Here is a 165966-nt window from a genome sequence, read left to right as displayed (position 1 = left end):
CTATGAGGATCCACCTGTTCCCATCTCGAACACAGTAGTTAAGCTCATAAACGCCGAAAGTACTTGGCTGGAGACGGCCTGGGAGGATAGGAAGCCGCTGATTGACTAAAAGAAAAAGGTCTACCTAAAGGTAGGCCTTTTCTTTTTGCTAGTCTTCGACTAGCTAACTCTGCAAGAGCCGTCTCCAGCCAAGGTTGTACAAGTAGAAACTATCTATATAAATCAATAAGACGGCGTGGGAAGGGTAGGGTGTGAGGCCACAGAGGAGTGAAACGACGTATGGGGCCCACACATCACCTTCTTCCGAACGTAAGATTTACCGAACTGCGAAGCAGTGAAGGAAAATCCACAGTGAGGATTGATAGGAAGCTGCTGATTAAGCTAAAGGCACACCTGAGGGTGTGTCTTTTTTTGTATGGATTTTTATTCTTTTAAGGGAACTAATGAGCAAAGCAGTAGACGTTGAAGTAGTTACTTATATAATTAGCATTAATTATCGTGCTTTGAAGCACATATTTTTCTCATGGATATGGTATACTTAGGCTTATATCATATTTATAGGAGGTCATATGGCTAAGAAAATTGCGGTCCTCGTTAATGAGGAGACAATGCAGCGCTGTTCTTGTGGCGGTTGTTTGAAAGCATTTATGAATAAAGCGGATTCTTTTGAGCGTTATGCTGATGAGGATATTGAGTTGGTGGGGTTCACACATAGTGGTGGGGATCTAGCCAAGAAGATTGAGTCTTTCAAGAAAAAAGGTGTTACTGCGGTACATCTTTCTACATGTACGCGTGGTAAGAATGAAAATTATGAAAGCATCGCAGAGCAGTGTGCTGAGGCGGGCTTTGATGTAGTAGGCTATACACATGGCAGTGCGGTGTCTAAAGATGGTAAAGAAGCAGTAGTACTTTCAGCTAAACCAGTAACGACAGATCAATAGTCAGCAATGCTTGAATTAACTATAACAATTTGCAATATCTTATAATAGATGAATAATTGTTCCATTATTCATTCTATATTTACACTAAACCTATATTATATAGATAGTATGTAAATTATGAGTGATATATTTATCATTTTGAGAGGTTGAGAGAATGAATAAGAAACTTACAGCGGCTACTTTATCTATTGCTATGGCAGTGACAATGGCACCTACAGTGATGCAAACGGCTTCTGTCAATGCTGCTTCTGCTGCGGTACAATCCTTAGCTGGTGGTGCTATTGCTATGGCTTACGTATCTACTGCATTAAATAAAATGGATAATTCTGCAGAGGGGCAACAGGAGAGTTTGGCACGCACAAAAGAGAAAACTGGTTATTTAAACGATAGTGCAGCTCAAGAGCGTGTAAATCGAATTATGAAGACATTAGAGGCTACACCTAGTGTAAAGCGTTCCTACGTTGTCTATGCGAATCCTGATGAGGAGTTTAATGCGTTTGCCACACTTGGTCGTGTTATGTCTATTAACAAGGGTGCTTTAGATACACTGGATGATGATCAATTGGCCTATGTAATGGCCCATGAAATTTCTCATGGCGAGCATAAAGATATTATTAATGGCGCTAAGAAACAAATTGGTCTTTCTACAGCAGTCGGTATAGCCGCTGGTGGTAGTGAAGGCGCGGCTATTCTATCTAATGTGGCAGGTAATTACTTATCCAATCAAGTGTTTACGATGAGTCAAGAAAAAGCTGCTGATGAGTTAGGCTTTAAGATTTTAAGTGAATCTCCATATAATGTAGGTGGTGCTGCTGGTTCTATGGCAGTACTGCGCAACAAAGTGGGGGAACACTATCGTGAAGGGCTTTCACAGGTGGTAGCACCTAATAACCATCCAAAGTTGTCCGATCGGGTGAACAATAATATTTCTCGTATGTACACATATTCTGGGAATCATGTAAATGTATCGAATGGTGCTGTGTACGTAAACGGTGATAATATTTATACTCCAGCAGGTAGCGGTCGTTACACAGGCGAAGAGCGTGCTTATTACATGGCTGGTAAATTGGCACGATTGTATCATAACAATCAAGTGACACCGGGCTCTGCATCGTATAGTGGTGACACTGTAACGGTAGCTGGTCAATCCATTGTTTCTACGCCAAATGCGGACGTAGCATTACAAGTGGCAACAAATCTTAACAATGCATTTGTAAAGCCTGCTGGTGCTGCTGTTAATGCGAAAAAACCAGTAAAGGTTAAACAAGAAAAGCCTAAAAAGGTAAAAGAAAATAAAAAGGCAAAAGCTGATAAAGCTAAAAAATAAATAAGAGTTATACATGGCATATAATTTGCTTTAAGGATTTATGCTATTATAATGAGAATAATCAGAGGACTGAGCCCATAAAGGCTTAGTCCTCTTTTTATATGGATTGCAAATTTGTGACTTGAGTATACTATTTATAAGTTTATAAGATATATTGAGCGCTATAGGAGTAATAAATAGACCGTAAAGATATGGATAGTCTGGAGTATAAGTATTATTCATGTGTGAATAAATTATATTCATGGAGCAATAATAAGCTCATAAAAATACAAAAAGATTTTTGATGGTGGAACGTGAATTATAATGATTTTCAACTATAAAATATGAGAGATTATCTTATTGAGCATAGTTTTAATAGATATAATTATTATATTTTTTATAATAATTATGAAGCTTTTATGCGAGAACTTAATATTGTCTATATATAGTGGATAGATGTATATTTAAGGTGGATGAAATATGTGGTTAGAATGGAATCTTATAGAAATATCATAACGGTAGGGGGTATAGGGTTATTGTACTTATAAATACTTTATAGGATAATGTCAATGTTGGTGGTTAATCTAATAATATAGATGACCATTTTTTTGTTAAATAACACGTAATTTTATACATTATATGGAGGCTATGATGGAGTATACAATTCACCTATTTAATGCAGGTGGTTTCGTTATGTATCCACTTGTACTATTCATGTTAGCAGCATGTACTATTTTATTTGAACGTATTCGTACGTACAGAAACATCAATCATGAGTTACAGCAGTTGTCCGATAGCATTGATGCCGGTCGTAATAGTAATAATTGGTCTACTCTAGAGAATTCTATAAAAAATAGTGATGATGCATTGAGTAGATTCGTGTCTCCTATCGTGGAGTCTGTATATAGTGCGGAAGGTTTAGAGAACCGTTTACATGATGTGGTAGGGTACATGGATGAACGTTTAAAACGTGGTCTTAACTGGCTTAGTATGATGGTAACAATGGCTCCATTACTTGGCCTTTTGGGTACTGTTGTTGGTATGATCCGCTCCTTCGCGGCCGTTGGTGGCGATATTGGTGCGCCTACTGTTATTACAGGCGGCGTATCCGAAGCGCTGGTTGCCACTGCAACAGGGCTTTCAGTAGCCATCGTAGCATTAGCCATCCATAGTTGGTGCACAGATAAAGTAAATTCAGATATCGCAAAGTTAGAGCAAAAATTAGGTTCTATTATGGATTTATATATTAGGAGTCAACGATGAAACGTAGTTCAGTAGGCATACAAAAAGAACCTACCATCATGATTATACCTATGATTGATATCGTTTTCTTCTTGCTCGTATTTTTCATGATGAGTACGTTGTATATGAATACAGAGGAACAAATTCCTCTTAACTTACCAAAGGCTTCCTCTTCTTCTGCAAAGACGATTGAGCCTATCACAATTTCATTAACAGCTACACATAAGATGTATTTGAATGAACGTGAGATTGTCCCTGATCAATTAGGTAATGAAATTCAAGGTATTGTTGCAAAAGAACCTCAACAGGCATTTATTGTGCGTGCCTCTGAGGATATTGCGTATAAGGACGTTATCAATATTTTAGATAATCTTAAAATTAGTGGTGCTCGGTTTGTTAGTGTAGCTACAGAACGGAAGTGATTCTATGGTAGATAAACGATATGGAATTCCTTTCGTAGCTGCATTGGCATTAAATCTTGTATATTGGGGTGTTGTAGGTGATTGGTTTGGTCATATAAAACCTCCAGAAACACCCAAAAAAGACTTGGTTATCAACCTTGATATGGGGAAGCAAGAACCTCCTCAAGAGAAGAAAGATCCTGAGAAATTAAAGATTCAACCTGACGACAAACCAGTCGCAGGGGGCGGTAAAGCAGGTAGTGTATTGCCTGATTTATCGGGAAAGCCCACAGAAGGCTTAAAAAATCTGAATCCTTACTTAGGTGGTAATGAGACGGCATCAGTCAATTTGAATGGTAATACTGATAATCCTGTTGGCATTCCAGGCAGTGGCAATGTACCAGGCCCTGGTGGTGGTAACGTTGGCAATGGTGGTAAAGCTAATGATGGGCTAGGCTCAGAAGTGGGAAATCCTGGTACTAGTAATACGGAAGGTACGGGTTACTTTGATGTTTCTGAATACCGAGCTAGCTTAGATGCTAATAAAGTAATGCCGCCACAAGCTGTTCGACGAGGTATTACCGGAGTAGTTACTATTAGAGTTTATTTTGATGGTGAAGGTAATTATGTAAGTGCTAAAATTGAAGAAAGCAGTGGCTCTAGTCTTCTAGATAATGATGCACTTGCACTTGCAGCTAGGTCAGGCGGTGCTATAAATACAACTGGCGAACCCAAATCAGATGTTTTTTATATAAGATATAGCTTTGAGTAGTGATTTGAATAGCTAGATTTAGTTGGAATAAAATGAATAAAAAGCAACTTTAATATGGAATATATATTATGTAGGGGATATGAGGATACTCGTATCCCCTACACTAAATTGCCCGGTGTTGTAGTATTTAAGCTATAAATTAATAGATTTTAAATAGTTTTTAATAGAAGATATAGGATGATAAATGGAATGAATAAATATGTATATGCGGCCACAATGATAGGTTTATTTAGTGTGACTACTAATGGTTATACTGTAGATGTAACAACTAATCAAAGTCAAGAGGCGGCAAATATTATTAATATAACAGCTAATCGCACAGCGTTATTAGATTTAGATACACCGGTATCGACTTCTGTTATTACCCAAGAGGATATACAAAATAGCGGCGCTAAGACTGCCTTTGATGCGGTCGCCAATGTACCGGGTGTAACCATTAATTCCTTTAGTGCGTCTGGCGCAGATTTTGGTGGCATGGATAGCCGTACGAATATTCGTGGCCTCGACCGCGGTGCACTTGTTCTTGTAAACGGTGTACCTATGAACTTAAATGGTAAGAGCGGAATTGGCTCTATACCTACTAGTGCGATTGAGCGCATCGAAGTCGTGAAGGGGGCAGCCTCCACCTTATATGGTGCAGAAGCTTTGGGTGGCGTTATAAATATCATTACAAAGACGCCGTCAAAAGAGGGCGGTTCTGCTACAGTAGCCGTGGGCAATCGAGGGGCTAAGCGATTTGATCTTTCTTATGGTACTGATCGTTTTCTTATTGGAATTGATAGAAAATACTGGGGAACTCAAGATCCATCTACACCTGTGCGGTATGACTATACGGGTCGCAAGGGTTATGATTACTACACTACGCGCAACAAGGGTAATTCCTTAGGCGTGTTCATGAGTGGTAAGCTTTCAGATAAGATAACCTTAAATTATAATCGCGCTGAAAGCCGTTCCTCCTTTGGTCTGATTAGTACAGAAACAAATCCTATGAGACAGGCTCATCATTCTACGACATATCATTACAAGGATGACCGCAACAATGCATCTTTGACTTATAAGGATGACAATACGACGGGAACATTGTTTTATAATGACCGTACTATGCGTGGTGAAAGCCGTGTTCATAGTGCTAAACAGTTCAAGCCGACCGAAACCAGTTATGTAGCTCGTCAATATGGTATAGATGTACAACATGAATGGGACTTTAGAGGCGGTAAGGACTACCTGATTGCCGGGGTTACAGGTAAGCAAGAAACCTATCGTGCCACACAGGCCCCTGTGTACACACGGCCTCATCGTAATACCTATGCGGTGTACAGTAGCTATTCTCGTGAAATCAATCCAAAATGGACTGCCATTTTGGGCTTGCGCTATACAGCTATTAGTGATCCTATTAAGGACCAACATGTGTTAACGCCTCAGTTCCAATTGTTGCATACCATCAATAAAGATTCCTCCATGTACTTAAATATAGGGAAAGCGTATACGATGCCTAGCTTGAGTGATACATTCCGCAGTGTAAACCGCCAATACACAGCAGTAAGTGGTAAAAATCTTAAGCCTGAAGAGGGTTGGAACTATGAATTAGGTTATAAACGCCTTAATAAGAAGGATAGCTGGAAGGTGGACGTGTTCTATATGGACTTCAAGAACTTCTTCCAATGGCAACCTGATGTAAATGGTCGCCCAACCGTTCGCGTAAACGGTGGTAAATTCCACAATGTTGGGATTGAAGCTGAGTATAGTAGACATTTGTCAGATCGACTCAAAATGAGTGTAAGTGGTTCTTATTCTAATCCAAAACAAAAGGAAATGAATGAAACCTATTGGAAACAAGCGGCTCCTAAGTTACAGTTTACAACCGGTGTTCATTATAAAAGCTCTACGTGGGATGCAGGCACATCTTTGAACTTTGTAACCAAACGTTTGCGCAATCGCGATGGTGGCTTGAACCCTAACATTGCTCTTTGGAATGCTTACGTTGGGTATCACTTTAATAAAGATGCTACATTACGCCTCGATGCACGCAATCTTTTGAATCGTCATAATGTGGTATCCAATGGAGATTATGAATATTGGGATGCACCATTCAATTATGAATTAAGTTATACACAAAAATTTTAATATGTATTAACGATACAATCCCCCGAGAATGCAGTAGTGGTAGGGGTATGGGTTTTGTGCGGTCCAAATAAATGTGTAATAATACAAATATGTAGTTTATATAATTGTGTGAATATATATATGTGTTAAGTGAGGCATTTGGTATGAGACAACAAATTAAGCATCGTATATCTATACTTGTAGGTTTAGCATTGATAGGATTGTCTGTGAATGGATATGCAGCAGAGGTAAGTGCTGATAAGACTCCCACTACAGCTGCATCAAGTGAAACTAATGGAGTATCTGAAATCCATACTATTAATGTAACAGCAAATCGCATGGCTCTTTTAGATTTAGATACGCCGGCTGCGATGGATGTTATTACTCAAAAGGACTTAGCTAATAGTGGTGCCAAAAATGCATTTGATGCGGTTAATATGGTACCCGGCATTACGTCTTTTTCCTATGGTGCATCTGGTCTTGAATATGGGGCTATGGATAGCCGTGTGAATATCCGTGGTCTTGAACGGGGCTCTTTGATTCTCATGAATGGGGTACCGATGAACCTCAATGGCAAGGGCGGACTTAGCTCTATTCCGACTAGCTCTATTGAACGCATTGAAGTATTAAAAGGTGCAGCGTCTGCTTTATATGGCGCTGATGCTATGAGTGGTGTTATCAATGTAATTACTAAGACTCCAAGTAAAGAAGGGGGCTCTGCTACGATAGGTTTTGGTAATATGGGTCGCCAAACTTATAAAATTAACTATGGCACGCCTCGCTTCTTAATTGGTGTGGAACGTAACTTCTTTGGTGCTCAAGATCCAGAAACCCCTATCCGCTCCGATATCGGTGCTTATGCTAGAGGCTATGAATATTATACAGCTCGTAACAAAGGGAATTCCTTAGGTGTATTTATGAGCGGTAAATTAAATGATAAGTTGACTTTGAACTTTAGCCGTTTTGAAGGTAATTCTTCCTTTGGACAGTTGAGTACGGAAACGAATCCTATTAAGCAAAAGCTTCACTCTACAACATATGCTTATAAAGATACTAAAAATAATGCGTCTTTAGTTTATAAAGATGGCAATACTACAGGTACAATCTTCTACAATGATAGAGATTTGTATGGTAAAAGTCGCATACATAGTAAAAAGACATATACGTTGAGTGATAACAACTATATTGCTCGACAATATGGTTTCGATGTGCAACATGAATGGGACTTCCGCGGTGGTAAGGATTATTTCATTGCAGGTGTACTTGGTAAACGAGAAACATATCGCACTAAATCTGGTCCATACTATGGAAATCCACATCGCAATAGTTATGCCATTTATGGTACATACTCCTATCAAATCAATCCTAAATGGACTAGTATTTTAGGCTTGCGTTATTCGGATATTAAAGATCCTGTAAAAAATCAGCGCGTATTAATTCCACAGTTCCAATTACAACATCGTATCAACAAGGAATCATCCATGTACATAAATGTTGGTAAAGCCTTTAGAATGCCGAACTTAAGCGATACTTTCAAGAAAATTAATAAAGGCTATGCCTCTGTTAGTGGACGTAATTTGAAACCTGAAGAAGGTTGGAATTACGAATTAGGCTATAAACACATTACTAACAAAGATAGCTGGAAAGTAGCGCTCTTCTATATGGACTTTAAAAACTTCTTCTCTTGGAAACCGGATAGCAATGGTAAAAACACGATTCGCGTAAATGGTGGTCGCTATAGAAATGTCGGTATCGAAGCCCAATATGGTCGTAAATTAACAGATCACTTAAAAATGACTGTGGGTGCATCGTATTCTAATCCAAAACAACGAGAAATCGATAAGACTTATTGGAAACAAGCTAACCCTAAATTGCAATTTACAGGGGGTATCCATTACAATAGCTCAACCTGGACTGCAGGTAGTAGCATCAACTTTGTCACAAAACGGATGAAGAACCGCGATGGCGGTACAAACCCAAATCTTATAGCTTGGAATGCATACGTAGGCTATCAGTTCAATGAAAACTCATCCTTGCGGCTAGATGCACGTAACTTGTTAAACCGTCATAATGTTATTTCCAACGGCGACTGGGAATACTGGGATGAACCATTTAATTACCAACTCAGCTATACTCAAAAATTCTAGTCTTTATGTAATCACTAATTAGAACTATACAAGGAGTATCATCATGAACAAGAAAATTGGATTTTTCATATGTTTGATGATACTCCTTTGTGTATGTATAGCGGGTTGTGGACCTCAATCGGAGGCAAATGTAACGCCATATACTCGTTATGTTGACAGTCATGATGGCGTTCAAGTTGCTGTTCCAGAGCATCCAAAACGGATTTTATCACTGTCTTCTGCGGTCGACACAATTTTATTAGGACTTATAGAACCAGAGCGTTTAGCAGGCATTAATAAATTGTCTACCTATGAGGAATATTCGCTAGAGGCAAAGCGCGCAAAGTTGGTAAAACCTGTGTTGAGCTCGTATCCTTTGGAGAAAATTATAGCCTTGAAACCGGATCTCGTTATAGCGCCAGATTATATATCGGCTGATGTTATCTATGGTTTACGGCACATGGGTATAGCCACTGTTGTGGTACCTACTCCTTCTACGGTGGACGGAGTGATTCAGAATGTGATGGAGATTGCTCATATTATCGGGGAAGATGAAAAGGGTAGCTTTTACAATCGGAAGATTCACCGTGAAATAGATGAAATAAAGCACCTAGCGGAATCTATTCCACTTGAGCAGCGCAAGACGGTTCTCTTTGTGTCATCTATGGACGGATACACGGGCACAGGAAGCCTTTTTGATGATATGTGTCACTATATGAGCATCTATAATGCACCTGATCGAATTGGTTTACCACCACGAATACCTTTTGGGGAGGAGCGTGTGCTAGCCATGAACCCAGACTATATTTTTATTCCATCCTATAAGGGAATGGACAAAAATTTGGCGGATAGATATTTAAAGAATCCGGCCTTTCAAAATCTACCTGCTATTAAGGAAAATCGAGTTAAACCCTTACCAGCAGCGTACCTGTATACAATGAATCAGCATATTGGTGAAGCGATGCTAGCCATTATGCATACTGTGTATCCTCAATTAGAAAGGAATTCTCATGACTAGACAGAAACAACGCATCATGGCCATAACTCTGATTGGGGTATTGCTATGTATTGTGAGTTTATTGGCACTCCATGTAGGGACCATTATGATCCCTATCGGAGGGGGCGTGCAAAGTATTTTAAATGGCATGGGCATACCTGTGAGCTTCACGGAGCCCATTACGGCTGAACAAGAGGCTGTACTGTGGTATATCCGCATGCCACGCCTTATCATTGGACTTCTCGTGGGAGGCGCCTTGGCATTGGCTGGTGCGGTTATGCAAGGGGTATTCTCCAATCCATTGGCAGATCCAGGTATTATGGGCGTATCCGCTGGGGCATCTCTCGGTGCGGTTATCGCCATTGCTCTTGGCGTAACATCCCTTAGTATGTTTTACATGCCTGCTTTTGCCTTCGTAGGGGCCTTTGTATCCGTTGGAATTACTATTTTGTTAACTTGGCGTAATAACAAGCTCGATACCACAACCTTGTTGCTGGCGGGTGTAGCTGTTAGTATGCTGCTCGGCGCTTTTACATCGGGCATCTTGACCATGATCAATGAGTACCGGTTGCGTGAATTCTTATTCTGGATGGTGGGGGGCCTAGATTTCCGCCGTTGGGATCACGTTTTGCTCGCCGTGGGTCCTATCATGACGGGCAGCGTTATATTGATGATGCTCGGTCGTCACTTGAATGTGCTCGTTCTGGGTGATACAGAGGCGCGTGCCTTAGGCTTGCCTGTTATGGCATATCGCATGGTATTCCTATTTCTAGCATCCGTAGTTACAGCTACCGCTGTATGTGTCAGCGGATCCATCGGCTTTGTAGGTCTTGTAGTACCTCATATTGTACGGCTTTTGGTTGGGCCGGATCATCGAATACTATTGCCTATGGCGGCTGTTGGAGGTGCCTTATTCCTCGTATTCTGCGATACATTAGGCCGCGTCATTGCTCAACCAATTGAGATTCGCGTTGGTATTATGACGGCTCTCTTAGGGGCACCGTATTTTCTTTATTTACTTCATCGCTTGCGTAGTAAAGGAGGGGCCTAATGAAACTAGATGTTCAATCTCTATCCGTCACATTAGGGGAAACCACCATTCTAAAGGATGCGTCCTTTTCTATTGATAGGGGTGAGTTTGTCGGCATTATCGGGCCTAATGGTTCTGGTAAAACGACGTTATTAAAAACCTTGCGTGGTCTCTATCCTACGTCTGGTGGCGATGTTTTGTGGGATGGTAAAAGCATCGCTTCTTTGAGCGACAAGGAAATCGCTCATCATGTGGCGTATATGCAACAGTCCGTAAATGTTTCCTTCGATTATGAAGCCATCGATATTGTGATGACCGCTCGTTATCCGTATCTTAAATGGTGGCAACAAGAGGGACCAGAAGATAAGGTTATCGTTGAACAGGCTATGAAAGAGGTCGGTGTTTATCATCTGCGTAATCGCTCCGTACAAAACCTGAGTGGCGGTGAGCGACAACGGGTATTCTTAGCAAAGGCATTAGCTCAACAAACAGAGGTCTTATTACTAGATGAGCCGACGGCTGCGCTCGATTTAGTGTATGCTGACGATATTTTCCATGAAGGCCGCCGATTATGTGACGAAGGCAAAACGATTTTAATCGTCGTTCATGACTTAGAGTTAGCTGCCAAATATTGCACCAAACTCGTTTTGGTGAGTGATGGTCACATCGTTGATGTAGGTGCACCTCGAGATGTATTGACGGCAGAAAATTTACGAAATGCGTTCCGTTTATCGGCTGCGGTCTATGACGATCCGTACTTTAAACAACAACGTATCTTTGTATTCCCAAAAGGAACTACAAAGATTGATGACTTCAAACAAACCGAAGTTACTTCAGAAATGTCTATTGATCCAAATCTGAAATAGTTAGAATGGATTACGATACTTAGCGTTTTCCTAGGGGTTATTGATTTATTATGTATGGTGATTATTTTGTATTGCGAATCTGAGTGAGGTTAGGTGTATGCTATATCCATTTACTGCTATTGTTGGTCAAGATGAAATGAAATTGGCCTTGTTGCTCAATGCCATAAACCCATCAATCGGCGGTGTGTTAATTGAAGGCGAAAAAGGCACTGCTAAGTCTACGGCTGTACGTGCGTTAGCGAATCTGTTACCTCCTATGGAAACAGGCGCATCAGCGATGTCTGTTGTTGAGCTACCTATCAATGCTACGGAAGATCGTGTTGTAGGATCCATAAATTTGGAAAAGGCATTACAAGAGGGGGTAAAAGCCTTTGAACCGGGTATTTTACATGCAGCCCATCAAAATATTCTCTACGTAGATGAGGTTAATCTATTAGATGACCACATTGTAGATATTTTGTTAGACGTGGCAGCTATGGGGGTGAATACGGTAGAACGGGAAGGGGTGAGCCACTCTCATCCATCTCGTTTTATCCTCGTAGGAACGATGAATCCTGAAGAAGGCGACCTTAGACCTCAGCTGTTAGACCGTTTCGGACTATCTGTTATGGTCTATGGAGAACAGGACCCGGCACAACGTATGGAGGTAATCAAGCGTCGCCTCGCCTTTGGCGACAATGCTGAAAGCTTTGTAGCGTCTTACAAGGAATCAGAACGTAGCCTGCACGAACGTTTATTACAAGCTCGTGAAGTATTGCCAGGCATCATCCCATCTGATGATGTGTTGTTGCAAATAGCGAGTATCAGCATAGGTGTCGGCGTTGATGGACATCGCCCAGACATTACGATGATGCATACGGCTCGTGCTCATGCAGCCTTTCACAGTCGCAACCAAATTACAGCGGAAGACCTCAAGGTGGCGGCACGATTAGCTTTAAAACATCGCTTACGTCGCTTGCCATTTGAAGAACAAGGTTACGATGAGGAGCGCATTGATACAGTGGTATCGGCAGTGCTTGAGGGCTAGTTATGGAAACATCTGTACAAGAGGCCCTCAAAATAGGCCTTGTAAACGACCAGATTCATACCATTGTTATTTCTGGAGGTACCGGTGTTGGTAAAAGCTATGTACTTCGTCAGTGCCTCGAGAAATGGCAAATTCCATATCGTTTGATACCTGTTTATATAGATACTTCACAACTACAAGAGTCCATCGATTTTGAAGCATCCCTTGCACAGGGTAAGATGGTTATGGCATCTGGCTTATTAGGTGATACGAGTAATCGATGCTGGGTTGTCGATGATGCTCACGTTCTGTCGCCTGAAGTCCGTCATACACTATTGGTAGAAGCGAAACTTCGTCAAATACTACTCATTATGACCGTAAACCATGAGGATGGAACCTTAGATGATGCGGAGTGGGAACTCGTAGATGTGCATGTATCTATGGACGCACCTACACTACAATCTAAAGTGAAGGTGTTACAACGAATGCGAGATGAAATTGAGCCTTCATCTGAGGATATATTAAGCCTAATAGATCCTAAACGAGTTCAATCTATATTTGTTTCTGATGCTATGCTTTCACTGGCTATATCCTATGCATTGCAAGCTCGAACCGTAGGTCATGATGCAGAATATGTATTGTTACAAGTTATGAAATCTCTAGCAGTTCTTGATGGCAGTTCTTACTGTAAGCCTTTACATGCAGAACAAGCAGCTCTTTATGTATTGCCGCACCGTATGAAGCGCAATGATATACCTGAATCTCAGACCTCACAAGGAGAGGAATCAAATAGTGCAAGTGATCAAAATCAGTCGCAGAAGAGTACGGAAACAACGGATGATTCCGATGGAGATAACTTGAATAACGCTGATTCCGGAGACTCCAAGTGTGATGAATCCAATTCTAACGAGCTAAACTCTAATGGACAGGACAATTCAAATGCTGATGGACATGACTCAAATGATATAGATTTTGATGATGGTAAATCAAGTGGGTCCAATGCTCTAGAAACATCGGATTCTACACAGAATGAGTCAGAGGATTCTGATTCAATGAATACTCAAGGTGACCTATCTAATAGAATATCTTCTTCATGTTTGCCAGATACTGTTGCCCGTATAGCTAACCAATTTTTTCAGTGGAAACTGCAATCTTCTAAAACAGTAGACCGTCAGTACCGTAAGGGTTCCGGTCGGCGCCTCATGACTAAAACAAAGGACATTAGAGGGCGCATGATTCGAGCCTATCAAGATGAACGTGCTTTAGAGGATTTAGCTTTAATTGATACATTACGTGCAGCCGCACCGTATCAACGATTGCGAGCCGTTGAAAGGGTAACGCCATTACAGGCAGATACCCCATTAAATGTGGTAGAGCGATCTGTTACATCGGAATGCTTATGTCAAAGGGCCCCACAAGCAGAGCGTCATGATTTAAAAGGGCTATCTATTGTAGTAAAACCCCAAGATTACCGCCGAAAAGCTCGTGAAAAGCGGATCGGTGCGTACCAGCTTTTTGTAGTGGATGCCAGTGGCTCTATGGCGGCACGACATCGCATGGAGGCGACAAAAGGTGCAATTTTGAGCCTATTGCGAGACTCCTATATTCACCGTGATTCGGTGGGACTCATTGCATTTCGCAAGGATTCAGCAGAGGTACTATTACCTTTCACTCGTAGCGTAGAGCGAGCAGAGCGATTGTTAGCAAAATTGCCAACAGGGGGAAAGACCCCTTTAGCTCAAGGTTTACGAGTAGCCTATACTATGTGCGATAGATTGTTGCGTGCCCATCGGGCGGAACGAATTCAGATTATATGTATCACCGATGGTCGAGCTACGTCGGGTGATTCTGAGGACCCTGTAGCGGAGTCCAAGCAATGGGCTCGTATCCTTGGCACTTTGCCTGTAGATTGTATCGTTATTGATACGGAAACGGGCTTTATCAAGCTCGGCCTAGCTAAGGAATTGTGTAAATTGATGAATGGCAGTTATTATGCCATGGATTCCATTACATCAGATAGTATTTTGAGCGTATCGCGGAGGTAGATCATGAGTCGTCTCATGTATATTTCTAATTTAGGAAAACAAATCCAATATATAGAAAAGGCTGTTGCGACCTATCCGGAACTCTTACAAGGCGAGGTAGACCTTTGCAATATGAAAAAGCCTCCTCAATGGGACGCTGACTTTGAAAGTCGCTTACGCGCTGCCGATGTAGTTCTGGTAACGAATATGGGGGTTGGTTTAGACTCGCCCTTCTTAGAACGTCTGGAACGCTGGTTATATGCACATCATCCTAAATACTGGATTGATGTAGTAGAACCTAAGAAAACAGATATTTTATATCGCAATTTGGATGAGGATAAACGGGTTCTTCTTGAAAGCTACCGCCGAACCAGTGGGGTCATGAATTATGTACGCTTAATCAACGGTGCTTTCAGTACAAAACCTACCTCTGAATGGGAAGAGCCAGATCCTATTCCTTGGCAAGCCATTATGGGTCGAGAAGGCAATATCTACGAAACCTATGATGAGTTTATGGATGCCGAAGGGCATCGAGATTGGCCATCTATAGCGGTCTACTTTTACCGTGACGAATGGATCATGGGGGATATTGAGTATCAACAGGCCTTATTTGAAGAGATTTACAAACATCAGTACAATCCGATTATCTTTTATGGTCAGTATGGCTCGAATCCGCGCGTAGGTATTCCGAATATGAAGCTGTCCATGAACCATCTTTTTGGGAAGGATGAATTCCCCTTTGATGTGCTCATAAATACTTGTAAATTTTCCTTTCAGTCCTTAGGGGCTCAAACCTTGGAGGAGTTAAAGCTACAGGATGTTCCTATCGTTCAGGGTTATACCATATACATGGATGAGAAATCTTGGGCCGAGAATCCACAAGGTGTAACACCTTTAGACGTGAATTTATCTATATCTCAGCCTGAGCTAGATGGGGTTATTCAAGGCGGTGTTGTGGCATGCCAAACCTATGATGAGCGTGGACACTATGTGTACTTGCCTGTGAAAGAACGCATCGCTGCTATTGTACAACGAGCTATTAAATGGTCTACATTGCTCCATATCCCTGTATCGGAGCGAAAAGTGGCCGTTATATTACATAACTATCCGCCTAAGAACTCCAACATTGGCTCTGCCGCAGGTCTTGATACACCTGAGTCGGTGCTACGGTTATTGCGAGATATGAAGGCGGAAGGTTATACCATCGACACGATGCCAGAAACAAGTGCAGACTTGATGGATGTGGTAACGTCTCATATGACGAATGACCGCTCCATGCTCACCGATGAACTACTAGCCTCTGCAGAAGGTCGCTTAAGTAGCGATGATTACAAATCATATTTTGCTACGCTGCCGGAAGATACGCAGGTGGCGATGATTAAATCTTGGGGCGAAGCCCCAGGGGATGTATTCGTCTACGATGATGACGTGATTATCCCAGGTTTCTCCAATGGCAATCTGTGGATTACGGTACAGCCACCCCGTGGATTTGGGGAGAATGTATCGGCCATTTATCACGATCCTTGCTTGCCTCCACCACATCAATACTTAGCGTTTTATCACTGGGTGCGCGATGTCTTTGAAGCTGATGCAGTTATCCATGTTGGTACCCATGGCTCTCTAGAATGGCTGCCCGGTAAGGGGGCTGGACTCAGCGCTAGTTGTTATCCGGAAATCGGCATTTCCAGTTTGCCAAATATTTACCCGTATTGGACAACCATTATTGGGGAAGGCATACAAGCCAAGCGGCGTAGTTCGGCTTGCTTAGTGGGTCACTTGTCGCCGCCGATGACGACAGCGGGCCTCTATGATGAGTTCGAAGAATTAGAGGCCTTACTCGATGAACATAGTCATTTTGAGCGGGAACATCCTGAAAGTGTCTCTACTCTAGGTGAAGTGATTCGAGAAAAGGCCATGGAGTGCCATCTCATCGATAAAGAACGAGGTTCTACCATGACGGTGGACGATATAATTACAGAGGTCCACGAAAAGCTGAGCGACTTGAAACATATGCAGATGCGCAATGGTTTGCACATCTTGGGGCAAGGTCCTGAAGGGGAAGCATTAGAAGAGTTTATTACTGCTATTGTAAGCACTCCTCAAGGTGAAATCGCGTCAGGCCTTGCCACCATCGCAGAAGAATTAGGTTATGATTGGTCTTATATGGCGGAACATGCTGGCGAAATTCATTTAGATGGTATACGATATAGTGTTACCATAGATCGAATTTGGAATGAATTGCGTAGCTTTGTAAGGCATGTGATCAATATACCAGATTATACAGTGCTCGAACGGTTAGAACCTTTGGCGAATGCGATCGTTCGAGAGTATATTCCAAAATTAGGTGACACCAAGAACGAGCTAACCTCTATTTCAAATGCCTTACAGGGCAGATATGTAGAGCCCGGTCCAGGTGGAGCCCCCTCGAGCGGTCAAGTCGACGTACTGCCTACGGGGCGTAACTTCTATGGTTTAGATGAAAGAGCTTTACCGACGAAGATAGCCTATCAATTAGGCATAGAGTTAGCAGATCAAGTTATCGCTGACTATATTTTGAATGAACAACGGTATCCTGAGACGATTGGCATCATCCTATGGGCTACTAGCAATTCTAGAAGTCATGGTCAGTGCTTGGGTGAGTTCCTTTACTTGTTAGGAGTTCGACCTAAATGGCAATCGGGCGGTCGCGTGTCAGGTTTAGAAGTGATTCCTTTAGAGGAATTGCAGCGCCCTCGCATCGATGTGATGGGCCGCATCAGTGGCCTCATTCGAGATATGATGCCTACTGCTATCGGCTGGCTCGACAAAGCCGTTGAAATGGTGGCAGAATTAGATGAGTCGTTGGAAGACAACTACGTGAAAAAGCATATTCACGATGATGTGGACTGGCTCGTTGAGCAAGGTGAGGACCCTCTATTGGCTACTAAAAAGGCTAGACTCCGCATCTTTGGCGATCCGCCCCAAGCTTATGGCACGGGTGTAGGTGCCTTGATTGAAGGCAAAAACTGGGAGTCTTTACAAGATATTGCTCAAGTTTACAGCAAGTGGAGTAGCTTTCATCTGCACAAGGACATTCCTCAGGACATGAGGCTGTTCCAGCGTCGATTAACCACGATGGATGTAACCATTAAGAATGAAGATAATCGGGAAACGCATATTATGAGTGCCGATGATTATTATAGCTATCACGGTGGTCTCATTGCAGCGGTGCAGACAGCAAAGGGCAGCGCACCTCGAGCCTATGTGGGAGATAGTTCAGACCGCAGCCGCGTTGTGATGAGGCCCTTAGGTGATGAAATTCGCCGCGTCGTACAAGGGGAAACGCAGAATCCTAAGTTTATTCAAGCCATGATGAAACATGGCTACAAAGGGGCATCGGACATGTCAAATGTAGTATCTCATAGCTTTGGTTGGGACGTCACTAGCGATGTTGTACCAGACTGGGTTTACGAAGGATATGCTAACAAGTATGCCTTAGACAAAACAGTGCAAGAATGGATGCGGAATGTAAATCCTTGGGCTTTGCAGCGCATTACAGAAATCTTGTTAGAGGCTTCTCAACGTGGTTATTGGGACGCATCCCCAGAGATGTTACAAGATTTGCAGTCATTATTTATTTCCATGGAAGGGGTTATAGAGGGTCGTTAGCATGAAACAAAGAATTTCTATTATATGTACCATAGTAATGATGGTACTTTTAGTGGTCGGTTGTGGTCCTACGCAGACGGGGACAACGGGTACGACACATCAGGTTACGGATGGCACTGGTCTAACTGTTACTGTACCTAGTGAGCCGAAGCGCATCGTCCCTATCGCTGCGAGTACAGAGGATATAGTGTTATCTTTGGTTGATCCGAGCCGAGTGGCAGCTGTTGGCACCGTGCCTAACAATGTGCCTGACGAGTCTGCCAAGGTTGGGAAACATGTGAAAGCAACTGCTGAATCTATGCTCTCTGTACAGCCTGATCTAGTATTAGTTCCAAACTGGATGTCCCCAGATGCGATTGGGGAAATGCGGAATATGCAGATTCCCGTTTATGTCTATAAGACGCCGACTACGGTAGAAGAAGCAAAAGCAGTTATCCATGAAATTGCAGGACTCTTACACGCTTCGGATGAAAAGATGATTGCTAGCATGGACGCAGATTTGAAAACTGTCGAAGAGTTAGCCAATAAACATACCGGTGAACGCCCTGTAGTAGCATTTTATACGCAATTTGGTTTAACCGGTGGCAAGGGGTCAACCTTTGATGATATGACTAAATATTTGAAGGTTACCAATGCGGCCGCCCAATTAGGCTTGGGGCCTTTTGATAATGGGACGCGAGAGGATTTAATCAAAGCGAATCCAGACATTATCATCATCCCATCGGTGGCTTATACCTCGGATGGCACTACGCCAGCAACGGCAGAACAACTCTATTCTGACCCTGCTTTGCAAGGTGTTAAGGCCATCGCCAATCGTCGTGTGTTCCTCGTAGATTCCTCGCAGGTCATGAGTTATTCCCAATTTATGACTCGTGCAATGGTTTCTATGGCACAAAATATATATAGTATGTAAATGTATGTGTGGAGGTTTTTATGAAAGTATCAAGAATGCAACGATTATCCATGTACGTAGGGTTAGCTCTCGTATTTGGTAGCACATTGAGTGCTCCTAGTGTATCAGCTGTTGACGCTGGTGAAGCGAAAGAAGCGCATACCATTGTTGTTACGGCGACTCGTAGTGAACAACAGCTTTCAGAAGTGCCAGCTAGTGTAGGCGTAGTAACAGGCGACGATATTCGTGAGCGCCATGCTACGAATATGAACGAAGCCTTGAACATCGTACCGGGCGTAGATATTAATACGTACGGTGGTGGCGTAGGTTACACGAACTCTAATGCATTCCGCATCAATGGGTCTGACCAAGTATTGTATTTGGTAGACGGCATCAATATGGGGGCGGCTGGTGTGAATCCGCCGATGACTATTTTGAAAGATATGTCTAGTATTGATCGCATTGAAGTTCAACGTGGTGCAGGCTCTACATTGTATGGTTCCGGCGCCATCGGTGGTGTAGTAAACGTAATTACTGCAAAACCTGAGCAAGGTGTACAAACTAAGCTTCGCGTGATGGGTGGCAGCAATGATTTAGAGCAATACGCAATTACCAATGAAGGTAGCCAAAACAATTGGTACTGGCGTGTAGGCGTACAAAAAGATATCATTGGCTCCTACAAAGATGGCCATGGTGTGCGTATTCCGCAACATGGTAACAGCCATACTGCATCTTTCATGGTGGGCAATAAAATCAATGATAAGAACGATGTAAAAATATCTTACGACACATATCGTGGTGATGTAATGTACTCCGACCATTTGGGTGCCCTTAACCATATTCGTTATGGTAATGAAGCAAATGACTCCTTGCGTGCGATTTGGAACAACAAAATCAGCAATCGCTGGAGCCATCAATTATACTTGATGAACAATCATTATAAAACAACATATGATGGGTACTTAACGGATGTGAAGACTCGTGGTATTGGTGATCAAGTTACGTATAAAGCAAAAGACCATACTGTAGTAGGCGGCTTTGATTGGAGACAAGATAAGGTGCTTAATATGGGCGGGGTGAAGCTTACGAATACATCTTACTTCATTCAAGATGAATGGAAATTTGCTCCTAAGTGGACTGTAACACCTGGTATCCGCGTTGACCATCATTCCTCCTTCGGTACGCATACATCTCCATCCATCAGCCTTGGCTATGATGTAAATGAGAAGACAAATGTGTATGCTGCGTATAAAGAGTACTTCTTAGCCCCTACACCATACCAATTATTTGATGGCTTCAATGGCAACCGCAATTTGAAACCGGAAACAGGTCATGAATTTGATTTAGGTGTACACCACAAATTCGGTAAAACATGGAATAGTAATCTTAGTTTCTTCAGCCGTAGTACGAAGGATAAAATCGGTTGGGTTATGACAGATCCAGCAAATTTTACAGGCCAATATCGCAATTTTGACACTGAAAAAGCTCGTGGTATCAATGCGGATGTGCGTAAACAATTGACGAACCACTTGTCCGCACGCCTTGGCTATACGTATACTCATATTGATGCGACACCAACTCGCAAAGCAAATCGCGATGGGTATGTGCCAAAACATGCTGTTAATGCAGGCCTTGATTACAACGATGCTAAATGGGATGCTCATTTGGATATCCGCGGTATCATTAATCGTCCTGGCCCTGCAGATAATGTATTCCCACGTAAAACGTACTGGTTGGCGGATATCAGCGCTAACTATCGTGTACGCGAAAATGTTACTATATTTGGTCGTATCAATAATATCTTTGATACATACTATGCAGAACAATCTAGCGTTCGTTGGGGCAACCCTGGTGACTGGTGGCCAGGTCAAGGTCGCAACTTCCGTCTAGGTGTAGAAGTGACTATCTAATAGATATAACTACTGCAATGGCTAATAGATATAACTACTGTAATCGTTCGATTATAAAGCTATACTAATAATTGACAATTACATCATAGTTATTTGTATAGCTTCAAAATGTAATCTATATCATGGTGAAAGAGCCTCTTATGGGGCTCTTTCATTTTTATTATAATTTTTGATGATATATTGAGACCGCACTAAGCACCATGAGAGTTATTTTCAATAACCGATAAATTAGGTATAGGTAAATAAGTATATGTTATAAAACTATAGATTTTCTATAGTAAAAGCTCTATAATATTATGTATCTATCTATAGGTATTCATAGTTTATGTTTTGTGATGTACACATATATTTGCTTGTATAGTAAATGTTTTGTTACTTTCACAGTTATCAAAACCTTCCCATGGAGAAGGTTGATTTTTAGAGGAGTTGGATCGAAATGAAACAACCAGAATTATCGCCGTATATGATGGCTCGCAAGCCGTCTGGCATTCGCCTAGGACAAATTAAATTCTTGGAACGTAAGAACCCACCTATCTTGGTGAATGGTTCTATTGGCAATGTAATGCGTCCTATGCATCCCGCCATGCAGCGTCGGTTGTTTGATTTGGGTGGTGTCAATAGTCCGTTTCATAATGGTATTGTGCCTTATGTACCAACTACGGGCACTGATGAGTGCCGCGAAGCATTTCTACACATTTTGCGCAGTCAAGGTTTTGATACAACAGGCCTCGATGTACTCGTAACAGACGGTGCATCCATGGCGATGGAAATCATCATGCTCGGCGTATGTGGTGGTGCAGGCGAAGAGGAACGCCCTCTCTTGATGTTCAACCCTTCTTATACAAACTATGATGCAGTAGGTCTTCGCATAGGCCGTAAAACTGTAACAGTAGAACGGGAGCTCAATGAAAATGGTGAGTTTGAATTGCCGTCCGTAGAGACTGTAGAGAAGCGCATTATCGACACAAAACCTGGTGCGTTGCTCATCATTCCTTATGACAATCCGACTGGTCAATTGTTTAGCAAAGAAACGCTCATTGAATATACAAAATTGTGCGTTAAACATAATTTGTGGATTATCTCTGACGAAGCGTACCGCGAATTGGCTTATGAAAAGGGGAAAGAAACATCTAGTATTTGGGCTTTAACCGATAAAGATGTGCCTGGCATCGAAGGCCGCCGTATTAGCCTTGAAACAGCTAGTAAGGTTTGGAATGCGTGTGGCCTTCGCATTGGAGCTATCATTACGGATAATAAATTATGCTATGAAAAATCTGTTGCGGAATATACGGCAAACCTTAGCGCTAACACCTTGGGCCAATATATCTTTGGCGCTTTGAAGCATGAGTCCTATGCGCAGTTGCACAACTGGTATGAGCAACAACGCGACTACTATCGTCAAATGATCTTTGAGCTCCATAAAGGGTTTAAAGAGGTAGAACCGGATTTTATCGTGTCTCGCCCTGAAGCATCTATTTACTTTGTAATCGACGTGAGAAAGGTGGCAAAACCTGGCTTTGACGGTGTAGAGTTCGCGTCCTGGTGCGCCGAACACGGTGCAGTGAGCCTTGATGATGGTAAGGAATATACACTCCTCATGGCGCCGCTCAATGGTTTCTATAGCGGTAAAAATGGTGATAATAACCCTGGTAAAACACAATTGCGCGTGTCGTTCTGTGAAAATCCAGAACTATTGCGCTTGGCTCCTGAGTTATTATCTAAACTATTCAGAGCTTATGAAGCACAACGAAATGTATAAACGTAAAGAGTGCCATTCCCAAAGGGAGGCACTCTTTTTGCATTGTAAGTTATCATTATGAGTTATAAAGATACTATGTATGGTATAGTATTACATAAAAAAGAGCTATAATATTCAAAATTATAGCTCTTTTCGTTTTTCCCTAGATATGGTAAGTAGGGAAGGGCTTTTATTTACTTTCTTCATCATGATGCGGTCCCTTAGTACGTATTTCGACTGCCAGTTGCTCGCTAGGTATGGAGCTTTCCTCAGTTGCTGGATATGAAGTGTCTTCTAAGATAACCGTTTCTAATAATTTGTCAATTTCATCAGACTGGATGGATACTTCTTTGTTGTACCATTCGCCAAATTCGCGAATAACTTCTTCGTTGCGACGGAAATAGGTATATTGGTCGATTTTACGCGATTCTACAAGTTCAGCATTTTCTAAAATGCTCATAAATGTAGAAATAGAAGATTGAGATACACCGCAGCGCTTTTGTATACTCTTAACGCTTACACTATATGGAAAGTCGATAAGCGTATTAGCATGTACTTGTACACCGAATTCTTTCTCTGGGTGTTTTAGCCACAATATAATATCTAACCGATGCGGATTGGATAATGCTTTCAAGATTTTTAACGGGTCCATAGGGCCTCCTCTTAATTAAAAAATAACGAGTTCCCAACCTTGACCGTGGACTTGCATTATGCGGTCGTATTATACGCGTCTTGCTCCGTATAGGGTTTTTGCTACCTTTATCATACGCTACTTTTCTTGTGAAAGCTAGACTTACTTATAAAATTCACGAATTGATGAATTTTATTGCACTCATCTAGAAGGGAAAGTATACATTAGTATTAATATATAATGAGTATATATACAACATGTATAGACCATTATAATATATTTCTGAAAAATATAGAATATATTCATCTTTCTGTGATAATTTTTAAAGGTATTTTGGTTCTAAATAGAGAAATATATATACTATATGAACTTATGTAAGTCTAAGCTTTCATTTAAAGGAGCTGAGTATATGGCAATTGATCGCAATGAAACATTTGATGTTATCGTTGTTGGCGCAGGGCCAGCGGGTTCTGCGGCAGCATTACGCCTTGCGGAGCAGCGGGTAAAAGTTTTACTCATCGAACGCGGTACCGCACCAGGCGCTAAAAACATGATGGGGGGACGTATCTATACACATTCTTTGGAACGTCTTGTTCCGGACTTTAGAGACCGTGCGCCGTTGGAACGAAAGGTGACAAAAGAGCGTATTTCTATTGGTACGGGTAATGAAATGACCACCATCGAGTATAGTTACCAAGATGGTGAACCTAATGAAGAATCCTACGTAGTATTACGTGCTAAATTTGATAAATGGTTAGCAGAAGAGGCGGAGAAAAAAGGGGCTCTCCTCGTGTCTAATGTACAGGTAACTGAGCTTATTACCGAAGGTGAAGGAAAACGTCGCCGTGTAATAGGTGTTCGCTGTCACGATGACGAAGTATATGCAAAACTAGTTATCATCGCAGAGGGTTCTAATACATTATTATTGGAAGAAGCTGGTCTTACAGGTCCTACAGATCCAAAAACAATGGCTGTAGGGGTGAAAGAAGTATATAAACTCAAAAAAGAGGATCTTGAAAATCGTCTCATGCTATCTGGCGATGAGGGGATGGCGTGGCTTACTTTGGGCGATATGACCGATGGCTTATTGGGCGGTGGCTTTATTTATACGAATAAAGACAGCCTTTCCGTAGGTATGGTTGTAGGCCTTGAAGATATCGGTAAAGCAAATAAATCGGTAGATGAAATGCTACTAGCTTTCACAAGCCATCCAAGAATTGCACCATTATTGAAAAATGGTCAATTGAAGGAGCATAGTGCGCATCTCGTGCCAGAAGGCGGCTTTAAAGCTCTGCCTACATTGGGCGGTAATGGGTATGTTATCGTTGGTGATGCGGCGCGTATGTGTATGAACTTGGGGTATACCATTCGTGGGATGGACCTTGCCATCGAATCTGGCATGTGTGCAGCCGATGCGGTTAACGTAGCCTTGCGCGATGAAAACATGGAGCGCGTTGCTAAATTGTATGAACGTCAAATCAAGAATTCTTGGTTATATAAGGACATGAAGCTTTATAAAAATATGCCTGCCTTCCTCGCATCAAATCCTCGCATATTCAAAGAGTATCCAGCTCTTGTGAATCATGTGATGCGCGATGTATTCACTGTAAATGGTGATGGTGCAGTCCCAATGATGAAGAAATTGATGGGTAGTGTAAGTGACGTTGGTTTAGTTACCTTGATTCGTGATGCTTGGAAAGGGGTGCGTTCCCTATGAAACTAGAAGAGCGCTTGGGCGCCAATAAATACTATGTAGATGAAACGTCTCCTCATATTATTGTGGATGGCGCTGGCTTTAGCTTGGAAGAGAAAATGAAACTCGTAAACGGCTGTCCTGCCGGTCTATATACATTACAAGAAAATGGTGATTTAGCCTTTGATTTCGCTGGGTGTCTTGAGTGCGGCACCTGCCGTGTTCTCTGTGGCGAAACAATCGTAAAAACTTGGAAATATCCGCGTAACGCTAAGGGCGTAGAATTTAGACAGGGGTGAGTGTATGGAGTTATTAGTATGTATCAAACAGGTTCCAGATACATCTGAGATTAAGCTGGATCCAGAAACGAATAATCTAATCCGCACAGGCTTGCCTAGTATTGTAAACCCTTACGATATGCATGCGTTAGAGGCAGCTCTTGCGGTAAAAGACCAATATGAAGGTAGTCGTGTAACTGTTGTCACTATGGGGCCTCCTCAAGCCGAGGCAGCACTTCGCGAGTGTTTGTCCCTCGGTGCAGACGATGCGGTGCTCATTACAGACCGTGCTTTCGGTGGTGCAGATACATTGGCTACAAGCTATACGATTGCCTCTGCCATCCGTCATATTCAACAGACCATGAATCGCGAGTTCCAAATGATTTTCTGCGGTAAGCAGGCTATCGATGGAGATACAGCGCAAGTAGGTCCTCAAATTGCGGAGGAACTAGGCATGGCGCAAGCTACCTATGCTTGTGAGTTGACCGTAGATCAGGCGGCTCAAAAGGCGATTGTAAAACGAGAGCATGAAAATGGTTATGAAGTGATTGAGGCTCCATTACCACTATTGGTAACAGCTACGGCTGAACTCAATGAGCCACGCCAGCCAGGGCTTTGGAGCTCTATTTATGCTAAACGATATACAATTACGCATATTACATTGCGCGATATGCCTAATATTGATGAAAGTCGTATTGGTCTCAATGGCTCTCCTACCCGTGTTCGTAAGGTATATCAACCACCGCTTCGGGGCAAGGTAGAAATGCTTTCATCTGTGGAGGAAGGGGCTAAAAAGGTTCTTGAATTGGCCTATAATATCAAGCCGGAAAAGTTTTCTCATCTATTGGTGCCTAGCGAAGAACCTGTGGATGAGCCTGTAGATAACAACGATGAGGGCGTGGATGTAAAAGATCCTGTGCAGCGGGCTGCCACTGTTGAAAGTGTATCCTCTAGTGAGTTTAAGGCTTTAGCGGCCGTTAAAGGTGAAGAAGGTTCCAAAGGAGGTGATCGATAATGGGAGTGACAAATTTTGATGAATATAGAGATGTCTTTGTCGTAGCCGATACCATCGATGACGTAGTGCATCCTGTTACGTACGAACTTATCGGTCAAGCTCGTCGCATTGCTAAGGAATTGGGGCAACTCGTTCAAGTTATGCTTCTTGGTGAGAATGTTCAATCCGAGGCGGAGGAACTCGTGGCGCATGGTGCCGATATTGTTCACGTTTTTGAAAGCCCTCTTTTGAAATACTATACAACAGACGGCTATACAAAGGTTTTGACAGATTTCTTTGAAGACCATAAGCCTAATATTCTTTTGATTGGTGCTACGAACAATGGTCGAGACCTTGCACCTCGTATGTCTGGTCGCATGCAAAACGGCGTAGTAGCTGACTGTACTATCTTGACTGTAGATACTACAGAAGGCCTTGTAGAATGGACGCGTCCTGCTTTGGGTGGCAATATTTTAGCTGAAATTATTTCTCCAAATCATCGTCCACAAATGGGCTCTGTCCGTCCTAATGTATTTAAAAAGCCAGAACGCATTGCAGATAGCTGGGGCCGTATTCAAATCGAACAATTTGACCTTAAACCTGAAGATATTCGCATGAAGCGCCTTGACTTCATTCCGTTCAGCAAAGATGGTTACAACATCCAAGAAGCGGATATCATCGTAGCCGGCGGTCGCGGTATGGGTTCTAAGGAGAACTTCGATAAGCTCTACGAACTTGCCGATGCTATCGGCGGTGTTGTAGGTGCTACACGTCCCCTTGTAGAAAAGGGCTGGATCGAATTGCCATACCAAGTAGGCCAAACAGGTAAAACTGTAAGCCCTAAACTATACTTGGCATTCGGTATCTCCGGTGCTATTCAACACGTGAGCGGTATCTCTGGTGCTGACACAATTGTGGCTATCAATAACGATCCAAATGCAGAAATCTTCCAACACGCTAACTATGGGATCGTGGGGGATTGCATGGAAGTTTTAAATGATATGTTGGCGCATTTGAAATAAAAGATGTGCATAAAGTGGCATTAGAATTGTAATACAATAAGGAAAGAGGATACCCTTCCCGAAAGCCTCCAAAGCGAGCTAAGTCGGTTTCAGAAAGGGTATCCTCTTTTTATTATCATATTCCTTAATCCATATGCCACTTTATGTGTTCTTTTAAATACCACCTGCGCCGACATATCATTTTAGAGAGAAGGGAAATGCGCCCAAGGCGGCTTCGAATAGGTATCCCTATTTGGCTTACTGCTGTTGTAGAGCTCAAGTATTAGCGTATTATAAACAAATGCTCCGACATATCATTTTTATTAGTATAGGATGGTGGCTTAGAGTCCATTATATATTAAAGTGGTATAATTAGGGTATAGATTTAGTTCGGATTGATAAGGAGGTTCTTATGGCTCGTCATGTTTTTGTTACTGGTGCAACGTCTGGTATTGGTCTTTGTATTGCTGAGGCGTATGCAAAGTATGGTGATAATGTTTTGATTTCTGGGCGTCGCGCTGAGGTGTTGGCTGAGGTACAGGGTCGTTTGTCTAAGGAGTATGGCGTGCGCGTCGAGACTTTGGTTCTTGATGTGCGTAGTCGTGAGGATGTTGAAAGCAAGGTTCCAGCAGCAATTGAGGCTTTTGGTGGCGTTGATGTCCTCGTAAATAACGCAGGTCTTGCACAAGGCTTAGATCCTTTCCAAGATAGTACTGTCGATGATGCGGTGACTATGATCGATACGAATGTGAAAGGCCTTTTATATGTAACAAAGGCTGTACTACCTTATATGATTGATAAAAACGCAGGCCATATTGTAAATATGGGCTCTACCGCTGGTATTTACGCATATCCAGGTGGCGCTGTTTACTGTGCTACAAAGGCGGCCGTTAAGATGTTGAGCGATGGTATTCGTATGGATACGATTGCAACGGATATTAAGGTCACAACCATTCAACCGGGTATCGTAGAGACTCCGTTTAGTGAAGTTCGCTTTCACGGTGATGCGGAAAAAGCTAAAGCCGTCTACGCCGGCATCGATGCAATCCAACCTGAGGATGTGGCGGACGTTGTACTATACGTAACAAATCAACCTAAACGCTTGCAAATTTCTGATGTCACAATCATGGCAAATCAACAAGCAGCTGGGTTTATGGTACATAAGAAATAAAACATCCTATGATTTAATGTGAAAGTTGAGTAAAGGACTCATATGTTAACTAAGGAGGCAAAGCAAGTGCAATAAAGCCGGATACTCTTATTTATAAAGGAAAGGCAAAAAAATGAAAAAATATATCGTTATTACAGGAGCAAGTTCAGGCATAGGAGCAGCTACGGCAAAAGCTTTTGCACGTCGTGGAGAAAATTTAATCGTTATTGCACGGAGAGCAGAATTATTAGAAAATTTGAAAGACGAGATTGCTAACATTTCGCCTGATTCGGACGTTATTGTAAAACCTTGTGATCTCTCGTGTAGCGAAAATGTTTTAGCACTTTGGGATGACCTTAAAAGCTATGAGTTAAAGGCTCTTATCAATAATGCAGGCTTTGGCGATTTTGGATTCATGGGGAATCATGATATTCAAAAAATGGTAAAAATGATAGATTTAAATGTAACTGCACTTGCGATACTTTCTAGTTTATTCGTGCGAGATTATAAATGTAAACAAACACAGTTGATAAATGTTTCCTCCGTGGGTGGCTATTTTTTAGCGCCCGGCGTAGTACCGTATTGTGGAACAAAATTTTTTGTAAGTGCTTTCACAGAGGGCTTGTATCATGAGCTTGTACAGGATACGGATGCTAACATGCAGGCTAAAATCTTAGCGCCTGCGGCTACTAAAAGCGAGTTTTGTGATGTAGCTTCAGGTAAAAATGGATTTGATTACGATGCTTCATTTGAAAAGTATCATAGCAGTGAACAGACTGCAGACTTTTTGCTTACCCTTTATGATAGCGATGCATGTGTTGGCGAGGTGGATTTGACTAGCTTCGAGTTTAAGCTCAGCGGGCCAAAATTTAATTACCTAGCTACTGCCAAATAGTAGATAGGAATGGATTATATATAAACATAGATACTCCTGATGAGCGTCTTAGCATCTATTTTGAATATATGTTTGTATAGTAGCTAATATAGAACTCAGGATTTTATATCAAAAATAACTACTTGAAATTCCCTATCATTTAGGGTATAATTATAAAATAAGTTTTGATAAAGAATATTTTGTAAAATATATTTATAAATTATAATATTCTTAATACATGTGTTGTGTTTGTACAGATGTATATGTAAAAGAGCGGAGATTATAATCATGTTGAAGAAATTTGTATTGATGGCTGTTGCTTGTGCTTGTGTAGGTTCTTATACTGTTGCGGGTGCTCAAGGTACTATTGATGTAAAACCAAATCAACCTAAATCTGTGGTAGCTCAACAAGAAGCGCCAATGGTTGGCATGCCAAACCCGTTTCATGAGTTTTCTACTGTAGATGAAGCGGCTAAATATATGAACATTACACCTCAAATGCCTAAGGTATTGCCTGTAGGTTATAACATTGAATCTGTAAGTACTATTGATAAGGATGTATTGCAAGTGGTTTATGTTTACCAAGCTGGTGAAGATGCTACTCGTAATCAAGCTGCAGGCAAACGCATCGTGTATCGCGTATCTAATGAAATAAAAGAAGATATTAGCGGCGATTATAGCGATTTTCGTGTAACAGCTAATGAGAAAGTAAACGGCACAAAGGTTATTTTCAAAGGTGGCAATAAAATGGTATATCTCATAGGTTGGACCAAAGACGGCCAAACTCATGGGATGTACTTCGAACGCCCTGTAACTCGTGACATGGCTAAAGCGATCGTTGCTAATACAGTAGCTCCAAAACAACATACAAAATAATATAAAAGTCCAGGCCTAATGGGATAGGCATGCGAGCTGTGGTGAAGCACTCGCATGGACACTGTAAGGGTTTTATATAGAACGGCTCCTCATATGAGGGGCCGTTTTTGTTGGTATGCAAAACTTTCATAATGAGAATCACTCTAATATACCTCTGCGGGTATACTTATATATAAAGACTATTGATAGAATAGAAATATAGTTAATTTATAATAAAAGAAGGCAGGTGATGTATTGTATCGATTAATATTACAGCGATTGGCGAGTATTGTTGGCATTTTATTAGTTGTAACCATCGGTACATTTGTATTGATTAAACTATCCCCCATTGACCCCGTGGCGATGAAGTTTAATCTGGTAGGGGCTACACCTGATCCTGTATTAGTAGAGCAGATGCGAGAGCAACTAGGTCTCAACGACCCGTGGTGGCAGCAATATATACGCTGGCTAGGCCAACTCGTGCGAGGCGACTTCGGTGAATCTATATTGTATTCGCTACCGGTAGCAACTATTTTGGGTGGTGCACTGCCGAATACATTGGGGCTCGTATCACTGGCGCTTTTGATGGGCATAGTCGTAACGATACCGCTTGGCATGTTGTCGGCACGATATCAAGACTCCTGGGTCGATCATGTGATTCGATTATTTACGTTTTTCGCTTTGGCGATTCCGGGGTTCTGGGTAGGTCTCTTGCTATTGTATCTGTTCGGCGTGAAGCTGCAGCTTGTATCGGTAACGAATACAAAGGGCTTCACCGTGTATATACTGCCGGCCTTGACAATTGCTCTGTGGATTTGCGGCTTATATATTCGCCGTTTGCGTAATGCTATTCTGGAGGTTGAGAAACAGCCTTTTGTACAGGGGGCTAGAGCTCTCGGCTTACCGGAGTGGATGGTATATTGTCGCTATATCTTTCCTCACGTCGGACTTATGTTATTGCCTATGATGGGTGTTACGATGGGGGCCATGTTAGGCGGCTCCGCGGTTATTGAAACGGTGTTCTCCATCAAAGGCATCGGTTATATGATGGTACAGGGCATAACCGCCCGTGACTATGTATTGATGCAGGGCTATATCATCTGGATTACATTGGTGTTCATCGTGATTAACATCATCATTGATGTATTGAGCATTTGGCTTAATCCGAAACGAAGGGCCGCTATACAAGGAGGCTCTTATGAATAGACGAAAGCCTTATGGCCTATATATCATGCTTGTACTGGCAGCATTGTGGATTGTATTTTTCCTCTGCGCTCCGTACATCGCGCCTTATAATCCGGAGGCGACGAATGTAGCCGATAGGTTGCAGGATATCAGCAACACTCATTGGCTAGGAACTGATCAGTTGGGCCGCGATGTGTGGTCTCGCATTCTTTATGGCGGGAAGGCGTCGTTGTGGATTGCTTTCACCATCATCGGCATCAGCGGAGCGATAGGCATCGTTATCGGTGGACTGGCGGGATTCTCCACGCCGCGCATCGACCGTTGGCTGTCGCGATTGATCGATTTGGTACTGGGATTTCCGAATATGGTTATCGCCATTGCTTTCATCGGCATCATGGGGCCAAGCATAACGAATGTGATCATTTCGCTGTGCATTACTAAATGGGCGGAATATGCGCGCATCACGAGGGGGCTTGTCCATATCGAACGCCATGCCGAGTATATTACCTTTGCTCGCATGTCCGGCGCTTCGAGGATTCGTATTTTATGGCGTTACATTCTGCCGAATGTTCTGCCACCGCTATTAATTGTCATTATTCAACATTTAGGGGATGCCATCATTTTGGTGGCCAGTTTCTCGCTCATCGGCATCGGCGTGCAACCGCCTGATCCCGAGTGGGGCGCGATCCTATTGAGCTCCCGTGATTTTCTGCAAACCGCGCCTTGGCTGTTGATCTATCCGGGGCTTGCGATTTTTATTACCGTTGTTCTGTTTAACTATATTGGCGATGCGTTGCGTGATGTCCTCGATGTATCACGATGACCGCATACAATATGAATGTTTTTAGTGAAAGCCTCATCACAATGAGGTGTGAAAAGGAGTATTTATGAACCGTTGGTTATTAGCATGTGTATCCATGCTGTGTATGGTGGCTCTCTTGGTGGGCTGCGGCAATGATACGGCTAAACAAGGCAAGCATCTGAATGTCGGCTTATATTGGTTCGGTGAAACATTAGATCCGACGCATGAATGGGATGCGTGGACATTGACACGTATCGGAGCAGGTGAAACCTTGGCTACGGTGACACCAGATATGAAATTTACCGGACAATTAGCTGATTCCTGGGAAAATATTGACCCAACTACATGGAAATTCCATATTAGAGAAAATGTAAAATTCCACAATGGTACTGCGATGACACCTCAGAAGGTAAAAGAGTCCATCGAGTATACGATGAAACAAAGCCCTCGCTCTGCGAAGGCCGTTAAAATTGAATCCATTACCGTTGATGGTCAAAATTTGATCATTAAAACTACGGAACCTAATGGCTCCTTATTGTCCAGCTTGACTGAACCTGCATTCGTTATCATGGATACGGCAGATCTTAAAGATGTGGCGTCTAAACCAGTTCTTACAGGTCCGTATAAAATTACTTCTTTCACAAAGGGTGAAAGCATCGAGTTAACGGCATTCGCTGACTATTGGGGCGGCAAACTGGGTCTTGATTCTGTGACTGTAAAGGATATTGAAGACAATAATAAGCGTGCCATGGCGTTACAATCTAAAGACGTGGATGTTATTCAAAAGGTGGACTCCGCTAATCGTAGCTTGTTTAAAGATGGATTCAACATGCAAGACGTGTCTGGTGTTCGCGTAATGATGTTAAAGGTTAATCATACAGAAGCCTCTCCGTTACATGATAAAAATGTACGTTCTGCTGTGGCTCATATCATCAATTACGATACAATGGCAAAAGTTATCGGCGGCGGTGCATTGGCCGGTGGTGCTCCATTCCCTCCTTCCGCAAACTTGGGCTATGATGGGCTTTCAAATAAAGCTGTCACTGACCTTGCAAAAGCAAATGAATTATTAACCCAAGCGGGCTATGCGAAGAATGGCAACGGTATCTATGCAAAAGATGGTAAGGAATTGAAATTGACCCTCGCTATTTGGGGCAAAGATACTAGCATGTATGAAGAAATTCAACAAGAATTGAAACAGGCGGGCATCGCGGTAGAACTCAGAAAATTGCAAAGCCCTAATGAAGTGGATACCCTTGGTGTAGACGCATTTGATTTGGTGGAACGCAATGTGGTAACCATGTCTACAAACGATCCTTACTGGTTCCTCAGCTTGTTCTATAAATCCGGTTCTAAAGCCAATGTAGGCGGTTATAACAATCCTCAAGTGGATGCATTAATCGACAAGTTGGCAGTTACATTTGATCAAAATGAACGGACGAACGTGGCTAAACAAGTACAGTCCATTTTGCTCGATGATGTGGCTGACATCTATTTGTTGTACCCTGCTGCGAATGTGGTTTCCACATCCAAGGTTAAAAATGTGCCGGTGCATCCAATCGATTACTACTTATTAACAAAGGATTCTACTATTGAATAAATCTGATTGCATAGTATTTGACAATGTATCAATTTCATACGGTGCGGAACAGGCCGTACACGATGTATCCTTTTCCGTGCGCACCGGTGAGGTGTTTGCCATCGTTGGTGAAAGCGGCTCCGGGAAATCGACGTTGATTCGCGCCGCCTTCGGTATGCTGAAGAAGGCCACTATAAGCGGTCAAATTTTGCTGAACGGCACGGATATTACGACATTGAGCGATAAGGACTGGCGACAAATGCGCGGCATGCGGGTGTCGATGATCTTTCAGAATCCCAGTGCCTATTTGAATCCGGCTCGTACCGTGGAAAACCATTTCAAAGACTTATTGCGCGCTCATGATGAGCCGTATGATGTGAATCGTGTACTGCATATGTTACAGCTCGTCCACTTGACGGAAGGGGAACGTATTTTACAATCCTATCCGTTTCAACTGAGCGGCGGTATGCAACAACGCCTGGCGATTGCGTTGAGCCTGATTCTGAAACCGGATATCGTATTTGCCGATGAGCCGACCAGTGCTTTAGATATGATGGTACAATCGTCGGTATTGGACTTGCTGAAAGAAGTAACACAGGCCCTCGGAGCAACCGTGATTCTGGTGACCCATAACATCAAGGCGGCTGTGCGCATTGCGGACCGCATCGGTGTGATGAATAAAGGGCACCTTGTTGAAATGGGGGCTACCGAAGAGGTAATGGCGCATCCTAAAGATGACTATACACGTATACTGTTGGATTCCGTGATGAAAGTGGTGTAATATGATACAAGCTGAGCATATATGTAAATATTATACGAACCACAATCATATGGTGCGTGCCGTTGATGATGTGTCTTTTGCTATTGCTGAACATGAACGAGTAGGCATCGCCGGCGGTAGCGGTTCTGGTAAAAGTACGCTACTTAGACTCATGGCGATGCTGGAAAAACCTACATCGGGTACATTGCGACTCTTCGGAGAAGATATATCACAGATTCAAAACCATACGGAAGTGTACCGCTCGCTGCAGATGATGTTTCAAAATCCGTTGGCGGTTATTCCGCCACGGATGAACTTGGAAGCATTTCTACTTGAGCCGTACATTAACTATGGTCTTATGGACATGACCGAAGCGAAGGAAGATATTCGCAAATGGATCCGACATGTAGATTTACCGGAAACAATTATCCGAAAATACCCTCACGAAGTCAGCGGAGGTCAGCTGCAACGTGTTGTACTGGCACGAATCATGCTGATGAAGCCGAAACTGGTACTCTTTGATGAACCTACATCGGCCCTTGATGCGGTGAACCAGAAACTCGTACTTGACCTATTACAAAAACTACATAAAGAACAACCCTTCGGCTATGTGTTTGTGAGTCATGACATCGGACTGCTACAAGCGGTCACAGATCGAATCCTAGTGATGAAAGACGGACAAATCGTGGAAAACATCGAATCAACTCGACTAAAAGAAGCGGTACACCCGTATACACGAGCACTAGTGGAAGCGAGTGTGTAGAAAGCAAAGAGCCCCTGTTTGGAACAGGGGCTTTAATAGTAAAAAATACAACCATATGAGTATTTTGCTCATATGGTTGTATTTTTGGGGTATACGTTGTATACTTAACGTAAGAATGGAGGAATTATTATGTTAATTCAGTTTTCCTTTAAAAATTTTAGATCCTTTAGGGATGAAGCTATTTTAGATTTAACAGCAACAACTTGTACTGAATTTCCTGAACATGTACGAGCAGTTGGTGGCGAAAAATTATTGCCTGTAGCTGCTATATTTGGTGCTAATGCTAGTGGTAAGTCGAATGTATACAACGCATTTGAATATATGACTCAATATGTTTTGCGTTCTTTTTCTTTTGGAGATGAAGATATTGAAGCTGATGCTAAGATTAAACAGGATCCATTTTTATTTGACATGGAATCTGTTGATAAAGTATCTGTTTTTGAGGTATATTTTACAATCCCTGGAGATGATAAACAAAAAGTTTATAATTATGGATTCTCTATGAATCGTCATGGTATTGAAGAAGAGTGGTTGAATAGTAAAGCTAGAACTGTTAGAGAATATAGAACTATATTTTATAGAAATACGGCTCATGAAGAACTGGATTTATCTGGAATTCCTAAAGCAAGTCAAGATAATATTAAAATATCCTTAGAGCCACAAACGTTAATTGTATCTCTTGGCGCTAAGTTGAAAATTGAGAAATGTAAACTAATACGAGACTGGTTTGGATATAATTCTTTATCGAATTTTGCAGATCCTATTGAGTCGCTACTTCGGTACAGAATGATGCCTAAAGGATTTGTTGAGGATAAGAATATTCAAGATAAAGTAGTGAACTTTTTAGGGACTTTTGATGATAGCATAAAAGGGTTTTCTATTACAGAACACGAAAAAGAGGAAGAAAAAGAAAAAAGAAAGAAATATTCGATTAATACCTTACATGTAAAAAAAGATAGTGATACATCTGTAGAAATATCGCTTGGTGAAGAGTCTGCGGGGACACAAAAAATGTTTGCCTTGTATCCGGAGCTTCAATCTGTTCTGACTAAGGGCGCAGTATTATTTGTTGATGAGTTAAATGCGCGATTACACCCTTTGTTAATGAGGAATATATTACTTTTATTTTTAAATCCTGAAATTAATATAAATCATGCTCAACTAATCTTTACAACACATGATTTAATTTCTATGACAAATAGATTATTACGACGTGATGAAATTTGGTTTACTAAAAAAGATATTGATGGGGCCTCTGAACTTTATTCTTTAGCTGACTTTAAGGGGGATAAAGGTAAATCTATTCGTAAAGATGTAAATTATGTTAAGCAATATTTACTAGGTAGTTATGGTGCAATTCCACTATTAAAAGATATGGATTTTTCTACGGAGAAATAGTATGGCTAAACAAGATCATCGAGGCAATAGAAAAAAGAGACATGAACGTATTGAAAGACGTAATTTAGAGTTAGGCTACTATTTAATATATACAGATACGGAAGGAACTGAGCGAGCGTATTTTGAAGGCCTACATAAGTCATTACCTCATGAAATTAGAAATAAGTTACAAATAAAAGTTGTAGATGGTATTAAAACTAAAGAATTAATAAGTAAAGCTCGAAGAGACTCTAGTTATGACCCACAATTGAGGGAAACTTGGATTATTTTTGATAGAGACCAAGTAACTACTTTTGATAAAATTATAGAAAAGGCTGAGAGTATGAATATTCATGTTGGTTGGTCAAACCCTTGTATTGAGATATGGCTTCATGCATACCTAGGCGGATTACGTGCTTTTGATACATCAGTTTGTTGCTGCGAAAGTTTAAAGAAGCTTTGCCGACAAAGAATGAATGGATATGAATATAATAAGACTGATAGTGATTTATATCGACGTTTTTATACCGTAGGAAGTGAAAAAAATGCTATTAAGACAGCTAAAGAGAGGTATACTTCATTAATACGAGATGGTATTACTGTGCCTTCTGAAATGAACCCCTGTACTACAATTTATCAATTAGTAGAAGAAATTCGTTCTAAGGTTTAGAGCATCTTATTCAAAAGATTGATATATAAGATGGGGATATTCTGGTTTATAGTAGATGTGGATATAAGAGTAAAATTTAAAAGATTATTTTCTTATATAATAAGAATCTATAATAGTAATGTATTTTTATATATTATTACTTTTTACTCTAGAAAAAGATATAGGTGTATTATAGTATTTTATAATCTCCCTTCATAATCCTCCCTTACGATAAAAGAAATCATATGTTTTCTTTCAGAAAGAGAGGTCTGATTATGACAGCAGTAAAGCATGAATGGCGTAAGCACGAAAAGGAATTGTATTGTCCTAAGCAGCAGGCGGTGCAGGTTACGGTGCCGAGCATGAAGTTCCTCGTGCTGGATGGCGTGGGAAATCCTAATCATGCGGCCTTTGCCGATGATATCGAGGCGTTATATTCGTTGTCCTACGGGATAAAGATGTTGCCGAAAAAGGGCGTGACGCCGGATGGGTACTTTGATTACACCGTGTATCCGTTGGAGGCGCTCTGGAAGCAGCTTGAGCATACGGAGCAGTTTGATAAGAATAATCTGCAATATCGGGTGATGATCAGACAACCTGATTTTGTGACTTCTGACGTGTTGGAGGCGGCCATTATTAATGTATGCAAGAAAAAATCGTTGCCTCGATTTAAGGACGTGCGGCTCGAATCGATAGAGGATGGGGATTGTGTGCAGATATTGCATGTCGGGCCTTATGATGATGAACCGGAATCGTTTATGAAAGTAGATGAATTCTGCTCTGCTCATAATTTGCAACGTGTTAATGGCGAGTGGCATCGGGAAATCTATCTGTCTGATGCACGAAAGGTGGAGCCCGCAAAATTGAAGACTGTACTGCGCGTGCAGGTGAAAAAGGGATAGTTATAAGGATTTCATAGTAAACTTAATCGGATTTATGAACGAGGTACCTTATGGATCTGAATAGTTTTTTCCTATTGTTTCCCAGTATTTTTATGTTGCACGAATTTGAGGAGATGCTCTTATTTCCTTATTTTATGGGGCGAAATCAGCAGTTGCAACGTCGATTTTTGGCGGGGGCATTTACACCGTCTAGATTCAATGCCATCGTCTGTCAGGAATTCATACTCCTGTTGATTGTGCTGGGCTTGAGTATTTATTTTGAAAGCTTCGACATTTACATCACCGTCATCATAGCGTATATATACCATGTGATTGGACATATAATTCAAAGTATTTTACTGCGACAGTATATACCGGGCGTTCTTAGCGGTATCATCACGGCCAGTTATTGTGCTTGCCGGATCTATGATGCGGTATCGGCAAACTATTGGCTTTTGGCATATTCATTCATAACATTGCTGCTTATCTTTGTAAACATTGCGGTGAGTTTTAAAATATTACAGGTGTTACAAAAAACATCTGATTAGACTGTGAACGGAAAACTTTCATAGAGATATAGAAATATTGTTAAATAAATCGGCTCCTCCATGAGGGCCGATTTTTGTATATAAAAAGGTCATCAACAGTGTGTCGATGACCTCTATATAGGTAATATATTATTATTTAATTTCCGCTTTTAAATCAATAATATGTTTAGCTGCCACGCATCCAGGGCAGTCACAGAATTCAGCACCTTGTGCTTTAATGTCTTTCGCGTGTTGTAATAGGTTAGCGGCGCCTTCTTTACCTAAGATTTGTGTACCAAGTTCAGAGCCTGCAAAGCCGATTGTTTCGTCGATGAGTGCAATGTTTTGCTCTGCAACGGATACGAGTTGCTTTGTAAGTTCTTCTTGTTCAGGTTTGCCTTCTGCATTAATCCAAGATTGAGCGAATTCTTTTAATGTTGGATTGCTTGTAGGTGCATCTAATAAAGCTTGTACGAGTTGTGTTAATTTTGTATGTGTCATGATAGTCTCCTTTATATAACTACTAACTATAGTTTTGGAATAGTGCATTTAGTATCATATGAGCACCTGTTCCTTTTGTTGAGTTCATTATAGCACCTACAATAATTTTGAATAGTAGAATGATTTGCGATAGATACTATCAAATGTGATAGATTTGTGATGATTACTGAGAAAATTTTTTGATATAATTTAATAATAAAAGCCGAATACCAAAAATTGGCGCAATGTATCTATATTGAAATCGTAGCTTTATTGAAAACGTAGCTTTACTGAATGAAAGATAGAATCAGATAGTCATAAACAAATTAGAATTTTAGGAGGAAAAGATAATGAAACATAAAGTAAAAGTAACAGTTTTAGACAAAAAGTTATATCCTGAACTACAACAGCAATACTGTGCAGATCCTGTTTCTGGTGTCTGTCCTTGTTATAATGTGGGTGACGAGTTCGTTTTTTACCGTGACGATGAGTGGGATGACTTTTGGCATATGGGATTGAACACATTGGTTAAAACGAACGGTAACAAGGATACTATTGCTGGTGGTCCGAAAATGCCGTTTTGCTCGGAAGCATGGAATGCTATTTCACGTTATATTTACACTGTTTACAAGGCGGTTCTATTATGAAAGGCTGGATGAAAAACGAAAATGAAATGATTACCTGCTGTTCAGATGGTACACGTCCGGTAATCTTCAAAATCGAGCGAGTTAATTACGAATAAGATATTGATAACTTCTAGTTTATCTGATTAATGTAATTTGAACTTATGGAGGTAGTAATGAATAAGATAACTTGCATATGTTTAGGTGTTAGAGACATGGAAAAATCAATAAAGTTCTATAGAGATGGTTTAGGATATAAGACTGACTGTAAAGAAAATAATCCGCCAGTAATATTTTTTGATACGGCAGGGACAAAATTTGAACTATTTCCTTTGGAACAATTAGCAAAAGATATTGATGAAAATAATCCACCAGCGGGAAATGGATTTGCCGGAATTACATTAGCTTATAATGTTGAACATAAAGAAGATGTTGATAATGTCATTGAATTAGTACGAAATACTGGGGGGAAAATTGTAAAAGAACCACAAGATGTTTTTTGGGGTGGTTATCATGCATATTTTGCTGATCCAGATGGATATTACTGGGAAGTTGCATGGGGTCCAAACTTTAAGTTTGATGAAAAGGGATTATTGAAATTTTAGTAGTTAATCTTGCTCAGGCGTGTCTTCGGCATCAGCTTATTATAGACTTAGAATCATGCTGTAACTAGTATTATATAGGCATTTGTTCTTTTAGTGATATAATTTACTTAATACATGTTGTTTGTTTATAGGGGAATGTATCATGAAAAAGATTATATGTGCACTGGCCACGCTAGCTTTCATAGGTTCTATTAATATTGTCTCCTCAGAGGACTTAATGCGGCTTCGTCTCAATGGTAATTCGATTTATGATCAGCCTTATGGTGACCGAAATGAGTTTCCTTGTCCAGATGGACTTGGTAGTTGCAGTATGACTGATAGCGATTATAGAAGCACTCGTAAAGGTCAATCGCTAGAGGTGTTTGATACTGTATACGAGGCTAAGCAACATTTGAACTTTAAACCGCAGTTGCCAAGTGGAGTAGAGGGATTACATACTATACATGTGGCTGTTGTAGATCATGATGTACTACAAGTCGTGTATGCCTATCATGAGCTTTTAAAAGGAAAATACTTTGACCGTGTAGATGATATGCCGAAGTATATTAAATATTGCGTATCTACAGTATCTGGTAATATCGCAGGTGACTATAAGGATTACGTGCCTCAGAAAACAGATGTTGTGAATGGTATGACCGTGACCTATCGAATGGTAGATGACTCTGTTTACTTAGCATCTTGGGAGTATGAGGGGCAGAACCATGTGTTCTTATTTGATGAGCCAATTTCTGTTAAACGGGCTAGAGAAATAATTAATAGTGTAGGTATAAATTGAGTTATTTATTGTACTATCTTTTTAAGTATGATTAGCTTATAATATATATATAAAGAGAGTCCATTAACGTGATTAGGGCGTTAGGCTCATCTAAAACTGAACAAAATTATGATGGCGCCTAACGTGTTAGAGGACTGCACTCCTCTATACGTTAGGCGTTTATCGTTGTACTACTTAACTAGTGCAATGATAGTGACTACTGATAACAGAACTATGATAATTACATAGGTAACCTCATGATTTGTCATAGTATCACCTCCTCGCGGAGATGAACCTAACTCACGTCAACGGACTCTCTTCGTAATAAGTATAGCAAAATATATACTACACAAATAGCGATATACAGTCCTCTTTGTTGTGATTTATATTAAAAATAACGGAGCTTATATGAACGCAGATAATTATAAGATTTCAACGTTGCCATATATAGAAACTGGTAGTAATGAAATTATGGAAAAGTACCAAATACGCACGCAATATGAAACGGAACCGCCTCATGGGGATGCTATATACTCTATTGCTATAAAAAATAAGGTATTGCCATTTTGGATTTATGGTAGAGATGTTACTTTCATAGGTAGTAGCATGGTTATGGTGGAATCTGTACAATGTAAAACTTGGGATCCCATAGAAACTATCATTATTGATTTAGAGAATGAAGTGTATGCTAATTTAAAGGAATGGTATACAGATATTTCATTTGTTAGTGAACGCATTGAGCTAACGAACCAAGTGGTAAAGAAGAAGAAACTCATTATGAATGATTTTGATAGTTTAGAGTGGACTAACTACTAACGATGAGCTTTATGAAATCATATTCATTTTATTTTAATTGACATAAGTCTATAGAATACAGTACAATACCCTTATATCTTAAATCAAGCGATGAACGGGTATAAAGGTTTACAAATCCTGCTTTCAGAGAGTTGCCGGCTGGTGCGAGGCAATAGAGGTTGTACGCTGACACTCTCCCGTGAGCTTCGGTGGCGAACGTTAGTAGTCATCGACGGTGGTTCCGTTATACCCGAAACGAGTCCCAATTAGGGTGGTACCGTGTTATGAATATAACGCCCCTTTGAGCAACGACGGTTGTTCTGAGGGGCTTTTTTATTTGTGAAAGTCTAGTAAATCACTGATATATATGGTGTCGACATTGGCGATTTTACAAACTTTCACTATGGATAGATATAATAAAGTATTATGTTTTATGAGGATAGAAAAGGTGGCTATTATGGAACAGAATCGCGTATATTTCTTCGATACAACCCTTCGTGATGGGGAACAAACACCAGGTGTATCTTTACAAACTCCTGAAAAAATTGAAATTGCGAAAGGCTTAGTACGCCTCGGCATCGATGTAATCGAGGCTGGCTTCCCAGCTGCATCCCCTGGAGATTTTGAAGCGGTACAAACGATTGCTCGCGAGGTTAAAGGCACAACGATTTGTGGCTTGGCCCGTGCCAACGAAAAGGACGTGCAAAAGGTGGCTGATGCGTTGAAAGATGCAGAGCGCAGCCGTTTACATGTATTTATCGCTACATCCGAAATCCACATGAAATATAAATTGAAAATGACTCGTCAAGAGGTATTGGATCGCGTTAAATCTATCTTGGAATTTGCAAAAGGCAAATTTGATGAAATCGAGTTCTCCGGTGAAGACGCGGCTCGTTCAGATTTAGACTTCTTGTGCGAAGTATTTGGCGTGGCTATCGCTGGTGGCGCTACAATTATTAATGTACCAGATACAGTAGGCTATATGAACCCGAATGAGTTCGGCGATAAGATTCGTTACATCAAAGAACATACACCAGGTATTGAAAATGCCATCATCTCTGTTCACTGCCATGACGACTTAGGCCTTGCCAATGCGAATACGTTAGCTGCTATTAAAGCAGGTGCACGTCAAGTAGAAGGCACAATTAATGGTCTAGGTGAACGTGCAGGTAATGTAGCAATTGAAGAAGTTGTTATGGCTCTTAAAACACGCCATGATTATTTCGACGACCTTCAAGTGAATATTGATACAAAACAATTTACGAAAGTATCTAAACTTGTGAGCCGTTTAACAGGTGTTGTAGTTCCTCCAAATAAACCAATCGTAGGGTCTAACGCCTTTGCTCATGAGTCTGGTATTCACCAACATGGTATGATGAGCAACCCTGAAACTTACGAAATCATGACTCCTGAGTCCGTAGGTGCTGAAAAAACAGACCTCGTATTAGGTAAACACTCTGGTCGCCATGCCTTTGCCGATCATTTGGCAAAACTTGGATTCCAATCTTTCACAGAGGAGAAAATCAATGATCTCTTTGGTAAATTCAAAGAATTGGCGGACCGCAAAAAACAAGTATACGATGATGATATCGTAGCCCTTGTAGTAGATAATCTTCACCACAAAAAAGCATTTGAACTCGTGGCTCAATACTACAAATTGGGCGAAAAAGGCTATGCCTATGCTGACGTTCGTCTCATGACTCCAGAAGGTGAAAAAGCCGATGCAGCCGTTGGTGATGGCCCAGTAGACGCATCCCTTAAAGCGGTTGAACGTGTGGTTGGCTTGCCAATCAGTTTGAAAGATTACCAAATCCGCGCTATAACAGCTGGTAAAGATGCCCTTGGGGAAGCAACTCTCAAGGTAGAATATAACGGTCGTTTGTACCATGGTCGTGGTATCAGCACCGATATTGTTAAATCAAGTGTAAATGCATATATTAATGCAGTAAACTCAGTATTCCTAGCTATGGAGCTAGAACAACAGGAGGAAGAATAATATGGGTATGACCATTACTGAAAAGAATATGGCTCGTCATGCGGGTCTTGATGTTGTAAAACCAGGCCAAATCATCGAATGTCATTTGGATGCGGTATTGATGAACGACATTACATTCCCACCAGCGCGCAAAGAGTTTTTGAAGATTGGCAAACCTGTATTTGATCGTCATAAAATCTATTTGGTGCCTGACCACTTTACGCCAAATAAAGATATTCAATCTGCTACACAAGCAAAAGTAATGCGCGATTTCGTACGCGAACATGGCATTACAAACTACTTTGAAGTAGGTCGTATGGGTATCGAGCACGTTATTTTGCCAGAAAAAGGGCTTATCGGTCCTGGTGAAATGATGATCGGTGCTGACTCTCATACTTGTACATATGGTGCGGTGAATGCATTCTCCACAGGCGTAGGCTCCACTGATGCAGGCGTTGCTATGGCAGAAGGTAAAACTTGGTTCAAAGTGCCTGAAACTATCAAAGTTGAACTTATCGGCAAACCTAACAAATGGGTAACGGGGAAAGATGTAATTCTTGACTTGATTGGTCAAATCGGTGTAGACGGCGCTCGTTACATGGCTCTTGAATTCGCCGGCGAAGGCGTACAGCATATGACTATGGCTGATCGCCTTACAATTTGTAACATGGCTATTGAAGCGGGCGGTAAATGTGGCGTATTCCCTTACGATGCAATTACTGAAGAATACATCAAAGGTCGCGTAAATCGCCCTGTTGAGCCGATCGTTCCAGATGCTGATGCGGTATATGCTCAAACTGTAACAATCGATTTGTCCAAATTGCAGCCAGTTGTAGCATTCCCTCATTTACCATCCAACACGCATTACATCAACGAAATCAACAAGGATATTAAAATCGATCAAGTTATCATCGGTTCTTGTACAAATGGCCGTTACGAAGACTTGGTAGCGGCTGCTGAAATCTTCAAAGGTCGCAAGGTGGCTCCATTCGTTCGTTGCATCGTAATCCCTGGGTCCCAAGATGTATACGACCAAGCTATGAAAGATGGCTTGTTGGACATTTTCATTCAAGCTGATTGCGCTGTGTCCACACCTACATGTGGCCCTTGTCTAGGTGGTTACATGGGTATCATGGCTGCAGGGGAACGTACCGTTTCTACCACAAACCGTAACTTCCGTGGTCGTATGGGTCACGTTGATTCTGAGGTATATTTGGCAAGCCCTTACGTGGCGGCAGCAAGTGCTGTATTAGGCCGCATTGCAGGCCCTGAGGAGGTTTAATATGGATTTTGAAAGCAAGAAAATCTGGCGCTACGGCGACGATGTAGATACAGACGTAATCATTCCGGCTCGTTACTTGGCGATTGCCGATTGGAACGAATTGGCTGAACATGCAATGGAAGACATTGATACGACGTTCGCTCCTAATGTGAAAGCTGGCGAAATCATGGTAGCCGGTAAAAACTTTGGTTGTGGTTCATCTCGTGAACATGCTCCAGGCGTTATCAAAGCCAAAGGCGTGCCTGTTATCATTGCACACTCCTTTGCACGTATCTTCTTCCGTAATGCTATCAACATCGGTTTACCAGTTGTGGAAATCGGTGAACAAGTTGATCGTATCGATGCAGGTGATGCAATCGGTGTAGACTTGTCTAAAGGTATCGTGTACAACTTGACGAAAAACGAACAATACCAAGGGACTGAGTTGCCACAATTCATTCAAGATATTGCGGCAGCAGGAGGGCTTGTGAACTTTGCGAAAAACCGCAAGTAAGCATTTGTTATATGGAGAGGTAAGATGAGCGAAAAGAATATTGTATTGATTCCTGGTGATGGTATCGGTACTGAGATTATTGCTGCAGCGAAGGCTGTGTGTGATGTGGCTTTTGAGAAAGCCGGTGTAAAGGTTAATTGGATTGATAAGAAAGCGGGCGGTGCGTCTATTGATGCATACGGCGTGCCTTTGACTGAGGATACTATCGAGGCTTGTAAAAATGCTGATGCTGTATTGCTTGGTGCTGTTGGCGGTCCAAAATGGGATAATGTAGATCCGTCTATCCGTCCTGAAAAGGCAATCCTAGGCCTTCGCAAGGAGCTTGGTTTGTTCTGCAACTTGCGTCCTGTGAAAATTTATTCATCTTTACAAGAGTATTCTCCGCTTAAAAAGGAGCTCGTACAAGATGTAGATTTCGTCATCGTTCGTGAGTTGACTGGTGGTATTTACTTTGGTGAACGGGAAGAGGCACAAGGTGAAGGTGCTAACGAATTCGCTTGGGATAAAGAAACATACAGCCGTTATGAAGTAGAACGCATCATGGATATCGCTATGGAAACAGCTCGTAAACGTAACAAAAAGGTCGTATCCGTAGATAAAGCAAACGTATTGGCGTCTTCTCGTTTGTGGCGTAAAATCGCGCAAGAGAAAGCGGCTGCTAATCCAGACATCGCAACAGATTACTTCTATGTAGATAACACAGCGATGCAACTCGTTGTAAATCCTGCACAATTTGACGTTATCGTTACGACAAATTTGTTCGGCGATATCTTGTCCGACGAAGGCGCTGTTATCTCTGGTTCTATCGGGCTTTTACCATCTGCATCCATGGGTACTGGTACTGCATTGTACGAGCCAATTCACGGCTCTGCACCAGACATCATGGGTCAAAATTTGGCGAACCCATTGGGCACAATCTTGTCTGCAGCTATGATGTGCCGTCATTCCCTTGATTTACCTCAAGTGGCTGATGCTATTGAAAATGCTGTTGAACAAGTGCTTGTTGATGGGTATCGTACAGGAGACATCTACCGCGAAGGCTTAAAACGAGTTGGTACCACAGAAATGGCGCAAGCCGTAATCGAACGTTTATAAAAGCAATGAATTAAGATTCCTCAAATTTATTAACGTGAGTTACGTCATTTTCAAAATCGTATCATAAGTGTTAAAATACAGATATTATAATATATTTGTCTAATTAAATAAGAGAGGGTTGTAAGGCCCTCTCTTTTTTGTAGGACGCCTAGCGGTATGTGTAGTTGCTCTTCATATATTAGAGTGCTATATTGGTAGATGTATGGCAAGAGATTCTTTAAGGAGGCCTTTATGAATTCTTCGATGTATCGAAATTTAACCATTACTGCTTTATTGATGGCACTAGCCATCATGATTCCTATCGTGATGCCTTTGAAAGTTGTGATTCCACCGGCATCGTATACATTGGCGAGTCATGTTCCTATATTCTTAGCTATGTTCTTATCTAGAAAGATGGCAGCTTGTGTCGTGATAGGTTCTACGCTCGGCTTCTTTGTAGCAGGGTTCCCACTTGTTATCGTTATGCGTGCTGCATCTCATATCATCTTTGCCTTGATGGGGGCTTACTATATTAAACATCATCCAGGCGTATTAACAGGGGCTCTATCCTTTGTTGCGTTTAACCTTGCTTGTGCTATCGTTCACGCTATTGGTGAGGTACTAGCATGCCTATTGTTCTATACTACCACTACGATGCCAAACATTGATCTCATCTACGTTGTATTTGTTCTTGTAGGTGGCGGTACCATCGTTCATAGCTTGGTTGATGGATATATTGCATTATATATCTATAAAGCTATCCCTGGACTATCTAAATCGGGTAATAAATAATCATATAATTACATATACTCGTAACCACTCATGGGAAATCGATGTGTACTAATGTCCGGCATGTGATTACCTATGAGTGGTTTTTATAATAATTCTCAAAACTGTACCTACAGATACAGACTTAATTATGCGATATGATTATAATAAAACCATAATTAATGACCGATTTATGTTGTATTCATTGATACAACATGGGGCCATATATTGGGGAATACCGGTGAAAGTTGCTTCTCTCATCTGTGGGCCTTTATAGACTCATTAAAAGATATGAGGTGAGTATATTAACTTTCACAGAACATGGAGGTTATTATGAGAAAGCACATTAAAAACAACGTATCATGGGTTGGTAAAATCGACTGGGAATTGCAAGAGTTTCACGGCTCTGATTACACCATTAATAATGGATCTAGCCAAAATGCCTATTTGATTGAAGAGGAGAAGACGGTCCTCATCGATACTGTATGGAAACCTCATTCCTCTGAGTTCATTGATAATTTGGAATCTGAAATTGATTTGAATACGATTGATTTCATCGTATGTAACCACGGCGAAGTGGATCACAGCGGTTCCTTGCCTGCATTGATGGAAAAAATCCCTAATACGCCTATTTATTGTACAGAAAATGCTGTTAAGTCCTTGGTTGGACAATATCATCACCCTGAATGGAATTTTAAAACTGTTAAAACAGGGGACTCCGTAGATATTGGGAATGGTAAATCCTTGGTGTTTGTGGAAATGCGCATGCTCCACTGGCCTGATTCCATGGCGACTTATATGACAGGGGATAATATCTTGTTCTCCAACGATGCATTCGGTCAGCATTTTGCCGTAGAAGAACTATGGGCGGATAAGGCCGATCAATGCCGTCTATGGGAAGAGGCGATGAAATATTACGCTAATATCTTGAATCCATTCTCTCCATTGGTAAAAGCTAAAGTTGAAGAAATTCAAAAGCTTAACTTGCCAATCGATATCATAGCGACTAGTCATGGCGCGATTTGGCGTGAAAATCCAATGCAAATTGTAGAAAAATACTATAAATGGTCGCAAGCGTACCAAGAGGATCAAATCACAATTGTATACGACACTATGTGGGACGGCACCAAGAAGTTGGCACATAAGATTGCCGAAGAAATTGCGAAACAATCCCCTGATACACGTGTTAAGATTTTCAATATTAGTAAAACCAATAAAAATGACATCATGACAGAAGTCTTTAAGTCTAAAGCTATTGCTGTAGGGTCTCCAACAGTAGGTAATAGCGTATTATCTTCCGTAGCTGGTTGGCTTGATTTCTTGCGTGAGTTGAAATTCAAAAATAAAAAGGCTGCTGTATTTGGTACCTATGGCTGGTCTGGTGAATCTACAAAGGTACTCCGTGAAGAGTTGACTAAATACGGATTCTCTGTAGTAGAACCTGAAATTAAATGTAACTGGAACCCCGAAGAATCCGACTTTAATAAAGCAGAAGCACTTGTAAGTGCATTATTAGTATAATTACATATAATAAAGAAAGATTCTTGTTATAAAACCCCTATTTTTGATATGTACCCCCTTTACTAGATAATCAGTAAAAGGGGTATTTTCATGAAGAATAGGGGCCTTCTTTTTTTAAACATATACATAAAATATTAGTCAATATAAATTGTATTTGTCATGTTTATTCTCATAACATTCTCGTTAGCGTTTTTTGGGGCACCGATTTGCATTGATAGATACTGGCGCTATAGAAATATAAAATTATAATAAAATGTTAAGTTGTTGATTAAATATACAAAACAGTTTAATTCACATATAATTCATGAATTAAGTGTGAATGGGATATAATAAGGGTAAAAGGTATATTTTGCGTACTTATAAGGTGGTTATTTATTTATAAGTTATACAGTTTGTTACATGAGAAAAGTTTACAAAGTTGCGAAAAATTTAACTCATAAGGGAAAATAATGAGTAAAATTTATTTCCTTATAAAGCTAGGAATAAAGCGGATTTTGATAGGTATAGAAACTTGTTAATTTGATTTGTGTTAGAAAAAAGGGTTGTGTATATCGTAAAACTTTGATATTCTATGCGAGTAATCGACAATATAAATTTTTCTTAAACTGATATAGGGGTATTTCTTTATGCTAATTTAGAATATCACCTGTTCAGACCGAGGTGAGAGACGGAACATAGAGAGAATGAAAAATTGTATTGTAATTTAGATAATTTTTTAATTTAGTGAGGGTGTAAGATGAGAGAAATGAAACATTCCAAAAAATTAGCATTTGCTGTATTGGCTGCTGTCACTGCTGTTGGTGCGAATGTTAATCCAGTAGACGCTGCTTCTGTTGTAATGGACAACACTAATGTTGTTACAGGTGCTAATAATGCAGTTGCGTATGGTAGTGGTAATACTGTAAAAGAATCTGATGCAAACTTCCGTGATCGTGATTATGAAAATGAGCCAGATGATGCTACAAAGAGAACTGGTGACTGGAAAAGTAATTCTGTCGCTATAGGTGTTAACAATACTGCAGCAGGTACCTCTGCATTAGCAATGGGGAATTCTTCCAAAGCGTTGATGAATGAATCTATTGCTATTGGTCATTCTGCTGAAGCACAACGTACATGGTCTACCACTATTGGTACTCGTGCAAAGGCTTCCGAAGTTCGCTCACAAGCTATTGGCTATGAAGCACTAGCGTCTGGCTATAAATCTAATGCGATTGGTTCTAGCGCACAAGCAACTAATAATCATTCTGTTGCTATGGGTTCCTCTGCCCTTGCATCTGGTGATCATGCTCAAGCATTTGGCGCTGGTGCACAGGCAACTAATGTGCGTTCTAATGCATTTGGTTCTGATGCGAGTGCTACAGCTGACTACGCTATGGCGATTGGTGATCATGCAAATGCAACACATTTAAACTCTATCGCATTAGGCACAGGTTCTACTACAAGTGAAGCTACAGCTCAAAGTAGTGCAACCATCGCTGGTCATACCTTTGGTGGTTTTGCTGGCGTAGGTTCTGCAGCTAATGGTTCCGTGTCTGTAGGTAAAGCTAGTGCTGAACGTCAAATTAAAAATGTTGCGGCTGGGGAAATCTCCGCTACTTCTACAGATGCTGTAAACGGTAGCCAATTATATTCCGTAGCTAATGACTTACAAACACAAATCAACAATTCCACACCTGGTCAAATTAATAACAATATTAAGAACTTGACTAGTCGTGTTGGTACTGTTGAAAGACGCGTTAACAAAGTAGGCGCAGGTTCTGCTGCATTGGCTGCATTGCATCCATTGGACTTCAACCCAGATGACAAATGGACAATTGCTGCTGGTTATGGTCACTACCATAATGCTAACTCCGCTGCGTTGGGTGCGTTCTACCGTCCTAACGAAGATACAATGTTCTCCGTTGGTGGCACTGTAGGTACTGGCGAAACTCAATTGAACGCAGGTGTATCTATTCGTCTTGGTAAACGTTCCCCAGAATCCCGTTCCCGCGTAGCTATGGGTCGTGAAATTGCTGAATTGAACGCACGTCTTCAAGATATGGAAAACAAATATAATAACTTGTTACAAATCTTGACTCCACATGCAATTGATCCTAGCAAAACTGCTGAATTCCCAGACGTTCCTCGTAACCACTGGGCTTACCAATATATTAGCCAATTGGCTGGTAATGGTATCCTTGTTGGTTACCCTGATGGCACATTCAAAGGCGATGTTAAGATGACTCGTTACGAATTCGCTACTATGTTGTACCGTGCACTTCAAAACGGTGCTCCTATTGACGAAAACATGAAACGTGCATTGAATGAATTCGGTCCTGAATTACAAAATATTCGTCTTAACCATTTCCGTGTTGATCGTATTTCTGGTGATGATAACGACCGTCATAAAACTGAACGTGTTCGCGTTAACAACGAACCTAAAAACGAACGTGACGTATACGGTTCCCGTATATACAATAATCAATAGAATTAACTTTTCTAGAGTTTGTAAAAGTTCAAAACAGGATGTATCTTTGATACATCCTGTTTTTTTGTCTAATATGCTTTTGTATTATCTTATATGTTTTTTGAATACGTATTCTACTTTTAATGAAAAAAGATTTGTGAGATAAATGTCCCAATATTTGACGAAGCCTCTTTTATGCTCCTTTTCAGATGTTTTTCTTTATGTTATAATGAAATTTAAAAAAGACTGCCTTGATTTATATGGTTTTTCTACAAAACTTTTACAAATCAAAGTAGCCTTATTTTGTTTTCTAGCACTATAAATAGAATTGCATAATAATTAAGATTTTGGGGTTCTTGAATTATTATTATAATAATAATGTAATAATGATTTTAAAATATATACTTACCTGTTTTTGAAGAGGTGTTTTTGGCAGAGAGTATATATCTTTTATCTTAATATATAGTGTATTTTTAGTGTAATTAGTTAGTGTAACAGAAAAAATTTAGGAGGAGTGTTATGAACCGGATTTATAAAGTCATTTGGAGTCGGGTGAAAAAATGTTATGTGGTTGTTTCGGAATTTGCCAATAATCGTGGAAAAATCAGCGGAAGTGGTGGAACGAGTGCGTGTACTGTTTTATGTGCACTTGCATTGGTGGGAAGTATAGCACTGCCATTGAACACTGTTCATGCAGTAATTCCTGAAGGAACAGGATCAGGTATATCATTGGGAAATGGAACTGAGACAGGATCTGATCCTAATAATGTGGCAATAGGTGGTTATGCTAAGTCTTTAGGTGCAGTTGCTTTGGCGATAGGTGCTCATAGTAATTCTTCGGCTCAATATTCGACTGCTCTTGGTGGAGGCTCAAATGCTACGGCTCAAAATGCTACTGCTATTGGTGGCGTAGCATATGCATCAGCTAAAAATGCAGTTGCTGTAGGTGCAAATGCTAAAGCTTCTGGAGAATATGCTGCTGCTATTGGTGGAGACGCAAAAGCGGATAAGACTCATGCTATTGCTATTGGTAGCGTTGCTCATGCTCAAGAAGAATCTTCTTTGGCGATGGGAAGTTTAGCGAAAGCTACAAATACCTATGCTTATGCAATTGGTGGTAATGCGCAGGCAAAGGGAAGATGGTCTATTGCTATGGGAACAAATGCGGTGGCTGAAGATGATGCTAGTGTGGCGATTGGAACATGGTCAAATGCTACGAGTGGGCAGTCTGCAGCTGTTGGCTATCAAGCCAAAGCAAAAGCTTTAGGAGCAACGGCACTTGGTAGACTCACGAATGTTACTGCAGTAGATGGCACTGCCATAGGGTCTTCGACTTCTGTTACTGGATTAAATGGTACCTCAATAGGTAATAAGGCTAACGTAACAGTAAAGAATGGTGTAGCTATCGGTAATGAAGCAAATGCAAAGAATGAAAATGCTGTAGCTATCGGTTCTGGATCTGAAACTGCAACAGCAGTTGGTACTACGTCTGAAACGGTCAATGGAGAAATACATAATTTTGCAGGCATTAATCCTACTTCTACAGTAAGTGTTGGCAAGACAGGTGTAGAGCGTACCATTACTAACGTAGCAGCTGGACGTCTTTCTGCTACATCTACCGATGCTATAAATGGTAGCCAATTATATGCGGTGAATACTGAAGTGAATAAAGGCGTAGTGTATGCAGGTGATGTAAAGGCTGCAGGAGCTACGGATAATAAATTTATTCAAAGACTAGGTGCACAAACTAATGTTGTTGGCGGGGTAACAGATGTATCTAAATTGAGCGACAACAATATTGGTGTGGTATCCGATGGAATAAATACGCTGAATGTTAAATTGGCTAAAGAACTTAACAATCTGACTAGTGTAACAACTGGTAATACGGTTATGAATACTGACGGTGTGACTATTACCGGAGGTCCAAAAATCGTAAAAGATGGTATTAATGCGGGGAACAAACAGATTACAGGCGTTGCTAGCGGTGGAGATGTCATTACAAATGGTGCTAATATCGGAGATATCAACCGTATCGTTGATGCAAAGGATAAATACGTGACCGGTGGTACAGCAACTTATCAAGCTAATGGTGACGGCATTGCAAATCTAACCGGTACAAACGGTTTGACCGCTAATGTGACAGGCCTTAAAAATAACTTTGTTACAAGTGGTAGTGTATCCAATGATGGTAAAACTTTGACATTGGAACGTAACGATACAGGTAAAGTCAATGTTGATTTGAGTAATGTATTTACCGAAGTGGGAAAAGGGGACTATCGTTTGGTAGCAAACCCTGATTTAAATAGCCAAGGTAAATATAAAGTTGACAGTGATGGCAACATGGTATTGACTGTAGCTAATGATAAAGGCGATAAAAAACAAGTTACATTGACAGATATCGCATCCAAAGTACAACAAGATACCAATACAACAAATATCACAAATATCAATACTACTATTGCAAAAGGATTGAACTTCGCTGGTGATACTGGTACAGATATTAATAAGCAATTGGGTGATAAGTTATCTATTAAGGGTGGTGCTTCTGCGGACTTGACAGATAATAATATTGGTGTAGAATCTGATGGTACTCAACTAAATGTTAAACTTAAAAAAGATATTAACTTAGGGCCTGATGGTAGCTTGGCTATTAATGGGAAGACTTATGTCAATAAAGATGGTTTGAATGCGGGTGGTCAAAAAATTACTAATGTAGTAGCAGGTACTGCTGGAACTGATGCTGTCAATGTGGATCAATTAAATGCCGCCATTGGTGGTACAGCCAAAGCAACAACTGTAAAAGCTAAAGATGCTAACGTAACCGTTACAGAAGGAGTTAACGCTGCTGGCGGTAAAGAATATACAGTTGGATTAGGCGATAAGGTTACTCTCGGTTCAGATGCTGATAAACAAGTCGTTGTAGATGGTACTACTGGTACGATTACAGCTGGAAATAAGGTTACAATTCATGGTACAACAGGTGATATTAAGGCGGGAATAGTTAAAATAACTGGCGCCGGTACGGTAAATGAATTGACTAACCGTATATGGGATATCGATAATCCTACAGTTGTACATGGTCAAGCAGCAACAGAAGACCAATTAAAATATGTTAGTGACGGTGTAAAAAATAATAAAAATGATATTACAAATATCAATAAAACCATTGTAAAAGGCTTAAACTTCAAAGGCGACGATACAACTGTTATCAATAAACAATTAGGTGAACAGTTAGATATCAAAGGTGGTGCCGATACTAATAAACTGTCTGATGACAATATTGGTGTAGTATCTGCAAATGGTGCACTTAATGTTAAATTAGCAAAAGAATTGAAAAATCTGACTAGCGTAACTACAGGCGATACTGTTATGAACACGGATGGCTTGACTATAAATGGTGGTCCTAAGATTCTTAAGAACGGCATCGATGCAGGAAATAAGAAGATTACTAATGTAGCGGCTGGCACTGATAACACGGATGCAGTAAACGTTGGTCAACTGAAAGACGCTATTGCAGCAGGTAAGACTATTCTTAAAGATGGTAAAAATACAACCGTTGAAGGTGATGGCTCAGCTGCTAATCCTTACAAAGTTAATGTAAATGATGATCTAGTGCTTGGTAAGAAAGGCACTGATGGCAAAGACGGTTCCATTGGAGTTAACGGTAAAGATGGTTCAGCTGTTGTTATCAATGGTAAAGATGGATCTATTGGTTTGAATGGCAAGGATGGTAATAACGCTATTTCTATCAAGGGGGGCGAGGGAAAATCTGGTATTGATGGCAAAAATATTACTCGCTTAGTAATCGAAGAAAAGAATGGCGACAAGCATGATGTTGCAACTTTAGATGACGGTATGAAGTATGGCGGTGATACAGGCGCTGTTATCAAGAAGAAACTTAACGAACAAGTGAATGTAGTCGGTGGTATTACCGATGTAAGTAAATTGACTACTGATGACAATATCGGTGTTATATCCGATGGTGATAGCAACTTGAAAGTTCGTCTAGCTAAGGACTTGAAAGGTTTGAACAGTGTAACTACCGGTGATACTGTTATGAATACTGATGGATTGACTATTAATGGTGGTCCTAAGATTGTTAAGACTGGTATCGATGCAGGTGGAAAGAAGATTACTAATGTCGCTGACGGTACTGATGTTACAGATGCAGTAAATGTGAGTCAATTGAGTAAAGCGGTAGCTGGGGCTACAACAAAACTAGAGAATGGTAAAAATACAACAGTAACCTCTACAACTAATAATGATGGATCTAAGACTTATAAAGTAAACCTCAATGATGATATTACTCTTGGAACAGATCCTAATAAGCAAATTTCTATTAAGGGTTCTGAAGGAACAATCCAAGCAGGTAAAGTAACTGTTAATGGCACAGGCGGTACAGTGAATAACTTGACTAACAAGGCTTGGGATCCTGCTAACATAACTAGTGGTCAAGCGGCAACAGAAGATCAATTGAAGGCCGTAGCTAGTGGGGCAGGTAAATACTCTTCTGTATCGGAAGGTAACAATATTAGCGTAATTAAAGGGACAAATGCAATCGGTGGTGTAGACTATAAAGTATCTGTAATCGATGCACCGACATTTAAATCTGTAACAACTGGTAATACCGTGATGAACAATAGTGGCTTGACAATTAAGAATGGTCCTAGCATCACAGAAACTGGTATCAATGCAGGTAATAAGAAAATCACTAATGTTGCAGCAGGTACGTCTGATACGGATGCGGTTAATGTAAGTCAATTAAAAGAAATCGGTGGAAATATCAAGAATATTGATGGTCGTATGAATAGAGTTGGTGCAGGGGCAGCCGCATTGGCAGCACTTCATCCTCTAGACTTCGATCCTGATGATAAATGGGATATCGCTGCAGGTTATGGTAACTATAAAGATGCTCATGCAGCTTCAATCGGTGCATTCTATCGTCCAAATGAAGATACTCTATTTAGTGTAGGTGGTTCTTTTGGCGGCGGTGAAAATATGTTGAATGCTGGTGTTAGCATGAAAATTGGTCAAGGCAATCATGTGTCCACTTCTAGAGTAGCAATGGCGAAAGAAATCAAAGATCTTCGCGCCGAGCTTGAAAATGTGAAGGGCATACTCATGAAGGTTTCTGAGGGTAAACAGCTCAACTCTTTGGATTTGGATAAGATGCAACTTTTCCCAGATATACCTGAAAATCATTGGGCATACGACTATGTGGCGACATTAGCAGGTAATGGTATTATTGTGGGGTATCCAGACGGTAAATTTGGTGGAGATCGTATGATGACTCGTTATGAAATGGCTGCATTAATTTACAGGGCTATTCAAAACGGTGCTGTCGCCGATGATCAAATGGTTAGAGCACTTAAAGAATTCCAACCAGAACTTGAACGTATTAGAGTAGATACTATTTCTAAACATAAAGATGGTACGCCTGATATTCAACGTGTTCGCGTTATTAAAGGTCGCGGTTAATAGAATCGAAAGATTTTCATATGAAAAAAATCTGTTTTATTGTGATTGGATGTTCAATGATAGGTCGTAAATATATCATTTATAACGTATAATTTTAAAAGTGTTTTAAAAAGATTTTGAGTTATGTCTCCTTATATGTATAATACTACTATTAAGGAGACATAATTTATTTTTGCTATCCGTCAAATATTACAATTTTATCTTACGAGTATTTTTTGACACCAATCATTTTATGGTTGGTGTCATTCTTTTTGATTAAAAATAGAATACGTAATATAAATCTATCAATATGGCGCAGCTGATAACTTATTTGTCTCAATAGTTTTATCTTGTTATTAGTTTCTTCTGTGTATATATTATGGCACTTCATATAAAATTTTCTTTATGGGTATTATAATTTTATATAATATTTATGTAATTATATTGCAAATAAATACATATAGGTGTATAATTGCTTTCATAAAGTGAATTAATATTCGTAGTTTGTGAATAAAAATATAGATATGAGGGAAAGACCATGAAAGAATTTAGACAATTAACAGTAGCAGACACAGCAGAATATCATAAGGTATTAATCGACGGTTACGCAGCTATAAAAGACTATCCCATTAGCTTCGACGCTATTGATTTTACGGAAGAGGAATCTAAGGAGTGGATTGAAAATTATCCTGTATACGGCTTGTATATTGATGGGCAATTAGTTAGTTCTATTACGTTTTGTATGCCTTGGGTGAAATACTCAACGCCGGATAAATATCCGCATATTGCTCATTTTGTAACGGCACCAGCTTTCAAAGGTAAAGGATATGCACGGGAAGTCTTGGGCTATGCAGAGGAGCTTTTAAAAGAACAGTTTAAAACACATATTGTTACATTAGGAACGGCTAAGGAGCATCCGTGGTTGCCTAAAATGTATGAATCCTTTGGGTTTACGGCGTATGATAAGGTTCATTTTAGAGGAAAACAGCATACAACTATATTATTCAAGAAAGAATTAAATTAATTAAGAAAGCGTTATATTAATTACGTAAATTACCTTGTACTTTATTTGAGTGTTTTATGCTCTGATCGCAGATCAGGGACATTCACTAAATTTAGATACAAGGTATTTTTTTGTGTAAGATTATGACTATTCAGTATATAATATATACATATAACGTATCTTTATGGTTATATGTATTATGGATGATTTGTAGAAAGGATGTGTCCATATGTTGATTTTGTCTGGTATTTTAGTGATGGTCATCGGTCTGATGCTGCGCTTTAATGCCTTGTTAGTTGTCGTAGCCGCAGGCTTTGTAACGGGCCTTGCAGGTGGTCTCAGTATTAACGATATCGTTGGTGCTATTGGAGAGGCCTTTGTTAAAAATCGTTATATGTCATTATTTATTTTGATTTTACCTGTTATTGGTCTTATGGAACGTCACGGCTTGCGTGAACGGGCAGAAATTTTGATTGGCAAGATCAACGCTGCTACGGCAGGTCGTATCTTTATGATTTACTTATTTGTGCGTCAAGTAACTGTAGCCTTTGGCATTAACATGTCCGGTATGGTTGCTATGGTTCGTCCATTGATTGCTCCTATGAGTGAAGCTGCGATAGCTCAAGGCCGTCCAGTATCTCAACGTACGCTTGATAAGGTGCGCGGTGTGGCTGCTTCTGCAGATAATATAGGTAACTTCTTCGGTCAAAACTTATTCCTTGCTGCTGGTGGGTTATTACTCATCAAAGGCGTTATGGAACAATTAGGTTATTCTGTAGAATTAACAGATATGGTATTGTACGGATTGCCAACTGCTGTTTGTGCCTATATCGTTAACTTTATTCGCTTTATTATCTTTGATAAAACAATTCAAGCCTCTGTAGCTCGTGACGAAGCGGATATGAAAGCTGGTAAATTAGTACCTAATGAGTTAAATATTCTTGTTACACCAGAAGAATTGAAGAAGGAGGCTGAATAATATGTTAGAAATATTCTATAAAATGCAGCCCTTAGATTACGTATATCTTCTCGTAGGGATTATTCTATTTATCTTTGCTATTCAATCATTTCTAGATAAAGAACATAAATATCGCATTGGTACAGGCTTATTTTGGCTCTTATATAGCGTATCCTTTATCTTTGGTTCTTATCTCTCCAAGGAAATTAATGGCTGGCTTGTCATTGCTATGGCAGCTATTGTATTAGTAAAACAACTCGGCAAAGGCCATTACTTTGAATCTCCTATCGAATTCAAAAAAGGCGAAGCTGTTCGTATTGGCAATGTTATCTTTGTACCAGCATTACTTGTTGGTATTATTACATTCTTCATCGGCTTCTTTACTAAGTTAGGCGCTCTTGTTGGTCTAGGTATTGCCGCAATCATCGCTATGTGTGCTGCTCTTTACATTACAAAGGGCGAACTTAACCAAGGTTTCCATGAAGGCCGTCGACTTATTGATGCTATCAGTTGGACTGCTATTTTGTCCCAGTTATTAGCAGCTCTTGGCTATCTATTTAATTTGGCTGGCGTTGGTAAACTTATCTCCAGTGCAGTCGCAAGTGTAGTACCAGCAGATAATGTATTCCTCGTTGTTGTGGCATATTGCATCGGTATGGTTATCTTTACAATGATTATGGGTAACGCATTTGCCGCATTTGCAATGATTACAAGTGCCATCGGTATCCCTATGCTCGTTGTAGCTCATGGTGCTAACCCAGCTGCTGTCGGTGCTATTGCAATGCTTGCTGGCTATTGCGGTACTTTGATGACACCTATGGCGGCCAACTTTAATATCGTACCGGTAGCGCTCCTTGAAATGCGCGACCAATACGGCGTTATTAAAGCACAACTTCCAATTGCATTGATCATGCTTGTATTGAATATTCTATTAATGTATTACTTTATTTAACCCTTTTCTGTGAAAGCACGATATTCTTTTGAGTCTGTATAATATATATTTATAGACTCGCATTATATATCGCTGAGTCTATCAGTATTTTTATGAAAATGAATGCTGATTCTTATGCATCATAGAATATCGTTATGAGGTAGTGTGATGAAAACAATTTTAATTACCGGCTTTGATCCATTCGGCGGTGAACCTATTAATCCGGCTTGGGAAGCGGTAAAAACAATGGATGGTTATACTGATGGTGACTACAAGGTAGTGACTCAAATGGTTCCTACTATTCGTTATAAATCTGTTGATACTGTAAAAGCAGCAGCTGAACAGTGTCAACCAGATTTCATTCTCTGTGTGGGTCAAGCAGGTGGTCGCCCAGATATTACAGTGGAACGCATTGCTATTAACTGTGACGATTTCCGCATTCCAGATAATGGGGGCAACCAACCGGAAGATGAACCTGTTGTAGCCGATGGTCCTAGTGCCTATTTTGCGACATTGCCCATAAAAAACATCGTCAATGCGTTTCATCAAAACGGTATTCCTGCTAAGGTTTCCAATACAGCGGGAACCTTTGTATGCAATCACTTGATGTATGGTGTATGTCACTATGCAGCGCAAAAGGGCAATATTAAGGCGGGCTTTATGCATATCCCATACCTGCCATCCCAAGTGGTGGATAAACCAAATCAACCAAGCATGGCTGTTGAAACTGTACGTGCCACATTGGAAACCATCGTTCATGTATTAGCTCATGGTGAAAGTTACAAGGCACAAGATATTAACTATACAACACCGCACGAATAAAAAATATTACCAATACTAGTGTTTGTTTAATACACATAATCTAAATAAAGCTCGAGTTATATCTAGAAACGATATAACTCGAGTTTTTTGTTTGTAATAGATATTATAAATTTTAAATACCCATTATTGACATAGGTTTTTAAATAATATAATATAGGTTTATATTCATATCGAGTTAGTAGGAATAATTGAGGAATATCACAAAAGCTTTCACCATAAAAAGTGAAATAAAGCTAATGGGGATGACCTTTATAAGGAGTATAGAATGAGTGAACACGTAGATGTAAGTAAAATCAAGGATCCTACCATTGCGGCGGCTCGTAAAGAAGTTGAGTTTCAACGAGCTATGAATCCTTGTCCCATCGATTTTTCTGAGTTTCAATCTAGTAACCCTCGTTCTCAAGGGGAGCAGAAGGAGTATGAAGGTAAAGATGCATCGAATTTTAACCGTCGTCAAAAATATTCTGATAGTGAAGAGCCTCAATTCACAACACCTTTTGGCAGTGAACCAGGGCTTCTACCTGTAGAAAAGGACCGTTACCGCCTTGTATGGTCTAAGCATTGCCCTTGGGCTCACCGTATTGCTATTGCTATCGATTTGCTTGGCCTAGATAAGGTAATCTCTAAAGGCGCTGTTGATCCATTGCGTCCAGCCGGTGTAATTGCAAACTGGTTCTTCACCCTTGATAAGGATGAAAAAGATCCAGTGTTGGGCATTCACTCCTTAGGTGAAGCGTACCGCAAAGGCGACCCTAACTACGATGCACGCTCCACAGTACCAGCTATCGTAGATGTTACAACAGGTGCGGTAGTAAATAATGACTACCATGCGTTGACTACGGAATTGGCATTGGGCTTTAAAGATTTTGTGTCCCCTGATGCACCAGATATTTATCCTGAGGAATTGCGTGCTGACATCGATGCGTTGAACGTAATCATCTACGCTGATTTTAACTTGGCTGTCAATCTAGCAGCCCTCGTAACGAACCAAAAAGATTACGAATACTACTATGATCGTATCTTTGCTCGCTTAGATTGGCTCGAAGAGCGCCTTAGCAAGCAACGTTACTTAATGGGTGATACCATTACAGATCCAGATATCCGTATTTTCCCAACATTAGCGCGCTTTGACCTCGTGTTCTACCAAAAATACTTGGTGAATAAAAAACGCCTCGTAGACTATCCAAACCTTTGGAACTACGCGAAGGACTTGTACTCCAACCCAGCATTTGGCGGTACAACAGACTTCGACTCCATGCGTAAACGTTTCTACTATGTAGATCATACGCCATTTGAGGATCTACCACGCCTCGTTCCAAAAGGACCAGACGATTCCATTTGGTTAGAACCAAATGACCGGGCTGAAAAATTTGGTAAATAAAATAGACGGTAAATTCATATGTTGGATGAGCCGTATTTAGTACATCTTTTACTATGAAATCTGATACATTACTGACGAATCGATCAATATATTTAATTATAGATAACTGAAAGGAAGGCTCCATGGATTCCGTAACACAGACGATTGTGAACTACATAGAACAAACGGATGTGACGAACCGTGAGGACCTCCTGTCAGTGGCTCGCATTGCCTTCCTAGATTATCTAGCATCCTTAGCACCAGCAGAGAACAAACAAGCCGTTCGAGACTTGGCTCGGTTCATAGGAGCTAAGTCATCTATAGGATTGGATGTTGGCCGTCATATGAACTCCTCTGTTTTCAGTGGCAAGGTTATATCAGCGGGCAATACTGGCTTAGCAATAGAGAATGTATCTAAGGTTGATAAGGCCTTATATTATGGCTTTGCCTCCCATTATTTAGATTCTGATGACGCCCAGGCAAATCTAGCAGGTCATTTCAGTACTGTTTTATACTCTGCTTTACTGGCAGTGCTCGAGCCGACGGATACATGGCACGAATTCTTTCGGGCCTATATCATCGGTGCCGAGTTAGAAGGGATTATTGGTTCCCTTATCAATCCTGCCCATCGGACCCAAGGATGGCATTCTACGGGGACCGTTGGTGTTATTGGGGCGGCGGCCGCTATAGGCGCTTTGCGAGGCCTTCATGGTGAAAGCTTGGCTCAGCTCCTGTCTTTGGCTGCTACTCAATCGGCGGGCATGTTCTTTCAAAGTGGCACAGATGGTAAGCCGCTCCATGCGGGACTGGCGGCACGCAATGGCGTATGGGCTTACGAACTGTTACAACATACATCACTGCGAATAAGTACAAAACCTTTTGACCCCAAACGGGGTTGGTTTAAAACTATCGGTAATATTACCGTTACATCAAATGACATTGCTGGTCGTTGGCTAGCACCAGGGCAACTCATTGATCCTGGTTTATGGATGAAAGTCCACCCGTATTGCTCGGCAGCTATTTGTGGCGCTGAAGCAGCAGAAATCGTGGCATATAGTATATATACTACATCTTCTTCGTATGTGTCTAAGCACTACAACGTTTCACCAGATGCAGAGGAGCAAGGTAAACGTAGACTATGTGCCACCCCCGTTTCTTCCCTTTGGGATGAGATAGATCGAGTGACTGTTCACTTCCCACCTGGTGCTGATGCGGCATTGCGTTATACATCGCCAAAAACAGGTCGAGAAGGACAATTTTCCATAGAGTATGTCGTGTACCAAGTCCTCGCTTATGGGGAGGTACAGGACGAGTTGTTTAAGATAGATACCATAGACCAATCAGTGCGAGACTGTATGTCGCGCATAGAGCGTGTCTATGACTTGCCGAAGGTATCTCAAACAGAGCGGATTACGAAAGTAACCGTTACACTGAAAAATGGTGATACTTTCACAGAAACGGTGAACAATCCTAAAGGATCGCCGAAAAATCCTCTTACTATGGAGGATATACGCATTAAATTAGGTCTCACCTTGGAGGCTGAGCAAATAGATAGAGTTATTGAGGCTTTCACCCATACCAACGAGGTGGAGCCATTCCTGCAAACATTGCGAAAAGAAGGAGTTTTACATGTTTAATACAAAGAAATTAACGAAATTATTCGCCATCGGCGCATTGGCACTAGGCGTGCTCGTCGTAGCTGGTTGTGGCGACGACACATCTAAGGACGCAAAGGTAAATCCAGATGCTAAAGTGATTAACGTAGCTACACGCGGTACAGTTCGCCCGTATTCTTACACAGATGATAATGGCAACCTTACTGGTTTTGACGTAGAATTGTTGAAAGAAATTGAACGTCGTAATCCAGATCTTCACTTCAACTTCAAACCAATGGCCGTTGATGCTGCCTTCGTAGCGATGGACGCAGGTCAAGTGGATATGATTGCAAACCAAATGCGTCGCAATCCTACACGTGAAGCAAAATACTACTACACAAATGAGGTTAACAACTACTCTACACGCAAATTAGTAGTTAAAAACGACCGCAACGACATCTCTAAATTGGATGATTTGAAAGGCAAAAAGATCGCCGTTACCACATCCTCTGAGTTCAACGAATTAGTAAAACAATTCAACGAAACGGCAAATCCTCAAATCGAGGTTATCTATACAGATAAAGCGGGTGCTGAAACATTGAATCTCGTTGCTACAGGTCGTGCTGATGCAGCCGGTGAATACGAATACGTTATTAACTCTGCTATTAAAGATCGTGGCTTGCCACTCAAAGCCGTAGGTGATGTATTGGCCGTAGTACCAACTTACTTCTTGTCTAAACGTACAGATGACATGAAACAAGTAAACGAAAAAATCGATAAAACTATGAAAGAAATGCGTGCAGATGGTACGTTGAAAAAACTTTCTGAACAATATCTTGGTGGGGATTACACATTCGATCCAACACAAAAATAACGAATAGGCCGCCTTGGCGGCCTTATTCTATTATGTCTAGAAGCGAGGTGCTACTGTGGGCAAGTATTTTGATGTGTCCTACATGATCCAAGCGTTTCCACAGCTCTTGAATTATGTGCATGTAACGGTATTAATCACCGTTATTTCTGCCATCTTAGGTGTTATTTTGGGCTCTATCATAGCCATCATTCGCCTCAAGAAGGTACCAGTATTAAACCAATTATTTATCGTATTTATCTCCTTTATGCGGGGCACTCCGTTCTTGGTACAGCTCTTCCTTATTTACTTTGGGGTACCAGAAATCATGTCCCACATGGGGCTTAACATGAAAAATGTGCCAGGCCTCGTATTTGTGTATGCTGTGTTTACTTTGCATATCGCAGCTTATAGTGCTGAAATCATGCGCTCCAGTATCGATGCGGTCTCTCCTGGTGAGAAAGAAGCCGCTAAAAGTCTTGGTATGACTGAGTTCCAAAGCTATGTGCGCATCATCTTGCCGCAGGCTTTCACCATGAGCATTCCGCCGTTGACGAACCTCGTTATTGGCATGTTGAAAGGAACGGCGCTCATCTTTAATGTCGGCGTTGTCGATATGATGCGTAAGGCGGACCTTATGGGCGGCAATAGTCAGCGCTATCTTGAGCTATTCGTCGATGCGGCCATCATTTATGGTATTCTAATTATCATCGTGTCCCTCTTGGGCCGATTGCTTGAAAAACGTTTTACCGTTGCGGGCAAGGAAACGCAACGCATTTTGATCAGTGAGGAGTAGGGGCGTATGGGACATATAATTGATTCAACCTATATTTATGGCACCTTCTTTGCTGTCATTCCTTATGTGAAAGTAACCCTCATGATTACCTTCCTCAGCGTTGGTTTGGGTACAATCCTAGGATTATTAAGTTGCGTGCTACAACAAAACAAAGTACCTGTACTCAGTCAGCTCAGTTACTTGTACGTATTATTGTGTCGTAGTATTCCGAACATGGTTCTCTTATACCTCGTGTACTATGGCTTGCCAATTCTGTTCCTCGCATTAGAGGATCAAACAGGCGTGCATGTGCCCTTTGAAAAGGTACCAGCTACCTTCGTAGCCGTTGTGGGCTTAACTTTGCACACAGGGGCGTATTTGAGTGAAATCTTCCGTGCTGCCTTACAATCGGTACCGAAAGGGCAAATGGAAGCGGCTCAGGCCATCGGTATGACTTGGTTCCAAGCGTTCCGTCGTATCGTGTTGCCACAAGCTACAGTCTTTGCATTGCCACTATTTACTAATCAGTTCCTTAACACCATGAAGAGTACGAGCATTGTATTCGTTATCACTGTTATTGAATTGTTCGGCGCTGCAAAGTTATATACAGAGGAAAATTCACAGTATTTTGAGGCCTACATCGTGGTGGCCGGTCTGTTCTGGGTGATGGGGATTGTCTTTGAATTTATCTTCCATCGTTTAGAAATCTATGCAAGCAAGTATAAACGAGGTAATGTATTATGATAGATATTAAACAAGTTCACAAATCCTTCGGGAACCGTGAAATTTTAAAGGGCATCGACTTACATGTACCAACGGGGTCTGTAACGGTTATCCTTGGCCCATCCGGTAGTGGTAAGACGACGTTCCTTAGAACATTGAATTTCCTTGAAAAGGCCGATGCAGGGACAATGCAATTAAATGATATTTCTGTAGACTTACATAAAGCATCTAACAAGGAAATCTTAAACGTACGCCGTAATACATCCATGGTGTTCCAGTCTTATAACTTGTTCTCTAATAAGACAGTAATTGAAAATATCATGGAAGGCCTTGTAACAGTTAAAAAGATGAAAAAATCTCAAGCCCGTGAAATCGCTCAACGCTTCCTCAAGGAAGTAGGCATGGAAGGCTATGATGATTACTATCCGGTACAATTATCTGGGGGCCAACAACAACGTATTGGAATCGCTCGTGCCCTTGCGATGGACCCAGAGGTCATCCTCTTTGACGAACCTACCTCTGCTCTCGACCCTGAACTCGTAGGCGAAGTATTGGCTGTTATCCGCAAGATTGCAAAAGAGTTAAAGGTAACGATGATTATCGTAACTCACGAAATTGGCTTTGCCAAAGAAGTGGCCGACCAAGTCGTATTCATGGAAGGCGGCGTTATTGTAGAACAAGGGGACCCTAAGGTTGTCCTTGAACATCCGAAAGAAGAACGAACACGCAAATTCTTGAGCCGTTACCTTACACTAGATAGCGAATTGCCTCTTGATAGCGCAGCTTTATAAATAGTACTGCTCTATAAAAATACTGCTCTATAAATAATGCAGAGCATAATAATGCGTGCTATCCTAGTAATATAGAAATTCATGGCGACCTAATATTTTTAGAATTAGGTCGCTTTAAACGAGGTACATATGAAAGAATTTAGACAATTAACCGTAGATGATGCGGCTGAATATCACGAGGTGTTAATTGCAGGATATGCGGAGAATAAGAACTACCCTATATCCTTCGATGCTATTAACTTTAGCCCAGAAGAATCTCGGGTGTGGATCTTAAAATATCCTGTATTTGGTCTCTACGTAGATGGTTCCTTAGTATGCTCTATTTCATTCCGCATGCCTTGGATTCCCAAAGCTACGCCAGACGTATATCCGCACATTGCACACTTTGTGACAGCCCCTGAATATAAGGGAAAGGGCTATGCTCGTGAAGTTTTAACTGAAGCAGAAAATCTACTGCGCAATGTATATAAAACACCAGCCGTAACACTAGGTACTGCTGCAGAACACCCATGGCTTGCCAAAATGTATGAAGGCTTTGGCTTTAAAGAATATAAACGGAAACAACTACCTGGAAAGGTACATACGACCATATTCTTTAAGAAAACACTGTAATAAGAACTCTAATTTTAAAGTCCTACCATACAAATAGCGACTAGTTAAGATAATCAACTAGTCGCTATTTTATTTTTACATATAGTTACGTTATAATAAATGAAATTGTTTTTGTCTGTGGAGTGTGAATAGTATGTATGAAATCGTAAATGAACCAAATTTAACAATAGCTTTTGATATGGATGTAGAGTTATCTGAATTTGGTGTGTTTGGCGTATATATTAAACGAGGCTATAATATCTGTTCTGGCTATATTGATCCTAGCGATTGGTCCGGAATTCGTAAAGGCTATCAAGAATTAGTCGATTTGTATGAGAAGTGTAAAGGCAAAGCAACCTTTACCCATGTATTAACTGGAGAAGGGGATACCTTAACATTCTCGTTAGATCAAAAGGGTGCATTGGCGATAGATGTTACTATCTGTACTACTTATAATTACAAATGTAATATGACAATTGAAAGTTTAGATCAAACATATTTGCCAAAGTTTATTGAGTTTTTCAAAGAATTTTTGGAACGAGAGCCAAAATAAAAAGAGTCGCATCAAAGGATGCGACTCTTTTTTGTACCCAGTTTCTATTTACAATTATTTTGTAACAACTTTAAGATCTACAGGGATTTTAGCTTCTACAGCTTCGCCTTTGATAACTTTTTGAGCTGTATCAATAGCGATTTTACCCATTTGGTCCGGTTGTTGCGCAATTGTTGCAGCCAATGTGCCGTCTTTAACAGCTTTGTCTGCATCAGCAGTACCGTCAAAGCCTACGATGAAGATTGTTTTGCCTGCGGATTTAGCTGCTTGGATAGCGCCTAATGCCATTTCGTCGTTATGAGCGAAGATAGCTTGTACATCAGGGTTAGCTTGCAAAATGTTTGTTGCTACGTTTAAACCTTTTGTACGGTCGAAGTCAGCACTTTGTTTTGCTACTACTGTTAAGTCTTTGTCAGCTACGTTGTGGAAACCTTGGCCGCGTTCACGTGTGGCGGAAGCACCAGGGATACCTTCGATTTCTGCAACTTTTGCAGCTTTGCCTACTTTTTCAGCGATAAGTTGAGCGGCCATTTCGCCGCCTTTTACGTTATCGGAAGCGATGTGAGCTACTACTTTGCCTTTATCAGCAGAGCGGTCAACAGTGATTACAGGAATGTTTTTAGCATTTGCTGCTTCTACGGAAGTAGAGATAGCTGCAGAGTCTACAGGGTTGATGATCAATACAGAAACACCGCTTTCAAGTAAGTCGGAAATATCGTTTGCTTGTTTTGCAGGGTCATTTTGAGCATCAACGATTTTAACTTTAAGACCAAGCGCTTTAGCTTGAGCCTCAACGCCTTCCTTCATAGTTACGAAGAATGGGTTGTTCAATGTGGAAACAGAGAAGCCGATTGTGCCGGATTTTTTGTCGCCGCCGTTATCAGCGCTTTTACCACAGCCTGCTACAAGACCGATAACCATGATAGCCATCGCCAACAGTAACAATAGTTTTTTCATAGGAACCTCCTAGGCTTTCTTGCGGTCTGCAAGAACCGCCAATAAAATGACAATACCTTTTACAACTTGTTGATAGAAACTGGAAACGTCGAGAATATTTAACCCGTTGTTGAGGGTACCGATAATGAGGGCACCAATTAATGTGCCAACAATATGACCACGACCACCAGCAAGGCTTGTGCCGCCAAGAACCACCGCTGCGATAGCGTCAAGTTCATAGCCTGCACCTGCTGTCGGTTGTGCAGAGTTAAGACGAGAGGTGATGATTGCACCGGCGATACCACAGAGCATACCTGTTAAGGCATACACAAAGATTTTAACGCGGTCAATCTTGATACCAGCAATGTAACTTACCTTTTCACTACCACCTACGGCGTATGTTTTACGGCCTAAGGATGTGCGGCTCAATACGAACCAGAGGATGATGAAAGCAAGGAACATTGTGATAGCTGGAACTGGAAGGCCTGCAATATCCCCTTGGCCAAAGCCGTGGAATAGAGGGTCTTGGGTAAGGCCAGAGATTGGGTTACCATCAGTGAATACCAAAGTGGCACCACGGTAGATGGTCATGGTCGCCAAGGTAGCAATAAATGGAGCTACGCGGCCATAGGTAATAACGAGACCGTTAATCCCACCCAATACGAGGCCCGCACCTGCGGCTAACACGATAGCCAATACAGGGTCAGTACCAGTTACAATGAGGTTTGCCATCACTGCACTGGAGAGGGCGAGGATGGAACCAACGGATAAGTCGATACCGCCCGTTAAGATGACAAAGGTCATACCGAAGGCGATGATCGCATTGATGGATACTTGGCGCAACAAGTTACGCAAGTTAGAGAATTCAAGGAAACTGTCGTTCATGACAGAGATAATCACAAATAATAGGATGAGGCCGATGAGGGGGCCTAATTTTTTTACATATTGTAGAGCTTTGCTGTCCATTATTGTCCTCCTGTGGCTAATGTCATAATCGATTCTGGTGTTGCATCGCTACGGTCCAAGATACCTGCTACACGACCTTCATGAATGACCATAACGCGGTCGCTCATGCCGAGCACTTCAGGTAACTCAGAGGACACCATGATAATGGACACACCATCGTTCGTTAATTCGTTCATTAAATCATAAATATCACGTTTCGCGCCGATATCGATACCCCGTGTCGGTTCATCCATGATGATAATGGATGGTTTTTTACCGACCCATTTCGCGATAACCACCTTTTGTTGGTTACCACCGGATAGGGACGATGCTGGTTCGTGAATAGATTGTGTTTTAACGCCCAGTTTTTTAGACAATTCGTCAGCAAAAGACGTAAGTTTGCCCTTATCTAGTACATGAGAGGGGCAAATTTCGCCAAGGTTCGGCAATGTAATATTGGAACCGATGGAGAAATCGAGAATCAAGCCTTCGCTCTTTCTATTTTCTGTGATGAAAGCAATCCCAGCCTTGATGGCATCTTCTGGTTTTTTACAGTTTAGGACGGAGCCGTTTACTGTTACGGTGCCGCCGTTGTGTTTATCTACACCGAAAATGGCGCGCATAATTTCTGTACGGCCAGCGCCCATGAGACCTGCTACGCCGAGAATTTCCCCTTTACGCAAGGAGAAGGAAATGTCATTATCAAAACCTTCTGGTTTAAGGTTATCCACGCTCATAACCACATCGCCCGGTGTTGTAGTACGAGCAGGGTAGAACTCGTCGATGGAACGGCCTACCATGTGACGTACCACTTCGTCTACGGAAATATCAGATGTTGGTTTAGTGATAATTGTGTGACCATCACGCATAACCGTAATTGTGTCACATTCGCTAAATACCTCTTCCATGCGGTGAGAAATATATACGATAGCAACGCCGCGTGCTTTCATTTTGCGCATCATGTTGAACAATGTCGCCGTTTCACGCTCTGTGAGGGCTGCTGTCGGTTCGTCCATGATGACAACCTTTGCATCTAACATCAAGATACGAAGGATTTCCGTCATTTGTTGGTGACCAACGGAGCAAAGGCCTGCTTCTGTTGTGAGTGGCAATTCGATGCCTAGTTCGCGGCATGTGTTTTCAGCCTCAGTGAGCATCGCCTTTTTGTCGAGCATACCAAATTTGTTGTGCTTTGGTCTCATTAAATATAGATTTTCTAACAATGTTAGATTTGGCCAAATGTTAAGCTCTTGGTGGATGAAGGCCACACCGTTTAGCTCGGCCTCTCTCGGGTTCGGGAAGGTGCGCTCTACACCGTCGATGGTGATGGTACCAGCATCCGCCTTGTGAATACCGGTGAGGATATTCATGAGGGTAGACTTGCCGGCCCCATTTTCGCCCATCAAGGCGTGAACCTCGCCCTCCTTGAGGGTAATACTTACATCGCGCAACACTTGGTTTGTACCAAATGCCTTCGCAATGCCTGACATAACAATTTCCATAACTACTCCTATATATTGGGTGAAAGTGTCTCTTGATGTATGTAATAGATTTGATAGTTAATTTTACATGCCCAGTGACCTAATTTATAGGTTTGGATGCTTAGTTTATAAAACTACTTGGTTAATCTGTTGTTCTATGGACGATCGCTGAAAATACAATCGGCACGTAAGATAATGTTTGCATACGGAGATGCTTCACCAGTTCGAATGATGCACTTGCATTGTTTCGTGGCTTCTTTGAAAGCATCGTGGCTTGTTTCAATCCATTCGTATTGATCAGATGGGAAGGTAGACTCTAAGAAGGCGTAAGCCTTAGGATTATTTTCTTTAATTTCTGTTGCCACATGAATCGCTTCGGATTTCATATGTTTAGCGATGATGGATACTACTTGCTCAAAGCTGGGTACACCAAAATCCAAGGCTAAATCAATTTTTTGAACCCCTTCAGGTACCGGTAAGCCACAATCAGAGATACAAATGGTATCCGTGTGACCAAGATCTGCCAAAACCTTAGCAATATGGCTATTTAAAATGCCGTGTCGTTGCATAGATAACTCCTTTTTCTATTCTAATGAATGAGGTTTTAACGCCTCATTCATTAACTCCCTTTGTTATATAGAGGGCAGATGTATTCGTTGCATGAGAATGTATAGCTTGTATTGAATAGACCTTTCAAAGCGACTTTGGCCCTGCGAAGGCAGACCTGGCCAGTGGAGCTTTTAAAGGTCTATTCAATATGCTAACTCTTTGCCAAGAATGCAGCGACCTCGTCCTTTGTTGGCATGCCACCTTGAGCCCCCAAGCGTTGGATGGAGAGGGCAGCTGCTGCATTGCCGTAGTGTAGAGCATCGGCTAAGCTTTTACCATTAACAATAGCCGTTGCAAAGGCGCCGTTAAAAGTATCGCCAGCGCCTGTTGTATCTACGGGCTCAACCTTGAAGCCAGGTACGATGTGGATTTCACCGTTGTCCGCATATCCTACGCCCTTGCTACCAAGGGTAACGATGATTTTGTTTTCGTTAGCTAGTAAGGTCTCCTCTGTAGATCGGTTAGGGTAGAGCGCAGATAGCTCATGTTCGTTTGGCGTAATATAGGTTGCTAATTTTAACCATTCCGAATCGAGGTCGGCTGCAGGAGCAGGATTTAAGAGGACTTTCACATTCGCCTTGTGACAACGACGAACGATGTATTCAATAGTTGGAATAGGAATCTCGTTTTGCACCATTACAAGATCGGCTTGCTCGATAGCAGACCAAGCGTTATCTACTACGGACTGGTCTACCTTAGCATTAGCACCTGCAATCACGATGATGCTATTATCGCCTTCAGCTAATGTAATGTGTGCTGTACCGGTTGTAGTGTTCGGTACCGTAACGATGTAATCTGTATTGATGAAATTTTCTTTTAAATTATCTAAAATCATTTGGCCGTATGTATCTTCACCGATACAGCCGACCATCGTGACCTCTGCACCTAGACGAGCCGCAGCCACCGCTTGGTTTGCGCCCTTGCCACCGTGAGCGATGTGCAATTCGTTGCCCATAATTGTTTCGCCTGCAGTAGGGCGTTTATCCGCGAGGACTACAATATCCATGTTGCAACTGCCAATAACAACAATGCGATTCATAATAACTCCTTAATAAGCCTCTACCCTAACTGGGACTAAAAATGACTATCATTTATTTTTATACATAAAACTTAGGGTGTTTTATACAATAAGTTGCATATATAAATATAATTGATAATCTAAGAGGCATTTGCTTTCACATACCTATAAGTGTATATTAATCATTTATTAGTATAGCGTAAATACGTGAGTTTATCTATATAAATATCTATAAAATGTAGGAATAAAAAAGGTATACCCAAAATCTATGTTACATGAGTAAAAATGTACTCTTTAGATCTTGGATATACCTTATTATTAAAGAATTAATATATTATACTATTTATATTTTATCTAACATTTTATCTATACTATCAAAAGATTTCTCTAAAGATAGAATACGACCTTGAATGATGTCATTTTGGCCTTGTACAAGAGCAGATAATATATCTACCTTAGCTTGTAAAATATTAGTTGCATTATCGTCAATATTTATTGTATTACTGTAGCTTTTATCTATTTTCATAATCTATCAGACCTTTATTGTTAATATAACTATATATTAGTGAAAGCTTGGTTTGTCATAGTGTGTACCTGGTTCACCTACACCGATGCTTGTGCGGTGGAAAGGCGTTTCATCCGTAGCGTGTAAGATATCAAAGATAGCTTTTACCACTGCTTCGCGTGAAACTTGGGCATCGTTGAATTGAGCCCCTTCAGGGATGAGTTCGTAATCGGTTTTCTCTGGATCATTGTAGAGCCATGTGAGGCGCAAGATGGTGTAATTTAAATTGGATTCGCGCAATACGTTGCGTGCTTGGCGCTCACCTTGAACATAGCTAATCGGTAAGTTGTCGAAGGTCCATTTTTCAAGTGCTACAGGGAATTCACCAGAAAGCCCAGCCATGGACACACCGATAACACGGCGTATATTTTTGCGGCTCAACGCTTTCACGATGGACGCCATATCACTGCCAGACTCCATAGCACCTACAAATACAATCTCCGCATTTGTTACAGCTTGTTCTAATTTTCCAGGATTTTGGAACGAACCTTCAATCACTGTAACGCGTTCATGGTCGATAATCTCTGGAGGTATACGTGTTTTCAACTGACGACCATATAATGTAATGTGCATATCTGTATATGTTAATAGTGTAGCAGTCAACTTTTGAGCTATTTGGCCCGCAGCTCCTAAAATCGTAATATACTTATACATAAAAAAGACCTCCTATGTTCGGGCATAAATATTTAATGAAATTTTAACATACATATATGACAAATACGTGAGAAAAAATTATAAAAATCTTTGTATTATTTTCGTAATTTAATTGATACTTAACATTTCGTTTGTTGTTTTTAGCTGTGCAAATCGATTCCGCCAAATCTTTTCTTTGTAAAAGGATAGGATTGTATCGGCGGATAGATGATCATTATCAAAGGTTGAGATAGCATCTTCGACGATGGTGATTTTATAACCATATTCAAAGCCTACTTTTACAGATGTATCAATGCAAAATTCCACCTGCATTCCTACGAATGTCAAATCGGTAATACTTTTACTATCTAAATATTCCTTTAACTCACTATCTTTGAAGATGCTATTGTAATATTTATTGAAAATCTTTTCGTTTTCTTGAGGGTTTAATTCGTGATAGACCTGCCAATTATCACTACCCGTTGCTAATAAGCCTTCATCTTCAGAATGCCTGATAAAAATGACTTCTATATTTTGATCTCTAAAATGTTGAATGATTGCTTTTGTATTTGAGATAAAGTTTTTCGCATTGTAAGGGTTTTCCTTAACTAAGCCTTCTTGAATATCGATTACGATTAATGCCTGTGCCATTATGAACCTCCCTGATAAGGTAAATGATGAGTTTATTATAATTATAGTGAAATACTAAATAATATATGGAGATTATAATAATTATACACCAAGATAGAGGAGGTATTTATTATTGCCTTTAGACTGGTTCGCGACGTAGTCGCGAATTATAAAACCATCCACTATGCGGGTGCGGCAACAAAAGTTATACAAAAAGTCACTTTGCTTAAGTAGAATGTAGGTGTTTAAGCCATATTATATGTAAAAGAAAGATGATTTTTCAATAGAGTAGAATATATTTAAGAAGTGGTATAATTGTATATATAAATTTTGCTTTTGGTTTGTGTGTGGTTGGTTATTTTGAAGGGAGCGACTGTATGTCAGATGGTCCGTTTTTAACACCAAGAGAACAGATAGAGCATAGTATATCCAAAGGTATTACCTTTGATAATATTACTGAAGTGGAAGCAGAACAATATTTAGTAGAGAATAATAACTACTTTAAACTTAGAGCCTTTAGGAAGAACTTCTTAAAATCCTCAAAATCTGGAAAATATGTAAATTTAGATTTTAGCTATTTAATAGATTTAGCATGTATTGATAATAGATTGAGACGAATCATGTTAGAAATGGCTATAGGGATTGAGCATTTTTCCAAAGTTCATTTATTATCTATTTTACAGCAGAATAATATTGATCCCTATGATGTAGTTGAGGAATATATGAATCAGCTAGAGAAATCTAATTTTGAACAATTACAGCATGACTTATGGAAAAATAGTGGTAGCTTATATTGTGGTAATTTATATGCTAAATATATTGATGATCAAAATAAACGTTGTCCAGTATGGGCTTTTCTAGAAATGATTTCCTTTGGACAGTATTTATACTTCTACAAATATTGTGCAGAATTATTGCAAAATATTGAGATTACAGAACGATTATACTTAATGTATACAGTTAAAAGTTTGCGGAATGCATGTGCTCATAATAATTGTATTATCAATGATATAAATTCTACACATAATAAACGTATTAATGCTGATTTACAACGTGAATGTGCTAAATTTATAAAATCACCATCAAGTAGACGTAGACATTTGGGACATATTTCTACCTATCAAATCTTAACTACGATGTATGCTCATCAAAGAATATGTATTAGTACTGGTGTTCATAAACATATATGTGGTGAATTAGATGAACTTAAGAAACGCTTTTTTCGAGATAATGATTATAGGTTGAATGATAATATAAAAGCTACATTTGATGTGCTTATTAGAGCTATTGACACATGGTTCCACATAAGGTAATATTTAAGTACATAGAAAAACCATTTTTGGTTTCAAGCGGCAGCATCGTTAATTCGGTGTTGCTTTATTTTTTATATAGGCGCCCTCAAGGGTGCTTTTTTGTTGTATTGAAATCTATAAAAGTGGTATAGAGCTTTTGCTTGCAATGGTATAATACACATAACAACTGGTATTACTTGAGGTGGCATATGGATAAACAGCAATTAGCAAATAAAATTTGGGAATCAGCCAATAAATTGCGCTCTAAAATTGAGGCGAATGAGTATAAAGATTATATATTAGGATTCATGTTTTATAAGTTTTTGTCTCAAAAAGAGGAAGAGTTACTACGTACACAGTATCAAATAGCAAAAACTGAATATAAATCTGTTTTAGTAGAATCAAATGTAGAATTGCGTGATGCTATTCGAGATGATTTGTACTATTTTATACCATATAATCATTTGTTTTCTACATGGATTCAGGATGGTAATCAGCTTGATGTAGGTAGAGTACAAGATGCATTAAATTCTTTTGAACGATTATTGAATGATCAATATAACCGGATATATAAAGGTATCTTTGATACATTGCAATTAGGTTTAACTAAGTTAGGCGATAACTCTGGTGCCCAATCCAAAGCTATTCAACAATTAATCTTATTGATTGATGAAATACCAATGGATGGCTCTCAAGATTATGATGTCTTGGGATTTGTATATGAATATCTGATTTCGAATTTTGCTGCCAATGCAGGTAAAAAAGCGGGTGAATTCTATACGCCTCATGAAGTTTCTGTTTTGATGTCAGAAATTATAGCTCATCATTTACAGGGCCGAAATGAAATTTCAATTTATGACCCTACAAGTGGATCAGGCTCTTTGTTGATTCATATTGGTAAAAGTATTGCAAAATATAGAAGAGATAAAAATAGTATTAAATACTATGCTCAAGAGCTAAAAGAAGCAACGTATAATTTGACGAGAATGAACCTCATCATGCGTAATATTCAACCATCTAACATCATGGTTAGAAACGCAGATACATTAGAGGATGATTGGCCTTATTTTGATGAAGCAGACCCTCAACAAACGTATAATCCGTTATACTTAGATGCTGTTGTATCAAACCCTCCATATTCTCAACACTGGGATCCCAAGGGAAAAGAAAATGATCCTAGATACAGTCGATTTGGGTTAGCACCTGCTACAAAAGCTGACTATGCTTTTGTACTTCATGATCTATATCATTTAAGACCAAATGGTATTATGACAATCGTATTGCCACATGGTGTATTGTTCCGTGGGGATAGTGAAGGAGAAATTCGTAAGGCTCTTATTGATAATAATCATATTGATGCAATTATTGGTTTGCCAGCTAATATTTTCTTTGGTACAAGCATCCCGACAATCATTATGGTATTGCGTCAGAAGAGAGAGAATCAGGATGTACTAGTTATTGATGCTTCAGAATATTTTGTGAAAGCTAATAAGAATAACAAGTTGCAGGCATCAGATATTCGTCGCGTTATAGATGCTTATTGTAAGAGAGAAACGATTGCTGGATATTGTACAGTTGTATCTCGTGATGAGATTATAAGTAATGATTACAATTTAAATATTCCTCGCTATGTGGACACATCTAAAAATGATGAAATATATGATATATATGGTATTGTTCATGGGGGGATTCCATATAATGAGATAGAAAAATTATCCCTATATTGGAATGTGTTTGAAGGACTTGATAAAGAAATTTTTAAACAAGGTCAAGATGGATACTATTCATTGGTAGAGGGGAATATTGCTAAGATTGTACAGGATTATCCTGCTGTAAATGCATTTACAGACTCCTTGGGGTTAAAGATTGATCATTATATAGAACACGTCTCGCAGTCTGTTATTGATAATTTTAAAGTTGGAATGGATGAAACTGTTTGGCATACCTTGTCAAACGAGTTATTTGAACAATTTTCTAATATACCATTAATCGACACATATGATATCTATCAAATTATGAGTGATAATTGGTCTAAAATTACATTAGATATCGATAAGATGGGATATAATGGTAAAGCCTTGGTTGCTTCTGTAGAGCCCAATATGGTAATGAAAAAGAAAAATAATAAACAAGTAGAGGTTCAAGACGGGTGGAAAGGGGCTATTGTTCCTTTTGAATTAGTACAAGAATTATATTTGCAGAATGAACTTTCAAATGTAACGCATATAGAGAATGAACTTGAAGCAATTAAAGAGCGAATCGCTGAACTTGCTGAAGCTGTACCAATGGACTATCAAGACATGGAATTCCTGAATGATGATAGAACTGGGTTTGTGAAGACGCCATTGAACGCCGCTGTTAAGATTTATAAAGATGAACCAGAATTATACCCATTATTAAAGGCTGTTAAAGATTTATATGCTGAAGAAACAAAATTAAAAAAATGTCAGAAAGAGGCTGTAGCTGAGTTAGCTGATGCTACAAAATATTGTATGGAGAATCTTACTGATGAACAAATAGATGAATTGTTATATCAACATTGGATTGTGCCAGCAATAAATGAACTAAAAGCGTATTCAAAAAAGGTCATCAATGATTTTGTTCAATGTTTAAGTGCTTTATCCAATAAATATGGAACTTCACTACAATCAATTGATAATGATATTAGAGTTGTAGAGCAAGAGTTGATTACATTATTGCGTGAGTTAGAAGCTAATGACGATATGGGGATATCCGCCTTATTAGAATTGTTAGGAGCAAAATGATGAATACTAATAAAAAAACTCCTAAGTTACGATTTAAAGGCTTTACTGATGATTGGGAACAGCGTAAGTTGGGTGATGTAGCAATTATTACTGGGGGAGGAACTCCAAGCACTAATGTTCCTGAATATTGGAATGGAGATATTGATTGGTATTCTCCAGTAGAAATAGGTAAGAATCGCTATGTTAGTAAAAGTACTCGAAAAATAACAAAGTTGGGTCTAGAGAAAAGTTCTGCTAAATTACTTCCAATTGGAACTGTTTTATTCACATCAAGGGCAGGTATAGGTAATACAGCAATTTTACAAGCTGAAGGGTGTACAAATCAGGGGTTTCAATCGATTACTCCTGATTCAAAAGAATTAGATACGTATTTTTTATATACTATGACACCGAGATTAAAGCGTTATGGAGAAGTAACTGGTGCAGGATCAACCTTTGTTGAAGTTTCTGGTAAACAAATGGAAAAGATGAGTTTAGTACTCCCTTCATTAGAGGAACAAAAACAAATAGGCCGATTTTTTAGGACTATAGATGATTCTATTACCCTTCATCAGCGTAAGCTTGAGAAACTGAAATTAAATAAGAGTGCACTTTTACAAAAATTATTCCCTCAAAAAGGATGTACGATTCCAGATGTTAGATTCAAAGGATTTACTGATGCTTGGGAACAGCGTAAGCTAAATGATTTTGGAATAGCGACAGGTGGAACATCAATTGAATCAGAATTTGTTGATGGAGGAACTTATAAAGTTATTAATATTGGTAGTTATTCAGAAGAATCAGTTTATAATGATCAAGGATTAAGGGTTAATAAGACAGACAAAACTAAGTCTAGGATTCTTAATAAATATGATTTAACAATGATCTTAAATGATAAGACCGCTTCAGGGAATATAATTGGCCGGGTACTATTAATCGATCAAGATAATACATATGTATATAATCAGCGAACAGAACGAATTGAGGTTGATACAAAGGATTTTCTTCCTATGTTTTTATACCATATGTTAAATGCACCAGAACAAAGAAAATATATTGTTAAAGCGAGTCAAGGTAATACCCAAATTTATGTGAATTGGTCAACTATTAGTAATATTGATTATATGATTCCACAACTCCTATTAGAGCAAGAGAAAATAGCAAATCTTTTTTCTTTGATTAATAAAGATATTACCCTTCATCAGCGTAAATTGGATTGCCTTATATCAATAAAAAAAGGTTTACTTCAACAGTTATTTGTGTAGATTTAATAGATTAGGTGAATTATGATTTTTACAAAAGAATCTGATTTTGAATTAGCCCTTATTCAGCAGTTATCTAATCATGGTTGGGAAGCAGAGTGTATTGAATATCCAACAGAAGAGGCGCTTGTAAAGAATTGGGCAGATATTATTTATAAAAATAACTGTTCTCCTGACAAGCTAGATAAATATCCGTTGACTGATAGCGAGATGAATCAAATCTTAATGCAAATTAAGATGTTGAAAAGTCCTGCCATGATAAATGATTGGATAAATGGCAAAGTAGTTACTATTAAACGTGATAATCAAGATGATGCGATGCATTTGGGGAAAAATGTATCACTTAAAATTTTTGACCGTAATGAAATTGCTTCTGGACAAAGTGTTTATCAAATAGCACGTCAACCACAATTTAAAGGGCTTAATGATGTTTCTAGAGATAGACGTGGAGACGTCATGTTGCTAATTAATGGGATGCCTGTTATTCATATTGAATTGAAACGTTCAGGTATTCCGGTTGATTTCGCAATTAATCAAATTGATTTATATAATCGTCGTGGTTTGTTCTCTGGATTATTTGCTTTAATACAAATTTTTGTGGCTATGACACCAGAAGAAACGGTATATTTTGCTAATCCTGGAAATGGAGAAGCTTTAAAGTCAGAATTTCAATTTCATTGGGCCGATGTAAACAATGAAATTATAGGGGATTGGACTCAAATTGCCGGAACATTGTTGGCAATTCCTTTAGCACATGAATTATTAGGGTTTTATACAATTCCAGATAGCTCTGACGGTGTCCTCAAAGTGATGCGTAGCTATCAGTATTATGCAGCAAGTCGTATTGCAGATATAGTTAGTAAAGCTGATTGGGGATATACCAGTCCTTTAGGTGGGTATATTTGGCATACAACAGGATCTGGTAAAACTATGACATCGTTTAAAACGGCGCAGATTATTGCGAGTGTAGGAGATGCTGATAAAATCGTATTTCTTGTGGACCGTGTTGAATTAGGAACACAGTCTTTGCAGGCATATCAAGGGTTTGCCGACTCTGCTACATCCGTAGAAGGTACAGAAAGTGGTACTGTATTACTGAAAAAACTAGATAGCATTGAACCAAAGGATATGATAATTGTTTCCTCTATTCAAAAGATGAATCAATTATCTAAAGATGATACACGCGATGATATGTTAAACCGTGTTAAAGGAAAACGGTTGGTTTTTATTTTTGATGAATGTCATCGCAATACTTTTGGCGATATGTTGAGAGCAATTAAAGAAACATTCCCACATGCTTTATTATTTGGGTTTACAGGCACGCCAATTTTTAAAGATAATGCAAAGAAAACATTAGCGACTGCCGATTTATTTGGTGATGAATTGCACCGGTATAGTATTTCTGATGGTATTCGAGATAAAAATGTGTTAGGGTTTGATATTACATCGGTGCCAACATATAGTGATGAAGATTTACGTAATGCAGTTGCATTACGTGAGGTTGGCGCTAATACCGTTAGTGATGTTATGGAATCTCCCGAAAAACGAGAAGCCTATTACCATTTTATAAATGATGTACCTATGGTTCGAGATTATGAACATGGATATACAAGAGGTATTGAGGATTATATAGAAAATGGGCATTATGATAATGATGACCATCGTAGAGCTGTAATTGAAGATATTCATGGTAAATGGTTGGTACAAAGTTATAAAGGATTATTCCATGGTATTTTAGCAACCCATAGTATATCTGAAGCGATTTCTTACTATCGATTGTTTAGACGGAGTGCACCTAATTTAAAAGTAGTGGCCTTATTTGACCCTACTGTAGATGGTGAAATGGATCCTACAACCGCTGTTATTAAAGATGAAGCATTGGAAGAAATCTTAGAGGATTATAATACATATTTCAATCAAAAATTTACTGCATCAAGTTATGCTTCATTTAAGCGTGATGTTTGTGCTAGACTTGCGCATAAGCTGCAATATCGTTCTAATGATGTAGAAATTGATACAGATAAATACATTGATGTTGTAATTGTCGTTAAACAATTACTGACAGGTTTTGATTCAAAATATGTAAATACACTATATGTTGATAAAATTATGGCTTATGAAGAAATAGTACAAGCTTTCTCTAGAACAAACCGTTTATATGGTCCAGAAAAACCATTTGGTAGCATTAGATATTATCGTAAGATACATACTATGTCTCGTAATATTCAAGATGCTTTTAGGTTATATTCTGGATCGGTACCTGAAGGGTTATATGCAGATAAAAAAGATCAGAATATTCGCAAAATGAATGTTATAGTAGAGGATATTTCAGATTTATTTATATCAGAAGGCATAGAATACTATTCAAAATTACCGGATAATATAGCGAGTAGACATAAATTTGGACGCTTATTCTATCAATTGCGTAGCTTAATGGAAGCTATTCGGCTACAGATGTTTACGTGGCAAAAGAATATTGATGAGAAACTAGGACTAAATTTAGATGAGGAAACGTATAACACATTAGCAGTTCGATATGGCGAATTATTTAGTTCTAGTACACCTGATGGTAAATCTAATCCAGTGATTCCTTTTGATATAACTGCCAAAGCTCATAAGCAAGAATCTATTCGGATTGATGCTGATTATATGAATAAAAATTTTGAGAAGTATATAAGAGCATATAATATTGATGACTTTGATAGTACTTTAATTGATCAATTAAGAATGATGCTTCATAAAAGCTTTGCTCAATTATCTCAAGAAGAACAACGTGCTGCTAGACAAATTTTGGTTGATATAGAACATAAGCGGTTAGTTGTTGACGAGAATAAGACATTGACTGATTATATCAATGAATATATGAATGTCGATTGGAACGCGAAGATACAGTATTGTATTAATTTGTTGGGTGTTGATGAAGCTAAGTTGAGGGCATTGTTAAATGCTCATGTTAATGAAACTAACATTGATGAATATGGACGCTTTAATGAGTTGATTTCCACTGTAGACATCGAGCGAGCTAAACAAAATTTAGGAATTGTAGATCAACCTCATTGGAAATGTATTATTAAAATTAAAAATATACTTAGGGAGTTTGTTATTTATAATAAGCTTGATGGTTATAAATCGTAAATTTGCTTTAGAGTATATTATAAAAATAGCAGGATTAATCCCCTGCTATTTTTTGTTGCGCTCTAAACTTTCACAATACCCGTATAAATGTTAAAATAAATCCATATATATTTTTATAGAAATGAGGCTATTATGGAACGGATTCAGGATCTTGTGTACACGCATGTGCAGGGTGGCCAGTTTAGATGGGTTACTGTTAGCACATTGATGCTCGCATTGGGCACGATATTGCATTTGGTGAGCCCTAGTGTGGCTGGGGTAACTCCAAACTGGACGATTGCTACGTACTGCGTAGCTATTTTATTGACTCGTCCTAGTTTGAGTCAAACCTTGGGGATTGGCCTCGTGGCGGCCCTCATCAACGTATTGACGTCTAAGTCAGCGTTTCCTTATGGCAACTTGTTGTCTGAGCCAGGTGGTGCTTTGACGGCGGCTCTCGTAACGCGTGCTATGTTGTCCATGAAGTTCCGTAAAATTGGTGGTTTTGATTTAACGCCTGTCGTGTCTGGCTTTTTAGCAACTGTTGTATCTGGCGGTATCTTTGTTACTATTTTGTGGCAAGTGCTTGGGTTGCCAAATAATGTGTACATGTATGGCATGTGGCCATTGGTACTCATTGTAGGGGCCTTGAATGGTGCCATTACACCAATCTTGTATATTCCGGCACAACGTTTATTCTCTAAACGTGGCATGTTGCCAAATGCAGATCAATTGACATCTGATCATAGTCGCTTGACTATTTTGCCTGAGCGCCAAGCTAAAATATCCATTGAGCACGTAAATTACTATCATCCAAAGGCGACTACACCATCCCTTGAAAATATCAATCTCGATGTAAATGAAGGTGATTTCCTCGTTGTTACAGGCCCTGCAGGTTGTGGTAAAAGCACCCTTTGTATGGCGATGGTAGGGGCGGTGCCTAAATTCTATGGTGGACGCCTAGAAGGCATGGTCTTCGTAGATGGTCATGCGACTACGCAAATGGAAATTCCAGAACTAGCGAACCATATCGGTGTAGTTCTAGCCGACTACGATACACAGCTCGTAACGATGACAGTTCGTGAAGAAGTAGCCTTTGCTATGGAAAACCGCGGTTATGACCGTGAAACTATTAAAGCTCGTTCTGAAGAGGTGTTTAAGCAAGTTGGCCTCGTAGGCTTAGAAGATCGCAAGATTACAAGTTTATCTGGTGGTCAACGCCAACGTTTGGCTATTGCTTCTGTATTGGCTACGAATCCAACCGTACTTGTTCTTGACGAACCGACAAGCTCTCTCGATCCAGATGGGACCGCTGAGTTATATCGCCTCGTAGGTGATTTGAACCAAAAACACGGTATCACCGTTGTCGTTATCGACCATGACTTGCATGCCGTATTGCCGTATGCTAACCGCATGGCCCTCATGGTAAATGGTTCTATCGCCTGTGATGACGATGTACCGACTACGCTTCGTTACATGTACGAGCACAATATTCATGTCGATGCATTGCCATCTGTATTTACAACCTATATGGAATTGGAACAAGCCGGCTTTCACAGTGATGAACCTTGGCTCAGCATCGAGTCTGCTATCAAGGGCTTGCACCAAATTGAAATGGCTCATGCGATTCAAACCGAGGTGCATGGTAAAAGCAACTCTCCAGCTAATCAAAGAAATACAGTAGATAATCTTGCTGATCAATCTAATATAGTAGAAAATAGACAACCAGTTCAACGTGTTGATGATGTACCAGGAAAGGACGGTGGCGCTCATGCTTAAGGTTGAAAACATCCGCTTTGGCTATGTGCCATCCGTAGATATTTTCCAAAACGTGACTTTCACCATCGAAGGGGGCGAATATATCGCTATCGGTGGTCGTAATGGTTGCGGCAAAACGACTATTACGCGTTTGCTCGTAGGCCTCGAAAAGGCTAGGGAAGGCCACATGTATTATAACGGCAGAGATATTACGTCCATGCCGCCGTCTAAACGGGGTCAATTTATCGGCTATGTATTCCAACAGCCAGATCGCCAAATGTTCAGACCGACCGTAGCCACAGAGGTTGCCTTCGGACCTGAGTCCTTGGGGCGCAGTAAAGCCGAAGTGAAGCGTATTGTTGATGAAGTATTGGAGCGCACAGGCATCGGCCATTTGCGTGAAGCCTATCCTCCAACATTGCGCCGCGGTGAAAAGCAACGCGTTGCCATTGCTTCTGCGTTGGCTATGCAGTCTAAAATCCTCATCCTTGACGAACCAACCAGTGGTCAAGATGGTAAGGAAACTAAAGAGCTATTAGCCTTATTGCGTCAGCTTAATCCAGAAGGTATCACAATCCTTCTTATTACCCATGATATGGAAATCATGGCTAGCGAATGTAGCCGTGCTATTATCATGGGCAACCAAACCGTTGCCTTTGACGGCAGTCCAGAAGAATTATTCAAAAAATCTACGGATGAATTGCAAGAGTTAGGCCTTACGAAACCGCCAAGTGTGGAGCTTTCACTAGCGGTACCATCCTTAGGCTATTGCAAATCTATGGATGAATTGAAATCCAAGTTAGTGGCTCAGTTGAGCGGAAAATAGGAGGGACATATGGAACGTTTAGTACCGTTAACAAAAATCTTGATGACCCTCGCCGTATCCGTGTGGGCCATCATGTTGCGTGACTGGGCAGCGCTATTGGCATTAGTCGTAGTAGAGCTCGGTGTACTATTTATGGCAGGGTTGTTGTTCAAACAACGCAAAGCCGTGTTGGCATTAACTAGCTTCGCTGTATTCCTTGGCCTCATCCAATTCCTTGGCAGCGGCGATGTAATCTCTGCCATCGTATCTGGCTTACGAATGTTGGCTATGACACTTGTCTTTATAGGCTTGTTGGCAACTACAAAATTACAAGACCTTACGGCCGCGCTCGTAACACAATGCAAAATTCCTTATGAATATGCATTTATGTTCACTGCTGCGCTCCGCTTCGTGCCTGACTTTATTGCTGAAAGCCATGCTGTACAAGAGGCGCAAGCTTGCCGTGGCTTATCTCTAGAAGGCAACTTCATTAAGCGTATCAAATCCTATGCATCTGTTATTCAACCATTGCTATTAAAATCCTTGGGCCGTTCCGAAACAATGGCGTTATCCTTGGAACTACGTGGTTTTGGTGGCCCTACACACAGCTTTGCTGCATCCGTAGGATTGAAAAGAATCGATTATACTGTTATTAGTGCTTTAATTGCTATTACAATACTTTTATTTGTTATTGTGTAATTTTCTTATAAATCAAGTAAGAGTATGTTTTTGCTCCTATAGAAATGTACTAGCTTTAATAGTTATAATAAAAAATATGATAAAAGTATATAAGTAAAATAAGAGCTTTTTACTTATATATGCTTCAAAACGTATATGCTGAGTGGTAAAAAATGTTGTTTTTACCACTCAGTTTTGTTGTATTGGGGATATAGATGTAAAATATGTAATTTTTACCTCAAAGATGGATAAAAGTGAAATAGTATGTCATACGAATAGTTCGTCCTTTTTCTTGCGTATGTGGGCTATTTTTATATATTATGTTAAATAGAAATAAATTTTTTTAGGATACCTACAGTTTTGAGGAATACTTATGAGTGAATTAGTAATACGACCAATTACAAGGAATGATATAGCCTCTTGTTTAGATATTTATAATTATGAGGTTATGAACGGCGTAGCCACGCTTGATCTTGAACCTCGTAAGTTGTCAGAGTGGCAGGAGTGGTATGAGTCTCATAGCGATGAGCACCATCCTATTGTGGTAGGTACCATTGATGGGATTGTAGCAGGCTATGCATCGCTTTCACCATATCGACCTAAAGAGGCCTATAAAAGTACCGTCGAATTATCTATCTATATCCATCAAGATTATCGCGGTAGGGGGATCGCTACACAACTGATGGCTCATATTTTAGAAATAGCAAAAAATGATCCGTTATTGCACAATGTGGTGTCCGTTATTACGGCTGGCAATGAAGGTAGCACCAAGTTGCACGAGCGTTTTGGCTTTACCTATTGTGGTCTAACGCCTCAAGTTGGATTCAAACATGGTAAATATCAGGATACCGAAACATACGCATTATTGGTATAATAATTAGTATAGTAAAATATATAAATTAATACGTTATACCAATGATGTATAGATTATAGATAAGGGTTCGCCAGGGGTTAGGGCGAATAGGGGTGATTGAATGAACATGAAAGATGAACGGCAGTTCGTTGGATATAGTAAGTATCGCAGCCGTCTCGTGGACGGTCATGTGCATACGGAATTGTGTCCACATGGTAGTGGGGACCGAACTGCGATGATGATAGAAAAGGCCATCGAGTTGCGTATCGAAAAGGTATGCCTTACAGAACATGCACCATTGCCAACAGCTTTTGCTGCAGAATACGGTGGCGATAAAAAGGCCTATGACACAGCGTCTTTGAAATTAAATGAAGTTGATACTTATTTAGAGTTGGGTCGTCAATTACAACGTGCTTATGGCACACATATCGATATTTCTCTCGGTTTTGAAGTCGATTATATTCCAGGCTTTGAATCAGACATTCAAGAGTTCTTGGATCGCTATGGTCCGTTGACGGATGATAATATTTTATCCGTTCACTTTATGGAAGGCGTTAATAATGCCTTTTACTGCTTAGACTACAGTGCTGAAGAATTTGAAAAAGGCTTTGGCCCGTGGATCGAAAAACAATATGAGTTATATTACAAATATTACTCCACCGTGCGCCAAGCCGTGCGTGCTGACCTCGGTGAATATACACCTAAACGCATAGGTCACTTTGATTTAATCAAGAAATACCAACATCACTTTGGCTTTGAACGTCATTTAGATCGTCGCAATGCGCAGGTGGTGAGTGATATTTTGCATATCATGCGCGTCCAAGGTCGCGAGCTAGACTACAACATGAGCGGCTTCTTCAAACCTGACTGCCGTGAAATGTACCCAAGTCGCTTCATCCAAGGCATGGCGGCTATCATTGGTGTGCCATTTGTATTGGGATCTGATGCACATAGCGTGGCAGATATAGAAAACGTTTGGGGCTAGCATAAAATCATTATTATAGTAAATACATGAAATATTAACGGTTCTATTGACAATTCTATAGAACCGTTATATTATGATTTCATACTTTAATAAATTAAAGCGATAAAATAGAAAAGTATCGATATAGGTAAATTTTTTCTCATAGTAAACTGAATAGCTAGATGACTTAAATCGTCATATAACTTAAAAGGTTAATATAGGTATATAGTTTTCAAAAACACGAGAAATGATATGAATCAATTGATGGAAAGGATGTTTACGATGGTACAGCAGCAATTACCTACTGGTTTCCGCGATGATATAGGGATCGTAGCAGAGCGTAAGGATGATGTGAGTCAATATGTGCTCGGTCTTTGTCGAAATCGTCAATACACAAAGATCTCTACGCCTCTCGTAGAGTACAAAGATGTATTCAATGGCTATGCAATGGGGCGCGGTCAACATATGTACGAATTCATGGATAGTTCTGAAGTGTCCGTCGTAATTCGTCCTGATTTGACCATGCCTATCGGTCGTTTCTTAGCGACTACAAATATTGAATTGCCTCGCACGTTCTACTACTTGGGCGATGTATTTATGAAAAATAAAAAGCATCGTGGCGATGTTAACCAAGTGACGCAAGGTGGCATTGAAATGGTGGGCTATAAAGGGCTTGAGGCTGAGCAAGAGTGCTTCAAGATTATTAAAGAGGTGAATGAAGCTCAATTGGGCAATAGTTTATTGCTCGAAATTGGGGATGCTCGTTTTTCTCGTGCTATTACCGATGCTCTTGGACTCAGTGATGATGAAAAAGCAGAGCTCTTAGAGGCTTTATTTACTAAATATTTGCCACGATATAACGAGTTGATTTCTGACTTTAAAAATAGTGCGCTATATCCTTTCTTAACTGTATGGCCTCGCTTGTTTGGTACGGTTCAAGATATAAAGGATGAGCTTAATCAAATTATCTTGCCTGCAGCGGCGCAGCGCATTTTAGATAATCTTGTAGATATGGCAAACCAAGTGGAAGCAACGGGGCAACAGGTTCGCATCGATGTATCTACGGAACCGCTTCAATCCTATTACACAGGCCTTACGTTTAGAGGCTATGTGGACGGCGTGTCTCAATACATCGTCAGTGGCGGTCGCTATGATGGCTTGCTATCTAGCTTTGATGGTACGCCGATGCCGGCAGTAGGGATGGCTTTCAATATCGATGTCTTGACTGATGTTACCTTGCAGGGTGAAAGTAAAGCTCAAGATAACGATACATTGCGTATCGCTCTTACGAAGGGGCGAGTAGAAAAGGATTTTATTCCACTCCTAGAAGCATGTGGCATTGATTGCAATCCATTACATAATAAGGCGCGCAAGCTCATTATCTCTTTAGGTGATTCTATGGAGGTCATCCTTGCAAAGGGGCCAGATGTAACGACGTATTTGAAAAATGGTGTTGTTGATCTTGGTATCGTTGGTAGCGATGTGCTCGATGAACAAGACGATACGAGATATGAAATGCTAGATTTACAAACGGGTAAATGCCAATTCATCTTGGCGTCCTTAGCGGGCTATAATCCTAAAGAAGGTCGCCGCCAACGAATTGGTACGAAATATCCAACCATTACAAAACAGTACTTTGGAGCTCAAGATGTGGAAATCATCAAGATTGAAGGCTCTGTTGAGCTGGCTCCACTTGTAGGACTAGCAGATGCTATCGTAGATATTACGGAAACGGGTACCACTTTGCGTGAAAACAATCTAGAAATCTTCGATTGGCTACAGCCCATATCTACACGCTTAGTAGCAAATCCATTAGCATTAAAACAAAAGCGAAACACCATTTTTAAGCTCATAGATCAGCTTTCAGAAGCAATTAATAAATAAGATGTAGAGTGAATCATATATTTAACTAGCAATACGGATAGTTAAAGTAGGAAGAAGGACGACAGATGAAAATATATAAGGAATCATTAGAGGCGATGCTTGCCATCGTACGGGATTACACACAGCAAACTACAGATATGGAGATTGAACGCCGCGTGTACGATATCATTGCTGATGTCCGCACTAACGGTGATGCGGCGCTCAAAGCGTATTCTGAAAAATTTGACGGTGTTTCCATCGAAAACTTTAGGGTGTCTCAAGAGGAAATCGATGCAGCTTATGAGTCTCTATCTGATGATTTGAAAGCCGCATTATTAAAGGCAAAGGCAAACATTACAGAATTCCACAGCCGTGAAATCGAGCAAGGTTTTGTGGACATGGACACACCAGGCATCATCCGCGGTCAAAAGGTCATTCCCTTGGCTCGCGTTGGTCTCTACGTTCCTGGAGGTACAGCTGCGTATCCTTCCACCATTATCATGACTGCTTTGCCTGCAAAAATCGCAGGGGTAAAAGAAATCGTTATGGTTACGCCCCCTCAAAAGGATGGCATTAATCCTGCCGTATTAGGTGCTGCAAAGCTTGCCGGCGTTGATGCGGTATATCAAGTGGGTGGTGCCCAAGGTGTGGCAGCCCTCGCTTATGGTACGGAAACGATTCCAAAGGTAGATAAAATCGTAGGTCCTGGCAATATTTACGTGGCAACGGCGAAACGTCAAGTATTTGGCCAAGTCGATATCGACATGATTGCGGGCCCAAGTGAAATTGGTGTTATCGCCGATGACAGCGCAAATCCAGTGCATCTCGCAGCAGATCTCTTATCCCAAGCAGAACATGACCCTCGTGCGCGCGCTATTATGGTGACTACCAGTGAAAGCTTAGCAAATGCCGTATCCGATGAGGTAGAACGTCAACTTAAATTGTTACCTCGTGAAAGCATCGCTCGTCCAGCTATTGAAAACAACAGTTATATTGCCATTATGGACAGCATTGAAGACATGTTCACGGTGATGAATGAAGTGGCTCCAGAACACTTGGAAATCCAATTGCCAGATCCAATGAACTATATGAGTCTCGTTCAAAATGCAGGCTCCGTATTCCTCGGTGCCTATGCGTCTGAGCCATTGGGTGACTACGTAGGCGGTACAAACCACGTATTGCCTACAAGTGGTACAGCACGCTTTTCGTCTCCGCTGGGCGTATATGACTTTGTGAAACGTACATCTTTCACACAATTTACGAAAGAACGTCTAGAAGAAGTGGCAAAACACATTACTACATTGGCTCGTACGGAAGGTCTCGAAGCGCATGCTCGTGCCATAGAAGTACGATTTGAAAAATAGCTTATAAAAAATATTAGAAAATAGATTTGGCATCTATATTTATATGTGTATTTAAAATATACAGTGAAAATATAGATTAGAAATATAGATTATAAAAATAAATTTGAAGTATAGAGGTCGCTATGATACGCACAGGTACGGTGCAACGCACCACTCAAGAAACAGATATTACAGTAGAAATTACCCTTGATGGGGCACAAACGAGCTCCATATCCACCGGAATTGGCTTTTTTGACCATATGTTGACGCTATTGGCGAAACACGGCCGTTTTGGACTTGTGGTACAGGCAAAGGGCGATACATATGTGGATGCTCATCATACGGTTGAGGACGTTGGACTTGCATTAGGTCAGGCCTTAGTGAAAGCCCTTGGCGACAAGGCTGGTATCGAGCGCTACGGCGATGCGTGGGTTCCTATGGATGAAGCATTGACGCAAGTTGTAATCGATTTAAGTGGTCGTCCATACCTCGTTTTCCAAGGGGAATGGAGTACGCCGATTCTAGGTGGCAACTTTGAAACAGAGTTGGTGGAGGATTTCTTCCAAGCTCTTGCGATGAGCGCTGCTATGAACTTACATGTGCGCAATTTATATGGTCGCAATACACACCACATTATTGAAAGCATGTTTAAGGCTACGGGCCGTGCATTGCGCAAAGCAGTTACTATTAACCCAGATATTCAAGGCGTAAATTCTACAAAGGGCGTTATTTAATACAATCATTTAATAAAGGAGAACCTATGATTTTTCCAGCTATAGATTTACAAGATGGGCGCAGTGTTCGCCTCTATAAAGGTGATTTCACACAGGAAACGGTCATCAATCCTGATCCAGTAAATCAAGCGAAACAATATGAAGCAGCTAAGGTTGGAGCCTTGCACCTTGTCGATTTAGATGGCGCCAAGGCGGGCAAGCCTGTAAATATAGACATTGTAAAAGCAGTGCGTGCAGCTTTCACAGGCATCCTTGAAATTGGAGGTGGCATTCGAGATAAAGAGGCCGTTGACCTCTATTTAAGCTTGGGCGTAGACCGCGTTATCTTAGGCTCTGTAGCGCTTAAAAATCCGGAACTTACAAAGCAGGTTATCGCTGAATACGGTGCGGAGCGCATCGTTATCGGTGTAGATGGAAAAAATGGCAAGGTCGCCGCTGAAGGTTGGCTCGACCAATCGGACGTGCCGATGCCTGATTTAATTGGTGCCATGGTTGAAGGTGGGGCAAAGTATTTCATCGTTACCGATGTAGACAGAGACGGTACGATGCAGGGCGCCAATGAAGAGTTACTTGGGAATTTGCAAAAAGAATTCCCTATAGCACGCATCGTTGCTTCTGGGGGCGTTCGTAATCTAGAGGATATTAAATCGCTAGAACAAAAAGGCGTTATGGATAGTATTGTTGGTAAGGCTCTGTACGAGGGCACGATTACGCTAGAGGAAATTGCCGAGTACAATCAGCAGAAATAATAGAAATGATTGTGATGTTCTCAAATTAATTATTGACCGCAACCGATGGAATATTGTGCATAATCAATAAATATATTGTACGTACTCAATAAATGTATTATGTATAGTCAATAAAATATGTTGAGTATAGCAGTTAAAATGTATTGGGCGTAACAGCTGAATTATATTGAGTAACACTTGATGGAAAGGAGCTTTATGTTAGCGAAACGGATTATTCCCTGCCTAGATGTAGATGATGGGCGGGTAAAAAAAGGGGTTAACTTTGTAAATCTCGTAGACGTAGGCAGTCCCGTAGACATTGCGGCCTCCTATGAGCAACAACAAGCAGATGAGCTGGTATTCTTAGATATTACGGCCACCGTTGATGCGCGGACCACTATGCGCGATGTGGTTCAAGAAATCTCCACACAAGTATTTATGCCACTCACCGTGGGGGGTGGTATCAAGAGTATTAAAGATATGACGGCTTTGTTGAAAGCTGGTGCGGACAAGGTATCTTTGAACTCCGCGGCTCTCGCTAACCCTGAGCTCATTACAGAAGGGGCTCAAAAGTTTGGCAATCAATGCATGGTGGTAGCCATCGACGTGAAAACCGATGAAGAAACTGGTGAATGGTATGCTTACACTCATGGTGGTCGCAAGCGTACAGAGTGGAAAGCTCTCGACTGGGCTAAAGAGGCCGTAGATCGTGGAGCAGGAGAGTTGTTAGTGACAAGCATGGGTAAAGATGGTACAAAATCCGGCTTTGATATTGAATTATATAAGGCTCTAGAATCAGTCGTAAATGTACCTATCATTGCATCTGGAGGGGCAGGTAAGGTTGAGGATTTTGTAGATCTCTTTAAGCAAACTAGCGTTACCGGTGCACTGGCGGCATCTATATTCCACTTCGGAGAAGTTAAAATTCCTGAACTCAAACAAGAACTACGAGCTCACGGAATTACGGTACGCTAAAACAGATTAAAAAAAATTATTATCTCTCGCAAGTTCTTTACTAGTCTATATGTTCAGAGTTAGTTAAATAGCTTGTTTATAGATAAACAGAATAGAAATAGATACAAGCTAATATAGGATAACAGATTATTGATTACTTTTAATAAAGGATAGAATATGAAACCGGATTTTGAAAAAGGAAATGGCTTGTTGCCGACGGTTGTGCAGGATGCAGAGACTAAGGACGTCCTCATGGTGGCGTGGATGAACGAAGAAAGCTTTCACAAAACACTGGAAACAAGGGAAACGTGGTTTTGGTCTCGGTCTCGTGAAGAGTTATGGCATAAGGGTGGCACTAGCGGTAATGTGCAGCACGTGGTGAGCATGGCCCTAGATTGTGATGGCGATACTTTGCTCATTCAAGTTAAGCCTGAAGGTCCTGCCTGTCACACAGGGCGCACAAGCTGTTTCTTTAATGAAGTAGAACGGAGTTAAACATGGCACAGCAAACACTGAACGAATTATACGAAATTATTAAAAATCGCAAGGTACAGCCAAAGGAAGGTTCTTATACGAATTATTTATTCGACAATGGGCTCGATAAAATCTTGAAAAAAGTTGGTGAAGAGGCTACAGAGGTAGTAATCGCCGCAAAAAATGAAGATCCACAGGAGCTGATTTACGAAACAGCAGACGTGTTATATCACTTGCTCGTGTTATTAGCGGAGAAAAATATTCCATACGAAGCCATTGAAGCAGAGCTTGCGAGCCGTGAAGGGGTTGTTAGCAAGACTACGGATCGCCCAGAAATTACAAATTTATAATGTATATCCTATTATGAGCTCAGACATATGAGCTCTGGTGGAGTTTATATGTGTTTTTTAAGTGTTATATGAGTTATATGCGTTAAGGAATAGATAGAAAGGATAGCCTATGAAAGAGATAATTCGCACATTGAAACCTTATATACCTGAGGAACCGGCTGAAGCGGTGAAAGAGCGCCTTGGTGTAGAGCGATTGGTGCGCTTGTCGGCGAATGAAAATCCCTACGGTACATCGCCATTGGTACGGGAGGCTATTCTTAGCTATGTAACTCATAATAATGCTAACTACTATCCAGATGGCAACGCCTCCGATTTGCGTATGAAACTCGCTGACTACTGGCAGGTACAACCTGAGCAACTCATCATCGGAGTAGGTCTCGATGAAGTCATCGCCATGGTCAATAAAACATTGATTACCGCTGGTGACTCCATCGTAGTAAGCGTGCCAGCCTTCTCGGAATATGCCTTGAATGGCCTCGTGGAAGGTGCTGAGATCCGTGAGGTGCCAGCTGATTTTGAAACAGGACAGTATGATTTTTCTGCTCTCGTGAAAGCTGTAGATGAAACGACACGCCTCGTGTGGATTTGTAATCCTAATAATCCAACGGGTACCTATGAGTCTGTTGAAGATATCCGCAAATTTGTAGCAGCTATACCAAAGGAAACCTTGGTCATCATAGACGAGGCGTATATCGATTTTGTTACCTCTGTAGCAGTTCCTACGGCACGTGCGCTCTTGGATGAGTTCCCTAATGTGGCTATCATGCGTACCTTCTCGAAAGCCTATGGCCTTGCCAATTACCGTGTAGGTTACATGATGACACCTATAGAATTGGCAAATTATATGCAAACCATTCGCTTGCCGTATAATTTGAATACCTTATCTCAAGTGGCTGCAGAAGCCGCTTTCGGTGATCAAGAATTCGTGGCGAGAACGGTCTCTCAAAATGCAAAGGAACGGGCAAAATGGGAAAGCCTCTTTGACGAGCTAGGTATTCACTACTATAAGAGTGAGGCCAATTTTATTTTCTTTGCAGCGCCTGATGCGGAAGGTCTTGCAGATGCTTGGCTCAAATCAGGTTACCAAGTGCGCCGAGGTCAACGAGAAGGATGGTTGCGTCTTACGATTCCCATGCCTCAAGATGGGGATGTTATGCGTAAGATATTAAGAGACTTCATGAATTGATTTGTATAGAATAACATACAATTCGTAATACGTTTTGTTTAATCTTATCGTGTTTTACCCTATAGAATGGAGTTTATTATGATTGCCGTTATAGATTATGATGCAGGGAATACCTTCAATGTCCAGAAAGCCTTAGCTTACATTGGCCTTGAGACAGTGCTAACGGCAGATTCGGCGACTATATTAAATGCTGATGGTGTTCTTTTGCCAGGTGTAGGCGCATATGCGCCAGCGATGGCAGTTCTAAAAGAGCGTGGTTTAGTCGATGTTATCTATGAAGTAGTAAAACGGGATATACCTTTATTAGGTATTTGTTTAGGGATGCAACTTTTATTTGAAGAATCTGAAGAATACGGCCCAACGCCCGGTTTAGGCCTTATTCCCGGTAAGGTAAAAGAAATTCCTCGCAACCTTGGCTTTAGCGTGCCTCATATGGGTTGGAATAAAAATGTAGTACACCAGCCTCATAGTGCTTTTAGCAATGTAGATGATCAATATACATATTTCGTCCATTCCTATTATGTGGATACAGATCCTGAATATATCATATCTACTGCAAATTATGGTATCGATGTACCTGGCATTGTAGAACGAGGTAGAGTATATGGAATGCAATTCCATCCTGAAAAAAGCGGTGTCGTAGGTCTAAATTTGTTGCGTACATTTGGGACTATTACAAAAACTTATAGAGCAGCAGGAGAATAGGGATATAGCTATCTTTCATTACAGATAGGAATAAGTCATTCAGTAACCAATATATCTAGGATAATAACGGCATCTCATAGGTAGAGAATGCCGTTATTATGCTTTATAGTTATACTTAACTTTCAAAATGAGAAATTAATAATTGACACCTTGTTGATTAGTTATACAATAATGTTGTAAGTACTAACATTTTAGGAAGCCATTGTGGCATGGATACGATACATAAGTTTTATCAGTAATATTCATATACTCCATGTCACGTGATTATTGGAGGTGTTTATATGGTTATGAATGGTATTTACTTAGTTATTGCCTCCGCGTGTATTCTAATTTTAGCGTACCGCTTTTATGGGGCTTTTATAGCGGCTAAGGTACTGACATTGGATCAATATCGTCCAACGCCAGCTATGGTTCACAATGATGGTCACGATTACGTGCCAACCAACAAATGGGTAACCTTTGGTCATCACTTTGCAGCAATTGCTGGTGCAGGTCCACTTGTAGGTCCTGTTATCGCAGCACAGTTTGGGTATTTACCTGGGGCATTATGGATCCTAATTGGTTCCGTATTAGCCGGTGCTGTACATGATATGGTTATCTTGTTTGCTTCCGTTCGTTATGATGGTAAATCGATTGCGGATATTGCTCGCGAAGAAATCAGTAAACTTGCTGGTTTTGGTGCTATGCTCGCTACCTTATTCCTATTGATCATTACCCTTGCTGGTATGGCTGTAGTAGTAGCTAATGCATTGCATAACTCTCCTTGGGGATTCTTCTCCGTATTTGCTACCATTCCAATCGCTATTTTTATTGGTATTTATTTGAAATGGTTGCGTCCTGGTAAAATCCAAGAGGCGACTATTATTGGGGTAGCCTTAATCTTCGCAGCTATCATCTACGGTCCAAATGTAGCGGCTAGCGAATATGCATCTTGGTTTACATACGACTTGCAAACTATTGAAATTATGCTTGCTGTGTATGGTTTCTTTGCAGCTGCATTGCCAGTATGGTTGTTACTTGCTCCTCGTGACTATTTGTCCACATACCTTAAAATCGGTACAATCGGCGCATTGGCGCTTGGTATTATCATTGTAATGCCTGAAATTCAAATGCCAGCTGTAACTCCTTACATCTGGGGCGGCGGACCTGTATTGAAAGGTTCCGTATTCCCTTACATCTTCATTACTATCGCATGTGGTGCGTTATCTGGCTTCCATACTGTTATTGCTACAGGTACAACACCTAAAATGCTTACTAATGAAAAAGAAATTTTACCTATCGGTTATGGTGCGATGTTAACAGAAGGCTTCATCGCTATGATGGCGTTGATTGCTGCCACTGCATTGCATCCAGATGATTACTTTGCGATTAACTCCACAGTTGAGTCTTTCAAAGCTTTAGGCCTTAAAGTCCATGAATTGCCAGCATTGTCTGCAATGGTTGGTGAAGACTTGATGCACCGTCCTGGTGGCGCCGTATCCCTTGCAGTAGGTATGGCTCATATCTTCTCCAGATTGCCTAACATGGATCACTTGATGGGTTACTGGTATCATTTCTGTATCATGTTCGAAGCATTGTTCATCATGACATTAATCGATGCTGGTACTCGTGTAGGTCGTTACTTACTTCAAGAATTATTAGGTCATTTCCATCCTAAATTCAACGACCAACACTGGGCTCCTGGTGTGTATGGTTGTGCTGCTTTAATTTGTATCTTGTGGGGCTACCTAGTTCTACAAGGTAATATCGGTATTATCTGGCCTCTATTCGGCGTATCTAACCAATTATTAGGTACCATGACATTGGCCGTAGGTACTACAGTTATTATGAGACTTGGCCGCAAACGCTATGCTTGGGTTACAGGTATTCCTTGTATCTTAATGGCTATCGTGGCTATCGCTGCAGACTATGAAAATGTATTCTACAGCTATATTCCTGCTGGTAAATGGATTTTAGTAGCATTTAGTGCTGCTATGTTCTTCATGATCCTTATCGTATTGGTAGAAGCTGTACGTAGTTGGATTCGCTTGTCTAGCATTCCTCAAGACTATCGGACTCAAGCTGAAATCGAAGCTGAAAGCCTTGTAAAATACGGTAAAGAAGTAAAAGCATAAGATTGATTATTGCAATATATAAAGTGCACTCACATTTGTGGGTGCACTTTTAATCTATAAATTTGCTGTCTTTTTTATAAAATAGTTAGGTAACGGTGCCTTGCATGCAGAGTTTTCTGTGAGCAAGGCGCTTTTTGTATGGAAAAGAGTTTCTTATGGTCAATATGATTGATACAGGCAATACCACATGGGTATTGTTATTTGAACATGTTATAATAGGGCTATGAAACATTATATACGTTCTTGTTGGACAAAATATAAACAATTGTATAAGAAAGGCCTAAAAGGCATTGCTGCCTTTCTTGCCATTGGAGCGATTATAGTCTTTGTACTAGCAACCATTGCTAGTCGTGGAATGGGCGTTATTTTTAATGAGGTTATGGCTCGACAAACGATGATGCGCGGTACGGTTACTGTTGAAAGTTTATCTGCTACACCGTGGGGAACTTTGACTTTTACAGGCCTTGTTTGGAAGGACCCAGAAGGGCATGAGTTGCTCAATGCACCAAGTGGGAAAGTTCGCGTCAATATGTGGGATGTGGTGACACGCAACTTTAAGTCCTCCGCTATCAAGGGCATTGAATTAGATGATGCGGTTATAGTCATTGACTTGGACGATAATAATCGATTGGATTTCGCGCCCATATCTCCAGATGTACATAAACCAATTAACGAGATAGAACCCCGTCCGAAAGCACCTAGAAAGACCACACAAGAACGGCAAGAGGAACTAGGTAAGAAAGTACGTAACTTTAATTGGCAAGGTCAACATTTAGATCTTAAGATTACACTTAGAAATAGTCAGTTAGAGGTTTTTAATAGAAATCGCCATTATGTGATAAAGAATGTAAACTCAAAAATTGATCTTGATAGTAAGCGAGCGATTCGTATCGATATGGAGACGGGCAAATTTGGTGGTACCGCCATAGGGGATGGTCTCGTATTAAAAGGTCGTGTAGATTTAAAGGATGTTTTAAAGCATCGCATGCCTCAACTGGATCTACAATTTGATGTGAAAGGGGTGGATCCATCATCACTAGGCTTTGGTGAAAATATTCATGATGCCATGACCTTGCTTACAAAGGTAACAGGTGATTTTAACCGTCCTTTTGCTAAAGGACGTGTGACGATGCCTATTTTACGCATTCCTGCACTTACTTTTGAGAATGTAGTAGGAGATGTGACGTACCAAGATGGTATTTTGAATTTTGAAAACGTTAGTGCCAATGTATACAGCGGTAAATTGGAGGCTAAGGGTGTATATAATTTGGACACTCGAGCCTATACGATTACTGGTGTAGCAAAGGATTTAGACAGTAGTGTAGCCCTCAAGGCTCCTGAGTTTCTCGTGCCCGTATCGGCAAATTTGAACTTTAAAAGTGAAGGCCAACCTCGAGACATGGAGGTATGGGGGAACTTCTGGTCTGGTGAAGGGCACTATATGCTGATTCCGATTCAAAGCATTACGGGAAACTTTCACAATAAAGGGCGACATTTATCCTTTAGCGATGTGAACGTACATACTAAAATCACCACTATCACTACGGATGCTCTGCGTATCGATGATGGACAGCTCACGATGGGGCCGCTTAATATTACTTCTCACGGAGGCAGTAATTTCATTTTGTATGATGAGTCATTTGATGAAATTGATGAAAATATGACTCGCATTAAAGACGATATGAAACAAGCCAGGGAAAATAGTAGGCGTGCCTCTGACTCTGCAAAAGGCATCGACAAATCTGGGCTTATAGCGCCGGATATGAAAGAATCCATGAAGGATCTGAAGCGGAGTATGGATACGGTAAAAGATAGCTTAGATAATCTGTCAAAAAACAGTAAGCAATAAACTGTATTGAGACGTAAAGTGTAAGAAGTAATAATAAAGTAACAATATAAAGTAACGGAAATAATAAGCTAGCAAAAATCAAAAAGAAGGCAATCCATCATGGTGATGAGTTGCCTTCTTTAAGTTATAAGGTGCTAAATTGTATGTAGCTATATGAAAGATTTTATTATCTGTTTAGTCCGTAAGAGCGTACATATTCGGTATTTTCTGTGTCTTTGGTATCTGTTTTGGTGTTAGTTCGTTTTACCGTAATAAGAGGTTTCTTTTCTTTGGTTTCCTTTTCTTCGTATGGAATTACTTTATCTCCTTGATCCGGTAAAAATGTTTCGATACCGTTTCGTTTGCCTTTTTGCGTGTTTGAATCAGTGGCCAATTGACTTTGTTGTGGAACGATATATATTTCGTCTTTATTGATGGTTACATCATTTAACAAGAGTTTGAATGCGTTCGGACTTACATATAGAATTCCGTCTACCATATGTGCTGCAGGGAGTAAAGATTCGGATGTATCAAGGTTGATGATCTGCAGTTTACCTTTGCGCACGACTTGTTTAGAGTCTGGTTGTACCGCTAAGGTAGCAATGTTCATATCGATTAATGCCGTTTTTGTAGGGGCATCCCAAGATACTTTATAACCTAATGCTTCTGATACTTGACGTAACGCTACGAGTGGCTGACCGTCAACATAGATAACATTTGGTTTATTATCTATGGGCTCTAATAATATGCCATCTACATTGATATAATGCTGTGTCGTTACTGATGCAGGTCTCTTTAAACTTTGCGTCGGTGCAGGCGTATCCATACCGACTGCTGCCTGTGCAGGCTGTACCATTCCGCTTGTGAAAGCTAGCGCTCCAACGGCTATACCGGACAAAATCAGTTGTTTTAATTTCATGGTAACCTCCATTGTGTATAAAACGTAACGATAAATCATAATGGGTACTATAACATGGATATATGAATATTATATTATGAACTTTAATTTTACACAATCTATATAGTAAATGATAGATATGATTTACTATAGATTTACTGTATGAATTATAAAGGGGGAAATTCTATTAAAAAGGGAGATTCTCTTATTAGATGGTTTACAGGAGAAAGTAGTGCTAGAGGTCGTTCTTTATATGCTATAATTAAGTGTTACATGAATTATTTAGTATATCTAATTATAGAGTTATAGAGTTATAGAATTTATAGAAAGAGGTTCCTTATGGCATCCGGCAGATCTGAAAAAGAGTTACAAGGGGTAACGATGTTAGGTCACAAGACCGATTATCCAACTGATTATGCGCCACAGGTGTTGGAGGCGTTTGATAATAAACACCCTGATAATGACTATTTCGTTAAGTTTAATTGTCCTGAGTTTACAAGTTTGTGTCCTATGACAGGTCAACCAGACTTTGCCACAATCTATATTTCTTATGTGCCAGATAAGAAAATGGTTGAGTCCAAGTCTTTGAAGTTGTATCTGTTTAGTTTCCGCAATCATGGGGACTTTCACGAGGACTGCATCAACATTATCATGAAAGATCTTGTGAAGCTGATGGATCCTAAATATATCGAGGTGTGGGGTAAGTTTACGCCGCGCGGTGGCTTGTCCATCGATCCATACGCAAATTACGGCAAGCCTGGTACAGAGTGGGAAAAGACGGCAAAAGAGCGCCTTCATTTCCACGACATGCAGCCTGAGCGCGTAGCATACCGTTAATATGGCATACGAATATTTAACAATGGTCGCATCCTTTACTATTTGTTTTATGATGGGGGTGACCTTGTCTTTACAACCTGCGTCAATAATCGTAGGGACTCACACTCATTTAAGAGAACAAAGTAAATGGACTCGCTGGAACGGATATATCATGTTTGTGTTGCTCTTATTTGTGTTAGATGTGCTCGTAACGAATGGTATATATATTGCGTTTCACGATGTGTATGGTAATCTTTTTAACATTGGCTATCTTGATTTCGATCCCATGGACATGTTCTTTAGTGAAAGCTTTCAAATAGGTGTTATTCTAGTCTTTTCGCTTGTGTTGTTTCAAGTGTTAGGGCTCGTTGATTTAGCTCATGGAGAACGGGATTTATCCTTTTATTATGACCAAGTAGATGCAGGTAAACAGAAGTCATCTTGGATGGAGCAGTACATGTGGAGCCAAAGAGGATCTCTTGGAGCGAGCTTGGTGGGTTTGCTCTATATGCTGAAAATGACGATAAAAACAATGTGGCCTTATATCGTGTGCCTAGTATGGTTTAAAATCCTAGCTATACTTGTAAATGTATTAGTGTCTCCGAGTATTAACCGGATTATGCATGTTGATAATGAATTGACGACCCTAATCATTTTCGACCCATATATTATCACCTATGTAGTTGCTGGTTTCTTATGGGGTCATGTAGCGTTACATCATGATATAACTAAAGTATCGCACTTAGTTAGTAGCATTGCTATATCTCTTATCCCTCGTCTTACAGTCTTGGTAGGAGCAATTTTCTTTATTGGATTGGCCCTCATCATTATAATGGTACCCATCACATGGGATGGGGTACTTGACGCACTTACAAAAAAAATAGATAAAGCTAGTTATTTCCTGTATTTTTAGGGTTTTAAAAGTCGTTCTCATTCTCTTGACAATGAAATGATTCAAATGTTAGAGTATGGTTGTATTAATTGGAATACATAAACGGTTATACCCCGTATATGGTGAATAACAAGGTGCAATATAAAATCGTCCTTGGGATGTTCCTAAGGGCGATTTTTATCATCTATTGCTAGAGGGAGAATTAGATGAGTATAGTAACAAACCAAACAACTGAACTTATTGGTAAAACACCGATATATCAATTGCCAAATACCAATATTTATGTAAAGCTTGAAAAATATAATGTAGGTGGTTCTGTAAAAGACCGTGCTGTACTCGGTATGTTACAGGCTGCAAAAGAGCAAGGTCGCATCCATGAGGATAGCATCATTGTAGAAGCCACAAGTGGTAATACGGGAATCGCTCTTGCTATGGTAGGTGCTATTCTACATATTAAAACAGTGATTATCATGCCTGAAAGTATGAGTAAAGAACGCCGTGAGCTTATTAAGGCGTATGGGGCGCAGCTCATCTTAACTCCAAAAGAAACAGGTATGAAGGGGGCTCTTGAGCGGGCCAATGAAATTTTAGAGAAGTATCCCAATGCTTTCACCTTGGGGCAATTCGTAAATCCTGCAAACCCAGATATGCATTACTGCACGACGGGTACTGAAATCGTAGAACAAGTGCCAAATGTCGATGTATTTGTAGCGGGGATCGGTACAGGTGGTACTTTCACAGGCGTTACAAGACGATTGAAAGAACATAATCCTAATCTAAAAGCTATTGCTGTAGAGCCAACGGGATCTCCTGCTATTACCGAAGGTAAGGGCGGCCCTCACAAAATTCAAGGGATTGGGGCTGGCTTCATTCCTGAAAACTTTGACCAAACATTGATGGATGGCGTGCAAACTGTAAGTGACGAAGAAGCTTTTAGTGAGGTGCAAACCTTTATGCGTGAAAGTGGTATCTCTATTGGCCTTTCCGCGGGGGCGGCCATTGTAGCGGCAAAACGCATGGCTCGTGAATTACCTAAGGCGAACATCGTTGTTATTGCACCTGATGGAGTAGAGAAATATTTATCCCTCTTGGACTTTGGCAACAACGAATACGTTAAATAATAGATTTCAGATAGATACAATACTGAATTTTAGATTGGTAAAAGAATAGGTTCTATATAGATATAAAGCCTTATATATAGGAATATAGACCCAATATGTTGTATACTAGATATATCTATATTTCTGTAGAATGTTAAGTAGAGTTATTTGAGATGGAGTCACTATGATGCAAGGTTTGCGCGAATTATGGGGCAAAATTCAATATAATATTAAGCGCGTAATGGATTCTGACCCAGCTGCCACAAGTGTATGGATGGTTATATGGACATATCCGCATATTACTGCTTTGTTCTGGCATTTCTTTGCCCACCGTCTATATAAGGCGGGGTGGCCCATCTTGGCCCGTCGTGTGGCTCTCCATTCTCGTCATGTAACGGGCATTGAAATCCATCCAGGCGCGACGATTGGTCGCGGTCTCTTTATCGATCACGGTATGGGGGTTGTTATTGGTGAAACGGCTATTGTAGGCGATAATGTAACCTTGTTCCATCAAGTAACACTAGGTGGGATGTCTTCTAAAAAGGTAAAGCGTCATCCGACCATTGAAGATGATGTACTCATCGGTACGGGTACAAAAATTTTAGGAGATATTACGATTGGTGCGCGCACGAAGATTGGCTGTAATCTCGTTATTAAACATGATATTCCTAAGGATATGGTAATCTTTGAAACAGATCCAGAAAATATGTATGTCCGTAAACCTAGTCGCAATGCAGCTGCTGCACAAGCAGAGGAGAAGAAGATTCCTGATAATTACATAGAATACTATATTTAATATAAAAGCGTATTTAATATATAATCATTTTTAATATAGAGTCATATTGAATATAGAATCATACAAGCCTCTAACTATTAGATTAACTAGTAGTTAGAGGTTTTTTATGATTCGTAGAAATATGATTCTGTGAAGTATTGGATTTAGATTTGGTATGGATTGTATTGTATTGTATTGGATTGGGGATATGTTTGAACTAGTATGGTTATGATGTTTTCATTAAACTTTTATACAAAAATATCTATTCATATATTGACATGGAAAATCATTATTGGTAGAATATAAACATAATCAATATTGATTATAAATTAAATAAACGAATTGATGGCGTAGAAGCCAACTGTGTTTGTTCTGCTTTTAGAATAAACTATAATTGAGAATTAAGTGAAAAAAGGAGTTTTATTATGAAAAACGTACAACAAGTAAATCAATATTTAGCAGATCTTTCCGTATGGAATGTGAAATTACATAACCTACACTTCAATGTAACTGGTCCGCAATTCAAATCCATTCATGAATACTTGGAATCTATTTATGATGAAGCTTTTGAATACTTTGATGCCGTAGCAGAACATGTGAAAATGCAAGGTCAATTTCCATTGGTAAATTCTGCAGAATACGCAAAATTGACTAAAATCGAAGAATTGGGTCAAGAAGACATCCCTCAAGCAAAGGTAATTGATATCCTTCTTAAAGATTTTAAATACATGAATGATCAAGCTGTAGCAATTCGTGCAGCAGCTGATGAAGAAGGTGATTTCTTGCTCGTAAGCATGATGGAAGATCACGTTGCATACTATGTAAAACAAATCTGGTTCATCGAATCCATGTTGAAATAAGACAATTGACAATGCCTTATTGGGTATGATATGATTACTCAGTAAAGCATGGAGGATTACTCAAGAGGCTGAAGAGGACGGTTTGCTAAATCGTTAGGGCGGGTTACCGTCGCTAGGGTTCGAATCCCTAATCCTCCGCCATGTAAAGACCTCACATCATCCGATGTGAGGTCTTTTTGTATAATATATTAATTTATTATATTATTTATATAGGCCTAATTTGTGAGGATTCGAGTGAGTCCAAGGCCTTATTACTATTGAATGACACAGGTGTGTAAGGGTATAGAGTTGACGTATGTCTAGGGGTTTCATATAATAGATTGTATAAAATGTAATTTTAAGGAGACTCTTATGAATACAAAACATATACGTCAAATGAATCGTATCCGTCGAGCGTTAGGCATTGGCGCATTATGCCTCGTTGCGTCTGTTGGGTTTAGTCATGCTGAAAGTATTGCCATCCCAAGTGCACGTCCTATGGTGGATGGCGTAAGTGCTGATGTTGAGACTGTTAGTAGTTCTAGTAAAGGACAACAGCATATAAACTCAGATGTTATTACGCCTAATGATTGGACATATACAGCGTTACAAAGGCTCATTAAACATGGTGCTATTACAGATACCCACGGATTTACTTTTGATGGTACTAGCTATACAAAGGATGAGCTTATGCCGCTTATCGATGAGGTAGTCACAAAACGTGAGCAAATGAACGATAATGATCGGGAATATGCATTGCGTATTTACCAAGAAAATATGCGTGATGTAATGGACTATCGTATTGCTCGTGATAAAAAAGCTACTGATGAGCGCCGTCAAAAACTAGATGAAAAGCGTGCTGAAAAGGCTAAAAAATCTGGTAAGACGTATCAAATATCCAAGGATCAACAAGAGGCTCTTGATAAGGCTGGTGATGAAGTAGCAAAACCGGAAGAACGCGCTTTAACAGATGAACAAATCAAAGAAAAAATGAAGAAATTCAAAATTGATGATTTTCGCGTTAAGGTAAATAATGAAGTGCGTATTCGTTACGCTGATTCCAAGGATAAAAAGTCCAAAACAGATGCTCGTATGCAGACGGAGATGACGTTCACTCTATAACTCTTAGTAAGGGGTTATAATGATTGATTTTTTTAAGAAACAGTTGTTTACTGCCCATCAAAACGGTAAGCAGCAGGTAAGTGAGGTCTTTAAATATATAGGACCTGGTATAATCGTAACCGTTGGATTTATCGATCCGGGCAACTGGGCTGCTAACTTGGCAGCTGGTGCTAGTTATGGTTACGAATTATTGTGGGTAGTCACATTATCTACGATTATGCTCATTTTATTACAACATAATGTGGCGCATTTAGGCATTGTACGCGGTCAATGCTTGTCGGAATGTGCTTATGAGTTCTTACCGCGTTATGCATCTCGCTTTGTGCTTAGCACGGCAGGAATTGCGGCGGCAGCGACAGCCTTGGCTGAGTTTATTGGCGCCGCTATCGCCTTGAAGATGCTCTTTGGTATTCCTATCTTGATAGGTAGCATTTTGACGGCTCTTATCTGTACGGTCATGCTCATTACGAACTCCTATCGTAAATTAGAGCGAATCATTGCTGGTTTTGTATCCCTTATCGCATTGGCGTACCTCGTTGAGGTAAATATGGTCAATGTGGATTGGGCAGCGGCTGGTATCGGTTGGGTGGATCCTAATATTCCTAATACATCGATGCTCGTTATTTTGAGTATATTAGGGGCCGTAATTATGCCTCACAACTTGTTTTTGCACTCTGAAATCATCCAAAGTCGCCAGTTCAATACACAAGATCCAGCGATAATGAAACGGCAGTTACGCTATGAATTCCTCGATACTTTGTTATCTATGGGGATTGGGTGGATGATTAACTCCGCCATGATTATATTGGCGGCGGCTGTTTTCTTTGCTCATGGTATTGAAGTAACAGAGCTTGAACAGGCTGAGGAGTTGTTGCGACCACTCATTGGACCGGCAGCGGGTATTATTTTTGCGATGGCATTGTTATTTGCAGGCTTTGCCTCATCTGCTACGGCAGGTATGGCGGGGGCTAGTATCTTTGCAGGAATGTTTGGCGAATCTTATGATATGAAAGACTTCCATACGCGATTAGGCTTGGCACTAACATATGTTCCAGCATTATTATTGATCGTGTTTATTACAGATTCCTTCCAAGCATTATTGTTCTCTCAAATGTTCTTGAGCTTGCAATTACCTATCACCATATTCTTGCAACTTTACATGACAAGCAGCCGCAAGGTCATGGGAGAATACGCGAACCGTAAATTTACAAATATTCTCTTATGGGGCATAGGTATCATCGTTACAATCATGAATATTTACTTATTGATTGTAGGCTAATAGAATATTCTTTGTTAGTTACCAAAAGGTTTATTATAAAATCAACATTAGAATACAGAATTAGAATACAAGATTAGAGTACAACATTAGAATACAAAGGACCGCTATGGCGGTCCTTTTGTCATGTTGCTAACGTATCTATTATGTAAAAAGCGTATCTTTGAATACCCAAGAGGGGTATAAAATATGGTACAATTAAGAATAGTATAATATAAGAATAATATTTTTAAGGATAATATAATATCTGTTTGGAGTATTCCTTAGCAGTGTGATATATGGAAAACTAGGAGGCCCTAATGGCAAAGGAAATCAACGTACAAGAGACAATACAATCTGATTTTAGTGTTGTGGTTAACGATATTGCTGAAGAGTTATTGACGCGCCTCAATATGGATGAGGATGGTTCTGTTATCGATATGTTCCAAACAGGCTCCTTTGATCCTTGGCAGTTATTCGTATTTTTTGGCGCTTTAGAAAAAGCCCTTATTGAGTTCAGAACGGATAAACGGAAGAAAACAGTTATCGTTCATGCACAACCTGAGGCTCTTATCGGTATTGGCCGCGTAGTGACACCTGTATCTACTATGCTTGAGCATGTATTGATGTCTCGTTTAAACGACATGAGCGAAGGCCGCTTGGAAACCGGCATGCTCACAGTATCTGCTGAAAGCATCGATTACGAAGGTGTAAATCTTAAAGGTCGTCACGTGGTTATCGTATGCGATCTTGTAGATGAAGATTCTAATTATCTTAAAGAATGCATTAAATTATGTAAAGAATTGAAAGCAAGCCACGTAGTGGCGGTGCCTCTCATGTTGTGGAACCCTGAATTGATCGACAATTTGACAGAGGAATCTATTAAGGCGGAATTATCTCATGAAAATCGTCCTCTCTCCTAGTAAGACAAAAACGATTGCCGATGTTGCTAGCAACGCTGAGGCAGTACATCATGCAGTCCGAGACGGCCAATTTCAGCCGAATATCACGAAAAAGATTATAACTCATGTACAATCTCTCGATGTTGTAACTCTTGGAAAGGCTTTGAAATTAAAGGATGATAAGGCACAGGCTCTCTTTGATTTTTACCAGTCTTTTGAGGCTCATCCCGTAGGTCGTGCCTGTGAAAGTTACGATGGCATTGCTTTCAAATATTTGGACTGGTCGAACTTATCTGACGAAGCCAAGGACTTTGGTGAAAGCCATCTCGTTGTGCTGTCTGCATTGTATGGTGTCGTTGAACCTAATATGGGGGTGCGCGACTATCGACTTGATATGGTCGATAAGGTGGGCATTAATCTATACGATACATGGCGTGATGCGGTGGACGCATACTTTCACAAGGAAGATTGGATCCTAAACCTAGCATCTAAAGAATATGCAAAAATGGTGAACCATCCAAAGGTGGTAACCGTTGAATTTTGGGAATTACGGGGCGATACGTTTAAGCAGATGAGTACGTCCTCCAAAATGAGTCGCGGTGTGATGGCTCATGAATGTTTAACTCGACAAGTGAAATATGTGCGGGACTTGCCCCACGAAGTTAATGGATTTACTTGTGTCTCTGACATTGAATCCATTACCATACCAAGCGAATCGATGACGGTTCGTTACGAAAGGAAGTGATTGTTTGCAAGTGCAAGACATTCTTGCAAAAGACCTCGTCGGCGATGAATGGCTGACAGAGGAGGAATTGCGATTTCTCATGTCTGTAACTGATGAAGAACAGTTGCAGTTGATATATAAAAAGGCCTACGAAGTGAAGGCAAAATACGTAAAGCCTGTAGCGTATTATCGCGGCCTCATTGAGTTCTCAAACCGATGCATTAAAAATTGTAATTATTGCGGTATCCGCCGTGAAAATGACAAGACGGAACGCTTTGATATGAATCGCGAAGATATCATCAAGATGGCACAGTGGGCATACGATCATGAATATGGTTCCATTACACTTCAATCTGGTGAACGCTGTGATGATGCTTTTGTGGACTATGTTGTGGATTTAATTCGCGATATTAAAGCCATTGGCGATGGCTCTCTTGGCATAACGATGTGCGTAGGGGAACAAAGCGAAGAGGCGTACCGCCGCATGCGTGAAGCCGGTGCGAGTCGTTATTTATTACGCATTGAAACAACCAATACAGATTTATACCATAAGATTCATCCTCGTGATGAATTACATTCCTTTGAGACGCGCGTAGAATGTTTACGTCGTTTGCGCCGCGTGGGCTTCCAAGTTGGCACAGGTGTTATGATTGGTCTACCTGGGCAAACAGAAGATGACCTCGTAAATGATATCTTGTTCTATCGCGATATGGATATCGACATGATCGGTATGGGCCCTTATGTGGTGCATCATGATACGCCTCTAGGCCAAGAAGCATTGGCAATGGGCATTGATGATGAAGAGGGCAAGTTGCGACGAGTTCAACTGGGCCTCAAGATGATTGCCTTAACTCGTTTATTCTTGAAAGACGTAAACATTGCGGCAACTACTGCCTTACAAGCACTAGATAAACTAGGCCGTGAAAAAGGCTTAGCCGCAGGCGCAAATATCCTAATGCCTATCATCACCATTCCTGAACACCGTGCAAAATATTTGCTATATGATAATAAACCTTGCGTGGACGACAATGCAGAACAATGTAAAGACTGCTTGACGCGCCGCGTAATGTCCATCGGTGATACAGTAGGTTGGAAACAAAATGGGGATTCTAAACACTACGGTAAACGGACGGGGAAATTTTAGTATTCTATGTTCTAACTAAATTATTTACTTGACTATATCCTTGTCCTTAGTATTGCCTATATATAGATGGGGCCCCGTTACATAACGACAACTTAATTAAAAAAGACGGTCTATACTTGCTTGCTCCTCGTTCCTGATGTCGCGGCACAAGTACAGACCGTCTTTTTTATAACTTTGTGAGGGCACTAGTCCCATCTATATATAGGATATACCGATAAAGTCTTATTAATAATTTAATTAAGTTTAGGATCTACATAGGAATACTAAAATTTTCGTTATAATTTAGTATTATTATATAATCCTCCTTTTCTAAGAAATTTTTCTCAGAAAAAGAGGATTTTTTTATTGTAGTGTCGAAATGTATTAGCAAAGCCGTAATTTGCCAGTAAGGAGGCGATTCCAATGAAAGAGTACAGTAGTGATAAAATTAGAAACGTTGCTGTTGTTTCCCACGATGGTGCGGGTAAAACAGCTCTTGTTGAATCCTTGTTGTTAACTTCTGGTGCGGTTGATTTCGTAGGTAAAGGTCAAGATAATAAACATATTATGGACTTTGAACCGGAAGAAATTAAACGTAATGTAACTATTCAATTGGGCATGGCGCCATGTGAGTGGCATGACCATAAGGTTAACTTCATAGACACTCCAGGCTATAACGAATTCCATGGCGAAGTTCGTGCCGCTTTGCGTGCTTGTGATGGCATGTTGATGGTGCTATCCTCCACATCTGGTGTAGAAACTGACACAGTTCGCGCATGGGATTATGCAGTTGAATTACAAATGCCTCGCATGGCATTTATCAATAAAATGGATGTCGATGGTGCTGATTTCTTTGGCACTATTGAAAGAATGCGGGAATTATTTGGCAAAGGCATTATGCCATTGCAGATTCCTATCGGTGAAGGTGCCGATTTTGAAGGCGTTGTAGACGTAGCGAAAATGACTGCGTTTACTTATAAGGACGGCCAACCAACAGAGGTCGCTGTACCAGCTCACCTTATCGAAAAGGCTCAAGAAATTCGGGAAATGACCGTAGAAGCCGCGGCTGAAGGTAGCGATGAGTTGTTGGAAAAATATTTAGAAGGCGAAGAATTATCCTTAGAGGAAATCCGCCAAGGCTTGCGTGAAGGGATGATTAGTGGCCGTGTGTGCCCAATCATGTGTGGCAGTGCCACATCTCGTATTGGCTTAGATCAAGTATTGGATCGTATGATCCGTTACATGCCGGATGCAACTAAAAAAGTGATGACCGCAACTGATGCGGAAACCGGCGAACAATGTGTTGTACATGTAGATAAACCATTAACTGCATTCGTATTTAAAACATTGTTAGACCCATTCGCAGGCAAACAAAGCTTTGTACGTATCTTCTCTGGTGAACTGAAAGAAGGCGATCGCCTTTATGATGTAAACCAAGGTGTAGAAGAAAAATGGGGCAAGATGGTTACCCTTATCGGGAAGCAACAAATCCCTGTATCTGCTGCTAAAGCTGGCGATATCGTAGTGATACCGAAATTGGCCAATGCTAAGACCGGCGATACATTAACGGCTCCTGACTTTAAAGTGACATACGATGCTATCCGTTTCCCTCAACCTCTATACACTGTGGCTATGGAACCAGTGAAAAAAGGTGAGGAGGAAAAATTAGCTAGTGCTGTTCTTAAAGTGGCAGAAGAAGATCCTACTTGCGTAGTAGTGAAAAATGCTGAAGCTCGCCAATTACAAATCGATTGTATGGGTGAAGTACATCTCGAGCATATCCTCAACAAAATGGACCGTAAATACGGCGTACAAGCTAAACTTGTGGCTCCATATATTCCATACCGCGAAACCATTAAAGGCTCTGCTGAAACCGAGTCTAAGTATAAGAAACAAAGTGGCGGTCATGGTCAATATGGTCACGTTAAGATTCAAGTGGATCCATTATATGATGGTAGCGAATTTGCATTCGTAGACAAAATTTTTGGTGGTGCTGTACCTAAACAATACATACCAGCAGTGGAAAAGGGTGCCAAAGAAACCCTAGATAAAGGCCTAATTGCAGGATATCCTATGATTGGCGTGCAAGTGACACTCTTGGATGGATCTTACCACAGTGTAGACTCCTCAGAGTTAGCATTTAAAGTAGCTACGTCACAGGCGATCAAGGATGTGATTCCTAAGGCGAAACCAGTCCTATTAGAACCAATCTATGAAGTCAACGTGTTTGCACCAGATGCTTTCATGGGCGACATCATGGGTGATTTGAATAGCCGTCGAGGTCGTGTGTTAGGCATGGAACAAAGTGAAAGAACAGGTATTTCTGTTGTTAAAGCACAAGTACCATTGGCTGAAATGTCCGATTATGTGACTGCATTACGCTCCATTACCCAAGGTCAAGGTGTATTTAATCGTCAGTTCTATACCTATGAGGAGGTTCCCCATAAGCAAGCGGAAGAAATTATCGCTGCTCATAAAACCCAAGAATAAGGTAATGGCCACATGCTGTATCTAATACAGTTTGAATCATTACAACTGAATAGACAATTGCATAATGTAACAATTTAATACTGTAACAATTTCATAGTGTAATAATTGACGAAAGTCATAAATTTGAATAGTATTTTACTGAGGCCCTCCATATATGTAGCGTATGGAGGGCTTTTACATAAGAGAATAGCTAGTTCTTTATGTATATATGTGCTAACATAAAAGGTAATATAATTAGTTTATTGTGGTGCCATATCCATAGATATTGTGAAAGGATTGTGTATGTTTTTCTCTAGTATTACCGCAGATTATACAAAAATGGGCTATCCTAAAGCCATTGTGCGCGCTTTGGATTTCTTGAAAAACACAGATTTGAAAACATTGCCTGGAGGACGTCATGCCATTGAAGGCGACATGATGTATGCTAACGTAGACGATGTAGAAACAAAACTATTTGAAGCTACAAAACCGGAATCGCACCGTAATTATGTAGATATTCAATTTATGGTGAGCGGCGAGGAAAACATGGGCTTTTTCGTAGATAAAGGGCTTGTTAAACCTGTGGAGTCCTATCCAGATCGAGATTGCTATTTTTATCCTAATGAAGCGGTTGATGAAGGGCAAATCCATTGCCCAGAAGGGTACTACACTGTATTCTTCCCCTCTGATGTTCATCGACCTTTGCTTGCTGTAAACGATAAACCTATCAAAATTCGTAAGGTGGTTGTGAAAGTTCACGTATCTTTGCTTGGTGACTAGCATGAAACAATATGAAGTTATTGGTGTTATTATAACTCTATTAGGCGCTGTTTTATGGGGCGTATCAGGTGCATCCGTACAGTTCTTAAGCAATTTTAGAGATATGAATTTGGAATGGCTAGTAACTATGCGATTGATTACAGCAGGTTTACTAACTGTTATTTATGCATGGTTTAGATTTGGAAACTCTATCTTTAATGTATTTCATAGTATAAAGGATACGCTAGGGCTCATTGTTTTTGGCGTATTTGGAATGGCATTATGCCAATATACATACTTCAGATCCATTGCTTTAGCTGGAGCTGGCATTGCAACGGTATTACAATATCTGGCGCCGTCTATGATTATTATTTACCTGCTGGTTCGCTATGGTAAACGACCATCCAAGGGGGAAATGGTTTCTGTTATACTGGCCTTAGTGGGGACCATTTGTTTAATGGGCAATGATGATGGCCTTTCTATTGAAAGCTTCCCTTTAATGGTTCTCGTATGGGGGCTTTTATCTGCTGTCGGTGTAGCCGTATATAGTATTTCTCCTGTTGATTTACTCTACAAATATGGCACATTGCCTATTGTAGGGTTTGGGATGTTTATTAGTGGTATTGTAGCCGCTATATTATTCCATCAACCGAATTCATATGCAGTGTGGGACGTATGGACTGTTATTGGTTGTTTCAATGTCATATTCCTAGGGACGATAGTATCTTTCAATGCCTATTTAGAAGGGGTTAAACGAATTGGGGCCGTACCAGGATCTATTTTGTCATCTATTGAACCTATTTCGGCGGCTTTCTTTGGATGGGCTTTTTTAGGAAATGAATTTAGTCTATTAGGGCTAATTGGTATGGCTATGATTATTGCTACCGTTGTTATCATTGCTTGGGATAGACAACGAACTATTAAACGAGAAGTACTGGCAAAACTGAATAAAACAATATTAGAATAAACCGATAAGCACACATATATCACAGAAATCATTTCGTGGTATATGTGTTTTTTGTTATAACATACAGTATATTTTAGATACTGTATACATGCTCCATTTAGTTGACTATTTACCTATCTATTCATATAGTAAATGTATACGTGATTATTAGTTTGTTAAGGAGGTATTTATGTCTGTAAAAGATTTCGTACAACAACGGCGCGATGCGTTAATCGTTATGCGTCGCGACTTTCATATGTACCCTGAGCCTGCTTGGCTTGAGTATCGCTCTGCTGCGAAGGTAGCGGATACGCTTATTTCTTTGGGCTATGATGTGGCGTTAGGGGCGGATGTACTTGATTTAGATTCTCGCATGGGATTGCCTAGTGATGAGGTTATGAAAGCTGCTATGGATCGAGCCATCAAAGAAGGCGCTAATCCTGAGCTTGTAGAAAAGATGAGTTATGGTAAAACGGCCATTGTTGCAACTATGAACTTTGGTGGTGAAGGCCCTGTAGTAGCATTTCGTGTAGATATGGACTCTAACGATGTCATCGAAGCTAAAGAGGATAGCCATGTGCCTACAAAGGAAGGATTCCGTTCTTGTCATGATAAAGCGATGCACGCCTGTGGTCATGATGCACATATGACGATGGGGTTAGGTCTTGCCGAATACTTGGCTACTCACAAGGATGAATTCAAAGGCACAATTAAACTTATCTTCCAACCAGCAGAGGAAGGCGTGCGCGGTGCTAAAGCAATGGCGGAAGCAGGCGTAGTAGATGATGTAGATTTGATGTTCGGCATGCATATTGGGTTTAACGAAAAATTATCCAATTGCTTTGCTTGTAGCGATCATGGCTTCTTGGCCACTACAAAACTTGATGCGGTGTTCCATGGTTATTCTGCTCATGCCGGGGGCTCTCCAGAAAAGGCACAAAATGCAATGCTCGCCGGCTGTACAGCGGTTCTTAACTTACAAGCCATCGCTCGTCATAGTCAAGGCGCTTCGCGCATGAATGTAGGTGTTTTTGAAAGCGGTACAGGTCGCAATGTGACGCCTGATGTAGCGGTGCTTAAACTAGAAACTCGTGGTGCTACGACAGAAATCAATGATTACATGATTGAACGGTCGAAGACTATTATTAAAGGTGCTGCAGAAATGCATGATTGCACCTTTGAAATTACAAAACAAGGAGAAACTCCGGCAGGTCGCATCAGCGATGATTTAGCTCGTGAAGTACAAGCTATCGTGGAACCACTTGGGATCTTTAAAGAGGTTCCCTTCGATTACAGCGGTGGCGGTAGTGAAGACTGTGCGTACTTCTTGAATCGTGTCATCGATCGCGGTGGTAGAGCGACCTATATGGTTGTGGGATCTGCCATTAAAGCACCGCATCACAATCCGCTCTTTGATATCGATGAAGAAGATATGCTAAATGGTATCGTAGCATTAGGGACAATTGCTGCTCACTATTTAAAATAGGCTTTATGGACTAGCACCATATGGTTTGTCAGTAATTGATGTAATAGATTGTGAGGTGTTACATGATTCAACGAGAGCGATTGGTTAAGGATTTTGAGGCTATGGCCCAATTGACGGCTCCTGGTGAGGGCATTAATCGCCTTGCTTTCACCGATGCAGATTGGGCAGGACGTCAATATATTATAGATCGCATGACCGATGCGGGACTAACCGTTGAGACCGATGATTTTGGTAATGTCATTGGCTATAAGATTGGTAAGAAACCAGATTTACCAGTTGTTATGGTGGGGTCTCATACGGATAGCGTGCCCAATGGAGGCAATTACGATGGTGTGGTCGGCGTGTTATCTGCCATTGAAGTAATTCGTAGCATGACCGATGATGGCTATGAACATGATCATACCATCGCTGTGGTGTCCTTTATGTGCGAAGAGTCCGGTCGCTTTGGGAATGCTACACTAGGCAGTAAGGCTATGCGTGGTGAATTGACATTACAAGATTTACACCGATTGGTGGATAAACAAGGGATTTCCTTGTATGAAGCCTTGAAAGACCGCAACTTAAATCCCGATGGGATTGAAACAATGGCATATAAACGGCCTGTAAAATCTTTCACAGAAATTCATATTGAGCAAGGCAAGGTGCTGGAGCACGAACAGAAAACGATTGGTATTGTGACTGGTATTGCCGCGCCAGAGCGATTCTATGTAACCATTCGTGGTAATGCTGATCATAGTGGCGCTACACCGATGAACCTGCGTCATGATGCTCTATGTGGAGCTTCAAAAATCATCCTCGGTATCGAGGAGATTGCATCCATGCAAGAGGAACCACCCGTTGTGGGAACTGTCGGTATTGTGGAGGTTACACCAGGGGCGATGAATGTCATTCCTGGTGCTGTAAAGCTAGGGGTAGATATTCGTAGCATTTCTAAGGTAGCTCGCAATTCTGTAGTTACTCTCGTTAAGGAATTTATCGATATTACTGCAGAAAAACGTGGATTATCGTATACAATTGAAACAATTGCACAGGACCATCCAGTGGAGATGCACCCGGCGATGATTCGAGAAATCGAAGAAGCTGTTAAGTCTGTCGGTGTGGAGTACATGACAATGCCGAGTGGTGCCGGTCATGATGCGATGCATTGGGCGGAGGCAGTTCCGACGGGAATGATCTTTATTCCATGCCGTGATGGCATTAGTCATAATCCTGCAGAATTTGCTGAAATGGATGATATCGTAACGGGTGCAGCGGTGCTTGACAAGGTACTTAGAAAACTTAGCTTGGAAGAAACAAAGCTTGTTTAATATACTTCTTTATGTATTTATGTAGTTATATAGATAAGTAGTTATATGATTATACTGTATATAATTAAGTGATTACTTTTACTATAGTTAGGCCTATTAGGTGTAAGACATAGATAGGACTATTGTATTTAGTGTTGTTAGTTGTGTATTGGGTGTAAAGCGTTTATAGAGGGAATATAGCTATCTTGCATCCTATGTACACGGATAGGAGAGTTATGGTTATTACAGGTATTGTTATCGTAGTAGCGACGTTTATCGCTATTATTAAACAGTTTGAAACGCGGCTCGTTTTACTATTATCAGGCTTATTGATGTGCTTTATTGGTGGGCAGCTTGGTGCTGGTACGACGGCCTTTGTGAAAGAACTTACAAATCCAGGCCTTGTACCGACGATCTGTACGGTGTTAGGTTTTAGCTATGTTATGGAATATACAAAATGTACGGAGCACATGGTGTATTTCATTTCTGCAGGCCTCAAAAAGATGACGAAAATCATCATTCCTGGTGCTGTTATTATTACGTTCCTGATCAATATTGCATTGCCTACAGCGGCAGGTTGCGCTGCGGCCGTAGGTGCATTATTGATTCCGGCCCTCATCCGTTCTGGAGTACATCCAGCTATGGCTGGTTCTGCTATCTTCTTAGGTACATGGGGTAGTTCCTTGAGTCCAGGCCTTATGTTCAATCCTCAAGTAGCACAACTGGCGGGTGTAGACGTAATGACAGTTATTGCCAGCTTCTCCATGCAAGCAATTATCGGTATCGTAGTAGCCGCTATTTTGCTTAACATCGTAGCTATCGTTAAGAAGGAGCATACCGGGTATGTAATGAAAAACGATACTGCAGCGGAAGATAAAGAATTCAAAGTAAATTATTTCTATGCAATCATTCCCATTATTCCTCTTGTATTACTTGTATTAGGTAGTAAACAAGTGGCGGTGATTCCAGAAATCTCTGTTCCTGTATCTATGCTCATCGGTACTGCTATTGGCATCATTGCCGTGCGTCCTAATGTGGCAGACGCTGTTAAGAAGTTCTTCCGCGGTACTGGCGATGGTATGTGTGATGTAGTGGGGCTTATGGCTGCAGCGGCATGCTTTACCGCAGGGATGCAACACATCGGCCTTACAAATGCGCTCATCGATGGTATGAAGAACTCTCAACAAATCGCTCAAATCGGGGCAGCCTTTGGTCCGTTCTTGTTGGCGGTTATCTCTGGTTCTGGTAATGCAGCAGCGCTTGCGTTTAATGGTGCTGTCACACCTCATGCAGCAGACTTTGGTTATGGTATTATGCAACTTGGATCCATGGCTCAATTGGGTGCTGGTATCGGTCGTAGTATGAGCCCTGTAGCTGGTGCAGGTATCATCATCGCAGGACTTGCAGGAATCAATCCTATGGAAATGGCGAAACGCAATGCCGTGCCTTGTATTATTGCGACTGTAGTTATTATGCTTTTGTTACTATAATTCTATCTTGTAAGATGATTTGTTTTTACGATACACTCATAGCAGATAGATGTATAAAACTCTATAAAACTCTATAAAACAAACCCGTCATGATTTATGTAATCATGACGGGTTTTCTTGTTATGATAGATTTTATACATTCCGTATAATCTATATAGTCCGTATAGTCGGACATTATATTACTGAGATGCATTTGTAAGATAATAAGATATAAGTAAAATTTATGGACACCAAAGAAAAGAGCAATTTGTTTTTATTGCATTTTCATAATATATTATATGTATTAAAGGAATAATTGTTATACCTTTGTTTCAGCCCATGTTTTCATGAATGAGTAAAAAGCCTGTACTGGCTTGGATTCAAGGGCACTATGACGTGTGTACATCCATGTATCTCGAGTCATGATATGACCATCAAGAGTTTTCAGGGTTTCTTTAAATAGGTTAGGGTAATCATTGCCACAACTTTGGGTAAGAATGGTGAAACCAAGTCCTTGGTTAACTAGCTTCATACATGTATCGATGTCGTTTACTTCAATGGTGCGCATCGGAGGTTGTGAGTAGTGGGAATACCACCAATCATCGATAGTTTGCTGTAGATTCGGATCTGTCTGATAGTGAATATATGGCAAGCGAGGTAACTCCTCTACAGTACATGGAGTTTTGTTGAAGAAACAAAATGGTTCAGACCAGATATGTTCTTTCGACTCTGCCCAAGTGTGGGCACCGCGGATGATGGCAGCGTGTAGGCGACCTTCAAGGAAGTCGTGGTACAGCTTATAGCTGAGTCCCGTATACATGATGATATCGATGTGTGGATAGGTCTCTTTAAAGGTGGATAAGATATGGGGAATATGATATTTTGCGAATACATTTGAGCATCCTAGGTTTAATGTACCGTGCGGTTCACTACCCATAGCTAATAGCTCTTGGCGCACCGAAGTATAGGAGTTTAGTAAATCTTCGGCGTAGCGCACAAGGCGCTGGCCTTGATAGGTAAATTCCACACCGCGAGCTTGTCGATTGATGATGGGACAGTTAAATTCCTTTTCTAATTTTTTTATTCGTTCACTCAATGCAGGTTGCGTCATAAATAGACGACGAGCCGCATAGGTAATATTATTTTCCTCTGCTAAGGTTTTTAAAATTGTACAGTCTTTCGTGTCCATAAACTCTCCTTTACATATGTATTATTGTACTCTATCCCGTAGAGTTGGTACAGATGAGAGAGTTCTAAGGCTATACTGATTGGTCATAACCAGAGGAATGAAACTTTCACAAGTATATGTGGTGAAAGTATAGTGTTTGTAAAGGTTTACATATACCTGAGGTTAATAAAGGAGTAAGTCATGGTTGAATTAATTTCAAATGGTGTATTTTTATATCATGGTACCGATATCGTTCCTGCAGATTCTAGTGCAGCCCTTGATCAGCATGAAGTTTTTAATAAAGAACGCACCTATAAGGAAACGATGGCGTACCGGATTTTAATGGACCATCAACAGCATGAAGGTGATCAAAATCTACGCATCAAATTCGATGCCTTAACATCTCACGATATTACCTATGTTGGCATCATTCAAACGGCGATTGCCAGTGGTCTTGATAAATTTCCAATCCCTTATATTTTGACAAACTGTCATAATAGCTTGGCAGCAGTAGGGGGCACGATTAACGAAGACGACCATGTATTCGGCTTATCCGCAGTTCAACGCTTCGGCGGCGTGTATGTACCTCCTCATCTTGCAGTTATTCACCAATACATGCGTGAAACAATGGCAGGCTGTGGCAAAATGATTCTCGGTTCCGATAGTCATACTCGTTACGGTGCTCTTGGTACTATGGCGATTGGTGAGGGCGGTCCAGAGCTTGTAAAGCAATTGCTCGGTCGTACCTATGATGTACAACGTCCAGAAGTTATTGCTATTTACCTCGATGGAAAACCTAAACACGGCGTAGGTCCACAAGACGTGGCACTCGCTATTGAAAAGGCAGTATTTGCTAATGGCTTTGTAAAAAATAAAGTAATGGAATTCGTAGGCCCTGGTATTGAATACCTATCCATGGACTTCCGTAATGGCATCGATGTAATGACTACAGAGACTACATGCCTTACAACAATTTGGAGAACAGACAGCAATACAAAAGAATTCTTAACACTCCATGGTCGTGGTGATGCTTATAAAGACCTTAACCCTGGTGATGTGGCTTACTATGACGGTCTTGTAAAAGTTAATCTTGATGAAGTGGAAAGCATGATTGCTATGCCATTCCATCCAAGCAATGTATATACTATCAAGGAAATTAACGAAGGTGGTCGTGATTTATTAGCAGAAATCGAACGACAAGCTGTTGAGCAATTAGATAATAAATCCTTATCTCTACAATTGCCTGAAAAGCATTTTGATGGCAAATTGCATTTAGACCAAGGTATTATCGTAGGCTGCTCGGGTGGTTTGTATGAAAACCTCATGCAAGCAGCTAATATCGTACGCGGTAAAAGTGTAGGTTCTGGCCGTTTTGCGTTCAGCGTATACCCTTCTAGCCAACCAATTTACTTAGAACTTATGAAAAATGGCGCTCTCGTAGATCTTATGGATGCAGGTGCCATCGTGCGTACAGCCTTCTGTGGCCCATGTTTCGGTGCAGGTGATACACCTAATAATACAGGCCTCAGCGGGCGTCATGCGACACGTAACTTCCCGAACCGTGAAGGTTCTAAGCCTGGTAATGGTCAAATCTCCTCCGTAGCACTTCTCGATGCGCGCTCCGTAGCTGCTACAGCTATTCATGGGGGTGCTTTAACAGCGGCAACTGAAGTAGAATACGATGATGCAGTGCCAGCTTATCACTATGATGATAAGCCATATAAACATAAAGTATATAGCGGCTTCAATGAACCTAAGAAGGATGCGGAACTCATTTATGGTCCATCCATCAAACCATGGCCGTCCATTAAGGAATTGACACCAAATGTATTGCTCAAAGTAGCGGCCTATATCGATGACCCTGTAACAACTACAGATGAATTAATCCCATCTGGTGAAACATCTTCCTTCCGTTCTGATCCATATGCGTTGTCTGAATTTGCCTTGAGCCGTAAGGTGCCTGAATATGTAGGCCGTGCAAAGGTCGTTCGGGATTGGGAAAAATCTCGTCAAGACGGTGAATGTACAGTAGAGTTAGTCACTGCTTATGAAGAGGTTAAACAAGCTCTTGGCTTGTCAGAATCTGTAGAAGATATGGCTAAATTCACGGCTGTTTCCAGCATGGTCTATGCTAATCGCCCAGGCGATGGCTCTGCACGTGAACAAGCTGCATCCTGCCAACGCGTTTTGGGTGGCGGTGCTAACATTGCTATCGAATATGCAACAAAACGCTATCGCAGTAATGTTATAAACTGGGGTATGTTGCCGTTCGTAACTAGTGAGGAAGACTCCAAAACTATGGCTGTAGGCGATTATGTATATGTGCCAAATGTGCGTGACCAATTATTCTCTGACTCCGATGATTACAAAGCATATGTTATTAGCGGTGGGAAGAAGAAAGCGGAAATCACACTGCATTTGGGGCACTTAAGCGATGAAGAAAAAGAAATTATCGCTGCTGGTTGTCTCATCAACTACTATGCAAATAGCAAAGCTTAATAGGTGAATAAAAGGAGTACGTTATGAACGGATATAAAGAAATTCCTGTTACCTATATGCGCGGAGGCACAAGTAAGGGGGCGTATCTATTAAAAGATACGCTTCCAGCTGAGCCTGCAGCACGAGACCGTATGATTTTAGACTTATATGGTTCGCCCGATGCGCGTCAAATTAATGGTATCGGCGGTGCCGATCCATTGACGAGCAAGGTGGCTATCGTAAATCCTTCTGTCCGCGATGATGCAGATATCGACTATACCTTTGGGTATGTTGGTATCGCTGATGCGGTGGTGGATTACGAAGGCAACTGTGGCAATATTTCTGCTGGTGCAGGGGTATTTGCCATCATGGAAGGCTTTGTGAAAGCCGTAGAACCAGAAACAGTAGTTCGTATCTTTAACACGAATACAAATAAGGTTATCGAAGCACATGTGCCAGTACGCGATGGTAAACCTGTTATTGATGGTGATTTTGCTATCGATGGCGTACCTGGTACGGGTGCTCGCATTACATTATATTTTTTAGAGCCAGACGGCTCTAAGACAGGTAAGTTACTACCAACAGGCAATGTACAAGATAGTATTACATTGGCTGATGGTCGCATAATCCAAGTCAGTCTCGTAGACGCAGCCAATCCAGCTGTATTTGTAAAGGCGACAGACCTTGGGTATGAAGGTACGGAATTACCGGCTTTCACAGAAACGGATGGCGGTGTATTACTCAATACACTTGAAGATATTCGCACTACTGCGGCGGTTATGATGGGCCTAGCACTATCTAAAGAGGCCGCCAGTCCTGCAGTTCCTAAGGTATGCATGGTGTCCGCACCACAAACCTACTTAGCAAGTGATGGTCGAACTATTGAGGGGAATAGCATAGACATCGTAGCTCGTACTAAAGCACTAGCTGTAATGCATAAAGCCTATGCCGTTACAGGAGGCATTTGTACAGCTACGGCAGCGCTGATTACGGGCACTGTGGCGAACGAAGTAGTAAGCGAACGGGCTAAAGAGACGAAGCGCGTTACTTTGGCGCATCCATCAGGGAAATTTGATTTCGAAATATGCTTGACCAATGACGATGGTTGGCATGTAGAGAAGGCGGGCGTCGCTAGAACAGCACGACCGATTATGAAAGGCATAGCTTATGTTAAAGGAGAGTAATAATGGGTAAGCTACTTAAAATTGCAATTATGTTTGCCATTCCTCTGGCAATGTGGTTTATTACACCGCCAGAAGGTTTGAGCGTTGAAGCTTGGCGACTGTTAGGTTTCTATTTAATGGCTATCGTTGGTCTAGTTGTTAAACCTTGGCCAGCACCAATTATCTTGTTATTATCTATTGCAGGTTCTGCAATTTTCTTGAATGCTACGAAAAACGTATTGTCTGGTTATGCATCCACAACAGTATGGCTAGTATTCTCTGCGTTCTCCCTCAGTGTGGCGTTCGTAAAAACAGGCCTTGGCCGTCGTATTGCGTACCTATTGATTAAATCCTTAGGTCATACTACATTGCGCCTTGGCTATGTAACTGCTTTATTAGATCTTATTATTTCCCCAGTAACACCTTCCAACACAGCTCGTTGTGGTGGTATCGTGTTCCCAATCATGAACTCTGTAGCAAAAGCATTAGGCTCTGAGCCTGGTGAAAGCGCGAAAAAAGCTGGTTCTTACCTCATGGTTAACACATACATGGTAACAAAGGTAACAAGCTTGATGTTCGCTACAGCAATGGCACCAAACTTATTGGCTGCTGACTACATGAACAAAATTCTCGGCGTAGACCTCAACTGGGGACTTTGGGCATTAGCACTCGTAGTACCTGGCCTTGTAATGCTTCTCATTACACCAGCTTTGGTATACTACTTAGACAAACCATCTATTCAACACATCGACTCTCATGCAATTGCTGATGAAGGTTTGAAAGAACTTGGACCTATCACTGGTCGCGAGAAAGCGCTTATCGCTATCTTTATTCTTGCTTTAGTTGGTTGGGCATTGCCTTCTATCTTGACTCAAGGCTTTGGTATTAAATTCTCCCTTGATGCAACAGCTGTAGCTATCGTAGCTATGGTGGCCGCTCTCGTGTTCGGCGTTATTAAATGGGAAGATATGCTTGAATCCAAAGGTGCTTGGAATACATTGATCTGGTTCGGTGGTATCATCGGCATGTCTAGTGCATTATCCAAGGTTAAATTCTTTGAATGGCTAGCTGATTTCATGGGTACACACTTCAGCTTCGGCGATAACCCTATGATGGCGCTTATTATCATCGGTGCGATTAGTATCGCTGTTCGTTACTTGTTCGCCTCTGGTAGTGCTTACGTTGTAGCCATGCTTCCAGTTTTCCTTACAGTAGGTAAGGTAGCGGGTGTAAACCCAATGGCATTGTCCTTGTTACTTGCGGCAACTAACTCCTATGGTGGTGCATTGACTCATTACGGTGGTGCTGCCGCTCCAATCGTATTTGGTGCAGGTTACAACACGGTTAAGAACTGGTGGATCATCGGTGGTATCTTCGCTATCATGTGCTTCATTGTAAACCTCGTGATTGGCTACGCATGGTGGGAAATCCTCGGTATCCTTTAATACCTAACTAGAGATATTAGTTATTCTGCAAATAGACAGAATGATCATCCCCTAGATGGTGAAAGTTGTAAGACTTTCACAAATAACATTTCACAAAACAATATAAAAGAGCTGTCCCAGAATCAGTACGTTAATCTGATTCTCAAGACAGCTCTTTTTGCATTATTTAAGTTTGTAGGCTACCCATAGGGCAGCACCGATAAAGGTAAGGCTACATGCCCAGAAGAGGGCGGTAAAGCCAAATTGGGCTGCTACGATGGAACCTCCAAAGGAGCCTAGGAAATAGCCCATAAATAAACAAGATTGATTGTACGAAAAAACCTGTCCCGTATACTCCTTTGGTGTTTTTAAAGCTAAATAGGTATTAAGTGCGGGTAATATTCCACCAAGACCAAAGCCTTGTAAAAAGCGGATGAGCCCTAGTGCGTATACAGAGTCTACATAAGCTTGAGGAATATTGAGTAACCCTACGTAGAGCATAGAATAAATGAGGACCTTTCTTGGACCGATGCAATCTACTAATTTACCAAGTGGAGAGCTACTCAAGAATTGTGCTACACCCATGGCTGAGAATACAGCGCCAGAAATGAAGGCAATATTTTCCGCATTGCTAGGGAGCATCCCTTTCACATAGACCGTCATAATAGGTGAAATAGCGGTGACTGAAATGGCATATAAGAAGGATGTGGTAGATAAGGCGACTAAGCTAGCAAATTCAGGTAAATGGGATTTTAAGTTTCTAAAGGTTTGTTTTTCTTCTAGCGGTTTCGGTACATAATTTTCATGTACCAGCATCGCTGTTAGTCCGAATGCTAAGAGCATGAGGGCCCCTATGATGAAGAAATCATATCGTATGCCTACTACATCACTTAGATAGCCGCCTACAAGTGGACCTGCTAGTGAACCTGCGAGATTAAAGGAGGCTACAATACCTAATGCCCATCCTGTATGATCTTGAGGGGCTTCTGATGCGATAAGTGTAACTGAGGCAGAATAGAAGCCACTCACTAACCCTTGCAAGGTGCGAACGAGGAAAACACCTTCTGGTGTGATCTGAAAGCCCAATAAAATACTGCATATAGACATACCCAGGCTAGAGCGGATAAGCGTAATCTTACGACCTTTGCGATCCGCTAATCGACCCCAGAAGGGAGCCGCTAAACAAACGATGAGGAAAGTAATCCCCATGGAAGCACCAGACCATCGGGCAATAGAGCCTGTATCAGTCAATCCCATCTCATGGAAATAAAGAGGGAGAATCGGGCTGACCTGACTAATGCCGAGGGACATGAAGAATACACAGAATGCGCATATATACACCGTACGTTTCCACGTTTCCAAAGTATCTCTCCTTCACTAGTCTTAGTACAATTTATAGTACTAGAAAATTAGTAATTCTATATCTTTTTGACTTCATCCCCAATATTAAGTCAGGAAGTTTGTCATTTGCAATGGTGTCTTGAATCCAGTAGTTGATGGATAAAATAAAAACTTATACTCTCTTTTCCACAAAATAATTAGTGTGAACTGATAACATATGTAATCTCAGTATACTATTAGTGTTTAGCGTAAACAATATAAATATTTTAGACCGTAAGGTTAATATTTTAATATACATATATTTATATTAGAATAAAGAGGATTAGAAAATTATTATGAGAGTGAAGAGAGAATTTTTTAATGTGGCTAGATAATGAACTTTCACTATTTAAACAAAATATAGAAATGTTACGAGTGAATCAACGCATAGGCAGATTAGCATATTTGTGGGCTGTGTGTGGATTAATGGTTAGTAAATTTTTAGCTTACCTTATATTCGTTGTATTGATAGGGATTATTCAAGGGACTCCACTTCAAGGTAGTCAGTATTTGTCTTATATTTATTTTGGAAGTCTACAGATTATACATATAATTGCAACTATTTTTATACTTAAACGTAGACTAAATGATTGTGGTTCATCCTTGTGGTATATGATCTTGGTTCCCATAGCATATCTAAGCTTATGGGTGTATTGGGGGATGAGTTTTAGTTGGGCGTCTATATCCGAGACTATTGTAAATGCAAGCTTTTATTGGGATGGGTTCTTTTGTCAGTATTTCATCTTAGCTTGCTTTGCCTTGCCTCTTAGCGTGCCAGATTCTAATAGATATGGCTTAGATGAAGGTCGAGATAGATATAATAACTATATTATTGCCTACGATAGAAGCTCCATCATTAGTGAAGATAAGGATGCTAGAAGATTTGACTATATGTGTAGTTGTGTATGGGATGTTTTATTTGTTAGGTTCTTTGATGTTAAAGGCAGATCCTCCGTATCAGCCTTTTGGGTTGGTCTTATAGGCTCTCGCATTTTTATGGATGTCATTATGTATATGGCTATTGCCGTAGTGTCGTTGATAGTTCATCTTGGCATCTCTCTTTATATACCTCGTTGGGGCTTTATGATTATCCTAATATGGCCAGCCATTGCAATGATTACATTAGGTATACGTAGACTTCACGATTCTCTATTAAGCGGCTTGTGGATGATTGGCCTTTTTATTCCGTATATCAATATTTTTGTTAGCTATCATCTTTTGTTTAAAAAATCTTGGCATATAGATAATTAAATGAAATGCCTTGGATTTAAAATACCAGTTGACATAAAAACAAGAGATTAGAAAATTGATTTGATTTTGTCGTATTACTTATTGCGATTTAGAGATAAATAAATAATGTTGATGGGCGAGGAGTTATGGATATTAATTTAGTAAATGAAATAAAAGTCGCACTTAAACAAAATGATTTATATTTTATTAATAGGACACAAGACTATGTTATTGTTAATGATGATTATAGAGGCGTAATAATTTACACTCCTCAATTAGAGTATGTTGACTCTTATATACTAGATAATACAAAGGTTATAATTTTAAATAGTTTTGTAGACTCTGAAAATAATAGAATTGTACTCCATTTAGAAGCAGGATTATGGTACATTGATTTAAATAGACATTATTCACAGTTCATAAAGTATGATTTTGAGAGTGAATGCATTTATATTTTGTATTTTTCTGTATTTAAATCAGGGTCTATTAGCATATTTTCCAGTTCTCTCATGATACAGTGGGACTTTGTTGATAATAATTTAAGTTTCATAGCTATTGATAAACTATCTTCTTGTAATGAACTCACTTTATATAGGAATTGGGAGAGTGAATTTAGAGGTGCAAATAGTATTGGCTTTATAGATAATAAATGGATAGTATATGAGGAGGATATTAAGATATATCAGGATAATAGGCTTGTCTATAAACTCCCTATGGAATATAGTAAATGGTATCAATTTGATATGGATGGTGATTATTTTATTGCCATAGATGAATCTATTTTAATTCTAACTAGTTTAAGTAACACCCGAAATAGGCTGAAAAAAATTTATGTTGATAATGAATCTTGTTTTGGTGCTGTGTTAATACATGATAAGCACTTTTCTTATTTAGTTGTATTGATTATCAATGAAAGAACAGGAGCATCATGTTTGCGAAGTTATAATATTTCCAATTAGTGCATATATTACAATACTTATCATAAGATGAAGAATGATGAGACAGCTTTTATATTCTGAATTAATAAAATTTAAACTTGAATTATTAACATTAGTTCAATGTTTCAAGACAATTAAATTATTTACAATCAATATACAGACATACCTTTCTATAAACTTATTGGTGTTTATTGGTATAGGAATAAATATCTTTATTTTATCTACTCTTCCGGAGATAGTGTATACTCAAGAAATTTATGACATTATATATTATGTGGGCACAGTTATTTATGTTCTTTTTGTAGCTTTTACAAATTATGCTAGCTTGAAATATTATAAAAAAGAGCGATTTAATTGGTTAAATATCATAATTACTGTATTTTTATTATTGATATTATTGGGTGGAAAGCATTTTGACTTTTCTTACGGAAAAGCTATTTTTGAGTCCAACAATATTATATTATGGGGCGTTGATGTGCCAGATATATTCTATCCATGTCTTTTGTGTTCAATGTTGTTGTTTTCTGTAGTACCTAGGAAACTTTGGTTACGAGATAATACTGTTGAACTTAAGGGAATAATTTTTGATAATAAGGTTATAGATGTACTCTGGGGTGAACGTAATGATTTAACTACGTCTCAAATTAAAGCTATAAACTCTTTTTATAGTCGCCAAGATAAAAGGCCTCTTTTAACAGATTTTTATAAAAGCATATTAATTGATAGTCTTTGGCTTAATGGACGAAGCACAGTTCGCCAATGGAATCTGTTCAATGTATATTTAGCGTTTATAATATACAATATGATATTAAATTATAATATCGAAAACTATGCTTTGCGATATGTTCTATACTTTTATCTTATATATACTATTATTGTAATGATCTGTAGACGTTTGAAAGATAGTAATAGTAGTATATTTTGGATTGTTGTCTTGTTTGTTCCTATCATCAATATATATGTATTGTATCTGTTGTATAATAAAACCTCTGCGTTATATGATAAAGAAAGTAATAGTATTTTTTATTATGCATTATGATACATAAAATATGATATATAAGATTGTATGTTAAAGATCTTTCTATGGCTGAACAACAATCAGAAATTAAAACTTCTTGACTTTCATAGTCGTTCCTAGTATGGTGCGACGTCACATGAGCGTTAGTCGTGAGGGATATGTTAGTATCCTGCGAAAGGGGAATGCGTTGCATTCAAACAAGGTGGTACCGCGATTTATAGCATAATACAATCGTGTGGAAGACTTTTATAGTTTGGTTGATGAGAAATCGGATTCATTTAGTAATAGGATTTCTGATCTGACTATTCCAATGGATGATGTTGTTTCACCTGGGCCACCTACTTCGGAATCTATAGCATTACGACCACCATTGAAAACACAAATCTATGAAAAGGATGGAATTATTACAGATAAACATAAATGATAGGTTAGATTATATATGAAGAAGAACGTTTTAAATCTGTTAAATGATTTTAGAATGAGATGGATTGGTGCAGGTCTATTTATGATTGTTGCAATTGCTGCAGCTTATGAAAAAAGCAACTATACCTTTTCTTTATCGTTGTTAGGTTATTTATTTCCGGCTTATATTTTTTGCATACCCGTATTATGGCCGGTATACAGACGACGAAAGATTTACTATTTTATTTATAAAAAGGCTTATAAACGTTATCAGTCGAAATGGAAAGTTTATCTTTATTTTCTATTGGGCCTTCATGGTAAGTTGTTAGGTATTGATATCATCCCTAGAAGCAAAATAAAATGGACATTTATTTTTTCTGCATATGTTATAGGGGTTATTTGGCTGTTACAGAGTAATTTGCCATCCTTGATAAAGGTGATATTAATATTGGTAGCTTCATATAAATTTATTCGCACTATTAATTCATAAGAATATAGTTAGGAGATATTTTATGGACACATCTATCATTATCATCAAAGTTCATGCTAAGAGCAACAATCTAAAATTAAAACTTCTTGACTTTCATTCTATAGAAACATTATAATCAGATTATAATTTTATACTCGCCTGAAAGAAACCGATGAGGTGGAGATAAAAATAGGAAATGCACTCACAGAGAGCGGGATTAGCTGAGAACCCGTAGTACGCAGCTTATTAAATGGACCACCGAGGGCGCATGGAACAGAATGAACCTTCATTCCTAGTATGGTGCGACGTCACACGAGCGTTAGTTGTGAGGGATATGTTAGTATCCTGCGAAAGGGGAATGCATTGCATTCAAACAAGGTGGTACCGCGATTTATAGCACATACAATCATATTGTAAAAATAGAACTATAAACTCGTCCTTGACGTTATATTGTCATGGGCGAGTTTTTTTATTGGCAAATGCCAGATGGAGGTTCTCATGATTTTCCCTAGTCTTGACCGTGTGAAAGCTATCGCACCGGGCTACGATATCGTGCCTGTATATATGGAAATTTTATCCGACGTACGCACACCGATTAGTGTGTTGAAAGCGTTAAAACAAGTGAGCAGTCATACGTACTTGCTTGAAAGTGCGGATAATAGTAATCATTGGGGCCGTTACTCCTTCTTGGGCTATGATCCTAAGATTGAGTTATTCTGCAAGAACCATAAGATGACCATCAAAGACGGAACGACTCGTACCTTTGAGTGTTCTGATCCTGCCGCAGAGATTCGCAATATTTTAAGCCAATACAAGAGCCCACGTCTCGAGGAACTGCCAACCTTTACAGGTGGCTTTGTGGGCTACTTCGCATGTGAATACATTCGCTATATCGAGCCAACATTGGATTTCCCAACGCCAGATGATGATTCTGCCATGGTAAACGATGTAGACCTTATGCTCTTTGATAAAGTTATCGCTTTTGATCACTACAAAAATAAAATTTACTTGATTGCCAACATCAGCACAAATGATTTGGAACGCAACTATAACAAGGCGGAGCTTGAATTGAAAGCTTTAGCTGACCTCGTAGTGAACGGTAAAGAGGCTAACATTCCAAAAGGCATCCTTAAAACAGAATTTACTTCAGAATTTACAAAGGACGAGTTTGAAGCAGTTGTTAAAAAGACGCAGCACTACATCAAGGAAGGGGATATCTTCCAATGTGTTGTATCTAACCGTCGCGAAGCCGAGTTTGAAGGGAGCTTGTTAAATGCATACCGCGTATTACGTACCTTGAATCCATCTCCATACATGTTCTACTTATCTGGCGGTGATGTAGAGCTCACAGGTGCTTCTCCAGAAACTTTGGTGAAAATGACAGATGGTAAAATGTACACCTTCCCAATTGCAGGTACGATGCGACGCGGTAAAAATGAAGCAGAGGATCTTGCGATTGAAGAAAAACTCATTAACGACGAAAAAGAGTTGGCTGAACATAACATGCTCGTTGACCTTGGGCGCAATGATTTAGGTAAAATCTCTAAATTCGGTTCTGTAAAAGTAGAGGCATTACATATGTTGCAACGTTTCTCCCATGTCATCCATATTACATCTACTGTAAGCGGTGACATTCAAGACGGCAAAGATGCACTCGATGCTATCGGTGCTACATTGCCAGCCGGCACATTGTCTGGGGCGCCTAAGATTCGTGCTATCGAAATTTTACACGAACTTGAAAAAAGCCCACGCGGCGTATATGGCGGTGCCGTAGGTTACATCGACTTCTCCGGCAATATGGACGTATGTATTGGCATCCGCATGGCTATGAATAAAGGTGGCAAGGTATATGTTCGTGCTGGTGCTGGTATCGTTCGCGATAGCGTTCCTGAAAGCGAATACAATGAGACCTTGATAAAAGGCCAATCTATGATTTCCGCAATTACAAGTGCACAGGAGGTAGAATAATGGTACTCCTTATAGATAATTACGATAGCTTCTCCTTCAATTTATACCAATTAGTAGGCTCTATCGATCCAGATATTAAAGTCATCCGCAGCGATGAATTAACAGTGGAAGAAATCCGCGCGTTGAAACCAGACTATGTGATACTTTCACCAGGACCTGGTAGACCAGCTGATGCGGGCGTATACGAAGACCTATTGCGTGAATGCAAAGGGGAATTCCCAATCCTCGGCGTATGCCTGGGACACCAAGCCATCGGCGAAGTATTCGGCGGCACCGTTTCCTACGCAAAACAAGTTATGCACGGCAAACAAAGCGTAGCCAAACAAGTACACCCATCCAAAATACTTAAAGGCGTACCAGAACAATTTGAAGTCGCTCGCTACCACTCCTTGGCGATCATTGACGAAACCATGCCAAGTGAACTCATCGTCACATCCATTACAGACGACGGCGAAGTAATGAGCGTGGAACACAAAGACTACCCGATATATGGAGTGCAATTCCATCCGGAATCCATCATGACACCAAACGGGGAACAAATGATTCGCAATTTCTTAGAAAAATAACCACTGTTTTGTATTCGAGGAGCTATTATTAGTTACTAGTACGGTAAGGCAGAAATAAGGTCTCTCGGAACTCCGATGGCCACCCACCCCACTACGTGGGGCCGCCAAGTCGTTCCTTAAGACCTTATTTTCTGCCAACTCAACCTTGGCAGTACCTACTTAATAGCCCCTCTATAATACATATATCGAATTGTAGCTATATTTTCTAAAGAAATATGTGAATCAGAACCCCTAATATAAGAAAAGGTGGTGCAAAGCACCACCATTCCCACCCCTTATAAAGAAATGACCTGTGCATTACTCCATATAATGCGCAGGATCATTTGAAAGATATTGAATTGTTGTTCATTTTATTGCGCGTGTGATGGGGAGCAGGGCATATAAAAGATTAAATGTCATGGTGTTTATGTGAGTTCACGGGGTTCTAGGCCCGACTTTGGCCCTGCGAAGGCCACAGGCCGTAGTCAGACCCGGCCAGTGGAGGGCATAGGTCCACGTGAATCACATGTAGCATTAACGCCGGTATATGCCCTATTATCGTTGAACCGAAGTAAAATGAACAACAAGTAAGGAGATATAAAATGATTAAAGACGCATTATATGCAGTAACGCACGGTCAGGATTTATCCTACGACCTTGCTAAAGATACAATGAACAAGATTATGAGCGGTGAGGTAGCCGAGGTTCCTATGGCGGGTTTCTTGTGCGCGTTGGCGGCAAAGGGCCCTACTGTAGATGAGGTTACGGCGTTCGCTGAGGTTATGCGCGAGAAGGCTGGTTCCGTGCCTCATAACGACACGGTTGTGGAAATTGTAGGTACTGGCGGCGACGAAGCGAATACGTTTAATATTTCTACCACATCTGGCTTTATCATTTCCGCAGCAGGTATTCCCGTAGCAAAGCATGGTAACCGCAGTGTATCTAGTAAATGTGGCGCTGCTGACTTAATCGAAGCGTTGGGGGCTAAATTAGAGCTTAACGGCGAGCAAAACGAGGCGGTGTTGAACAAAGCGAATATGTGCTTTATGTTTGCTCCTGTGTATCATCAAGCTATGAAATATGCGGGCCCTGTACGTAAAGCGTTGGGCGTTCGTACAGTATTTAACATCCTTGGACCCTTGGCAAATCCAGCAGGTGCTACGGTTGAGTTGATGGGCGTGTACGATAAATCTTTAGTAGAACCATTGGCTCGCGTATTGGCTAATCTTGGCGTTAAACGCGGTGCTGTGGTACACGGCTTTGACGGCCTTGATGAGATTACGGCTACCAACAAAACGTACGTATGCGAAATTAATAATGGTACTTTCACAAGCTACGAATTCGATCCTAAGGAATATGGTTTCGAATACGCTGATAAAACCGAGCTTGAAGGTGGCGATGCTACGGTGAATGCTGAGATTACTCGCCGCGTTCTCGGTGGTGAGCAAGGCGGTAAACGCACTGCGGTTGTTCTTAACGCGGGCATGGCGATTTACCTTGCGAAAGACGGCATTACATTGGCAGAGGGCATCGAAGAGGCGAAACATATGATCGACTCTGGTAAGGCGCTTGCGACAATGGAACAGTTTGTGAAAGCAACCCAAGAGGTATGACCATTGATTTTAGATAAGATTATAGAGGCTACCAAAATTCGGGTAGCCCAAGAAAAAGAGGTGGAGTCTCCTGGGGCTGTGAAAGCAGCGGCTTTAGCGTTACCATCTGATACAGGATTTCCTTTTGAAGCAGCCCTTCGTCAGCAAGACTTCAACTTCATTTGCGAAGTAAAGAAGGCGTCTCCTTCCAAGGGAATCATTGCTGAGCATTTCCCATATTTAGACATTGCCAAAGAATATGAAGTGGCTGGTGCGGCTGCTATTTCTGTTTTGACGGAGCCAGACTTTTTTAAGGGTGATAAGAAATACTTACAAGAGATTGCTAGCACCGTAAGAATCCCCGTGCTTCGCAAGGACTTCATCATCGATGAGTACCAAATCTACCAAGCAAAGGTGTGGGGCGCTAGTGCGATCCTATTAATCTGTGCATGCCTCGATGTGCCTACATTAACAAAGTTCCGTGAGCTAGCTGACTCGCTTGGCTTGTCCTCCTTAGTAGAGGCTCATGATGAGCACGAAGTACAAATGGCTATCGATTGCGGTGCCCGCATTATCGGCGTTAACAACCGCAATTTGAAAGACTTTACAGTAGATGTACAAAACAGCGTGCGCTTGCGCAATCTCGTTCAAGACGATGTGATCTTCGTATCTGAAAGCGGTCTTGAAACTCCAGAGGACATCCAAGTCTTGCGCGATAACAATATCGGCGTAGCCTTGATGGGGGAAACCTTCATGCGCTCTCCCAATAAGGTTGAAAAGTTAGCCTATCTTTATGGACCCACATATTATACGCCTAAGATTAAGATTTGCGGTATTTCTAAAGTGGAAACTATCCTTGCTATAGTCGATGCAAAGCCTGATTATATGGGCCTTGTATTTGCACCAAGTAAACGACAAGTCACTGTTGACCAAGCAAAAACCTTAGTTGAAGAACTACATAAACAGTACGCAAATCGATATAACAGAAACGCAGAACAATACAGTAATAATGTAGTACAAGCTGGAACCATAACTGATGTAGTACAAGATGGAACAATAATTAACGCATTGCAAGAAGAAACAGCAACTGGTGATGCGCATGAAGGTACACTGACTAGTACAGAAAATATAAGTCCGACACTTATACATCAAGAATTTATTAAAACGGTAGGCATTTTTGTCAATGAAACGCTAGAAAATCTCGTTACGATTGCCACAGAAGTAAATCTTGATGCGGTGCAATTGCACGGTGATGAAGATGAAGCTTTCATCCAATCCTTAAAAGAACGTACTAATGTAGAGGTTTGGAAGGCTGTTCAAATTCGCAGTGCTGCAGATGCAGAGGCGTGGATTGATAGCAGTGCTGATATGCTCTTGTTTGATGCATATCACAAAGACGAGCGAGGCGGTACGGGTGAAGTATTCGACTGGTCTTGCTTAGATGAGTTTGAACGACCGTTTATGCTCGCTGGTGGTATCGATAGCACCAATGTGGCGCGTGCCATTCGTACGGTTCGACCGTACGGCATCGATATCAGTAGTGGTATTGAAACAGATGGCGTGAAGGACGATGAGAAAATTAAAGCTTTCACTAACATTGTGAGAACAATAGCAATGCCATAATATGGCGTGCTAGCAGGAATGGAATATAGAAAGGTAAGTTATATGAGTGAACAAAGACATGGTTATTTTGGCTCCTTTGGGGGTCAATTTATGCCAGAAACATTGATGAATGCAGTCATCGAATTGGAAGAGGCGTACAATAAGTACAAAAATGATCCTGATTTCGTACACGAACTTGAGGATTTGCATAAAAAATATACAGGTCGCCCATCTCTTTTATACTATGCAGATCGCATGACAAAGGACCTTGGAGGTGCCAAAATCTATTTAAAACGTGAGGACTTAAATCATACTGGTTCTCACAAGTTGAATAACGTAATCGGCCAAATGTTATTGGCAAAACGGATGGGTAAAACTCGTGTTATTGCTGAAACCGGCGCAGGTCAACACGGCGTGGCAACGGCTACTATCGCTGCGTTGATGGGCATGGAATGCGAAGTATACATGGGTGCAGAGGACTGTGAACGTCAAGCACTTAACGTATATCGTATGGAATTGCTAGGCGCTAAGGTACATCCTGTAACAACAGGTACTAGTACATTGAAAGATGCGGTTTCCGAAGCATTGCGCGAATGGACAAACCGCATGTCCGATACGCATTACGTATTGGGATCTGTTATGGGTGCTCATCCATTCCCTATGATCGTACGCGATTTCCAATCCATTATCAGCCGTGAAGCGCGTGAACAAATCCTTGAAGCAGAAGGTAAATTGCCAACAGCTGTTATGGCTTGTGTAGGTGGCGGCTCCAATGCAATGGGCATGTTCTATCACTTCATTCCAGACGAAGGTGTTCGTCTTATCGGTTGTGAAGCAGCAGGTCGTGGCATCGATACAGAAGAACATGCGGCGACAATCGCAAAGGGGTCTGTTGGTATCTTCCACGGTATGAAATCCTACTTCTGCCAAGATGAAGACGGTCAAATTGCTCCAGTATATTCTATTTCTGCAGGCCTCGATTATCCTGGCATCGGTCCTGAACATGCGTACTTGCACGATAGCGGTCGTGCTGAATATGTGCCTGTTACAGATGACGAAGCAGTAGATGCCTTTGAATATTTATCTCGCTTGGAAGGTATTATTCCTGCGATTGAAAGTGCTCATGCGGTGGCACATGCACGTAAAATTGCTCCTACTATGAGCAAGGACGACATCATTATTATTTGTTTATCTGGTCGCGGTGACAAAGACGTAGCGGCTATGGCGAAATATAGAGGGGTGGATCTTCATGAGTAAAATTAAAGACGCTTTTACAAAGGGCAAGGCATTCATCCCGTTCATTAGTGCTGGTGACCACGGTATTGAAAATACAGAACGTTATATTCGCATTATGGTGAAAGCCGGTGCAGACATGGTGGAAATCGGTATTCCCTTCTCTGATCCAACAGCGGAAGGCCCAGTTATCCAAGAGGCGAGCACGCGTGCTCTCTCCACAGGCGTAAAAATCAATGACATCTTCGATATGGTACGTCGTTTACGTACTGGTGATGATGCGGTGACTATACCGCTCGTATTCATGACCTATTTGAATCCTATTTACGTATTCGGTCGTGAAAAATTCTTTACCCTCTGCGAAGAGGTTGGCATTTCTGGTGTTATCGTGCCAGATATGCCGTTTGAAGAAAAAGGCGAGCTCGCTAGTGTGGCTCACAAACATGGCGTTGAAGTGGTATCCTTAATTGCGCCAACATCTGAAAACCGTATCGAAATGATTGCCAAAGACGCAGAAGGCTTTGTATACTGTGTATCTTCCCTTGGCGTTACAGGCATGCGCAGTGAAATTAAGACGGATATTAAGTCCATCGTTGAAACGATTCGCAAATATACAGATATCCCTGTAGCTGTTGGTTTCGGTATTTCCAAGCCAGAACAAGCGGAAGCTATGGCGCGCGTATCCGATGGAGCCATCGTAGGTTCTGCCATCGTTAAAATCGTGGCAGAACACGGTGAACATGCGGACCAAGCGTTGTTTGATTACGTACGATCCATGAAACAAGCTGTTCTAAAGGCTGGCGCATAACATAATAACTCATATAGCCTTGGGAAAAATTATATAGGGGATAACACAAAAGGACGTTATACAATGTATAACGTCCTTTTCATTGGTTGGTTAATTTAGTTTTGTATTTTTAGGGCTAGTAATATGTATTATGCGCAAGGCTTAGTCATTAGAGGATTCAGAACGTTGATGTCGTTCACTGCGTTTTGCTGTTGCATTTTTATCATGCTTTTCACGTTCAGATATTCTATGCTTTTTGTGCTTTTTCTTTTTATCATTTACTTTGTACCATGGATGATCGCTGCTATCTACTGTGCCATCATCATTTTTTACCATGCGATGGTTTTCACCGATTTTGAAGTGATAATCTTTGGCTTGGGCTACATTGGCACCAATACCAACTGTTAAGAAGGCACCTAAACTGGCCAAGGCTACTGCTTTAATTAATTTAGCTTTCATAATTATCTCCTGCATAATTAATTGTACGAATTTTAGTTGTAAGAAATATATCTGTAGTATAGGTAGATTTCATGAATAAAAAATGAATCAACTAAGTTGATAAATCATAGTATAATAGGAATATCTATATATGTTTATTATCTAATATTATCTAAGATTATAGTAGGAGCTTTATGAAACAGAAAGTATACGAAATCCTCTATCGTGAGCTAGTGGAAAACTATGCGAACAGTAAGGGACGTACCAATACAGCCGATTTTTGGCTCACCATAAGTGCTATATCCTTTGTATATGGCTTAATTATATGTATTACAGGTCTTGCAACCTACATACCGTACGGATTTCTTTATGCTGTCTCTATTGGTGGCGGTGTATTATTTGTATTGTCCATCCTGTTATGCTTGCCGAAGATTATGCTAATGGCAAGACGGTTACGAGACTCTAATAATGATCCAACGTTGATGATTTTGCTTTTGGTTCCTATTTTAGGCTGGCTTGCATTATTGTATCTATTCTGTAAGCGCACATCGCCTGTATCTAATGGATTAGAGGAAAAACGTTCCGTATCGGGCCTCTTTATTGTGACTATATTAGTATTAGGCTGCTTAGCTATTAGTGCAGGTAGTACAATGATTAATCATAATTTTATAGTAGAGGAGACTGCTTATGGCAATTTAGAACCTAGTTCGTTAACGAAACAAGCAAATCGTCTTTTACAAAGTGAAACGGCTACAACAGAGGGGCGTACTGTGGTAAGTAATTATTATGAAGCTCTCAATAAAAAGGATTATCATGGTGCATATCGTTATTTGAGCGCTCGTGCTATGGAACGATATGGTACCTTTGAACTATGGGAACAAGCCATGACTAAGGAAGAGGTTCCTAAGGTGAAAGCGATACAGCTTGATTATGTTTCTCAAGATCAAGATGATGATATTGTTGTAAACTATATGGGCTTTACCGTTACTTTTAAAGATAAATCAGAGACTCTATTAGTTCGTTTGCATAATGAAGGCAAAGGCTGGGGCATTGTTGCTATTGAAGCCGCAGAGGAGGATTAGGTTATGTCAACCATAAATATATATGATTTGAACTATACTGATGCCTTCAAATTAGGTATTAGGAATTATGCTAATTTTAATGGTCGTGTTAGCCGTAGTGAATATTGGCGATTCGTGGCAGGCGTTACATTGATACAAGGATTACTTGGCATTTTAGCTTTACTTTGTAGTACCTTGGGCTTCCCTAATTATGAAGCGCTTATCGATAATATTGCTGTAGGGGTATCCCTTTTCTTTATAGTTCCCAATATAGCTATCACAGCGCGGCGTATGCATGATATTGGCCGGAGTGGTTGGACGCAGCTAATCTCATTTATTCCTGTTATAGGATTCTTTATATTTCTCATTTACGAATTGCGTCGTGGCGATCAAAGAGAGAATTCATATGGTGAAAGAACCGGATATACACCTATTACTCCTGAGGTTAGCAAAGCTACTGGTCTAGAAGAAACTCCATCCCGTCGCCAAGATTGGGCGATGGGGATTGCTATCTTTATTATCCAATCTATTATTATTGCTGATATCATTAGAGAGATATTATGGTATGGTATTAATGGAAATGGATATATGTAATAAAGATCTGCATTTATTAACAATCTCATTATTTTATTTTATAAAAGTTTAACATCTCCTTTATAGACAATATAACACTTTGTAGTAAAATGAATTTCAGATGAATTCAAAAATATAGATATTAATAAATAAAAAATATCTAAGTTCTTATATGTGTTAAGTACCGCAGGACTTCGTAATCTTTGCTGATTCCTGTTTGTAACTAGAAGGAGTTTATTATGAAATCTTGTCCCTATTGTGGACATGAAGTGTTAAAAACAGAGTGTTACTGTCCAGAATGTGGGCATGTTAGTAGGCCACAAATCTCGTTAGATAAATATAATCTAGGCTTGATTGAAAACTTTAAACAATGTTTGGTTTATAAATATGCTGATTTTGATGGTCGTGCAAGTCGTAGTGAATATTGGCATTTCTTGTTAGTCTATCAATTGTTGTTTGTGGCCATTCTATTTACTTGTGCTTTTTTGAGCTATATTAGCCCACTATCTAGCGTAGTAGGCGTAGGTTTTGGCTTGGTCATTCTTGTTCTTTTGTCCGTGATTATGGTTATTCCTGGTGTGGCCGTTTCAGTACGACGTCTACACGATCAAGGCCGCTCAGGGGGCCTCGTATTTATTGGATTCATCCCTGTGATAGGGACTATTATCCTGTTGATCCTTATGGCTCTGCCTGGTGAAAGCCAACCAAATCGCTTTGGTTCCCCTACAGGTCAAGTAGTTGTAACAAAACAAATGGCCCGTGAATTAGGTCTTATTGATACTACGCCATCTATGGGACTAACTGCAGGACTATTCTGCGCTATCTTTGTGCTCTGGTTCTTGGTGGACAAACTACTTATGACTAGTGCGATGTAGTTTATGATGTATCCTATAATGAAATATAAAGCATAAGTTATTCCCAAAACATATAGACATTCATTTTCAAAATCGTCAACAGTAATGATATAATATTTTCAAGAAGAATTTATTTGTTATTTCTAGAGGAGAGAAGATTATGACTGATTTGTCTATCAAAAATCTTTCGTATGTAGATAATTTTAAACATACGATTATGGGTAATTATGCTAATTTTAAAGGTCGTGCAAGCCGCAGTGAATATTGGCGTTTCTATGGTATCACAATTGTTATTGCTGGTATCTTCAATGTATTGAGTGCTCTTGTAATGGATACTGCGCTAGCAAGTGTTGTAGGTCTTATTTCTATAGTATATAATCTTGCAATTCTATTGCCTTCCATTGGTCTTGCTGCTCGTCGTTTACATGACATTGGTAAAAGTGGTTGGATGCTTTTGATTAGCTTGATTCCATTTGGTATTATCTATGTTATTTATCTACTCGCTCAAAAGGGTGATGAAGGTGATAACCAATACGGATCTCCAATGAGCTATGAAGTAATTACTGCTGAAGAAGCTGCTCGCACTGGTCTTAAAGAAACTCCAACTGACGACATGGATCGTAAATTCATGTACGTGTGCATTGCAATTATTATTCTTGAATTAATTCTCATGAGTGCTATCTAATAATTGTATATACAATAAAGCCTACGTAAGTAGGCTTTTTCTTTTGCTTAATAGGGGATGTAGGTTCTGTTAAATTTAGAAATGAAATATTTGACAATTTCCCCGTTTGAGTCCTATAATTATCTATTATATGAATATTGCGTTGAAAAAGACGGCATATCTCAGACGGATTTAGTAGAGACCAAACTCATGGGCTGAAAGGTTTGGAAATCTAGAGATTTGCGGATCACTTTGGAGCAAGCAGGAACCCTGCCGGTGAACACCGTTATATGTTTAAGTGGCTTTCACTAGTAACGAGAGTCAGTAGGGTGGTACCACGGATATGACGTCCGTCCCTTCGGGGGCGGGCGATTTTTTTATGTAAAAGGAGCACAGCATGGATTACGGTAAGACGTTACATTTGCCTGAAACAGAATTCCCTATGCGCGGCAATTTGCCTAAGCGCGAACCAGAAATCTTAAAATTCTGGGAAGACAACAAAATTTATCAAAAACGTTTGGAATTGCGTAAAGACGCAAAACCTTTCATTTTGCATGATGGCCCTCCATATGCAAACGGTAAATTGCACATCGGTCATGCCCTCAACAAAACGTTGAAGGACATCATCATGAAATACAAGACTATGACTGGTCATTATACTCGCTACATTCCTGGTTGGGATACACATGGTTTACCAATCGAGCATGCGGTTATTAAAAACACTGGTCTTAACCGTCATGAAATGGCTCCATTGGACTTGCGCAATAAATGTAAGGAATATGCATTGGAGTGCGTAGAAACACAAAAACAAGACTTCATTCGTTTTGGTGTATTAGGCGAATGGGACCGTCCGTACTTGACATTGCGTCCTGAGTTCGAAGTTAAACAACTTGGCATCTTCGGCGAAATGGCAAAACGCGGCCATATCTATAAAGGTCTTAAAACTGTATACTGGTGTACGCACTGTGAAACTGCATTGGCAGAAGCAGAAATCGAATATGCTGAGAAAAAATCCTTCTCCATCTACGTAAAATTCCCTTACGTATCCGAGAAAAAGGTTACATTGCCAGCTGGCGTAGATCCAAAACAAGCATACTCTGTTATTTGGACAACTACTCCTTGGACAATGCCTGCCAACGTAGCTATTTCCGTTAATCCTGAGCTTGAATATGGCTGGGTGAAAGCTGGCGACGAATACTACTTGATGGCTACTGAACTTGTTGACGCGGCGATGAAAGATATTGGTATCGAAGACTACGAAATCGTAAACCGCTTCTCTGGGGCAGATTTAGAATTAGCTGAATTTAAACATCCATTCGTAGAACGTACATCCACTGTATTGTGTGGCGACCATGTAACACTTGAAGCAGGTACTGGTTGCGTACATACAGCGCCTGCACACGGCGAAGACGACTTTAACATCGTTATGCGTTATAACAAGGAAGGTAAAACTAATCTTCCTATCATTTCTCTTGTTAACGAAACTGGTAACTACACTAAACAAGTAGACGACAACCGTTATGGCGATACTGAATTCCCATTGGCTGGCGTAGAAATCCACGATGCAGAAGTGCCTGTAATCAAAATCTTGGCACATAACAATGCATTACTTCACAAATCTAGTTTGCGTCACCAATACGCTCACTGCTGGCGTTGTAAAAATCCTGTCATCTATCGCGCTACAGAACAATGGTTCTCCTCTGTAGATGGGTACCGTCAACAAGCGCTTGATGCAATCGACAACCAAGTGCAATGGATTCCTAAATGGGGCCATGACCGCATCTTCAACATGGTGCGCGACCGTGGTGACTGGGTAATTTCCCGTCAACGTATTTGGGGCGTGCCAATTCCTATTTACTATTGTGAAAGCTGCGGCGAGCACATCATCAACGATGATACTATCAAAGCATTGCAAGAAAAAGTAGCCGTAGAAGGCTCCGATGCTTGGTGGGCTCACAGCGCTAAGGAGTTGTTACCAGAAGGTTTCAAATGTCCTCATTGCGGTCATGATGAGTTCAAAAAAGAAACAGACATCATGGACGTATGGTTCGACTCTGGTTCCTCTTGGGCTGGCGTGCTCGAAGTAAACGATCTTGATGTACCATGCGCTATGTACCTTGAAGGTTCTGACCAACATCGCGGCTGGTTCAACTCTTCCTTGTTGACTGCAGTAGCCACAACAGGTAAAGCACCATACAACTCCGTATTGACTCACGGCTTCGTTGTGGACGGCGAAGGTCGCAAAATGTCTAAATCTGTAGGTAATACAGTGGCTCCAAGCGACATCATCGATGTATACGGTGCCGATGTAATGCGTTTGTGGGTATCTTCTGCGGATTACCAAGCAGACGTACGTTTGTCCAAAGACATCGTAAAACAATTATCCGAAGTATACCGTAAGATCCGCAATACATTCCGCTTCTTACTCGGCAACTTGGATGACTTCAATCCAAATACCGATAAAGTGGCTTACGCAGATATGTCCGAATTTGATAAATGGGCATTATTGCGCTTAGAAGAAGTACGTCAAAAGGTTACTGATGCGTACGAAAACTATGAATTCCACATGTTGTACCATGCAATTCATAACTTCTGTACAGTAGACTTGAGTTCCATCTACCTTGATGTAATGAAAGATACAATGTATGCTGAAAGCAAAGATAATGTAGCTCGTCGTTCTGCTCAAACAGCGATGTACGAAATCTTGAAAACATTAGTAGCCATGGTATCTCCAGTACTTTCTTTCACAGCGGAAGAAGTTTGGAAATATATGCCTAAAGAAGAGGGCATGCGCGAATCCGTTATGCTTCAAGATTGGCCACAAGGTCATCCAGAACATTTCAACCAAGAATTGGCTGACAAATGGAATCAATTGTTAGACTTGCGTACATCCGTACAAAAAGCATTGGAACTTGCTCGTCAAGACAAAACAATCGGTCATCCATTGGATGCATCCGTTACAGTATATGCTGAAGGTGCTGCATTCGATGCATTGAACGCCCTTGGTGAAGAAGGCTTGGCTAAACTCGTTATCGTATCCGAAGCTCACATCGTGAACGGTGCTGCACCAGCAGAGGCTGTTAAAGACGAAGAAACTGGCGTTGCTACAGTTGTTGTTGCCTCTGGTCTCGAAAAATGTGAACGCTGCTGGATCCACCGCGATACAGTAGGCCAAGATAGCGCACATCCTACACTTTGCGCACGCTGTGCCGATGTTGTAAAAACATTATAATAAAAGTGCTATAAAGAGTACTATCATAAAAACGCTATAGTAAAAAATCTAGAATCAAAATAATTCTATTATTAAGATTATAGGGATTATCAAAAAAAGGACCATCTTGCTGAATTGCACCTCCAAAAATTGTGTCCAATTTTGGAATGCAGTTCACTGGGGATGGTCTTTTTTATGTTTGTAAATCCTTTGGTACTGTTAACTGTTTCCAATTATCTAGTTCAGGGATTTCCAAGGTATTTATCGTTTTTTGAATCCAATAGTTTAAGGACACTTCGTTTCCCACATATTGTTCAAATAAGTAGGTCTTACCAGGCGTGTCTTGTTGGTTTCCATCGTCATCGATAGTATGATGGGCCGACTCTTTCAGATAGAGCTGCACCCTAAATGGGGCTGACTGATTGCCTTTAAAAATGAAATAGGATGGGCCTACAAAGTCATGGGTACGAATATTAATTTGTTCGTACTTTTTCTCTTTCAACCCTTGCAATGCAGCCTGAATCATAGCGTTTGCATCATCGTATTCCTCTAGCAAAAACGGCTGTTGATCCACATCGAGTACATAGTGCCAGGTTGGCTTTTCTTCGTTCTTTTCGATAGTCCAATTATCTTTGAGGTTAGGCAATTGATGATTATCGTAAAGCTCTTTCAATAGGTTTATGGTATTTTCTTTGTCGTAAATGGACTTGTAGATAATTTCGTGTCCTTCTGATGGATCATAACCATGTAGCCTTATTTGATAGTGATCTCGTAGCATCCGTTTTACATCGATCTTAAAGATATTGCGCAACGTATCTGGAACGGATAGAAAATGATTGTAAAAGCTGAGCTTCATTTCTTCCTGTGACTCTAAGGTGGTTTCAATGGTTTGCCAGTCGTACAAGGTTGTATCCCAGAGGAAGTCGTCCATGGTTACAGATAAGCGGGCCGCATTTTGAGGCCAGGTGGTAGGCGCAGGACGTACCGTAGTAGTTGACTCAGTAATACCTTCCTTGTACTGCCAATGACCATCGACCTCCTCGAAGGCGGCTAAGCGTTCTTCAGCTTCGTCATCGATAGGAATATCTTTTAGCTCCGGATCCAAATTGGCCTTGTGAGACAAGATATATTGATGGGATTGCTCGTAATAGGATACGGCTTGATCTAAATCTGGCTTGCCAGTTACATAGCCTTTTTCGTAGGCATAACCTAAGGCAACACGAGTTAAAGCGCGCGTAATATCGTAGAAGAGGATGCGATTCTCCTCTTCAAAGGCTCGTTGTTCCTCGTCTAAGACACGTAGTAATGATTGCACACCAAAGCGTATATTTTTCGTTACCCCTAAACCGTGGATTCGCATGTAACCGATATAGGGCAAGGCGAATATGAAGCGATCTTTTGTGGCCGCCATATGTGTTAAATCTGCAATGAGTCCCCAGTCGAGAGGCAGGTGGCCTATGTGAAAGATGTAGCCAAAGGCTGCCTGTAAGGCTGTATATCCAGCATCACTAAACTGCTTTGTTGCAGCGCGGCGGTAGAGGCCTATAGCTTTTACTGGATCGTAGGGAATCGTAGAACGTAACTCTTTAGCATCATAGAAATGGTAGTAATAATCCGCTAATTCTGCGATACTTTCAGATTGACCTAAGGCGGCACCTTTAGTGAACCACGTGAAAGCATCCTCAAATTTACCGTTTTCGTGGCAGTCGAGGCCTGCATATAGCATCATAGCAGGGTTACCAAGCTCGGCCGCAGTCCTAGCAACACGGCGCGCATTGGTAAAATCGGCTTCATCGATATAGATGTTGCGTAAGTTCCCTTGGAACATGGCAAGACCGTTATCGAGGGCCTTGTTAAACCACTCTTTCGCAAGATTAGATGCATTTTTTTGCAATGTTTCGTCTGGCACAGTTCCTTGCAAAGCGGCGATGCGATCCTGCACAGAGTTTGCTGTAAGGCTTCTTTGAATGCGTTTAGTCCAACTCATAGGCGGAGGTGTTAGCATCGTTTCAGCGGAGTCGATGCGATTATCATCACGCCAGAAAAAGACATTGCCTATAACATATTGGCAATACGCATCGCCTTGGTTTGCGTAATCATAGACAATGCGAAATGCTTCGTTGAAGGAAATTTGCATATCCTTCTCCACGGTAGGTGTAATGGAGCCTTTGATGCGCAAAGCTTGTAATGTGCCGATAGGGCTACAGCGACGAATGCTATCGTGTAAGCATTGATAGGTGCGCATATTATCCTCTGGGAAGTTAGACTCTTCCCAAGTAAAGCGAGGACCTGCATAGACGCGTGCCAAGAGGGCATAGGCGTCACCTAGCTCTCGAGCCTCTGGATCATTGGCTATCTTGAGAGCATCCTCTTTAGTGTCTATATCACTTTCAAGACGGCTTGTCTTGTCGTTTCGTAAGGCTCTATCTTTTAGTTGACTGGGATTTTGCTGATTATTGACGATGAGCTCCAATTGACGTAAGCCTTCTTGAGCCATGTTTTGATTATAAGATGTAAAAATCATGTGGAAGACCTTTTGCAGGCGTTCCGTAAAGTACTGTGCCATTAGTCCTCCTTTTATACATGTATACAGTAAATACATATTTATTATATAACGAACGCGAGGTACCGTAAAAGAGGCAATACTAGTATATTAGTATGTTCTCCATTGATATCATACTGCTATCAGTCACCTGTTTTCATAATATACTAACCTATTTCTAATTTATATCTATGCATAATACAGAGTCTTCAGCATGTATTGGATTCAAATGATAAAAAATCCCCTCTGAAGAAAATCTGCTGTCACAAATTTTATGTGATGTCTGCAATCTTTCAGAGGGGTTATTATGTATCCTAGTTCTTAGGAATACATATTATTTTTTGTTGTAATCGCCAAACCATTTGTTGTAGATTTTTTGGTAAGTGCCGTCTTCTTTAAGTTCTTTAAGAGCTTTGTTAACAGCTTCTTGTAAAGCTTTGTTACCTTTTTTCACGCCAAGAACTGTACCTTCAGCTTTAGTAGGTTCGCCTACAAGTTTAAGGTCTTGATCAGCACCTTGTTTGAGGTAGTACATAGCAACTGCATTATCGATGATAGCACCGTCGATTGTACCAGCTTTCAATTCCATGAAGATATTAGCATTAGAATCGATTTGTTTTACTGTTGTACCAGGAATTTTTTGAGCCATTTCAACCGGGATTGTACCGATTTGAGCGCCTACAGTTTTACCTGCTAATTCATCCATGTTGTGGATTGTTGTGTTGTCTTTACGAACAACTGTGATGAAACCGCCTTGATCAAAGTACACATCGGAGAAGTCCAATGCTTTTTCACGTTCAGGTGTAGCGTTGATGCCTGCTGCGATCATGTCGATATCGCCAGATTGAACTGCTGGAATTAAAGCATCGAAGCCCATGGATTTGAATTCCATTTTTAGGCCGATTTTTTTAGAAATTGCTTCGGATAAATCAACGTCGAAACCAACGTATTTGTCGCCTTCAGTAAATTCGAATGGTGGGAATGTAGTTTCAGAACCTACACGCAATACGCCTTCTTGTTGTGTCATTTTAGGTTTGTCATTGCCACAACCAGCCAATAAACCCATTGCTGCTACCGCTACGAGGGCGATGGCTGTCAATTTTTTGAACTTAAACATAGTATCCTCCTCAAACATCCATATACATGGTTTATACATTTCTGTTTATATTGTACGGAATTTTACACCAATAGGCAATAACATTGTATAATTAAGAGTACATGAGTTTCATATTTAAAAATGGCTTTCATTTGGACTGATTTTAGATATATCATATCTCTGTTGTTTATGTTAGTTTTCGAACCGTATTAATTTATCTTAATTGGCTTAGGTAAAGCCGTTCATATCCATTTATTTATATAAATTTATTTATATTATTGGAGGCGCTATGTCCCTTACGCAAATATTTTCAGATCTTTGTAAAAGCTTCGCTCCCGATGCTTTTGCGGTGAATTATACATTAGCTAAAAACCCTGAGATTTCCAGTCAAGAGTTCGAGTCCGTCAAAACCATTGGTGCTGTTCTCGAAACACATGGCATGGACGTAACCTATGAATTCTGTAATTTACCGACCGCCTTCAAGGCATCTGTTGTGAAAGTAGATCATCCAAAAGGACGATTGGCGATTCTATGCGAATACGATGCACTACCTGAGGTTGGTCATGCTTGCGGTCATTCTGCGAGCGGATCTATGAGCGTATTGGCTGCATTGACACTGCATAAAATGCAACAAGAGGGTGTAGCCTTCAACATGGATATCGACATTATCGGCACCCCAGACGAAGAAGCGATGGGTTGCAAGGTGGATATGTGCAATGCAGGGGTGTTTAAAGAATACGATTTTGCCATCATGGTTCACCTCGACGGCGAGGAAACGCGTCCTAATTCACAATTCTTGGCACTCGATTGCTTCCGTGCTAAGTATCACGGTAAGCCAGCCCATGCGGCAGGCGAGCCTTGGAATGGCATCAATGCGGTGAATGGTGTGCAACTCGCTATTCACGCTATGGATATGATGCGTCAACAAGTGCGTCCTGAAACGCGCATCGGTACGTGGATCATAGCTGGAGGTACCGCATCCAATGTGATTCCTGCCTTCGGTGAATTAGAGGTTACCGTGCGTCATACGGAGCGTGAGTACTTGAATGGTTTATCTGAGCAGATTAAAAACATCTTTGAAGGGGCGGCCCTTTGTACAGGTACAACTGTGGACGTAGAGTTTTATGGCAATCCGTATGATGATATGAATCAAAATAATCGTGGCACAAAGCTTATCGAAGAGGTAATGGCCGACATAGGCCTCGATTTTGAACCAGGTGCTGCAGCCCTCGGAGGTAGTTCAGATATTGGTAATGTAAGCTATCAATGTGCAGCACTCCATCCTAAATTGCGCCTCGCTGGCGAGCCGAAGGTGTGCCATTCTAAAGAATTTGCTGCTGCCATGTTAGAGCCTACCATTGAACAAACCATCATCGACGGTGCTAATATTATTGGTGGCGCTTTACTACGACTCGTAGAAAACCCAACAACCTTAGAAGAAATCGTAGCTGAATTTACAGGATCTCTAGGGGAATAGTCATAGGATACTATGAGGATACTCATTTGAAATTCAAGATATTGATAAATCTATTTTAGATACCATGAGGGAGGCTATATGTCCTCAAAGGAAACATTAACTATAAAAAATTATATTGGTCTTGTAGGTGATAAACCAATTCGATTTATCGCTTCTGATGTAGATGGTACCTTGGTAAACGATGCGAAAGCGATTCCTGAGGATGCCATTGAGGCGATTCGTGCAGCTCGTGAAAGCGGGATTCGCGTAGCCATTGCTTCTGGCCGTGCTTGGAATGAGATGAATGATGTCATCGAAAAACTGCCTTGTTTGCGCTATTTCATGTGCACCAATGGTGCTTATGTGATGGATAAGGATGAAAATCGCAGTCTATTCCACGTAAGTTTTGATAAGGAACAAGCTCTACACTTGTTACGCAAACTGTTAACCTATGGCGTGTATGTAGAGGCCTATGTGAAAGACCAAATCTTTGGCATGTATCCTTCGTCTAGATGTATTACACCTGAACGCTTAGGAGTATGTGCTAGCGAGCGCTTAGGTGTATGTGCTAGCGAACGCAATGAGGAAGATAAAAAGACTGTACATGGCATATTGGATAATCATCTGCCTAATACTAAAAATCTGATTTCTGGTATAGGGGACATTCGCCTGCCAGGCGCAACGTACGATCACTATGCATTGGCGGAAGGTAACGAAGCAGCAAAGGTAAAGATGTCTGAATGTGAAATAGAGCAATCTAATTTTTTCTTTAGACCTAATATTCGTCCATTTATCTTGGCTACGCGGACCATGGTATGTGATTTGCTAGCTCATATGGAATCCTTAGACGAAGGGCCTGAGAAGATTCAAATCTTCTACGGTGATGAACCGATGCGTCAACGTATCTTGCAAGACTTGCGCGATGAATACCAAGGTCTATCCCACGACGGTACAGGCCGTGAACGCTTCTATGATGTGCTACTCTCTAGTGAAGGTAATTTAGAATTTGTTTTGCCTCACACTACAAAGGGCACAGCCGTAGAAGCCTTAGCGAAACATTGGGGCTTAAGTCCTGACGAGGTAATGACACTAGGTGATAGCGAGAACGACCTATCTATGTTACGCTTTGCGGGAGCTGGTGTGGCCATGGGCAATAGCAAGCCGAACATTAAAGAAGCGGCACGATACGAAACGACAGACAATAACCACCAAGGCGTGGCAAAGGCAATCTATTCGGCTATTGCATATAATAGTGAGCTAAATAAGAAGAAGTAAAAGTAGATAATGTTATGTTAGGTACAGATAAAGAATGCATAGGAGGTGATGTATAATGGGAAATCTAAAGTTTAATATTGACGACACTTGCGTTAAGTGCGGTGCTTGCGCTGAGGATTGTCCTGTTCAATGCATCACCGAAGGTAAGACTCGATTTATCATTGGGAAAGGCTGTATCGGTTGTGGTGACTGCTATTCCATCTGTCCTGTGGGGGCCGTAAAAATGTATAAACGAGAGGCCCCTAAAAAGTGATAGCTAGAAATCTTTCAACATTGTCAGTAAATTGACTTACATACGAAAAGATCCTAAAGAGTGATAGTTAGAAATCCGAACATTAAAGATTTATTTATAATCTACATACGGAATATATGGAGTCGTTATACTTCCTATGGTATAATAAAATATAATGAAAAATTAGCGTTTGGCTCGAAAAAACGCGTCCCCAGTACAGAAATGTATGGGCATAACAAATAGTGAATATACTTTCACAAATAGATGCATATGGAGGAAGGCATGGAAAACAAGGAATTTGTAATTGTTGTTGACTTTGGTGGTCAATATAACCAATTGATCGCGCGCCGTGTTCGTGAAAATCACGTATACTGCGAAGTATATCCATACAACAAAGCGCTGGAAAAAATTAAGGAACTAAAACCGCAAGGTATTATCTTCACAGGTGGTCCTAACAGCGTGTATGAAGAAAACTCTCCCAAAATTGAGAAAGAGATTTTTGAACTTGGTATTCCTATTCTTGGCATGTGCTATGGTATGCAATTTATGGCGCATACATTAGGTGGCGAAGTTAAATCTGCAGATAACCGTGAATTCGGTAAAACACCTACTAAAGTGGACACTACATCTCCATTGTTCAAAGGCTTGGAAGAAGATCAAGTTGTTTGGATGTCCCATGTTGACTATGTAGCAAAAGTTCCAGAAGGCTTTGAAATCGTAGCACATACTAAGGATTGCCCTGTAGCATCTATGCAAAATAAAGAACGTAAACTATATGCTATGCAATACCATGCAGAAGTATTGCATACTGAACATGGTAAAGAAATGCTTCACAACTTCTTGTATGAAGTATGTGGTTTCACAGGCACATGGACAATGGCAAACTATGCGAAATCTGCTATTGAAGACATCCGCAAAACTGTTGGTAATGGTAAAGTATTGTTGGCATTGTCTGGGGGTGTAGATAGCTCCGTTGCGGCAGCACTTATCTCTAAAGCTGTAGGCGACCAATTGACTTGTATCTTTGTTGACCATGGTTTAATGCGCAAAAACGAAGGTGACGAAGTAGAAGCAGCTTTCAAAGATTCCGGCATGCATTTCATCCGCGTCGATGCAGAAAAACGTTTCTTAGATAAATTGGCTGGACTTGAAGATCCAGAAGCGAAACGTAAAGCTATTGGTGAAGAATTCATCCGCGTATTCGAAGACGAAGGACGTAAAATCGGTTCCGTTGACTTCTTAGCGCAAGGTACAATCTACCCTGACGTTATCGAGTCCGGTACTGGCGAAGCGGAAGTTATCAAATCTCACCACAACGTAGGTGGCTTGCCTGCAGTTGTAGACTTCAAAGGCCTTATCGAACCATTGCGCAACCTCTTTAAAGACGAAGTACGTGAACTTGGTTCCGAATTAGGTTTAGCTGATTACCTCGTATGGCGTCAACCATTCCCAGGTCCTGGCCTTGCTATCCGTGTAATGGGCGAAATCACTAAAGACAAACTCGACATCTTGCGTGATGCGGACTATATCTTCCGTGATGAAATTGCAAAAGCTGGCCTTGATCGCAGCATCAACCAATACTTTGCAGTTTTAACATCTACACGTACCGTAGGCGTTATGGGTGACTTCCGTACATACGATTACACATTGGCATTGCGTGGTGTAACAACAACAGACTTCATGACTGCTGACTGGGCACGCATCCCTTACGACGTATTGGACACAATCTCCCGTCGTATCGTAAACGAAGTACAACACATCAACCGCATCGTGTACGATATTACATCTAAACCACCGGCAACAATTGAGTGGGAATAATTTTTTGATATTGTAATTTAGTTTATTGGAGAAGATTATATAAGAGGGTGGGGCCAAGTATATAAGTATAAATAAATACATTAAATTTATTAATAGTATTTGAGTTTGGGGTTAGTTTTATAATTTTTAAATATTGAAAAATTTTTCATGTTTAATCGGGAGAATAAAATGATAAAATTAATAAAAGCAAATATTATAAGATATAAATGTATAGAAACTGAGCAGTCTTTTGATGTTGAGGATGATGTTACTGTTTTAGTGGGAATGAATGAATCAGGAAAAACCTCTATTTTAGAAGCATTAGCTAAAACGCAGTATTTTGAAAATGATGAAAAATTTACTTTTAATATGATTCATGATTTTCCAAGAAAGCAGAAAAAATCGGTTGATAAAACTGGTGAAATACCTGCCGCTGTTAAATTAGAGTATCAGGTAGATGATAATCTTTTACATGAAATTTATGAGGAACTTGGAATTAAACCATTAAATAATAAATTTTCAGTAACATATTACTATGACAATCATAGGATATGGGGGTTATCTTGGATTAATACTCTAGAGTTTATGAAAGGGAAGATTCTTTCATTAGAGTTTGAAAATCAAGACTTATCAAGCAGTCTTCAAAATGTTTCGAATAAATCTCAGTTTAAGAAGGTATTAGAGAATAAAAATGAAATGGGATATAGTGAGGACGATATAAAAAAGCTAGATTCTCTTAAAGTTTTTTTCAAAGATACTAATTCATGGGAAAAATCACCCATTGAGGAGTTTGTTGTTTGTAAATATTTAATACCTAATTTACCCAAGTTTATGTATTATGATGATTATTATTCATTGCCATCAAGAGTATCGTTAACAAAGTTAGAAGAGGATTTTACTGATTCTGCAAAAAAAACTGCTAAAGCTCTTTTAGAGTTAGCTGATATAGATATAGAGACATTAACAAAATCTGATAATTTTGAGGAATTTATTGCTGAATTAGAGGCTACAGAAGCGATTATTTCTGCTGAATTATTTAAGTATTGGAAAACTAATAAGAATTTAAAAATACTATTTAAAATAGATAAAAAAGAAGAAATTGATGGTTATAATAATACGAGAATTGTTGATCGAATATTAGAGATTAGAGTTCAAAATCAAAGAACCGGTGTTTCATTACCTTTAGAAAATAGAAGTAAAGGTTTTAATTGGTTCTTTTCTTTCTTAGTATGGTTTATGAAAATTCAAGAAAAGAGAGATACGACATATATATTATTGCTTGATGAACCCGGATTAAATTTGCATGCTAAGGCTCAGAATGATTTGTTAAAATTCATATTTGATTTATCAAATGATTATCAGATTATTTATACTACACATTCACCATTTATGATTGAAACTGATAAGTTAAATAAGGTTAGAACTGTGTTCGAGAAAAAAGATGGAACTACAATATTAGATTCTGTTCAAGAGAAGGATCCGAACACACTATTTCCATTACAAGCCGCTTTAGGATATGATTTAGCACAGAACTTATTTGTATCAAAGAAGAATTTACTTGTAGAGGGAATTTCAGATTTAACATACTTATCAATAATTTCAACAATATTAGAAGAGAATGGACGTGAAGGGTTAAACTCTGAAGTTATGATTGTTCCGGTAGGGGGGGCTGATAAAGTGGCAACTTTTATTTCCTTGCTACGAGGAAATAAATTGGAGTTGGTATGCTTATTAGATACTTTTACTGATCAATCCGCTCAAAGTCGATTAAATAATATGGTGGCGAAACAAATTATTAAAGAGAATAAGATTTTATTTTACCATGATGTTATACAGTCAGATCATGCAGATATTGAAGATTTATTTTTAAAATCTGATTATGTTAATTTATACAATAAAACATTTGATGTGGAGATTGATAGTACAACTTTAACTGACGGTTCAATCTTAGAACAATTAAGGGCTTTAAACAATGGCGAAAGTTTTAATCATTATAGACCTGCAAATTATCTAGCTAAAAATATACAAAGTATTTCATTTTCAAATGAATCTTTGGATAATTTTGAAAAGCTATTTAAGTTGATAAATAAACTATTTTAGTCTAGATATATTTTTTTCTAAAAATTCATCTTTAATTTTATAATAAGTCAAAGTTGATAGGCTTTGATAAAATGAAGCACATGAGTTTGAACGCGTAAAAGCGTTTTATCATGTGCTTTTTATTTGCCTTTTAATATTTAATCATTAATCAAAAAATAATCATTTAGCATTATGGTACACATGATACAATAATAAATGAAAAGTATTACTAATTAATAGGATAGGCTTAAATTAATTGAGTTTTAGATTAAAGCATTGTTAATTTTGTAAAGAGGACCTATGAAAACGACAAAATCTTTTGGCAACCATTCCAAGTATTCTCTCCATGATGCGCGGGTACAGAAAATAGAATATGCAGATGATAATTTGATCCTTACTTTTGATTATATTTTTTCTTATGAAAACGGTATTGAGCAAACTCATAAGGCTCAGGTTGTGTTTGAGACGTGTGATATAGATTTTTTTGAAATTCTCGTATTTAATAACACAATACTAGATACTTTCACAGGTAAAAGAATTGAGTTATCTCAGTATCAGCAGGATTATAGTGAAAGTGAATTTGAGGTCATTACGGAGAGCTATAATTGGGGACACGCTGTATTCCAGGGTTGGTTATGGACCGAAGGGAATCCCGTACACTGTATAATGAACATATACTTTAAAGGCGATATGGTATATGTAGTTGAATGAGGTGCAGAATGAGTAATTTAGATTTTACTATTGGCTGCACAGTTATTTTCTTCAGCAAGAAGAGGAGTACTCCACCGAATTTAAATAATGGAATGTACTATCCTCATTTTGTTATAAAAGGTACTGAGGAATATCTTGGTATTAACTTTATTGATGGTGAAGATGTCATCTTTGATAAACAAATAGGAGCTAATGCGCTGCCAGTTTATGAAACTGTAGATTATTCGGCTCTACAAGCAGGTACTGAGTTCCTTATTATGGAAGGCGGAAATATTGTTGGTGAAGGGATTGTAAAAGAAATCTTTCAGCATAAACCGTATGGGAGTAAATAACTATGGGCTATAAAAATGTATGTGTAAACTGCCGGATCTCCTTGTCGGAGGGCACAAACTACGAGTTGTTTAACAAAAACAAAACCTGTCCCACATGTAAAGGAAAAATGTACTTTGTGAACGAGAAGTTCAAGGCTCCTAAAAAATCTAATGACAAAGAGTGGAAGATTATAGAGTATTTGCTATTGAGTGGCTATGATTTCCGTAATCCTTATTGTGGACATGAGCAATGTATTTATTTTGAGTTCCCTAAGAATCTACAAGAGGCTGAGGCGTTTATTCGTGAGATGCGAAAGTTAAAGTGAGTGTAGATAAAGCACTTTTAAATTTTATGTAGTATTAGATTTAATATTATATAAGTATAAATATAATTAGTTTTGAAGTATAAAATGTATTGAATGGTTGGTTATTTGCAAAAATAGGGGAAATATATAACTGTAACTATATTTTAGATTTGTAGTTTTATTATATTACTTAAAATGTATCGGTGGAGGAGTGGTAAAATGAGAGATTATGATCGATTTATTATTACTAGAAGAATGAGGGAGTCATCTGTTAAAAGGTCAAGAAAGATTGATCAATTTTATAGTGATAGATCTAGAATTATTTACTCATCATCTTTTAGACGGTTGCAACAAAAAGCACAAGTTTTTTCGCTTGAGCCCAACTCTAGTGTAAGAACTAGGTTAACCCATTCTCTTGAAGTTGCAGATTTAGGTAGAACGTTAGCCAATCAAATAGGATTTGCTCTGAAAAATGATAAACTTTTGACTGAAAATAATATATTAGCATTGGTTTCAATTGTAGAGAATGCATGTTTATTACATGATATAGGAAATCCTCCATTTGGCCACTTTGGTGAAACTGCTATTAGAGAGTGGGCGAACGATAGTATTCGAAATTCTCTTCCTGAAACACTTAAATTAGAACTTGATAATGCTGCATCATTGCTTAACTTATTAATTAATGACTTTAAAGAATTTGATGGTAATCCTCAAGGTTTTAGAATTGTTACAAAGTTACATCCTGACTATGATGAATATAGTTTAAACCTAACTTTTTCTACTCTTTTATGTATAATAAAGTATCCGAGAACAACAGGTGAAAAAGATAAAGCACTACGCTTTAAAAAAGCAGGCTATTTTCAAACAGAACAGGATTTAGTTAATTCTATTTATGAATCAGTTGAAATAGAGAATAATAATAGATATCCTTTTGTATATATAATGGAAGCGGCAGATGATATTGCGTATTGCATGAGTGATATAGCTGATGGTATTGAAAAAGGGATAATTACAGAAAAAGCATTTATAGATGCTTTTCATGAAGAGTGGAATAAAAAATATGAAGGTATAAAGCTTCCTGTTAAGTTACCTAAAGATGATGAGTTAAAGGGCTTTAAACGAGATATATCAATCCCTTGGTCCTTAAAAGCGATGAAGGAAGCTGTTGATTGCTTTAAGGCTTTTAAGAAGGAGATTTATGAAGGCACTGCAGATAGTTTAATATCAAAAAGTAATGATATGGGAAAAGTTTTAGATACTATAAAAAGTGTATCAAGAAGTATTTTATATACTTCATTTAAAGCTGAAAGTATTGAAATTACTGGATATGCAGTTATAACAGGTATTTTAAATAAATATAGATGTATTTTAAAAATGGAATATGAAGATTTTTATAAATTAATTACTAATGAGGGGGAAATAAAAGGATTTGATTTTGAAAAGAGATTATTACATCGTATTGGAAAACGTTATAAAGAGGCCTATAACTTTGATGTAGAAAAGATTAAAGTAAATGATAATGTAAATGAGTTTTTGATAAAAGTGTGGTGGCTTAGAGCTCACTTGATTATTGACCATATTAGTGGTATGACCGATGAGTTTGCGTTAGAAACCTATCAAATGTTAGAAGGTATTCAATTAATGAGATAACTAATCGAAAGGGCTCAAACCTAACGATAACTATTAATAAATAGATAATGAATTATAATAGTTTGATATATGGAATAGGTAAATAAGATTAAATGATTAAAATTGTTGATGGAAAACCTTATTTAGATCAAGTAAAAGAGCTAATTACAGAGTATACGCAATGGCTTGGTCGAGATTTATCCTTTCAGGATTTAGATAAGGAATTAGCCGATATTTCTGAAAAATATACAGCGCCAAATGGTGAATTATTGGTTGCTATTGATGATAATGATGTGGTGCTCGGCATGGTAGCGTATTATCAGCATAGTGATACACGCTGTGAAATGAAACGCCTCTACGTACGTCCTGCAGGGCGTGGACATGCGTTAGGTGATCGTCTTATTGAAAGCATCATGGACCGCGCTAAGGCCTCTGGATATAAAGAAATGGTGCTAGATACAATTGAACCGTTGCAGGCAGCGATCCATTTGTATAAGAAGCATGGCTTTGTTGAATGCGAGCCGTATTATCATAACCCTATGGACGATGTTATCTATATGAGCAAGGAACTTGATTGATAGAGACTATTTAGTTTAATAGAGCTTATTTGTCTTATAGTCTATTTAAATGGTAGATACCAGTTTATTGATAGCGCTATCTTGGGATTCATTGGAGGAGCTTTTATGGGGATTACATATACAGACGAAAGAAAATTTACACCCCAACAGGTAGCAGAGTTATTTCTATCTGTTCGCTGGGTGGTAGGCAAGTATCCTGATAGATTGCACAAGGCACTAATGAATTCATCGCGCGTGATTTCTGCTTGGGATGGAGATCGTTTAATAGGTCTTATTCGTGTCATGGATGATAGCGAGCTGGTATGCTTCATAAACTATGTGCTAGTTCATCCTGATTATCGGGGACAAGGTATTGCAGGGCACTTGCTTGAAATGGTGAAAGACGCTTACAAATCGTATTTGTACATCAATGTTATGATTGGTGAAAGTCAGAATGCTCCATTTTATGAAAAGCACGGATTTAAGATTAAAGAGGACTCATTACCAATGCAGTATCGAAATGTGCCGAAATATACGAAAAAGTGAATTTAGTAAATATAAGATTTAGCAGAAAAAGGCTACACGTTACATCTCTACGTGTAGCCTTTATAGCGTAAAGCGTTTATACTAAAAATGATTTATTTTAGTTGACTTATTTTAAAATGTGCTTTATACAAATATATAAATACATAAGTATATAAGCAAATAAGTACATAAGTACATAAAGAAGGATATTAATATGTTAATACGAAAAGCGACAACCGCTGATTTAGATTTAGTGACACATATAGAAGCCACTTGTTTTCCGCCTGCCGAGGCTGCACCTCGTGAGGCTTTTAAGGAACGATTAGACCATTATGTAGGTCATTTTTTAATTGCCTTTGACAGCGATACACCTATTGGTTTTATCGATGGTTTTGTAACGGATGATGAAATCTTAACGGATGAGATGTTTGCTGATGCTTCTTTGCATAACCCTAACGGCGCATGGCAGATGATATTTGGCTTAAATACAATGCCAGAGTATCGGAATCGCGGTGTAGGTGGTAAGTTAATTGAGGCGTTTATCGACCTTGCGAGAGAAGAAAAACGTAAGGGTGTGATTCTAACCTGTAAGGAAGAAAAGATTCCTTATTATGCCAAGTTTGGCTTTGTAAATGACGGTGAGTCTGAGTCGAATCACGGCGGTGCTAAATGGTATCAGATGCGCGTTGAGTTTTAGCACCTTTGTTATGGCAATGTAGTTATTAATAGATAAAAATAAATTATAGAATTTGACGGATATTTTTACAGATTGTCCTAATGAGAAGCTAAAACACCGCTTAGTGGTTGAGTTTTAGCTTCTTTTTTGCTAAAAAGTGTAGATTATATAAGGATAGAAGTACCCCTATACGTTTATTGACACTGTATATCCCTCATGCTACGATGAGGAAAATCACATATGATTGGGTTAGGTGTCTATTGACTTAATAGAGAATTTGGTACAAGCCAAAGCGGTCACGCCACTGTAACAGCGAGGTACTTTGCATAGAGGGTAAAATGCTCTCGGTCACTGAAGTTTTTGGGAAGGCGCAAAGTAACGTTGAACTGGAGCCAGGAGAACTGCCTAATTAACAATTGCCAATTGACCTGCGAGAGACAGGGATGGGGATTGATATAGATGAATTTATACTAGCTATGCATAGTTGAAAGCTCATACTATATGCTAGCTTATTAGGCGTGGTAGTTAGTCTAACTGAGATGACAGCCCGTTTCCTCTTCGTGGGGAAACGGGCTTTTTATGTGCACTTATAGTGATAGTTTTAGTTGAGAGAAGAGAGGTACTTATGTTCAAACAAAAGAAGTTTATGGCGTATTTAGCCACGGTTTTCCTCCTAATTGTTAGTATGCTCATCGCTGCATGTGCAGGTTCTAGCGAAACAAAAAAAGATACGGCGCAAAATAACAAGCCAATCGAAATCACAGACGTAACAGGTCGTACGGTAACGCTTAAAAAGCCAGCAGAGAGAGTTGTCTTACAATGGAGTGGTGCTGGTGGTCCATTCTTTACGATTTCTGCCCTTATGGGTAAAGATACTCCAAAGGTTATTGCCGGTATGGATACATCTTTGCAGGATTACAGGGCGGATATGTGGAAGCACTTTACTGCTGAAATGCCTGAGCTAGCTAAGATTCCAGTAGTGGGTACAGTCGGTGATAAAACATTTAATGCTGAGCAAGTTGTGGCATTAAATCCAGATGTTATTTTTATTCCTGTAGATTTGAAAGATCAGTACGAGTCTGATGCAAAGCCAAAAATGGATGCTGCTGGTATCCAAACTATTTATATAGATTACCATGCTGAAAAACTTGAAAGTCATCAAAAATCCATTGAAGCCATCGGTAAGGCTTTAGGTAAAGAGGAACGTGCCGCAGAAATCAGCAAGTTCTATACGGATCGCGTGACAAGAGTTCTCGATCGTGTTAGTAAAATTAACAAACCAAAACCAACAGTTTATCTTGAAGTTGGGATGAATGGTCCGGAAGAATTTGGTAATTCCTTTAGTAGTAATTACTCTTGGGGGGCATTAGCTACTATGGCTGGTGCTGATGTAATCACAAAAGATGCTATTAAAAAGTCATCTCCAATTAATCCTGAGTTTGTATTGGAAAAGAATCCAGACATCATTATGATTATGGGTTCTTACTGGCCTAAGAAACCAACTTCTATGCGTTTAGGTTTTGAAGCTACTGAAGATTCGTCTCAGGCGTTGTTGAAAGCTTTCACCACAGAACGTCAAGGTTGGAGCGAATTAAAAGCCGTAGAGAATAAACAAGTTTATTCCGCCCATCATGGTCTTCCACGCGAAGTATTTGATGCGGCCGTATTCGAATATTTAGCAAAAACATTTTATCCTGAAGAGTTTAAGGATGTTGATCCAGAAGCTACACTTAAAGAGTTCTATGACAAATTCTTGCCATTCTCTTATAGTGGCATCTGGTTTATGCATATGAATTAGGGTTGTGTTGTGTGTGAAGGAGCTGATGATGTAAAACCCCAAATAAATGCTGTTATATATTGTGTTTATTAGAACTTATTAAGTTTGGAATCGAGGTATTCTATGGTTAAGAAAAAGAAATTTATGGCGTATCTTGCCACCGTGCTCCTACTGATTGTGAGTATGATTATGACGGCTTGTGGTGGTTCAGCAGATACGAAAAAGGATGCGGCACAATCTGGCAAACAAATTGAAATTACCGACGTAACTGGTCAAAAGGTTACGTTGAAAAAACCAGCAGAACGCGTAGTAGTTCAATTGAGTGCTTCTGGTGGTGCGTTCTTGACTATGGCTGCGTTGCAAGGCAAAGATGTGGCTAAGACTATTGTTGGTATTGACCCTTATTTAAGCAAATTGCGTACAGATATGTGGGATCGCTACAAATCTGAAGTGCCAGAGTTGGAAAAAATTCCTCTCATTGGTAACGTAAATGATAAAACATTTGATGTGGAAAAAGTAATTTCCTTAAACCCAGATGTTATTTTCATGCCTTTATATTTCAAAGATCAATATGAAGCTGATTACAAACCTAAAATTGATGCAGCTGGCATCCCTACTATCTATATCGATTATCATGCGGAAAAGCTTGAAAATCACCAAAAATCTATCGAAGCTATCGGTAAAGCATTGGGTAAAGAGGAGCGTGCAGCAGAAATCAACAAGTTCTATACTGACCGTTTAACAAGAGTTATGGACCGCATTAGCAAAATTAATAAACCAAAACCAACTGTTTACATTGAAACAGGTAACGAAGGTCCAGAAGGTTTAGGTTTTGCGTATAGTGGAAACGTAGCATGGGGCGCATTGGCAACGCAAGTTGGTGGCGACCTTATTACAAAAGATGTAGTTCAAAAAGCAGGTCCTGTTAACCCAGAATTTATTTTGGAAAGAAACCCAGATATCATCATGATTATCGGTTCTTACTGGCCTAAGAAACCGACTTCTATGCGTTTAGGTTTTGATACAAATGAAGCAAAATCTCAAGAGTTATTGAAAGCTTTCACCACAGAACGTCAAGGCTGGCCTGAATTGAAAGCCGTTAAAAATAAACAAGTATACTCCACTCATCATGGTTTACCTCGTGAAGTATATGATGTTGCCGTATTCGAATACTTAGCTAAAACATTCTACCCTGAAGAATTCAAGGACGTAGATCCAGAAGGCACACTTAAGGAATTCTATGACAAATTCCTTCCATTCTCTTACGGTGGCGTTTGGTTTATGCATTTGAATTAAAAAGGAGTTTTTCGTAGTGACAGAAACTAACAATCAGTACGATTATAAGAAGCAGAGTTATAAAAAACTATTGTTCATTATTATCGGATTGATCATTTGTGCGGTAAGTTTTGTTACCGATATTATTGTAGGTCCTGCATCACTTACGTTGAGTGATGTATGGCTCGCATTAATAGACCCAACAGAGGTTTCCAAAAACGCATATGTTATCATTTGGTCGATTCGTCTTCCAACGGCCATTATGGCATTGCTCGTAGGTGCTTCTTTGGGTATTGCCGGTGCTGGCATGCAAACCATCCTTGATAATCCACTCTCTAGTCCGTATACACTTGGTATATCCGCAGGGGCTGGCTTCGGTGCATCTCTCATGGTAGTTGTTGGTGCTAGTGCATTAGAGTTTTTAGGTGTCTTTATGGTTCCATTCGGCGCCTTTGTATTTGCTAGTTTGACGAGTTTCTTTATCTATTCCATCAATAAGATTAAGAACTTCTCCTCTGAAACGATGATTCTCGCTGGTATCGGTATGATGTTCTTGTTCCAAGCACTTCAATCCTTGATGCAATATATGGCATCTCCTGAGGCCCTTCAAAACATCGTATTCTGGACGATGGGTAGCTTGGCGAAGGCAAACTGGATTAACATCTCCATCGTTCTCCTCGTACTAGTTATCATGCTTCCACTTATGATACGTGAATCTTGGCGTTTAACAGCATTAAAATTAGGCGACGAAAAGGCTTCTGGTCTTGGTGTTAATGTTGAAAGCTTACGAGTAAAAGTGTTTGCTTTCATCTCCATCATTACAGCCGTTGCTGTTTCTTTCGTTGGAACCATTGGTTTTATCGGTATTGTAGGACCACATATTGCACGTATGCTTGTGGGTGAGGATCAACGTTATTTCTTACCGTTATCTGCAGTGTGTGGCATGGCGATTTTGTCTCTCGCATCTATTGCGAGTAAGATGCTCGTTCCTGGGGCGATGTTCCCAATCGGTATTGTGACGGCAATCATCGGTGTACCTTTCTTCTTCTCGTTGGTATTAACTAGGAAAAGGAGCTATTTCAAATGATTGAAGTTCATAATCTAACCTTTGGCTATTCCTCCACGGAAGACGGACAAATCTTAAAGGGCGTTGATTTTGCCGCTAAAACAGGTAAATTGACTGCGCTCATTGGTACTAACGGTGCTGGTAAATCTACACTGTTAAAAACAATCATGGGTATCTTGAAAGGCAAGGGCGAGATTTCCGTCAATGGTAAACCTGTATCTCAATATTCTACAAAGGATTTTAGTAGTACAGTGAGCTATTTGTCTCAAGATAATGACTGTAAAGTCAATCTATCTGTTTTTGAAGTCGTTATGCTAGGGCGCATGGGATCCATGTCCTTCCGCGTAAGTGATGAGGACATTGCAGCCACACAAGAGGTATTGGAACGGTTGAACTTACAGCGCTTTGCATCGCGCAGCATCATGGAGCTCAGCGGTGGTCAACGCCAACTGGTGTTCATAGCGCAAGCCCTTGTAAAAGAACCTAAAATCTTAATTCTTGATGAACCGACAAGTGCGTTAGATTTGTATAAGCAATTTGACTTGTTAACATTGCTAAAAAATCTGACTCAAGAAAATGATTTTACAACACTCGTAACATTGCATCATCTTGATCTAGCGGCTATGTTCGCAGATGAAATCATCGTGCTCAAAGAGGGTAGAGTATACGCTCAGGGCGCACCGAAAGACATCTTTACAGAAGCTATGATGGAAGATGTATATCGTGTTAAAACAAAAATTTATATGGATGACAAAGACATGCCTCACGTCATTCCATTAGAAGCCATTAACTGATCAACGCATCAG

Annotated in this window: 141 protein-coding genes, 1 tRNA gene, 1 rRNA gene, 1 pseudogene, 1 riboswitch and 1 other annotated feature; of the genes and pseudogenes, 128 read left to right on the top strand and 16 right to left on the bottom strand. The window is 40.2% G+C overall.

Going from position 1 to position 165966, the window contains the following annotated elements:
- The 17 genes from rrf to ACMKPP_RS04565 all read left to right on the top strand — a co-directional run.
- Positions 1–103 (top strand): 5S ribosomal RNA (rrf, locus tag ACMKPP_RS04645); the annotation flags it as partial.
- 466 nt (positions 104–569) lie between these two features.
- Positions 570–941, top strand: coding sequence for a CGGC domain-containing protein (locus ACMKPP_RS04640; RefSeq protein ID WP_288566052.1), 372 nt, complete (start codon positions 570–572; stop codon positions 939–941).
- Positions 942–1095: 154 nt separating this feature from the next.
- Positions 1096–2268: a M48 family metallopeptidase gene (locus tag ACMKPP_RS04635; RefSeq protein WP_418369349.1), complete on the top strand. Its 1173-nt coding sequence runs from the start codon at positions 1096–1098 to the stop codon at positions 2266–2268.
- Between the two features lie 630 nt (positions 2269–2898).
- On the top strand, positions 2899–3510 hold the full coding sequence (locus tag ACMKPP_RS04630) for a MotA/TolQ/ExbB proton channel family protein (protein WP_004694376.1): 612 nt from the start codon (positions 2899–2901) through the stop codon (positions 3508–3510).
- Entirely contained in the window at positions 3507–3911 is a 405-nt protein-coding gene (locus ACMKPP_RS04625) for an ExbD/TolR family protein (RefSeq protein WP_004694375.1), read from the top strand. Before ACMKPP_RS04630 ends, ACMKPP_RS04625 begins: the two co-directional genes overlap by 4 nt.
- A 4-nt stretch (positions 3912–3915) precedes the next feature.
- A complete protein-coding gene (locus ACMKPP_RS04620; RefSeq protein ID WP_281782547.1) occupies positions 3916–4662 on the top strand; it encodes an energy transducer TonB in 747 nt (248 codons plus the stop codon).
- A gap of 177 nt (positions 4663–4839) precedes the next feature.
- On the top strand, positions 4840–6786 hold the full coding sequence (locus tag ACMKPP_RS04615; protein ID WP_316711591.1) for a TonB-dependent receptor: 1947 nt from the start codon (positions 4840–4842) through the stop codon (positions 6784–6786).
- A 143-nt stretch (positions 6787–6929) separates the two neighbouring features.
- Complete coding sequence (locus tag ACMKPP_RS04610) at positions 6930–8912, top strand: TonB-dependent receptor plug domain-containing protein (protein WP_278452077.1); 1983 nt, start codon at positions 6930–6932, stop codon at positions 8910–8912.
- A gap of 43 nt (positions 8913–8955) precedes the next feature.
- Positions 8956–9909 (top strand): ABC transporter substrate-binding protein, encoded by a 954-nt coding sequence (locus tag ACMKPP_RS04605; RefSeq protein WP_278452078.1) that lies wholly within the window; start codon positions 8956–8958, stop codon positions 9907–9909.
- Complete coding sequence (locus tag ACMKPP_RS04600; protein WP_278452079.1) at positions 9902–10939, top strand: FecCD family ABC transporter permease; 1038 nt, start codon at positions 9902–9904, stop codon at positions 10937–10939. The genes ACMKPP_RS04605 and ACMKPP_RS04600 overlap by 8 nt, the downstream gene beginning before the upstream one ends.
- Entirely contained in the window at positions 10939–11784 is an 846-nt protein-coding gene (locus ACMKPP_RS04595; RefSeq protein ID WP_278452080.1) for an ABC transporter ATP-binding protein, read from the top strand. The genes ACMKPP_RS04600 and ACMKPP_RS04595 overlap by 1 nt, the downstream gene beginning before the upstream one ends.
- A 97-nt stretch (positions 11785–11881) precedes the next feature.
- Entirely contained in the window at positions 11882–12811 is a 930-nt protein-coding gene (locus ACMKPP_RS04590; RefSeq protein WP_008715104.1) for a magnesium chelatase ATPase subunit I, read from the top strand.
- 2 nt (positions 12812–12813) lie between these two features.
- Entirely contained in the window at positions 12814–14835 is a 2022-nt protein-coding gene (locus tag ACMKPP_RS04585; protein WP_278470892.1) for a VWA domain-containing protein, read from the top strand.
- A 3-nt stretch (positions 14836–14838) separates the two neighbouring features.
- Positions 14839–18462, top strand: coding sequence for a cobaltochelatase subunit CobN (cobN, locus tag ACMKPP_RS04580; RefSeq protein ID WP_418369348.1), 3624 nt, complete (start codon positions 14839–14841; stop codon positions 18460–18462).
- 1 nt (position 18463) lies between these two features.
- A complete protein-coding gene (locus ACMKPP_RS04575) occupies positions 18464–19375 on the top strand; it encodes an ABC transporter substrate-binding protein (protein WP_008715111.1) in 912 nt (303 codons plus the stop codon).
- Between the two features lie 20 nt (positions 19376–19395).
- Positions 19396–21264 carry a TonB-dependent receptor plug domain-containing protein gene (locus tag ACMKPP_RS04570; RefSeq protein ID WP_038125731.1) on the top strand — a complete coding sequence of 623 codons (1869 nt, stop codon included), beginning with the start codon at positions 19396–19398 and terminating at the stop codon, positions 21262–21264.
- Positions 21265–21700: 436 nt separating this feature from the next.
- A complete protein-coding gene (locus ACMKPP_RS04565; RefSeq protein WP_008603324.1) occupies positions 21701–23023 on the top strand; it encodes a pyridoxal phosphate-dependent aminotransferase in 1323 nt (440 codons plus the stop codon).
- 169 nt (positions 23024–23192) lie between these two features.
- Here the strand turns inward: ACMKPP_RS04565 and ACMKPP_RS04560 are convergent, their stop codons facing one another.
- On the bottom strand, positions 23193–23654 hold the full coding sequence (locus ACMKPP_RS04560) for an ArsR/SmtB family transcription factor (protein ID WP_004694338.1): 462 nt from the start codon (positions 23652–23654) through the stop codon (positions 23193–23195).
- Positions 23655–24042: 388 nt separating this feature from the next.
- Here ACMKPP_RS04560 and ACMKPP_RS04555 point away from each other — a divergent pair, with 388 nt between their 5' ends.
- From ACMKPP_RS04555 to ACMKPP_RS04480, 16 genes are all read left to right on the top strand, one after another.
- On the top strand, positions 24043–25350 hold the full coding sequence (locus ACMKPP_RS04555; protein ID WP_118091139.1) for an FAD-dependent oxidoreductase: 1308 nt from the start codon (positions 24043–24045) through the stop codon (positions 25348–25350).
- On the top strand, positions 25347–25625 hold the full coding sequence (locus ACMKPP_RS04550; RefSeq protein WP_004694335.1) for a ferredoxin family protein: 279 nt from the start codon (positions 25347–25349) through the stop codon (positions 25623–25625). The genes ACMKPP_RS04555 and ACMKPP_RS04550 overlap by 4 nt, the downstream gene beginning before the upstream one ends.
- 4 nt (positions 25626–25629) lie before the next feature.
- Positions 25630–26619 carry an electron transfer flavoprotein subunit beta/FixA family protein gene (locus tag ACMKPP_RS04545; protein ID WP_119562510.1) on the top strand — a complete coding sequence of 330 codons (990 nt, stop codon included), beginning with the start codon at positions 25630–25632 and terminating at the stop codon, positions 26617–26619.
- Positions 26619–27620, top strand: a complete 1002-nt coding sequence (locus ACMKPP_RS04540; protein ID WP_128114102.1) for an electron transfer flavoprotein subunit alpha/FixB family protein — start codon at positions 26619–26621, stop codon at positions 27618–27620. The genes ACMKPP_RS04545 and ACMKPP_RS04540 overlap by 1 nt, the downstream gene beginning before the upstream one ends.
- Positions 27621–28011: 391 nt before the next feature.
- Entirely contained in the window at positions 28012–28770 is a 759-nt protein-coding gene (locus ACMKPP_RS04535; protein ID WP_418369347.1) for an SDR family NAD(P)-dependent oxidoreductase, read from the top strand.
- A 112-nt stretch (positions 28771–28882) separates the two neighbouring features.
- Positions 28883–29644, top strand: a complete 762-nt coding sequence (locus ACMKPP_RS04530) for an SDR family NAD(P)-dependent oxidoreductase (protein ID WP_418369346.1) — start codon at positions 28883–28885, stop codon at positions 29642–29644.
- Positions 29645–29911: 267 nt separating this feature from the next.
- On the top strand, positions 29912–30499 hold the full coding sequence (locus tag ACMKPP_RS04525; protein WP_279009157.1) for a hypothetical protein: 588 nt from the start codon (positions 29912–29914) through the stop codon (positions 30497–30499).
- A gap of 234 nt (positions 30500–30733) precedes the next feature.
- Positions 30734–31684, top strand: a complete 951-nt coding sequence (locus ACMKPP_RS04520) for an ABC transporter permease (protein WP_418369345.1) — start codon at positions 30734–30736, stop codon at positions 31682–31684.
- Positions 31677–32486 carry an ABC transporter permease gene (locus ACMKPP_RS04515; RefSeq protein WP_418369344.1) on the top strand — a complete coding sequence of 270 codons (810 nt, stop codon included), beginning with the start codon at positions 31677–31679 and terminating at the stop codon, positions 32484–32486. The genes ACMKPP_RS04520 and ACMKPP_RS04515 overlap by 8 nt, the downstream gene beginning before the upstream one ends.
- A gap of 64 nt (positions 32487–32550) precedes the next feature.
- Positions 32551–34065, top strand: a complete 1515-nt coding sequence (locus ACMKPP_RS04510) for an ABC transporter substrate-binding protein (RefSeq protein WP_418369343.1) — start codon at positions 32551–32553, stop codon at positions 34063–34065.
- Positions 34058–34825 carry an ABC transporter ATP-binding protein gene (locus ACMKPP_RS04505; RefSeq protein WP_418369342.1) on the top strand — a complete coding sequence of 256 codons (768 nt, stop codon included), beginning with the start codon at positions 34058–34060 and terminating at the stop codon, positions 34823–34825. The genes ACMKPP_RS04510 and ACMKPP_RS04505 overlap by 8 nt, the downstream gene beginning before the upstream one ends.
- A 1-nt stretch (position 34826) precedes the next feature.
- Positions 34827–35567: an ABC transporter ATP-binding protein gene (locus tag ACMKPP_RS04500; RefSeq protein ID WP_418369341.1), complete on the top strand. Its 741-nt coding sequence runs from the start codon at positions 34827–34829 to the stop codon at positions 35565–35567.
- A 129-nt stretch (positions 35568–35696) separates the two neighbouring features.
- On the top strand, positions 35697–36965 hold the full coding sequence (locus ACMKPP_RS04495) for an AAA family ATPase (protein WP_418369340.1): 1269 nt from the start codon (positions 35697–35699) through the stop codon (positions 36963–36965).
- Between the two features lies 1 nt (position 36966).
- Entirely contained in the window at positions 36967–37614 is a 648-nt protein-coding gene (locus ACMKPP_RS04490; protein ID WP_418369339.1) for an RloB family protein, read from the top strand.
- Positions 37615–37868: 254 nt separating this feature from the next.
- Complete coding sequence (locus tag ACMKPP_RS04485; RefSeq protein ID WP_418369338.1) at positions 37869–38495, top strand: GyrI-like domain-containing protein; 627 nt, start codon at positions 37869–37871, stop codon at positions 38493–38495.
- 50 nt (positions 38496–38545) lie between these two features.
- Positions 38546–39022 carry an HXXEE domain-containing protein gene (locus ACMKPP_RS04480; protein WP_418369337.1) on the top strand — a complete coding sequence of 159 codons (477 nt, stop codon included), beginning with the start codon at positions 38546–38548 and terminating at the stop codon, positions 39020–39022.
- 132 nt (positions 39023–39154) lie between these two features.
- Here the strand turns inward: ACMKPP_RS04480 and ACMKPP_RS04475 are convergent, their stop codons facing one another.
- The gene (locus tag ACMKPP_RS04475; RefSeq protein WP_418369336.1) at positions 39155–39502 is read right to left on the bottom strand and encodes a hypothetical protein; all 348 of its coding nucleotides are present in this window, start codon (positions 39500–39502) and stop codon (positions 39155–39157) included.
- A 329-nt stretch (positions 39503–39831) separates the two neighbouring features.
- Here ACMKPP_RS04475 and ACMKPP_RS04470 point away from each other — a divergent pair.
- From ACMKPP_RS04470 to ACMKPP_RS04355, 24 genes and pseudogenes are all read left to right on the top strand, one after another.
- A pseudogene (locus tag ACMKPP_RS04470) lies at positions 39832–40223 on the top strand (TIGR04076 family protein).
- Positions 40224–40280: 57 nt separating this feature from the next.
- On the top strand, positions 40281–40709 hold the full coding sequence (locus ACMKPP_RS04465; protein ID WP_024062157.1) for a VOC family protein: 429 nt from the start codon (positions 40281–40283) through the stop codon (positions 40707–40709).
- A 142-nt stretch (positions 40710–40851) separates the two neighbouring features.
- Positions 40852–41484 (top strand): hypothetical protein, encoded by a 633-nt coding sequence (locus tag ACMKPP_RS04460; RefSeq protein WP_418369335.1) that lies wholly within the window; start codon positions 40852–40854, stop codon positions 41482–41484.
- Positions 41485–41871: 387 nt separating this feature from the next.
- Positions 41872–42279, top strand: coding sequence for a hypothetical protein (locus ACMKPP_RS04455; RefSeq protein ID WP_418369334.1), 408 nt, complete (start codon positions 41872–41874; stop codon positions 42277–42279).
- Positions 42280–42360: 81 nt separating this feature from the next.
- Positions 42361–42562, top strand: a binding site (T-box leader).
- 153 nt (positions 42563–42715) lie between these two features.
- Positions 42716–44254, top strand: coding sequence for a 2-isopropylmalate synthase (locus ACMKPP_RS04450; RefSeq protein ID WP_418369333.1), 1539 nt, complete (start codon positions 42716–42718; stop codon positions 44252–44254).
- A 1-nt stretch (position 44255) separates the two neighbouring features.
- Positions 44256–45515 carry a 3-isopropylmalate dehydratase large subunit gene (gene leuC, locus ACMKPP_RS04445; RefSeq protein ID WP_418369332.1) on the top strand — a complete coding sequence of 420 codons (1260 nt, stop codon included), beginning with the start codon at positions 44256–44258 and terminating at the stop codon, positions 45513–45515.
- Between the two features lies 1 nt (position 45516).
- A complete protein-coding gene (locus tag ACMKPP_RS04440) occupies positions 45517–46008 on the top strand; it encodes a 3-isopropylmalate dehydratase small subunit (protein ID WP_004694284.1) in 492 nt (163 codons plus the stop codon).
- A gap of 24 nt (positions 46009–46032) precedes the next feature.
- Positions 46033–47103: a 3-isopropylmalate dehydrogenase gene (gene leuB, locus ACMKPP_RS04435; protein WP_418369331.1), complete on the top strand. Its 1071-nt coding sequence runs from the start codon at positions 46033–46035 to the stop codon at positions 47101–47103.
- A 231-nt stretch (positions 47104–47334) separates the two neighbouring features.
- Entirely contained in the window at positions 47335–47874 is a 540-nt protein-coding gene (locus ACMKPP_RS04430; RefSeq protein WP_012863703.1) for a hypothetical protein, read from the top strand.
- A gap of 309 nt (positions 47875–48183) precedes the next feature.
- A complete protein-coding gene (locus tag ACMKPP_RS04425; RefSeq protein WP_418369330.1) occupies positions 48184–49371 on the top strand; it encodes an oxygen-binding di-iron domain-containing protein in 1188 nt (395 codons plus the stop codon).
- 736 nt (positions 49372–50107) lie between these two features.
- Complete coding sequence (locus ACMKPP_RS04420; RefSeq protein WP_418369329.1) at positions 50108–51838, top strand: S-layer homology domain-containing protein; 1731 nt, start codon at positions 50108–50110, stop codon at positions 51836–51838.
- A 498-nt stretch (positions 51839–52336) separates the two neighbouring features.
- On the top strand, positions 52337–57295 hold the full coding sequence (locus tag ACMKPP_RS04415; RefSeq protein ID WP_418369328.1) for an ESPR-type extended signal peptide-containing protein: 4959 nt from the start codon (positions 52337–52339) through the stop codon (positions 57293–57295).
- A 517-nt stretch (positions 57296–57812) separates the two neighbouring features.
- Positions 57813–58298 (top strand): GNAT family N-acetyltransferase, encoded by a 486-nt coding sequence (locus ACMKPP_RS04410; protein ID WP_004694271.1) that lies wholly within the window; start codon positions 57813–57815, stop codon positions 58296–58298.
- 208 nt (positions 58299–58506) lie between these two features.
- Positions 58507–59256: a DUF969 domain-containing protein gene (locus ACMKPP_RS04405; protein WP_418369327.1), complete on the top strand. Its 750-nt coding sequence runs from the start codon at positions 58507–58509 to the stop codon at positions 59254–59256.
- Between the two features lies 1 nt (position 59257).
- Complete coding sequence (locus tag ACMKPP_RS04400) at positions 59258–60187, top strand: DUF979 domain-containing protein (RefSeq protein ID WP_221741573.1); 930 nt, start codon at positions 59258–59260, stop codon at positions 60185–60187.
- A 147-nt stretch (positions 60188–60334) separates the two neighbouring features.
- On the top strand, positions 60335–60988 hold the full coding sequence (gene pcp, locus ACMKPP_RS04395) for a pyroglutamyl-peptidase I (protein WP_418369326.1): 654 nt from the start codon (positions 60335–60337) through the stop codon (positions 60986–60988).
- Positions 60989–61253: 265 nt separating this feature from the next.
- Positions 61254–62369, top strand: a complete 1116-nt coding sequence (locus ACMKPP_RS04390) for a glutathione S-transferase C-terminal domain-containing protein (RefSeq protein ID WP_418369325.1) — start codon at positions 61254–61256, stop codon at positions 62367–62369.
- A 122-nt stretch (positions 62370–62491) separates the two neighbouring features.
- Positions 62492–63985: an MmgE/PrpD family protein gene (locus tag ACMKPP_RS04385; protein ID WP_418369324.1), complete on the top strand. Its 1494-nt coding sequence runs from the start codon at positions 62492–62494 to the stop codon at positions 63983–63985.
- On the top strand, positions 63978–64817 hold the full coding sequence (locus tag ACMKPP_RS04380; RefSeq protein ID WP_021147573.1) for a transporter substrate-binding domain-containing protein: 840 nt from the start codon (positions 63978–63980) through the stop codon (positions 64815–64817). Before ACMKPP_RS04385 ends, ACMKPP_RS04380 begins: the two co-directional genes overlap by 8 nt.
- A 55-nt stretch (positions 64818–64872) precedes the next feature.
- Positions 64873–65589, top strand: coding sequence for an amino acid ABC transporter permease (locus ACMKPP_RS04375; RefSeq protein WP_004694255.1), 717 nt, complete (start codon positions 64873–64875; stop codon positions 65587–65589).
- 6 nt (positions 65590–65595) lie between these two features.
- Positions 65596–66312 (top strand): amino acid ABC transporter permease, encoded by a 717-nt coding sequence (locus ACMKPP_RS04370; protein WP_287550019.1) that lies wholly within the window; start codon positions 65596–65598, stop codon positions 66310–66312.
- Positions 66309–67082 carry an amino acid ABC transporter ATP-binding protein gene (locus tag ACMKPP_RS04365; RefSeq protein ID WP_060919253.1) on the top strand — a complete coding sequence of 258 codons (774 nt, stop codon included), beginning with the start codon at positions 66309–66311 and terminating at the stop codon, positions 67080–67082. The genes ACMKPP_RS04370 and ACMKPP_RS04365 overlap by 4 nt, the downstream gene beginning before the upstream one ends.
- A 129-nt stretch (positions 67083–67211) precedes the next feature.
- On the top strand, positions 67212–67694 hold the full coding sequence (locus ACMKPP_RS04360; RefSeq protein ID WP_418369323.1) for a GNAT family N-acetyltransferase: 483 nt from the start codon (positions 67212–67214) through the stop codon (positions 67692–67694).
- Positions 67695–67827: 133 nt separating this feature from the next.
- Positions 67828–68226 carry a hypothetical protein gene (locus ACMKPP_RS04355; protein WP_004694245.1) on the top strand — a complete coding sequence of 133 codons (399 nt, stop codon included), beginning with the start codon at positions 67828–67830 and terminating at the stop codon, positions 68224–68226.
- 54 nt (positions 68227–68280) lie between these two features.
- Here ACMKPP_RS04355 and rbsB read toward each other — a convergent pair whose 3' ends face one another.
- The 8 genes from rbsB to ACMKPP_RS04315 form a co-directional block, all read right to left on the bottom strand.
- Complete coding sequence (gene rbsB, locus ACMKPP_RS04350) at positions 68281–69183, bottom strand: ribose ABC transporter substrate-binding protein RbsB (RefSeq protein WP_004694244.1); 903 nt, start codon at positions 69181–69183, stop codon at positions 68281–68283.
- 9 nt (positions 69184–69192) lie between these two features.
- On the bottom strand, positions 69193–70128 hold the full coding sequence (locus tag ACMKPP_RS04345) for an ABC transporter permease (RefSeq protein ID WP_004694241.1): 936 nt from the start codon (positions 70126–70128) through the stop codon (positions 69193–69195).
- Positions 70128–71609 (bottom strand): sugar ABC transporter ATP-binding protein, encoded by a 1482-nt coding sequence (locus ACMKPP_RS04340; RefSeq protein ID WP_004694239.1) that lies wholly within the window; start codon positions 71607–71609, stop codon positions 70128–70130. The genes ACMKPP_RS04345 and ACMKPP_RS04340 overlap by 1 nt, the downstream gene beginning before the upstream one ends.
- 134 nt (positions 71610–71743) lie before the next feature.
- Complete coding sequence (gene rbsD / locus ACMKPP_RS04335) at positions 71744–72157, bottom strand: D-ribose pyranase (protein ID WP_215676193.1); 414 nt, start codon at positions 72155–72157, stop codon at positions 71744–71746.
- Positions 72158–72348: 191 nt separating this feature from the next.
- Positions 72349–73236 (bottom strand): ribokinase, encoded by an 888-nt coding sequence (gene rbsK, locus ACMKPP_RS04330; RefSeq protein ID WP_316101910.1) that lies wholly within the window; start codon positions 73234–73236, stop codon positions 72349–72351.
- Positions 73237–73558: 322 nt separating this feature from the next.
- Positions 73559–73741, bottom strand: coding sequence for a hypothetical protein (locus ACMKPP_RS04325; protein WP_012863713.1), 183 nt, complete (start codon positions 73739–73741; stop codon positions 73559–73561).
- Positions 73742–73777: 36 nt separating this feature from the next.
- Positions 73778–74434, bottom strand: coding sequence for an NAD(P)H-binding protein (locus tag ACMKPP_RS04320; protein WP_101928639.1), 657 nt, complete (start codon positions 74432–74434; stop codon positions 73778–73780).
- Between the two features lie 108 nt (positions 74435–74542).
- Entirely contained in the window at positions 74543–75064 is a 522-nt protein-coding gene (locus ACMKPP_RS04315; protein WP_287550015.1) for a cysteine hydrolase family protein, read from the bottom strand.
- Between the two features lie 356 nt (positions 75065–75420).
- Between ACMKPP_RS04315 and ACMKPP_RS04310 the strand changes: the two genes are divergently transcribed.
- The 20 genes from ACMKPP_RS04310 (at position 75421) to ACMKPP_RS04215 (ending at position 100813) form a co-directional block, all read left to right on the top strand.
- A complete protein-coding gene (locus ACMKPP_RS04310) occupies positions 75421–76356 on the top strand; it encodes an Abi family protein (protein ID WP_105086827.1) in 936 nt (311 codons plus the stop codon).
- A 188-nt stretch (positions 76357–76544) separates the two neighbouring features.
- On the top strand, positions 76545–79100 hold the full coding sequence (locus ACMKPP_RS04305) for a type I restriction-modification system subunit M (RefSeq protein WP_205112773.1): 2556 nt from the start codon (positions 76545–76547) through the stop codon (positions 79098–79100).
- Positions 79100–80344: a restriction endonuclease subunit S gene (locus tag ACMKPP_RS04300; RefSeq protein ID WP_418369322.1), complete on the top strand. Its 1245-nt coding sequence runs from the start codon at positions 79100–79102 to the stop codon at positions 80342–80344. The genes ACMKPP_RS04305 and ACMKPP_RS04300 overlap by 1 nt, the downstream gene beginning before the upstream one ends.
- Before the next feature lie 21 nt (positions 80345–80365).
- Entirely contained in the window at positions 80366–83476 is a 3111-nt protein-coding gene (locus tag ACMKPP_RS04295) for a type I restriction endonuclease subunit R (RefSeq protein WP_105086830.1), read from the top strand.
- A gap of 132 nt (positions 83477–83608) precedes the next feature.
- Entirely contained in the window at positions 83609–85234 is a 1626-nt protein-coding gene (locus ACMKPP_RS04290; protein WP_195394546.1) for a tryptophan transporter, read from the top strand.
- Positions 85227–86039: an energy-coupling factor ABC transporter ATP-binding protein gene (locus tag ACMKPP_RS04285; RefSeq protein ID WP_221741535.1), complete on the top strand. Its 813-nt coding sequence runs from the start codon at positions 85227–85229 to the stop codon at positions 86037–86039. The genes ACMKPP_RS04290 and ACMKPP_RS04285 overlap by 8 nt, the downstream gene beginning before the upstream one ends.
- Positions 86040–86048: 9 nt before the next feature.
- Entirely contained in the window at positions 86049–86717 is a 669-nt protein-coding gene (locus tag ACMKPP_RS04280) for an energy-coupling factor transporter transmembrane component T family protein (RefSeq protein WP_221741533.1), read from the top strand.
- A 352-nt stretch (positions 86718–87069) separates the two neighbouring features.
- The gene (locus ACMKPP_RS04275; RefSeq protein ID WP_195394543.1) at positions 87070–87570 is read left to right on the top strand and encodes a GNAT family N-acetyltransferase; all 501 of its coding nucleotides are present in this window, start codon (positions 87070–87072) and stop codon (positions 87568–87570) included.
- A 100-nt stretch (positions 87571–87670) separates the two neighbouring features.
- A complete protein-coding gene (hisJ, locus tag ACMKPP_RS04270) occupies positions 87671–88534 on the top strand; it encodes a histidinol-phosphatase HisJ (RefSeq protein ID WP_038125744.1) in 864 nt (287 codons plus the stop codon).
- Positions 88535–88795: 261 nt separating this feature from the next.
- Positions 88796–90397, top strand: a complete 1602-nt coding sequence (gene hisG, locus ACMKPP_RS04265; protein ID WP_418369351.1) for an ATP phosphoribosyltransferase — start codon at positions 88796–88798, stop codon at positions 90395–90397.
- A 65-nt stretch (positions 90398–90462) separates the two neighbouring features.
- Positions 90463–91740 carry a histidinol dehydrogenase gene (gene hisD / locus ACMKPP_RS04260; RefSeq protein WP_418369321.1) on the top strand — a complete coding sequence of 426 codons (1278 nt, stop codon included), beginning with the start codon at positions 90463–90465 and terminating at the stop codon, positions 91738–91740.
- A gap of 122 nt (positions 91741–91862) precedes the next feature.
- Positions 91863–92453, top strand: a complete 591-nt coding sequence (hisB, locus tag ACMKPP_RS04255) for an imidazoleglycerol-phosphate dehydratase HisB (RefSeq protein ID WP_004697683.1) — start codon at positions 91863–91865, stop codon at positions 92451–92453.
- Positions 92454–92479: 26 nt separating this feature from the next.
- Complete coding sequence (gene hisA, locus ACMKPP_RS04250; RefSeq protein WP_418369320.1) at positions 92480–93202, top strand: 1-(5-phosphoribosyl)-5-[(5-phosphoribosylamino)methylideneamino]imidazole-4-carboxamide isomerase; 723 nt, start codon at positions 92480–92482, stop codon at positions 93200–93202.
- Positions 93203–93397: 195 nt separating this feature from the next.
- Positions 93398–94156, top strand: a complete 759-nt coding sequence (gene hisF, locus ACMKPP_RS04245; RefSeq protein ID WP_418369319.1) for an imidazole glycerol phosphate synthase subunit HisF — start codon at positions 93398–93400, stop codon at positions 94154–94156.
- A 156-nt stretch (positions 94157–94312) separates the two neighbouring features.
- Positions 94313–94630, top strand: a complete 318-nt coding sequence (gene hisI / locus ACMKPP_RS04240) for a phosphoribosyl-AMP cyclohydrolase (protein ID WP_004694201.1) — start codon at positions 94313–94315, stop codon at positions 94628–94630.
- A gap of 2 nt (positions 94631–94632) precedes the next feature.
- Entirely contained in the window at positions 94633–94959 is a 327-nt protein-coding gene (gene hisE / locus ACMKPP_RS04235) for a phosphoribosyl-ATP diphosphatase (protein WP_278467145.1), read from the top strand.
- 109 nt (positions 94960–95068) lie between these two features.
- Positions 95069–96145, top strand: coding sequence for a histidinol-phosphate transaminase (gene hisC / locus ACMKPP_RS04230; RefSeq protein ID WP_316597015.1), 1077 nt, complete (start codon positions 95069–95071; stop codon positions 96143–96145).
- A gap of 78 nt (positions 96146–96223) precedes the next feature.
- Entirely contained in the window at positions 96224–96850 is a 627-nt protein-coding gene (gene hisH / locus ACMKPP_RS04225; RefSeq protein WP_316063623.1) for an imidazole glycerol phosphate synthase subunit HisH, read from the top strand.
- 281 nt (positions 96851–97131) lie between these two features.
- Complete coding sequence (locus ACMKPP_RS04220) at positions 97132–98964, top strand: carbon starvation CstA family protein (protein ID WP_418369318.1); 1833 nt, start codon at positions 97132–97134, stop codon at positions 98962–98964.
- A gap of 223 nt (positions 98965–99187) precedes the next feature.
- Positions 99188–100813 (top strand): AsmA family protein, encoded by a 1626-nt coding sequence (locus ACMKPP_RS04215; RefSeq protein WP_418369317.1) that lies wholly within the window; start codon positions 99188–99190, stop codon positions 100811–100813.
- 166 nt (positions 100814–100979) lie between these two features.
- Here ACMKPP_RS04215 and ACMKPP_RS04210 read toward each other — a convergent pair whose 3' ends face one another.
- The gene (locus tag ACMKPP_RS04210) at positions 100980–101711 is read right to left on the bottom strand and encodes a stalk domain-containing protein (RefSeq protein WP_418369316.1); all 732 of its coding nucleotides are present in this window, start codon (positions 101709–101711) and stop codon (positions 100980–100982) included.
- Positions 101712–102029: 318 nt separating this feature from the next.
- Between ACMKPP_RS04210 and queF the strand changes: the two genes are divergently transcribed.
- The 17 genes from queF (at position 102030) to dcuC (ending at position 119674) form a co-directional block, all read left to right on the top strand.
- Positions 102030–102527, top strand: coding sequence for a preQ(1) synthase (gene queF / locus ACMKPP_RS04205; protein WP_004697960.1), 498 nt, complete (start codon positions 102030–102032; stop codon positions 102525–102527).
- Between the two features lies 1 nt (position 102528).
- The gene (locus tag ACMKPP_RS04200) at positions 102529–103419 is read left to right on the top strand and encodes a hypothetical protein (RefSeq protein WP_418369315.1); all 891 of its coding nucleotides are present in this window, start codon (positions 102529–102531) and stop codon (positions 103417–103419) included.
- Between the two features lie 185 nt (positions 103420–103604).
- On the top strand, positions 103605–104519 hold the full coding sequence (cysK, locus tag ACMKPP_RS04195) for a cysteine synthase A (protein ID WP_418369314.1): 915 nt from the start codon (positions 103605–103607) through the stop codon (positions 104517–104519).
- A gap of 163 nt (positions 104520–104682) precedes the next feature.
- Positions 104683–105294: a serine O-acetyltransferase EpsC gene (gene epsC, locus ACMKPP_RS04190; RefSeq protein WP_105086845.1), complete on the top strand. Its 612-nt coding sequence runs from the start codon at positions 104683–104685 to the stop codon at positions 105292–105294.
- A gap of 404 nt (positions 105295–105698) precedes the next feature.
- Entirely contained in the window at positions 105699–106133 is a 435-nt protein-coding gene (locus ACMKPP_RS04185) for a Dps family protein (RefSeq protein ID WP_004697769.1), read from the top strand.
- Between the two features lie 50 nt (positions 106134–106183).
- Positions 106184–106274, top strand: a tRNA-Ser gene (locus ACMKPP_RS04180).
- Positions 106275–106484: 210 nt separating this feature from the next.
- Positions 106485–107234, top strand: coding sequence for a hypothetical protein (locus ACMKPP_RS04175; protein WP_418369313.1), 750 nt, complete (start codon positions 106485–106487; stop codon positions 107232–107234).
- 19 nt (positions 107235–107253) lie between these two features.
- Positions 107254–108513 (top strand): Nramp family divalent metal transporter, encoded by a 1260-nt coding sequence (locus ACMKPP_RS04170; protein WP_418369312.1) that lies wholly within the window; start codon positions 107254–107256, stop codon positions 108511–108513.
- 296 nt (positions 108514–108809) lie between these two features.
- Entirely contained in the window at positions 108810–109412 is a 603-nt protein-coding gene (locus ACMKPP_RS04165) for a hypothetical protein (RefSeq protein WP_004694153.1), read from the top strand.
- Complete coding sequence (locus tag ACMKPP_RS04160) at positions 109390–110136, top strand: YaaA family protein (RefSeq protein WP_418369311.1); 747 nt, start codon at positions 109390–109392, stop codon at positions 110134–110136. The genes ACMKPP_RS04165 and ACMKPP_RS04160 overlap by 23 nt, the downstream gene beginning before the upstream one ends.
- A 4-nt stretch (positions 110137–110140) precedes the next feature.
- Positions 110141–111259 (top strand): [FeFe] hydrogenase H-cluster radical SAM maturase HydE, encoded by a 1119-nt coding sequence (hydE, locus tag ACMKPP_RS04155; protein ID WP_418369310.1) that lies wholly within the window; start codon positions 110141–110143, stop codon positions 111257–111259.
- Positions 111260–111661: 402 nt separating this feature from the next.
- Entirely contained in the window at positions 111662–113728 is a 2067-nt protein-coding gene (gene fusA / locus ACMKPP_RS04150; RefSeq protein WP_008603194.1) for an elongation factor G, read from the top strand.
- A gap of 282 nt (positions 113729–114010) precedes the next feature.
- Positions 114011–114487 carry a NanQ anomerase/TabA/YiaL family protein gene (locus tag ACMKPP_RS04145; RefSeq protein WP_118091102.1) on the top strand — a complete coding sequence of 159 codons (477 nt, stop codon included), beginning with the start codon at positions 114011–114013 and terminating at the stop codon, positions 114485–114487.
- 1 nt (position 114488) lies between these two features.
- Positions 114489–115433: a DMT family transporter gene (locus tag ACMKPP_RS04140; protein ID WP_279008083.1), complete on the top strand. Its 945-nt coding sequence runs from the start codon at positions 114489–114491 to the stop codon at positions 115431–115433.
- A 169-nt stretch (positions 115434–115602) separates the two neighbouring features.
- Positions 115603–116898, top strand: a complete 1296-nt coding sequence (locus ACMKPP_RS04135; protein ID WP_279008085.1) for an amidohydrolase — start codon at positions 115603–115605, stop codon at positions 116896–116898.
- A gap of 62 nt (positions 116899–116960) precedes the next feature.
- The gene (locus tag ACMKPP_RS04130) at positions 116961–118205 is read left to right on the top strand and encodes a M20 family metallo-hydrolase (protein WP_279008087.1); all 1245 of its coding nucleotides are present in this window, start codon (positions 116961–116963) and stop codon (positions 118203–118205) included.
- A gap of 215 nt (positions 118206–118420) precedes the next feature.
- The gene (dcuC, locus tag ACMKPP_RS04125) at positions 118421–119674 is read left to right on the top strand and encodes a C4-dicarboxylate transporter DcuC (RefSeq protein WP_279008089.1); all 1254 of its coding nucleotides are present in this window, start codon (positions 118421–118423) and stop codon (positions 119672–119674) included.
- A gap of 298 nt (positions 119675–119972) precedes the next feature.
- Here dcuC and ACMKPP_RS04120 read toward each other — a convergent pair whose 3' ends face one another.
- Entirely contained in the window at positions 119973–120842 is an 870-nt protein-coding gene (locus ACMKPP_RS04120) for a LysR family transcriptional regulator (protein ID WP_279008091.1), read from the bottom strand.
- Between the two features lie 180 nt (positions 120843–121022).
- Between ACMKPP_RS04120 and ACMKPP_RS04115 the strand changes: the two genes are divergently transcribed.
- The 3 genes from ACMKPP_RS04115 to ACMKPP_RS04105 are packed head-to-tail and all read left to right on the top strand — an operon-like array spanning position 121023 to position 125907.
- Entirely contained in the window at positions 121023–123320 is a 2298-nt protein-coding gene (locus ACMKPP_RS04115) for a hydratase (protein ID WP_279008093.1), read from the top strand.
- A gap of 23 nt (positions 123321–123343) precedes the next feature.
- Complete coding sequence (locus tag ACMKPP_RS04110; RefSeq protein ID WP_279008095.1) at positions 123344–124483, top strand: 2-methylaconitate cis-trans isomerase PrpF family protein; 1140 nt, start codon at positions 123344–123346, stop codon at positions 124481–124483.
- 2 nt (positions 124484–124485) lie between these two features.
- On the top strand, positions 124486–125907 hold the full coding sequence (locus ACMKPP_RS04105) for an anion permease (RefSeq protein WP_279008097.1): 1422 nt from the start codon (positions 124486–124488) through the stop codon (positions 125905–125907).
- 162 nt (positions 125908–126069) lie between these two features.
- On the opposite strand, the gene ACMKPP_RS04100 is transcribed toward ACMKPP_RS04105, so the two are convergent.
- The gene (locus tag ACMKPP_RS04100; RefSeq protein WP_279008099.1) at positions 126070–127248 is read right to left on the bottom strand and encodes an MFS transporter; all 1179 of its coding nucleotides are present in this window, start codon (positions 127246–127248) and stop codon (positions 126070–126072) included.
- 339 nt (positions 127249–127587) lie between these two features.
- Here ACMKPP_RS04100 and ACMKPP_RS04095 point away from each other — a divergent pair, with 339 nt between their 5' ends.
- The 10 genes from ACMKPP_RS04095 (at position 127588) to trpA (ending at position 139071) form a co-directional block, all read left to right on the top strand.
- Entirely contained in the window at positions 127588–128517 is a 930-nt protein-coding gene (locus tag ACMKPP_RS04095; RefSeq protein ID WP_418369309.1) for a DUF805 domain-containing protein, read from the top strand.
- Positions 128518–128642: 125 nt separating this feature from the next.
- On the top strand, positions 128643–129455 hold the full coding sequence (locus ACMKPP_RS04090; protein WP_279008101.1) for a hypothetical protein: 813 nt from the start codon (positions 128643–128645) through the stop codon (positions 129453–129455).
- A gap of 34 nt (positions 129456–129489) precedes the next feature.
- A complete protein-coding gene (locus ACMKPP_RS04085; RefSeq protein ID WP_123138360.1) occupies positions 129490–130473 on the top strand; it encodes a DUF805 domain-containing protein in 984 nt (327 codons plus the stop codon).
- Positions 130474–130891: 418 nt separating this feature from the next.
- Positions 130892–131344 carry a hypothetical protein gene (locus tag ACMKPP_RS04080; RefSeq protein ID WP_151189542.1) on the top strand — a complete coding sequence of 151 codons (453 nt, stop codon included), beginning with the start codon at positions 130892–130894 and terminating at the stop codon, positions 131342–131344.
- 477 nt (positions 131345–131821) lie between these two features.
- Positions 131822–133291 (top strand): anthranilate synthase component I family protein, encoded by a 1470-nt coding sequence (locus ACMKPP_RS04075; protein WP_118091092.1) that lies wholly within the window; start codon positions 131822–131824, stop codon positions 133289–133291.
- Entirely contained in the window at positions 133291–133857 is a 567-nt protein-coding gene (locus ACMKPP_RS04070; protein ID WP_119206233.1) for an anthranilate synthase component II, read from the top strand. Before ACMKPP_RS04075 ends, ACMKPP_RS04070 begins: the two co-directional genes overlap by 1 nt.
- 581 nt (positions 133858–134438) lie before the next feature.
- Complete coding sequence (gene trpD, locus ACMKPP_RS04065; protein WP_279008104.1) at positions 134439–135449, top strand: anthranilate phosphoribosyltransferase; 1011 nt, start codon at positions 134439–134441, stop codon at positions 135447–135449.
- 3 nt (positions 135450–135452) lie between these two features.
- Positions 135453–137051, top strand: a complete 1599-nt coding sequence (trpC, locus tag ACMKPP_RS04060; protein ID WP_279008107.1) for an indole-3-glycerol phosphate synthase TrpC — start codon at positions 135453–135455, stop codon at positions 137049–137051.
- Positions 137052–137093: 42 nt separating this feature from the next.
- Positions 137094–138287, top strand: a complete 1194-nt coding sequence (trpB, locus tag ACMKPP_RS04055) for a tryptophan synthase subunit beta (protein ID WP_279008109.1) — start codon at positions 137094–137096, stop codon at positions 138285–138287.
- Positions 138280–139071 (top strand): tryptophan synthase subunit alpha, encoded by a 792-nt coding sequence (gene trpA / locus ACMKPP_RS04050; protein WP_101928681.1) that lies wholly within the window; start codon positions 138280–138282, stop codon positions 139069–139071. The genes trpB and trpA overlap by 8 nt, the downstream gene beginning before the upstream one ends.
- A 141-nt stretch (positions 139072–139212) precedes the next feature.
- Here trpA and ACMKPP_RS04045 read toward each other — a convergent pair whose 3' ends face one another.
- A complete protein-coding gene (locus tag ACMKPP_RS04045; RefSeq protein WP_278622003.1) occupies positions 139213–139509 on the bottom strand; it encodes a hypothetical protein in 297 nt (98 codons plus the stop codon).
- A gap of 173 nt (positions 139510–139682) precedes the next feature.
- On the opposite strand from ACMKPP_RS04045, the gene ACMKPP_RS04040 reads away from it, so the two are divergent.
- The 5 genes from ACMKPP_RS04040 (at position 139683) to ileS (ending at position 145872) form a co-directional block, all read left to right on the top strand.
- Positions 139683–140570: a DUF805 domain-containing protein gene (locus ACMKPP_RS04040; RefSeq protein ID WP_278622004.1), complete on the top strand. Its 888-nt coding sequence runs from the start codon at positions 139683–139685 to the stop codon at positions 140568–140570.
- Positions 140571–140573: 3 nt separating this feature from the next.
- Positions 140574–141143 carry a DUF805 domain-containing protein gene (locus ACMKPP_RS04035; protein ID WP_279008113.1) on the top strand — a complete coding sequence of 190 codons (570 nt, stop codon included), beginning with the start codon at positions 140574–140576 and terminating at the stop codon, positions 141141–141143.
- A gap of 218 nt (positions 141144–141361) precedes the next feature.
- Positions 141362–141997: a DUF805 domain-containing protein gene (locus ACMKPP_RS04030; protein WP_279008115.1), complete on the top strand. Its 636-nt coding sequence runs from the start codon at positions 141362–141364 to the stop codon at positions 141995–141997.
- Positions 141998–142136: 139 nt separating this feature from the next.
- Positions 142137–142661: a DUF805 domain-containing protein gene (locus ACMKPP_RS04025; protein WP_024061335.1), complete on the top strand. Its 525-nt coding sequence runs from the start codon at positions 142137–142139 to the stop codon at positions 142659–142661.
- A gap of 376 nt (positions 142662–143037) precedes the next feature.
- Positions 143038–145872 (top strand): isoleucine--tRNA ligase, encoded by a 2835-nt coding sequence (ileS, locus tag ACMKPP_RS04020; protein ID WP_418369308.1) that lies wholly within the window; start codon positions 143038–143040, stop codon positions 145870–145872.
- A gap of 172 nt (positions 145873–146044) precedes the next feature.
- Here the strand turns inward: ileS and ACMKPP_RS04015 are convergent, their stop codons facing one another.
- A complete protein-coding gene (locus ACMKPP_RS04015; RefSeq protein WP_418369307.1) occupies positions 146045–148417 on the bottom strand; it encodes a tetratricopeptide repeat protein in 2373 nt (790 codons plus the stop codon).
- Between the two features lie 310 nt (positions 148418–148727).
- Complete coding sequence (locus ACMKPP_RS04010; protein ID WP_329880952.1) at positions 148728–149510, bottom strand: basic amino acid ABC transporter substrate-binding protein; 783 nt, start codon at positions 149508–149510, stop codon at positions 148728–148730.
- Between the two features lie 268 nt (positions 149511–149778).
- Between ACMKPP_RS04010 and ACMKPP_RS04005 the strand changes: the two genes are divergently transcribed.
- The 16 genes from ACMKPP_RS04005 (at position 149779) to ACMKPP_RS03930 (ending at position 165954) form a co-directional block, all read left to right on the top strand.
- Entirely contained in the window at positions 149779–150966 is a 1188-nt protein-coding gene (locus ACMKPP_RS04005; protein WP_418369306.1) for an amidohydrolase, read from the top strand.
- Positions 150967–151044: 78 nt separating this feature from the next.
- The gene (locus tag ACMKPP_RS04000; protein ID WP_418369305.1) at positions 151045–152220 is read left to right on the top strand and encodes an HAD hydrolase family protein; all 1176 of its coding nucleotides are present in this window, start codon (positions 151045–151047) and stop codon (positions 152218–152220) included.
- Between the two features lie 55 nt (positions 152221–152275).
- The gene (locus tag ACMKPP_RS03995; RefSeq protein WP_004697904.1) at positions 152276–152473 is read left to right on the top strand and encodes a DUF362 domain-containing protein; all 198 of its coding nucleotides are present in this window, start codon (positions 152276–152278) and stop codon (positions 152471–152473) included.
- Positions 152474–152734: 261 nt separating this feature from the next.
- The gene (gene guaA / locus ACMKPP_RS03990; protein WP_418369304.1) at positions 152735–154270 is read left to right on the top strand and encodes a glutamine-hydrolyzing GMP synthase; all 1536 of its coding nucleotides are present in this window, start codon (positions 152735–152737) and stop codon (positions 154268–154270) included.
- Between the two features lie 168 nt (positions 154271–154438).
- On the top strand, positions 154439–156349 hold the full coding sequence (locus ACMKPP_RS03985) for an AAA family ATPase (RefSeq protein WP_123138372.1): 1911 nt from the start codon (positions 154439–154441) through the stop codon (positions 156347–156349).
- A gap of 279 nt (positions 156350–156628) precedes the next feature.
- On the top strand, positions 156629–157039 hold the full coding sequence (locus ACMKPP_RS03980; protein WP_123138373.1) for a hypothetical protein: 411 nt from the start codon (positions 156629–156631) through the stop codon (positions 157037–157039).
- An 8-nt stretch (positions 157040–157047) separates the two neighbouring features.
- Positions 157048–157371 carry a hypothetical protein gene (locus tag ACMKPP_RS03975; protein ID WP_123138374.1) on the top strand — a complete coding sequence of 108 codons (324 nt, stop codon included), beginning with the start codon at positions 157048–157050 and terminating at the stop codon, positions 157369–157371.
- A 2-nt stretch (positions 157372–157373) separates the two neighbouring features.
- Positions 157374–157676 carry a hypothetical protein gene (locus tag ACMKPP_RS03970; protein ID WP_123138375.1) on the top strand — a complete coding sequence of 101 codons (303 nt, stop codon included), beginning with the start codon at positions 157374–157376 and terminating at the stop codon, positions 157674–157676.
- A gap of 198 nt (positions 157677–157874) precedes the next feature.
- A complete protein-coding gene (gene dgt / locus ACMKPP_RS03965) occupies positions 157875–159305 on the top strand; it encodes a dGTPase (protein ID WP_418369303.1) in 1431 nt (476 codons plus the stop codon).
- Between the two features lie 92 nt (positions 159306–159397).
- Complete coding sequence (locus ACMKPP_RS03960; RefSeq protein ID WP_207798797.1) at positions 159398–159862, top strand: GNAT family N-acetyltransferase; 465 nt, start codon at positions 159398–159400, stop codon at positions 159860–159862.
- Between the two features lie 105 nt (positions 159863–159967).
- Entirely contained in the window at positions 159968–160387 is a 420-nt protein-coding gene (locus ACMKPP_RS03955) for a GNAT family N-acetyltransferase (RefSeq protein ID WP_123138377.1), read from the top strand.
- 193 nt (positions 160388–160580) lie between these two features.
- On the top strand, positions 160581–161063 hold the full coding sequence (locus ACMKPP_RS03950) for a GNAT family N-acetyltransferase (RefSeq protein ID WP_123138378.1): 483 nt from the start codon (positions 160581–160583) through the stop codon (positions 161061–161063).
- 213 nt (positions 161064–161276) lie between these two features.
- Positions 161277–161465, top strand: a riboswitch (cobalamin riboswitch).
- A 202-nt stretch (positions 161466–161667) separates the two neighbouring features.
- The gene (locus ACMKPP_RS03945; RefSeq protein WP_123138379.1) at positions 161668–162840 is read left to right on the top strand and encodes an ABC transporter substrate-binding protein; all 1173 of its coding nucleotides are present in this window, start codon (positions 161668–161670) and stop codon (positions 162838–162840) included.
- A 102-nt stretch (positions 162841–162942) separates the two neighbouring features.
- Entirely contained in the window at positions 162943–164115 is a 1173-nt protein-coding gene (locus ACMKPP_RS03940; RefSeq protein WP_279008745.1) for an ABC transporter substrate-binding protein, read from the top strand.
- Between the two features lie 16 nt (positions 164116–164131).
- A complete protein-coding gene (locus tag ACMKPP_RS03935) occupies positions 164132–165181 on the top strand; it encodes a FecCD family ABC transporter permease (protein WP_279008743.1) in 1050 nt (349 codons plus the stop codon).
- Complete coding sequence (locus ACMKPP_RS03930) at positions 165178–165954, top strand: ABC transporter ATP-binding protein (RefSeq protein ID WP_279008741.1); 777 nt, start codon at positions 165178–165180, stop codon at positions 165952–165954. Before ACMKPP_RS03935 ends, ACMKPP_RS03930 begins: the two co-directional genes overlap by 4 nt.
- The last annotated feature ends 12 nt before the right edge of the window (positions 165955–165966 follow it).

The organism is Veillonella parvula (assembly GCF_048309325.1).
Classification (GTDB): Bacteria; Bacillota; Negativicutes; order Veillonellales; family Veillonellaceae; genus Veillonella; species Veillonella parvula_T.
Note: the sequence above shows the minus strand (reverse complement) of the source record. Positions and strands in the feature narration are given on the sequence as shown.

Coding starts and splice junctions, on each gene's coding strand:
- ACMKPP_RS04640 (WP_288566052.1), top strand. CDS start 570: ATGGCTAAGAAAATTGCGGTCCTCGTTAATGAGGAGACAATGCAGCGC.
- ACMKPP_RS04635 (WP_418369349.1), top strand. CDS start 1,096: ATGAATAAGAAACTTACAGCGGCTACTTTATCTATTGCTATGGCAGTG.
- ACMKPP_RS04630 (WP_004694376.1), top strand. CDS start 2,899: ATGGAGTATACAATTCACCTATTTAATGCAGGTGGTTTCGTTATGTAT.
- ACMKPP_RS04625 (WP_004694375.1), top strand. CDS start 3,507: ATGAAACGTAGTTCAGTAGGCATACAAAAAGAACCTACCATCATGATT.
- ACMKPP_RS04620 (WP_281782547.1), top strand. CDS start 3,916: ATGGTAGATAAACGATATGGAATTCCTTTCGTAGCTGCATTGGCATTA.
- ACMKPP_RS04615 (WP_316711591.1), top strand. CDS start 4,840: ATGATAAATGGAATGAATAAATATGTATATGCGGCCACAATGATAGGT.
- ACMKPP_RS04610 (WP_278452077.1), top strand. CDS start 6,930: ATGAGACAACAAATTAAGCATCGTATATCTATACTTGTAGGTTTAGCA.
- ACMKPP_RS04605 (WP_278452078.1), top strand. CDS start 8,956: ATGAACAAGAAAATTGGATTTTTCATATGTTTGATGATACTCCTTTGT.
- ACMKPP_RS04600 (WP_278452079.1), top strand. CDS start 9,902: ATGACTAGACAGAAACAACGCATCATGGCCATAACTCTGATTGGGGTA.
- ACMKPP_RS04595 (WP_278452080.1), top strand. CDS start 10,939: ATGAAACTAGATGTTCAATCTCTATCCGTCACATTAGGGGAAACCACC.
- ACMKPP_RS04590 (WP_008715104.1), top strand. CDS start 11,882: ATGCTATATCCATTTACTGCTATTGTTGGTCAAGATGAAATGAAATTG.
- ACMKPP_RS04585 (WP_278470892.1), top strand. CDS start 12,814: ATGGAAACATCTGTACAAGAGGCCCTCAAAATAGGCCTTGTAAACGAC.
- cobN (WP_418369348.1), top strand. CDS start 14,839: ATGAGTCGTCTCATGTATATTTCTAATTTAGGAAAACAAATCCAATAT.
- ACMKPP_RS04575 (WP_008715111.1), top strand. CDS start 18,464: ATGAAACAAAGAATTTCTATTATATGTACCATAGTAATGATGGTACTT.
- ACMKPP_RS04570 (WP_038125731.1), top strand. CDS start 19,396: ATGAAAGTATCAAGAATGCAACGATTATCCATGTACGTAGGGTTAGCT.
- ACMKPP_RS04565 (WP_008603324.1), top strand. CDS start 21,701: ATGAAACAACCAGAATTATCGCCGTATATGATGGCTCGCAAGCCGTCT.
- ACMKPP_RS04560 (WP_004694338.1), bottom strand. CDS start 23,654: ATGGACCCGTTAAAAATCTTGAAAGCATTATCCAATCCGCATCGGTTA.
- ACMKPP_RS04555 (WP_118091139.1), top strand. CDS start 24,043: ATGGCAATTGATCGCAATGAAACATTTGATGTTATCGTTGTTGGCGCA.
- ACMKPP_RS04550 (WP_004694335.1), top strand. CDS start 25,347: ATGAAACTAGAAGAGCGCTTGGGCGCCAATAAATACTATGTAGATGAA.
- ACMKPP_RS04545 (WP_119562510.1), top strand. CDS start 25,630: ATGGAGTTATTAGTATGTATCAAACAGGTTCCAGATACATCTGAGATT.
- ACMKPP_RS04540 (WP_128114102.1), top strand. CDS start 26,619: ATGGGAGTGACAAATTTTGATGAATATAGAGATGTCTTTGTCGTAGCC.
- ACMKPP_RS04535 (WP_418369347.1), top strand. CDS start 28,012: ATGGCTCGTCATGTTTTTGTTACTGGTGCAACGTCTGGTATTGGTCTT.
- ACMKPP_RS04530 (WP_418369346.1), top strand. CDS start 28,883: ATGAAAAAATATATCGTTATTACAGGAGCAAGTTCAGGCATAGGAGCA.
- ACMKPP_RS04525 (WP_279009157.1), top strand. CDS start 29,912: ATGTTGAAGAAATTTGTATTGATGGCTGTTGCTTGTGCTTGTGTAGGT.
- ACMKPP_RS04515 (WP_418369344.1), top strand. CDS start 31,677: ATGAATAGACGAAAGCCTTATGGCCTATATATCATGCTTGTACTGGCA.
- ACMKPP_RS04510 (WP_418369343.1), top strand. CDS start 32,551: ATGAACCGTTGGTTATTAGCATGTGTATCCATGCTGTGTATGGTGGCT.
- ACMKPP_RS04500 (WP_418369341.1), top strand. CDS start 34,827: ATGATACAAGCTGAGCATATATGTAAATATTATACGAACCACAATCAT.
- ACMKPP_RS04495 (WP_418369340.1), top strand. CDS start 35,697: ATGTTAATTCAGTTTTCCTTTAAAAATTTTAGATCCTTTAGGGATGAA.
- ACMKPP_RS04490 (WP_418369339.1), top strand. CDS start 36,967: ATGGCTAAACAAGATCATCGAGGCAATAGAAAAAAGAGACATGAACGT.
- ACMKPP_RS04485 (WP_418369338.1), top strand. CDS start 37,869: ATGACAGCAGTAAAGCATGAATGGCGTAAGCACGAAAAGGAATTGTAT.
- ACMKPP_RS04480 (WP_418369337.1), top strand. CDS start 38,546: ATGGATCTGAATAGTTTTTTCCTATTGTTTCCCAGTATTTTTATGTTG.
- ACMKPP_RS04475 (WP_418369336.1), bottom strand. CDS start 39,502: ATGACACATACAAAATTAACACAACTCGTACAAGCTTTATTAGATGCA.
- ACMKPP_RS04465 (WP_024062157.1), top strand. CDS start 40,281: ATGAATAAGATAACTTGCATATGTTTAGGTGTTAGAGACATGGAAAAA.
- ACMKPP_RS04460 (WP_418369335.1), top strand. CDS start 40,852: ATGAAAAAGATTATATGTGCACTGGCCACGCTAGCTTTCATAGGTTCT.
- ACMKPP_RS04455 (WP_418369334.1), top strand. CDS start 41,872: ATGAACGCAGATAATTATAAGATTTCAACGTTGCCATATATAGAAACT.
- ACMKPP_RS04450 (WP_418369333.1), top strand. CDS start 42,716: ATGGAACAGAATCGCGTATATTTCTTCGATACAACCCTTCGTGATGGG.
- leuC (WP_418369332.1), top strand. CDS start 44,256: ATGGGTATGACCATTACTGAAAAGAATATGGCTCGTCATGCGGGTCTT.
- ACMKPP_RS04440 (WP_004694284.1), top strand. CDS start 45,517: ATGGATTTTGAAAGCAAGAAAATCTGGCGCTACGGCGACGATGTAGAT.
- leuB (WP_418369331.1), top strand. CDS start 46,033: ATGAGCGAAAAGAATATTGTATTGATTCCTGGTGATGGTATCGGTACT.
- ACMKPP_RS04430 (WP_012863703.1), top strand. CDS start 47,335: ATGAATTCTTCGATGTATCGAAATTTAACCATTACTGCTTTATTGATG.
- ACMKPP_RS04425 (WP_418369330.1), top strand. CDS start 48,184: ATGAGAAAGCACATTAAAAACAACGTATCATGGGTTGGTAAAATCGAC.
- ACMKPP_RS04420 (WP_418369329.1), top strand. CDS start 50,108: ATGAGAGAAATGAAACATTCCAAAAAATTAGCATTTGCTGTATTGGCT.
- ACMKPP_RS04415 (WP_418369328.1), top strand. CDS start 52,337: ATGAACCGGATTTATAAAGTCATTTGGAGTCGGGTGAAAAAATGTTAT.
- ACMKPP_RS04410 (WP_004694271.1), top strand. CDS start 57,813: ATGAAAGAATTTAGACAATTAACAGTAGCAGACACAGCAGAATATCAT.
- ACMKPP_RS04405 (WP_418369327.1), top strand. CDS start 58,507: ATGTTGATTTTGTCTGGTATTTTAGTGATGGTCATCGGTCTGATGCTG.
- ACMKPP_RS04400 (WP_221741573.1), top strand. CDS start 59,258: ATGTTAGAAATATTCTATAAAATGCAGCCCTTAGATTACGTATATCTT.
- pcp (WP_418369326.1), top strand. CDS start 60,335: ATGAAAACAATTTTAATTACCGGCTTTGATCCATTCGGCGGTGAACCT.
- ACMKPP_RS04390 (WP_418369325.1), top strand. CDS start 61,254: ATGAGTGAACACGTAGATGTAAGTAAAATCAAGGATCCTACCATTGCG.
- ACMKPP_RS04385 (WP_418369324.1), top strand. CDS start 62,492: ATGGATTCCGTAACACAGACGATTGTGAACTACATAGAACAAACGGAT.
- ACMKPP_RS04380 (WP_021147573.1), top strand. CDS start 63,978: ATGTTTAATACAAAGAAATTAACGAAATTATTCGCCATCGGCGCATTG.
- ACMKPP_RS04370 (WP_287550019.1), top strand. CDS start 65,596: ATGGGACATATAATTGATTCAACCTATATTTATGGCACCTTCTTTGCT.
- ACMKPP_RS04365 (WP_060919253.1), top strand. CDS start 66,309: ATGATAGATATTAAACAAGTTCACAAATCCTTCGGGAACCGTGAAATT.
- ACMKPP_RS04360 (WP_418369323.1), top strand. CDS start 67,212: ATGAAAGAATTTAGACAATTAACCGTAGATGATGCGGCTGAATATCAC.
- ACMKPP_RS04355 (WP_004694245.1), top strand. CDS start 67,828: ATGTATGAAATCGTAAATGAACCAAATTTAACAATAGCTTTTGATATG.
- rbsB (WP_004694244.1), bottom strand. CDS start 69,183: ATGAAAAAACTATTGTTACTGTTGGCGATGGCTATCATGGTTATCGGT.
- ACMKPP_RS04345 (WP_004694241.1), bottom strand. CDS start 70,128: ATGGACAGCAAAGCTCTACAATATGTAAAAAAATTAGGCCCCCTCATC.
- ACMKPP_RS04340 (WP_004694239.1), bottom strand. CDS start 71,609: ATGGAAATTGTTATGTCAGGCATTGCGAAGGCATTTGGTACAAACCAA.
- rbsD (WP_215676193.1), bottom strand. CDS start 72,157: ATGCAACGACACGGCATTTTAAATAGCCATATTGCTAAGGTTTTGGCA.
- rbsK (WP_316101910.1), bottom strand. CDS start 73,236: ATGAATCGCATTGTTGTTATTGGCAGTTGCAACATGGATATTGTAGTC.
- ACMKPP_RS04325 (WP_012863713.1), bottom strand. CDS start 73,741: ATGAAAATAGATAAAAGCTACAGTAATACAATAAATATTGACGATAAT.
- ACMKPP_RS04320 (WP_101928639.1), bottom strand. CDS start 74,434: ATGTATAAGTATATTACGATTTTAGGAGCTGCGGGCCAAATAGCTCAA.
- ACMKPP_RS04315 (WP_287550015.1), bottom strand. CDS start 75,064: ATGGCACAGGCATTAATCGTAATCGATATTCAAGAAGGCTTAGTTAAG.
- ACMKPP_RS04310 (WP_105086827.1), top strand. CDS start 75,421: ATGTCAGATGGTCCGTTTTTAACACCAAGAGAACAGATAGAGCATAGT.
- ACMKPP_RS04305 (WP_205112773.1), top strand. CDS start 76,545: ATGGATAAACAGCAATTAGCAAATAAAATTTGGGAATCAGCCAATAAA.
- ACMKPP_RS04300 (WP_418369322.1), top strand. CDS start 79,100: ATGAATACTAATAAAAAAACTCCTAAGTTACGATTTAAAGGCTTTACT.
- ACMKPP_RS04295 (WP_105086830.1), top strand. CDS start 80,366: ATGATTTTTACAAAAGAATCTGATTTTGAATTAGCCCTTATTCAGCAG.
- ACMKPP_RS04290 (WP_195394546.1), top strand. CDS start 83,609: ATGGAACGGATTCAGGATCTTGTGTACACGCATGTGCAGGGTGGCCAG.
- ACMKPP_RS04285 (WP_221741535.1), top strand. CDS start 85,227: ATGCTTAAGGTTGAAAACATCCGCTTTGGCTATGTGCCATCCGTAGAT.
- ACMKPP_RS04280 (WP_221741533.1), top strand. CDS start 86,049: ATGGAACGTTTAGTACCGTTAACAAAAATCTTGATGACCCTCGCCGTA.
- ACMKPP_RS04275 (WP_195394543.1), top strand. CDS start 87,070: ATGAGTGAATTAGTAATACGACCAATTACAAGGAATGATATAGCCTCT.
- hisJ (WP_038125744.1), top strand. CDS start 87,671: ATGAACATGAAAGATGAACGGCAGTTCGTTGGATATAGTAAGTATCGC.
- hisG (WP_418369351.1), top strand. CDS start 88,796: ATGGTACAGCAGCAATTACCTACTGGTTTCCGCGATGATATAGGGATC.
- hisD (WP_418369321.1), top strand. CDS start 90,463: ATGAAAATATATAAGGAATCATTAGAGGCGATGCTTGCCATCGTACGG.
- hisB (WP_004697683.1), top strand. CDS start 91,863: ATGATACGCACAGGTACGGTGCAACGCACCACTCAAGAAACAGATATT.
- hisA (WP_418369320.1), top strand. CDS start 92,480: ATGATTTTTCCAGCTATAGATTTACAAGATGGGCGCAGTGTTCGCCTC.
- hisF (WP_418369319.1), top strand. CDS start 93,398: ATGTTAGCGAAACGGATTATTCCCTGCCTAGATGTAGATGATGGGCGG.
- hisI (WP_004694201.1), top strand. CDS start 94,313: ATGAAACCGGATTTTGAAAAAGGAAATGGCTTGTTGCCGACGGTTGTG.
- hisE (WP_278467145.1), top strand. CDS start 94,633: ATGGCACAGCAAACACTGAACGAATTATACGAAATTATTAAAAATCGC.
- hisC (WP_316597015.1), top strand. CDS start 95,069: ATGAAAGAGATAATTCGCACATTGAAACCTTATATACCTGAGGAACCG.
- hisH (WP_316063623.1), top strand. CDS start 96,224: ATGATTGCCGTTATAGATTATGATGCAGGGAATACCTTCAATGTCCAG.
- ACMKPP_RS04220 (WP_418369318.1), top strand. CDS start 97,132: ATGGTTATGAATGGTATTTACTTAGTTATTGCCTCCGCGTGTATTCTA.
- ACMKPP_RS04215 (WP_418369317.1), top strand. CDS start 99,188: ATGAAACATTATATACGTTCTTGTTGGACAAAATATAAACAATTGTAT.
- ACMKPP_RS04210 (WP_418369316.1), bottom strand. CDS start 101,711: ATGAAATTAAAACAACTGATTTTGTCCGGTATAGCCGTTGGAGCGCTA.
- queF (WP_004697960.1), top strand. CDS start 102,030: ATGGCATCCGGCAGATCTGAAAAAGAGTTACAAGGGGTAACGATGTTA.
- ACMKPP_RS04200 (WP_418369315.1), top strand. CDS start 102,529: ATGGCATACGAATATTTAACAATGGTCGCATCCTTTACTATTTGTTTT.
- cysK (WP_418369314.1), top strand. CDS start 103,605: ATGAGTATAGTAACAAACCAAACAACTGAACTTATTGGTAAAACACCG.
- epsC (WP_105086845.1), top strand. CDS start 104,683: ATGATGCAAGGTTTGCGCGAATTATGGGGCAAAATTCAATATAATATT.
- ACMKPP_RS04185 (WP_004697769.1), top strand. CDS start 105,699: ATGAAAAACGTACAACAAGTAAATCAATATTTAGCAGATCTTTCCGTA.
- ACMKPP_RS04175 (WP_418369313.1), top strand. CDS start 106,485: ATGAATACAAAACATATACGTCAAATGAATCGTATCCGTCGAGCGTTA.
- ACMKPP_RS04170 (WP_418369312.1), top strand. CDS start 107,254: ATGATTGATTTTTTTAAGAAACAGTTGTTTACTGCCCATCAAAACGGT.
- ACMKPP_RS04165 (WP_004694153.1), top strand. CDS start 108,810: ATGGCAAAGGAAATCAACGTACAAGAGACAATACAATCTGATTTTAGT.
- ACMKPP_RS04160 (WP_418369311.1), top strand. CDS start 109,390: ATGAAAATCGTCCTCTCTCCTAGTAAGACAAAAACGATTGCCGATGTT.
- fusA (WP_008603194.1), top strand. CDS start 111,662: ATGAAAGAGTACAGTAGTGATAAAATTAGAAACGTTGCTGTTGTTTCC.
- ACMKPP_RS04145 (WP_118091102.1), top strand. CDS start 114,011: ATGTTTTTCTCTAGTATTACCGCAGATTATACAAAAATGGGCTATCCT.
- ACMKPP_RS04140 (WP_279008083.1), top strand. CDS start 114,489: ATGAAACAATATGAAGTTATTGGTGTTATTATAACTCTATTAGGCGCT.
- ACMKPP_RS04135 (WP_279008085.1), top strand. CDS start 115,603: ATGTCTGTAAAAGATTTCGTACAACAACGGCGCGATGCGTTAATCGTT.
- ACMKPP_RS04130 (WP_279008087.1), top strand. CDS start 116,961: ATGATTCAACGAGAGCGATTGGTTAAGGATTTTGAGGCTATGGCCCAA.
- dcuC (WP_279008089.1), top strand. CDS start 118,421: ATGGTTATTACAGGTATTGTTATCGTAGTAGCGACGTTTATCGCTATT.
- ACMKPP_RS04120 (WP_279008091.1), bottom strand. CDS start 120,842: ATGGACACGAAAGACTGTACAATTTTAAAAACCTTAGCAGAGGAAAAT.
- ACMKPP_RS04115 (WP_279008093.1), top strand. CDS start 121,023: ATGGTTGAATTAATTTCAAATGGTGTATTTTTATATCATGGTACCGAT.
- ACMKPP_RS04110 (WP_279008095.1), top strand. CDS start 123,344: ATGAACGGATATAAAGAAATTCCTGTTACCTATATGCGCGGAGGCACA.
- ACMKPP_RS04105 (WP_279008097.1), top strand. CDS start 124,486: ATGGGTAAGCTACTTAAAATTGCAATTATGTTTGCCATTCCTCTGGCA.
- ACMKPP_RS04095 (WP_418369309.1), top strand. CDS start 127,588: ATGTGGCTAGATAATGAACTTTCACTATTTAAACAAAATATAGAAATG.
- ACMKPP_RS04090 (WP_279008101.1), top strand. CDS start 128,643: ATGGATATTAATTTAGTAAATGAAATAAAAGTCGCACTTAAACAAAAT.
- ACMKPP_RS04085 (WP_123138360.1), top strand. CDS start 129,490: ATGATGAGACAGCTTTTATATTCTGAATTAATAAAATTTAAACTTGAA.
- ACMKPP_RS04080 (WP_151189542.1), top strand. CDS start 130,892: ATGAAGAAGAACGTTTTAAATCTGTTAAATGATTTTAGAATGAGATGG.
- ACMKPP_RS04075 (WP_118091092.1), top strand. CDS start 131,822: ATGATTTTCCCTAGTCTTGACCGTGTGAAAGCTATCGCACCGGGCTAC.
- ACMKPP_RS04070 (WP_119206233.1), top strand. CDS start 133,291: ATGGTACTCCTTATAGATAATTACGATAGCTTCTCCTTCAATTTATAC.
- trpD (WP_279008104.1), top strand. CDS start 134,439: ATGATTAAAGACGCATTATATGCAGTAACGCACGGTCAGGATTTATCC.
- trpB (WP_279008109.1), top strand. CDS start 137,094: ATGAGTGAACAAAGACATGGTTATTTTGGCTCCTTTGGGGGTCAATTT.
- trpA (WP_101928681.1), top strand. CDS start 138,280: ATGAGTAAAATTAAAGACGCTTTTACAAAGGGCAAGGCATTCATCCCG.
- ACMKPP_RS04045 (WP_278622003.1), bottom strand. CDS start 139,509: ATGAAAGCTAAATTAATTAAAGCAGTAGCCTTGGCCAGTTTAGGTGCC.
- ACMKPP_RS04040 (WP_278622004.1), top strand. CDS start 139,683: ATGAAACAGAAAGTATACGAAATCCTCTATCGTGAGCTAGTGGAAAAC.
- ACMKPP_RS04035 (WP_279008113.1), top strand. CDS start 140,574: ATGTCAACCATAAATATATATGATTTGAACTATACTGATGCCTTCAAA.
- ACMKPP_RS04030 (WP_279008115.1), top strand. CDS start 141,362: ATGAAATCTTGTCCCTATTGTGGACATGAAGTGTTAAAAACAGAGTGT.
- ACMKPP_RS04025 (WP_024061335.1), top strand. CDS start 142,137: ATGACTGATTTGTCTATCAAAAATCTTTCGTATGTAGATAATTTTAAA.
- ileS (WP_418369308.1), top strand. CDS start 143,038: ATGGATTACGGTAAGACGTTACATTTGCCTGAAACAGAATTCCCTATG.
- ACMKPP_RS04015 (WP_418369307.1), bottom strand. CDS start 148,417: ATGGCACAGTACTTTACGGAACGCCTGCAAAAGGTCTTCCACATGATT.
- ACMKPP_RS04010 (WP_329880952.1), bottom strand. CDS start 149,510: ATGTTTAAGTTCAAAAAATTGACAGCCATCGCCCTCGTAGCGGTAGCA.
- ACMKPP_RS04005 (WP_418369306.1), top strand. CDS start 149,779: ATGTCCCTTACGCAAATATTTTCAGATCTTTGTAAAAGCTTCGCTCCC.
- ACMKPP_RS04000 (WP_418369305.1), top strand. CDS start 151,045: ATGTCCTCAAAGGAAACATTAACTATAAAAAATTATATTGGTCTTGTA.
- ACMKPP_RS03995 (WP_004697904.1), top strand. CDS start 152,276: ATGGGAAATCTAAAGTTTAATATTGACGACACTTGCGTTAAGTGCGGT.
- guaA (WP_418369304.1), top strand. CDS start 152,735: ATGGAAAACAAGGAATTTGTAATTGTTGTTGACTTTGGTGGTCAATAT.
- ACMKPP_RS03985 (WP_123138372.1), top strand. CDS start 154,439: ATGATAAAATTAATAAAAGCAAATATTATAAGATATAAATGTATAGAA.
- ACMKPP_RS03980 (WP_123138373.1), top strand. CDS start 156,629: ATGAAAACGACAAAATCTTTTGGCAACCATTCCAAGTATTCTCTCCAT.
- ACMKPP_RS03975 (WP_123138374.1), top strand. CDS start 157,048: ATGAGTAATTTAGATTTTACTATTGGCTGCACAGTTATTTTCTTCAGC.
- ACMKPP_RS03970 (WP_123138375.1), top strand. CDS start 157,374: ATGGGCTATAAAAATGTATGTGTAAACTGCCGGATCTCCTTGTCGGAG.
- dgt (WP_418369303.1), top strand. CDS start 157,875: ATGAGAGATTATGATCGATTTATTATTACTAGAAGAATGAGGGAGTCA.
- ACMKPP_RS03960 (WP_207798797.1), top strand. CDS start 159,398: ATGATTAAAATTGTTGATGGAAAACCTTATTTAGATCAAGTAAAAGAG.
- ACMKPP_RS03955 (WP_123138377.1), top strand. CDS start 159,968: ATGGGGATTACATATACAGACGAAAGAAAATTTACACCCCAACAGGTA.
- ACMKPP_RS03950 (WP_123138378.1), top strand. CDS start 160,581: ATGTTAATACGAAAAGCGACAACCGCTGATTTAGATTTAGTGACACAT.
- ACMKPP_RS03945 (WP_123138379.1), top strand. CDS start 161,668: ATGTTCAAACAAAAGAAGTTTATGGCGTATTTAGCCACGGTTTTCCTC.
- ACMKPP_RS03940 (WP_279008745.1), top strand. CDS start 162,943: ATGGTTAAGAAAAAGAAATTTATGGCGTATCTTGCCACCGTGCTCCTA.
- ACMKPP_RS03930 (WP_279008741.1), top strand. CDS start 165,178: ATGATTGAAGTTCATAATCTAACCTTTGGCTATTCCTCCACGGAAGAC.